Origin of the sequence: Bacillus stercoris (genome assembly GCF_029772985.1) — a bacterium.
Taxonomy (GTDB): domain Bacteria; phylum Bacillota; class Bacilli; order Bacillales; family Bacillaceae; genus Bacillus; species Bacillus stercoris.
This window is the reverse complement of record NZ_CP121861.1, coordinates 2,178,423-2,409,108: the sequence shown is the minus strand read 5'-3', so window position 1 is coordinate 2,409,108 and position 230,686 is coordinate 2,178,423. Positions and strand designations below refer to the sequence as shown.

The 230,686-nt window shown below is 41.1% G+C and carries 195 protein-coding genes, 1 tRNA gene, 1 other RNA gene, 30 pseudogenes and 1 riboswitch (2 of these 228 only partly in view); of the genes and pseudogenes, 66 read left to right on the top strand and 161 right to left on the bottom strand.

Features of this window, described 5'->3' with window-relative positions; all coding sequences use genetic code 11:
• A protein-coding gene (locus tag QA442_RS12795) for a hypothetical protein (RefSeq protein ID WP_014664143.1) crosses the window boundary here: on the bottom strand, nucleotides 1-265 show its 5' portion. Its footprint begins 89 nt before the window's first position; only the first 265 of its 354 coding nucleotides appear in the window; its start codon is at nucleotides 263-265; its stop codon lies beyond the left edge, outside the window.
• A 509-nt stretch (nucleotides 266-774) separates the two neighbouring features.
• On the opposite strand from QA442_RS12795, the gene QA442_RS12790 reads away from it, so the two are divergent.
• The 3 genes from QA442_RS12790 to QA442_RS12780 all read left to right on the top strand — a co-directional run bounded on the left by QA442_RS12790 (nucleotide 775) and on the right by QA442_RS12780 (nucleotide 4,337).
• Nucleotides 775-2,172 carry an alanine/glycine:cation symporter family protein gene (locus QA442_RS12790; protein ID WP_040083027.1) on the top strand — a complete coding sequence of 466 codons (1,398 nt, stop codon included), beginning with the start codon at nucleotides 775-777 and terminating at the stop codon, nucleotides 2,170-2,172.
• A gap of 327 nt (nucleotides 2,173-2,499) precedes the next feature.
• On the top strand, nucleotides 2,500-3,999 hold the full coding sequence (locus QA442_RS12785) for a cellulase family glycosylhydrolase (RefSeq protein WP_279473100.1): 1,500 nt from the start codon (nucleotides 2,500-2,502) through the stop codon (nucleotides 3,997-3,999).
• Nucleotides 4,000-4,073: 74 nt separating this feature from the next.
• Nucleotides 4,074-4,337 (top strand): YnfE family protein, encoded by a 264-nt coding sequence (locus tag QA442_RS12780; RefSeq protein ID WP_071581693.1) that lies wholly within the window; start codon nucleotides 4,074-4,076, stop codon nucleotides 4,335-4,337.
• A 588-nt stretch (nucleotides 4,338-4,925) separates the two neighbouring features.
• On the opposite strand, the gene xynC is transcribed toward QA442_RS12780, so the two are convergent.
• Together xynC and xynD are read right to left on the bottom strand one after the other, a co-directional pair.
• Complete coding sequence (gene xynC, locus QA442_RS12775) at nucleotides 4,926-6,194, bottom strand: glucuronoarabinoxylan endo-1,4-beta-xylanase XynC (protein ID WP_279473099.1); 1,269 nt, start codon at nucleotides 6,192-6,194, stop codon at nucleotides 4,926-4,928.
• Between the two features lie 109 nt (nucleotides 6,195-6,303).
• The gene (xynD, locus tag QA442_RS12770) at nucleotides 6,304-7,845 is read right to left on the bottom strand and encodes an alpha-L-arabinofuranosidase (protein WP_168780962.1); all 1,542 of its coding nucleotides are present in this window, start codon (nucleotides 7,843-7,845) and stop codon (nucleotides 6,304-6,306) included.
• 579 nt (nucleotides 7,846-8,424) lie between these two features.
• Here xynD and QA442_RS12765 point away from each other — a divergent pair.
• The 3 genes and pseudogenes from QA442_RS12765 (at nucleotide 8,425) to uptA (ending at nucleotide 10,445) form a co-directional block, all read left to right on the top strand.
• A pseudogene (locus QA442_RS12765) lies at nucleotides 8,425-8,876 on the top strand (GtrA family protein).
• Nucleotides 8,877-8,882: 6 nt separating this feature from the next.
• Entirely contained in the window at nucleotides 8,883-9,776 is an 894-nt protein-coding gene (gene galU / locus QA442_RS12760; protein ID WP_071581696.1) for a UTP--glucose-1-phosphate uridylyltransferase GalU, read from the top strand.
• A 72-nt stretch (nucleotides 9,777-9,848) separates the two neighbouring features.
• Entirely contained in the window at nucleotides 9,849-10,445 is a 597-nt protein-coding gene (gene uptA, locus QA442_RS12755; RefSeq protein ID WP_003231529.1) for an undecaprenyl phosphate transporter UptA, read from the top strand.
• A gap of 48 nt (nucleotides 10,446-10,493) precedes the next feature.
• On the opposite strand, the gene nrnB is transcribed toward uptA, so the two are convergent.
• From nrnB to QA442_RS12650, 20 genes and pseudogenes are all read right to left on the bottom strand, one after another.
• On the bottom strand, nucleotides 10,494-11,693 hold the full coding sequence (nrnB, locus tag QA442_RS12750; RefSeq protein WP_095432860.1) for an oligoribonuclease NrnB: 1,200 nt from the start codon (nucleotides 11,691-11,693) through the stop codon (nucleotides 10,494-10,496).
• A gap of 169 nt (nucleotides 11,694-11,862) precedes the next feature.
• Nucleotides 11,863-13,398, bottom strand: a complete 1,536-nt coding sequence (locus QA442_RS12745) for an acyl-CoA carboxylase subunit beta (RefSeq protein ID WP_095432861.1) — start codon at nucleotides 13,396-13,398, stop codon at nucleotides 11,863-11,865.
• A 10-nt stretch (nucleotides 13,399-13,408) separates the two neighbouring features.
• Nucleotides 13,409-14,191 carry an enoyl-CoA hydratase gene (locus QA442_RS12740; protein ID WP_071581699.1) on the bottom strand — a complete coding sequence of 261 codons (783 nt, stop codon included), beginning with the start codon at nucleotides 14,189-14,191 and terminating at the stop codon, nucleotides 13,409-13,411.
• A gap of 20 nt (nucleotides 14,192-14,211) precedes the next feature.
• A complete protein-coding gene (gene ldeG, locus QA442_RS12735; protein ID WP_095432862.1) occupies nucleotides 14,212-15,111 on the bottom strand; it encodes a hydroxymethylglutaryl-CoA lyase in 900 nt (299 codons plus the stop codon).
• 14 nt (nucleotides 15,112-15,125) lie between these two features.
• Nucleotides 15,126-15,347 carry an acetyl-CoA carboxylase biotin carboxyl carrier protein subunit gene (locus tag QA442_RS12730; protein WP_014664155.1) on the bottom strand — a complete coding sequence of 74 codons (222 nt, stop codon included), beginning with the start codon at nucleotides 15,345-15,347 and terminating at the stop codon, nucleotides 15,126-15,128.
• Between the two features lie 14 nt (nucleotides 15,348-15,361).
• Nucleotides 15,362-16,696, bottom strand: a complete 1,335-nt coding sequence (locus tag QA442_RS12725) for an acetyl-CoA carboxylase biotin carboxylase subunit (protein ID WP_095432863.1) — start codon at nucleotides 16,694-16,696, stop codon at nucleotides 15,362-15,364.
• 9 nt (nucleotides 16,697-16,705) lie between these two features.
• Nucleotides 16,706-18,354: pseudogene (locus QA442_RS12720) on the bottom strand (AMP-binding protein).
• A gap of 43 nt (nucleotides 18,355-18,397) precedes the next feature.
• A complete protein-coding gene (locus QA442_RS12715) occupies nucleotides 18,398-19,540 on the bottom strand; it encodes an acyl-CoA dehydrogenase family protein (protein ID WP_095432865.1) in 1,143 nt (380 codons plus the stop codon).
• A 90-nt stretch (nucleotides 19,541-19,630) separates the two neighbouring features.
• A pseudogene (locus tag QA442_RS12710) lies at nucleotides 19,631-19,837 on the bottom strand (hypothetical protein); the annotation flags it as partial.
• Between the two features lie 4 nt (nucleotides 19,838-19,841).
• A pseudogene (locus tag QA442_RS12705) lies at nucleotides 19,842-20,018 on the bottom strand (GNAT family N-acetyltransferase); the annotation flags it as partial.
• 117 nt (nucleotides 20,019-20,135) lie between these two features.
• A complete protein-coding gene (locus tag QA442_RS12700; RefSeq protein WP_095432866.1) occupies nucleotides 20,136-21,668 on the bottom strand; it encodes a glycoside hydrolase family 10-like protein in 1,533 nt (510 codons plus the stop codon).
• Between the two features lie 153 nt (nucleotides 21,669-21,821).
• The gene (locus QA442_RS12695) at nucleotides 21,822-22,214 is read right to left on the bottom strand and encodes a DUF1360 domain-containing protein (RefSeq protein WP_014476970.1); all 393 of its coding nucleotides are present in this window, start codon (nucleotides 22,212-22,214) and stop codon (nucleotides 21,822-21,824) included.
• 111 nt (nucleotides 22,215-22,325) lie between these two features.
• Nucleotides 22,326-26,165 (bottom strand): non-ribosomal peptide synthetase, encoded by a 3,840-nt coding sequence (locus QA442_RS12690; RefSeq protein WP_095432867.1) that lies wholly within the window; start codon nucleotides 26,163-26,165, stop codon nucleotides 22,326-22,328.
• A gap of 7 nt (nucleotides 26,166-26,172) precedes the next feature.
• Nucleotides 26,173-36,983 (bottom strand): annotated as a pseudogene (locus QA442_RS12680) (amino acid adenylation domain-containing protein).
• A 25-nt stretch (nucleotides 36,984-37,008) separates the two neighbouring features.
• On the bottom strand, nucleotides 37,009-44,676 hold the full coding sequence (locus tag QA442_RS12675; protein WP_279473089.1) for a non-ribosomal peptide synthetase: 7,668 nt from the start codon (nucleotides 44,674-44,676) through the stop codon (nucleotides 37,009-37,011).
• 18 nt (nucleotides 44,677-44,694) lie between these two features.
• Entirely contained in the window at nucleotides 44,695-52,374 is a 7,680-nt protein-coding gene (locus tag QA442_RS12670; protein ID WP_095432944.1) for a non-ribosomal peptide synthetase, read from the bottom strand.
• Nucleotides 52,375-52,398: 24 nt separating this feature from the next.
• A pseudogene (locus QA442_RS12665) lies at nucleotides 52,399-60,082 on the bottom strand (amino acid adenylation domain-containing protein).
• Nucleotides 60,083-60,451: 369 nt separating this feature from the next.
• Nucleotides 60,452-61,927: a D-alanyl-D-alanine carboxypeptidase/D-alanyl-D-alanine endopeptidase gene (dacB, locus tag QA442_RS12660; protein ID WP_095431638.1), complete on the bottom strand. Its 1,476-nt coding sequence runs from the start codon at nucleotides 61,925-61,927 to the stop codon at nucleotides 60,452-60,454.
• A gap of 33 nt (nucleotides 61,928-61,960) precedes the next feature.
• Nucleotides 61,961-62,938, bottom strand: a complete 978-nt coding sequence (galM, locus tag QA442_RS12655; protein ID WP_095431637.1) for an aldose 1-epimerase — start codon at nucleotides 62,936-62,938, stop codon at nucleotides 61,961-61,963.
• A 134-nt stretch (nucleotides 62,939-63,072) separates the two neighbouring features.
• Nucleotides 63,073-64,464 carry an MATE family efflux transporter gene (locus QA442_RS12650; protein WP_014664169.1) on the bottom strand — a complete coding sequence of 464 codons (1,392 nt, stop codon included), beginning with the start codon at nucleotides 64,462-64,464 and terminating at the stop codon, nucleotides 63,073-63,075.
• Between the two features lie 284 nt (nucleotides 64,465-64,748).
• Between QA442_RS12650 and iseA the strand changes: the two genes are divergently transcribed.
• A complete protein-coding gene (gene iseA / locus QA442_RS12645) occupies nucleotides 64,749-65,294 on the top strand; it encodes a DL-endopeptidase inhibitor IseA (RefSeq protein ID WP_095431636.1) in 546 nt (181 codons plus the stop codon).
• An 89-nt stretch (nucleotides 65,295-65,383) separates the two neighbouring features.
• Here iseA and QA442_RS12640 read toward each other — a convergent pair.
• The 3 genes from QA442_RS12640 to QA442_RS12630 form a co-directional block, all read right to left on the bottom strand.
• Nucleotides 65,384-65,456: transfer RNA gene (locus QA442_RS12640), tRNA-Arg, on the bottom strand.
• A gap of 52 nt (nucleotides 65,457-65,508) precedes the next feature.
• Entirely contained in the window at nucleotides 65,509-66,054 is a 546-nt protein-coding gene (locus tag QA442_RS12635) for a site-specific integrase (protein WP_014664172.1), read from the bottom strand.
• A gap of 315 nt (nucleotides 66,055-66,369) precedes the next feature.
• Nucleotides 66,370-66,600, bottom strand: coding sequence for an excisionase family DNA-binding protein (locus tag QA442_RS12630; RefSeq protein ID WP_003231472.1), 231 nt, complete (start codon nucleotides 66,598-66,600; stop codon nucleotides 66,370-66,372).
• Between the two features lie 184 nt (nucleotides 66,601-66,784).
• Here QA442_RS12630 and ggt point away from each other — a divergent pair, with 184 nt between their 5' ends.
• A complete protein-coding gene (gene ggt / locus QA442_RS12625; protein ID WP_095431635.1) occupies nucleotides 66,785-68,548 on the top strand; it encodes a gamma-glutamyltransferase in 1,764 nt (587 codons plus the stop codon).
• Between the two features lie 126 nt (nucleotides 68,549-68,674).
• Here ggt and yofA read toward each other — a convergent pair whose 3' ends face one another.
• On the bottom strand, nucleotides 68,675-69,532 hold the full coding sequence (gene yofA / locus QA442_RS12620) for a LysR family transcriptional regulator YofA (RefSeq protein ID WP_095431634.1): 858 nt from the start codon (nucleotides 69,530-69,532) through the stop codon (nucleotides 68,675-68,677).
• 128 nt (nucleotides 69,533-69,660) lie between these two features.
• On the opposite strand from yofA, the gene QA442_RS12615 reads away from it, so the two are divergent.
• The gene (locus QA442_RS12615; protein ID WP_095431633.1) at nucleotides 69,661-70,650 is read left to right on the top strand and encodes a zinc-binding dehydrogenase; all 990 of its coding nucleotides are present in this window, start codon (nucleotides 69,661-69,663) and stop codon (nucleotides 70,648-70,650) included.
• A gap of 59 nt (nucleotides 70,651-70,709) precedes the next feature.
• Here QA442_RS12615 and gltD read toward each other — a convergent pair whose 3' ends face one another.
• Both gltD and gltB read right to left on the bottom strand, forming a co-directional pair.
• Nucleotides 70,710-72,191 (bottom strand): glutamate synthase small subunit, encoded by a 1,482-nt coding sequence (gene gltD / locus QA442_RS12610; protein WP_014664176.1) that lies wholly within the window; start codon nucleotides 72,189-72,191, stop codon nucleotides 70,710-70,712.
• 16 nt (nucleotides 72,192-72,207) lie between these two features.
• Nucleotides 72,208-76,767, bottom strand: a complete 4,560-nt coding sequence (gltB, locus tag QA442_RS12605) for a glutamate synthase large subunit (RefSeq protein ID WP_095431632.1) — start codon at nucleotides 76,765-76,767, stop codon at nucleotides 72,208-72,210.
• Nucleotides 76,768-76,913: 146 nt separating this feature from the next.
• Here gltB and gltC point away from each other — a divergent pair, with 146 nt between their 5' ends.
• Nucleotides 76,914-77,816 (top strand): glutamate biosynthesis transcriptional regulator GltC, encoded by a 903-nt coding sequence (gene gltC, locus QA442_RS12600; protein WP_014664178.1) that lies wholly within the window; start codon nucleotides 76,914-76,916, stop codon nucleotides 77,814-77,816.
• A 49-nt stretch (nucleotides 77,817-77,865) separates the two neighbouring features.
• On the opposite strand, the gene proB is transcribed toward gltC, so the two are convergent.
• The 4 genes from proB to QA442_RS12580 form a co-directional block, all read right to left on the bottom strand.
• Nucleotides 77,866-78,981 (bottom strand): glutamate 5-kinase, encoded by a 1,116-nt coding sequence (gene proB, locus QA442_RS12595; protein ID WP_095431631.1) that lies wholly within the window; start codon nucleotides 78,979-78,981, stop codon nucleotides 77,866-77,868.
• Nucleotides 78,978-79,871 carry a pyrroline-5-carboxylate reductase gene (proC, locus tag QA442_RS12590; RefSeq protein WP_010886524.1) on the bottom strand — a complete coding sequence of 298 codons (894 nt, stop codon included), beginning with the start codon at nucleotides 79,869-79,871 and terminating at the stop codon, nucleotides 78,978-78,980. Before proC ends, proB begins: the two co-directional genes overlap by 4 nt.
• Before the next feature lie 144 nt (nucleotides 79,872-80,015).
• A complete protein-coding gene (rtp, locus tag QA442_RS12585) occupies nucleotides 80,016-80,387 on the bottom strand; it encodes a replication termination protein (protein WP_095431630.1) in 372 nt (123 codons plus the stop codon).
• A 292-nt stretch (nucleotides 80,388-80,679) separates the two neighbouring features.
• Entirely contained in the window at nucleotides 80,680-81,396 is a 717-nt protein-coding gene (locus QA442_RS12580; protein ID WP_040082991.1) for a 3-ketoacyl-ACP reductase, read from the bottom strand.
• A 152-nt stretch (nucleotides 81,397-81,548) separates the two neighbouring features.
• Between QA442_RS12580 and QA442_RS12575 the strand changes: the two genes are divergently transcribed.
• The 3 genes and pseudogenes from QA442_RS12575 (at nucleotide 81,549) to QA442_RS12565 (ending at nucleotide 83,272) form a co-directional block, all read left to right on the top strand.
• Nucleotides 81,549-81,854 (top strand): DUF948 domain-containing protein, encoded by a 306-nt coding sequence (locus tag QA442_RS12575; RefSeq protein WP_014664180.1) that lies wholly within the window; start codon nucleotides 81,549-81,551, stop codon nucleotides 81,852-81,854.
• 69 nt (nucleotides 81,855-81,923) lie between these two features.
• Nucleotides 81,924-82,694 (top strand): annotated as a pseudogene (locus QA442_RS12570) (hypothetical protein); the annotation flags it as partial.
• Nucleotides 82,695-82,738: 44 nt separating this feature from the next.
• On the top strand, nucleotides 82,739-83,272 hold the full coding sequence (locus QA442_RS12565; RefSeq protein ID WP_095431629.1) for a GNAT family N-acetyltransferase: 534 nt from the start codon (nucleotides 82,739-82,741) through the stop codon (nucleotides 83,270-83,272).
• Nucleotides 83,273-83,430: 158 nt separating this feature from the next.
• Here the strand turns inward: QA442_RS12565 and QA442_RS12560 are convergent, their stop codons facing one another.
• The 7 genes from QA442_RS12560 to QA442_RS12530 all read right to left on the bottom strand — a co-directional run bounded on the left by QA442_RS12560 (nucleotide 83,431) and on the right by QA442_RS12530 (nucleotide 90,674).
• Complete coding sequence (locus tag QA442_RS12560) at nucleotides 83,431-84,420, bottom strand: ABC transporter permease (protein ID WP_095431628.1); 990 nt, start codon at nucleotides 84,418-84,420, stop codon at nucleotides 83,431-83,433.
• Nucleotides 84,414-85,160 carry an ABC transporter permease gene (locus QA442_RS12555; protein WP_069839352.1) on the bottom strand — a complete coding sequence of 249 codons (747 nt, stop codon included), beginning with the start codon at nucleotides 85,158-85,160 and terminating at the stop codon, nucleotides 84,414-84,416. The genes QA442_RS12560 and QA442_RS12555 overlap by 7 nt, the downstream gene beginning before the upstream one ends.
• Before the next feature lie 10 nt (nucleotides 85,161-85,170).
• Nucleotides 85,171-86,109, bottom strand: coding sequence for an ABC transporter ATP-binding protein (locus QA442_RS12550; protein ID WP_069839351.1), 939 nt, complete (start codon nucleotides 86,107-86,109; stop codon nucleotides 85,171-85,173).
• A 13-nt stretch (nucleotides 86,110-86,122) separates the two neighbouring features.
• Entirely contained in the window at nucleotides 86,123-86,674 is a 552-nt protein-coding gene (locus tag QA442_RS12545; protein ID WP_069839350.1) for a MarR family winged helix-turn-helix transcriptional regulator, read from the bottom strand.
• A gap of 158 nt (nucleotides 86,675-86,832) precedes the next feature.
• Nucleotides 86,833-88,077 (bottom strand): MFS transporter, encoded by a 1,245-nt coding sequence (locus QA442_RS12540; protein WP_095431627.1) that lies wholly within the window; start codon nucleotides 88,075-88,077, stop codon nucleotides 86,833-86,835.
• 94 nt (nucleotides 88,078-88,171) lie between these two features.
• Nucleotides 88,172-89,635 carry an FGGY-family carbohydrate kinase gene (locus QA442_RS12535; protein WP_095431626.1) on the bottom strand — a complete coding sequence of 488 codons (1,464 nt, stop codon included), beginning with the start codon at nucleotides 89,633-89,635 and terminating at the stop codon, nucleotides 88,172-88,174.
• Nucleotides 89,636-89,639: 4 nt separating this feature from the next.
• A complete protein-coding gene (locus QA442_RS12530; protein WP_095431625.1) occupies nucleotides 89,640-90,674 on the bottom strand; it encodes a 2-hydroxyacid dehydrogenase in 1,035 nt (344 codons plus the stop codon).
• 95 nt (nucleotides 90,675-90,769) lie between these two features.
• A riboswitch (SAM riboswitch) is annotated at nucleotides 90,770-90,861 on the bottom strand.
• 145 nt (nucleotides 90,862-91,006) lie between these two features.
• On the opposite strand from QA442_RS12530, the gene QA442_RS12525 reads away from it, so the two are divergent.
• Both QA442_RS12525 and QA442_RS12520 read left to right on the top strand, forming a co-directional pair.
• Nucleotides 91,007-93,049 (top strand): molybdopterin oxidoreductase family protein, encoded by a 2,043-nt coding sequence (locus QA442_RS12525; RefSeq protein WP_095431624.1) that lies wholly within the window; start codon nucleotides 91,007-91,009, stop codon nucleotides 93,047-93,049.
• 103 nt (nucleotides 93,050-93,152) lie between these two features.
• Complete coding sequence (locus tag QA442_RS12520; RefSeq protein WP_095431623.1) at nucleotides 93,153-93,443, top strand: hypothetical protein; 291 nt, start codon at nucleotides 93,153-93,155, stop codon at nucleotides 93,441-93,443.
• 369 nt (nucleotides 93,444-93,812) lie between these two features.
• Here QA442_RS12520 and QA442_RS12515 read toward each other — a convergent pair whose 3' ends face one another.
• Nucleotides 93,813-94,217, bottom strand: coding sequence for a UPF0715 family protein (locus QA442_RS12515; protein ID WP_095431621.1), 405 nt, complete (start codon nucleotides 94,215-94,217; stop codon nucleotides 93,813-93,815).
• A gap of 275 nt (nucleotides 94,218-94,492) precedes the next feature.
• On the opposite strand from QA442_RS12515, the gene QA442_RS12510 reads away from it, so the two are divergent.
• Nucleotides 94,493-94,618, top strand: coding sequence for a hypothetical protein (locus tag QA442_RS12510; protein ID WP_014664191.1), 126 nt, complete (start codon nucleotides 94,493-94,495; stop codon nucleotides 94,616-94,618).
• Between the two features lie 43 nt (nucleotides 94,619-94,661).
• Nucleotides 94,662-94,955 carry a YozQ family protein gene (locus QA442_RS12505; RefSeq protein WP_095431620.1) on the top strand — a complete coding sequence of 98 codons (294 nt, stop codon included), beginning with the start codon at nucleotides 94,662-94,664 and terminating at the stop codon, nucleotides 94,953-94,955.
• A 114-nt stretch (nucleotides 94,956-95,069) separates the two neighbouring features.
• Here QA442_RS12505 and QA442_RS12500 read toward each other — a convergent pair whose 3' ends face one another.
• A complete protein-coding gene (locus QA442_RS12500) occupies nucleotides 95,070-96,755 on the bottom strand; it encodes a methyl-accepting chemotaxis protein (protein ID WP_095431619.1) in 1,686 nt (561 codons plus the stop codon).
• A 306-nt stretch (nucleotides 96,756-97,061) separates the two neighbouring features.
• Between QA442_RS12500 and hpaB the strand changes: the two genes are divergently transcribed.
• Nucleotides 97,062-98,513: a 4-hydroxyphenylacetate 3-monooxygenase, oxygenase component gene (gene hpaB / locus QA442_RS12495; RefSeq protein WP_095431618.1), complete on the top strand. Its 1,452-nt coding sequence runs from the start codon at nucleotides 97,062-97,064 to the stop codon at nucleotides 98,511-98,513.
• 37 nt (nucleotides 98,514-98,550) lie between these two features.
• Here hpaB and exlX read toward each other — a convergent pair whose 3' ends face one another.
• Together exlX and QA442_RS12485 are read right to left on the bottom strand one after the other, a co-directional pair.
• Nucleotides 98,551-99,249 (bottom strand): expansin ExlX, encoded by a 699-nt coding sequence (exlX, locus tag QA442_RS12490; protein WP_095431617.1) that lies wholly within the window; start codon nucleotides 99,247-99,249, stop codon nucleotides 98,551-98,553.
• A 270-nt stretch (nucleotides 99,250-99,519) separates the two neighbouring features.
• The gene (locus QA442_RS12485; protein ID WP_095431616.1) at nucleotides 99,520-100,197 is read right to left on the bottom strand and encodes a YoaK family protein; all 678 of its coding nucleotides are present in this window, start codon (nucleotides 100,195-100,197) and stop codon (nucleotides 99,520-99,522) included.
• 172 nt (nucleotides 100,198-100,369) lie between these two features.
• Here QA442_RS12485 and QA442_RS12480 point away from each other — a divergent pair, with 172 nt between their 5' ends.
• Both QA442_RS12480 and QA442_RS12475 read left to right on the top strand, forming a co-directional pair.
• Nucleotides 100,370-101,407 (top strand): polysaccharide lyase family 1 protein, encoded by a 1,038-nt coding sequence (locus QA442_RS12480; RefSeq protein ID WP_095431615.1) that lies wholly within the window; start codon nucleotides 100,370-100,372, stop codon nucleotides 101,405-101,407.
• A gap of 230 nt (nucleotides 101,408-101,637) precedes the next feature.
• A complete protein-coding gene (locus tag QA442_RS12475; RefSeq protein ID WP_095431614.1) occupies nucleotides 101,638-102,321 on the top strand; it encodes an SOS response-associated peptidase in 684 nt (227 codons plus the stop codon).
• A 497-nt stretch (nucleotides 102,322-102,818) separates the two neighbouring features.
• Here the strand turns inward: QA442_RS12475 and oxdD are convergent, their stop codons facing one another.
• The 3 genes and pseudogenes from oxdD to QA442_RS12460 form a co-directional block, all read right to left on the bottom strand.
• Nucleotides 102,819-103,997, bottom strand: coding sequence for an oxalate decarboxylase (oxdD, locus tag QA442_RS12470; RefSeq protein ID WP_095431613.1), 1,179 nt, complete (start codon nucleotides 103,995-103,997; stop codon nucleotides 102,819-102,821).
• 122 nt (nucleotides 103,998-104,119) lie between these two features.
• The gene (locus QA442_RS12465; RefSeq protein WP_095431612.1) at nucleotides 104,120-104,608 is read right to left on the bottom strand and encodes a DUF4944 domain-containing protein; all 489 of its coding nucleotides are present in this window, start codon (nucleotides 104,606-104,608) and stop codon (nucleotides 104,120-104,122) included.
• Nucleotides 104,609-104,770: 162 nt separating this feature from the next.
• A pseudogene (locus tag QA442_RS12460) lies at nucleotides 104,771-105,530 on the bottom strand (GNAT family N-acetyltransferase).
• A 308-nt stretch (nucleotides 105,531-105,838) separates the two neighbouring features.
• Here QA442_RS12460 and QA442_RS12455 point away from each other — a divergent pair.
• Nucleotides 105,839-106,228: pseudogene (locus tag QA442_RS12455) on the top strand (hypothetical protein).
• A 362-nt stretch (nucleotides 106,229-106,590) separates the two neighbouring features.
• Here the strand turns inward: QA442_RS12455 and QA442_RS12450 are convergent.
• On the bottom strand, nucleotides 106,591-107,085 hold the full coding sequence (locus tag QA442_RS12450; protein WP_095431611.1) for a hypothetical protein: 495 nt from the start codon (nucleotides 107,083-107,085) through the stop codon (nucleotides 106,591-106,593).
• Nucleotides 107,086-107,170: 85 nt separating this feature from the next.
• Nucleotides 107,171-108,082, bottom strand: coding sequence for a VanW family protein (locus QA442_RS12445; protein ID WP_069149695.1), 912 nt, complete (start codon nucleotides 108,080-108,082; stop codon nucleotides 107,171-107,173).
• Nucleotides 108,083-108,418: 336 nt separating this feature from the next.
• Here QA442_RS12445 and QA442_RS12440 point away from each other — a divergent pair, with 336 nt between their 5' ends.
• The 3 genes and pseudogenes from QA442_RS12440 to QA442_RS12430 all read left to right on the top strand — a co-directional run bounded on the left by QA442_RS12440 (nucleotide 108,419) and on the right by QA442_RS12430 (nucleotide 110,065).
• A complete protein-coding gene (locus tag QA442_RS12440) occupies nucleotides 108,419-108,901 on the top strand; it encodes a DUF2975 domain-containing protein (protein WP_071582038.1) in 483 nt (160 codons plus the stop codon).
• 10 nt (nucleotides 108,902-108,911) lie between these two features.
• Nucleotides 108,912-109,168 (top strand): annotated as a pseudogene (locus tag QA442_RS12435) (helix-turn-helix domain-containing protein).
• 105 nt (nucleotides 109,169-109,273) lie between these two features.
• Nucleotides 109,274-110,065, top strand: a complete 792-nt coding sequence (locus tag QA442_RS12430; RefSeq protein ID WP_095431610.1) for a DUF817 domain-containing protein — start codon at nucleotides 109,274-109,276, stop codon at nucleotides 110,063-110,065.
• A gap of 132 nt (nucleotides 110,066-110,197) precedes the next feature.
• Here the strand turns inward: QA442_RS12430 and QA442_RS12425 are convergent, their stop codons facing one another.
• Entirely contained in the window at nucleotides 110,198-111,070 is an 873-nt protein-coding gene (locus QA442_RS12425) for a LysR family transcriptional regulator (RefSeq protein WP_095431609.1), read from the bottom strand.
• A gap of 100 nt (nucleotides 111,071-111,170) precedes the next feature.
• Between QA442_RS12425 and QA442_RS12420 the strand changes: the two genes are divergently transcribed.
• On the top strand, nucleotides 111,171-112,049 hold the full coding sequence (locus QA442_RS12420) for a DMT family transporter (RefSeq protein ID WP_095431608.1): 879 nt from the start codon (nucleotides 111,171-111,173) through the stop codon (nucleotides 112,047-112,049).
• Between the two features lie 165 nt (nucleotides 112,050-112,214).
• On the opposite strand, the gene QA442_RS12415 is transcribed toward QA442_RS12420, so the two are convergent.
• Entirely contained in the window at nucleotides 112,215-112,646 is a 432-nt protein-coding gene (locus tag QA442_RS12415) for a hypothetical protein (RefSeq protein WP_095431607.1), read from the bottom strand.
• 370 nt (nucleotides 112,647-113,016) lie between these two features.
• Here QA442_RS12415 and QA442_RS12410 point away from each other — a divergent pair.
• Nucleotides 113,017-113,181, top strand: a pseudogene (locus QA442_RS12410) (class A beta-lactamase); the annotation flags it as partial.
• Nucleotides 113,182-113,413: 232 nt separating this feature from the next.
• Here the strand turns inward: QA442_RS12410 and QA442_RS12405 are convergent.
• Entirely contained in the window at nucleotides 113,414-113,779 is a 366-nt protein-coding gene (locus QA442_RS12405; RefSeq protein WP_095431606.1) for a DUF3221 domain-containing protein, read from the bottom strand.
• 370 nt (nucleotides 113,780-114,149) lie between these two features.
• On the opposite strand from QA442_RS12405, the gene QA442_RS12400 reads away from it, so the two are divergent.
• Nucleotides 114,150-114,413, top strand: a complete 264-nt coding sequence (locus tag QA442_RS12400) for a hypothetical protein (RefSeq protein WP_040082952.1) — start codon at nucleotides 114,150-114,152, stop codon at nucleotides 114,411-114,413.
• Between the two features lie 408 nt (nucleotides 114,414-114,821).
• Here QA442_RS12400 and ppsA read toward each other — a convergent pair whose 3' ends face one another.
• Together ppsA and QA442_RS12390 are read right to left on the bottom strand one after the other, a co-directional pair.
• Nucleotides 114,822-117,422 carry a phosphoenolpyruvate synthase gene (ppsA, locus tag QA442_RS12395; RefSeq protein WP_095431605.1) on the bottom strand — a complete coding sequence of 867 codons (2,601 nt, stop codon included), beginning with the start codon at nucleotides 117,420-117,422 and terminating at the stop codon, nucleotides 114,822-114,824.
• Between the two features lie 333 nt (nucleotides 117,423-117,755).
• Nucleotides 117,756-118,310: an SMI1/KNR4 family protein gene (locus QA442_RS12390; protein WP_141237716.1), complete on the bottom strand. Its 555-nt coding sequence runs from the start codon at nucleotides 118,308-118,310 to the stop codon at nucleotides 117,756-117,758.
• Nucleotides 118,311-118,423: 113 nt separating this feature from the next.
• On the opposite strand from QA442_RS12390, the gene QA442_RS12385 reads away from it, so the two are divergent.
• Both QA442_RS12385 and QA442_RS12380 read left to right on the top strand, forming a co-directional pair.
• Nucleotides 118,424-119,860: a flavin monoamine oxidase family protein gene (locus QA442_RS12385; protein WP_141237715.1), complete on the top strand. Its 1,437-nt coding sequence runs from the start codon at nucleotides 118,424-118,426 to the stop codon at nucleotides 119,858-119,860.
• A gap of 363 nt (nucleotides 119,861-120,223) precedes the next feature.
• The gene (locus QA442_RS12380; protein WP_095431603.1) at nucleotides 120,224-122,626 is read left to right on the top strand and encodes a peptidase G2 autoproteolytic cleavage domain-containing protein; all 2,403 of its coding nucleotides are present in this window, start codon (nucleotides 120,224-120,226) and stop codon (nucleotides 122,624-122,626) included.
• Nucleotides 122,627-123,047: 421 nt separating this feature from the next.
• Here the strand turns inward: QA442_RS12380 and QA442_RS22295 are convergent.
• Nucleotides 123,048-123,214: pseudogene (locus QA442_RS22295) on the bottom strand (site-specific integrase); the annotation flags it as partial.
• A 657-nt stretch (nucleotides 123,215-123,871) separates the two neighbouring features.
• Nucleotides 123,872-124,513, bottom strand: coding sequence for an endo-1,4-beta-xylanase XynA (gene xynA, locus QA442_RS12375; protein WP_071582028.1), 642 nt, complete (start codon nucleotides 124,511-124,513; stop codon nucleotides 123,872-123,874).
• 305 nt (nucleotides 124,514-124,818) lie between these two features.
• Between xynA and QA442_RS12370 the strand changes: the two are divergent.
• Together QA442_RS12370 and QA442_RS12365 are read left to right on the top strand one after the other, a co-directional pair.
• Nucleotides 124,819-124,995 (top strand): annotated as a pseudogene (locus QA442_RS12370) (ATP-dependent DNA ligase); the annotation flags it as partial.
• A gap of 263 nt (nucleotides 124,996-125,258) precedes the next feature.
• Nucleotides 125,259-125,791, top strand: a pseudogene (locus tag QA442_RS12365) (transposase); the annotation flags it as partial.
• 134 nt (nucleotides 125,792-125,925) lie between these two features.
• On the opposite strand, the gene QA442_RS12360 reads toward QA442_RS12365, so the two are convergent.
• The 4 genes and pseudogenes from QA442_RS12360 to QA442_RS12345 form a co-directional block, all read right to left on the bottom strand.
• Entirely contained in the window at nucleotides 125,926-127,215 is a 1,290-nt protein-coding gene (locus tag QA442_RS12360) for a Na+/H+ antiporter NhaC family protein (RefSeq protein ID WP_095431601.1), read from the bottom strand.
• 478 nt (nucleotides 127,216-127,693) lie between these two features.
• Nucleotides 127,694-128,059, bottom strand: a complete 366-nt coding sequence (locus tag QA442_RS12355) for a hypothetical protein (RefSeq protein ID WP_095431650.1) — start codon at nucleotides 128,057-128,059, stop codon at nucleotides 127,694-127,696.
• An 804-nt stretch (nucleotides 128,060-128,863) separates the two neighbouring features.
• Complete coding sequence (locus QA442_RS12350; protein ID WP_069839323.1) at nucleotides 128,864-129,178, bottom strand: XkdW family protein; 315 nt, start codon at nucleotides 129,176-129,178, stop codon at nucleotides 128,864-128,866.
• A 39-nt stretch (nucleotides 129,179-129,217) separates the two neighbouring features.
• A pseudogene (locus tag QA442_RS12345) lies at nucleotides 129,218-129,564 on the bottom strand (hypothetical protein); the annotation flags it as partial.
• Between the two features lie 118 nt (nucleotides 129,565-129,682).
• On the opposite strand from QA442_RS12345, the gene QA442_RS12340 reads away from it, so the two are divergent.
• Nucleotides 129,683-129,916 (top strand): hypothetical protein, encoded by a 234-nt coding sequence (locus QA442_RS12340; RefSeq protein WP_095431600.1) that lies wholly within the window; start codon nucleotides 129,683-129,685, stop codon nucleotides 129,914-129,916.
• Between the two features lie 38 nt (nucleotides 129,917-129,954).
• Here the strand turns inward: QA442_RS12340 and QA442_RS12335 are convergent, their stop codons facing one another.
• The gene (locus QA442_RS12335) at nucleotides 129,955-130,476 is read right to left on the bottom strand and encodes a hypothetical protein (RefSeq protein WP_095431599.1); all 522 of its coding nucleotides are present in this window, start codon (nucleotides 130,474-130,476) and stop codon (nucleotides 129,955-129,957) included.
• A gap of 257 nt (nucleotides 130,477-130,733) precedes the next feature.
• On the opposite strand from QA442_RS12335, the pseudogene QA442_RS12330 reads away from it, so the two are divergent.
• Nucleotides 130,734-130,844, top strand: a pseudogene (locus tag QA442_RS12330) (hypothetical protein); the annotation flags it as partial.
• Nucleotides 130,845-130,955: 111 nt separating this feature from the next.
• Here the strand turns inward: QA442_RS12330 and QA442_RS12325 are convergent.
• From QA442_RS12325 to QA442_RS12295, 7 genes and pseudogenes are all read right to left on the bottom strand, one after another.
• A pseudogene (locus QA442_RS12325) lies at nucleotides 130,956-131,510 on the bottom strand (SMI1/KNR4 family protein).
• Nucleotides 131,511-131,576: 66 nt separating this feature from the next.
• Nucleotides 131,577-131,831, bottom strand: a pseudogene (locus tag QA442_RS12320) (SunI/YnzG family protein).
• Nucleotides 131,832-132,098: 267 nt separating this feature from the next.
• Complete coding sequence (locus QA442_RS12315) at nucleotides 132,099-132,587, bottom strand: hypothetical protein (protein WP_095431598.1); 489 nt, start codon at nucleotides 132,585-132,587, stop codon at nucleotides 132,099-132,101.
• A gap of 183 nt (nucleotides 132,588-132,770) precedes the next feature.
• Complete coding sequence (locus tag QA442_RS12310) at nucleotides 132,771-132,965, bottom strand: bacteriocin-like WGxF protein (protein WP_095431597.1); 195 nt, start codon at nucleotides 132,963-132,965, stop codon at nucleotides 132,771-132,773.
• A gap of 13 nt (nucleotides 132,966-132,978) precedes the next feature.
• A complete protein-coding gene (locus QA442_RS12305; RefSeq protein ID WP_095431596.1) occupies nucleotides 132,979-133,599 on the bottom strand; it encodes an ATP-binding cassette domain-containing protein in 621 nt (206 codons plus the stop codon).
• Nucleotides 133,596-135,767, bottom strand: a complete 2,172-nt coding sequence (locus tag QA442_RS12300; RefSeq protein ID WP_176465943.1) for a DUF1430 domain-containing protein — start codon at nucleotides 135,765-135,767, stop codon at nucleotides 133,596-133,598. The genes QA442_RS12305 and QA442_RS12300 overlap by 4 nt, the downstream gene beginning before the upstream one ends.
• Before the next feature lie 91 nt (nucleotides 135,768-135,858).
• Complete coding sequence (locus QA442_RS12295) at nucleotides 135,859-136,116, bottom strand: lactococcin 972 family bacteriocin (RefSeq protein ID WP_069149714.1); 258 nt, start codon at nucleotides 136,114-136,116, stop codon at nucleotides 135,859-135,861.
• A gap of 426 nt (nucleotides 136,117-136,542) precedes the next feature.
• Between QA442_RS12295 and QA442_RS12290 the strand changes: the two genes are divergently transcribed.
• Complete coding sequence (locus QA442_RS12290) at nucleotides 136,543-136,695, top strand: hypothetical protein (protein ID WP_176465942.1); 153 nt, start codon at nucleotides 136,543-136,545, stop codon at nucleotides 136,693-136,695.
• A gap of 664 nt (nucleotides 136,696-137,359) precedes the next feature.
• On the opposite strand, the gene QA442_RS12285 is transcribed toward QA442_RS12290, so the two are convergent.
• A complete protein-coding gene (locus QA442_RS12285) occupies nucleotides 137,360-138,106 on the bottom strand; it encodes an SDR family NAD(P)-dependent oxidoreductase (protein ID WP_071582016.1) in 747 nt (248 codons plus the stop codon).
• A gap of 168 nt (nucleotides 138,107-138,274) precedes the next feature.
• On the opposite strand from QA442_RS12285, the gene QA442_RS12280 reads away from it, so the two are divergent.
• Nucleotides 138,275-138,625, top strand: coding sequence for a winged helix-turn-helix transcriptional regulator (locus QA442_RS12280; protein WP_014664240.1), 351 nt, complete (start codon nucleotides 138,275-138,277; stop codon nucleotides 138,623-138,625).
• Nucleotides 138,626-139,358: 733 nt separating this feature from the next.
• On the opposite strand, the gene csaA is transcribed toward QA442_RS12280, so the two are convergent.
• From csaA to QA442_RS12245, 7 genes and pseudogenes are all read right to left on the bottom strand, one after another.
• Nucleotides 139,359-139,691, bottom strand: coding sequence for a chaperone CsaA (gene csaA / locus QA442_RS12275; protein WP_014664243.1), 333 nt, complete (start codon nucleotides 139,689-139,691; stop codon nucleotides 139,359-139,361).
• A gap of 64 nt (nucleotides 139,692-139,755) precedes the next feature.
• The gene (locus QA442_RS12270; protein WP_095431649.1) at nucleotides 139,756-140,481 is read right to left on the bottom strand and encodes a helix-turn-helix domain-containing protein; all 726 of its coding nucleotides are present in this window, start codon (nucleotides 140,479-140,481) and stop codon (nucleotides 139,756-139,758) included.
• Nucleotides 140,482-140,495: 14 nt separating this feature from the next.
• The gene (locus QA442_RS12265; protein ID WP_095431592.1) at nucleotides 140,496-141,239 is read right to left on the bottom strand and encodes a GNAT family N-acetyltransferase; all 744 of its coding nucleotides are present in this window, start codon (nucleotides 141,237-141,239) and stop codon (nucleotides 140,496-140,498) included.
• A gap of 76 nt (nucleotides 141,240-141,315) precedes the next feature.
• On the bottom strand, nucleotides 141,316-141,891 hold the full coding sequence (locus QA442_RS12260; protein ID WP_095431591.1) for a TetR/AcrR family transcriptional regulator: 576 nt from the start codon (nucleotides 141,889-141,891) through the stop codon (nucleotides 141,316-141,318).
• A gap of 5 nt (nucleotides 141,892-141,896) precedes the next feature.
• On the bottom strand, nucleotides 141,897-142,598 hold the full coding sequence (locus QA442_RS12255; protein WP_069839304.1) for an MBL fold metallo-hydrolase: 702 nt from the start codon (nucleotides 142,596-142,598) through the stop codon (nucleotides 141,897-141,899).
• Between the two features lie 77 nt (nucleotides 142,599-142,675).
• Nucleotides 142,676-142,948 (bottom strand): annotated as a pseudogene (locus QA442_RS12250) (GyrI-like domain-containing protein); the annotation flags it as partial.
• 55 nt (nucleotides 142,949-143,003) lie between these two features.
• Entirely contained in the window at nucleotides 143,004-143,942 is a 939-nt protein-coding gene (locus QA442_RS12245) for a helix-turn-helix transcriptional regulator (protein ID WP_095431590.1), read from the bottom strand.
• Between the two features lie 206 nt (nucleotides 143,943-144,148).
• Between QA442_RS12245 and csk22 the strand changes: the two genes are divergently transcribed.
• Nucleotides 144,149-144,694 (top strand): mother cell-specific sporulation protein Csk22, encoded by a 546-nt coding sequence (csk22, locus tag QA442_RS12240; RefSeq protein WP_014664250.1) that lies wholly within the window; start codon nucleotides 144,149-144,151, stop codon nucleotides 144,692-144,694.
• A 26-nt stretch (nucleotides 144,695-144,720) separates the two neighbouring features.
• Here csk22 and czrA read toward each other — a convergent pair whose 3' ends face one another.
• Entirely contained in the window at nucleotides 144,721-145,044 is a 324-nt protein-coding gene (gene czrA, locus QA442_RS12235; protein ID WP_003231284.1) for a Zn(II)-responsive metalloregulatory transcriptional repressor CzrA, read from the bottom strand.
• A gap of 192 nt (nucleotides 145,045-145,236) precedes the next feature.
• On the opposite strand from czrA, the gene QA442_RS12230 reads away from it, so the two are divergent.
• Nucleotides 145,237-145,914, top strand: coding sequence for a lysozyme family protein (locus QA442_RS12230; protein WP_014664251.1), 678 nt, complete (start codon nucleotides 145,237-145,239; stop codon nucleotides 145,912-145,914).
• Nucleotides 145,915-146,002: 88 nt separating this feature from the next.
• Here QA442_RS12230 and QA442_RS12225 read toward each other — a convergent pair whose 3' ends face one another.
• Complete coding sequence (locus QA442_RS12225) at nucleotides 146,003-146,539, bottom strand: DUF420 domain-containing protein (protein ID WP_003231280.1); 537 nt, start codon at nucleotides 146,537-146,539, stop codon at nucleotides 146,003-146,005.
• Between the two features lie 137 nt (nucleotides 146,540-146,676).
• Complete coding sequence (locus QA442_RS12220) at nucleotides 146,677-147,459, bottom strand: VLRF1 family aeRF1-type release factor (RefSeq protein ID WP_095431589.1); 783 nt, start codon at nucleotides 147,457-147,459, stop codon at nucleotides 146,677-146,679.
• 170 nt (nucleotides 147,460-147,629) lie between these two features.
• Between QA442_RS12220 and QA442_RS12215 the strand changes: the two genes are divergently transcribed.
• The 5 genes and pseudogenes from QA442_RS12215 (at nucleotide 147,630) to desR (ending at nucleotide 152,237) form a co-directional block, all read left to right on the top strand.
• A complete protein-coding gene (locus QA442_RS12215) occupies nucleotides 147,630-148,127 on the top strand; it encodes an N-acetyltransferase (RefSeq protein ID WP_040082905.1) in 498 nt (165 codons plus the stop codon).
• 63 nt (nucleotides 148,128-148,190) lie between these two features.
• Nucleotides 148,191-149,168, top strand: coding sequence for a S66 family peptidase (locus tag QA442_RS12210; protein WP_095431588.1), 978 nt, complete (start codon nucleotides 148,191-148,193; stop codon nucleotides 149,166-149,168).
• Nucleotides 149,169-149,329: 161 nt separating this feature from the next.
• Entirely contained in the window at nucleotides 149,330-150,388 is a 1,059-nt protein-coding gene (gene desA / locus QA442_RS12205) for a Delta(5) desaturase DesA (RefSeq protein WP_095431587.1), read from the top strand.
• Nucleotides 150,389-150,507: 119 nt separating this feature from the next.
• Nucleotides 150,508-151,619, top strand: a pseudogene (desK, locus tag QA442_RS12200) (two-component sensor histidine kinase DesK).
• A gap of 18 nt (nucleotides 151,620-151,637) precedes the next feature.
• Nucleotides 151,638-152,237, top strand: coding sequence for a two-component system response regulator DesR (gene desR, locus QA442_RS12195; protein WP_014664257.1), 600 nt, complete (start codon nucleotides 151,638-151,640; stop codon nucleotides 152,235-152,237).
• 569 nt (nucleotides 152,238-152,806) lie between these two features.
• Here desR and QA442_RS12190 read toward each other — a convergent pair.
• The 6 genes from QA442_RS12190 to QA442_RS12165 form a co-directional block, all read right to left on the bottom strand.
• Nucleotides 152,807-153,670, bottom strand: a complete 864-nt coding sequence (locus tag QA442_RS12190; protein ID WP_095431585.1) for a LysM peptidoglycan-binding and 3D domain-containing protein — start codon at nucleotides 153,668-153,670, stop codon at nucleotides 152,807-152,809.
• Nucleotides 153,671-153,916: 246 nt separating this feature from the next.
• Nucleotides 153,917-155,692 (bottom strand): DNA helicase RecQ, encoded by a 1,776-nt coding sequence (recQ, locus tag QA442_RS12185; RefSeq protein ID WP_095431584.1) that lies wholly within the window; start codon nucleotides 155,690-155,692, stop codon nucleotides 153,917-153,919.
• A 141-nt stretch (nucleotides 155,693-155,833) separates the two neighbouring features.
• Nucleotides 155,834-156,020: non-coding RNA, 6S RNA (gene ssrS / locus QA442_RS12180), on the bottom strand.
• 232 nt (nucleotides 156,021-156,252) lie between these two features.
• Complete coding sequence (gene azoJ / locus QA442_RS12175; protein WP_014664261.1) at nucleotides 156,253-156,879, bottom strand: FMN-dependent NADH-azoreductase AzoJ; 627 nt, start codon at nucleotides 156,877-156,879, stop codon at nucleotides 156,253-156,255.
• Between the two features lie 152 nt (nucleotides 156,880-157,031).
• The gene (locus tag QA442_RS12170; RefSeq protein WP_014664262.1) at nucleotides 157,032-157,523 is read right to left on the bottom strand and encodes a TraR/DksA family transcriptional regulator; all 492 of its coding nucleotides are present in this window, start codon (nucleotides 157,521-157,523) and stop codon (nucleotides 157,032-157,034) included.
• 74 nt (nucleotides 157,524-157,597) lie between these two features.
• Entirely contained in the window at nucleotides 157,598-157,930 is a 333-nt protein-coding gene (locus QA442_RS12165) for a hypothetical protein (protein WP_095431583.1), read from the bottom strand.
• A 76-nt stretch (nucleotides 157,931-158,006) separates the two neighbouring features.
• On the opposite strand from QA442_RS12165, the gene QA442_RS12160 reads away from it, so the two are divergent.
• Nucleotides 158,007-158,234, top strand: coding sequence for a hypothetical protein (locus QA442_RS12160; protein WP_014664264.1), 228 nt, complete (start codon nucleotides 158,007-158,009; stop codon nucleotides 158,232-158,234).
• Here QA442_RS12160 and yocM read toward each other — a convergent pair.
• A complete protein-coding gene (gene yocM / locus QA442_RS12155; RefSeq protein WP_014664265.1) occupies nucleotides 158,221-158,697 on the bottom strand; it encodes a salt stress-responsive protein YocM in 477 nt (158 codons plus the stop codon). The two genes, QA442_RS12160 and yocM, sit on opposite strands and share 14 nt — an antisense overlap.
• 66 nt (nucleotides 158,698-158,763) lie before the next feature.
• Between yocM and QA442_RS12150 the strand changes: the two genes are divergently transcribed.
• Nucleotides 158,764-159,027, top strand: coding sequence for a hypothetical protein (locus QA442_RS12150; protein ID WP_004399338.1), 264 nt, complete (start codon nucleotides 158,764-158,766; stop codon nucleotides 159,025-159,027).
• Nucleotides 159,028-159,031: 4 nt separating this feature from the next.
• Complete coding sequence (locus QA442_RS12145; protein WP_014664266.1) at nucleotides 159,032-159,265, top strand: hypothetical protein; 234 nt, start codon at nucleotides 159,032-159,034, stop codon at nucleotides 159,263-159,265.
• A 79-nt stretch (nucleotides 159,266-159,344) separates the two neighbouring features.
• On the opposite strand, the gene QA442_RS12140 is transcribed toward QA442_RS12145, so the two are convergent.
• Together QA442_RS12140 and QA442_RS12135 are read right to left on the bottom strand one after the other, a co-directional pair.
• Nucleotides 159,345-159,689: a PH domain-containing protein gene (locus tag QA442_RS12140; RefSeq protein WP_003220141.1), complete on the bottom strand. Its 345-nt coding sequence runs from the start codon at nucleotides 159,687-159,689 to the stop codon at nucleotides 159,345-159,347.
• A 352-nt stretch (nucleotides 159,690-160,041) separates the two neighbouring features.
• The gene (locus QA442_RS12135) at nucleotides 160,042-160,245 is read right to left on the bottom strand and encodes a DUF6501 family protein (RefSeq protein ID WP_003231245.1); all 204 of its coding nucleotides are present in this window, start codon (nucleotides 160,243-160,245) and stop codon (nucleotides 160,042-160,044) included.
• A 229-nt stretch (nucleotides 160,246-160,474) separates the two neighbouring features.
• On the opposite strand from QA442_RS12135, the gene dhaS reads away from it, so the two are divergent.
• The 3 genes from dhaS (at nucleotide 160,475) to QA442_RS12120 (ending at nucleotide 164,796) form a co-directional block, all read left to right on the top strand.
• Complete coding sequence (gene dhaS / locus QA442_RS12130) at nucleotides 160,475-161,962, top strand: aldehyde dehydrogenase DhaS (protein WP_095431582.1); 1,488 nt, start codon at nucleotides 160,475-160,477, stop codon at nucleotides 161,960-161,962.
• Between the two features lie 100 nt (nucleotides 161,963-162,062).
• Nucleotides 162,063-163,961, top strand: a complete 1,899-nt coding sequence (gene sqhC, locus QA442_RS12125) for a sporulenol synthase (protein ID WP_095431581.1) — start codon at nucleotides 162,063-162,065, stop codon at nucleotides 163,959-163,961.
• Entirely contained in the window at nucleotides 163,951-164,796 is an 846-nt protein-coding gene (locus tag QA442_RS12120) for a superoxide dismutase (protein ID WP_095431580.1), read from the top strand. Before sqhC ends, QA442_RS12120 begins: the two co-directional genes overlap by 11 nt.
• Nucleotides 164,797-164,829: 33 nt before the next feature.
• Here QA442_RS12120 and QA442_RS12115 read toward each other — a convergent pair whose 3' ends face one another.
• The gene (locus QA442_RS12115) at nucleotides 164,830-166,167 is read right to left on the bottom strand and encodes a sodium-dependent transporter (protein WP_040082893.1); all 1,338 of its coding nucleotides are present in this window, start codon (nucleotides 166,165-166,167) and stop codon (nucleotides 164,830-164,832) included.
• Between the two features lie 219 nt (nucleotides 166,168-166,386).
• Between QA442_RS12115 and QA442_RS12110 the strand changes: the two genes are divergently transcribed.
• Entirely contained in the window at nucleotides 166,387-167,352 is a 966-nt protein-coding gene (locus QA442_RS12110) for a bile acid:sodium symporter family transporter (RefSeq protein ID WP_279473063.1), read from the top strand.
• A gap of 48 nt (nucleotides 167,353-167,400) precedes the next feature.
• Here QA442_RS12110 and odhB read toward each other — a convergent pair whose 3' ends face one another.
• From odhB to cdaS, 8 genes are all read right to left on the bottom strand, one after another.
• On the bottom strand, nucleotides 167,401-168,654 hold the full coding sequence (gene odhB, locus QA442_RS12105) for a 2-oxoglutarate dehydrogenase complex dihydrolipoyllysine-residue succinyltransferase (protein WP_069149725.1): 1,254 nt from the start codon (nucleotides 168,652-168,654) through the stop codon (nucleotides 167,401-167,403).
• 15 nt (nucleotides 168,655-168,669) lie between these two features.
• Nucleotides 168,670-171,504 (bottom strand): 2-oxoglutarate dehydrogenase E1 component, encoded by a 2,835-nt coding sequence (gene sucA / locus QA442_RS12100; protein WP_095431579.1) that lies wholly within the window; start codon nucleotides 171,502-171,504, stop codon nucleotides 168,670-168,672.
• A gap of 228 nt (nucleotides 171,505-171,732) precedes the next feature.
• Complete coding sequence (locus QA442_RS12095) at nucleotides 171,733-173,649, bottom strand: vWA domain-containing protein (RefSeq protein ID WP_095431578.1); 1,917 nt, start codon at nucleotides 173,647-173,649, stop codon at nucleotides 171,733-171,735.
• Nucleotides 173,650-173,659: 10 nt separating this feature from the next.
• Nucleotides 173,660-174,574: an AAA family ATPase gene (locus QA442_RS12090; RefSeq protein ID WP_076458024.1), complete on the bottom strand. Its 915-nt coding sequence runs from the start codon at nucleotides 174,572-174,574 to the stop codon at nucleotides 173,660-173,662.
• A 63-nt stretch (nucleotides 174,575-174,637) separates the two neighbouring features.
• The gene (locus QA442_RS12085; protein WP_095431577.1) at nucleotides 174,638-175,228 is read right to left on the bottom strand and encodes a superoxide dismutase family protein; all 591 of its coding nucleotides are present in this window, start codon (nucleotides 175,226-175,228) and stop codon (nucleotides 174,638-174,640) included.
• A 92-nt stretch (nucleotides 175,229-175,320) separates the two neighbouring features.
• On the bottom strand, nucleotides 175,321-176,568 hold the full coding sequence (gene cwlS, locus QA442_RS12080; RefSeq protein WP_095431576.1) for a D-gamma-glutamyl-meso-diaminopimelic acid endopeptidase CwlS: 1,248 nt from the start codon (nucleotides 176,566-176,568) through the stop codon (nucleotides 175,321-175,323).
• A gap of 379 nt (nucleotides 176,569-176,947) precedes the next feature.
• The gene (locus QA442_RS12075; protein WP_095431575.1) at nucleotides 176,948-178,165 is read right to left on the bottom strand and encodes a macrolide family glycosyltransferase; all 1,218 of its coding nucleotides are present in this window, start codon (nucleotides 178,163-178,165) and stop codon (nucleotides 176,948-176,950) included.
• A gap of 235 nt (nucleotides 178,166-178,400) precedes the next feature.
• Nucleotides 178,401-179,024 (bottom strand): cyclic di-AMP synthase CdaS, encoded by a 624-nt coding sequence (gene cdaS / locus QA442_RS12070; RefSeq protein ID WP_095431648.1) that lies wholly within the window; start codon nucleotides 179,022-179,024, stop codon nucleotides 178,401-178,403.
• A 265-nt stretch (nucleotides 179,025-179,289) separates the two neighbouring features.
• On the opposite strand from cdaS, the gene QA442_RS12065 reads away from it, so the two are divergent.
• Both QA442_RS12065 and rsbRC read left to right on the top strand, forming a co-directional pair.
• The gene (locus QA442_RS12065; RefSeq protein ID WP_251199348.1) at nucleotides 179,290-180,648 is read left to right on the top strand and encodes an MATE family efflux transporter; all 1,359 of its coding nucleotides are present in this window, start codon (nucleotides 179,290-179,292) and stop codon (nucleotides 180,646-180,648) included.
• Between the two features lie 14 nt (nucleotides 180,649-180,662).
• Complete coding sequence (gene rsbRC / locus QA442_RS12060; RefSeq protein ID WP_014664282.1) at nucleotides 180,663-181,511, top strand: RsbT co-antagonist RsbRC; 849 nt, start codon at nucleotides 180,663-180,665, stop codon at nucleotides 181,509-181,511.
• Between the two features lie 25 nt (nucleotides 181,512-181,536).
• On the opposite strand, the gene bshB2 is transcribed toward rsbRC, so the two are convergent.
• The 4 genes from bshB2 to rarD form a co-directional block, all read right to left on the bottom strand.
• A complete protein-coding gene (bshB2, locus tag QA442_RS12055; RefSeq protein ID WP_040082883.1) occupies nucleotides 181,537-182,202 on the bottom strand; it encodes a bacillithiol biosynthesis deacetylase BshB2 in 666 nt (221 codons plus the stop codon).
• A gap of 18 nt (nucleotides 182,203-182,220) precedes the next feature.
• Nucleotides 182,221-182,571, bottom strand: a complete 351-nt coding sequence (locus QA442_RS12050) for a YojF family protein (RefSeq protein ID WP_003231213.1) — start codon at nucleotides 182,569-182,571, stop codon at nucleotides 182,221-182,223.
• Entirely contained in the window at nucleotides 182,568-182,846 is a 279-nt protein-coding gene (locus QA442_RS12045) for a hypothetical protein (RefSeq protein ID WP_095431573.1), read from the bottom strand. Before QA442_RS12045 ends, QA442_RS12050 begins: the two co-directional genes overlap by 4 nt.
• Before the next feature lie 75 nt (nucleotides 182,847-182,921).
• Entirely contained in the window at nucleotides 182,922-183,818 is an 897-nt protein-coding gene (gene rarD / locus QA442_RS12040) for an EamA family transporter RarD (protein ID WP_095431572.1), read from the bottom strand.
• A 98-nt stretch (nucleotides 183,819-183,916) separates the two neighbouring features.
• Here rarD and QA442_RS12035 point away from each other — a divergent pair, with 98 nt between their 5' ends.
• Nucleotides 183,917-184,390, top strand: coding sequence for a spore germination protein GerT (locus QA442_RS12035; RefSeq protein WP_071577937.1), 474 nt, complete (start codon nucleotides 183,917-183,919; stop codon nucleotides 184,388-184,390).
• A 31-nt stretch (nucleotides 184,391-184,421) separates the two neighbouring features.
• Here the strand turns inward: QA442_RS12035 and QA442_RS12030 are convergent, their stop codons facing one another.
• The 4 genes and pseudogenes from QA442_RS12030 to QA442_RS12015 form a co-directional block, all read right to left on the bottom strand.
• Entirely contained in the window at nucleotides 184,422-184,658 is a 237-nt protein-coding gene (locus QA442_RS12030; RefSeq protein ID WP_069149732.1) for a hypothetical protein, read from the bottom strand.
• 86 nt (nucleotides 184,659-184,744) lie between these two features.
• Nucleotides 184,745-185,157 (bottom strand): annotated as a pseudogene (locus QA442_RS12025) (GntT/GntP/DsdX family permease).
• Nucleotides 185,157-185,348: a GntT/GntP/DsdX family permease gene (locus QA442_RS12020; protein WP_255220404.1), complete on the bottom strand. Its 192-nt coding sequence runs from the start codon at nucleotides 185,346-185,348 to the stop codon at nucleotides 185,157-185,159. The pseudogene QA442_RS12025 and the gene QA442_RS12020 overlap by 1 nt, the downstream one beginning before the upstream one ends.
• Nucleotides 185,320-186,072, bottom strand: a pseudogene (locus tag QA442_RS12015) (gluconate:H+ symporter); the annotation flags it as partial. The gene QA442_RS12020 and the pseudogene QA442_RS12015, both read right to left, overlap by 29 nt.
• 364 nt (nucleotides 186,073-186,436) lie before the next feature.
• Between QA442_RS12015 and QA442_RS12010 the strand changes: the two are divergent.
• On the top strand, nucleotides 186,437-186,826 hold the full coding sequence (locus QA442_RS12010; protein WP_040082874.1) for a tautomerase family protein: 390 nt from the start codon (nucleotides 186,437-186,439) through the stop codon (nucleotides 186,824-186,826).
• A 364-nt stretch (nucleotides 186,827-187,190) separates the two neighbouring features.
• On the opposite strand, the gene yodB is transcribed toward QA442_RS12010, so the two are convergent.
• A complete protein-coding gene (yodB, locus tag QA442_RS12005) occupies nucleotides 187,191-187,529 on the bottom strand; it encodes a transcriptional regulator YodB (protein WP_014664291.1) in 339 nt (112 codons plus the stop codon).
• A 129-nt stretch (nucleotides 187,530-187,658) separates the two neighbouring features.
• Here yodB and QA442_RS12000 point away from each other — a divergent pair, with 129 nt between their 5' ends.
• Nucleotides 187,659-188,267 (top strand): nitroreductase family protein, encoded by a 609-nt coding sequence (locus QA442_RS12000; RefSeq protein ID WP_014664292.1) that lies wholly within the window; start codon nucleotides 187,659-187,661, stop codon nucleotides 188,265-188,267.
• 43 nt (nucleotides 188,268-188,310) lie between these two features.
• Here QA442_RS12000 and QA442_RS11995 read toward each other — a convergent pair whose 3' ends face one another.
• Both QA442_RS11995 and QA442_RS11990 read right to left on the bottom strand, forming a co-directional pair.
• Nucleotides 188,311-188,913, bottom strand: a complete 603-nt coding sequence (locus tag QA442_RS11995; RefSeq protein ID WP_071577941.1) for an alpha/beta hydrolase — start codon at nucleotides 188,911-188,913, stop codon at nucleotides 188,311-188,313.
• Between the two features lie 14 nt (nucleotides 188,914-188,927).
• Entirely contained in the window at nucleotides 188,928-189,839 is a 912-nt protein-coding gene (locus QA442_RS11990; protein ID WP_095431571.1) for a ring-cleaving dioxygenase, read from the bottom strand.
• A gap of 183 nt (nucleotides 189,840-190,022) precedes the next feature.
• Here QA442_RS11990 and QA442_RS11985 point away from each other — a divergent pair, with 183 nt between their 5' ends.
• Together QA442_RS11985 and QA442_RS11980 are read left to right on the top strand one after the other, a co-directional pair.
• A complete protein-coding gene (locus QA442_RS11985) occupies nucleotides 190,023-190,223 on the top strand; it encodes a DUF3311 domain-containing protein (protein ID WP_014477095.1) in 201 nt (66 codons plus the stop codon).
• On the top strand, nucleotides 190,223-191,713 hold the full coding sequence (locus tag QA442_RS11980; protein ID WP_095431570.1) for a sodium:solute symporter family protein: 1,491 nt from the start codon (nucleotides 190,223-190,225) through the stop codon (nucleotides 191,711-191,713). The genes QA442_RS11985 and QA442_RS11980 overlap by 1 nt, the downstream gene beginning before the upstream one ends.
• Before the next feature lie 34 nt (nucleotides 191,714-191,747).
• On the opposite strand, the gene ctpA is transcribed toward QA442_RS11980, so the two are convergent.
• A complete protein-coding gene (gene ctpA, locus QA442_RS11975) occupies nucleotides 191,748-193,148 on the bottom strand; it encodes a carboxy-terminal processing protease CtpA (protein WP_014664295.1) in 1,401 nt (466 codons plus the stop codon).
• 152 nt (nucleotides 193,149-193,300) lie between these two features.
• Between ctpA and QA442_RS11970 the strand changes: the two genes are divergently transcribed.
• Nucleotides 193,301-194,002 (top strand): class I SAM-dependent methyltransferase, encoded by a 702-nt coding sequence (locus tag QA442_RS11970; RefSeq protein WP_095431569.1) that lies wholly within the window; start codon nucleotides 193,301-193,303, stop codon nucleotides 194,000-194,002.
• A gap of 86 nt (nucleotides 194,003-194,088) precedes the next feature.
• Nucleotides 194,089-194,340, top strand: coding sequence for a hypothetical protein (locus QA442_RS11965; RefSeq protein ID WP_095431568.1), 252 nt, complete (start codon nucleotides 194,089-194,091; stop codon nucleotides 194,338-194,340).
• A gap of 80 nt (nucleotides 194,341-194,420) precedes the next feature.
• Here QA442_RS11965 and ldcB read toward each other — a convergent pair whose 3' ends face one another.
• Together ldcB and deoD are read right to left on the bottom strand one after the other, a co-directional pair.
• Nucleotides 194,421-195,242: an LD-carboxypeptidase LdcB gene (gene ldcB / locus QA442_RS11960; RefSeq protein WP_095431567.1), complete on the bottom strand. Its 822-nt coding sequence runs from the start codon at nucleotides 195,240-195,242 to the stop codon at nucleotides 194,421-194,423.
• Between the two features lie 82 nt (nucleotides 195,243-195,324).
• The gene (gene deoD / locus QA442_RS11955; RefSeq protein WP_003241589.1) at nucleotides 195,325-196,026 is read right to left on the bottom strand and encodes a purine-nucleoside phosphorylase; all 702 of its coding nucleotides are present in this window, start codon (nucleotides 196,024-196,026) and stop codon (nucleotides 195,325-195,327) included.
• 201 nt (nucleotides 196,027-196,227) lie between these two features.
• Here deoD and QA442_RS11950 point away from each other — a divergent pair, with 201 nt between their 5' ends.
• Entirely contained in the window at nucleotides 196,228-196,353 is a 126-nt protein-coding gene (locus tag QA442_RS11950; RefSeq protein ID WP_003231174.1) for a hypothetical protein, read from the top strand.
• Between the two features lie 38 nt (nucleotides 196,354-196,391).
• On the opposite strand, the gene yodL is transcribed toward QA442_RS11950, so the two are convergent.
• The 3 genes from yodL to QA442_RS11935 all read right to left on the bottom strand — a co-directional run bounded on the left by yodL (nucleotide 196,392) and on the right by QA442_RS11935 (nucleotide 197,633).
• Complete coding sequence (gene yodL, locus QA442_RS11945) at nucleotides 196,392-196,706, bottom strand: shape determination protein YodL (RefSeq protein WP_095431566.1); 315 nt, start codon at nucleotides 196,704-196,706, stop codon at nucleotides 196,392-196,394.
• A 60-nt stretch (nucleotides 196,707-196,766) separates the two neighbouring features.
• On the bottom strand, nucleotides 196,767-197,378 hold the full coding sequence (gene pgpB / locus QA442_RS11940) for a phosphatidylglycerophosphatase PgpB (RefSeq protein ID WP_095431565.1): 612 nt from the start codon (nucleotides 197,376-197,378) through the stop codon (nucleotides 196,767-196,769).
• Between the two features lie 78 nt (nucleotides 197,379-197,456).
• Nucleotides 197,457-197,633, bottom strand: coding sequence for a YozD family protein (locus tag QA442_RS11935; RefSeq protein ID WP_003231166.1), 177 nt, complete (start codon nucleotides 197,631-197,633; stop codon nucleotides 197,457-197,459).
• Between the two features lie 118 nt (nucleotides 197,634-197,751).
• Here QA442_RS11935 and QA442_RS11930 point away from each other — a divergent pair, with 118 nt between their 5' ends.
• The gene (locus QA442_RS11930) at nucleotides 197,752-197,895 is read left to right on the top strand and encodes a hypothetical protein (RefSeq protein ID WP_014664301.1); all 144 of its coding nucleotides are present in this window, start codon (nucleotides 197,752-197,754) and stop codon (nucleotides 197,893-197,895) included.
• On the opposite strand, the gene QA442_RS11925 is transcribed toward QA442_RS11930, so the two are convergent.
• From QA442_RS11925 to QA442_RS11900, 6 genes and pseudogenes are all read right to left on the bottom strand, one after another.
• Nucleotides 197,892-198,572 carry a hypothetical protein gene (locus QA442_RS11925; RefSeq protein WP_095431564.1) on the bottom strand — a complete coding sequence of 227 codons (681 nt, stop codon included), beginning with the start codon at nucleotides 198,570-198,572 and terminating at the stop codon, nucleotides 197,892-197,894. The two genes, QA442_RS11930 and QA442_RS11925, sit on opposite strands and share 4 nt — an antisense overlap.
• A gap of 150 nt (nucleotides 198,573-198,722) precedes the next feature.
• Complete coding sequence (locus QA442_RS11920) at nucleotides 198,723-198,947, bottom strand: YozE family protein (protein ID WP_003241575.1); 225 nt, start codon at nucleotides 198,945-198,947, stop codon at nucleotides 198,723-198,725.
• An 86-nt stretch (nucleotides 198,948-199,033) separates the two neighbouring features.
• Complete coding sequence (locus tag QA442_RS11915) at nucleotides 199,034-199,312, bottom strand: YokU family protein (protein WP_040082864.1); 279 nt, start codon at nucleotides 199,310-199,312, stop codon at nucleotides 199,034-199,036.
• Nucleotides 199,309-199,728, bottom strand: a pseudogene (locus tag QA442_RS11910) (lysine 2,3-aminomutase); the annotation flags it as partial. The pseudogene QA442_RS11910 and the gene QA442_RS11915, both read right to left, overlap by 4 nt.
• 33 nt (nucleotides 199,729-199,761) lie before the next feature.
• On the bottom strand, nucleotides 199,762-199,911 hold the full coding sequence (locus QA442_RS11905) for a hypothetical protein (protein WP_279473035.1): 150 nt from the start codon (nucleotides 199,909-199,911) through the stop codon (nucleotides 199,762-199,764).
• The gene (locus tag QA442_RS11900; protein WP_279473034.1) at nucleotides 199,908-200,495 is read right to left on the bottom strand and encodes a hypothetical protein; all 588 of its coding nucleotides are present in this window, start codon (nucleotides 200,493-200,495) and stop codon (nucleotides 199,908-199,910) included. Before QA442_RS11900 ends, QA442_RS11905 begins: the two co-directional genes overlap by 4 nt.
• 74 nt (nucleotides 200,496-200,569) lie before the next feature.
• On the opposite strand from QA442_RS11900, the gene QA442_RS11895 reads away from it, so the two are divergent.
• On the top strand, nucleotides 200,570-200,812 hold the full coding sequence (locus QA442_RS11895) for a helix-turn-helix domain-containing protein (protein ID WP_279473033.1): 243 nt from the start codon (nucleotides 200,570-200,572) through the stop codon (nucleotides 200,810-200,812).
• A 1-nt stretch (nucleotide 200,813) separates the two neighbouring features.
• On the opposite strand, the gene QA442_RS11890 is transcribed toward QA442_RS11895, so the two are convergent.
• From QA442_RS11890 to QA442_RS11865, 6 genes are all read right to left on the bottom strand, one after another.
• Nucleotides 200,814-200,999, bottom strand: coding sequence for a hypothetical protein (locus QA442_RS11890; RefSeq protein ID WP_279474500.1), 186 nt, complete (start codon nucleotides 200,997-200,999; stop codon nucleotides 200,814-200,816).
• 67 nt (nucleotides 201,000-201,066) lie between these two features.
• Entirely contained in the window at nucleotides 201,067-201,543 is a 477-nt protein-coding gene (locus tag QA442_RS11885) for a macro domain-containing protein (RefSeq protein WP_279473032.1), read from the bottom strand.
• A gap of 32 nt (nucleotides 201,544-201,575) precedes the next feature.
• Entirely contained in the window at nucleotides 201,576-202,253 is a 678-nt protein-coding gene (locus QA442_RS11880) for a DUF559 domain-containing protein (protein ID WP_279473031.1), read from the bottom strand.
• Between the two features lie 32 nt (nucleotides 202,254-202,285).
• On the bottom strand, nucleotides 202,286-202,540 hold the full coding sequence (locus tag QA442_RS11875; protein WP_147797683.1) for a hypothetical protein: 255 nt from the start codon (nucleotides 202,538-202,540) through the stop codon (nucleotides 202,286-202,288).
• A 51-nt stretch (nucleotides 202,541-202,591) separates the two neighbouring features.
• Nucleotides 202,592-202,813, bottom strand: coding sequence for a hypothetical protein (locus QA442_RS11870; protein ID WP_163136918.1), 222 nt, complete (start codon nucleotides 202,811-202,813; stop codon nucleotides 202,592-202,594).
• A 9-nt stretch (nucleotides 202,814-202,822) separates the two neighbouring features.
• Nucleotides 202,823-203,650 carry a metallophosphoesterase family protein gene (locus QA442_RS11865; RefSeq protein ID WP_279473027.1) on the bottom strand — a complete coding sequence of 276 codons (828 nt, stop codon included), beginning with the start codon at nucleotides 203,648-203,650 and terminating at the stop codon, nucleotides 202,823-202,825.
• Nucleotides 203,651-203,768: 118 nt separating this feature from the next.
• Here QA442_RS11865 and sspC point away from each other — a divergent pair, with 118 nt between their 5' ends.
• Together sspC and QA442_RS11855 are read left to right on the top strand one after the other, a co-directional pair.
• Nucleotides 203,769-203,987, top strand: a complete 219-nt coding sequence (gene sspC, locus QA442_RS11860) for an acid-soluble spore protein SspC (protein ID WP_279473026.1) — start codon at nucleotides 203,769-203,771, stop codon at nucleotides 203,985-203,987.
• Between the two features lie 291 nt (nucleotides 203,988-204,278).
• Complete coding sequence (locus QA442_RS11855; protein ID WP_279473025.1) at nucleotides 204,279-204,491, top strand: hypothetical protein; 213 nt, start codon at nucleotides 204,279-204,281, stop codon at nucleotides 204,489-204,491.
• A gap of 59 nt (nucleotides 204,492-204,550) precedes the next feature.
• Here the strand turns inward: QA442_RS11855 and QA442_RS11850 are convergent, their stop codons facing one another.
• The 4 genes from QA442_RS11850 to QA442_RS11835 all read right to left on the bottom strand — a co-directional run bounded on the left by QA442_RS11850 (nucleotide 204,551) and on the right by QA442_RS11835 (nucleotide 206,589).
• The gene (locus QA442_RS11850; protein WP_279473024.1) at nucleotides 204,551-204,760 is read right to left on the bottom strand and encodes a hypothetical protein; all 210 of its coding nucleotides are present in this window, start codon (nucleotides 204,758-204,760) and stop codon (nucleotides 204,551-204,553) included.
• Nucleotides 204,761-205,057 (bottom strand): hypothetical protein, encoded by a 297-nt coding sequence (locus QA442_RS11845; protein WP_032721845.1) that lies wholly within the window; start codon nucleotides 205,055-205,057, stop codon nucleotides 204,761-204,763.
• A gap of 3 nt (nucleotides 205,058-205,060) precedes the next feature.
• Nucleotides 205,061-205,423: a hypothetical protein gene (locus QA442_RS11840; RefSeq protein WP_032721843.1), complete on the bottom strand. Its 363-nt coding sequence runs from the start codon at nucleotides 205,421-205,423 to the stop codon at nucleotides 205,061-205,063.
• A gap of 326 nt (nucleotides 205,424-205,749) precedes the next feature.
• Nucleotides 205,750-206,589 (bottom strand): thymidylate synthase, encoded by an 840-nt coding sequence (locus tag QA442_RS11835; protein ID WP_279473021.1) that lies wholly within the window; start codon nucleotides 206,587-206,589, stop codon nucleotides 205,750-205,752.
• A gap of 39 nt (nucleotides 206,590-206,628) precedes the next feature.
• Between QA442_RS11835 and QA442_RS11830 the strand changes: the two genes are divergently transcribed.
• Nucleotides 206,629-207,252: a DUF1643 domain-containing protein gene (locus QA442_RS11830; protein WP_279473020.1), complete on the top strand. Its 624-nt coding sequence runs from the start codon at nucleotides 206,629-206,631 to the stop codon at nucleotides 207,250-207,252.
• 340 nt (nucleotides 207,253-207,592) lie between these two features.
• Here the strand turns inward: QA442_RS11830 and QA442_RS11825 are convergent.
• The 13 genes and pseudogenes from QA442_RS11825 to QA442_RS11765 all read right to left on the bottom strand — a co-directional run bounded on the left by QA442_RS11825 (nucleotide 207,593) and on the right by QA442_RS11765 (nucleotide 216,352).
• A pseudogene (locus QA442_RS11825) lies at nucleotides 207,593-207,876 on the bottom strand (hypothetical protein).
• Nucleotides 207,877-207,880: 4 nt separating this feature from the next.
• Entirely contained in the window at nucleotides 207,881-208,048 is a 168-nt protein-coding gene (locus QA442_RS11820; RefSeq protein ID WP_071581231.1) for a hypothetical protein, read from the bottom strand.
• 482 nt (nucleotides 208,049-208,530) lie between these two features.
• Nucleotides 208,531-208,959 carry a dUTP diphosphatase DutA gene (dutA, locus tag QA442_RS11815; RefSeq protein WP_071581230.1) on the bottom strand — a complete coding sequence of 143 codons (429 nt, stop codon included), beginning with the start codon at nucleotides 208,957-208,959 and terminating at the stop codon, nucleotides 208,531-208,533.
• A gap of 73 nt (nucleotides 208,960-209,032) precedes the next feature.
• On the bottom strand, nucleotides 209,033-209,395 hold the full coding sequence (locus QA442_RS11810; protein WP_279473019.1) for a hypothetical protein: 363 nt from the start codon (nucleotides 209,393-209,395) through the stop codon (nucleotides 209,033-209,035).
• Nucleotides 209,396-209,437: 42 nt separating this feature from the next.
• A pseudogene (locus QA442_RS11805) lies at nucleotides 209,438-209,679 on the bottom strand (thioredoxin family protein).
• Nucleotides 209,676-210,083, bottom strand: a pseudogene (locus QA442_RS11800) (ribonucleotide-diphosphate reductase subunit beta); the annotation flags it as partial. The pseudogenes QA442_RS11805 and QA442_RS11800, both read right to left, overlap by 4 nt.
• Before the next feature lie 176 nt (nucleotides 210,084-210,259).
• Entirely contained in the window at nucleotides 210,260-210,781 is a 522-nt protein-coding gene (locus QA442_RS11795; RefSeq protein ID WP_071581228.1) for an HNH endonuclease signature motif containing protein, read from the bottom strand.
• 107 nt (nucleotides 210,782-210,888) lie between these two features.
• A pseudogene (locus QA442_RS11790) lies at nucleotides 210,889-211,473 on the bottom strand (ribonucleotide-diphosphate reductase subunit beta); the annotation flags it as partial.
• A gap of 265 nt (nucleotides 211,474-211,738) precedes the next feature.
• Nucleotides 211,739-214,273 (bottom strand): annotated as a pseudogene (locus QA442_RS11785) (LAGLIDADG family homing endonuclease); the annotation flags it as partial.
• A 252-nt stretch (nucleotides 214,274-214,525) separates the two neighbouring features.
• Nucleotides 214,526-215,245, bottom strand: a pseudogene (locus tag QA442_RS11780) (ribonucleotide reductase N-terminal alpha domain-containing protein); the annotation flags it as partial.
• Nucleotides 215,208-215,603: a class Ib ribonucleoside-diphosphate reductase assembly flavoprotein NrdI gene (gene nrdI / locus QA442_RS11775; protein WP_279473018.1), complete on the bottom strand. Its 396-nt coding sequence runs from the start codon at nucleotides 215,601-215,603 to the stop codon at nucleotides 215,208-215,210. The pseudogene QA442_RS11780 and the gene nrdI, both read right to left, overlap by 38 nt.
• The gene (locus QA442_RS11770; protein WP_032721808.1) at nucleotides 215,603-215,950 is read right to left on the bottom strand and encodes a hypothetical protein; all 348 of its coding nucleotides are present in this window, start codon (nucleotides 215,948-215,950) and stop codon (nucleotides 215,603-215,605) included. The genes nrdI and QA442_RS11770 overlap by 1 nt, the downstream gene beginning before the upstream one ends.
• A 51-nt stretch (nucleotides 215,951-216,001) precedes the next feature.
• Nucleotides 216,002-216,352 (bottom strand): hypothetical protein, encoded by a 351-nt coding sequence (locus QA442_RS11765; protein ID WP_213417573.1) that lies wholly within the window; start codon nucleotides 216,350-216,352, stop codon nucleotides 216,002-216,004.
• 249 nt (nucleotides 216,353-216,601) lie between these two features.
• Here QA442_RS11765 and QA442_RS11760 point away from each other — a divergent pair, with 249 nt between their 5' ends.
• Nucleotides 216,602-216,745 (top strand): hypothetical protein, encoded by a 144-nt coding sequence (locus QA442_RS11760; protein ID WP_175535160.1) that lies wholly within the window; start codon nucleotides 216,602-216,604, stop codon nucleotides 216,743-216,745.
• Nucleotides 216,746-216,762: 17 nt separating this feature from the next.
• Nucleotides 216,763-217,077 (top strand): hypothetical protein, encoded by a 315-nt coding sequence (locus QA442_RS11755; RefSeq protein WP_071581225.1) that lies wholly within the window; start codon nucleotides 216,763-216,765, stop codon nucleotides 217,075-217,077.
• 42 nt (nucleotides 217,078-217,119) lie between these two features.
• Here QA442_RS11755 and QA442_RS11750 read toward each other — a convergent pair whose 3' ends face one another.
• The 18 genes and pseudogenes from QA442_RS11750 to recJ form a co-directional block, all read right to left on the bottom strand.
• Nucleotides 217,120-217,386 carry a hypothetical protein gene (locus QA442_RS11750; RefSeq protein ID WP_071581224.1) on the bottom strand — a complete coding sequence of 89 codons (267 nt, stop codon included), beginning with the start codon at nucleotides 217,384-217,386 and terminating at the stop codon, nucleotides 217,120-217,122.
• Between the two features lie 31 nt (nucleotides 217,387-217,417).
• Nucleotides 217,418-217,543, bottom strand: a complete 126-nt coding sequence (locus tag QA442_RS11745; RefSeq protein WP_071581223.1) for a hypothetical protein — start codon at nucleotides 217,541-217,543, stop codon at nucleotides 217,418-217,420.
• Nucleotides 217,544-217,556: 13 nt separating this feature from the next.
• Entirely contained in the window at nucleotides 217,557-217,904 is a 348-nt protein-coding gene (locus QA442_RS11740; RefSeq protein ID WP_071581222.1) for a hypothetical protein, read from the bottom strand.
• Nucleotides 217,905-217,918: 14 nt separating this feature from the next.
• Nucleotides 217,919-218,266 (bottom strand): hypothetical protein, encoded by a 348-nt coding sequence (locus QA442_RS11735; RefSeq protein WP_423856557.1) that lies wholly within the window; start codon nucleotides 218,264-218,266, stop codon nucleotides 217,919-217,921.
• Between the two features lie 98 nt (nucleotides 218,267-218,364).
• A pseudogene (locus QA442_RS11730) lies at nucleotides 218,365-218,888 on the bottom strand (hypothetical protein).
• A gap of 6 nt (nucleotides 218,889-218,894) precedes the next feature.
• A complete protein-coding gene (locus tag QA442_RS11725; RefSeq protein ID WP_071581220.1) occupies nucleotides 218,895-219,443 on the bottom strand; it encodes a metallophosphoesterase in 549 nt (182 codons plus the stop codon).
• A complete protein-coding gene (locus QA442_RS11720; RefSeq protein WP_071581219.1) occupies nucleotides 219,443-219,733 on the bottom strand; it encodes a hypothetical protein in 291 nt (96 codons plus the stop codon). Before QA442_RS11720 ends, QA442_RS11725 begins: the two co-directional genes overlap by 1 nt.
• 533 nt (nucleotides 219,734-220,266) lie before the next feature.
• On the bottom strand, nucleotides 220,267-221,025 hold the full coding sequence (locus QA442_RS11715; protein ID WP_071581217.1) for a hypothetical protein: 759 nt from the start codon (nucleotides 221,023-221,025) through the stop codon (nucleotides 220,267-220,269).
• Between the two features lie 399 nt (nucleotides 221,026-221,424).
• Nucleotides 221,425-221,652, bottom strand: a complete 228-nt coding sequence (locus QA442_RS11710) for a hypothetical protein (protein ID WP_071581215.1) — start codon at nucleotides 221,650-221,652, stop codon at nucleotides 221,425-221,427.
• Between the two features lie 39 nt (nucleotides 221,653-221,691).
• Nucleotides 221,692-222,057 (bottom strand): hypothetical protein, encoded by a 366-nt coding sequence (locus tag QA442_RS11705; protein WP_071581214.1) that lies wholly within the window; start codon nucleotides 222,055-222,057, stop codon nucleotides 221,692-221,694.
• A 255-nt stretch (nucleotides 222,058-222,312) separates the two neighbouring features.
• The gene (dcm, locus tag QA442_RS11700) at nucleotides 222,313-223,770 is read right to left on the bottom strand and encodes a DNA (cytosine-5-)-methyltransferase (protein WP_071581213.1); all 1,458 of its coding nucleotides are present in this window, start codon (nucleotides 223,768-223,770) and stop codon (nucleotides 222,313-222,315) included.
• Between the two features lie 25 nt (nucleotides 223,771-223,795).
• Complete coding sequence (locus QA442_RS11695) at nucleotides 223,796-224,335, bottom strand: 5' nucleotidase, NT5C type (RefSeq protein WP_071581212.1); 540 nt, start codon at nucleotides 224,333-224,335, stop codon at nucleotides 223,796-223,798.
• Between the two features lie 8 nt (nucleotides 224,336-224,343).
• Nucleotides 224,344-224,841: a deoxynucleoside kinase gene (locus QA442_RS11690; protein WP_071581211.1), complete on the bottom strand. Its 498-nt coding sequence runs from the start codon at nucleotides 224,839-224,841 to the stop codon at nucleotides 224,344-224,346.
• Nucleotides 224,841-224,996 carry a hypothetical protein gene (locus QA442_RS11685; protein ID WP_010331040.1) on the bottom strand — a complete coding sequence of 52 codons (156 nt, stop codon included), beginning with the start codon at nucleotides 224,994-224,996 and terminating at the stop codon, nucleotides 224,841-224,843. The genes QA442_RS11690 and QA442_RS11685 overlap by 1 nt, the downstream gene beginning before the upstream one ends.
• Nucleotides 224,989-225,204, bottom strand: a complete 216-nt coding sequence (locus QA442_RS11680; RefSeq protein ID WP_064814903.1) for a YorP family protein — start codon at nucleotides 225,202-225,204, stop codon at nucleotides 224,989-224,991. Before QA442_RS11680 ends, QA442_RS11685 begins: the two co-directional genes overlap by 8 nt.
• Nucleotides 225,205-225,215: 11 nt before the next feature.
• A complete protein-coding gene (locus tag QA442_RS11675) occupies nucleotides 225,216-225,866 on the bottom strand; it encodes a 3D domain-containing protein (protein ID WP_279473015.1) in 651 nt (216 codons plus the stop codon).
• A 74-nt stretch (nucleotides 225,867-225,940) separates the two neighbouring features.
• A complete protein-coding gene (dnaE, locus tag QA442_RS11670) occupies nucleotides 225,941-229,858 on the bottom strand; it encodes a DNA polymerase III subunit alpha (RefSeq protein ID WP_279473014.1) in 3,918 nt (1,305 codons plus the stop codon).
• A 13-nt stretch (nucleotides 229,859-229,871) separates the two neighbouring features.
• Nucleotides 229,872-230,686, bottom strand: the 3' end of a protein-coding gene (recJ, locus tag QA442_RS11665) for a single-stranded-DNA-specific exonuclease RecJ (RefSeq protein WP_279473013.1). The gene runs 916 nt beyond the window's last position; the window shows 815 of its 1,731 coding nt (coding positions 917-1,731); the start codon falls outside the window, past its right edge — the gene reads right to left on this strand; its stop codon occupies nucleotides 229,872-229,874.

Sequence of the window (230,686 nt, the reverse complement as noted above, 5' to 3'; positions counted from 1 at the left end):
GCCTGCGGGTGTATCCCGTACTTTTGCTTTCAGCGGTCAGAAGCAGAACAGCCATTGCCCACAAAGCGGTTAGCGCAAATGCCCCTGTGATGGATTTCTTCTCATCATCAGCATTTTGGCCGGCTTTCATCTCGTGCATTTCCTGCTGATCGGCTACGGCTTTATAATGATGGCCGATATCAAAGGCGTGGGGAATTGAGAGCAAATGAAAACTGGCGATCGCCAAGAATAAGATGGATGCTTTCAATATCGTTACTTTTTTCAAATGATCTCCCCCTCCTTTAATATTACTGAATATTTTTATAATAATACCCTAATCCATCCTAAAAGTAAACCTGATTTATTAAATTTAAAAACTAAATTTCACTTTGTTAAGTATATATCTTTTTGCTTATTTTTGAAAGAGAAACATTCTTTATTAGTGTATGTTACCCGGTTTATGGTGTGAATAAAAGCATATTTTAGATGATATGTTTGTTGTTTAAGGTTTATTCCTTTATTTGTGAGCTAAAATCAAAGGAAAGGTAAGAGAATGAGAGGAAATGATTGCATTGTTAATAGGTACTTTTTTAAAATGCAAACTTGCAACGAATGTTTTTATTTTTTATAGGAAAATGCTAGGGAAAGGGTCGACAGAGTAACATCTGGCTATGACAATATTCTTCGCGAAAAAACTTCCTAATTCGTCATATTGTGATATAATAAAACTCGTTATGTTAAAAAATCTAACATCAAAACGAATTCGTATTGAATTGATGAAAACGGGAGGTAAATATGGCGTCTTTTTTCGATAGTTTAATTCATATTCCAAGTGATTTCATTTGGAAATACCTATTTTATATTTTAATAGGGCTTGGATTATTTTTTACCATACGTTTTGGTTTTATCCAATTCCGTTATTTTATTGAAATGTTCAGAATAGTAGGTGAGAAGCCTGAAGGAAATAAAGGCGTTTCCTCTATGCAGGCATTCTTTATTTCCGCTGCATCCCGAGTCGGTACTGGAAATTTGACTGGTGTAGCTTTAGCAATTGCGACAGGCGGACCAGGCGCTGTGTTTTGGATGTGGGTTGTAGCTGCTGTAGGTATGGCTTCTAGCTTTGTTGAGAGTACGCTAGCGCAGCTTTATAAGGTAAGAGACGGGGAGGATTTCCGCGGAGGTCCGGCCTACTACATTCAGAAGGGCCTTGGAGCCAGATGGCTCGGCATCGTTTTTGCTGTCTTAATTACGGTATCATTCGGTTTAATCTTTAACGCTGTTCAAACGAATACTATTGCTGGAGCATTGGATGGCGCATTTCATGTGAATAAAACAGTTGTAGCCATTGTCTTGGCTGTTTTAACTGCGTTTATCATTTTTGGCGGTTTAAAACGTGTTGTGGCTGTAACACAGTTAATTGTACCGGTTATGGCAGGCATTTATATTATTATTGCATTATTTGTTGTTATCACAAATATTACGGCTTTCCCTGGCGTTATCGCTACAATTGTTAAAAATGCTTTAGGGTTTGAACAAGTCGTCGGCGGCGGAATTGGCGGCATCATCGTTATCGGTGCGCAGCGAGGACTTTTTTCAAACGAAGCAGGGATGGGAAGCGCTCCGAATGCGGCTGCAACAGCTCATGTATCGCATCCGGCAAAACAAGGTTTTATTCAAACATTAGGCGTATTTTTCGATACATTTATCGTATGTACGTCCACAGCGTTTATCATTTTGCTTTACAGTGTAACGCCAAAAGGTGATGGTATCCAAGTAACCCAGGCTGCCCTTAATCATCATATCGGTGGCTGGGCGCCTAGCTTCATCGCAGTCGCAATGTTCTTGTTTGCATTCAGTTCAGTTGTCGGCAACTATTATTATGGTGAGACAAATATTGAATTTATTAAAACAAGCAAAACATGGCTCAATATTTACCGGATTGCGGTTATTGCTATGGTTGTCTACGGTTCTCTATCAGGCTTCCAAATCGTTTGGGACATGGCGGATCTCTTTATGGGTATCATGGCGCTGATTAACTTAGTTGTGATTACGCTACTGTCAAACGTTGCTTACAAAGTGTATAAAGATTACGCGAAACAGCGTAAACAAGGACTTGATCCTGTATTTAAAGCGAAAAACATTCCAGGGCTGAAAAATGCTGAAACATGGGAAGATGAGAAACAAGAAGCATAAGAACACGGCTGCATTCAATTCATTGAATGCGGCTTTTTATTTGGCGTAAAGAAGCAGAATCTTTCAAATTAAACAAAAAGTAACGTGAATAGTCCTGATTAAACAATTTTCTATTTGGTCCGTATGTCAGCAGTATCTGAAACAAGACAAAAAGAGCAAATTGACAGGCTTTTTAATCCGTCTAAAAACAAGAAATTAGGTTGATAGACAAAGATGAGATAAATTTTTACAATAGTCCGTGCCAAACAAAAACGGAAGGGAGGTGGAGCGTACGAGTTAATAGGCATATATTTTCGTCATGATGTAAAGGAGGAAAGAATACTATATATGAAACGTCAAGTCTCTATCTTAATCGTGTGTTTATTAATTTCAATACTCGCAACCAGCGGCTTAGGAAATCCAGCAGCATCTGCTGCAGGAGCAAAAACGCCAGTCGCCATAAATGGCCAGCTTAGCATAAAAGGCACGCAGCTAATCAATCAAAACGGCAAAGCGGTGCAATTGAAGGGGATCAGTTCACACGGATTGCAATGGTATGGCGATTTTGTCAATAAAGACAGCTTAAAATGGCTGAGAGACGATTGGGGCATTACCGTTTTTCGAGCGGCGATGTATACAGCAGATGGCGGTTATATTGACAACCCATCCGTGAAAAACAAAGTAAAAGAAGCGGTTGAAGCGGCAAAAGAGCTTGGGATATATGTCATCATTGACTGGCATATCTTAAATGACGGTAATCCAAACCAAAATAAAGAGAAGGCAAAAGAATTCTTCAAGGAAATGTCAAGCCTTTACGGAAACACGCCAAATGTCATTTATGAAATTGCAAACGAACCAAACGGTGATGTGAACTGGGGGCGTGATATTAAACCGTATGCGGAAGAAGTGATTTCCGTTATCCGCAAAAATGATCCAGACAACACCATCATTGTCGGAACCGGTACATGGAGCCAGGATGTGAATGATGCTGCCGATGATCAGCTAAAAGATGCAAATGTCATGTACGCGCTTCATTTTTATGCCGGCACACACGGCCAATCTTTACGGGATAAAGCAAACTATGCACTCAGTAAAGGAGCGCCTATTTTCGTGACGGAATGGGGAACAAGCGACGCGTCTGGAAATGGCGGTGTATTCCTTGACCAGTCGCGGGAATGGCTGAATTATCTCGACAGCAAGAAAATCAGCTGGGTGAACTGGAATCTTTCTGATAAGCAGGAATCATCCTCAGCGTTAAAGCCGGGAGCATCTAAAACAGGCGGCTGGCCGCTTACAGATTTAACTGCTTCAGGAACATTCGTAAGAGAAAACATTCTCGGCAACAAAGATTCAACGAAAGAACGCCCTGAAACGCCGGCACAAGATAACCCCGCACAGGAAAACGGCATTTCTGTACAATACAAAGCAGGGGATGGGGGTGTGAACAGCAACCAAATCCGCCCGCAGCTTCACATAAAAAATAACGGCAATGCGACGGTGGATTTAAAAGATGTCACTGCCCGTTACTGGTATAACGCGAAAAACAAAGGCCAAAACTTTGACTGTGACTACGCGCAGATTGGATGCGGCAATCTGACCCACAAATTTGTGACGCTGCATAAACCTAAGCAAGGCGCAGATACCTATCTGGAACTGGGGTTCAAAAAAGGAAAGCTGTCACCGGGAGCAAGCACAGGAAATATTCAGCTTCGTCTTCACAACGATGACTGGAGCAATTATGCACAAAGCGGCGATTATTCCTTTTTCCAATCAAATACGTTTAAAACAACGAAAAAAATCACATTATATAATCACGGAAAACTGATTTGGGGAACAGAACCCAAATAGTTTAACTGTTGGCGGACATCAGCAATGATGTCCGTTTTCATTATCTTATCCAGTAAAACAAGGAGGTGTAGGTTGTGGATGAAACACTGAAGCAATATATGATGCTGTTCAAAGAAATGAATCATGCGATAAATGGTCCGGACTATCCAGGTAAGGAAAAAGACATCCAGTATCAAAAAGAACAGATTGAAGCTTACGAAAAACAGCTGCAGCGAGGATTTTCTACAGATTATGACTATGATGTGTTTGCTGACTCTGTTATCAAATGCGCATATGGCGATATGACGCTGGAAGATTTAGAAGCAGTTTATTATGGATTAACAACGCCATTTTTTTGATTAGCAACAAACCAATAAAATTTCAATTTCTGTCTCACTAACTTAAGTATACTTTTGATATGAGACAGAAATTCATTTATTTTGTTTACTTCCTAGAATATATATTATGTAAACTAAATCTTTTAGTAGTTGGTTACTAAATCTTGGCCTTCCGGTCTTTTCTTTTCTTAAAGTTTGAATTGTCAACAAGTCAAACTTTCGATAGCGTTCTACATTTCCCTTCCCTGAATATTCATAATATCTATCTCAGTAATAGTGCACCAGTTGTCGTTCAGAATGGATCTAGTTTTACTTTCTGTAAAGAGAACATAAAAGTGAATCCATTAAATGATAAAATACTTATTTGTTTATAACGCTTATGTTTATTCCTTATACATTTATTTTAACAAGCTAATGCCCTCCCGCATTTAAAAACCTTGAATCATGTGTTTCAAAACGACGCACGACACGAAAAAAAGCGATTTTCTGATCGGAAAATCGCTTTTTTCTGACTTCAACTTTTTTATTCCCGTGCAGGTTTATTTGTGGCACCCTCGGCGGTTAATGTCCGTATCCGCTCCAATGCGGTACCGCTTGCCTTAGGTGTCCTTAACGATTTACAACAAATGTTGTCACGCTTTGAGCTGGAAGATGGGCCCAAAAATGATTGCCTGATACAGTGAGATTCGTTCCAGGTTGTAGATTGCTGCTGCTGCTCGTGATCCATCTAGATACGTTTGAAGCAGATCCATTCTGCAAAACAAAGTTTTGGTTGACCCCTGTGTTGCTTTTGTTAATGGCAACAATAACGACCTTGTTGTCACCTTTATAGGCTGACACGTAAACGTTCGTATTCGGATTTTTCGTTGCATCAATCCTTACATAGCCGGGACGCACAAACTTCGAGAAATGAGCCATATTGTAGCCGCGTTTACTGATCGTACCATCTTCTTTCATAGGACCATATGATCTTCGGATGTACCACCATACATAAGCTTGAAAATCTCCCTCTACCATCGAATTGTGAATATGTTGTGAAACATCCAATGCCTCGGGCCATCGATCCGCCGAGTTGTTATCACTGTTCGGATAGTATACTTCCGTCATCCATAGGTCTTTCCCTGCTCCTTTTTGTTTGAAAAGAGGATAAGGGAATTGGCTGACCTGAGTGCCGTACAGGTGGGTTCCGAGAATATCCATATTGCCAAGAGCCTGCGGGTCGTTCAAGATCGGGTCCGACAAATTCTTCAAGTATTGAAATGACTCAGGCGCAATGACACGGGCATTGATCGAGCCGGCGTTTTCTCTCATAAAGCGAAGTATTTCTTGCGGCGTCCACCACGTCCACTCGTGAGCGTAATCAGGCTCGTTTTGGACCGAAATCGCATAAAGATTCACACCATTATTTTTCATGAAGGTAACAAAATCGTTAAGATACTGCGCATATGCGGCGTACTTATCGTATTTCAGCCGTTTAGCCGATGTATCACCATTACGATTAAAGGTCTCAACCATATCACTTGGAGGATTCCAGGGAGAAGCAAAAACGATTGCCCCATGTTTGACTGCACTCTTGGCAGTATCCACCTCTTTATACCAATTATTTCGATTTTCATCTACATGAATTCTTAAGATGGAAAAGCCTAACTGATTCTGTCCATTGCCAAAAGCCGTTTCTCTTTGAGCTGCTGTAAGATCCCCAGCCCAAGCCGGATGATTCATCCCTCCAAAACCCCGAATCACTTGTTTCTCTGCAGATACATTAACTGTTACATCACTGGCTGCCAAAACTTCAGTAGCGCCTGGCCCTAACATGACTGACAGCATAGTGAAACATACTAATAATATACAAATTGTTTTTTTAAAACGTGGAATCATTTATTTCGCTCCTTCGTCATGTGTCTTTTACGGTATTAGAAAATTCATAATGGCGGGCTATTCCGGTGCTGGTCACCCGTCTCGTTTTTAAACGGTCCCATTACGAATCCTATCTTTGTGTAAACTGCCAGTAATCAAAATTAAACAAGTTTCCTGTACCTGTTCCGGTAAATACAAAGAATACTTTGTGCACACCGGTTGCCCCGCTTACTGCAGTTTCTATCTCTCTCCACGTTTGCGCTCCGCCTGTGGAAGGTACATTCAGGGTTCCAACAAGCTTACCATCAGCACTGTCGAGGCGCACTTCTATTTTTCCGCCTAAAGTGGATGCTACATTTGCTTTAAATGACCTGGCACCGCCCGCTCCAAAGTCTGCATTTCCTACAGCAATCCAGTCTCCATTTTGAATGCTTGTTACATGCTGATTATTTACTGGCCCGCCGGGTGCTGTGGACTTCTCTGTCAAAATGCGTCCATTCCAGGCAAACGTTTCAGCTTCTACCCGGTTATATGGGTTTAAATTGGAAAGCTGTGTTACACCTGCATAATTTGCTGCTACCTCTTGGATGGATCCATCTGGGTTATGCACCAGCTTATTAATATGGGGAGAACGGTAACCTTTGCCGGCCCCGAACAGAGCGGAACTGACAGTTTGCGCATGGTACACTGCATACCACTCGTTTTTAAAATTGAAAACAGCATGATGGTTGTTTCCGCCGCCTCCGAAAAATGCACCCGGATTTTTCAGGAAGTGCCCTCTATATGTAAAGGGACCCATGGGATTTGAACTGGTCATGTAGCCGATCTCACCCGGGGGTTTATCGGCCGGGTGCGCGCCGCCGAAATTGATGCAATAGGAATAGTAGTATGTTCCGTTATGCTTGTGCAATCCCGAATCTTCAAACATGAAAGGCGCATCAATTGTGGATGCACTTCCCTCAACACTCGTCATATCAGGCCCCAATTTTATGACTCTTGCCGTTTTAGGATTGGCCCATTGTCCCTGCGTTGGATTTGAACCGCCAGGAACGCCTCCCCCGGCATACAGGTAACCGGTGCCGTCATCATCTACAAATACTGCCGGATCAAAAAGCCATACAACACCAGACATTCCTGGCGTACTTGGCGTTACGAGCGGTTTTCCGATTGGGTCGGTCCATGGACCAATCGGGCTGTCTGCGGTGAGAACCCCGATACCTCCGCCGCTGTTTGCGAAATAAAGGAAGAATTTATCCTTGCCATTTATTTTTTTTACTGCGATTGACGGTGCCCATGACGCACCTGCCCATTTTGCAATTCCACGGCCTCCATTAGCTCCATTGGCACCTGCTACCGGAATGGCTCCGTGATCTGTCCAGTTCACCATATCCGCTGAAGATATGACGAATACTCTATTCAAATTGGCAAATGAATTATCTTTAATTGTTCCGTTGCTATTATATTCATAATCATCACTTGACATATAAATGTAAACCCTTCCGTTATAGGTCAGCGCAATCGGATCTGCTCCCAAATGATGGTCGATAAGCGGGTTTGAATTCCCTATATGTTTTGCAATTGTAGTACTGGTGGCAGCATACGCAGACTTTCCAGATAAGCAGCTCAATAATAAAACTAGAATCCATAAACATACGCTACACTTTTTCCTCATCACTTAACATCCTCCTTTTTCCTTAAAATGGGGGGGATTTTCTTTTGGAATTTGATAACAACAGGTCATGAAGATCGCACCACTAAAACCATTGAACGGAGATGCATATTTATCCAAAATATCCCTTTGTCTAACATCCTACCTTATTAAAAAAATTGTGTATAGGATACTTTTGGAGGAATTCGTGTTCGATTCTACAAAGGAACTGGATACATTTATTCATTGATAAGATGGGGCTAACATAGACGGCTGTTACCGACTTCTTCTTCGCTTCCTGTTCCCTCGAATCTCGTTGTTTTAGAGCTATTGACATAATAGACATCTCTGCAGATAGGAAATCATGGCTCGAAACTTCTCAATCTATTGAATTCTGCCTGCTTTTTCTGCTGATTCCTGTTTACATTGTTCTCTTCTTTGTAAGACATTTCGTTATCATTCCGCCCTCTTCCCCTTCGACATACTGCATATTTTGTCCATCCTTATGTAAAGAGAGCGGTATACCCGTTTTTTCATTTTTTGTTCATATTTTATTAATTGTTTATTCAACACTGTCCGTTAAAGTAATCCATATCAACAAATATGGCAGCTATTCGCATCTTTTATGAAGGGAGGTCGGTGCCGTTATGCTGAAAGAAAAAATAAAAACATTAGGACGCTTTTGCACCGTAGGCGTCGGCAATACGCTGATAGATTTTGGTGTCTTCTTTCTCCTTACTGCTTGTCATGTCCCTTATCTGTCGGCGCAGATCTGCTCCTATTCGGCAGGTATCATCAACAGCTATGTGTGGAACCGGAATTGGACGTTTCGTGTAAAACGTAAGGCTGACGGGAAAGAGATTGTGCGCTTTCTCATGATTAATATTGCCACGTCGGGGATCACCTTTTTGCTGCTTTATTTGTTTCAAAACTGCGGATGCTCGCTTTTGGTGAGTAAGCTCGCCGCCACTATCGGCGGAATGATGATGAATTTTATAGGAAACCGAATCTGGGTATTTGGAGATTCGCTGAAAAATATACAGGATCAGGAGTGAAGATGAATGAGAAAAAAAGTGAGAAAAGCGGTTATTCCCGCAGCGGGTTTAGGAACGAGATTTCTGCCGGCGACAAAGGCGCAGCCTAAAGAAATGCTCCCAATCGTCGACAAACCAGCAATCCAATATATTGTAGAAGAGGCCGTAGAGTCAGGAATTGAAGATATACTGATTATTACAGGGAGAAACAAACGCTCGATTGAAGATCATTTTGACCGATCGGCGGAATTGGAATTCAATCTGCGGGAAAAAGGCAAGACGGAGACACTTGAAGAAATGCAGCAGATCGCCGATTTGGCCAACATTCATTACATCCGCCAGAAAGAACCGCTCGGATTAGGCCATGCGGTACTGTGTGCGGAGCATTTTATCGGAGATGAGCCTTTTGCCGTTCTCTTAGGTGATGATATTATGGTGTCTGAAACACCGGCTCTTCGGCAATTAATGGATGTATATGACGTTTATGGCACAGAGGTTGTCGGTGTACAGTCAGTTCTCCCTGAGGATGTCAGCAAATATGGTATTATTAATACGTCTGGAACTCATGGGCATGTGTATGAAGTGAACGATTTAGTTGAAAAGCCTTCACCTGAAGAAGCGCCTTCCGACATCGCCGTAATGGGACGGTATGTGTTGAATTCTTCGATCTTCCCCGTTTTGAAGTCAATTGGCAGAGGCGCGGGAAACGAAATTCAGCTCACAGATGCGCTTCGTGAGGTTTGCCGTAATGAGCCGATCCATGCTCGACTGCTGGAAGGAAATCGATATGACATTGGCGATAAGCTGGGCTGTTTTAAAGCGAGCACTGAAATCGGCTTAATGCGTCCCGAAATGAGATCTCAGCTTTTGACCTATTTAGAAGGTGTAATCAAACGGGAAACGAAAGAAATGCTGCGGTAAAAAAATTGTAACCATCTTGCTCGTCAATCAGTCATATAATAGTGAAAAAGATTAGGACAGGTTGTGAAGAATGTGGGCAGTTTGATAAGCGAAATTTTAACATGGCTGACGAACATGGGATATGCGGGTATTGCGATTGGGTTAATGATTGAAATCATTCCGAGTGAGATTGTATTAGCTTATGGCGGCTATATGGTATCGGAAGGCACGATTGGGTTTATTGGCGCCATTATTGCGGGTGTTATCGGAGGTACCATTGCCCAGATCTTTATTTACTGGATCGGCCGCTATGGAGGCAGACCATTTTTGGACAAATACGGGAAGTATTTATTGATTAAAAAGCATCATATCGACATGTCGGAAAACTGGTTTCAAAAGTACGGCGCCGGGGTTGTTTTCTCGGCTCGTTTTATACCGGTTGTCAGACATGCGATATCCATTCCAGCAGGTATTGCCAGAATGCCATTTCTCAAGTTTGTGGTACTGACTGTGCTTGCTATCATTCCTTGGTCTATCCTGTTTGTGTATTTAGGCATACAGCTGGGAAGCCAGTGGGATGATGTAGAGAACATAGCGGGTACTTATACAACACCGATTATGATATTGGCTGTTGTTGTGATAGCCCTTTATTTTGTGATCAAGAAACGTACAGCCATATTCAAACGATAGCTAGCGGATATGCATAGGGGTGAATGACGCTCCCCTATGCATATTTATTTACTTGCGATGCTGATTTGCCAGCTTCAGATTCTCCGCTAAAAATGCGACAAACACTTCATCCCGCACGAGCGATGCGGCATAATTTCTTTTAATGAACCATTCTGCTTCTTCAAACGCTGCGAATGTTTCATCCTGTGTTTCCCCATTAATTTGGATATTCCACTTGTTGTCTAAAGGAAACAGAAAAAATCTCATTTGAGCACGATTTTCATATAATGATCCGTTCGCAGATCCTTTTAGATTATAGATGTTACGGAAAGCATCAGGCCGTACAGGATCAATCCGGAAAGCTTCAGTTACAAACAACTCGTATACTTCATCGGTTATTGAACAGCCGGATGCCTTTGCATGCCCTCCGCCTCCGTATCGGCCGGCGATCTCTGACACATCGATGTAATCATGAATGGTGCGCAAACTGACTCGTTTTGATCCCATGCTTAAAATCGCAATGTAATCGAGGTGAGGATTATCTTTCCCTAGCCTGTTTCCCAGTTCTGAATGGTACGATTCAGCGTGAATAATGCCTACACAGTGTTCGTGCACAAAGGTTTGTACCATTTCCCTTTTCTTTCTTCGGAGGTAACGCTCAATTTTTTCGTCTTCTAAATCAAGCAGTTTTTCTTCAAAATCATCGAAGAAAAATTCGTCATGCGAGGAAAGGCGCTGAATCATTTTTGCCTCAAATTCATCAATTGACAACAAAAAGAAAAGATCATTAAGCCGCTTCGCCTGTTTTTGATCGTACCGCTCCCATTCCCATGTATCGTATTGGCGGACGAGCTCTGTGAATTGGTCTAAGGCATTTGTGGGTTTCATGAAGCCATTTTCAACAAGATAGCCATATAAAAGTGACGTCGCGGATGTGAGCCTTCCATCATCGTATTCCACCTGGATTAATCCCCATTCATGCTCATTCAAATGAAGGGCTGTTTTATGGTGGTCAATAAGCTTCACGTTGCCCCCTGCATGAACATAATCATTCAATCTCTGTTCGTTTTCTTCATTGACGGCGAGATCGGTGATGAATAATGCATCTTGTCTGTTGCTCTCCTTCATTTTTTCCAAAAAGTACTGCACCTGTGCGTTTAAGCCGTTGACAGAGTTATACCGGACCTCAACGTCTTTTCCGAATGCCAATTTTGCTACGATTCCGCACCCTACTCCGTCCAAGTCGTTATGTGAATATAAATGATACATAATGTAGGCCCCTTTTTATGATAAACTGACAATTGCCGCTAAAGATGCGGCAGCCTTTATTTACTATTCTAAAAAACAAAGCGTTTTATGCAAAGGCGATTAGTTTACATAATATTATTATTGTGAATATATAAAAGAGCGCTTTTGGCGCTCCTAAGTTCTTGCTTTTTTATACCGGATAAACCGGATGCTTTCGATTGGTAAATGTCATTTCCTTTGTCATGTAGGCCTTCAGCCGTTTGGCCAGCTCATCACGCAGCGAATTGGCTGGGATAACAGCATCAATGATCATTTCAGAAGCCAGACGGTAGATATTGATGTCTTCTTTGTATTCCTCCCGTTTGCTGCCGATAAATGCGGCTCTCTCTTCTTTTGGCAGTTCGGCGATTTTTTTAGCGTAGACAGCGTTTACCGCGGCTTCAGGGCCCATGACGGCGATTTGGGCGGTTGGGAGCGCTAGACAGCAATCCGGTTCAAATGCCGGCCCTGCCATTGCATATAGCCCCGCTCCGTACGCTTTTCGCACAATGACAGAGAGCTTTGGAACAGTTGCCTCCGACATCGCAGAAATCATTTTCGCTCCGTGTCTGATAATCCCCGCCTGTTCCACTTTTGTGCCAATCATAAAACCGGGAATATCCGCTAAGAACAGCAACGGGATATGAAATGCGTCACATAAGGTAATAAACTTAGCCGCTTTGTCTGCTGAATCATGGAATAAGACGCCGCCTTTAACCTTCGGCTGGTTTGCAACAATGCCGACAGGCTGTCCCTCGATCCGTGCGAAGCCTGTTACTAATTCTGGTGCAAATAAGGCTTTGATCTCAAAAAATGACCCTTCATCAATGATCCGCTCAATCAGCTCATGCATATCAAAAGGTGCGTTCTGGTTTTGCGGAATGACGTCGGCAAGCGGGATGTCGAAGTGTTTTGGCGGGCGTTCCTCATGAATGGGCGCTTTTTCTTGAAAATTTGCCGGAAAGTAAGACAAATAAGCCCGCGCCAGATGTATGGCTTCTTCTTCAGTTTCTGCAAGAATATCTCCGCAGCCGGAGATTGAGCAATGCATACGAGCGCCGCCCATTTCTTCGAGAGACACTTTTTCGCCAATGACCATTTCCGCCATCCTAGGCGAGCCTAAATACATGGAGGCGTTACCGTCTACCATAACGACGATATCACAGAAGGCCGGAATATAAGCGCCTCCTGCCGCAGACGGTCCGAAAAGCAAACAGATTTGCGGAATGCGTCCCGATAATTTAACTTGATTATAAAAAATTCTTCCTGCTCCGCGTCTCCCTGGAAAGACATTGATTTGATCGGTGATTCTGGCGCCTGCTGAATCGACTAAATAAATGAGCGGAACGTTTAGTTTTTCGGCAGTTTCTTGAATTCTGATGATTTTTTCAACGGTTTTAGCTCCCCAGGAGCCCGCTTTCACTGTTGAATCATTTGCCATGACGCAAACGGTTTGGCCGCCGATTTTGCCGATCGCTGTTACCACTCCGTCAGCGGGAAGGCCGTCTGACATGCATTCCGCAAAAAAAGCGTCTTCTAGCTCAATGCCATCGTCAAAGAGAAGCGAGAGCCGCTCTCTGACAAAGAGCTTGCCTTTTTCTCGATTGCTTTGGTGATACTTTTCCGCTCCGCCTTTTCGGATTCGTTCGGCCAATTCTGTTCGTTCCTTTTCATAATCCATGAGCATTGCCTCCCTTTTATATTCCCTTATATACGGCCCGTCTTTTTTCTTGAAATGCCTGAAGTCCTTCTCTCCTGTCTTTTGAAGGAATGGTATGTTCATACGCCTTTTGTTCAATCGCAAGACCTGTAGCGAGATCTGTCTCCAATCCTTTATTGATTGCGAATTTAGCTTGACGGACAGCGATCGGCCCGTTAGCAGAAATAGCTGCAGCCAGTTCCTCTGCTTTTGGCATAAGGTCACAAGGAGCCGTGACATGCTCTACAAGGCCTATTTCTTTTGCTTCATGAGCGGTTACGCGTCTGCCGGTATAAATTAATTCTTTGGCTTTTCCTCTGCCAATCAGCCGGGGCAGTCTTTGGGTCCCTCCAGCGCCTGGAATAATAGCTAACCCTGTTTCCGGGAGTCCCAGCACAGCTGATTCAGATGCAATTCGAAGATCGCATGCCAATGCCAATTCTAGCCCGCCGCCTAATGCGCTGCCGTTTATCGCGGCTATGATTGGCTGCGGCAAGGCTTCAAGGAAAGACGCTGTTCTTTGAATGAGAGATACACTTTCCAGAACCTGATCTTCTTTTAGTTTTATTCGTTCTTTCAGGTCTGCCCCCGCACAGAACGCTTTTTCGCCGGTGCCGGTGAGGATGACGCAGCGAATGTTTGAGTTGAATTCAATTTCCTGAAGACTCATTTGCAGGTTTCTAAGCATTTCTGCTGAAAGAGCATTTGCCGCTTGAGGCCTGTTTAAGGTGATCAACGCAATATGTTCATTTTTCACAGTGAAAAGAATAGATTCTCCCATTGTATGCGTCCTCTCTTTTATCAAGATGATTTAAATACTTGTAAATTTCGGCTCGGCAGCTGTTTGCCCATTTTTTCTTCAATCCATTTGGCCGCAGATAGCAGTTTTTCGAGCTTTACATTTGTTTTGATGCCCATCTGTTCAAGCATGTACACGATATCCTCAGTTGCGGCGTTTCCTGATGAACCTGGCGCATATGGACATCCGCCAAGCCCGCCTGCCGAGCCGTCGAATACCGTGATGCCCATTTGGAGCGCTGTGACCATGTTGGCGAGCGCCGTTCCTCTCGTATCATGAAAATGCAGGGCGATTTGATTCGCGGGGAATCGTGCCAATAGAGCTTCAAGTACAGTTTCAACCTGGGCGGGATTAGCCGCTCCAATCGTATCTCCAAGTGACAGTTCAGAAATCCCAAATTCAAATAGAGCTTCTGAAAGGCGAATGACTTGTTCAACGGGGACAACTTTTTCGTACGGACAGCCGAAAACAGTCGAGAGGTAGGCTCTTGTTGTGAGGTTTGCTTTTTTTGCGTCATTGTTTACTTGTTTGAGTACACGAAGAGTATCAGAAGTGGATTTATTGATGTTTTTTCTGTTGTGCGTTTCGCTGGCGGACATAAAAACGCAAGCTTCGTTAATGCCTCCTTCAAGCGCATTCTCCAGCCCTTTTTGATTCGGGACAAGTGCCGCGTACGTCACCCCTTTTTCACGGTTGATGCCTTTTGCCACATCAATAGCATCTCGAAGCGCCGGAATCCATTTCGGATGAACGAAGGATGTGATTTCAATATACGAAAGCCCTGTCCGGGAAAGCTGGTTGATCCAGGTTATTTTATCCTTTGTTTCGATCCATGCGGACTCGTTTTGTAAACCGTCACGCGGGCCGACTTCTTTGATTGTCACTTTTTTAGGATATGACATGGTCTTCCTCCAAATTATTGAGTGGAATCGCTTAGTTCGAGCAGTACGTCGCCTTCATTTACAAAGTCGCCTTCATTTTTTTTGACTTCTTTTACGACTCCGCTTCTATCGGCAACGATTGGGATTTCCATTTTCATCGATTCCAAAATGGCAACCTCCTGGCCTTTTTCAATTTTGTCGCCGGCTTTGACGTGGACTTTCCACAGGTTTCCTGCCATTTGTATGCTAACTGTCATAACAACTGCCTCCTTTATAGGTGTTGTTTCAAAAAGTCAGTCGTAACATCCCCTTCTTTAAATGCCTTTGATGCCGCAGCCTGTATGAGAAGCGGAAGATTTGTTTTGATTCCTTCTACATGGTAGTCGCGAAGCGCTGTCTCCAGTTTTTCAATTGCTTCTGTTCTGGACTGGCCTTTGACGATCATCTTAGCGATCATCGGGTCATAAAAAGGGGTAACAATGCTGTCTTTTGCTACCGCACATTCGTGTCTGACCCCTTTATGGTCAGGGAGTGAGAACGCAGTGATCGTGCCTGGTGACGGGTAGAAGGTCTTGGGGTCTTCCGCGTATATTCTCACCTCTATCGCATGCCCGTTTCGTTTGATGTCTTTTTGAGAGAATGTGAGTGTATGGCCCGCAGCAATTCGCAGCTGCTGCTCAACTAAGTCCAGGCCTGTTATTTCTTCAGTCACGGGGTGTTCAACTTGCAGTCTCGTATTCATTTCGAGGAAATAAAAATTTTGCTTTTGGTCAACTATAAATTCGATGGTGCCTGCGTTCGTATAGCCGATTGACTTTGCTGCTTTTACTGCCGTTTGCCCAATCCTCATTCTCAGTTCATTGTCTACAAATGGAGACGGCGCTTCTTCAATGACTTTTTGGTGGCGCCTCTGAACTGAGCAATCGCGTTCAAACAGATGTACTGTATGGCCGTGTTGATCGGCTAAAAGCTGAACTTCGATATGGCGTGCATGTTCAATGACTTTTTCTATATACATTGATCCGTCACCGAAAAAATCTGCCGCGCGCTTTTTGTTCCCCTCGTACGCTTTTTTTAATGCTTCTTCATTTTCAACAAGCTGCATTCCGATGCCGCCTCCGCCTGCTGAAGCTTTCAGCATGACAGGATATCCGATTTGACCAGCAGTGCGGCAGGCTGCCTCTATGTCTTCGAGGGGTTCTGAAACGCCGGGCACCACAGGGACACCCGCAGCCTCCATTGCTTTGCGCGCTTCAATTTTGCTGCCCATCTTTGCGATGATATCGGGTGAAGGTCCGATAAACACGATGTTTTCTTGCTTGCAGCGTTCAGCAAATCGGCTGTTTTCTGATAACAATCCATATCCCGGGTGGATCGCGTCGGCATTTGCTTTTTTTGCCGTCTCTATGATTCTCTCTATATTTAAATAACTTTCACTGACTCTTGATTCCCCGATCAAATAAGACTCTGTAGCGGCTTTTGTATGGGACGCTTCCTTGTCTGCTTCTGAATAAACCGCGACTGTTTTGATGCCTAGACGGCTGCACGTTCGGATAATTCTCATTGCAATTTCTCCGCGGTTGGCGATCAGTACTTTAGTAAACATGATTTCACCTCATTGAGTTGATGATAAGTTGAACATTTCAATGGTTTTTTCTCGCAGTTTATATTTTTGAATTTTGCCTGAAGCCGTCATCGGATAGTCGTCTGTAAAAATCACATAACGCGGAATTTTGTGGCGGGCGATTTTTCCTTTGCAATAGGCTTTAAGCTCATCAGATGAAACGCTTTTACCGTCTTTCAGTTTAATCCAGGCTGCAGCCTCCTCCCCGAATTTGGCGTCAGGCACACCAACGACCTGTACGTCTAAAACAGCGGGATGCCGGTATAAAAATTCTTCAATTTCCCGCGGGTAAATGTTCTCGCCGCCTCTGATGAGCATATCTTTTAATCTTCCGGTGATACGGCAGTACCCGTCTTCATCCATGACAGCAAGATCTCCTGTAAATAGCCATCCGTCATGATTGATTACTTTTCTGGTCGCTTCTTTGTCTTTATAATAGCCTTTCATGACGTGATAGCCGCGGGTGCATAGCTCTCCCTGCACGCCTCTTTGAACTTCTTGGCATGTCCCGGGCTCTACAATTTTCACTTCAGTATGCGGCAGGGCTCGGCCGGTTGTTTCGACTCTTCTTATGAAGGAATCATTTGCCCTCGTTTGCGTAATGACCGCGAGGCTTCTGTTTGTCCATAGGCGATCGTAATGTCTTTCATGCCCATCCTTTCAATCACAGCTTTCATTACTTCACTTGGACAAGGAGAGCCGGCCATGATGCCTGTTCGGAGCGTTGATAGATCATATGCATCAAAATCCGGATGATGCAGCTCGGCGATAAACATGGTAGGCACACCATGCAGCGCTGTGCATTTCTCTTTTTCTACCGTTTTAAGGACGGTAACGGGATCAAATTCTGGAACAGGTATCATGGCTGCCCCGACGGACACACATGCCAAAACCCCGAGCACGCATCCGAAGCAGTGAAAAAACGGAACCGGGATGCACATGCGGTCTTGAGCGGATAAAGCCATACATTCAGCAATATTGGCAGCGTTATTGATGACATTAAAATGGGTCAGCATCACGCCTTTAGGAAACCCTGTTGTTCCTGATGTGTATTGCATGTTAATCACATCGTCCTTATCCAGGCTGTTCATTCTTGCTTCCAGCTCAGCATCTGTCATTGTTTTCGCCAATCTCTCTATATCGTCCCAATGATATAAGCCAGGCAATCGTTTATTGCCAATATAGATCAGTGTTTTTAAAAAGGGATAGCGTTCTGATTTCAGTTGGCCGGGCTTTGCTTCTTGCAGTTCTGGTATCAAACTGTTCACAATGTCTGGATAAGAAGTGCCCCTGTATGAATCCATGATGATAAGCGCTGCGGCATCCGATTGCTTTAACAAGTAATCAAGCTCGTGTGCTTGATAATTGGTATTGACGGTTACGAGCACGGCTCCAATCTTCGCAGTTGCGAACTGGACGGCAAGCCATTCAGGGATATTAGAAGCCCATATGGCGACGTGATCTCCTTTTCCAATCCCCATCCGCATAAGACCTTTAGCGGTTTGGCGGCACAGACTGTCAAATTGGGCGTACGTATAGCGGATATTCCGGTCTGGATACACAACCGCGTCTCGATGGGGATGCGCTTCAGCTGTTTGTTCCAGGAGCCTGCCGATTGTGGAATGGATGAGTTCAGCCATTGATTGTTCCTCCTTTCTTAATAGTGAGAAAGCGTTTACATTTTCATTTTAAAAGCTGTCTGGCGATTACGAGGCGCTGAATTTCAGATGTGCCTTCACCGATTTCCATTAATTTTGCATCCCGCAGCATCCGTTCCACCCCGTACTCTTTCATATATCCTGAACCTCCATGGATTTGAATGGCTTGATTGCAAGCTCTAGTCGCCATTTCAGATGCGAACAGCTTGGCGTACGCCGCTTCTTTTGTGAACGGGCGGTTATGGTCTTTCAGCCAGGCTGCTTTTAACACCATTTGCCGTGCCAGATCAATTTCCATCGCCATGTCAGCAAGCTTAAATTGAATCGCTTGGAAGGAAGAAATCGGCTGTCCAAATTGCTTCCGTTCTTTCGCATATGCCAATGATGCGTCAAGTGCCGCCTGGGCAATGCCAACCGCAAGAGCAGCAATGGAGATTCGCCCGCCGTCCAGCGTATATAGAAATTGTTTAAATCCTTTTGTTGGATCGCCGAGTAAGTTGCCCGCAGGCACTCTTACATCCTCAAGCAAAATTTCTGCTGTATTCGAACCACGGACGCCCATTTTATCGTACGGGCTCGTAATCGTAAGTCCTGGTGTGTCAGTTGGCACAATCAATGCGGAGATGATGTTTTTTCCGTCTTTGTTTTTGCCTGTTACCGCGGTCACAATAACTGTCCGTGCGTAGCTTGCATTTGTGATCCAGCACTTTTCGCCGTTGATTACATATTCGTCACCATTTGAAATCGCTTTTGTTTGAGTGCCTCCCGCATCTGAGCCGGCATTTGGTTCCGTCAGGCCGAATGATCCGAGTGCTGTGCCCGAAGCCAGCGGCGTCAAATGCGTCCGTTTTTGTTCTTCTGTTCCAAAGTAATAAAGAGGGCTGGCGCCTAATGAGACCGCTGCAGCGTAGCTTAATCCAGTACTGCCGCAAGCTTTGCCGACTTCTTCAACCGCTAAGGCATATGAAATCGTATCACCGCCAGATCCGCCGTACGCTTCTGGAAATGGAATACCCATCAGCCCGAGTTCACCCATTTTTTTAAATGTTTGGATCGGGAACTCGCCCGTTTGATCTACATGTTCAGCGTGAGGAGCAATTTCTTTTTTCGCAAAATCTTTTACCATTTCACGCACCATTTGTTGTTCTTTTGTCAGCTCAAAATTCACGTCGTTTCCCCCTTCACATCTTTGTAACATTTTATTAGGCGAGTTCTATAATCATTCCCTGACAAGAAAAGTCTGAAAATTAAAACTGAATCATTTTTTATGTGATAATATCAGCGGAATGAGCAAATACATGCCGTAGGCGCATACCATCCATATCGCAAACGCAATGACTTGGCCCTTTGATAGAGCCGGGAAGATAAGGGGATGATTCCAAAGGGAAATCGTATCAATCAATAAACCGACCGCTGACCCCCATATACCGAGCTTGATCACCGCGTACTGTGATCGGTCGAGTTTGGGTAATCATGTTATGTACTGTTTTTATGTTATGTTTCGGGATGATTCCGCAGTAATTGAATCCTTTTTCATTATCATAGATCGAAAACACGTCCTGTACATGGATCTCTTCGATTTTACTTAGTACTAGGTTCTCAGATTCCAATACTGGAAAATGTCCAAACACCGCTTCCACATTCATGCGAGTCTCTCCCTTGCTTTTTTTGTTTCTATAAAAATTCAGCGGCTTATCATCATTTCCTGTTTTCAACATCATTTTTTTAAAAAAGACGACTTGGAAAGCCGTCCGTCTCATTTCTTATTTTGTTGTTCGTTTGGAAGCCTTGCTTTCGTTATGAAGCCGGTCTGCTGAAGTGACATAATACGTATATTTCTTGTTAGGATCTGCCGTGTTATCTAAGAAGGTTTGCTGCTCATGTGTTTTTCTTTGCGTTGCCAGCAATGTTTTCTGCTTTTTCCCTTCGGCTCTGTATATTGCGTAATAGGCTGTTTCTTTCGTTTTTTGATTTGATGGATGGTCTTTAATCTGCAGAAGGTTGCCGTTTTTGTTTTCGATGACTTTTGTAAGCTTCGGTTTTTTTGGAGCGGTACTGTCAAGCCAAGGCATTTGCGGAACCAATGCCGGCTTGCTGTAAAGATCAGTGATGAGCCTGTCTTTGATGCCAAGCGGATTTTTGTTGAGGTCCTTGAGGCTGAAATGCATGCTTCCTTTCACCAGCTCATGCTGACGGTTCAACGTGATTTGCCGCACATATTCCTCGGGGTCGGACCAAGGTGGATCAAAATTGTTATTGATTTTATATGCTGCCTGGCCAATATATAAGTGAACAGGCCTATTTTTAACTTCATTGCTCCACCAATCAGCCAGCACGTCGTAAGCCGCTGCGTTAAAGCCGATACTCCAATAAATTTGCGGAGCGATATAATCGATGTCACCTTCTTGGATCCAATGTCTTGTGTCTGCATATAGGTCGTCATAATTTCTGACGCCTGCTATTGTATTCGATCCGGTCGGGTCATCTGCGGCGTTTCTCCATACGCCAAAGGGACTGATGCCGAATTTGACATACGGTTTTGCAGCTTTAATTGTTTGGTTGATTTGTTTGACAAGCTGGTTCACATTGTCCCGCCGCCAGTCATCAATATTCGAAAAAGCGTGTTTTCCGTATTGTTCATACTGTGCTTGATCAGGAAATTCCTTTCCCGCTATTTTATAAGGATAAAAATAATCATCCATATGAACGGCATCGATATCATAATGTTTTACGACTTCTTCAATTCCTTTAACGATAAAATCTCTCGCTTCTGGAATGCCCGGATGATAATACAGCTGGTTTCCGTAGGCGGCAACCCAGTCTGGATGTTTTCTTGCCGGGTGACCTTCAGACAATTTATTAAGATCTGTATGATTCATCGTAATACGGTAAGGATTAAACCACGCGTGAAATTCCAAATTTCGTTTGTGGGTTTCCTCAATCATAAATGCAAGCGGATCATAGCCCGGGTCTTTCCCTTGGACACCTGTTAAGTATTCAGACCAAGGTCCGTAAGCGGATGGATAAAAGGCATCAGCCGTCGGTTTAATCTGAACAATAACGGTATTCATTCCCATTTTTTGCACATCATCCAGCAGTTTGCTATACTCCTGCTTTTGCTTTTCAACCGATAACCCTTTTTTTGACGGCCAATCAATGTTCAATACGGAAGCTATCCATACGGCTCTCAGCTCCCTGTCAGACTGTGCATTGGCCATAAACGGAACGGAGATGACAAACGTTCCGACGATCAAGCTGACAATTAAACGGACAATCGACTTTTGGCAAACCTTCATTCTGTTTCTTCTCCCCCATTACATCACTTTCACTATTCGCTATTACGGTATTCTCGGGCTATAAAAGGGTGATTAACAGAATGAAGAAATCAGGATTTATGTCTATCTCACTAAATAAACGAAAAAAGTCCTAAAGCATGTTGTGAGCCGCTTTTAGGACTTTTTATCATTCATCATGGTTTGCAGGCTTTTTAACACATCAATGAGTTTTACGCCGACACCGACAGCCGTTTCAAGGATCGCTTGTGCCCCGGCGATGGCTAAAATAAAGATCAGCGGTATAGCAATACGAGGCAAAAAAAGATAGCCAAGTCCGATCAAGATGGCACACCAAACACCGGCACACCAGTAGCAATTGAGCATGTATCCAAAATTAGAAGCCGGCACGCTTTTTTCGTCTACATGCCCGTTTTGATCTACAATCCTTTTCTTTTTCATAAAAGGTTTTCGGATAAATTCTGTGATTTTGTCGAATACAATCAAATGTGTCAGCCTGTAACTGGCTAGAATCAGCATGATAAATGTAAGAAAAGATAGGTGATCCATGGGAAGCCTCCAAGAAAAAGGATGATGTTATCATTCCCTAGTGTCCTTTATCCATTCTTGATACAAACAGAAAGACGGACAGAGAATGCATGCCTCTGTCCGCTAATTCGCTTATCGTTTTTGCAGTATCGCGTTATTTAAAGTGATCTTGTCTATTATGTCGAGGATGATGTCAGCATTCTTTTCAGCATATGTTCCTTCCAGCATGTCTTTATGAGCGCCAAAGCCCGTGTACTCACTGTAGGTTCCACAGGCTCCCTCCCATTTCGTCAAGCCTGTATGCCCGCTGGTTTCGGTTTGAATTCCAGCTTCAATGAAATGAATGTTTGCTTTGATGCGCCCTTCATTCAGCAATTGTGCCCAATATGCCTGATAGTTTCTCTTTTTCTTGATCACCTTTTCTCTGACCGCTTCAGGCAGATATGCTGCAGATTCGTCATTTCCGGTATCGATAGGTAAAGACTGTTTTTTGAGATAAGCGTCCACGATAATGAAGTCGCTGACTTCCAATCCTTTGCGCTCCAAAGCCTGTGCCACTTCAAAAGCCAGGTTTCCGCCTGCGGAGTAGCCTAATAAAACGTATGGGCCTTCAGGCTGTATGTCCGTGATGCAATTAACATATTGTTCAATGCGGGTGTCGTGTTCTATAAAGTGAAATCCGTAGACAGATGCCTTGTCATTCAGCAATAAAGCAAGGTCTTTGAAATAAATTCCAAATCCTGATATCGGCGGGAAGCAGAACAGGTTTTGCGCGCCGTGCTGGTTCAGTTTGATCACATGCTGTTCATTTGCTTCTGTCAGCTGTTTAGAGTAAAGTGTTTCGGCAAGCTGAGCGATTGTCGGATGTTCGAATAACAAATCAATCGGTATATCAATTTGCTGCTGGTGCTTCAGGGTGTGTATGACCTGCAGTGCTTTTAGTGAATGTCCGCCAAGTGTAAAGAAGTCATCATCAATACTGATTGTGTTGACACCGAGAACATGCTTCCAAATGTTCGCCAATTCTTCCTCAACCAAGTTTCTTGGCAGTGTGATGTCCTTCCGTTTGTCAGGCTTATTTTCTGGTATAGGAAGAGCGCTGCGGTCTATTTTTCCGTTTCCGGTAAGCGGCATCCGGTCCACACGCACCCAGTGCTGCGGGATCATATAGTCTGGGAGCACACGCGCCAAATCGGCACGTATCTCCTTTTCTGTTCGTTTGTCATCGCCGACGTAATGAGCGTACAGCTGTCCCTCTCCGTCAATTTCTCTCATTGTCACTGCCGCTTCCTGCACACCTTCCATTTCTAACAGGCGCGCTTCAATTTCGGCGGGCTCAATTCGTTTTCCGCGGATTTTCATCTGCCTGTCAATCCTGCTGATGTATTCTAAGTTTCCATCGGGCAGCCAGCGCGCCAGATCACCGGTACGGTATATTCTTTCTCCAGGCAAGAAAGGATGTGGAGAAAAAACAGCATTTGTCAGATCTTCTCTGTTCAAATAGCCTTTTGCGACTCCATCGCCGCCTACACAAAGCTCGCCGGGAACGCCTATTGGCAAAAGTTTCCCTTTTGCATCTAAGATATAAGCGGTGCTATTGCTGATTGGTTTCCCGATTGGAATCGGCCCTGCATAGTCTCTTTTCATCTTGAAAAAGGTTGAAAATGTCGTGTTTTCCGTAGGTCCGTAAATGTTATGAAGCGCAAGATCAGGACAGGCGTGTCTGACAGCATTCATCAGGGCGGGAGAGAGTGCTTCGCCTCCGACATATAATGTGTGGAGCCCGCTGAACATGTCTGCTCGTACCTGTGCCAGCTGATTAAAAAGAGCTGTCGTTAAGAATAGCACGGTGATGTCATTTTCAATCAAATACGTCCCAAACCGATCAGGTGACAGCAGTGTCGATTGATCAATGATATGAAGGCTTGCACCATTTAATAGCGCCCCGAACATTTCAAAGGTGACGGCGTCAAAGCTGATAGATCCAGTTAGAATAAATCGGTCATCAACGGACGCAGACGTGTAATTGCTGTTTTTGACAAGGGACACGACATTGCGATTGGTGATCATGACGCCTTTCGGCCGGCCTGTTGATCCTGAGGTATACATGATGTACGCAAGATCATCCGGGCTGGAACTGATGTTGATAGGGATATCGTTCTCTTCCATCAATCCCTGCGCATCTGAAATGATACTTGTTCCTGAGAATGCAGTTGTTTGCTCCAGCCCCTTTTGAACAATCAGCATTTTTGCTTGCGTTTCCTCAAGCATAAAGCTGGCTCGTTCAGGAGGGAGCTCAGCATCAAGCGGGAGGTATGCTCCCCCTGCTTTTAAAACGGCAAGCACACTGATGATGAATTCGGGAGAATGAGCAGCCAATATTCCGGCTGTCTCGTTTTTCCGAAACCCTTTTTGATATAACGCTCTGGCGAGTGAATTAGAGCGTTTATCAAGCTCTTCATACGAAAAAGACATATTCCCATATACAAGTGCGGTATGGTCTGGTGTTTTTTCTGCTTGTTCTCGAAATAAATCGATAATTGTATGATTCTTCGGATACTCTGTTTTTGTATTGTTGAACTGTGTGACAATCTGCTCTTTTTCTGTTGCATCAAGAAAAGAAAAATCAGCAATTGGCGTATCAGGGTGATGGGCCGCTGTGCTCAGCGCTTGCGTAAATTGTCTCTTGATACAGCTGATCCAGGCTGCATCGTAAACGAACGCATTATAGCTGAATTTGATGACAAGTTCTTCGCCGGGAGCAACGACAAGATTAAAGTGATATCCTGATTGCTCGGATACTTGAACTTGATCGATTTGCAGCGGTGAATCGGTATGATCAGCGGAATCGGCGATTTTCTGCTGTAACGGATAGTTTTCAAAGACGAAAATGTGATCAATCAGTTCCTGTTTTAATGTTGTGTTTGCCTGAATATCAAATAGAGGCTGACAGGTAAACGGCTCAGCTTCCAGCGTTTCTTTCTGGCATCGTCTGAGCAGTTCTTGGAACGTTTCGTCTTGCTGTGTTTTAATGCGAACCGGAATGGTATTGATAAACAACCCTATCATTTGCTCCACGCCCGGAATTTCTGACGGTCTGCCTGATACAACCGCACCAAATACAACGTCGTCGGTGCGGTTATATTGCTGGAGCATAACGCCCCAGACGGCCTGAATTAGGGTAGCGAGGGTGACGCCGTGTTGTTTGGCAGTCTCTTTCAGCTTGTCAGTCAGTGACTTACTTAATGAAAATACCAAATCTTCACGGAGATACCCTTCTTTTGTTTCTTTATCAGACACACGAGGCAGCGGTGATGGAGTGCTATAGTTTTTTAAATAGGCATCCCAGTACTCCGCCGCTTTTGCTTTGTCACGGTTTGTCAGCCAGGAAATATAGGTGCTGTACGGACGGACAGGGGCTAAAGAAAGTGTTTTACCTGTACAGATAGATTGATAAATCTGCATAAATTCCTGAAGTACGATGCCAAGGCACCAGCCGTCCATTAAAATGTGATGATGGCTCCAGACACAGACATGCTCCTCTTCAGCTGTTTTGAATAGAGAAATTCGCATCAGCATGTCTTTTTGCAAATCAAAGCCTTTTTGTTTGTCTCTTTCCTTAAAGCATTCAATATACTCATTCTGGTCGTTTGTTGGCAGATGGGAAATGTCTTCGCTGCACAAATGAAATTCGCGTTCTGTCATCACGACTTGCCGAGGTCCCGACAAATGCGGGACGTGCGGCAAAAAGACGGTTCTGAAAATGTCATGGCGGTCGATGATGGTTTGAATGCTGCGCTGAAACCATTCATAGCTGAGGCTTCCTTTAATGGTAAAAAGCGACTGTTCAACGTATGCTCCCTCCTCTTTACGGAGGAAGGAATGAAAGAGCATTCCCTCCTGCATGTGACTCAGAGGATAAATGTTCTTGATTTTTTTGATGTTATCCATAATGTCTGCACCTTTCTTCACGGATTCATTAGTGAAAACTGAGCATATCAGCAATCTCTTGCAGCGCGTCCTCGGTCAGTTCTTGATCATCAAAATCACTGATGGTCTTTTCTGTTTCGCTTTTGTTCTGGCAGTGTTCGATCAGCTGTAATAAACATTGACGGCATGTTTCGCTAAGCTGTTCGATGGTTTTGTGCTGAAAACGCGTAGTGTCATAAGTCATATTGACAGTCATTTTCCCTTCTGCAGCGATTGCGCTGATATCCAGTAACTGTTCACGGTTCCATGTTGTGCTGATATCATCCCCGGCACCAAGCGGAGAGAATGAGAAGGCGTCTTCTTCAGATACTTCAGTTGGACTACTGCTTTCAAATTGCCCCAAATAATTGAAGCTGATTTCTGGCGTGCCTATGAAATTGATGTCTTTTTTGTCAGGCGGCGTCAAATATTTAATGACACCGTAGCCGAATCCTTTGTCCGGTACGCGTCTCAGTGTATCTTTTGTTGTTTTTAGCACATGAACTATGCCTTCTTCTGAATCTAGCAAGTCTGCGTTCAGTTTAATCAATAACGGATAAATGGCGGTAAACCATCCAACCGTACGGCTCACATCTATCCCGTCTAATACACCCTCTCGACCATGTCCTTCTAAGGATAGTTTGAAGGCGGATCGATTGGTCCAATGGTGCAGCGCAAGAATGACAGAAGACAGCAGCATGTCCTGCGTATCAGTGTTATATGCGCTGTTGGCGTCTTTTAAAAGCGCCGCTGTCTCTTTCTCGTTTAAGGTATACGAAATCGTGGACCGTTTTCTCTCGTTTTCTCTGGTTCCCCCGATTTGATCAAAAGGCAGTGCTTCTGTTTGATATTCTTCGGTTTCGCGCCAATACTTAAGCTGTTTCATTAGCTGCTGGCTTTCAGCGTAGTCAGAGAGCTTTTTCGTATACGCTTTAAATGAGCTTGTTTTAGGCGGCAGCTGAATCTCTTCCCCGCCTGCAGCTTGACGATAGCCTAAAGCCAAATCTTCTAGCAGCACTCGCCACGAAATACCGTCAACGACGAGGTGATGAGCAGATAAAAATAAGAAATCACCGTCAATTGTGTGAAAAAGACCGGCTTGCAGCAGCGGACCATTTTTTAAATCCATTTTCTGCTGAATATCAAGTACATGGGTTTTGATTAGAGATTCATACGGTCTATTACCATCAGTGCTGTCCGAAGCCGACAAATCAATAATCTTAAGGCCGTACAGCGCGTCGTCCGAATGACTGAGCGGCCGATTATATTGACTCCACTTTCCTTGTTCATTCTGTGTAAATACCATCCGCAGCGCATCATGATGACATGTTATTGCTTTTAACGTTTTACGAAGTGCTACCTCTTGTACAGAAGTGCTCCGATGCAGCATAACGGACTGATTAAAATGGTGTCTTTCTTTTATATCTTGAGAAAGAAACCATTTTTGAACAGGCGACCATTGTACGTCTCCCTCAACCGCAGCTTGGCTGGAACTTGTATCTGAATCACGGATATAAGCTGCTAGTTCTTGAATGGTCGGATGGCTAAACAAATCTTTTACTGCCAGTTGCTTTCCTATCCGATGAAGCCGTGCGGATACTTGTAACGCTTTGATCGAATCTCCTCCAAGTTCAAAGAACGAATCAGCAGTTCCGATCTTTTCTGCCCCCAGTACTTCTGTCCATATATCCGCCAGTATTTGTTCCATCCTGCTGGCTGGAGCGAGGAATGGACGTTCAGCTCCGCTCTTCGATACGGGTTTCGGAAGTGCTCTGCGATCCAGCTTGCCGTTAGGTGACAATGGAAGTGCATCCAGTTTTTCAATAAACGCAGGGTGCATAAACACCGGCAGCTTGTTTTGTAATTCTGAGCGTACAGTATTTGTGCTCAACTCTGGTTTTGTCACAACATAAGCGATTAATTCGGTTTGTCCTGACGCTGTTACATGAGCAACTACTGCGGCGTCTTGTACACCGTTTATACAACGGATGACCGATTCAATTTCTTTCGTTTCTACACGGTATCCTCTGATTTTGACTTGATCATCGATTCTTCCCAGATATTCGATTGTTCCGTCGGCCATCCATCTAGCGGCGTCTCCTGTTCGGTACATTCGTGTTTCGGGTTTGAATGGGTTCTTTGTGAAGGCTCTCTCTGTCTGTTCCGGAAGATTGACGTACCCCCTTGCAAGCCCTGTTCCAGCTATACAAAGTTCTCCCGCAACACCGATTGGCTGAAGCTGATGACTGCTATTTAATATCAGTACTTGAGTCCCGTCAATCGGCTGGCCGATGCTTACATATGTCTGCTTTTCCATATGTCTCATGACGGTAGTCGCCACGCTGTTTTCTGTAGGCCCATATTCGTTGGCGAGTTCGGTATGCGGACAAATGGCCAAGCTGCGGTGAATCAATTCGCGGTCAGCTGCTTCTCCCGCTAGTGTGACGACTCTAAGTGTCTTTACATCTGGCGGCTGCACTACGTCCAAAAGCGCTCGATATAAAACAGGCACAATAATCATATGTGTAATCCGGTGACGAGACAGCTGATGCTTAATGGCCAGAATGTCCTTTGCTTCCTCTCCATGAAGCAGAACTGCTTTTGCGCCTGACAAAAGCGGTGTGAACATACTAGTTAAAAATCCGTCAAATGAGAAAGAAAAGAGCTGCAGGATGGCATCTGTCTCGTTGAATGCATAAGCGTTTCGCCGCCACAGAAGCGTGTTGGCAATCCCTTTATGCTCGACCATCACCCCTTTTGGACGGCCCGTCGTTCCTGAAGTATAAATGATATAAGCCAAATGATGGGCAGACGACACTTGCGACAACGGCGATTTGTCATAAGCCTCCGCGCTCTCTATCGTCAAGACCTCTCCTTCAAAATCAGCAAGTTCTCCCCAATCCGCTTCATTTACTGTCAACAGTAGTTTCGTTTCGCTGTCGCTGAGAATATATCGTTTCCGTTCCGCCGGGTATTCAGGATCAATGGGAACGTAACAGCCTCCGGCTTTCCACACACCAAGTATGGCTGCCACCATACTAAACGAACGATGCACCATGATGCCTACTGGTGTGTCCGGTTTAACACCTCTGCTGCGTAATGTGTGTGCGATTCCATTGGACCACTCGTCTAGCTCCTGATAAGTGAGTATTTTGTCTCCGCTGACAAGTGCAGACGCTTTTGGTGTTCGTGCAGCTTGCTGCTCAAACAATTGACTGATTGTTTGTACTTCGTACTGATTCGCTTGCCCGGTGTTAAACTCATTGAGCAGCTGGTTCCGCTCTTCTTGTGTCAGGACGTCGATATGATTGAGTGTCACCTCCGGGTGTTTGCCGATGATGCGAAGTATATTTGTCAAGTGCGACGCCCAGCGTTCAATGGTGGTTTTCTCAAACAGTGCTGTTGAATATTCAAAAAGGAAATGGATGTTTCCGTCACCTTCAGATGCTTGTAATGTTAAATCGAATTTAGACACGAAATGAGAAACTTGTGCCGGCTTCATTTGCAAATCATGCAGTTGCAATGGCTCGTTATCATTATTTTGAACAACTAGCATGGCATCAAACAGCGGGTTTCTACTCATATCCCTTGTCAATTCAAGCTTATCGACAAGCTCTTCGAACGGATAATCCTGGTGCTCATAGGCTTCCAGTGCAGTCTCGCGCACTTCCTGCAAATACTGTACAAACGGCTTCCCGCCCTCCGGGCGTGTCCGCAGCGCCAGCGTGTTCACAAACATGCCGAGTATCGGCTCGAGATCCTTGTGCGGTTGGCAATTGGCGAGCCGACGATGATATCTTCCTGTCCGCTTAAGCGTGACAATAACGCTGTGTAGGCCGCAAGGAGCACCATGTACAGTGTGCTTCCGTTCTCCCGTGCCAGCTTGTGAAGCCCTGATGCCGCTTCTTGATCAAGCGTAAATGAGACCTTGTCACCCGCGAAGCTCCGCACCGGCGGGCGGGGTTGATCAGCCGGGAGATCCAGCACCGGCAGCTCGCCCTCGAGCTGCTTCAGCCAGTACGCCTCCTGCGTTTTGTACGCGTCTCCTGTTTTGAATCCTTCTTGCCATACGGCATAATCTTTATATTGAATATGAAGTGCGGGAAGGTTCTGGTTGTTGTACAGCTCTCCGAATTCCCGAATCAGAATGTTGACGGAAACACCGTCTGAAATGATGTGATGCATATCAACCAGCAAAAGGTGCCGTTCATCTGATGCCTTTACGATTTGGGCACGGAACAGCGGCGCTTGGCTGAGATCAAACGGCTTGATAAACGCGGCTGCCGCTTCCTGTTCAGTTTGGTCGCCGAGAACTGTCGTCTGTAATGTAAACGGCACCTCATCATGGGTGCGCTGCACCGGCTCACCGCCTCCATCCTGTTCAAAGGAGGTACGAAGCGACTCGTGGCGCTTGATCAGCTCTTTGAAAGCCCTGTCCAGCCTTTCTGGATCAAGCTTCCCTTCAAGTTCTAATACAGCCGGCATATTGTAGCCTATCCCCCCGTCCTCCAGCTGCTGAAGGACATAAATCCGTTTTTGGGCAGAGGAAACCGGATAGGTTTCACGCTGTTCCGTCGGCTTTATCGCTTCATATGGACTGTCCGTTCCTTCACGGATAACAGAAGCCAGCCCTTCTACCGTCGGATGGGCAAACACATCTTTTAGCGGCACCTGTACATCAAATTCTTTTGAGATTCGGGAGACAAGCGCCGTTGCTTTTAAGGAATGTCCTCCGCGGTCAAAGAAGTTGTCGTGAATCCCGACAGGGCCGTTTTTCAGGACGTCTTCCCACAGCTGGGCAAGCTTCATCTCGGTCACATTTCTTGGCGCTGTGTAGGCCTCTGCATCTGCCGCTCCGTTAGGAGCTGGCAGGGCGTTCCGGTCCAGCTTTCCGCTTGGCGTAACCGGCCACTGTTCCATCTCGATCATATGGGCTGGGATCATGTAGCCCGGCAGCCGTCTCTCAAGCTGCGCCCGCACTTCGTTTCTCGGGAGTCCTTCTATATAAGCGTATAATTCCGGCTCGCCGCTGTCTGTCCGTACGGTAACGGCCGCTTCCCTTATGCCTTCTATGCTTCTAAGCGCCGCTTCAATTTCTCCAGGCTCAACCCGGTAACCACGGATTTTCACCTGATCATCCGTGCGGCCGAGGAATTCCATATTCCCGTCAGGGAGCCAGCGGGCTATATCCCCTGTTTTGTACATGCGTTCCCCCGGGTAAAACGGGTCCTCAAGAAAACGCTCCTCTGTTAAGGCCGGCCGATTCAAATAGCCTCTGGCCACCCCCGCTCCGGCAATGTACAGTTCACCGATACATCCGGCAGGCAGCATCCGCTGCTTCTGATTGAGAATATACAATCTGACATGGTGAACAGGTTTGCCAATAGGAATTCGTTCAAGTTTTTCATGCATCGGACAATCAAAGAATGAAGCTTCTACAGTTGCCTCTGTTGGCCCGTAGGAATTGGTTAATGCAACATTTGGTAGCAACTCGCTAAATCGGGAGACGAGATGGGCCCCCAGCTGCTCTCCACCGGAAAACACCCGCTTGAGTCCGTTTGGCTTCTTCATCGGTACAGAGCGATTTTTTATATGTTCTAAAAAGGCATGTAGCATTGAAGGCACAAAATGCATAGCTGTGATCTCTTGTTCTTCTATGGCCTTTGCAATCACTTCAGGTTCTTTTTCGCCTCCCTGAGGAAGCAGATAAACAGAAGCACCGGCATTAGGCCACCAAAACAGCTCCCATATTGAAGCGTCGAATGAATAAGATGTTTTATGCATAATCACATCTGATTGCTTCAGTTGATAACGGGACTGAAGGGAATTCAAAAAATTCACCGCTGATCGATGTTCAACTTCAACGCCCTTAGGCATCCCGGTAGAGCCGGATGTATAGATGACATAGGCTAAAGATTGCGGGAGAACGTTAACATTCGGATTGGACAAACGATGTTTCAGCCCGTTATTTGTCCGATTGAGATAAAGAATCTCTCCTGCAAATGCCGGAACATGAAGGCCATCAGACTGAAGCAAGAGAATGTTTGTACCGCTGTCTTTGAGCAGAAAGCTGATTCGTTCTTCCGGATAATCCGGGTCAATGGGCAGATAAGCGCCGCCCGCTTTAAGAATGCCATAAATGCCAATCAGCATTTCAGGCGAACGCCTTCCCATAATGGCAACTGTTGTTTCAGATTTTACTCCCCGTCCAATCAGCTCCCAGGCGATACGGTTAGCCTGTTCATTCAATTCTTTATAGGTCATCGCTCCAGCTTCAAAGATAACGGCTGTCTGATCAGGCGTTTTTGCTGCCTGCTGTTCGAGTGCATGGTGGAGCGTTTGATTCATCAGATAGCCCGTCTCCTGAACCGGATGGCATGCTTCAATGAACTCTCTCTCTTCTCCTATTGTTAAGATTGGGATGTTGTCCAATTCTGTTTCAGGACTGACAGCTGTATGTTCCACAAGGGTGGTGAAAAGGCCGGCCCACCTTTGGATGGTCGCTTTCTCAAACAAAGCTGTACTGTATTCAAACTGACAGAAAAGTTCGGAATCGTGTTCTGTAACATACAAGGAAATATCGAATTTAGATATTGGATGATGCAAGTCCTTCCATTGAAGCTGTACATCTTTCATTTTCAGCTTTTGCTGGTCCATATTCTGAAGGACAAGCGTTGTGTCAAACAGTGGATTCCGGCTCATTTCCCGCTGTACGCCGAGTTTATCCACGAGCTCTTCAAACGGATAATCCTGATGCTCGTACGCTTCCAGTGCCGTCTGTCTGACTTCTTTCAGAAATTCTTCAAATGTCTTATGACCGGCCGGTCGTGTGCGGAGAGCCAATGTATTGACGAACATCCCAAGAACAGCTTCAAGGTCGGCATGGGGCCGTCCGGCGATAGGTGAACCAATTACGATATCATCTTGAGCGCTTAACCGTGATAAAAAAGCTGAATACAAAGCGAGCAGTGTCATGTAAAGTGTGCTGCTGTTTTTATGGGCAAGCTGTTTTATCCGGGACGTGAGCTCTTTATCCATTTGAAAGGTTACTTTTCCGCCTGTGAATTTCCGTTCTGCCGGACGGCGTTTATCTGTCGGAAGCTCTAGTACAGGGAGGTCTCCGCTAAACTGCTGCAGCCAGTAAGTCTCCTGCTTTTGATACGAGTCTCCCTTTTTAAAAAGCTGCTGCCAGACGGCGTAATCTTTATACTGGATCCGCAGCGGCTTAAGCTGCCGTTTTGCATAAAGATCGGTGAATTCTCGGATTAGGAGCTGAACGGATACGCCATCTGAAATAATATGGTGCATATCTACCAGCAATACATGCTTCTCGTTCGACACTTTTACAAGACCCGCTCTAAATAACGGCGCTTGATTGAGATCAAAGGGACGAACAAATCTCTCGATATCGGTCTCTCTGCTTAATTCAAACGGTACCTCGGTGTGAATACGCTGAACAGGCTCGCCATCTGCCCCGGATACAAAGGAAGTTCGAAGAGGCTCATGCCGACTGATCAGTTCTTTATATACAGCAGACAGGTTAGCGACATCCAGTGTCCCTTCCAGTTCTAAGACCGCAGGCATATTATAGGCGACACCCTCATCAAGCTGCTGAAGCACATAGATCCGTTTTTGAGCGGAAGATACAGGATATGCCTCCCTTTCTTCTGCCGGTTCAATTGCTGCATACGGATTTTCTTCTGCATTTCGAATGATTGAAGCTAACCCTTCCACTGTCGGATAGGCAAAAATGTCCTTAAGCGGAACTTGCACATGAAATTCCTTTGCAATCCGTGACATCAGCACTGTTGCTTTTAGAGAGTGGCCGCCATGATCAAAAAAGTTGTCTTGGATGCCTATAGAGCCATTCTTCAGCACATCTTCAAATAGTTGTGAAAGCTTTGCCTCTAACAGATTACGAGGAGCAGTATATGGATTTCCGCTGATTGAAGCATCTGGCTCTGGAAGTGCTGATTGATCTACTTTGCCATTTGGGGTAAGAGGTATGCTGTCAACCCATACCCATTTCGCCGGAATCATGTATTCTGGTAGCTCACTAGCCATATAGCTGCGTAAATCTATTGCATTCACCTTTTGTACACTGCAATAGTAAGCGCGTAATTCATGTTCACCGTTTTCATCTTGTCTAATGAGAATGGCAGCCTCTTTTATGTCCGGATGATTCATTAACGTGACTTCGATTTCTTGCGGCTCGATTCGATAACCCCTGATTTTCACTTGATTGTCTGCCCGTCCGATATATTCGATGTTGCCGTCTTCAAGCCGTCTGGCCAAATCACCTGTACGGTACATGATCGCACCAGGCCTGAATGGGTCGGATGAAAATTTGTCGCGTGTCAGTTTATCGTGATTGACATACCCCCTGGCAACACTTGCGCCGGAAATATAGAGTTCACCTGATACGCCGTATGGCTGCAGCTGTTTTTGATGATTCAAAATATATAGATCAGTACAGCTTATCGGTTTACCGATTGGCGGAAACTCCGGAATAGGGTCTCCCGGATGAATGGTATACGTTGATACGACATGAGTTTCTGAAGGTCCGTAATGATTGTGCAGGTGTATGTCGCGTTCACGTAACACCTCTTGGAAAAGGTCTGAAATCATTAATTGTTCCCCGGCTGCAATCAAGTGTTTGACGCCATAAGGAAACGAGTTTGCCAGTTGCTGCTCGCTGAAAATCATTTTGATAAAAGCAGTTGGGAGAAACACAATATTCGTCTGTTGCTTGTTTATAAATGCAAACAGCTGAGGCACATCTCTTTTTATGGCTTCTGGCACGATGTGCAGTGTGCCGCCTTTAAGAAGCGCAGAAAATATTTCTTGATAGCAGACGTCAAAGGCAGGTGTCGCAAATTGCAGAACATCTGCTTCGAAATCAATGCCAGAGTGTGCATATTCGAACTTCAGCAAGTTAGCCATGTTTCGATGCTCAAATTGAACACCCTTTGGTTTACCTGTTGTACCTGACGTATAAATGATATACAGCAGATCGTCAGCATTATTGACTGATTTCATGTTACTGCCGTCTTCTTTGCATTCGATATCTTCTGCACGAGTGATAATGTAATTGTTTTCTAACGATGAGGAAAGATGCGCTTGTGAAACAACATGCGAACAGCCGCAGTCATTTAGAATATAACGGATTCTGTCAGCTGGATAATACGGATCAATCGGAACAATAGCGCCGCCTGCCTTTAAGATTCCAAGAACACCTGTGATAAACGCCGCTGAGCGTTCCATCATAATCGCAATGGGCTCTTGTCTCGCAACACCCTTCATTCGTAAATGCCGCGCCAATCTGTTAGCCGATTTATTCAGTTCTTTGTATGTTAACGAGCAGGCTTGATCAATTACCGCATAAGCATCCGGCGTCTTTTCTGCTTGTGTTTCAAACATGGCATGGATGGTTTCGTAAACTGGTGTTCGATCTGCGATTTCTCCAATCAGCTGCCGCTTTTCAGTGTCTGTCGTAATCTTGATTTCTCCAGGTGAAAGATTCGGATTGTGTAAAATTTGCGATACAACATTCAGAAGATGCTCCTTGACAGAAAGCACAAAAGACCGATCGTGCTGCTCAGCATCATAGCTCATTTTCATATGGATTTCTTCTCCTGGCGCTACCATAAGATAAAAGCTGTAGTTGGTTTCATCTGCCACAGTGAAGTTATGAATCTGAAAAAGATCTGAAGCATGTTCCTGTTTGTTGAGCATTTGAATCTCTTTCTGCACCGGATAGTTTTCAAATACGAGAATATGGTCAATCAGCCCTTGCTTAACCGCTGAACGGGCTTGAATCTCATATAAAGGATGGTAGCTGTATGCTTCAGCGGCAAGTCGGTCTTTTTGCATATCTTTTATGAGCTGTAGAAATGGTGTTTTTGCCCCCTGCACCCGAACCGGTATCGTGTTAATGAAAAGACCTACCATTTGTTCAATGCCTTCGATTTCGGCGGGTCTTCCTGAAATGACAGAACCGAATACGGCGTCATCATGATTATTATATTTTTGAAGCAGAATGCCCCAAATGGTATGGAAAATCGTACTGAGTGTCACTTCTTCTCTTGCTGCAAGCTCCGAAAGCCTGCTGCTTTCTTTCTTAGAGAATGAAAACGTAACGTGTTCCTGCCTGCTTCTCCCTTTTGTTTTTTTCTGCTTTGGGAGCATGGTTTGCTGTTCATAGCCGGAAAGGTAATGATCCCAATATGAAACTGCCTGCTCTTTGTCTTGCTCCATCAGCCATTTGATATACCTTCCGTATGGCTGAACCGGCTCTAGTGATATAGCGGATTCATTTACATAAGATGCATAAATATGAAGAAATTCCTTTAACACAATACTGAGGCACCAGCCGTCCATCATGATGTGATGAAAGGTCCAAATACAAGTGTATTGGCCCTCTCCTGTTTGAATCAGAGTGATGCGCATGAGCAGATCTTTTTGCAAGTGAAACCCTTGAGCGCGGTCTTTTTCTTTCAATTGTTCGATAAACTGTGATTGCTGCTCTTCGTTTAAATGCGTAATGTCTTTTTCCTGCACGACGACATTGCGTTCTCTCAGGACAACCTGCTGGGGAGAGGAAACATTTTGACTGATAAAAATCGTCCTGAAAATATCGTGTCTTGCGACAAGAGCATTGATGCTGTTTTGAAAATACTGCGGATTGACTTTTCCTGCTATTGTAAAAGAAGCTTGCTCAACATATGCCTGTGAATCTTTTTGCAGGAGGGAATGGAAAAGCATCCCTTCCTGCATGTAAGACAGCGGATAAATATCCTGAATTGAATTCGCTTTTGTCATGTTCATGTCTCCCTGTCACGATTTTCTACAAATCTTCCACTAAGCTGGATATACTGTCCAAATCCTCTGCCGTTAATGATTGACTGCTAAAATCGCTCAGTGTCTTTTCTGCTTTTTGTTTACCGGCGCAGTGTTTCATAATGTCCAGCAAAAAGTGTTCGATCCTGTTGATAAGCTGGTCCATTGTGTTTCTATGGAAACGGGCCGGCGGATAGCTAAGATTGAAATGAAGCTTTTTGTCTGCTGCCATTGCACTTATCTCTATGATTTGCTCACGCTTCCATGTATGAGTGATATCTTTGCCGCTTCCAAGACTTGATGGGCGGAAGCTGCCCTGTCTTTCGATGTCGTTGAACTGGCCCAAATAGTTAAAGCTGATTTCAGGTGTTTTTGAAAACGCAATGCTTTTGTTTTCAGGGTGTGTGAGGTATTTCAGCATACCGTAACCTATTCCTTTGTTTGGTATCCGGCCTAGTGTATCTTTAACGGTTTTTACTGCGGTCCCCAGCTCATCCCTTTCATTTTCAAAGCTTATGAGGGCGGGATACATGGATGTAAACCAGCCGACCGTTCGGCTGATATCTAACTCCGGTATAATGTGCTCTCTTCCGTGTCCTTCCATAGCGATTCGGAGCTTGCTTCCTCCTGTCCATTCACAAATCGCCAACGATGCTGCGGTTAACAGAATATCTTGTGTATCTGTGCCATAGGCGTGATTGACGTTTTGCAGCAAAACGTCAGTGTCTGCTTCAGAGAGTGAAAAGCTTACCGAGTCCCTCTTGCTGCAGCCAGTGTTCTCATGAAGCGGCATTTCATATGGCAGTTCTGCAGTTTGCTGTTCTTCTGCACTTCGCCAATACGCCTCTTCACGAATCAGCTTGCTGCTTTGGGCATATTCCTGAATCCGTCTGGCGTATTCCTGGTAGGAATCAGTTTTAGGCGGAAGCTGAATCGCCTGGCCTGAAGACGCTTGTTGGTACCCTGCTGACAAATCCTCCAGCAAAATCCGCCATGCCACACCGTCAACGACAAGATGATGGATCGCAAGGAACAAGTAATCTCCGGTCAGTGTTTTAAACCACGCGGCATGTAACAATGGCCCTTCCTGCAAATTGATGCTTTGCTGAAGATCTGCAACTTCTCGTTTGATTTGTGTTTCCCAATCGTTTTCAGATTGTGAAAGATCAGATATTTTTAACCTGTATAGCTGTGATTCATGAATGCCTTGGTTGATTTGAATCCATCGCCCGCCATCGTTACGATAAACCATCCGAAGCGCATCATGATGCTCCGCCAGCTTTTTTAAGGATGCTCTAAGAGCGTCTTCAGACAAACGGTCAGTATGGAAAAGCATGACAGACTGATTGAAATGGTGTCGTTCTTCTATGTCTTGTGAGAGAAACCATTTCTGAATAGGCGTCCATGGAACATCTCCCTGAACAGGTCCTTGTTCTATGACTCTCTCTGTTTTACGAATAAATGGTGATAAGTCTTTTATCTTTGGACGACGGAATAAATCACTTACCTGCAAGCTTAACCCGTGGCGCCCGAGACGTGCAGAAACTTGAAGCGCTTTGATTGAATCGCCGCCCAATTCAAAAAATGAATCCTCTATTCCGATCCTCTGGATGCCTAGAACCTCCTGCCAGATCAATGCCAGCTGCTCTTCAAGTTCGTTGCGTGGCGGGATGTATGTTTGTTTAGATGCGAAATCTGGTTCAGGCAGTGCTTTCCGGTTCAATTTGCCGTTCGATGTGAGCGGAAGATTCTCCATTTCAATGATATACGCCGGAATCATATAATTAGGCAGTGAACGGGCGAGAAGAGAACGCACTTGTTCAGCATTCGTGCCCGCTTTTACGCTGATATAGCCAAACAGCTCTTTGCTCCCTGACTGTCCTGTACGTGCCAACACCGCCGCTTCCTTGACTCCGTCTATGTGGCGAAGTGCTGATTCGATCTCACCCAGCTCTACCCGATAGCCTCTGACTTTTACTTGATCATCAATACGGCCAACGTACTCAATTGTGCCATCGGGAAGCCAGCGCGCCAGATCACCTGTGCGGTACAGTCGATCGCCGGGTACAAATGGGTTTTGGACAAATTTCTCTTTCGTTAAATCAGGACGGTGTAAATACCCTCTGGCAACGCCATCTCCGCCGACACAAAGTTCGCCAACAGCTCCGGCCGGCTGCAGCATTCCCCATTGATTTAAGATATAAGCGGTGGAATTGCCAACCGGCCGCCCGATCGGAATGGAGAGTTCATATGTTTTTTGAATGTGGAAGCATGTCGAAAAAGTTGTATTTTCGGTTGGCCCATATCCGTTCCATATCGATACTTCAGGGCAGGCATTTCTGATTCGATTGACGTGGCTTGCCGACAAAGCTTCTCCGCCTATGATCAGATGGTTAAGCTGCGAAAATGTTGTCTCGAGTTGCTCTGTCAAATGATTGAATAGAGACGAGGTCAGCCACATCGTTGTGATTCCTTGATGTTCTATGTATCTCTTAAGCTGTTGGGAATCGAGAAAGGTTTGTTGATCGGACAGGTGCAAAGCGGCACCATTTAACAGCGGTCCAAAAAATTCAAATGATCCAACGTCAAAACCGATTGATGATGTCATCAGAAGGCGGTCAGCTGGTGTAAATGTAATATAATTGCTGTTTTTCACAAGACGAATGACACTTCGCTGCTCAATCATGACACCCTTTGGTTTACCGGTTGATCCAGAGGTATAAATGATATATGCAAGTGAATGTGGCCCTGCTGAAGATTCAACGTTCTTTGCCTCTCCTTGCTTTTGAATATCTTGGATTATGATTTGTTCACATTCAATGCCTAATAGCTGTTTTTCTGTTTTTTCAGATTGAAGGAGTAATGCTGCCCTGCTGTCAGACAGCATATAAGCTATCCGTTCAACAGGCAGATTAGAATCGATAGGCAGATAGGCTCCCCCGGCTTTCAGAATGCCCAGCATACCTGCTATGAGTTCTGGCGTTCGTCCTGCCAACAAGGCTACGACTCGATCGGGACCGACTCCCTTTCTCTGTAGAAGTGAAGCAATTTGATTTGCCCAGCTGTTCAGATCCGCGTATGTTAACTCTTGTGTATCGCTGACAATTGCTATGGCATTAGGCGTTTGTTCCGCCTGCATTTCAAAGAGTCTGCTGATGGTTTCATTTCTTGGATAATCCATTTTTGTACGATTGAGTTCATGGATAAGGTAATGGGCCTCATCTTCATTCAGGATATTTATTGTTCCGAGAACGGCTTTGTTGTCCTGGATGATGGAGAGTAACATATTGATGAAGTATTGAAGCCACTTTTCTATCGTTTTTTTCTTATATAAGTCAGTACTAAACTCCATTTGGAACGTCAGCAAACCGTGGGGCTGTTCCTGAGCATATAGGGTTAAATCAAATTTGGACGTTTGATGCCCATTGTTTGCTGCAGGTTTGAGACACAGTTCATCCAGGTCCAACGATTCCTGATCCATGTTTTGAAGAACAAACATGACGTCAAACAGCGGATTCCGGCTCATATCCCTTGTCAATTCAAGCTTATCGACAAGCTCTTCGAACGGATAATCCTGATGTTCATAGGCTTCCAATGCTGTCTCGCGCACTTCCTGCAAATACTGTACAAACGGCTTCCCGCCCTCCGGGCGTGTCCGAAGCGCCAGCGTGTTCACAAACATGCCGAGTATCGGCTCCAGATCCTTGTGCGGCCGACCGGCAATTGGCGAGCCGACGATGATATCTTCCTGTCCGCTTAAGCGTGACAATAACGCTGTGTAGGCCGCAAGGAGCACCATGTACAGTGTGCTTCCATTCTCCCGTGCCAGCTTGTGAAGCCCTGATGCCGCTTCTTGATCAAGCGTAAATGAGACCTTGTCACCCGCAAAGCTTCGCACCGGCGGGCGGGGTTGATCAGCCGGGAGATCCAGCACCGGCAGCTCGCCCTCGAGCTGCTTCAGCCAGTACGCCTCCTGCGTTTTGTACGTGTCTCCTGTTTTGAATCCTTCTTGCCATACGGCATAATCTTTATATTGAATATGAAGCGCCGGAAGGGCCCGGTTGTTGTACAGCTTTCCGAATTCCCGAATCAGAATGTTGACGGAAACACCGTCTGAAATGATGTGATGCATATCAACCAGCAAAAGGTGCCGCTCATCTGATATCTTTACGATTTGGGCACGGAACAGCGGCGCTTGGCTGAGATCAAACGGCTTGATAAACGCGGCTGCGGCCTCCTGTTCAGTTTGGTCGCCGAGAACTGTCGTCTGTAATGTAAACGGCACCTCGTCATGGATGCGCTGCACAGGATCGCCGCCTCCATTCTGTTCAAAGGAGGTACGAAGCGACTCGTGGCGCTTGATCAGCTCTTTGAAAGCCCTGTCCAGCCTTTCTGGATCAAGCTTTCCTTCCAGCTCTAATACAGCCGGCATATTGTAGCCTGTCCCTCCGTCCTCCAGCTGCTGAAGGACATAGATCCGCTTTTGGGCAGATGAAACCGGATAGGTCTCACGCTGTTCCGTCGGCTTTATTGCTTCATATGGACTGTCCGTTCCTTCACGGATAACAGAAGCCAGTCCTTCTATCGTCGGATGAGCAAACACATCTTTCAGCGGCACCTGTACATCAAATTCTTTTGAAATTCGGGAGACAAGCGCGGTTGCTTTTAAGGAATGTCCTCCGCGGTCAAAAAAGTTGTCATGAATCCCGACAGGGCCATTTTTCAGGACGTCCTCCCACAGCTGGGCAAGCTTCATCTCGGTCACATTTCTTGGCGCTGTGTAGGTCTCTGCATCTGCCGCTCCGTTAGGAGCTGGCAGGGCGTTCCGGTCCAGCTTTCCGCTTGGCGTAACCGGCCACTGTTCCATCTCGATCATATGGGCTGGGATCATGTAGCCCGGCAGCCGTCTCTCAAGCTGCGCCCGCACTTCGTTTCTCGGGATTCCTTCTATATAAGCGCATAATTCCGGCTCGCCGCTGTCTGTCCGTACGGTAACGGCCGCTTCCCTTATGCCTTCTATGCTTCTAAGCGCTGCTTCAATTTCTCCGGGCTCAATCCGGTAGCCACGGATTTTCACCTGATCATCCGTGCGGCCCAGGAATTCCATATTCCCGTCAGGGAGCCAGCGGACTACATCCCCTGTTTTGTACATGCGTTCACCCGGGTAAAAGGGATTCTCAAGAAAACGCTCCTCCGTTAAGGCCGGCCGATTCAAATAGCCTCTGGCCACACCCGCTCCAGCAATGTACAGTTCACCGGAGACACCTAAGGGCTGTACGGCTAAATGGGGATCTAAAACATACAAACGCGCACCGGGTACAGGCTTCCCGATCGGAATCCGCAAGCGGTCCCTGTCCCGCTCTGGGTCCAACATGTAGAATGCCACGTCAACCGTTGCTTCTGTCGGCCCATAGCCATGGATCAGCGATACCTCAGGCAATAAAGAAGCAAATCGCGCTGCCACACGGGGTGCAAGCGGTTCACCTCCGGCGAATACACGCTTCAGGCTTGTCCCGTCACCCAGTGTTGCGATTTCCGCTTGATCGAGAAAACTGTTCAACATAGCCGGAATAAAATGAACCGTTGTCACGTTTTCCTGATGAATGGCTTTTACGATCAATGCCGGATCTTTCTCCCAGCCCGGAGGAAGCAGATAAGCCGAAGCGCCGGAAAGTGTCCACCAAAACAGCTGCCAAACAGATGCATCAAAAGAAAAAGAGGTTTTCACCATGACAATGTCATCTTCCGAAAGCGGAAATTGGTGCTGCATGCCGGTCAGAAAAGAAACAGCCTGGCGGTGCTCGACGGCTACCCCTTTTGGCTGCCCGGTGGAGCCAGACGTATAGATGACATAGGCGAGAGAACCACTGTCAGCAGAAACAAATACATGGTTTTCTGCTTTTTCTCTCGCAAGAGATGTCAGGTCAACTTCAAGCGTCTCTCCGGAAAAGCTCGGTGCGGAGCATCCCGGCTGTGTCAGCAAGAGAGCTGCCCCGCTGTCTTTCAGCATGTAGCTCAGCCGCTCTTCTGGATACTCAGGATCAAGCGGCAAATACGCCCCGCCAGCTTTTAATACAGCAAGTACAGCGATCAGCATGTCAGGTGACCGCTCAGACAGGACACCGATGATGCTTTCCTTCGAGACGCCGCGTGCCGCAAGGCGGGCTGCCAGCCGGCTGGCATACATGTCAAGCTCAGCGTACGTCAGCGAACCGCCTGAAAATTGAATGGCTGTCCGCTCCGGTGTGAAAGCCGCCTGTCGTTCAAACAGACCGTGCAGAGTTGGGGCTTCAGGCGAAACAGATACTGACCTGTTGTTTTGAGAAACGATTTTCCGTGTTTTGTTCTCATCAAGCAATGTCATCTTTGACACAGGAAGAGATGGATCAGAGATGACGTCAGAGACCATGTGCAGCAAATAATCTTTTATTTCGGACATCATGCTTGGTTGATAAGCGCCGGTCTGAAAATGAATCCGAACGTACAAGGTACGGCCTGGGATCACTTTGACACTGCAACTATAATTGGTCACCTCTTCCATCTCAAAATCTTTGACGGAGAAATCAAATGACCCCGCTTGATTCAGCTCTTCGATCTCTTGCTGGGTAGGTGTATTTTCAAAGACGATAATATGATCGATCAACTCTTGCTTAAGAGCACTCTGCGCCTGAATATCATACAAGGGGAAGTAACTATAGGCTTCTGCCTCATTCATGTCCTTTTGCATTCTCCTGACTAGGTCAGAAAAAGACAGAGAATCACTTAGGGCTCGAATAGGAATGGTATTGATAAAAAGCCCGACCATGTTTTCCACATCTTTTAGCTCAGAAGGTCTGCCTGATATAACTGAACCGAACACAGCATCGCTGCTGCGATTGACCTTTTGAAGCATAATCCCCCATAAAGCTTGGAAAACAGTGTTTAGTGTCGCACCAGAAGCTGCTGCGATTTTCTGTAATTCGGCGGTTTCTTTTTCGGGAATGGCAAACGTGATCTGCTGTAGTGTCCCATTCGGAATTTGATCTGTTCTTTTCGGCAGGGGTGTAGATTTTTCGAAATGCTGAAGCCTCTTTTTCCAGTACTCAGCTGCTTCTTCACGATCTTGCTGCATCAGCCATTTAATATACGTCCCGTACGGCTGTACGGGAGGCAAATCAGGAAGCTGGCCTTTACCCAGCGCTTGATAAATGTGAAGAAAATCTTTAATGACAATGCCTAAACACCAGCCATCCATTAAAATATGATGGTGGCTCCAAATACAGACATAACGACCAGGCGCCCATTTTAAAATAGATATTCTCATTAGTACATCCGTTTGCAGATCGAATCCCCTGGATTTATCCTGCTCTTTGAATGCCTCTGTACAATGTTCTTTATCTTTTTCATTGAGGTGAGAAATATCTTCAAAATGAACATGGCAAGGACGTTGCTTGAGCACGACCTGACGAGGCTTGGCTACATTTTTATAGATGAATGCTGTTCGAAAGATATCGTACCTGTCAAAAACAGCATCCATACTTTTCTGGAAACGCTCCAAGTCAAGCTGTCCATTGATCGTAAAAGAGGCCTGTTCAAAATAAGCTCTCGACTGTTCATCATACAATGAGTGAAAAAGCATCCCTTCCTGCATAAAAGACAAAGGGTATATATCCTGTATTTCGGGTTGCTGCGGCATCAGATGAATCTCCTCTCCCTATAGTTTGTTGACGGCTCCCATAATCTCGTTCAATTCATCAAGCGTTAAATCTTCATCAGTGAAATCCGATGCGCTCCATTCTCGGCTTTCTTTGCCCGTACAATGCTCAATGATGTTTTCTAGTGTCTGTTTAAAATGCCCGGCAAATGTTTGGATTGTATTTTCCTCAAATTGTAGCCTGTTATAGATGATGTGCAGATTCAGGCATCCCGAAGAAATGGCACCGCTGATATCCAGTGCATAAGGCCGCTCCCAGTTCGGGCTGATCTCATTTTCTGGCTTGATGTCAGACACTTCAAAGGCTTTTGACTGAATATCCTGATCAAATTGACCTAAATAATTAAAGCTGATTTCTGGGCTGTTTTTCTCAGAGTCCCATTTTTTGCTGATATATTTCAGCACACCGTAGCCCACGCCTTTATGCGGTATACGATGCAGCATGTCTTTTGTCTGTTTAATGAGGTGGCCCAGCCGCTCATCGTTATTCTTATGTTCAGAATCGCTCATATCAAGCCACACAGGATAAATGGAGGTGAACCAGCCAACAGTTCTGCTAATATCAATGTCGTCAAGATAGGATTCTCTTCCGTGGCCCTCCATGCTGATTTTAAATTGGTTATTGCCCGTCCATTGCTGCAAAGCAAGTCCTAAAGCTGTCAGAAGGATATCATTCATCTCCGTGCTGTAAGCTTTATGCACAGCCGTTAACAGTAATTCTGTGTGATGGCGGGACAGCTCAAAATCAATCATTTCTGTATCTTTGAATGTGTTAGGTGCTGCGTCATTGTCTTTTGGAACAGGCTGAATGTGACGGTTCTCGCACTCATCCCAATACGCTGCTTCGCGCTGCACTTGACGGCTTTTTGAGTAATCAGCTATTTTTTGTGAATACGTTAAATATGAGTCTGTTTTTTGCGGCAGTTGAATAGATTCTCCTGAGACTGCCTGTTTGTAAGCTGTTGAAAAATCCTCAAACAAAATGCGCCAAGAAACCGCATCAACGACTAAGTGGTGAATCGTCAGAAACAAATGGTCACCATTCTCGGTTCTGAACAATCCAGCGTGAAGCAAGGGGCCGGTTTCCAAACGCATATGCTCCTGCATCTGGCTGGCTGCTTCCTTAATCCTGTTATGTGCGTCTGTTACGTTATCCTTTACATCAAACAGTTCAAAAGCATATAGCTCCTCATCTGGCAGATCTATGCCTCTGTTTAGCTGAACTGGACTGCCATTTTCATACCGGCATATGATTCTCAGTGCGTCATGATGGGTTACCAGGCTTTTTAGCACCTTTTTGAGCGCAATCTCGTCAAATCGTTCAGACCGGTAGAGCATAACGGACTGGTTAAAATGATGGTTTTCCAGAGATTGCGAGAAAAACCATTGCTGGATAGGTGTCCAAGTGATCTCACCTTCGACCGGACCTTGGTCAATGACGCGTACGGCTTTTTGGACACGAGCGGACAGTTCACCAAGAGTCTGATGTTCAAACATCTCACGTACTGTCGTTTCAAATCCGCGCTGCTTCAGTCTGGCACAAACCTGCAGCGCTTTAATAGAATCTCCGCCCAGTTCAAAGAAATTGGCGTTTACGCCCAGCTCATCTACATCAAGAAGCTCCTCCCAAATTTCAGCCATCACCTTTTCAATCTCATCTCTTGGGCTGATATCATCAGCAGTATAAGTGTGTTTTTCAGGTTCCGGGAGAGCTTTCTGATCAAGCTTGCCATTAGCAGTTAGCGGGATGCTGTCAATCTGTATCAAGCGGGCGGGCAGCATAAAGTCAGGCAGCATGGTTTTTAGAGAAGTCCGGATGTCTGATATATTCGCAATTTGTTGATCTTTTATCACCATGTAAGCATATATAGCTGTTTGCCCTTGCTCGTCTGCTCTGGTAACGACAGCCGCCTCTTTAATCATTGGAAGCTGGAGAAGAGCCGCTTGGATTTCACCCAACTCGATGCGATGTCCTCTGACTTTAACCTGATCATCAATGCGTCCTAAGTATTCCAGCTCGCCATTTGACAGGCGTTTAGCAAGATCTCCCGTGCGGTATAATCTGTCTCCCGGAAGGTATGGATTGGGTACAAAACGGTCAGCGGTCAACTCATCTCTGTTTAGATATCCCCGTGCCACACCTTCACCGCCTATATACAGCTCCCCTGGAACTCCGATAGGCAGCAGATTCATATGAGCGTCCATCACATAAGCCTGCAGAGTTGAAAGAGGCCGGCCGATATTGCTTTTATTTTTTGCAATATCTGCTGCGGACAATTTTTTGAACGTTACATGTACCGTCGTTTCTGTAATACCGTACATATTGATGAGATCGGTATGAGGATATTTTTCATTCCAGCTTTGAAGCATGCCTGGCTGTAAAGCTTCACCGCCAAAAATGACGTAGCGGATGGTTAATCGATCCGAATGGTTTTGATCTTCATGCATCAGGCCGTAAAAAGCTGTTGGGGTCTGATTGAGTACAGTGACGCGTTCTTTTTTTAACAATAATCGAAATGCCTGGGGATCACGGGCTGTTTCCTTAGAGACCACGACTAGTGTGCTTCCGTTCAATAACGCACCAAACATTTCCCATACAGAGAAATCAAAACAATATGAATGAGAGAACGTCCAGATGTCTTCATGGCCAAATTCAAAAGGTTGGTTTTGATGCTTTAAGAGACTGATCACATTGCGGTGCTCGACAATGACACCCTTTGGCTGGCCAGTCGTTCCGGATGTGTATATCACGTATGCAGGCTGATCTGTTAATATTTGAATGTTTAAATCAACCGGAATTGAGTCGTTTTCGCCTTCATCGATATACAAAATATGTCCGTTGTAGCCTGCGGGCTTGTTTTGACTGCGCTCTGTCAGCAATATCTCTGTCCCGCTATCATTGAGCATAAAGCTAATACGTTCCTGAGGATATTCAGGATCAATCGGCAAGTAAGCCCCTCCAGCTTTTAAAATCGAGAAAACACCAATGACCATATCAGGTGACCGATCGAGCATCAGACCGACGATATCCCCAGCGCTGACTCCTCGTTTGATCAGCAGAGCAGCTGTCCGCTCGGCTTTTTCATTCAGCTCTCGATAGGTAAGCTGAGAGTCACCGCACACCACTGCGGGATGCTCCGGATGTTCAGCGGCTTTTTTTTCAAATAAGCTTACAATGTTTTCATTTCTTGGATAAGCTGCATACTGTCCCATTTTTTCAAGGAGCAAGTCACGCTCTTCAGAAGGAAGCAATTGAATATCCGAAATCCTCATCTCGGTATCCGTCGTTACATTTTTTAACAGATCAATAAAATAGGATGCCCACCTTGCAATGGTCTCTTCTTCAAAAAGAGCAGTGCTGTATTCAAAACGGCAGCGGATTCCGCCAGAATGCTCCTCAGCGTGCAAGGTCAAATCGAATTTAGATATATCGTGTTTAGGAGTGACAGACGAAATCGATAGACCCGGCACTTCGAACTGAAAATCATCACTGCTTTGAAGCACGAGCATCGCATCGAACAGCGGGTTGCGATTTACTTCTCTATGTGTATCGAGCTTATCTGCCAGCTTCTCAAAAGGATAATCCTGATGCTCATAAGCTGTCAGAGCCAGGTGGCGAATGTCCTGCAAATACGAGCTGAACGTTTTGCGGCCCTCGGGCTGGCAGCGAATTGCTAATGTATTGACGAACATCCCGATGACGCGCTCGAGATCGGCGTGCGGTCTTCCAGAAGCAGGCGAGCCGACAATAATATCCTCTTGTCTGCTTAGCTTAGATAACAGAATAGAATAGGAAGCCAGAAGAATCATATACAATGTTGTTCCCGTTTCTGCCATTACACGGTGCAGCTCATCAGCCGTGTCTTTATCAATGTTGACTTCGATTGTTCCGCCGCTGAAATCGGGGAGACGCGGTCTTGTTTGATCAAGCGGTAAATCTAATACAGGAAGACTACCCCCTAGCTGATTGAGCCAATAGGCCTCCTGTTTTTTGTGTAATTCTTCAGGATACTTCTCTTGCTGCCAAACAGCAAAATCTTTATAATGCAGGCTTAATGCTGGAAGCTCTTTTCCGCAATATAAGTCAGTAAATTCTTGGACTAAAGTGCTCATCGAGACACCGTCAGCGATAATATGATGCATATCAAGCAGCAAAAATCCGCGGTTATTGCCCATCGAAACGAGACATGCCCTAAAAAGCGGGCCGGACGATAAATCAAACGGTTTGATAAAGGACTCAATTGCAGATTCAAGCATTTGGTCTGATTCCATTTCAAGCTCTTTCAGATCAAAGTCCATCTCAGGATAAATGAGCTGTACGGGCTCTCCTCCATCAATCACAAAAACAGTCCGCAATGCTTCATGCCGAATCACAAGTTCTGTGAGAACGCTTCTCAGCCACTGACGATCGAGGTATCCGCTTAATTCAAGTACAGCGGGCATGTTATAGCCTGTGCTGTCATCTGCCAGCTGATGAAGAGCATATAATCGTTTTTGTGAGAAAGACAGCGGATAGACATCTCTTTGATCCGCAGGTTCAATCTGTGTAAAAGCATGTTCTTTTAAGCTCATCAATTTGACAGCCATGCTTTCAATTGTCGGATTTGAAAAAACCTCACTGATCGGCAGCTCAATATTAAGCTTTTTATGTATTCTTGATACAAGTAAGGTCGCTTTTAAGGACTGTCCGCCTAACTGAAAGAAATCATCACGAATGCCGATTGGCTGTTTATTCAGCACATCTTCCCAAATACGTGCGAGATCAGCTTCGATTAAGGTTCGGGGCGCCATATATGTGAGGCTCGTATTTGTTTCAGGTTCAGGAAGTGCTGAGCGGTCAAGCTTTCCGCTGGATGTTAATGGCATTCGGCTGATGTTGATCATACTTGCTGGAATCATATAGGACGGCAATGTCCCAACAAGATGCCGATACAAATCTGGGAGACTGTTTCCCTTTTCCGGAACGATATAAGCAACAAGCTCTTTTTCCCCAGCAGAAACATCACGGGCCAGTACGGCTACTTCCTTTACACCTGGTATCTGTCGAAGAACCGTTTCAACCTCTCCCAGTTCAATGCGGTAACCCCTAATTTTCACTTGATCATCAAAACGTCCAATATATTCAATCGTTCCATCCGGCAAAAAACGGCCTGCATCACCTGTTCGGTATACGCGCTCCCCTTCAAGGAATGGATGATCGTAGAATACTTTCTCTGTCAGCTCCGGCTGTTTGTAGTATCCTCTCGCAAGGCCCGCGCCGGAAATACACAGTTCGCCCGCCGTGCCGATCGGCTGCATCTGATTTCCGTACAAAACAAATACCTTCGTGTTTGCTATCGGGTGTCCGATCGTGATCCTCTCTTTTTCGTTCAGTTGACGCAATATTGTAGTTGCCACACTATTTTCGGTCGGCCCGTATTCATTTGCCAATTCTGCAGAAGGACAAATCTTTTCGCTCATTTTAAGCAGGTCAGGTGTGACCGCTTCACCAGCAAATGTCACAATACGAAGACTTTTTGCATCCTCAGCAGTCATCACTTCCAATAACACCCGGTACAGGGAAGGAACAATGATCATGTGATTGACCTTATAACAGGCTATTTTTCGCTTAAGGGCTAGCACATCCTTCGCTTCGTCATCCGTTGTCAGCAATACGCAAGCACCGGATAAAAGCGGGGTAAATAAACTCGTTACACAGCCGTCAAACACGTATGAAAACAAATGGAGGGATATATCCTGTTCGGTCATGCCATACTCTTCCCGTCTCCATTGCAATGTATTGGCAATGCCTTGATGTTCAACAAGAACACCTTTAGGCCGCCCTGTCGTTCCCGACGTATAAATTAAGTAGGCAAGATCACCAGGCGGCACATCTGGAGCTGCTGATTGAAGGCTTTTTGTTCGTTCTATCGATATCATGTTTCCTTCATAGTGCGGCGGGATAAATGTCAAAAGGTCTTCTTCTATCAGCATTTGAGCCGCTTGACTGTCCTTCAGCAAGAAAGAAAGACGTTCTGTCGGAACATTTGGATCAAGCGGCATATAAGCGCCCCCCGCTTTCCAAATCCCTAGTAAAGCTGCTGGCATTTCCATTGACCGCCTCATCATCACAGCGACGATATCTCCAGATCCAACCCCTTTTTCTATGAGAGCATGCGCAATCTGATTGGCCCTTCCGTTTAATTGGCGATAGGTCCAGCATTCGTCTCCCATTTTCAATGCAGCCGCTTCGGGTGTTTTGTAAGCTTGTTCCTCGAACAATTGGGATATCGTTTTGTTCACATAAGGACGCTCTGTTTCATTAAACAATTGGATAACCTGTTGTTCCTCCGGCGGCACGATATTGATGTCACTGACGGCAACATCGGGATGTGTCACAATGCATTCAAGCGCTTGCTTTAGATGGCCTTGTATCCGCAGCATCTCCTCACGTTCATAAACGGCTGCGTTGTAGCTGAATTTGATATAAAATGATTCTCCCGGAACGATCACGATATTAAAGTCGTAATTGGTTTGCTCCGACATTGAAATGTCACCCAGCTTCAGCGCATTTTCCTCATTCTCGCTCTCGATGCGTAATGCCTGATCAAGCTGTACAGGATAATTTTCAAAAACAAAAATATGATCGATCAAACCTTGCTTCAATGGACTATGGTTTTGAATGTCATAAAGCGGATAATACCCGTGCTGTTCAGATGATAAAAAATCCTCCTGCACAGTTTTGGCCAGCGAAGAAAACGTCAGGCCCTCAGCAGATCGAATTCGCACTGGGACCGTATTAATAAACAAGCCGACCATTGATTCAATCCCGTCAATCGCTGACGGACGTCCAGAAATAACGGAGCCAAAAACGACATCATCAGCGGCATTATATCGATGGAGAAGCACGCCCCAAATACTCATAAACAACGTGTTTAGTGTGACTCCCCATTTTTGGGCGGCCGCAGTCAGTTTCTCAACCATTTCCGGTGCTAAAGAAAAGCGAACCTGAGCGGCTTCGTAATCCCTGTCCGCTGGGCGGCTCTTTATCCGGGGAATAGAAGCATTATTCCCGTACTCCTTCAAATATCCGCTCCAATAAGCAGCAGTCTCTTCTTGGTCTTGTTCTCCGAGCCATTCAATATAACGGCTGTACGGCACCGTCCTGCCAAGTTGTACAGGTGAGTTATTTTTGAGTGAATCATACATGCTGAAAAACTCTTTCAGAATAATGCCGAGACACCAGCCATCCATGATGATATGGTGATGTGTCCAGACACATGTATATTGGCTGTCGCCTCTATCAAAAAGGGAAAGGCGCATTAATGGATCTTTTTGCAAATCAAATCCTTTTTCCCGATCCTTGGTCATAAAAGCATCAATCAGCGTCTGCTGGTCTTGATCAGCCAGGCGAGATATATCTTCTCTATATACTGTCAATTCACGGTTTGACAAGACTACCTGCTGCGGCCCTGTAAGATCTGGTACTTCTTTAATGAAAATTGTTCTGAAAATATCATACCTGGAGACAAGAAGGTTTAAGCTCTTTTGAAACGAGTCGATACATAGATTGCCTGTGATCGTAAACGAGGTCTGTTCGACATAGGCTTTTGAGCTGAAATCCATCAGTGAATGAAACAGCATTCCTTCTTGCATGTGCGATAACGGATAAATATCTTGAATTTGCGCCGATTGTGCCATCAATTCCACACACCTTTTCAAAAGTTAAAGATCTTTCACCAAATTTTCGATGCTAGATAATGCAGACAACGTTAATTCCTTATTGCTGAAATCACTCAGCGTTTTTTCGCGTGCTTTTTTCTGTGAACAATGCTCAATCGTCTCGATAAGATGCCTGTGAAAACGATCCATAAAGCACTCAATCGAGTGTTTGCTGAATACTTGGGTGTATACCGCTTTTACGTGAAGCCGTCCGTCTGTAATGAGAGCATTGATGTCCAGCTCATATTCTCGTTCTCTCTCACCCGCTATTTCGTAACGGGGCTGGTAATATGACAATTGAAACGTTTCAGCTTCCTTCTCTTCGCTAAATTGGCCGAGATAATTAAAGCTGACCTCAGGCTCTTTATGACGCAGTTCTCCTATGTGTGTTAACAATCCGTAACCAGTTCCTTTGTTTGGGACTCTTCTCAGCATATCTTTTGTCAACTTAATTCGGTATGCGAGCGGATCCTCTAAAGGTTCGGGAATACCCATGTCTAGCAGAATAGGATAAATGGAAGTAAACCAACCAACTGTCCGTGAAATATCAATGTTTGGCACATGCCCTTCTCTACCGTGTCCCTCAGTGCTAATCAGGATTCGGTCATGCCCTGTCCATTCAGAAAGCGCCATTCCTAAAGCTGTAAGCAAAAGTTCGTTGACATCAGTGCCATAGGCTTGCTGAGTTTCAAACAGCAATTTTTCAGTCCAGTCTCCGGATAGCACAAACGCTTGTACATCGCTGTTCATTTGGAGTCTGCCCGGCACATTTTCTATGTCTTTAGGAAGAAAAGCAGTGTGAGCGTCTAAAATCGTTTGCCAATACGTTTTTTCTGAAAGCAATTGTTTACTTTCAGCTATTTGGGCAAGACCATTGGCGTAGGACAAATAAGAATCGGTTTTAGGCGGCAATTGGATTTCTTGTTTTTCTAAAGCCTGCTGGTATGCCGCCGCTAAATCCTCAAGCAGAATCCTCCAAGAAACACCATCCATCACTAGATGATGAAGCGCAATCAAAAGATGATCCCCTTCTGACGTTTTAAACAAACCTGCTTGCAGCAGAGGTCCTTGTTGTACATTCATTTTGCGTTGAATGACGGTTTCCTCAGCCGCTAGTTTTTCATCAAGATGAGCTCTTTCAAGCGATACGTTTGTCCAATCTGAAATATAAAGGCCAAATAGTTCATCATCCTTGTGATTGATTCCGCGATTAAACGGAATGACATGGCCGTTTTGGTCATGCTGGAAAACCATGCGAGTGGCATCATGATGCTCGGTTATTTTACGCAGCGCTAGACGAAGCGCGTTAGCATTGAATCCTTTGTCACTGAAAAGCATGACGGACTGGTTGTAATGATAGTAAAAAGCATGGACCTGTCCGAAAAATCTTCTCTGAATCGGGGTGAGTTCAGCTTCACCTTCCACAGGTCCCTGGTCCGCTTGAGATGCCAATGGTGTGATATGTCCGCATAGTTCCTGAATCGTTGAATAACGGAATAAGTCGCGTATTGTCATGCTCCAGCCTTCAGCTGCCAGCCGTGCTGCCACTTGTAATGCTTTAATTGAGTCTCCGCCAAGCTCAAAAAAGGAATCGTGAATGCCGACTTGTGACATGCTCAGTACATCTTCCCATATATACGCCATCGTTTTTTGTATGTCGTTAACTGGTGCGGAATATGGACGCGATAACACATTATTTGGAGCCGGCAAGGCATTTCTGTCCAGCTTTCCGTTTAGGGTCAGCGGCATGTTTTCTAAAGGAATCAGATGTGCAGGAATCATATACGCTGGCAGCTCCTTTGTTAAAGCGGCACGGAGAGCATTCGTATTGACGTCTGAAGGCACAATATATGCTGCCAAACCTGCATGTCCATTTTTATCATGCTGAACGGCAACAGCAGCTTCTCTGACAAGCCCCGTTTGAAGCAAAACACTTTCAATTTCTTCTGTTTCAATTCTGTATCCATTTATCTTTACTTGATAATCCATTCGGCCAAGAAGTCGGATCGTTCCGTTCGGAAGGAAGCAGGCGCGATCGCCGGTTCTGTACAGCCTTTCTCCAGAGACAAATGGATTTTCTGTAAATTTCATTTTCGTTAAGTCAGGTTTATGATGATAGCCTTTCGCAACACCTGCCCCGCCGATGCACAGCTCGCCGGCAACACCGATAGGCTGAATTTGATCAGTCTGGCTGAGTACGTACATGCGTACATTCGGCAGAGGGCTGCCGATTGGTACGGTATCGCCCGTACACTCTTCACCCATACTTGTTTCATAAAAGCTCGAATCAATGGTTGCCTCTGTGACACCATAGCTATTGATGATGCGCATGCTTTGACCAAAGCGGTCTGTCAATGTTTTGAAATCTTGAGCTTTCACCATATCGGAACCAAGAATCAGTATGTCTAGGTCAGAAAGCTTGAGCTTGTTACGGTATATATACTCCATAAGCGGGATAATGAGAGCCGGTGTTGACTCCATTATCGTAATTCGCCGGGCGCTCATGATTCCATATAATTCAGCAGGTTCCAGCCTCTTTTCATCTGAACAAATGATTAGCGTCCCGCCGTTTATCAATGATCTCGCCAAATCTCCTGAAAAGACATCGAATGAAAAGCTCGCGATTTGAAGCAGTCTGACAGGCTTCCGATCAAGCTCATAAATTTGACGCCAAGCAAGAGCAGCATGAGTAAAGTTCTGATGGGTGACAATCACACCTTTAGGCGCACCCGTCGTTCCTGACGTATAAATGATATATACCTCCTCTTCAGGAGCAGGAGATAAGTTAAGGTTGCAGTTACTTTCTTCATAAGAGCTCTCATCGTCAAGGCAGATGTGATACATCTCAGATTCAGGCGAGTTCGAAATCAAATGCTCCAACTCTCTCTGTAAAAGAAGAATATCTGCCCCGCTATCACGAAGAATGTATTCAATACGAGCTTTTGGATAGTGTGAATCGATTGGGATATACACTCCGCCAGCTTTCATCACTGCCAGCACGCCAACAATGGCATCAATGGACCGCTTGGCTAAAACTGCCACAGTTGGCTTCGGTCCTTTTCTGTTTTGCAATGTTCGTGCCAGACGATTGGCTCTTTCATTTAGAAGCCGATAGCTAATCTCTGTTTCGTTATCAAAAACAGCTATATGTTCTGGAATTTCTTCAGCTTTTGCTTCAAATATGCGATGAAAAGGAACATTACTTTGAGCAAATTCAACTTGAGTTTTGTTAAATGTAGTGAGAATTTTTTGTTTTTCTTTTTCACTAAGTATATTTATTTGTGAAAGCCTTGTTTCAGGATTAGAAATGACCGCATGCAGTAATTCGATAAAATGAGCTGCCCAGCGTTCAATCGTATCTTTCAGGAACACTTCTGTACTAAATTCCAATTCGCAGCATACGGCTTCATCTGTTTCGGTTGCGATTAACGTGATATCGAATAAAGAAATGTGATGTGCGAATGTGGCAGGCCGGACTGTTATCTCTTCCAGATCCATCTCCTGCTTTTCCATATTTTGAAGGATAAACATCGCATCAAATACTGGATTCCGGCTCATATCCCTTTTCAATTCAAGCTTATCGACAAGCTCTTCGAACGGATAATCCTGATGTTCATAGGCTTCCAATGCAGTCTCGCGCACTTCCTGCAAATACTGTACAAACGGCTTCCCGCCCTCCGGGCGTGCCCGAAGCGCCAGCGTGTTCACAAACATGCCGAGTATCGGCTCGAGATCCTTGTGCGGCAACGGCAATTGGCGAGCCGACGATGATATCTTCCTGTCCGCTTAAGCGTGACAATAACGCTGTGTAGGCCGCAAGGAGCACCATGTACAGTGTGCTTCCATTCTCCCGTGCCAGCTTGTGAAGCCCTGATGCGGCCTCTTGATCAAGCGTAAATGAGACCTTGTCACCCGCAAAGCTTCGCACCGGCGGGCGGGGGTGATCAGCCGGGAGATCCAGCACCGGCAGCTCGCCCTCGAGCTGCTTCAGCCAGTACGCCTCCTGCGTTTTGTACGCGTCTCCTGTTTTGAATCCTTCTTGCCATACGGCATAATCTTTATATTGAATATGAAGCGCGGGAAGGTTCTGGTTGTTGTACAGCTTTCCGAATTCCCGAATCAGAATGTTGACGGAAACACCGTCTGAAATGATGTGATGCATATCAACCAGCAACAGGTGCCGTTCATCTGATACCTTTACGATTTGGGCACGGAACAGCGGCGCTTGGCTGAGATCAAACGGCTTGATAAACGCGGCTGCCGATTCCTGTTCGGTTTGGTCGCCGAGAACTGTCGTCTGTAATGTAAACGGCACCTCATCATGGGTGCGCTGCACCGGCTCACCGCCTCCATCCTGTTCAAAGGAGGTACGAAGCGACTCGTGGCGCTTGATCAGCTCTTTGAAAGCCCTGTCCAGCCTTTCTGGATCAAGCTTCCCTTCAAGTTCTAATACAGCCGGCATATTGTAGCCTATCCCCCCGTCCTCCAGCTGCTGAAGGACATAAATCCGTTTTTGGGCAGAGGAAACCGGATAGGTTTCACGCTGTTCCGTCGGCTTTATCGCTTCATATGGACTGTCCGTTCCTTCACGGATAACGGAAGCCAGCCCTTCTACCGTCGGATGGGCAAACACATCTTTTAGCGGCACCTGTACATCAAATTCTTTTGAAATCCGGGACACAAGCGCTGTTGCTTTTAAGGAATGTCCTCCGCGGTCAAAAAAGTTGTCATGAATCCCGACAGGGCCGTTTTTCAGGACGTCCTCCCACAGCTGGGCAAGCTTCATCTCGGTCACATTTCTTGGCGCTGTGTAGGTCTCTGCATCTGCCGCTCCGTTAGGAGCTGGCAGGGCGTTCCGGTCCAGCTTTCCGCTTGGCGTAACCGGCCACTGTTCCATCTCGATCATATGGGCTGGGATCATGTAGCCCGGCAGCCGTCTCTCCAGCTGCGCCCGCACTTCGTTTCTCGGGAGTCCTTCTATATAAGCGCATAATTCCGGCTCGCCGCTGTCTGTCCGTACGGTAACGGCCGCTTCCCTTATGCCTTCTATGCTTCTAAGCGCCGCTTCAATTTCTCCAGGCTCAATCCGGTAACCACGGATTTTCACCTGATCATCCGTACGGCCGAGGAATTCCATATTCCCGTCAGGGAGCCAGCGGGCTACATCCCCTGTTTTGTACATGCGTTCCCCCGGGTAAAACGGGTCCTCAAGAAAACGCTCCTCCGTTAAGGCCGGCCGATTCAAATAGCCTCTGGCCACACCCGCTCCGGCAATGTACAGTTCGCCGGAGACACCGATAGGCTGTACGACTAAATGGGGATCTAAAACATACAAACGCGCACCGGGTACAGGCTTCCCGATCGGAATCCGCAAGCGGTCCCTGTCCCGCTCTGGGTCCAACACGTAGAATGCCGCGTCAACCGTTGCTTCTGTCGGCCCATAGCCATGGATCAGCGATACCTCCGGCAATAAAGAAGCAAATCGCGCTGCCATACGGGGTGCAAGCGGTTCACCTCCGGCGAATACACGCTTCAGGCTTGTCCCGTCACCCAGTGTTGCGATTTCCGCTTGATCGAGAAAGCTGTTCAGCATAGCCGGAATAAAATGAACCGTTGTCACGTTTTCCTGATGAATGGCTTTGACAATCAATGCCGGATCTTTCTCCCAGCCCGGAGGAAGCAGATACGCCGAAGCACCGGAAAGTGTCCACCAAAACAGCTGCCACACAGACGCATCAAAGGAAAAAGAGGTTTTCACCATAACAATGTCATCTTCCTGAAGCGGAAACTGGTGCTGCATGCCGGTCAGAAAGGAAACAGCCTGGCGGTGCTCGACGGCTACCCCTTTTGGCTGCCCGGTGGAGCCAGACGTATAGATGACATAGGCGAGAGAACCACTGTCAGCAGAAACAAATACATGGTTTTCTGCTTTTTCTCTCCCAAGAGATGTCAGGTCAACTTCAAGCGTCTCTCCGGAAAAGCTCGGTGCGGAGCATCCCGGCTGTGTCAGTAAGAGATCTGCCCCGCTGTCTTTCAGCATGTAGCTCAGCCGCTCTTCTGGATACTCAGGATCAAGCGGCAAATACGCCCCGCCAGCTTTTAATACAGCAAGTACAGCGATCAGCATGTCAGGTGACCGCTCAGACAGGACACCTACGATGCTTTCCTTCGAGACGCCGCGTGCCGCAAGGCGGGCAGCCAGCCGGCTGGCATACATGTCAAGCTCAGCATACGTCAGCGAACCGCCTGAAAATCGAATGGCTGTCCGTTCCGGTGTGAAAGCCGCCTGTCGTTCAAACAGACCGTGCAAAGTTGGGGCTTCAGGCGAAACAGCTTTTGTCTTGTTATACTCATACAACAATTTTTGCTTTTCTCTTGTATTCGTCATATCTAATTCTCTTATAAAGCTGTACGGTTGTTGAAGGGCGCTTTCCAGTAAGGTAAGCAGATGGTGTTGAATACGTTTAATATCCTCAAGAGAAAACAAGGTATTTTGATAGTCGAAATTTAATTGTATGGTTCCGGTGTCTACACGTTCCTGTATCTGAACAGAAAGCTCATTCGCGGTGTATCCGCTGAAATACAGCGCTGTTTCATAGTCAAAACCATCTGCATTATGCCACTGAAGTGGCTGATACTGCATAGATATACCGATAAGGTTGTGTAAATCCTTCTGTTCATTTCTTAATTCATTCACAAGCAAATTATAAGGAAACCGTTGATGACGCATAACGGAAAGCTGTTCCCTGCCTATTCTGCGGACAAAGGAAAGAAAATCTGTGTCAGGATCAACCGTTATTCTGATTGGAAGAGAACTGACGAACATGCCGAGCATTTCTTTTTCAGCCTTTGACCCTCTGTTGCCATAATAGGTGCCAATGGCAAGATCTTTTTTAGAAGTGATTCGGCTGATGCATATGTAAAATGAAGCCATAAATAAGGAAATGATATTGATCTTGTGTTCTTTACAGAAGATTCGAATCGTTTGCTCTAGATCAGGTGAAAGAATAATGGTGTCTCTGGATGCGGCTGTGCTCTGTTTTTGTAAGGACGTCTGGCCGGCTAACGAGTGATATTCCAACGGGTGCTGAAAGGTTTGCGTCCAAAATAAACGATCCTTTGCAAAACGTGAAGATTGTAGATATTGACTCTCTTTTTCAATATAGCTCAAGTAAGAAGGCTCTGGCTGATCAGGTAAAGGATCTTTCTTCTTTATTTTTTGATAAAGATCTATAATTTGATTTCCCATCACATTTAAAGAGATTCCATCCATTATGATGTGATGGAATTTCGCGAACAGCCAAACTTCATGAGAGTCAATTCTGAGGAGGTAAAATTGATAAAGAGGTGAGTTGAACAGTTTAAATGGGATTCTCGCTTGATCTTGTATCCATTGCTCCATTTCTATCATTTCAACATTTGAAAAATCTATTATTTCAAGTGAAGCGTATTTATATTCAGTAAGGTACAGTCGCGGTTCAGGCTCTTCTCCTTCTAGCAGCTGAAACCTAATGGCGTCGTTGCGGGCGACGGAATGATTCAGTGCTTCCTCTAGGGCCTCAAGATCAATATCGCCCCTGAATTTCACGCAGGCTGTGAGATTGCAAATGCTAGTACCTGGCTCCAGCAGTTCGGTAAACCACACTCTCCTTTGGGCATGGGTTAAAGAATAAGTATGTACGTTCAACGGATTCCCTCCAGTTCTCATAATAAGAGGATAAAAAAGTAGAAAAAAGCAGAAAAATGACAATAAAAGAAATTATATGCCTGTATAATCCATATATGCACTATATTAACGGATATTTTTTAAAGTACAATAAAAAATATTAAATTTTTATAACATTTTTTTGAATATAGTATTATTTCTTTATTTTTAGTTTCCTTTTTTATCTAATTTTCGGATATAAAGTGATAAAAGTATGGTTTCACGTAAGGTCTTACACACTATTTTTTGATCAAACTAATTTGCTTTTGTGATAATTCTTCTAAGGTTCGACAGGGCGTTGTTACAGACAGAAAAAAACCTGTTTTCATTTGGAAAACAGGCCTGATACTATTATTGATTTGCTAAAACGACAGCAATTTGATCCTCAATATCTTTTCCATCCTCTTCATCAATCAATCCGTTTAGCAGAATAGAGAAAACAAGCTTTTTTCCGCTCTTTGTTTCTGCGTAACCAGATAGAGAGCTGACCGTACTTAGCGATCCGGTTTTTGCTCTTACTTTTCCTTGTGCAGGAGTATCTTTCATGCGGTTTCTCAGCGTTCCGCCTACCATTCTGTCAGGATTGCCTGCAACAGGTAAAGAATTTAGATAGGCCGAGAACCAACTCTGATCTTGAATCTCGTATAACAGCTGTGAGAGTTGATCTGAGGATACAGCATCAATATGTGAGATTCCTGATCCATCCCTTAAGATGAGTGATTTGGAATCAACACCAAATTCCGGAAGCGTACTGTTTAACACTTCGAGCCCCTTCTCCCAGCTTCCCTCTCCTTTTTTCACTTTCCCCATCTCTTTTACGAGTACTTCGGCATGTCCGTTATTACTTAATTTCATGAACGGCACAAAGAGTTTCGATAAAGGCATTGAGCGATGAGCGAGCAGCACGTCTGAAGAACCAGGTGCTGCACCCGTTTGAACGACCCCTTTCACAGTAATCCCTTGTTTTTTAAGTGCCTGCTTAAATAAATCTAAGGCATATCCGGCAGGCTCCCAGACAGAAATCCATTCCTTTGTCTTGTTTGCGTCAACCGGCACGCTCCCTTCAATTGTAATCGTGTTTGTTCCATGCTCTCTTTCGATCGTGAGGTCTTTCTTTGAACCGGCCCCTGTCGTTTCGGCATCATTCTTAATCGTTATATAATCGGTTTTCGGAGAGACAGAAACAGCAGGCTTTTCTCCTTCTTTTTTATTTGGGGTGACCTCAACAATCACAGTGCCTGCATCATAGTCTTCATTCGGAGACGCTGTTAGAGCGGAGATTGGCGCACCGTAATATGTGTATTCATCGCTCCAAGGCATATCAGGTGATAATCGCATGTCATCATACCACGTATCATCACCGATCAGATTGCCTTTAATTACTTTTACGCCGGATTCTTTTAATTTCTCAGCCATTTTGTCAAAATCAGATGGTAAAAGTGTCGGATCTCCCTTCCCTTTCAAATAAAGGTTACCATTCAGCTTTTTCCCTTTTAGTGCGCCGTCCGTCCGGACCTCGGTTGTAAAAGAATAGTTCTCGCCAAGGACAGAAAGTGCCGCAGCCGCTGTCAATAGCTTTAGAGAAGAAGCGGGCCTCATTCGGGTGTCTCCTGAATGTTCATATAGAACAGCACCTGTTTCCGCGGAGCGAACGGTGATGCCGGCCATTGCGCCTTCGAGTGAAGGATGATCAGCTAAAATCTTATCAATCTGCCCGGAAAGTGCACCTTGTTTTTCAGCGGCAAGCGCAGCCTGATGCATATAAGGTACCGAAGCAATGACGAAAAGCAGTAAAACAGCAACATAAAGCTTTATGCTTTTTTTCATTCATTTCCCCGCCTCTCTTCGCTTCATCATTGGCTATTGATGATTCAGTTCAATGGTGATACTGCTTTTGGCTGTCGTTTCTTCTCCCGGCTCCAGCACTTGTAAACCGGTGAGTGATGAAGGTAAATCAAGGTTCACGGCGTTTGTTACCCATGTGTAAGGTTCAGGGCACAAATACCCTTGTTTTCCGTCCGCATTGTATACAACCCATTGTTTAAACTGTGCATCTGCCTTATAAATAATGCTTATATGTGCATGCTGATGATAAATGACTGCCTGATTTTCTCCGCCTCTCTTCTGATAAGAAGATAAAAAGACATCATCCAGCTGCTTGTGGCGCAAATCTATTCCTTCATGCAAAGCTTCTTTATACGGTACATCCATCAGTTTCCCGGTCGGCAGCAAGCGTTCATCTAATTCCCATTGCTGATCTGCTGTCAGGGAGAATAACGAGCTTTCTGCCGGAAATACAAATGTAGTATGATAACCAATTCCCCAAGGAAACGCTTCCTTTCCTTTGTTCATGACCGTCGCATGTTTAAATAGGGTATTCCCCTTAATCGTGTATGTCATCCGAACGACGGCATGATGAGGAAATTGTTTATGCACATGTGGGAGCTCAGAAAGATCAATTTCTGTTTCAACAATCACTTCTTCATCAGTTTGCTTCGTGGTCACGACATTCCACTTTTCATGGTAAAGAAACCCGTGAAGATGGTTGTGTTTATCCTTCTCGTTGATATCAAAATGATACGTTCTGCCCCGGAAACTGAATGTACCGTCACTTATGCGGTTAGGCGGAAACAGGATTGGAATGCCATACAATGTTGGTGTATCGTGAAAACTCTCTGCTGTTTCCGGTTCACGCAAAAGCTGGACTTTTGTTGTTTTGTCCACGAGTGAAATGACGTTGCTCCCCCACTCGGGGACAACAATCATTTCTAGATGTTCGTTGCCCGCTTTGATGGCCGGAGTTCCCAAATACATGATGTTTTCAATAAAGTTTGCCATGTATACTCAACCTCTCCTTGATTCATTGCTAGTATAAGAATTCAATGTACTGTGCCATATTTCCTCCATTTTATGTTCCCCCCTATCAAATAAAAAAACACCGTTCAAACTCATGAACGGTGTGATTCGGGAGACTATTGGATGAGACGTGTGATCTGTTTCTTTTTCCACACGAATTGATAATACCCATAAATCAACAGCAGGCTGACGGCAAACGCAGCCGGATAGCCAACCCAGACGCCGAGTATTTCAAGCTTTGTGTAGTGAGAAAGGACGAAGGCGACAGGCACCTCAACTCCCCAGATCGAAAATATACTGATAACGGTCGGCCATAAAACTGTTCCGCTTGCCCGCATCGTTGCAGAAATGATTTGGGCGTTTCCAAACAGCAAATAGCTCCACAATGTAATCATCAATAGACGGTGCGCAATGTAAAGCGTCTCTTGCTCGGTTAAAAATAACGCTAAAATCTGGTGTGAAAAAACATAGATCAAAATGATCAGTACGCCGCCAATGATATAATTCAGCCAAATTCCCACGCGAATGACCTGCTTTAAGCGGTCAAATTCGTTCGCGCCAATCGATTGTGCAGCGAAAATAGAAACCGCGATACCAAGGCTGACGGCTGGCATCTGTACATAGCTGGCCACCTGGTTGACCACTCCGTATGCAGCTGTTGCATTAGAGCCGTAATGATTGACGAATGAAATAACCGCTATCTCTGATAATGAGACAAGAATCATATTGATGCTTGCTGGAATCCCAAGACGCAGCAGGAGAGCCAGCAGCTCCTTATCCATTTTCAAATAACGCCGCACTGTTTTATCAAATTGCAGCGGGTGTTTTCGTTTTCGTAAATACACCATTAACACGAGAAAAGTCGCAATCGTGGAAATGACCGTTGCATATGCCGAGCCGTATATGCCCAGTTTCGGAAGACCAAACATGCCAAGGATTAAGACAGGCAAAAGGGAGATGTTGATAACCGTACTCACAATCAGTGTATAAAACGGTGTCTTGGAATCTCCTGTTCCCCGCAAAAAGGTAGTATATGCAAAATATAAAAACATAAACGGCATAGCGTAAAATAAAATACGTGCATAGTTAGCGCTGACATGAATGACATTTTCAGGCGTGCCCATTAAACGAAGGATATCCAGGGTGAATATACTGCCGATGACGGCTAACACAACGCCTAATAAAAATGTAAACGTGAGCGTCGTCCCGACAACAGCCTTTAGCCGTTCTTCGTTTTTCGCCCCATAGGCTTGTCCGATCAGAATCGAGCTTCCTGAACCAATCCCAATCGTAAATGAGATTAAAAGAAAAAATAACGGGAAAAAGGATGATACAGCTGCCACTGCGTCAACACCGAGCCATCTGCCTACAGCCATCATCCCGACAAGCTGGCCGACTGATTGCAGCACATTGCTCAGCAGAAGAGGCACCAAAAAGAGTGACATAGACCGCCAGACTGATGGTTTGCTTTTCTCTTGAGTTACATGAGGTTCTTGTGATGTTTCCATATTGAAGGACTCCTTTATTTGAATTCGTTTTGAACATGCCCTCATTTTTTGACAAAAACAGGAGATGTAACATGTTATTATTCATCACTGTATATATGAAACCCTTCCCGATTCTTCTCATTTTACACATCTTTTTAGCTTATGAAGAATAAGCTAGCATGTAATGGCGTATTTTTTGCGAGTAAAAGAATAAAAAATAATTTATGCAAAACTATTGTAATCTGACCGTAATTATTGTAACATTTGTAACATAAGAGAAAGAGATTTTGAAGGAGAGAGCGATAATGAAAAAATGTCTTCTATTTCTAACAACCGTTGCACTTATTCTGTCATTAAGCACAAATGCATTTGCGAAAAATACATCAGGCGATTTATCACAAAAACAAGCACTGCAGCTGGCGTTATCCGCAAGAGAACATTTTTGGAATACAATGAGCGGCCACAATCCAAAGGTGAAAAAAGCAGTTTGCCCATCAGGCACATTTGAGTATCAAAATCTTCAATATGTATACATGTGCAGTGATCTAGGCACTAAAGCAAAAGCGGTGAATTACCTAACTCCTATTTTTACAAAAACAGCAATCGAAAAAGGCTTTAAAGATTATCATTTCACTGTTTCAAAAGGAAAACTCGCTGTTCCAATCGGTGACGGAGACAACCTTTTAAATTGGAAAAAAGCAACCGCTAAACTGTTCTCTAAAAAAGGCGGCACAATCACTTACGAATTTACCGTTCCTACATTAGACGGATCCCCTTCTGCAAAACGGAAAGTGACATATGTGAAAGAAAATAAAAAGTGGAAAGTTAATCAATTTGACGCAGTTATATAAGAAAAACGCCCTGCATAAGCGGGCGTTTTTTATTTGTCATAAAAAAAGACAACAGGCGAAAAGTGTCTGTTGTCTTTCTGTGAATATAACGCTCTAGGAGAGATTCGAACTCCCGACCTGCAGTTTAGGAAACTGCTGCACTATCCGCTGTGCTACTAGAGCTTTTGGTATTTATATAGTAGCTCTGATAATCAATATTTTCAAGCGATTTGTATTAAAGCCCTCCAAAAACCTTATACGCGGCTCTTGTCGTATCTTCATCAATACCGATATACCGCATTGTAATTGAGGGTGATGAATGATTCAGTATTCTCTGCAGCTCGGCGATGTCTTTTGTCCGCTGATAAAAATGATAGCCAAACGTTTTCCGGAGTGTATGTGTCCCTATCTCCTCAAGTCCACACGCCGCAGCTGCCTCTCTTAAAATTCTGTAGGCCTGAATGCGGGAAATCGGCTTTCTGGTCCGCACAGATTTAAAAAGATATTCATTTTCCTTCATATCTTTCGTATACTCGTATATTTCCTGTTTCAGTGACTCTAAAATAAGAATCTTTCTTTTCTTTTTTGTTTTGCTTTCAGTCGCCCATAAATGATCTTTATGTTTAACGTCCTTCACTTGCAGCGGCAGAATATCAGAAATGCGGAGCGCGCTGTTGATGCCGAAAATAAACAGAAAATAATCCCGCTTGTTTTTGTTAAGCAAATACTGTTTGACTTCTTGGATTTTCTCTAGACTGCGAATCGGCTGTACAATATGCATCAAAAAACTCCTTAAAAACCGTTATGTAACGTTTTGAGGCTTATGTTACTATTATACCTGAAAAACCTTGAATGTCAAAGCGTGACGGTATTTATGTAACATAATATACATAGTGTTACATAAGCGTGTGAGTAAGCTTCTGTAAACCTCCTTCCTTTTAAATGGCCTTTAGATCCTCTTATAAAGCTTTTAATCTCTCAGATACTTATCCCCCTAGTTATGATCAAAAAGCCTCTTAAAACGAAATCTGACGTTCCTGATTTTTCAGCGTTTCTGCAAAAACATACAAAAAAAGACACAATTTCAAATTGCGTCCTAATCTTCATCCTTTACATCAATATCTTCCGGGATTGGTTCATTTAATATTTCCTGCACAAGTGCTTTGTAATTCTCCAGCTGTTCGAGATGCGTTTTGAACTGCTCCTTATAAATCAAAAATTGCTCCCCGTCATGAACGGCCCTGATTTTTCCTTCGAGCACCAAGCTTTTAATATAATCCTCTGAAAGATTTGTATATTCTGCTGTTTCTTCAATCGTTAAATACATATAGCAGTCCCTTCTTCATCCGTATGCTGATTCTAATATAGCACATGGCTCATATCAATATAATCAATTTTACACAGAAAAACGGCTTTATGTACTAGATAATATACCATTTGTCACTTGTGAAAACGCTGTAATTTTTTTACGCTAAGATTGTAACAATACAGCTTCATATAGGAGGGAGAACATGAAAAGAACGTGGAACGTCTGTTTAACAGCTCTGCTTAGTGTTCTGTTAGTCGCTGGAAGTGTCCCTTTTCAAGCGGAAGCTAAAAAACCGCCCAAAAGCTACGATGAGTACAAACAAGTAGATGTCGGAAAAGACGGCATGGTTGCGACCGCACATCCTCTCGCTTCAGAAATTGGTGCTGATGTGCTGAAAAAAGGAGGAAATGCCATTGATGCAGCGGTCGCTATTCAATTCGCACTCAATGTAACGGAGCCGATGATGTCAGGCATTGGCGGCGGCGGTTTTATGATGGTGTATGACGGAAAAACGAAGGATACAACGATAATCGACAGCCGTGAGCGTGCTCCAGCAGGCGCAACCCCTGACATGTTTTTGGATGAAAACGGCAAAGCCATTCCTTTCTCTGAACGTGTGACAAAAGGTACTGCCGTTGGTGTTCCAGGCACGCTGAAAGGGCTGGAAGAAGCCTTGGATAAATGGGGAACCCGTTCAATGAAGCAATTAATTACCCCTTCTATTAAACTCGCTGACAAAGGCTTCCCGATTGATTCAGTGTTGGCAGATGCCATTTCTAATTACCAGGAAAAACTGTCACAGACAGCAGCAAAAGATGTATTTTTGCCAAATGGCGAGCCGCTGAAAGAAGGCGATACCCTTATTCAAAAAGATTTGGCCAAAACGTTTAAACTGATTCGCTCCAAAGGCACTGACGCTTTTTATAAAGGAAAATTCGCCAAGGCGCTTTCTGACACTGTCCAGGATTTTGGCGGGTCAATGACGAAAGAAGATTTAGAAAATTACGACATTACAATTGATGAACCGATTTGGGGAGACTATCAAGGCTATCAAATCGCCACTACTCCTCCTCCAAGCTCCGGTGGTATTTTCTTATTGCAAATGCTGAAAATACTTGATGATTTTAACCTTTCACAATACGATGTCCGCTCATGGGAGAAATATCAGCTGCTTGCCGAAACGATGCATTTGTCTTATGCCGACCGTGCGTCATACGCTGGTGATCCCGAATTTGTAAATGTTCCTCTCAAAGGCCTGCTTCACCCCGATTATATTAAAGAACGCCAGCAATTAATCAACCTAGATCAAGTGAATAAAAAACCGAAAGCCGGTGATCCTTGGAAATACCAAGAAGGATCAGCAAACTATAAACAAGTCGAACAGCCGAAAGATAAAGTAGAAGGCCAAACAACCCATTTTACAGTTGCTGATCGATGGGGAAATGTTGTTTCCTATACAACAACAATTGAACAGCTATTCGGAACGGGTATTATGGTCCCTGATTACGGTGTTATTTTAAACAATGAATTAACGGATTTTGATGCGGTACCAGGCGGAGCTAACGAAGTACAGCCAAACAAACGGCCTTTAAGCAGCATGACCCCGACGATTTTATTTAAGGATGACAAGCCTGTCCTCACTGTTGGATCTCCTGGCGGGGCCACAATTATTTCATCCGTTTTGCAAACCATTCTCTACCATATAGAATATGGTATGGAATTAAAAGCGGCTGTTGAAGAGCCGAGAATTTACACAAACAGCATGAGCTCTTACCGTTACGAAGACGGAGTTCCTAAAGATGTCCTCAGCAAGCTGAACGGCATGGGCCACAAATTTGGCACAAGTCCGGTGGAAATCGGAAACGTGCAAAGCATATCGATCGACCATGAAAACGGCACCTTTAAAGGCGTAGCTGATTCAAGCAGAAATGGCGCAGCGATCGGCATTAATTTAAAACGCAAATAAAAAGAAAAAACTGTACTCTCTTCAAATGAGTACAGTTTTTTTATGCCCATCTTTAAAATAAAAACTGATAAACTGTTTTATTCTGCCAATGCAGTGTATCAGACAAGAAATCTAACACGTCTATCTTCATCTTTTCATTTCGTGTATCTCATCAAGAAATGTCTGGAACGCACTCGTAATAAAAAAGTCTTTCCTGTATATAAATACGATCTCTACGTCTTGATATGCCGCCGGCAGCTGATGAACCCATACATTCATACGATGCTCGGAGCAGTCAATAGCGGACCTTGGGAGCAGCGCCGTACCCATTCCGGCGGAAACTCCTTTTATAATCGCCTCCAATGTGCCAAACTCTATGATTTTTTGGTTGGGTATGCCTGCTTCCTCCAGTAATCTTTTGACCCTGTCACGATGAGAACAGCCTGCTCCAAAAAAGAGCATCGGCTGTTGAAGCATATCCTCGGCCGACCCTTCTCGTGATGAAATCAAAACTAATTCATCATGGGAAACATGGATTTGTCTGACAGCAGTGTGCTCAACCGGTCCATATACAAAAGCGCCATCAACTTTATGATCAAGAACCTGTTGAATCAGATGATGTGTATTAGCAGTGTTCACCGATAAATCCACATCAGGAAAACGTCTGAGGAAGGAGGCTGCATGTTCGGGCAGATGCGTTACCGCCGTCGTTTCTAGTGAGCTGATCCGCAAAGGCCCTTTCGGATGCCGGCTCATCTGTGCCGATTTTTCAGCTTGGTCTAACAGCAATAATACTTGATCAGCATATTGCAAAAGATTTTCTCCCGCAGCAGTCAGCTTCATCCCGCGATTCGTTCGATGAAAAAGCCTGATATTCAAATTTTCCTCAAGGTTATGTATTCTGGCTGTCACATTCGATTGAACATAATTCAGCATTTGTGCTGCTTTCGTTATGCTTCCTTCACGGGCCACAGCCTGAAAAATCTTTAAATCTCCGCTTTCCACGGGCTCTCACCTTCTTGCTATGATTAAAAGTGATATCGGCTATCATATTTGTTCATTTTACTCGAAGAAAACGGCTAAGTAAAATATGTAAAGATATGAAAATACAATTCAATGAGGAGGAAGACAACATGAAAGCTGTAATTCACAATGGAACAACCGGACTGCAGGGATTATCATTTCAAAACGTCCCTGCGAAAAAGCCTGGATATGGAGAGGTAAAGGTAAAATTAAAATCCGCGGGTCTGAATCATCGTGACCTGTTTCTCATGAAAAACAAATCTGAACAAGATCCTCACGTAATACTCGGTTCTGACGGCGCCGGTCTCATTGAAGAGATTGGTGAAGGCGTGAAAAATGTTACTATTGAAACAGAAGTCATCATTTTCCCGACATTAAACTGGGAATTAACAGAGAATGTTCCGCCTGTACCTGAGATTCTGGGAGGTCCTTCTGACGGAACACTTGCTGAATATGTGATCATTCCTTCACAAAATGCAATCAAAAAACCTCCTTATTTATCTTGGGAAGAAGCGGGCGTTTTACCTTTATCCGCTTTAACTGCATATCGGGCCCTGTTTACGAAGGGACAATTGAAAAAAGACGAGCATCTATTGATACCCGGCATCGGCAGCGGAGTTGCAACCTACGCTTTATTGATGGCGAAGGCGATTGGGGCAACAGTAAGCGTGACCTCCCGCAGTGAGGAGAAAAGAAAAAGGGCGCTGCAATTAGGTGCTGATTACGCATTTGACAGTTACAGCAATTGGGATGAACAGATGCAGGGAAAAAAGGCTGATGTTGTTCTTGACAGCATAGGCTCTGCCCTCTTTTCGGAATACTTCCGTCATGTAAAGCCGAATGGCCGCATTGTCAGCTTTGGGGCAAGCTCAGGGGACGACCTCAGTTTTCCGGTGCGTTCTCTATTCTTTCCGCAGATCAATGTTTTGGGAACCTCGATGGGAAGCGGTGAGGAATTTCACGATATGCTCACTTTCATTGAAAAACATAAGCTGAGACCTGTAATCGACCGCACCTATCCTTTAGAAAAAGCATGTGATGCATATAAAAGAATGCAGGAAGGCAGGCAGTTTGGAAACATTGGGATCGTAATGGAATAAAAAAAGAAACCGGCTGGCAACCAGACCGGTTTCTTTTTTTATATGATAATCCCCTTTATTTACGGAAGAACTGAACTCCCCATCAAATACCGATCTACTTCACGCGCTACTTCACGGCCTTCATTAATCGCCCATACGATTAAGCTTTGGCCTCTTCTTGCATCCCCTGCGGCGAATACGCCATCGATATTTGTTTGATAATCCCCATATGCTGCACTGATTTTGTTGTTTACAGAATCCACACCGAACTGTTTCAACAGCGGCTGTTCTGTGCCTTCAAAGCCGATAGCGATAAAGACAAGCTGAGCAGGCCATACTTTTTCAGTTCCAGGCAGCTCGCGGAACTCGTATTTTCCATGCTCATTTTTCACTTTTTCCATTTGGATGGTATGGAGCTCCTTCAGCTGGCCGTTTTTATCCGCGACCATTTTTTTCGTTTGAATGGAGTATTCCCTCGGATCTCTTCCGAATTTTGCTTCCGCTTCTTCATACGCATATTCAAGCGTAAAGACGTGCGGCTGTTCAGGCCACATATTGTCATTCGTGCGGGCTGGCGGAAGTTTTGGGTGTTTGCCGAATTGATGCACGCTTTTGGCTTTTTGCCGCAGAGCAGTAGCCACACAGTCAGCTCCTGTATCTCCGCCTCCGATTACGATGACATCTTTCCCTTTGGCATCAATGAATTGCTTGTCTTTAAAATTAGAATCTAAATAGCTTTTCGTTGCGAGCGTCAGGTAATCCATCGCGTAATGGACTCCTTTTGAGTCGCGCCCTTCAATTAAGAGGTCTCGCTGCTTTTGAGCGCCTGTGCACAGGATCACAGCATCAAATTGCTCCTTTAGCTCATCCGCTGTAATGTCAACACCGATTTCTGTGTTCGTGACAAAATCAATTCCTTCTTGCGTCAGTAATTTAATTCGGCGTTCTACAATGCCCTTCTCAAGCTTCATGTTTGGAATGCCGTATGTTAAAAGACCGCCCGCTCTGTCTGCTCGTTCAAAAACAGTGACGGAATGCCCCGCTTGATTCAGTTGGTCAGCACTCGCCAGTCCGGCTGGGCCTGACCCGACGATGGCCACTTTTTTGCCTGTTCGTTTTTTAGGAATTCTAGGTTGAATCCAGCCGTTCTCAAACCCTTTGTCGATAATGGTTCGCTCGATATTTTTAATTGAAACAGCCGGGTCTGAAATCGCTAAAGTGCATGATCCTTCACAAGGGGCAGGACATACCCGCCCTGTGAATTCAGGAAAGTTGTTTGTTTTCAACAGACGTTCCAACGCTTCTTTCCATCTGCCCCGGTAGACAAGATCATTCCATTCAGGAATTAAGTTGTAAATCGGACAGCCGGATGTAAATCCGTTAATGTCCGCACCGATCTGGCAAAACGGTGTACCGCAATCCATACACCGCGCCCCCTGCCGTTTCGATGCTTCTTCTGAAAAAGGAGCGGAATATTCTTTCCAATCCTTTAAGCGAGTGAGAGGGTCCCGCTCAGCAGGTTTTTCTCGTTTGATCTCCATAAATCCAGTTGGTTTCCCCATGTTCCTCTCCCCTTCCTTACTGTACTACCGCTTGTTTTTGTCCAGCTGCTGTATTCTGCTTTGGCTTCGTGTTGGCCTCAAAAGCGAACATGATGGCTTCTTCTTCTGATAAACCTGCAGCTTTTTGCTCTTCGATGCTCGCAAGCATTTGTTTATAGTTTTTCGGAATGACTTTAACGAATTTTTTCACGCTGTCTTCCCATTGAGCAAGCAGATCTTGTGCTTTTTGGCTGTTTGTATACGCAGCATGTCTTTTAAGCATTGCTTTGATTTGCTCGATTTCTTTCTCATCCTCTAATGATTCAAATAAAATCATCTCAAGGTTGCATTTGCGTTTAAAGGCTTTGGCATCTTCAGCCAATACATAAGCGATCCCGCCGGACATACCTGCCGCAAAGTTTTTACCTACATCACCGAGAACGACAACGCTGCCGCCAGTCATGTATTCACAGCCGTGGTCGCCGATGCCTTCTACAACTACGTTCACACCGCTGTTCCGAACGGCAAAGCGTTCACCAGCACGTCCGTTAATATATGCTTCTCCGCTTGTGGCCCCGTAAAAAGCAACGTTGCCGATAATGACATTGTCATCCGAAGCAGAGTTGAATTCTTCTGGTGACTTGACGATGATTTTTCCGCCAGAAAGCCCTTTTCCGACGTAATCATTTGAGTCTCCATCCAAATAAAGCGTCATTCCTTTAGGAACGAAAGCTCCAAAGCTTTGGCCGGCAGATCCGGTAAAGTGCAGCTTGATCGTATCTTCAGGAAGCCCTTCTTCTCCGTAGCGCTTAGAGATTTCACTGCCGGTTATCGTTCCGGCTACACGATTTGTATTATTGATTTCAATCGATACATCAGCTTCTTTTCCAGATTCGATGGCTTCTTGTACAGCCGGGAGAATCGTTGTGATATCAAGCGATTGATCAATTTTATGATTTTGCGGTGATTGGAACGTCCGTACGCCTTCAGGCTGATAAAGAAGTGTAGACAAATCTAGCTGGCTTGCTTTCCAGTGCCCCTTCGCCCGTTCACTTACATGAAGTACATCGGTACGGCCGATCATTTCATCAAATGTCTTGAAGCCTAACGCGGCCATGTACTCACGAACTTCTTCAGCAATGAACAGCATATAGTTCACAATATGGTCGGGATCCCCCATGAACTTTTTGCGAAGCTCTGGGTTTTGTGTTGCTACACCGACAGGGCATGTATCCAAATGGCAGGCACGCATCATGACACAGCCGAGTACAACTAACGGAGCCGTTGCGAAACCAAATTCTTCTGCACCGAGCAAGGCAGCCATCACAACGTCGCGGCCCGTCATGAGCTTTCCATCCGTTTCTAATACAACACGGTCACGAAGGCCGTTAAGCATTAATGTTTGATGTGCTTCTGCAAGACCAAGTTCCCATGGTAGCCCTGTATGTTTAATACTGGTTTTCGGAGAAGCACCTGTACCTCCATCGTAGCCGCTGATCACAATGACATCTGCAGTCGCTTTGGCCACACCTGCAGCAATTGTGCCTACGCCTGCTTTTGACACCAGCTTTACGCTGATTCTTGCATCACGATTGGCATTTTTCAAGTCGTGGATCAGCTGGGCTAAATCCTCAATTGAATAAATGTCATGGTGAGGAGGAGGTGAGATTAAACCGACACCTGGTGTTGACCCTCGGACATCGGCAACCCATGGATATACTTTGTTTCCAGGCAGCTGACCGCCTTCACCCGGCTTAGCGCCTTGAGCCATTTTAATCTGCAGCTCATCAGCATTAACAAGGTAATGGCTTTTGACACCGAAACGTCCCGATGCAATTTGTTTGATCGCACTTCTTCTATCATCGCCGTTCACATCTGGAACAAAACGTTTTGGATCTTCTCCGCCTTCACCGCTGTTGCTTTTTCCCCCAAGACGGTTCATTGCGATGGCTAAAGCTTCGTGTGCTTCCTTACTCAAGGACCCAAATGACATCGCACCCGTTTTAAAGCGTTTGACAATCGATTCAGCGGATTCAACCTCTTCCAGCTTCAAAGACTTGCGGTTTCCGTCAAAGGCGAACAAGTTCCGCAAAAATCCGATGCGTTCTTCATCTGCCGCTTTTGTATATTGTTTAAACAGAGTGTAATCATTTCTGCGGCAAGCCCATTGCAAGGTATGAATTGTTTTCGGGTTAAACGCATGATGCTCTCCGCCATTTCTCCATTGGAAGTCACTTCCCGGTTCAAGCGTTTTGCTGTAATCATCCTGATACGCTTCCCGGTGACGGCGCTGCGCCTCTTCTGCAATTGTTTGTATATCGATGCCTCCGAGCTGTGATGCAGTACCTGTGAAATAGCGGTCGATCACATCACGGCTGATTCCTACCGCTTCAAAAATTTGGGCGCCTCTGTAGCTTTGTACGGTTGAAATCCCCATTTTGGACATGACTTTTACAACACCTTCAGTAATGCTTTTCCCATATTTGCTGACCGCTTCTTCATAGCTGATATCCAAACGGCCTTCATCAATTTCCTGCTTGTAGGTCGCATAAGCGAGATAAGGGTTAATCGCATCTGCGCCATAACCGATTAATGCTGCAAAGTGATGCACTTCACGTGCTTCTCCCGACTCCACAATAATGCTGATTTTCGTACGCAGCCCTTTGCGGATTAAGTGCTGATGCAGCGCGCTTACTGCCAGAAGCGGCGGAATTGGTGTCAAGCTCTCATTCATCTTTTTGTCTGATAAAATTAACAGGCTTACACCTTGACTGATGGCTTTCTCTGCCTGTGTGAACATGTCCTTTAATCCGCGTTCAAGATCCTCTGAAAACAGCACATCGATTTTTTGGCTTTTTAAATCAGGATGAACAATCGTTTTCAATGCGTAAAACTGTTCATTGGATAAAACAGGTGTATACAGTTTAATCCGGCGAACGTTTCGTTCACTTGGGTGAAGAAGATCGCCTTCCGCACCGAGCCATGTCATCGTTGAAGTGACAAGCTGCTCACGAATCGCGTCGATTGGCGGGTTCGTTACTTGTGCAAACAGCTGCTTAAAGTAGTTAAACAGTGATTGCGCGCGATCGGAAAGTACAGCAAGCGGCGCGTCATTCCCCATTGAACCAAGGGGGTCTTTGCCTTCTTTAATAACAGGAATGAGATATTTTTGGATATCCTCATATGTGTATCCGAATGCCTTCTGGCGAGTTAGAAGATCAGTAAATTGTTCTTCCTCTCTTGATTCCGGATCAGGATTCACTTGGACAAGCTCTTCTTCTAGCCATTTTTGGTACGGGTATTCAGTTGCAATTTGTGTTTTGACTTCTTCATCGGAGATAATCCGGCCTTCTTCCAGGTCAATTAAAAGCATTTTCCCAGGCTCAAGACGGTTTTTATATAAAACGTTCTCCTGTTCAACGTCAATAACGCCTACTTCAGATGAGAAAATAATATAATCATCTTTTGTGACATAATAACGGGCCGGACGGAGACCATTCCGGTCAAGGATTGCGCCGATTTGTTTTCCATCAGTAAATGAAATGGCTGTCGGTCCGTCCCAAGGCTCCATCAGAGAGCTATGGTACTCGTAGAACGCTCTTTTTTCCTTAGACATATGCGTATTTTCCGTCCAAGGTTCAGGAATGAGCATCATTGCTGTATGTGCCAGTTTGCGTCCAGCCATCACAAAAAACTCAAATGCGTTATCTAAAATGGAAGAGTCACTGCCATCAGCATTGAGAATCGGCAAAATCTTATTTAAGTCCTCACCGAAGCTTTCAGATACAAATTGCTGCTCACGTGCTCTCATCCAATTGATATTTCCGCGAAGGGTGTTAATTTCACCGTTGTGAACCAAATAGCGGTTAGGATGCGCTCTTTCCCAGGTAGGGAATGTGTTGGTGCTGAAGCGTGAATGAACAAGCGCAAAAGCTGAAACGAATGCTTCATCTTGCAAATCAGAATAAAACGCATCAACCTGTTCAGGTGTTAAAAGGCCTTTGTAAACAATGGTCTGGCTTGAAAGACTGGCAAAATAAAAATCAAAACCTTCCGTTACACCCCAGTTTTCAGCCTGTTTACGAATGACATACAACTTTCGTTCAAAAGATAAATTGTCCTTTAGGTCAGAGCTTGCGCCGATAAATACCTGACGGACAAACGGACAGCTTTTTTGTGCCACTGTTCCGATTTTTCCGACATTTACAGGTACAGTTCTCCATCCAAGAACGACTTGGCCTTCTTGTTCGATCAGTGCATTGATTTGCTTTTCAATTTTTTTTCTTTCATCTTCTTTCTGTGAGAAAAAGACCATTCCTACCCCATAACGTTCTTTTTCCGGCAGATTGATGTCTTTGCACTCTTTTCTAAAGAAAGCATCAGGGATTTGAACCAGTAAGCCGGCTCCGTCTCCTGTATCCGGATCACTGCCTTGCCCTCCTCTGTGGTCCAGCTGGCAAAGCATCTTAAGTCCTTGTTTGACAATGTCATGAGTCTGCTTGCCCTTTAAGTGTGCGTATAGGCCGATTCCGCATGCATCATGTTCAAATTCAGGACGGTAGAGACCTTGAGCTTTTGGCATTTGATTGTACGTCATAATTCCTCTCCCCCGATCAATTTCCGATAATACCGGTCATAAAATCTAACAACTCTATAATCATTGTAGGTTTTCAAAACGATATAAACAATATATAATTTAGATCAAAAGAATCTCAAAATGAGATAGATGGATGTGAGACAAACATGGAGTTGCGCCAACTGCGTTATTTTATGGAGGTGGCTGAAAGAGAACACGTTTCAGAAGCTGCTGATCATTTGCATGTGGCCCAATCAGCAATCAGCAGACAAATTGCCAATCTTGAAGAGGAATTAAATGTGACCTTATTTGAGCGTGAAGGGAGAAATATCAAACTCACGCCAATTGGGAAAGAATTTTTGATTCATGTGAAGACCGCAATGAAAGCCATTGATTATGCAAAAGAACAAATTGATGAGTATCTTGACCCGCACCGCGGAACGGTAAAGATCGGATTTCCTACGAGCCTTGCCAGCCAGCTTTTGCCGACTGTCATTTCAGCGTTTAAGGAAGAATATCCGCACGTCGAATTTTTGCTGCGCCAAGGCTCCTATAAGTTTCTGATTGAAGCTGTCAGAAACCGCGATATTGATCTAGCCTTATTAGGGCCGGTGCCGACGAATTTCTCTGATATAGCGGGAAAAATTTTATTCACTGAGAAAATTTACGCGCTTGTTCCATTAAATCATCCGCTCGCTCAACAAAAAACGGTTCATTTAATCGATTTGCGCAACGATCAATTTGTATTGTTCCCGGAAGGATTTGTACTCAGAAAAATGGCAATCGATTCCTGCAAACAAGCCGGCTTTGCTCCTCTCGTTTCAACGGAGGGTGAGGATTTGGATGCTATCAAAGGATTAGTGTCCGCAGGAATGGGCGTCACCCTTCTGCCTGAAAGTACGTTTGCTGAAACAACACCTCGTTTTACTGTGAAAATTCCAATTGAGTTCCCTCAAGTGAAACGGACTGTCGGAATCATTAAACCGAAAAATAGAGAGCTTGCGCCTTCTGCGAATGATTTTTATGAGTTTGTCATTCAATTCTTCTCTAAGCTGGAGCAGTATCAATAAAAAAATGAACCCGATCTTCTTTATAGAAGCTCGGGTTTTTTGCTGCAAATTAATTAACAGGCAAAGTAAAATCCACATGGCAAACAAATGCTTCTTGATCAATTAGCGCTTTGTTGATCAGTTCTTTCTTCTTTTCTGGTTCTTGAAGCTGTACAGAAGAATAATTAACGATTCCAAGCCCGATTTCTGTTCCTTGTGAATCCATTAGCCGAACAACTGAACCGCTTTTGAATTTTCCTTTAATCTTCTGTACACCGTCCAGGTATAAGCTCGATTGCCCATTTGTTATTTTTCGTGAATAATCATCTGATAAAATCATTTCACCTTCAGGACCGGAATTAAAAGCGATCCATTGTTCCTTTCGATTCAACGGAAGCGTTCCTTTTGCTTCAAAATAGGTGCCTGCCGCCTCTTCACGAACAGCATGGTATAAAATATCGCCGGCATCTGCCTGACCAAGAAAACCTTTAATGCCAGAAGCCATGACGATTTTAAATGCATCAAGCTTAGAGCGCATGCCGCCGGTTCCGACAACGCTCCCACTGTCACCTGCGCACGCTTCGATGTCAGGTGTTATTTCACTCACTCGCTGTATTCTTTTCGCTTTTGGATTTGTGCGCGGATTGCCGTCATATAATCCGTCGATATCAGATAAAATAACAAGCATATCTGCATCAATCAATCCAGCGACTTTTGCTGCGAGCGTATCATTGTCGCCAAACTTGAGGCGATTGACTGTAACTGTATCGTTTTCGTTTATGATCGGGATGATGCCGCGCTCGAGCAGCACATTCATTGTATTCCTGACATTGTTATACCGATATTCATCAGAAAAATCGCTTCTCGTAATTAAAATTTGGGATGCGACATAGCCGTGTGCCAAAAACAGTTTTGAATAAGCTTCCATCAGCAATCCCTGGCCGATTGAAGCTGACGCTTGTTTTTCTGGAAGCTTCTCGGGTCTTTGGATAAATCCGAGCTTCCGATATCCAGCCGCCACTGCGCCTGAGGAAACCAAAATCACTTCATATCCGGCGTCTTTGAGTTTGACGACCTGATCGACCAACGCTTCTAATTTTCGAAGGCTGATTTCTCCATGGAGGCTTGTTAATGAACTGCTTCCAATCTTCACAACAACTCTTTTTATGCTTGTATCAGGCGTCACTTTATCACTCCTGATAGCGGCGCTGCTGTTTTTTCAATATCTTCGCTGATTTCCTTTGAACGCTTAGCCGCATGCTTTATCGCTTGAGAAATCGCTTCTCCGCCGCCGCTCTTTTTCAAGGCTTGCAGCCCCGCCGCTGTCGTTCCGTTCGGTGACGTGATATTGTCTCTCAAGATCTCGGGATGTTCTCCTGTCTCCATGAGCATTTTTGCTGCGCCTAATAGCGTCTGTGCGCCGATGCTTCGAGATAACTGTTTATCAAGACCCGCTTCCTCACCTGTCTTTTCAATGAATTCCATTAAATAATAAAAGTACGCGGGACCGCTGCCGGCAATTCCGGTGAATATGTCCATTTGATTTTCTTGAATTGTGTAGACTTCGCCCATACATCCGAGCAATGCTTCGGCCAGTTTCTTCAAGTCTTCTGACACATACTTGCCAAGGGCAATCGCTGTTGCAGAAGCGCCGATCATACTGGAAGTATTGGGCATCACTCTGACAACCGGCTGTTCATTAAGCAATGATTGTTCAATAAAAGAGGTGGTTATGCCGGCAAGTACCGACAATATTAATTGATGGGGTTGGATACGTGATTTTAGTGATGACAGAGCGTTTTCGGCGTCTTTTGGCTTCATTGCCAAAATGAGCACATCCATGTCTTCAATACATAGTTGGTTCGGCAAGGCGCCTTTGATTCCATATTGAAGTTCAAGTTCAGTTAATCGCTCTGTATTGCTGCGGTTTGTAACGCAGATGTTTTGTTTCGGGATTTTGTTGGCACGAACGATACCTGATATCATTCCTTCCGCCATAGATCCTGCTCCTATAAAGGCTACTTTCTTTTGATCAAAGATCGGTAACATCTCCTTTGTTCGCTTTTTTGTTCGCATTTTCACACGTTTTAAATGTTACCACGTGAGGAAATGATGTCAAGTTTGAAGGTCATCATTGATTTGTATTGTTTCTTTTCGACAAATATGTATAATGTAAAGCACAAAACACCCGGTGCACACTGCTGCGCCGGGTGTTTGTTTCTATTGAAAATTATCTGAGAGCGCTTTTTCAATCAGTTTTTTACAGCGGTCCAGCTCAACTTTCAGCTGTTTTTTATATAGTTTGGCAGCTTCATAATCTTTAAATTGATAGAGAACGACTTCCTGGAGCTTAGCCCCTTCTTTTTTCACTTTAATTTGTTTTAGTATCCCGTCATCAAGAAGCTCATGCAAAGACCGATATACTTCTGTATGATTTGGTTTAAAACCAATCTCTTTAAATTCAGACCGAAGTACTTCAAGCAGCTTTAATCCATAGAGTCTCTCTTGCTCTGTCATTGTTATCATATAAAGCTTCAAAAATGCACGCTGTTTCACTAAAAAGCCAGTTGAACTCCTTTTTTCTTCTTTCATGATATGCACTCCCTTCTTCTGTCACTCACAACACTATGTACTAAATATTCAATTTTCTTTTATTGTTTTCCTCCTTAATAGTAAAGACTGATCGTCCAGTTATCTTATGGTTGCTGTTTATAGGTGAAGCGGAAAAATAAACAGGACGTTGAACATTCGGCACATAGTTTTCTTAGTTCTATTGTAGCCTACATTCACTGCCAGCTTCAATTTAAAACGATTGTCAGATTTGCATATGCCGGTATGAATTTCATTCAAATAAAAAAACCTGTCGAAAGACAGGTTCTCATTTTTACGGATTTGTTGACCATAATCCCGCTGTTTTGATGAAAATACGAGGATCTAATTTCAATTGTGCCACCATGTATTCAGCAAGATCCTCAGGCTGCATCACTTTTTCAGGATTACCGTCTGTCAAGTTCAATTCGATAGACATATCACTAGCGACAGTGCTCGGCGTTAACGCGCTGACTCTGATATTATGTTTTCTCACTTCTTGCATAAGAGACTCTGTTAACCCGAGAACGGCAAATTTAGAAGCGCTATAAGCACTTGTTACAGCAGCTCCTCTTTGGCCCGCTGTAGACGAGATATTAATGATATCTCCGGCTTTGCGTTCGATCATTTCCGGAAGCACCGCGCGAGTCACATGATACACACCCATTAGGTTGACTTGTATTATATTTTCCCATTCATCGGCTGATAGATCTAAAAAACCGCCAAATTTGCTGATTCCGGCGTTGTTAATGAGAATATCGATATCACCAAGCTGTTCCTTCACTTGAGCTACGGCTTGGTTAACCTGCTCGGCATCTTTTACATCTGCAGCAGCAAATGCAGTTTTTACACCAAGCGCTTTGACTTCTTCTGCCACTTTTTCAACATTAGCGGCAGTCCGGCCGATTAACCCAATATTTACGCCTTCTTTCGCAAGAGCAAGAGCTGTAGCGCGGCCGATCCCTCTGCCTCCGCCTGTGATTAAAGCGGTTTTATTTTGTAAACTTTGCAATTGAAGCACCCTTTCTTTGTTTACCTATGTACGATATCACATTATAAGTAGAATAAATCCAATACGCAAATCAAACGAACTGTGCAATCATCATTTCTTTGGATTAAAAAAGCGGAAACAGGGTAATGACAAAAGAAAAAAGGAGTGAACATATGGTTATTGTTTATATCAGTCTGGCAGTATTGGCTATTTCTATCATATTTTTAGGGTTTAATGTGATCCAAAACAAGAAAAAAATAGACCCCGCACTAAAGGAGCTCACTTCTGTTACGCAGGCTATGCAAAAACAAGTCGAGGGATTAAAAACAGAAGCAGAGCTGCTGACGCAAAAACAAAAGAAGATTCAGCATGATGTCCAGATGAAAAAATACGCGTTTCAGCAGACAGCAGCTGAAGTGAAAGAAGTTCCCCAAGCAGTCAAAGAGGTGTGGCAGGCAGGACATTTTAATAGCAGATAAAGATGAATGAGATCCCGTTGTTACGATCAGAATGGGCAATGGGATCTCATTTTTCGAGGAGGCTTACATATGATTATAAACCGCAGCTGCTTAAAGGAGTTCGCAGAAAAACTACATTTTCTTCCCTCTTCACTTACAAAGTCCGATTTACTTACTGATCCATTTCGTCTCCATCAAGAAAACGAACTTGGCATTTACTATTCACCTCATAATGAATTTATCAATCGGGATGCCTCACTTGCCGATTGCCGGGATCACGCCGGGTTTTTCCCAGATGAAGACAGCGTACGAAACAGCCGCCGAAAGCCTTTTGCAAGGCGGGACTCTTGAGCAAATGGCAGTAGACACAAAAATAGCAGCGGGTTTCTCCGGATCGATGAGGCATAACCTTATTACCATGCTGGATTTATGCGGGCTGCCACAGGCTTTCGGCATTCAAAGCGCCGCGCAGCTTTTTGGTGACTTACGGCATTTGCTCCATACAACTTCCGTTATTAAATATCCTGTCTTTATCCAGCAAAAAAACTATACCGGATACAAACCGGCCATCACTCGTTCTCCTATCCTAAGCACCTATGCTTTTGATCACTTCCCTGCGGAGCTCAATCATGTGGCGGGACCAGCTCTTCTGATTCCGTTAGGAAAAGCCGCCGAAACAGTATGTGAAACATTGATCAGACAACACAGACTCCAGAATTTGATTTGCCTTAGCGGCTTTCCCCATCCATCAGGCGCAAAAGGCCACCGTTTAAAACAATTCGCCAAAAACAAAGAGCTACTAGAAAGACAAATTCATTCTTTTGCTTCCTCAGTTTTGAATTTTCTATAGAAAAGAGGAAATTAAAGGGATATGATAAACAGAAACAAACGTGGGGAGTGGTTGAATGTTTCCTGTATTAGAAACGGAGCGGCTTACACTTAGGCAAATGACAGATCAGGACGCGGAAGCCATTTTTGCTTGTTTCTCAAACCATGAAGTGACACGCTATTACGGACTTGAAAACATGGAATCTATAGAACAGGCCATTTCAATGATTCAAACCTTTGCCGCCCTCTATCAAGAAAAACGTGGTATAAGGTGGGGAATAGAAAGACGGGATACGAAAGATTTGATCGGAACAATCGGCTTTCACGCTCTGGCCCAAAAGCATAGGCGTGCAAAGATCGGTTATGAAATCACCCCGGCGCATTGGCGAAACGGCTTTGCATCAGAAGCCATTTCAGAGGCTGTCTCCTACGGGTTTACTTCCCTTGGCCTGACGCGTATTGGCGCAGTTGTATTTACCCAAAATGAAGCATCAAATCGTCTGCTTATAAAAATGGGATTTCAAAAAGAAGGTGTTTTAAGACAGTACATGTATCAAAATGGAATTCCCTATGATACAAATGTATATTCTATTTTAACATCAAATGAATGAACAGGCGGCATTCTCTCGAATCTGTATGTACATTCCCTTTTCTTTAATGATTCATGACCTGTACAAGTTATGCCACCTTAATTCTGGATCCCTATATTCCATATTTCCCAAGTATAAAAAGATGCATAGTGGCCTATGCATCTCTTGTTCGTTCTCCACTATTCATAAATCCCTTTAATAATCCTTCTTCTTGTGATAAAACCACCAAGGAAACAAAACACAGCCGACCACATTAAAATATAGACAACCTGAGTTTTGTATTCCCACATTGTATGCCCCGTTTCTACCCCGTGAATGAAAGTCATATACGCTTTTTGCGGCAGTATCGCACAAAGCGTATTCAACAATGGATGATGCGGAGCAAAAGAAAGAAAACAGCCTGACAATACACACGTGACAACACTGATACCGCTGGACATCAAACTGATGTTTCGATCCATCACAGAAGCCATAAAGATAGCGAACCCTGTCGCAAGCATGATTAGAACACCCAGTAGCCCAGCAAGAATGTCCAAACGGAAACCAATTTCAGCATGAAAGAATACATTTGTAATCACAATGGCCAAGTATGTAGGTATGTATAGACATAAAAACGTAAAGATAAATTGAACAAGCAAATAATTCCCCACATGTACGGGAGACACCAAAATCCTTCTAAAGGTTTTGAGCATCCGGTCTTCTGGATATAACGAAGCTAATGCCACACCTTGCATCAAGACAAGCATTACGATAAAACCTAATATATTCGTTCCTGTTCCCCGTTGAGTCCTTAATTCATCCTCCCCACGGTAACTGCCTGGCATTTTTCCAGTTTCAAAAAATTGCAGAATCATTTTTTGATCCGTTTTACTTTTCAGAGTGGTCACTTTGTAATCATGTTGATTTTTTTCTACGATCGCTGCATATTTCCCTAACACCAGATCAGAAAACTTCGGCTTCTGATAAACCTCCACCACTCTAAATGCAGAGTCACTCGGATGCTGCACGCTGTCCTTCTCTGTTACAAATGCGATCGTTTCTTTGAAAACGGGCTCTCCGGAAAACATAATCGCAACACCAATCATCAGCGGCATAATAATCACTGCAATGATCATAATGGATTTTTTGGTCAGCATTCGTTCCCACCTGTTTCGGAATAAACTCAGCATATATATCCCTCCGGCTTACATACAACTTGTGAAACGGCAATACAAATGATGGAGGCAAATAATAGTCCTGACATAACGGGTAGCAGCATACTGAAATCGTGATCATAAATAAGGCGAAACTGACATTCTATTACCCATTTAACCGGAGAAAAAATTGATATGAAATTGACGATGTTTCCAAATCGATGAATCCCGAAGAATACGCCGCCAAAGAAAACAAAAAAAGCAATCGGAATTTGCATAAGCCCGTTCGCCTGCTCTTCATTTTTGAACAAACAGCAGAACATTGTGCCTAAACAGCAGCCAAAAAATAAAAATACATATAATAAGAGCATGAAATACGGAAGATGTTGTCCACCAAAGTTCAAACGAAACATTGTCTGGGCGACTAACACATTCATACTGTACATAATGACACTGAATATCCAGGTTGATAGTAATTTAGAAAGATATATACCGGTTGTCGAAACGGGCGCATATACAATACGGAGGTTCGCTTTCTTCACCTTTTCCTCCATAAACGTATTTGAAGCCGTCATAGCGATCAGAGCTGCAGCAAAAATCATCATATTCACTCCATAATAATCATACGAACTGACCCCAACTGCCCCAAAGCTGTTTTTCGTTACAAAGCCCATGACCAGAATGAGAACGAAAGGAAAGGCCGAATTGGCGATCACAAGAACCGGATTCCTTACAATATTCATAAAATCAAACGCTATCAATTTTAACAAATTCATTTTTTGTCTCCTAATCTCTTAAGTTTCTTCCCGTCAGTTCTAAAAATACTGTTTCTAACGATATCTCTTGTTTGTTCATGCTTAGAAGGCTGCAGCTTTGGGCACTCAATTCTTCTATGATTTTACTCAGGTGATCTTGGTTCTGCTGAACGGTCACATTTAGTTGATTGTCAGAAAAATCAACTCCTGTCACTCCTTTGATTTCTCTAATCGAGTTTTTATTTAATCGCTGAACATTCGCCAGTTGAAAAGCATATGTTATTTCTTTATTGGCTTCTCTGTACAGCTCTTCTTTTGTTCCATTGGCAATGATTCTCCCTTCATTCATGATTATAATGCGATCTGCAATAGCCTCGACTTCTTCCATATAGTGTGTAGAGTAAATGATGCTTGCACCTTTTGTTTTCAGTTCTTTTATCGATTCCAAAATGTGATGACGGGATTGTGGATCGATTCCTACCGTGGGCTCATCCATGATAATCAGTTTCGGCTGATGGGCAATGGCGCACGCAATGTTTAATCTTCTTTTCATCCCGCCTGAAAACGTCTTTGGCTTGTCATCTTTTCGGTCATATAGCTGTACGAGCTCCAAAGCCTCTTTGACTCGGGCTTTGAGTTCTTCCCCTTTAAGAGAATAAAGACTGGCAAAAAAACGAACATTTTTCTCAGCGGAGATTTCCTCATAAATCGCGAGATCTTGAGGTACAATCCCGATGCCTTTCTTCATTTCCTTTGACCCTTTTTTTACATCATGGCCCAATATTGTAACGTTTCCGGAACTAGCCGACAATATCCCGGATAACATATGAATGGTGGTACTTTTCCCAGCACCATTTGGGCCTAACAAGCCAAGAACTTCCCCCTCTCTCACTTCAAACGAAATCCCATCTACCGCTGTTTTGTTTCCGTACTGCATTTTCAAATCTTCAACTGCCACCACGTTGTTCATACATGTCTCCTTTTTACATTCTCCGTTTTGAGAATTCCTGCAATAAATTTGTTTTCAAATCGTCCCGATTTTGTTCAATGTCAAAATCAGCAGCGTTTTCTTCAAAGCCATCCTGTTCCTCTCCGTCAAAACTGTACAGTTTCTTCAATAAAACCCACAATGTTTCCAACTCTTCCGTAGAAAACCCTTTAAATAGATCTGCCATAAAGTACACCGCTTTTTCACCGCATTCCTCCATGACACGCTTGCCTGAATCAGTAATCTTCACATTAACCGCTCGCTTGTCGCGTTTACTCGGAACAGTAATGACATAACCTCTTTTTTCAATACTACTGACAAGCCTATTGATGTTTTGTTTTGAAGTGCCTAATTTTTTTGCGATGTTGTTAAATGTCGTTTCCTCTTCCGGTAAATGCAGTATGGCAACCATTGTCATAAATTGTCTTGACGTTAAGCTTTCATAATAATCATCCCCGCGTGATTGGATTTTGTTTAAAACAGAAAAAAGAGTAGCGTAAGATTGTTGCATTAAAAATAAATCTTTCAGTTCTTTTGAATAATCCATGTTATTCCCTCCTAAATAGACAATATGTTGTCAATAACATCATAACACTTCTTAATTAATTGTCAACATATTGTCTATTTTCGTTAGAAAAGTTTCAGATCCAGATCCTTCGACAATACAAAAGACAAAAAGCGCCCTGTTGCAGGGGCGCTTTTTGATTAAGATGCATATTGAGGAGATGTTTCCTCCTTTACCGCTTTTTCTTCAGGTATATGAATGCATTTCGTCATGACTGCACTCGCAAGGTAAAGAACCGCAAAGATCCAGACGACGCCTTGCGCACCGACAAGGCCGATGAACAACCAAGCAAGCGCGGGACCGACAAACGCTGATAAACCTGCAGCCAAATTCAATACAGACATGGCTGCTCCTTTGTCTTTTCCGGCCACCGTCGGCACAATTGCACCGATCGGCACATAGCCTGCCAGCAAACCGCCCCAAATAAAGCCGATCACGCTGACAACCGCTACACTTCCGCCGGAGAAAACAGGTGCGTAGTATAATAAGACGGTGAAAATACCGCAGCCGACTCCGCCGAACCACATCACAGTATTTTTCCAGCCGAATTTATCGCCGACAATTCCAAAGATAAGGTTAAACACAATGTTCCCCAGAAAAATGGTTCCCCAAATTTGCAGCCACACATTGGTCGAAATTCCGTGCTGAGCCATGTGCATCGGCAAAAAGACTGGGAATCCATATGTACCAATGCTGTTGATGATTCTGATGATTCCGCTTGTAAGCACGCGCGGATTTGTAAATAGAATCGTTACCCCTTTTAAAAGCTCCTCGGCTGTTTCTGATCGTTTTCTTTTCTTCTTTTCAAAACGGTCTTTATTGATAAACAATGCAAAGAATGCACCGAGACATACCCAAAAAATAGAGCTCCAAAGCGTATTCAAATAACCGAACGCTTTGATCGCGTAGCTTGAGTACCAAGCGCCGAATACAAACATGCCGAGGCAATAGGCAATCCAAAACCAGCCGACAGCAGTGCTCAGTCTGTTTTGCGGTGTTCTGTAAATGACCCATGTCAAGAAAGAATAAGCAAATAGCGGGTAGCCTAACCCTTTTACGAAGTAAGTCACATACATCACAGGGAGGTTTAGCTGTTCAAACCCAAACACGATAAAGGCGGCTGTACCGATTACATAAAACAACAGCCCCATAAACATCGTCCGTTTTGCGCCAAATGCTTCGAGACATACACCTGAAAACCAGGAAGCTATGGCAAGCGCAATCCCGTAAATGCTAAAAATGGAAGCAGATTGCTGAACAGTCAGTCCGTTTTCGGTCAGAAACGGGCTGAGCCAGCCTTGTTCAAGTCCGTCTCCCATCATAAACAAAACAACTCCTAAAAATCCCCACGCAAGCCGCTTTGGTATACCAATTTTATCTAACATATCTGTTTCCTCCTTAGATGCTTATATCCATTACCGTATTACCTTATTAAAGCTAAAAATTAGACAATTCCTCAAAACATCCGGATATGCCGCCTTATATCAACACTTTGCTTTCTGACCCTGAAAAAAAGCGCTGAGTTTGCTTCCATTCCTCATATAAAGCCAATTCTGTCTGACAGCTCTTCGGTTCGATCACCCGGACATTTGCTGACATCTCCTCCATTAATTGAAAGGTTTCATTACAAATGACTGCTGCACCAACGACAGATGCCTGATGATATCCCTCTTTGACATAGATTTTTTTCTGAAGAAGGTCAGCGATATATTGCGTGAGCGCTTTGCTTTGGAATCCCCCTCCACACACCCAAACATAGTCACGTTTAAACGGAGTAACCTCTGTTAAAATATCAAAGTTCCATTTGATTGAAAATGCGATCTCTTCTAGCGCTGCACGTACAAAATGTGCCCTCTTTAAATCTGCTGAAAGCGGAGTGTCAAAAAGAAAACCGCCTCTCGTTAATGCATTCTTTTCAGCTGATAAATAAGAGCCGAGAGCCGCTATACACGCATTGTTTTCTTTTGCTAGTGCAGAAATTTCCTCCTCCATTACGTCGTACGATTCATTCGGATAGAAAATCTGTTTTAATTTTTGATAATTCAGACCGGTAATTCCCGGATTCGTTTCCACTAGCCAATGCCCTTGATCTGTATGGCAGTTCAGCCAGGCTTTATGTTTTGTGTCGCCATGATCCGCAGTAATTTTGGTTATTGGCGTTGTTGTCCCTGATACGATGACAATGTCCTCAAGTCCAGCTCCGGTGCTTTTCACAGCTAGCTGTGTATCCCCGCCCCCGGTTATCACCTTAGCATTTATTGATAGACCTAATTCGGCTGCATATTCATTTGCTATTGTTCCAATTGCTGTTCCCGCTCTTACAAGAGGCGGAAGGAGAGATGGAGAAAAGCCGAATATGTCGCACATCTCTTCTGACCAAGTGTTATGCTTCACATCAAACAGCAGCGTTTCTGTTGCCTGCGATGGTTCATATGTTAGGATTCCGCTCAGTTGGTATGTCACCCAATCACTGATGCTTGTAAAGCTTGCAGTCTTTTCCCATAAAGAAGGCTGGCGCTGCTTCAAACCATAAAGCTTGAGTGCAGAAAAAAGCGCAGTTGGCAGACGGCCTGTACGGCTGTATATCTCTTCCCGATCGGGAATGCTCTCCTCCCACTCTCGGCCACGGTTATCTATGTTCGGCAGCCCGAGAAAAGAGTCACCGTTTTGATCGATCAGAACAATCCCCTGTCTTTGACTCGTCGATGTCAACCCAATGATGTCAATATCACGCGAACGGGATAGCGCACGTTTTGCCAACCTCATTACTTGCTTCCACAGTATCTGAGGGGAAAAATAACGGCTGTCCGGGTAAAGCGTCTCAGTGGAATACTCGATGTCCTCCCGTTCAACCGTTTGAACAATGCCTGAGACACTCACGACCGCTACCCTCGCATTGCCTGTGCCGATATCGAAAACGAGATAGCCTTTTTGTTTTTTCATTCTGTTAACCTCTTTTCTTTACCTCTGTTCCCAGTTTGTCTTTGTTATACAATGTCGGAATATTGGGAATTTTTTCAACCTTCCACTTTTTGAGGGCATCATTCATGATCGATACGTGATGATCCTCTACTTCAAAGGTTGCTCCAGCGAGATGCGGTGTTGCCAGAACATTAGGCAATGAGATCAATTCATAATCTGATTCCTCTGGAGGTTCATGATAAAAAACGTCTAGTACCGCACCTCTGATTTTATGTTCTTTTAATACAGATAAAAGATCTTCACGGTTTACGACAACTGCTCTTGAAGTATTGACGAAAATCGCACTCTCTTTCATCAAATCAAAATATTGCCGATCTATCAGTCCAAGTGTTTCCTCAGTACGAGGCAGATGGACAGAAACGATATCACTGTCTGAAAACACCGTTTTAAGAGCTGCTTTTTCATACAGCGGATGATCGTCTAGAATGTATGGATCGTAATACTTTATCTTACAGTCAAACGCAGTCAGCAGTTTTGCAATCCTTTGGCCAACCGCGCCGAACCCAATCATGCCAACCGTTTTTCCTGTTAGCTCATTTCCTTTAAATTTGACATAAGCCTGCAGGTAATCACTTTTCCACTTTCCATCCTTCAGCCATTGATTCGAGGCGCTGGTATGACGGAGAAAGGAAATCACATTTCCAATAAACATTTCGGCAACGGCTTGTGCATTCCGCCCTGGTGTATAAAAAACAGGTATACCCCTTTTTGAAGCAGCTGCCACATCCACATTGGAGGGCATTCCCCTGCAAACACCGACAAATGAAAGTTCGGGAACAGAAGCAAATACGCTGTCTGTTACCTGATCAAGCTCAGTAATCAAACCTGTCGCATTTGTTGCCTTTAGCAGCTGAATGAGTTCATCCTCCCGATATGCCCGGCCTTGTTCTTTCCAAGATTGATAAATAACTGAGCTAAACAAGTTTTCAAGCTCTTTTCGCCCTTCTTCGTTGTACGGCGCTGTAACCAAAACCGTCATGGTGCAAAACATCCTTTTCATCGTATTTTTTCATAAAAAAATCTCTTTCCGAAGATGGAAAGAGATTCATATATAGGCGCGCTCTGTTACAGGCAGACACCGGTATAAACCTTGCTTTCCTATCTTTCAAGCTGACGCTTGCTGGAATTGGCACAATAATGTTGCCGAGGTTTCATAGGGCCAGTCCCTCCACCTCTCTGGATAGAAAATGTTGAGTATGTAATTTTCAAAATAAAGAATACGTTTATCATAAAGAAGTCTCAGATTGATGTCAATCTCTTTTTTCAGAATTGACGTTATCATCCGAAATGTTATAATTCTTACAAAATATCTAACTAGAGAGGAACTGGGCCATGAAATCTTTTGCCACACAACAAAACGGCATTTTTAAATCCGTTTGCTCGCTGGACTGCCCGGATCAGTGCGGATTATTAGTACATAAAAAAGACGGAAAAATTGTGAAAGTGCAGGGAGATCCCGATCATCCTGTCACAGCTGGAAACATATGCAACAAAGTTCGAAACATGACGGAGCGCATCTATGATGAAAAGCGGCTGACTACACCGCTTAAACGGACAGGCGCGAAAGGCCAAGCGATATTTGAACCGATTTCCTGGGAAGAGGCGATTGATACGATCACCTCCCGCTGGAAGCAGCTGATTGATGAAGAGGGAGCTGAAAGCATACTTCCTTACAGCTTTTACGGAAATATGGGGAAATTGACAGCTGAAGGAATGGACCGCCGCTTTTTTTACCGCATGGGATCAAGCCAGCTTGAACGGACGATTTGCAGCAAAGCGGGATCTGAAGGCTATAAATATACAATGGGCATAAGCGCGGGAATCGATCCTGAGGAAACCATTCATACAAAACTATTTATTTTTTGGGGAATTAACGCTGTCAGCACAAACATGCACCAAATTACGATCGCCCAAAAAGCGCGAAAAAAAGGTGCCAAAATTGTCGTGATCGATGTACATAAAAATCAGACAGGGCGTCTTGCAGATTGGTTTATTCCAATAAAGCCGGGAACTGACAGCGCACTTGCCCTTGGCATCATGCACATTTTATTTAAAGAAAACCTTCACGATGAAGCATTCCTGTCTGAATACACGGTCGGCTACGACAAGCTCCGTGAACACGTGAAACAGTATAATCCGGAAAAGGTATCAATGATCACCGGGATCAGCACTGAAGATATTTATCAGCTGGCAAGAATGTATGGGAAAATCTCCCCTTCTTTTATCAGAATCGGAAATGGAATCCAGCATCACGATAACGGCGGGATGATTGTAAGGACGATTGCCTGTCTTCCGGCGATCACCGGCCAATGGCTGCATAAAGGGGGCGGCGCAATTAAGCATAACAGCGGAATTTTAGAATATAACACAAATGCCTTGCAGCGGCCCGACTTATTAAAAGGGCGCACACCGAGGTCGTTTAATATGAATCAGCTTGGCAAGGTGCTTTTGGAAACAGATCCGCCTATCCGCTCTCTTTTTATTTATGGAACAAACCCTGCCGTCGTCGCGCCGGAAGCAAACAAAGTCAGACAGGGCTTGCTGCGGGAAGACTTGTTTACTGTGGTTCATGATTTGTTTTTAACGGAAACGGCTGCATATGCGGACATTGTACTGCCTGCAACATCCGCTTTTGAGAACACTGATTTTTATACCTCCTACTGGCACCATTACATTCAGCTTCAGCAGCCGGTGATTGAGAACTATGGAGAAAGCAAGTCTAATACTGAGGTGTTCCGATTACTGGCTGAAGCAATGGGATTCACAGACCAGGAGCTCAAGGATTCAGATGAAGAATTAATACGCCAAGCGCTTGACCATCCAGATAATCCGCATTTGGCAGAGATTAATTACGATTCACTTACTAAGCACTCATTTATGAAAGCGAAACGCAATAAACCGCTGTTTCCTGGCAAACTTCCAACGCCAAGCGGAAAAATAGAATTATATTCAGAACAAATGAGACAAGCTGGTTTCCCGGCTTTACCGACATTTACGCCTCTTGTAACCGATAATGAACATCCGTTTATGTATGTTCCGGCGCCAAACCATAATTTCTTAAACTCAACGTTTTCAAACAATAAAAAACACATCAAGCTCGAAAAGACGCCAAAGCTCTTTATCAACACAAAAGATGCTGAAGAACATGGAATCGTTGATGGGGCTCCTGTACGAGTTTGGAACAGCCGGGGAGAATGTGAGCTGACCGCATCAGTCGGAGAACAAGTACTGCCAGGTGTCGTTGTCAGCCAAGGATTATGGGCAGATGAGCAAGGAAAAAAACAGCTTGTAAACGCGCTAACCCCAGACCGGCTGTCCGATATGGGGGGCGGCGCCACCTTTTTTTCAGGCCGTGTACAGATTGAAAAGGTTTGAAAAAACAGCCAGTATTCGTTTTGGCTGTTTTCTTTCAAATTTAATGAAACCTGGAGCATGCCAAGCCCGTATATCATAACATTGACATAATGGAGGCATGCATATGGACGTTTTTTTAGGAATCGGTATTGCTTTGGCTGGCTATTTTATCGGTGAAGGCTTAAAGCAAATGAACCATCCAAAAGCATATGAAAAAAGTGATACCTATCTTATAAAAGAACGAGATATTCACTTTTACATCGGACATTTTTTAGGAATTACTACAGCTGAGGCTAAACAGTTAGCCGGAGATATGAAAGACATCCCTTACATCGAAATAAACGGAAAAAGATATGTACAGAAACAGATGTTAAAAGAATGGACATTTACATTAGTTGAAAAACAGCAGGGTTAATATAGAAAAACTGAGGAGAGCGCAATGCTCTCCTCAGTTTAGTTTAACTATATGGTTTGACCCTTTGCCATAAGCGATGTTAAAACGATTAACCCCATCAATTTCTTTCCTCAAACAGGACAAAATGTCCGTTCCACTACAATAGATTTTATATTCCCTTTGATTGATGACGTTATCATCTTGATGAACGTATGTATCGTAAAAAATTAGAAAACCTATTCGGATTGAATATGTGCTCTCGTTATGCCCTTCCATACTGGGCCTTTATCCTAAAACTTTTAGGTTCACGCAGCAATGTAAATGCAATATCCTCAATTTTTAATGAATCCCCGACTTTTTCATATTCGACTTCAGTTTCTCTGATTTGCTTTATACGCCCGAAGCTGTACGTTTATAAAGGATCAGGGAATCCCAGAACCAGTAAATCACTGCAGCTGTAATACTTAACACATAATAAATATACGATTGCAATGTCCATGCTATTGACGCAGGTTGACCAATAAAAAATAACAGGAAAGCTACGATAAAAGCAATCACACTGTAAATCAATAAATACATGACATTGAATGTTCTCGCTTTTTTCTGCAACATCATTTGCAGCGGAACAGCAAAAAGGCCATACATCATAAAACCGTATAATAAAGCAATTGCTGCTGTAAACAATGCAATTATCATATCGCCATACATAACGAAAGAATATAGCCCGAAAAACAAACCAAACGTAAGGCTGGATAGCCCTAATGTCATTAGATAATATGCTGCGATTTTTTTCATTTTTTCACCCCCCTTGTTTGATTTATTCACAGTGCTGTTAGTATACATTCACAACCTTTGTATTTCTTTTATCAAGATGTCTTCCCCCACTGCCATACGCAATGCGATGATAAAAAGTTTCAAAAATGACGGCTTTTTATTAAATAATACGACTCGCATGGAGATGCCTCTCCTGATTGGCCAAATCGCGAATGAAAAAAACGAATGAATACCTGATCAACAGACAAAATAAGAAGAGTTGATATTTCAACACTTTTCGTAAAGGAGTGAAACCTATGAGTCAAAAAGGAATTCAAAATTCAAGTATTGAACAAATAAAAAATGACCATGAGACTGAGACAGCTTTTAAAGCAGATGATCCTAAAAAACATGGTTCTTCTGATCCTAAAAGAACGAAATAAGTTCTTGACCGCACTAAAATTTCAATAATCTGGAGGAAGTACAGTGACTCAAAAAAATGGAGCCGACAGACCTGATGATTATAAAAGATTTTCTTCATTAGACAAGGAATATAATTTTCAGCAATCTGTAAGCAGCAATTCTGAGACAGAAAGTGTACACACTGAAACACAAACTCATAACAAAGAAAACATAAATGACACAACGGGTGTAGCCGGGAAATCCTTTGAGCCCTCGGATTATAAAGGAACTACACAATTAGAAAAAGGATTGGCTGAGACTCACGAACAAGTCAGCGATGACTATTTTGAAGGGACGATCGATCAAAACTTGGACTAGTCATTCAAACGGAACGAGCTTGAGAAAAAAGCCGGTTTCGTTTTTAGAAACAATCTCAATAAAGGCAGTAAAACCCCACCTCATGAGATGGGGTTTTGCGCTTTAGTAATCTGATTAATATTTAAAACGGTTAATGACGGATTGAAGCTCTTCCGCCAACTGAGATAAAGATTCTGCAGCATAGGAGATTTCCTCCATTGAATGTAGCTGTTCCTCTGATGATTTTGCAACCGCTTCTGTATTTGCTGACGTTTCTTTTGTTCCAGCGGCCAATGTATGAACTGTGTGCTGAATCACTTCAACGCCTGAAGTAAGCTGTTGAGTTGCTGCTGCGACTTCTTGTATTTGAGAAGTGACCTGTTCCACCAGGTTCAGGATTTCATTGAAATTTCCTGTTGTTTCTTGAGAAAGAACAATACCTGAGGTCACATTTTCTTGAACAACCTTAATATTATTTACCGTTTCTATCGATTCATTTTGGATGGTCGCTACCACGGATTGGATGTGGTTTGCTGATTTATTTGTTTCATCCGCTAATTTCCGAACTTCTTCAGCCACTACAGCAAATCCTTTTCCTTGCTCTCCCGCTCTGGCCGCCTCGATCGCTGCGTTTAGGGCCAACAAATTGGTCTGCTCGGAAATTGTCGTGATAAGCGAGGAAATATCACTGATTTCTGCTGTGCTCGCTACCAATGCCTGTAATCCATTCCCGGCTGAATCTACGGATTTATCAATAAACTTCATCTGATCTAACATCTTGTTAACTGATTTAGATCCTATTTCAGCCTTGTCTCTCATCGAAGAAGAAAGATCCGCTATGTTCCCTGTATTTGAAGCAACAGATGATATACTGTCTAATAATTCAGTGATGGATTCTGCGCTCTTTTCTGTCATTGAGCTTTGCTTCACATTGCTGTCTGCAGCCATCTGCATGGATTGGGAAATATGTTCAGATGTTGATTTTGATTCTTCAGCGCTTGCCGATAATTCTTCGGAGGAAGCAGCGACTTGTTCAGATGAACTGCTGATTTGCTTCACAATTTGCGATAATGAATGAGTAAAAGCATTAAAAGATTGGGCAAGCTGGCCAAATTCATCTTTATTTTTCACTATGACTTTTTTGGTTAAATCAGCCTCGCCGTGAGCAATTTCTTCTAGCTGCTTATTTATGCTTCTTAGTGGCACCATAATGGACCTTAACAGCATTATGCTTAGAACAATGCCTAATATTACTGATATTCCTGTGACAGTGGTGATGAGCCATTGACTCATTTTCCCATTGCCCCGTATTTCATCCTTTAGATCCTCTACCTCTTGATCAAGGCGATCAGACAGCTTATTGACAGCCGGATCTACGACTTCTTTTCTTAGTGTTCTTTCTTCTCCAAAATGGATGGTTTCTGCTTTTTTCGGATCTGAAGAGTAGGCTGTTAATACTTGCTGATTCAAAGCTCTATACTGAGTAAAACTTGTCTTAATGTCTTCAATATTGGATTGATACTTCTCTTCATCAATCAAGTCATAAACCCGATCAAGGCTCTTTAAGACATCGTCTGATTTTTCCTTCATGCCTTCGTCATATTCTTTGTCTCCAGTAATCAAGAAGCCTCTTTCATCATTTGATAACCCGGTCAATTCATATTGAATGTGTTTCATCTCTTTTTGGAATTCCATTTTGTCTTTAAGTTCTTCATTCTTTTTCACAATAGAAGAAATCATAAAAACTGAGGAGCCTCCAATTCCAATGATTGAAACAACTAGTATTGATATAATCCCCAGCAATTTTGTTTTCACTTTCATGTGTCGTTTTCCCTTTCTCCACGAAGTAATGGCTGAAATAAAATATATTCAAGCGTATGAATCCAATTCGTTTACGCTTATGCCCATAATATCGACACGTGTTATCAAGTTTTATAGTGATGCTTTCACATAAATAAGCAAATGTTTTGACGTCTCTGAACTTACAGAAAAACCTTTACGGTATGTAAGTCACTCTTATTCGTTTTTCTAAAAAAGGCTTTTCCCATCTCAAATTGGCTGAACAGGCTGTTTTCTCGAAAATATAATGACAATACGCAGCATACATTTAAGGAGCGATACACTAAAATGGGGATCATCAATGGCAAAGAATTCATTGACCGATTGAACAAACTAGAAAACGAAATATGGTATGATGGCAAAAAAATAAAGGGTAACATTTCTGATCATCCGGCATTTAAAGGAATACTCAAAACAAAAAGCTCGCTTTATGAACTGCAAACAAAGGATGAGTTAATAAACGAAATGACTTATTGCCTTCCTGGAGATCATGATCGAATCGGCCTTTCCTATCTCCAGCCTAAGACCAAGAATGATTTGAAAAAAAGAAGAAACATGATTGAACATTGGGCTAGACACACTCACGGAATGATGGGGAGAAGTCCGGATTACATGAATACGGTTATGATGAGCTTTGCTTCGTCAGCAGAGCTTCTAAAAGATAAAGAGAATTGCTTTCCTGAACATATACTAGATATGTATAAACAAGCTGCTAAGCATGACCTTTCTTTTACCCATACATTCATTACCCCGCAAGTGAACCGGTCACAGTCCTATTTCGGGCTAAGTGAAAAACCGATATCTGCTAAAGTCATTGATAGAACCGAAAAAGGTTTAATCATTCATGGCGCGCGTCTGCTTGCAACACAAGGCGGGTTGACTGATGAAATATTGGTTTTTTCAGCGCCTAAATTTTTCTTTGAAACAGATGAAGCTTATGCTTTTTCACTCCCTTCTAATACAAAAGGCGTCAAATTCATCACAAGAGAATCATTTGTGTTAAGCGACTCTGCCTTTAATCACCCCTTAAGCTCAAGGTATGAAGAGATGGATTCAATTGTAGTTTTTGATCATGTGTTAGTGCCGTGGAATCGTGTGTTTTTTTACGATAATGTGGAAACAGCTAAAGAATTTATGACAAAAAGCTCATTTCATGCTTTTACCTTTCACCAGGTTGTCATTAGGCAAATGATAAAAATTGAATTTCTATTAGGCGTTGCACAGCTTCTGGTTGACACCATTAATGTTTCCGAATATCAGCACATACAAGAAAAGCTCTCTGAAATCATTGTAGGATTGGAAACAATCAAAGCGCTCATTGACAAGTCGGAAAATGACGCTCAATTAGATGAATTCGGCTATATGCGCCCTAGTTTAATTCCTCTTCAAGTCATCAGTACCATTATTCCTAAGCTATATCCTCGATTTACTGAAATCATACAATTAATTGGAGCTAGCGGAATGGTGACACTGCCTACTGAAAATGCATTTGATTCAGAGATACGGGAAGATCTTGACCAATATCTTCAAGCAACCAATACAAATGCTGAAGAACGGGTGAAAATTTTCCGATTGGCATGGGATTTAACAATGAGCTCATTCGGAACAAGACAAACCCATTACGAAAGATACTTTTTCGGAGATCCTATTCGGATTTCAAGCAGGCTGTATACCAGCTATCCAAAGCAGGAGCAGTTGAACATCATAAAAGCATTTTTACAAGCAGATGTAGAACAATGAAAAAAACAGCGGAAAAAGATCCGCTGTTTCGTATTTTTTATTTAGGAAACTGTACATGCCCTGGCACTGTATATGCATTGGACGTTCCGCTTTCAGGCAGCTTTGGAATGGTGTCTTTCACGACTTTCCCGCGAATGTCAGTTATTCTGACTTTGAGAGAGCCTGTCCCTAAATTCGTACTGACAAAATGGTTATAGTCCATTTTTTCCATGTTAATCCACTTGCCATTCTTTTCATATTCCATTTTCATAACAGGATATCTGTGGTTTCTGACTTGAATTGCCGCCCACCACCTGCTGCTGCCTTCTTTGACCCGGTACGTGAAATTTCCGGTGATTGGAGCTTTGACAACACGCCATTTAATATTGATTTTTCCATCTTTCATATTCCCGATTTTACGGAAGGCATTAGGTGACAGATCGAGAGCTCCCCGAGCACCTTCGGGATATAGATCAGTAACATAAACGATAGTTTTCCCTTTTGGCCCTTCAACTTCCAAATAAGAGCCGGCAAGAGCTGCTTTTACTCCTCCGTAATTGAGATCCGCTGGATTTATTGCAGTAATCTCCATATCGGAAGGAATGGGATCCAACAGGAAAGCTCCTCCTGAATAACCTGACCCTGTATACGTTGCATATCCTTCATGCAGGTCGTTATATGCTGCCGAAGCTTGCGGGGAAAAACAGAGGATCGTCAATAAAACCATACCAACAAATGCACTCATGATCTTTTTCATACTTGGTCCTCCTCAAACCAGACTTCAAATGAGAATCATTATCATTATAAGACTCAATCCAACTGGTTTGAAAGAGGAAATAGATTCATAGTTGATTTTAAGGCGAATTCACTATCATTCATATATCTAATGAAGCGTACTTATGAAAAAAGCAATTCGAATGAACGAATGTGCACATCAGCCGAATTTCTTATTTTTACCTCACAAAATTCACATAACAATCAAAAAATGAGACAGCCTGTTGGCCTGATAACAGCTATGCAGGAAAAGCTATTTTTCCCCGCTTAGTTTCAACTTAGCTGTCATCATAATGCCAAAGATCAGCACAATCGGAACCCAAATAATGAAGTGATTAAAATCAGGCTCAGCCAGAGCAACAATAATAGCTCCCACACAATATAAAATAATAGCCAGTGCTCTTAACACAGTATCTCTTAAGAAAGTCTTCTTTTGCTTCTTAAAAAACAAACGGCCGGATATATCCTCTAATAGAGAAGCGAGTGTTCCGGTCAATACAGTTGAAGAAATACCTGCGATCCCCAGTTTTTTGGCTGCTATCGTTTGAATCCCCATGGAAATGCTCATGAGTATAATCAGAATGTGCACAGGAACAAAAGCCCGGTAAAAAGAAAGACAAGCAAAGACAAATAAAATGAATGCTTCAAGTGCAAGGGCTTTTGTTACAGCAGCAGGCCAAAGGGTATTTTCCGCCTTTCCGACAATCAGTGTTGCAATGATCACGCCGCATATAAATCCAATGAGCGCAGTTAAGGAATTGAAAACAGTGACCTGAAGGGATTTGCCGATAGCTAATCCCAATAATACAATGTTTCCAGTCATATTAGCTGTGAACACATGTCCCAAGCTTAAATACCCAATTACATCCACGATTCCAGCTGTTAAACATAAAAGTGATAGCAAGGTGTTTCGATAAGCGGCTGCAGTCAACGTTGTATCAATCCTTTCTTCTATTTCAATTGTTAGTATGTCTTTTGACGCAATCTATATTTTTTAAGTAACCAAGCGTTAATTGGGAAGATAGAACCTATCATTCCTTTCCATTAACTGTAATAATAATCTCCGCAAGGAAATGATTAAAATTGAAAGGAAGTATATTGTAATGAAACGATTTTGTTTATGGTTCGCCGTGTTTGGTTTGTTATTGGTTCTCTTGCCTGATAAAGCGTTAGGCGCAGTTGATTTTCCGAATACCTCGACAAATGGCCTTTTAGGATTTGCCGGAAATGCTAAAAATGAAAGAGGCATTTCCAAAGCGGGCACAACGGGTGGGAAAAACGGGCAGATTGTTTACATTCAAAGCGTAAATGATTTAAAAACCCATCTAGGAGGATCCACACCAAAAATTTTAGTGCTCCAAAATGATCTTTCCGCATCTGCGAAAACAACAGTTATCGTTGGCTCAAATAAAACACTCGTGGGCTCTTATGCGAAAAAAACGCTGAAAAATATTTATTTAACAACTTCTTCAGCTTCTGGAAATGTCATTTTTCAAAATTTAACGTTTGAACACAGTCCGCAGATTAACGGAAATAATGATATCCAGCTTTATTTAGACTCCGGCATGAACTATTGGATAGATCACGTCACATTCTCCGGCCACAGCTATAGTGCAAGCGGGAGTGATTTGGACAAACTCCTGTATATCGGTAAATCAGCAGATTATATCACGATCAGCAACTCAAAATTTGCGAATCATAAATACGGTTTGATTTTAGGATACCCAGATGATTCTCAGCATCAATATGACGGCTACCCCCACATGACAATCGCAAATAATTATTTTGAGAACCTGTATGTTAGAGGCCCGGGTCTGATGAGATACGGATACTTTCATGTTAAAAACAATTACAGCAACAATTTTAACCAGGCGATTACGATTGCCACAAAAGCAAAAATATATTCCGAATATAATTACTTTGGGAAAGGCAGTGAAAAAGGCGGAATCCTTGACGACAAGAGCACAGGTTATTTCAAGGATATAGGCAGCTACCCTTCACTCAACAAGCAAACCTCCCCTTTGACTTCATGGAATCCGGGGACAAATTACAGTTATCGCGTTCAAACACCGGAGTATACAAAAGAATTTGTCACGAAATATGCCGGATCACAAAGTACAACTCTGGTATTTGGCTACTGATATAAAAGAGGCCTGCGTAAATAACGCCGTGCCTCTTTTTGTTCTTAAACGCGATTTTTAAACGATCCTTGGTCAAACCAAAAAGCATTATTTCTTTTTCACAATAACTTCTTAACTGTCTTCTTATTATACCAGTTTATCGCAAGTAAAAAGAAATCATTGTCTGGTCCTGTATGAAATGAACGTTCGTCCCACACACTATTCAAAAACCCCTAAAAAGGATGATGGACATGTGCGGCAGGTTTACTTTATTCTCTGCATTTGATGATATTATTGACCAGTTTGACATCAATCAATTTTTTCCTAAAGATGAATACCAGCCGAGCTATAATATCGCACCATCACAAAACATTCTTGCGATCATCAATGATGGATCCAATAATCGCTTAGGCAAGCTTAGATGGGGACTTATTCCTCCTTGGGCAAAAGATGAAAAGATCGGTTATAAAATGATCAATGCTCGAGCCGAAACAATAACCGAGAAACCGGCTTTTCGAAGACCGCTTGTCAGCAAACGCTGCATCATCCCTGCCGACAGTTTTTATGAATGGAAACGGTTTGATTCCAAAACCAAAATCCCATTGCGGATCAAATTGAAATCATCTGCTCTTTTTGCGTTTGCTGGCTTATATGAAAAGTGGAACACACATCAAGGAGACCCTCTTTATACCTGCACCATCATAACAACTGAGCCTAATGAGCTCATGAAAAATATACACGACCGGATGCCGGTTATATTGGCCCGTGATTTTGAAAAGGAGTGGCTAAATCCTCACAATACAAACCCTGAATATCTGCAAAGCTTGCTTGTGCCTTATGAAGCTGATGCCATGGAAGCATACCGGGTTTCATCATTAGTAAACTCACCTAAAAATAATTCATCTGAGCTTCTTGATGTACAGAATCGTCTGTAGTGATTGCGATTCTATAGTAAGAACTTGCAAAATGGCTTTGTTCCTTAGGGCCAATCTATTTTTGTTTCAATGAATATTTAGTACACAGATCAATTAGTTATTTTTTTCAGTTTTAAATAATATCATTATGTAAACTTAATGTTAATCCAATAATGTAAAACGAATTTACATCGCTTATAAAATTTCACTTTTCAATTTTGTCAGCAAAAAAACTGAACCACATTAAACTGATAAAACCTGCCGCACCTGTGATTGCAAATATGATATACGCCCATATAGGTAAATCCATATCCTTTCCTCCTAAGAATTAAATTTTTTTATCTTACATTAAGGTCTTCTTCTTTGTCTATCCAGTGTAATACCTAAACAGTTTAAAGCTCATTACAATAGATTCAAGCAGAAAACCCCTACATAACGCATACATAGGGATTAAATAAAAACGCAGGCCGACACCTAGCTCTAGTTACTTTAAGACCACTGTGTGATCGGTTCAGTCTTTACGTGCCTGGATATTTTACAACAGGCACTTTCTTCTTACGCAGAGAATCAAGCATGACTGATCCAGCATTTAAGTTGCTTTGCACTAATTCTTTAGGAGTCAATGCCATCCATTGATTGAGTGACACATCTGCATAGCGGTCACTTTTGAACATTTCTAAAAACCATAAGGTTTCTGTACCAGTGTTTTGTATATAGTGTCCAGCATTAGAAGGCACGTATCCAACGTCACCTGCTCTATAGTCAAATGTGCGGGCAGTCCCATTCCCGATAAATACTGTCATGCGTCCCTGCCCTGTTAGATAATACTGCCACTCATCGCTATTAGGGTGCCAATGAAGCTCTCTCATCGCGCCAGGCTCAATCTGAACAAGTGCAGCGGCTATCGTTTTTGAAATCGGGAAGTTAGAAGAATCCACAATTCGTACGCTCCCCCCTAGCATTTGAATTGGGGGTTGATTTAGCAACTCGTGTTTAAAGGTCATGGGTACTTTTCCATATGGTGACTGAATGTCTTCACTTTCGACTGATCCCGGCACATTCCCTTGGTAGATATAGACTTGCTCTGAAGGAAGAGAGTTGAAAGCATTCTCCGGCACACCAAAATTCGCAGAGAGAACATCTTTTGGGGTGTGTGCAAGCCAATCAGAAATGGTTAACGTTGAAAACTCAGAAAAGTTTCCATCATCGAAAACGAGCAGAAATTCGCAGTGTTCTAATCCCTGTATGGAATGCGGAATTCCTGCCGGGAAGTACCAAAGGTCGCCGGGGCCAACATCAGCAATGAAATTTCGTCCGTCCTGGTCAACAGCGGTGATACGTGCCCGTCCCAAAAGCATATAAGCCCACTCCGCTTGCTTATGCCAATGAAGCTCGCGGACACCTCCCGCAGTTAAGCTCATGTTTACCCCTGCAATCGCAGTCGAAATCGGAAGCTGTCTGACGGTGATTTCTCTTGACCAGCCGCCATGATCTAATTTCATGGGAGCGTCTGAGAATGAAAATCTCAAGTTAGGAATCATACCTTCATCTGTAACAGGCGGAACAAGTATATTCGGATTTTGAATATCCCGCATCATATTTCGCGGACCTGCATCAATAGCTCCAGCTCCATCACTTCGAATAGGCTGCGGCACGTTTCTGTCTTCATGATTGATTGGTTGTTGTTCCAACAGCATGCACCTCGTTTTAGAAATGAACAAGATTTTATTTCAGCCTATGCAGAGTTCTAGATTGCTGTGCCTAGGAATCCGCAAATAAAAAAGTGACCACAAATGTGATCACAAATACATCAAATAAGCTATTTTTTATACCATGGCTTCTTATGTAATTTGATTTCTTCTGTCTGTTTTTTCTGGCCTGTCTTCCACTCTACCTTCACTAATACATCATGTCCTATCACTTCATCTTCAGGCATATAATCAAAGGTGGCGATATGGTCCTCCATACGTCCCCCACCTGGCATTTCTTCACCTGTGTATTCTGATAAGTCGTACTCATCTATGTGATCATCTTGATATTTTTCGCCATCTACATACAGAGTAATTCTTTCAACAACAGTTCTTTTCTCATCTTCCTTACTCCCCTGCCAATACAAATTCAGAAAGTAATTAGGTCCAATTGAAGTTTTGTCTGATTTTTCAAGGTTAGACATCCACAGTCCGCTTTTCCCGCTGCCCTCATATTTCACTTTGTTTCCTGACACCATTACAAATAATGCGATGACGCAGATGATCAAGAATCCAGCAATGATCAATAGCCATTTCTTAAAGTTGTTCTTTTTTATCATGTTTTTCCCCACTTTCCTGATTCTTTAGTAGGAAAACATGATCAAAATGTTACTGAAAAGAAAATAAAAAACTTCGAATTTAAATTAAAGCTCTTTCAGAGACAAAATTTAAACGTATATCACGCCTTACATAGTTTTAGAATGGGCTTATATTTTTAAAAATCAAGCTAACAAGAGTTTATTAAGCAACTTTTCAAATTTATTTACACTCATAATCTCATGAGTCACAAATCTCCCATCAAAAAAAACGCTAAAAGTTGTCCAAATAGCTGGTGACTTTTGTGCCTCTTCTTTTGAAGATAAATGAATTGACTGAAATTGAACCCCTTTCTTTTCAGTCAATTCCCGCAAATCATTTATCATGCCCACTGCAAACGGGCACTGAGCTGTATAGTATATGGTAATCCCCTTTTCATTGACGGAATCACTTTTCACCTGGTCCTTAAATGCAGGAGAAGCTGCAAGGCCATTCCAAGTTAAAGCCATTAATTGAAAATAAGGGTCAGCTTCATCTTGTAGAGTAAACCCCATATGCTCAAAGAAACGCTTATCACTTAAATAGGGACGTTTTTTCTTGCCTGATATGAACAATGCCATCCATGCCTCGGACTTTCGCATCTGCTATACATTTGTCCAACAATCGTTTCGCATGACCGTTATTTTTATATGTGCCAGATACCCACAAACAATTAATATACATAAAATTAGGCGCATTGATAGGCACCCATGCCTCATTCGCAGGTAGATATTCAATAAAGACTTTTGCCCGTTCATGTAAGCGATAGAACACCAATCCTTCATCCATTCGAGCTCTGAGCCATCTCTTCTTTTCATGAACTGCATGCTCATATTGTTTCGCGCCTAATGCGCAGCAAATATGATTGTCTTCAATATTGTCCTTTGTGATTTCAATGTAGCGCATCTCCTCTTTTCCCCTCCTTTAACACAATTACTTGGAATTCAACTCATTTTACCCGTCCCAACTCAAATACTTTTTCTTATCTTCTATTTTGCCAATTAATAAAAAAACCCTTCTTATATTAAGATTTTAACTTGATTCCTCTATCACCCATTTCAAATTGCAATTGTGTTCATCTTCAAGGATTAGATGCACTCCTCTTGCTTTACGTAATGGAAAAAATAATACAAACATCGGGTATTATGCTATAAATATATAGTATAAGAAGTTTTTTATTTGAAGTAATATTTGTTACGTGACAGCAAAAGCAAATAACAGTTAAAGGAGGATTAAGCTTAGCGGAAAAATGTTATTCATGTTTCATTTGCGGATACAAAGGATTAATTCAAAATCCTTTGTATAAAGGAGAATATCAAAAAAACGTTTGACATTTGTCCATGTTGCGGCTTTGAATTTGGCTACAGTGAGGATCATGATGTGAGATTAGGTTTTTTTGTAACTCCTGATCATTTAATTGAGGCTGCATTTCAATTGTATCGCAAACAATGGATTGAGAGCGGGATGGAAATTGCTAATCCGGAAGTATTCCAGAAGAATTGAAAAATGGTGGTTGCTTAAAATTCGACGTTTTGCTGGAACAATTAAAAAAAAAATTAAATCTTGACATAGAAAATTTTGAAATGACCGGCTTTAATGATTAAGTGGGGTATTTTTTGTTTTTCAGAGGGGTAACCATACATTTCAAGCTAAAATGCGGAGCAGTGATTCAACCGCTTGTTCATTTCCACGCTTTCTCTATTCGTATTCAATGACTTTATGATCATGAACAAACATTTCACTTCGATCGGAGCCTCCTCTGATTCTTCACTATAGTGATACTGTGACTGGCTTTCCAACTGTCATTTTCTTTTTTTCTCTTGCAATGTACTGGCTTCATCATCAAAATCACATTATATTCGTATTCCTCTCCCTCTCCCCTTTCTCTGCGGTATGCTCAATGCTGGTTAATCTTATCTATCTAAGAGATATGACTTTTCATATCGATGACTGACAAGTTTTTTGCCTAATTAACGCCATCCTCAGTGAATTTAAAGGTCTGTTTTAAATTTCTCCCTTCTTGTCCCTTTTGCGTCCAAATAATGACAACCTCTAATTCGGAGGCCTTATCTGCCAGCATAAAATGATTGAACTTCAGCGGTGAGCCATCGTTTAAACTTTTAGCTAACATTTTTTGATCTTCTGGTTTGTCACAGTTTTCATCAGGGCATCCAAAAAGCGAAAACCTTGTGATTGAATCAGGATCATTTCTATACAATTGCACATCTACAGCAGCTGCTTTTTCTCCTACATTTTTGACTTCCAAGGAATATACTTGATATTCTCCTTTTTGAGATTCCGCAAATTCCTTTGCATTTTTTGCTTCACTTACTTTTACTGACCACTGGTCTGTTTTTTGTGTAATAGGCAACACCGTAAAAGTCAGAGCGTGCGCTTTTGATTGACAAAAAACAAATCCAACTACTATTACCGCACATACGGAAAAGAATACCCTTTTCATTTCATTTGTCCCTCCTTTCTTTTCACTGGCGATCCCTTAAAAAATTGAGCTCTCTTAAGCCATATCCTTAGCTACGGTTGTGTATTTACTGCTCAGCATTTATTTCTTTCGGTATCCGAGATGGAGCTTTTGGGATTTTTCTCAACTTGTTGTTGATCACATCAGAAGAGTATAGCGTAACAATCATACTTCCCCCATACCTTTTTGCCCGAATTAAGATTGGCTGGTTATATTGGTTTTGAAAACGAAAATCAGGGCCTCCCCAACTGACCGTAGCATCCCGTCCGGGTGGAACGTATGGCACGCTTCTAGTATGAGAATAGCGCTGAACGACCTGCAGCCCTGCCTGGTCGACTGCATTGAAAAGTGTTGAGGACACCTGGCAAATTCCGCCTCCTACACCTTCAGACAACTCCCCTTTTACAATAATGGGCGCACTTTTATACCCTTTGTTCCGAGTTCTCATGCCTACAACTTGGTTAAACGAAAACGTCTCATTAGGGAAAACAACGTGATTGTCAATGGCTTTTGCAGAAAGAGAAATATTGTGTGAGCGGCTTTTATTGCTTGAATTAAAATAAGTCACGTACTGACCAAGCCGCTGCGTACTGATGTGAGAAAGCAGCTCGCTGTCAACCTTCGGATAAATGTTCATTTCCGGCACTTCTACCTTGGAGGGGCCTTGGCCATAAAAATACGCATAAAACTTTTCCTTAAAAGCCTGTTGATACAGTTTGTAGCCAACCCTGCCCGGGACGATGCTTCCATGATCGTTAAGGACAGCGTTTATCGGCTCCCGGTACACTTTCTGATCAAGCTGTTTGATAAATTTACTGTATTTTTCATCGTCGACCATTGGAGTGCCGGGAAGAGGCATTGTAAAGTCTTCACGGTGAACAGTGGCAATTGTTCGTCCTTGCTGTGTAACCGTTAAGCTGTCATCCGGCCCACTCGGCTGAGCCAATAAAAAAAGACCAGTGATCAAAATTTGTATCATACGTTGCTTTACCTCCCGATCATTAGTATGAACAGCAGCTTCTCCTTTGATGTATTTCTTCCCATCGTTTGTTTGAATCTTTAGATGTTCATAAAAGAGCTATCACTTTAATTGTTCACACCGATCCCTAGAGCCCACTGAAGTATACGGTTCATTCAGTCGCCAAGTCTAAAATAGCAGAGCATCTCAATGATGTGGGATGCTTTTTTGTTTTGCTCAAAAATGAAAAAGAATTTCCCTTAACAACAACAAATTAATCCATTTCAATATTTTTTTATTGAGAAACGATAAATTTTTTGTTACATTCAAATAGACAACAAACAAATGAGGTGCGTTATGAATCGAATGTCAACACTCTTTTTAAAGATAGCTGTTATTTTTATTGGAATTCCAATTCTTGCTTTATGCATTTTTTTAGTGCCTAAGATAGCCAACTATTCAGCAGAATTACTTCCAAATATCGTTTATATAAAATATCTCGTTTTCATCTATTTGTATGTAACGGCGATTCCTTTTTACTTTGCTCTTTATCAAGCGTTCAAACTTTTAAGCTATATTGACAAGAATAAAGCTTTCTCGGGATTGTCAGTAAGGGCTTTGAAGAATATAAAATACTGTGCGGTCACTATCAGTATCTTTTATGCAGCAGGTATGCCTGTCTTTTATCTGATAGCCGATATAGACGACGCCCCGGGTATCATAGTCATCGGATTGGTTATTATTTTTGCTTCAATGGTCATTGCGGTCTTTGCTGCTGTTCTGCAAAAACTATTAAAAGAAGCGATTGATATAAAATCAGAAAATGACTTAACGGTCTGAGGTGATGACTATGGCAATTATTATTAACATTGATGTGATGCTTGCTAAAAGAAAAATGAGCGTAACAGAGCTTTCGGAGAGAGTTGGCATCACCATGGCTAATCTTTCGATATTGAAAAACGGAAAAGCAAAGGCCATTCGATTATCAACTTTAGAAGCGATTTGCAAGGCTTTAGAATGTCAGCCCGGAGATATATTGGAATACCGAAGTGATGAAGACACAAAGGAGTCGTAAAAAGCAAATATGTAGCATCAACAGAAAAATAAAGTGATTGGCGGTGAGCCTATGGACATAACCTTATATCCATCCAGCTCCTATACTAAGCGTCCCTTACATACACGAAGAATACTCCTTTGGAGGGGGCATACAAAATGAGAGCTTTAAAACAAATCGTTCATTTCGGCTGGGAACAAGCGCTTTCATGTTTGTTTCCTGTCGTTATTTTTGCCTCTTTGGCTATCACACAAATGATCCCACTACCCTTCTTGCCGCGGTACGACTGGCTCCTCATGATCTGCGTCCTCATGCAATTGTGGATGGTGCGTTCTGGTCTTGAAACTTGGGATGAATTAAAAGTGATCACATTGTTCCACCTTATCGGGCTTGCTCTGGAACTTTTTAAAGTCCATATGGGCTCCTGGTCTTATCCAGAAGAAGGATACTCCAAAATATTTGGAGTACCTTTGTATAGCGGCTTTATGTACGCAAGTGTAGCCAGTTATTTGTGCCAGGCATGGAGAAGGCTTAAGGTTGAATTGGTTAAGTGGCCGCCTTTTTTTGCGGTTGTTCCGCTTGCCGCTGCGATTTATTTGAATTTTTTCATCCATCATTTTTCGATTGATATTCGATGGTGGTTATCTGGACTTGTCCTCATTGTCTTTTGGCAAACATGGGTTACATACGAGGTGAATGGAGCTCGTTACCGTATGCCGCTCGCACTTTCTTTTGTACTCATCGGATTTTTTATATGGATAGCGGAAAATATCGCTACGTTTTTTGGGGCTTGGAAATATCCAAACCAAATCGAGACATGGAGTCTCGTACACCTCGGAAAGGTAAGTTCATGGCTCTTGCTGGTGATTGTTAGCTTTCTTATAGTAGCATCATTAAAACAAGTTAAGGAGCAGAGTCCTACAAAGCAGAGAGGGGTGAATCTTTTTTAGGTTAACAGTCTCCTGGCGTACAAGACTCCAGCTAAAAAGAAAAGCAACGTTCAAATGTGTTGCTTTTCTTTTTTGTCACTCTGCCTGCGGGTATCCATCTTCTTCAAACTTCGTCGCACCACGAGAACTGATTCAGATTACGACTGCTTTCAACGCCTTGACAAACTCATGCGCCGCCGGCGTTATCTCTTCAAATGAATGTGCGATGACGCCGATATCGCGTGTGATCCTAGGAAAAATGTCATTTTTACTTAATTGATGCGGGACGGATGAAAGTGTAAAGTTTGAAATAATGCCTATGCCCAAGTTGTTTTTGACCATATTAATCAAGGTTTCGGCATTTTGCACAGTCAAGTTTTCCTTTAATTCGATGTTGTATTGCGAAAATGCGTTTGACATCGCGATTTCATGACCGCCTTTACAGAAAATGAGGTCATCTTGATATGTTTCAAGGTTGACATGCTTTTCCTGTTTTAATTCATCACGCTGCGGCGGGATGACGGCCACCATATAGTCGTTACACAATAGCTGATTTTCAAATGGTTCAAATGGAGATGCTGCGATTCCAATATCAACCGTCCGATCCTCAACCCATCCTTTTATTTGGTCAGAGGTCCCCTCGATCAATTCGATGCGGATCAACGGGTAGTTTGATCTGAATGCCGCAATCGCCTGGGGCATGATATTTGTTGAAACTGCAGGAAATGAACCAATTTTCACCTTCCCGTTTAACAGCTTGTTTTCCCGGTTGGCTATTTGATATATTTTGCTTTCAATTCCCTTCATTTGCCTCGCCAGCAGCAAAATTTCTTTTCCGACGTCAGTCAGTATTAAACCATGATGTTTATCCCTGATCAATAATTTGAGCTGCAGCGAGCTCTCCAGGTTTTTTATCGCTTTGCTTACCGCCGGCTGAGAGATGAACAATTCTTTTGCCGCTTCTGTAATATTCAATTTCTCCCCGACTTTTACAAATATGTGAAGATGGTTCATGTTCATAACCATTTGGTTATACCTCCGATAATAAAAATGTATTTCAGTTATATACAAATGTAACATATGATAGAAACCAGCACGATATTTAAACAAGAAAGGCGGATTCATCATGGTAAAAGTCATGTTGGGAATCTTATCTGTCACATTTATTTGGGGTTATACTTGGGTTGCAATGAAAGTAGGAATTCATGACATCCCCCCGCTTTTATTTTCGGCTTTGCGCCTGTTCATCGGAGCGGTTCCATTATTTCTCATTCTCTTCATTCAAAGAAAAAAGCTTTCAATTCAAAAAGAACATCTCAAAAGCTATATCATCATGAGCCTGCTGATGGATCTGGGTTATATGGGGATCTTAACGTATGGAATGCAGTTTGTCGATTCAGGAAAAACCTCTGTTTTGGTATATACGATGCCCATATTTGTTACGGTGCTCAGCCATTTTACATTAAATGAGAAAATGAATGCGTATAAAACGATCGGACTGGTCTGCGGCCTCTTCGGACTGTTATTTATATTTGGAAAGGAAATGCTTGCTATCGATCAAAGCGCTTTATTTGGAGAGCTGTGCGTGCTTGCGGCAGCGCTAAGCTGGGGAATCGCGAATGTGTTCAGTAAGCTACAATTCAAGCATATCGATGTTATTCATATGAATGCCTGGCAACTTATGATGGGGGCCGTCATGTTATTGGTGTTGTCCTTTATATTTGAGCCGGTCCCTTCAGCCGAGTGGACATATCAGGCGGTATGGTCATTGCTGTTTAATGGCTTGCTTTCCACCGGCTTTACCTTTGTCGTATGGTTTTGGGTGCTCAATCAAATCGAAGCGTCAAAAGCATCCATGGCATTAATGTTTGTTCCCGTATTGGCCCTATTTTTTGGATGGCTGCAATTGCACGAACAGATCACCATCAACATTATCCTCGGCGCACTGCTGATATGCTACGGCATCTTTATGAATACATTTACATTTTCACGACGAAAAATGTGAATGGACAGAGGGTACACTTTTTTTACGATTTGTGCCTCGTGTGACAGGAGACGGCTGTCTTTTAAAATCCTGCCGGCAGCCTATTAAACAATAAAAAAAGCTAATATCTGCATGTGAGACATTAGCTTTTTTTATTGGCGTTTAGGTTGCCAAAATTCTTTCTTATTACCATTCCGGCTGATCAAACTGAAAACCGTATAGACCTTTTACTTTAACGTCTCCGCAATCTGGATCTTTTGTTAAAATCAAATAATGAGTCTTATAAGGCATCGCCTCAACTCGATCAGTTGCACTAAAATCATAATGATCCCCTGAGAAGTTTTTTTCACTAACGGTTATTTCGTATCCCGACAAAGTCATTCGCATGATTCTTGCATTAATTGTACATCCTCCAGTATCGAAAATGGTGAATCTGTATCCAAAGTAAGACGTCCAATGGTTTGGATTTAAATCATCAGATTTCATAAACCATTTTTCATTTTCTGTCATTGTAAAGCTCACTTTCTCCTCATCTTTCACTATAACTGCCGAAGCTTCCCTTATATGAATAGTCAAAGCCAAAAGAAATATGAAAGCTAGCATCAACATCTTTTTCAAAAGAGTTCCTCCCGATATCATTTTACTTCAATATATTGGAAGGATCTTTTCTGATCAAGACCGCCTTCTTCAAATGAATCTTTAGCACCATGAAATGAGCCTTAAAGAGAACAGTTTTCCGTCCGAATCTATTTCCTTTTTAAGAGTCAGTGAAGCTTTTATATATAATTTGATATGTCATCTGTAGTCTATCCTGATAAATAACGGCATGTGGGTCGTAACAGCCCTTGTCCTCTCAACTTATTAAAATCTGAAACTTTAAAGGGGTTTGTTACACTAACTGTCATGGGAAACATTTCATTGGAAAAATATCATTTTATACCTGATTTTTTGAGGTTAATTAGAAGGCAATACAAAATCATTTGAATTAGGAGCCGGAAGTTACGGGACACGAAATGACATTGCTATCGTTTGGCCGCCTAACAGAGCTCCTATTGTTTTGGCAATCCTATCAAAGCGGTTTACGAAAGATGCAAATTATGATAATGCTCTTATTGCTAAGGCAGCTAAAGTCGTCCTTAACGATCTCAAATAAAAGCACAGTATTGCGAATTGCTTTATCCTTTTGCCATAAAGGATAAAAGACATTACTTTTTTAAACCCCGCCGTTCATTTTTAATGAACGGTTTTTTCATATTCTCACTAATACCTCTTTTTTTAAGTATCTAAAACACCACAAACACGAATCGTTAACATGAATGGCAAGTTTTCATTTATGAAACCAAGTAAAGTTTGAACAGACCATCAGAGGTTATCTATATGAGAATTCAATTATTTTTTTGTAATAATTTATATTGCTGTATCGTTGCACTTGGTGGATTTGACTCTTTTCGTGTATGGAACCACACTTTTACTTTTTCACCTCTTTTGAGATCAGCTGTGCTATCAATCTCACTTAATCCCACTATGACTATCTTATTTTTAAACTTTTTCATCAGTTGTTCTTCCGAAAGATCATAATCTTCTTTCGCTAGGGCTTCTGTATCAGTAATGAGAATTGCCCTATTATTGTCTTTAAACCCGACATAGCCGACTAGGCTCTGCGTCATTGTTTCGTCTCCGTTTTGTTCATTTTTATTGCAGCCAGCAAGGAAAATCATGAGCACTATCAAGCTTACTCCGATTTTAGGCACCTTTCTCCCTCCTCTTTAAACCTCTTTTGATCTTTAAAATAAACAACAGGATCACCCAATCCATCTACTTCTTTTTGCAATTCATAACAGCAGCATACTCCATTCTCCAATTCCTCAAACTTCTTTTTGTTCTTTCACAAATGTTTATATGTGGTTGCCTTCGACATTATCCCCTTACTCTTTTACGCTTTTAAACTTGAAGGCTCCTTCTTTGTGGATTCCAGCATAAATATACTTATCATTACTGTCGTTCACATCACGACTCCCATTAAAATCAAAATTTTCACATTTTATGATCCATTATTCACTTCTAAAACGACTTCCAATCGTTACATAATATACGTATTAATTGTAAAAGGAGTTGGTATAATTGAACATTAAGAAAATCTTATTGGGTTCTGTTTTATCCTTTGGCATGCTCATATCCGCGGTTCCCGCATTGGCTGCTGAAAATTCGCCTGAAGTTGCAGTAAAAAATGAAGAATATGATTATGACACTATATACCGCATTAGTCCTCTGCCAATGAACTTCCAGCCGACAATAGAATATAACGGTTATACTTATACGCTTACACGTCATTATTTTGATTACTCAATCGGGTTTTACACGGCTATTTATACAAAAGTTGTTTAAACTTATAAAGGAGCTTTTTAGCTCCTTTTTCTCTTGTTTTAAGCAAGGTGTTTCTTTCTATGTGGTCTTCTATCAAATACATATCAACATTCTCTGGTTTTGTTCTTTTCTTGATCTTACATGTTCTCAATACGATTGATTCACTGTTGTTCAATTTCCTTTAAAGCCGTTCTTTATATTCAACAGGAACAAAAAGTAAGCTCAGTTTAAATGCTGATAATAAAAAAATTCACTTTAAAAAGTTGTCGCCCGCAAAATCGGCTTTCTCACACTACACCAATTTAAAATAAAAAGCCGGATCTCCTCTAAGAGGTTCCGGCTTTTCTTGGTATAAATGCTAAGTCCATCAGCAGCTTCTAGATAGAGAACATGGAAAAATATCTAATGGCAAGCTACACCCATCAGCCATTATCGTATTTCAATGTAGCCTTCTGTACCATGAACGCGAATCTGTTGCCCATCTTTTATCAGTTGCGTAGCATTTTCAACGCCAACAACTGCAGGTAAGCCATATTCGCGCGCTATAACAGCTCCATGGGTCATCAGTCCACCAACTTCCGTGACCAGGCCTTTTATGGATACAAACAATGGTGTCCAGCTTGGGTCAGTAAAGGAGGTGACTAATATATCTCCATCTTCTAGATCTGCATCTTCCATGTTTAAGATGACACGTGCTCGCCCCTCTATCACTCCCGAGGAAACAGGGAGACCTGCAATTGCTCCGGCTGGGAGATTCTCTCGCTTGTATTCGCCTGTAATGATCTCACCATCAGACGTGATAACACGTGGTGGAGAAAGTTTTTCATATAATGTGTACTCGTCTTTTCGTTTGCTGATGATTTGATCATCAAGTTTATTTGTGCGTACGACTTCGTGAAGTTCTTCAAAAGTAAGATAGTATATATCTTCTTTTTCATGAATAACGCCCATTTCTACGAGTTGTTCGGCTTCTTTCAGTAAAGCCTGCTTATAAACAAAATAGCGATTAACCATTCCGTATTTTGGATATTCCCTGAACCCGCTGAAATTCCGGATGATGTCGATCATTCGTTTGGTTTCTTTGGCTTTTTGTTCACCATCGGGCAATTGCTTTAAGCGATCTAATAACTCTTGTTCTTTCTTTAAAGCCTCCTCTCGCCCTTGCTCAAATTTCCGCTGGCCGGCATTAGGCTCAAAATTTTTAATATTATTAAGAATCATCGGGACAAGTGTAGTTGGTTTTTCGCTCCATCGAGTTCTTGTAATATCAATCTCTCCGGCACATCGCATTCCGTATTTGTTGAGGTAAGCATAGATCGCGTCTTGAATTTCCTGTCCATTTTCAAACTTAACCAGCTCATCCAAAAAGTGATCATCTTTGACATGCTGTAAATAAGCAATTACCTCTGGATAAGGACGAATCACATCTGCAACATCCAATAGCGCAAGACCCATTTCTGACGTAATATTATGGGGTACAGATTGAGAAAGCGTATCTGCTGCGTTTTTTTCACCTAACCACTCGTTCATTTTTTCGTTAATCCATAATGAAGCATTCATAGCAGATCGAATCAGAACCGAACTTTTTGGGTTAAATAAAATCTTCTTTAATTCCTGGATATCTTCCAGAATAAAACGAAATAAATCTGATCCTGATTTCGTTTGGATGTTTTGTTTTAACTCTTCTATTGATGTTTGACTGCTCTCAATCAAATCTGACACGATTGTCGGATCGTTTTCAACTTGAGCCGGCATATCTGCATTGCCTCTGCTGGGATTTGGTGCTGTTTTATCATTTGGTATCGATTTTATGAAATCTCGTCGCTTTATTAGAGTCATAAGTGCGTCTTTTAAGAGCTGATCGTGCTGTCCCATGCCTTTTAAGAAAACTTCTCTGCTGTCAGAGGATGCCAGTTGATGTGTGACATCAACAAATAGCCTTCCACCGGCTTTACGCATTGGTGCAGCGGTCGTCAACAGAAAAAAAGACAATCCCAGTGGTTTTATGGGATCCGTCATCATTTGTTGATGACCTACAGAAATATAGACGTGATTTTCTTGGTCACTCGCTTCAGGGATGGGGAATAAAGTAGTGATTGGACGACTCTGTACAATATAAAAAGTATCTCGGACCAAACACCATTCGATATCTTGCGGCTGGCCGAAATGAGCTTCGATCTGTCTTCCGATGCGTGCAAGCTGTAAAATTTGTTCATCAGTCAGCGTTTGAGCCTTTTGCTGATCAGGCTCGATTTGCTGTGTTTCTGTTCCGCCTTCTTTCCGTCCATAGATAGCTATTTTTTTAGATGCTATTCTCTTATCGACGATTTGCCCATCCTGTACTTTATAACAATCGGCAGATACCAAGCCGGAGACCAGAGCTTCACCAAGTCCAAAGCCGGCATCGATGGATAACACCTTTCGGTTAGAGGTAATCGGATCAGCGGTAAATAAAATCCCCGAAGCCTGAGGGAAAACCATCCTTTGAACGATAACGGATAAATAGACTTGGCTGTGGTCGAATCCATTTTGCATGCGGTAGATTACCGCTCGATCCGTAAATAGGGAAGCCCAGCATTTGCTGATATGCTGCAAGATTGCATCGACGCCGATAATATTTAAGTAGGTATCTTGTTGACCGGCAAAAGAGGCATGTGGTAAATCTTCAGCAGTCGCACTTGAACGCACGGCATAGGCATGTTCCTCACCGAACTGGGAGAGATAGTGAGCCACTGCTTTCACAACATCGGAAGGAATATCTACTTCCATAATGATTTGCCGAATCTTCCGGCTGATGTTACCAATTTGATCTCGGTCATCAACTTTTAGCATGGCCAATTGATCCAACATCGCTCGTAACGTTTCGTTTTGTTCAATGGCTTTTTGGAATCCTCTTGTCGTAACACAAAATCCTTCTGGTACTTGTATTCCTTGAATTTTTAATACTTCTCCTAAATTTATTCCTTTTCCTCCAACGAGCGAATGCTGTGTTTTTTCAATTTCGTGTAAACCGAGAACGAAAGAACTCATTCTACATCTCCCCTTCAAAAAAAATATTGACAAGAGCTTCCCAGTAGGATATTATAAAATTATAAGATGGATAACTACGACTTTTTAACTAGGAAGCGCACGTAGTGTGATTATATCACCGTGTCTGTTTTTGTGCAATATAAAAAGAACCTGGGCAATTTCACCAGGTTCTTTCTTAATTTCCGCAACTATTAGCCACATAAAAAACTTGGTTCAAACTTTGTTCGTTTAGTCCCCATTCATAAATTAGACTTATTTTTTGTGTAAGAAACTTCGAGTCATAAGTCCCTATTCATTAAACTTTATCAGCCAAAGACTGTCTTATACATAGTGCTATCGTGTTCTATAATAATTCTCTGCGGTATAGTAGCGCCATTCCCAAAAAGTTGCCCCATTGGATTCTATATACCGATCTAGAAATATCTCAAAATTTAAATTTAATGGTGTATATTCTCCTATTTCTAATATAAAAAGATAGTTGGGATCCCCTTTATCCAATTTATCTTTGTCGATCATCAAATGGCACCCTTCTAATAAGTGACCAATTGGAATACCATTGATGCCTTCAAACAAATCCTCATATTTTAATTCTTCTTCAATCTCTTCAAGGCTAAATAAATAAAGTCCTCCACCTATATTCTCCCCATCCGAAAGGATCTGAAAAATTTTCGCACCATTATGCAGTGTAATGAACTTCTGATAATCATCTGGAAGGGTAAGCTGGTGTTTAGCCTCAAAGCTTTGAATGTCATTCAGGGTTGCTTTGTCCTGTGAAAATGTAACAAGGAACTCCATAATAACTCCTTCAGAACAAAACAATTGAATGGCTCCTCTTTCATCTAAGAGACTTTTCAAACCGTTTACAGTCTTATGGATAAAGTTAGTCAAATACATCACCCCTTTATTTCCTTTTAAACTCCAAAAGATGTAAAGAGATCGTGATAGACGCTCTTTTCAGTGAATACAATGCAATAAATCCTAAAAAGAGGTGCCTCCCAAAAGTGAATTTTCTAAAGAATGATGACATGGTGAAGATCATTCGAAATGGCCTTAGTGCAACGCAGCACCCAAAGCATATTCTTGTTGTAGGAGCTGGATTGTCCGGGCTTGTATCAGCATCATTGCTAAAAAATGCCGGTCACAGAGTAACGATTCTCGAAGCGAGCGGCAGAGCGGGCGGCCGTGTCTGCACTTTGAGATCTCCCTTTAGTGGTGATTTGTATTTTAACGTTGGTCCGATGCGCATACCGAATAACCATTTGTTAACCTTAGAATATATCAAAAAATTCAAATTGCCAACAAATGTATTTATCAACAGAACCCCTCTGGACATCATTTATGCCAATGGAATCCAGACACGTCTCCACATGTTTGAACGAGCTCCTGGAATACTGGGGTACCCAGTCGCATCACATGAACAAGGGAAAACGTCTGAAGAGCTGATGCTTTCTGTACTGCAGCCTATTCTAAATTTCATCAATCAAAATCCAGCGAGAAATTGGCGGATTGTCGAAGAACAATACAAAAATGATTCGTTAAGCTCTTTTTTGAATAGGTATTTTTCCTATGGCGTGATCGATATGATTGGTGTACTTTTGGATATGGAAGCGTATATGGGGATGTCCCTTGTTGAAGTATTGCGGGAATCCATCTTTTTTTCATCACCCGCTCACTTCTATGAGATAACAGGCGGCATGGATCTGCTTCCACACGCGTTTCTTCCCCAATTAAAAACAAACATTCTATACCATCAAAAAATGATGAAAATATCTCAGGATGAAAATCGTGTTACGATCCATTGCCAGCATCAACAATCGGCAGAATTTGCATCGTTTACAGCTGATCTCGCTATTGTAACCATTCCTTTTTCAACTTTGCGATTTGTAAAAGTCGAACCATACCATTCTTTCTCGTACTATAAACGGAGGGCCATCCGTGAGTTAAACTATATCAGTGCAACAAAAATCGGAATAGAGTTTAAAAGCCGATTTTGGGAAAAAGCCGGGCAGCGCGGCGGCAAATCTATTACTGATTTACCGATTCGTTTTTCGTATTATCCAAGCAGAAATATTGGAGCAAAAGGACATGCTGTCATTCTGGCCAGCTATACATGGGCAGATGAGGCGCTGATATGGGACAGTCTTTCAGAAGGAGAGCGTATCCGGTATACTTTACTGGATTTATCTAAAATCTATGGTGATATTGTATGGTCTGAATTTGTATCAGGCGCTTCTTTCAGCTGGAGCCAGCACCCCTATTCTGCGGGAGGATTTACAGCTTTCGAACCAGGACAAGAATTAGAGCTGTATCCCTATATTCCTGTCCCTGAGGGCAGAATTCATTTCGCCGGAGAACACGCCTCACTCACCCATGCGTGGATGCAGGGCGCAATTGAATCTGGAATACGCGTTGCTGATGGGGTCAATCGCTTACCTTAGATCATGCTCACATCTAGTTAGAATTGGTTGATATAAAAAAGAAGTGATGTATTTAAACAGTCAGCGGTGAAAGAGGATGTCTGAACATTCGATTCTTTATTATTCCTGTACACGATGGAATTGTAGTCCTCCCTTTTCATCCATAATCATTAATAAATACCAAACTATAAGAAACATTTTAATTAATCATCAGGCGAACTTTCTTTCACTGTACAACATTCTTAATGTTGCTTCAATACTTTACAAATCTAAAAGGAATTTTGTAACAAATACAGAATTGGAAATATAAGCGCACAAGAGATGTCTACCCTTATCTTAAAGACAAAAACTGCGCTTATATTAAAAGAAAGAGGTGTCTTTAGAATGGTTCATTTTAAAAACTGCCCTGATCCTTCTCTAAACGCCAAATCTCACCCCGAATTAGAACATATTAAGACAAGAATGCAAAACTTTATTAAGCACTCCGTTACAGACCAAAATATCGAAGTTACTGACGCAAGGGTGACGGCCGAAGGAGAGATTACCTCTCTTTTAAAAGAACGTCTCGACAAGGAATACTATAAGCTTTTATCTAAAATCACCCGGGAAGTAAATGTGGAAGACTTTGGCGCTGTTCCAGATGGAAGAGATAATACTGAGGCTTTTCGAAAAGCAATCGGGAATGGCCGAGTCAAGGTAAACGTTCCAGCAGGAGAATATCACGTACAAGGGATTAAACTCCCCTCTTGGACAACAATTGTTGGACAAGGTAAAGGGATCACAGTGATTAAATTACATGAAGACACTCCAGCACATGAATGGGTGATTACAAATGATGATTATCAAAATGGAAATCGCAATATTTTTGTCCAAGGAATGTCATTAGACTGGAATCCAAGCAGACAATGTGGTGTGAGAAACCCAGGGGGACAGTTCTCCAGTTGTTTGACTTTTGCTAAGGTTGAATATGGATGGATCAAAGATGTGGAAGCTATTAACGCAGGTCTTCATGGCATTGATATCACATCGCCAACGTATGATCATTTGCCTAATACCGATTGGACAAAAGACGGATCAAGATATATTTGGATCGATAACTGTGTGACATATGGTTCGGGAGACGACGGCATTACCACCCATTACAGTGAATACATCTTTATTTCAAACTGCCATTCAGGAAATCCTCGAGGAACAGAATTTGCAGAAGGTGTTTCAAACTCCAACGGAATAGAAATTGACGACGGCTCTAGGCATGTGTGGCTTTTAAATAACTTTACAAGTGGAAACATCCGTGGAGTTGAGGTAAAAGCCCATGAACTTTGGCCGGCCTCTCAAAACGTCCATATCATAGGGCATGTTTCTTATCGCGATGTTCGTGCGTTTGATCTTCGTCATATTGGTCACCACCAAATTACAGATCCTGAAAGCACAACAGCATACGATGTTACACTCATAGATTGTTCAGCAGTTGAACCAGTTTTTAACTCGCTTTATGAGGCTGTGACACCAAGAGCATTGGTTATTTCAGCGTATAAAAACGTCAATGTAAGCGGATTCACAGCAATTGGTGATCCAGACTATGATTATAAAGGAAATCCTGTTGTGGCTTTGCAATATCGCAGTCAAAATATAACTATTAATGGCATAAAAATTCGAGGGTTTAAAAAGGCCGGCGTTGATATTAATTTATCAGGTGGATCAAATAAAACAGACTATATTAAAATTTCAAATTTCGATATTTATAAATCTGCACCTAAAGGAATTTCAATCGGTGGCGGTCTCTACAATGTGAATATTCTAAATGGAACGATGATTACTGACAATGGGACAGTTGGAATCCAGTCTCCCAATAATCAGGCCACAATTCTTGGTGTACAGTCAGAAGGTTATGGTATAGCAGCCTCAATCAAAGGTCAAGCATACCAACAAGTTCCAATCAATTTGAAAGGAGGCGTACAGCTTGCGACGACCTCTGGCTTTGCCGTAAACCAAACAAGCGCAGTTATAGCAGGTACCGGTGACATTATGGCCCGCGGAGAAAGAAATGCGGTCATCAGCTCTTCTGGAGGCTCCAGTACTGAAGGCTCTCGCGCATTAATCGCTTCTTCAAATAACGCACATCTTAAAGGAAACCATGCTTCAAGAACGATACTGTCTTCTGAAAATATTATACTTGAAGAACCATACACCGTCGCAGGAGGTCATCAATCAATGAAATGGCTTCTTGACTCTGTTGGGGGAAACGGGACGTTTGCCGGGGCAATCAGTTCTTCTTTAGGTGGATATGGAGAGTATTTTGAGAGCTCAAATGGACAGTTAATCCATACGGGTACAATCGTGACTTTAAGAGGTGAAAAGATAGCACCCGCGAATGTGGGAGATTATATGCTTGGCGTTATTTCAGAAACTTCAGCTTTCATTTCAGGAGCCTCCAGTTTCGTCTGGCAGGGCCGTTATTTGACTAATGAGTTTGGCGGATTTATTTATGAGACAGTGACTGATAAGGAAAGCGGTGAACTCATACAAGTTCCCAAACAAAACCCAGACTACGATACAGCATTTGAGGCAAATTATCATTCACGGGCAGCAAGAGACGAGTGGCACGTAGTAGGGTTAGTAGGCCAACATTATGTGCGTATTGACGAAACTGTCAGTCAAGGTGACTATCTTACAGCACATCATGGAATAGGAACAAAAGCCACCGAAGGAAGCTGGAAAGTAATGAAAATAACTTCTGCTTACACATCAGAAAAAGGATATGGTATCGCTCTAACCGTCATCAAATAGTGGACACCAGGACAAGTTCAATATATGTTTATCCATATAATTAATAATTAGATCCTTTATCAGGTTCGTTTATTAAATAACGATAAGGAGCAGTTGTCAAAACTTATTGTTATAATATAAGTTGATTACGATAGTTAAGATTCGGAAAAAATCAAATTTTGGTAGAGATTGAAAAATTCGATTAACATACAAAGCTACTATTGAAATGAGCAAATAGATATAAAGTTCGGTTTCTCCTTTAAGTATTTACAAATTGCAATTTTCATTTCCCTTCGCCCTCCATGCTATATTCAGATAGCGATGAGCAGAATTGTGTAAACCGATGTATGTGCCCTTTGCGACACAAACGAATATGGCGTGTTCAAAGAGGTATTACAAACCCTTACCCATCATAGCTTATCGCTATTTGTTTTTCGTCAGATCACGATTTCAACAATAAAACCACCTTATCTGCTGCTTCTACTTGCATTGACGGAAGAGCATGACTGTAGGTTCCTAAAATTTGCTTAATATCAGAATGACCTAACCTCTCTTGTACTATTTAGGATTTGTTCCGAAAATTAAGAGGTAAGTATTATGCGTGTGTCTTGCGTATTGTCTGATGCTGAATGATATAAAACAAAATTATGGATCGATAATAGATATACCTGCACTTTGTTTACTAATTATAAACTAAGAAAGATATAGTCAGTTTTTCAAACTAGAATATAATCCCATTCCCAAATAGATTTCTTTAAAAATCTTATTTTGATGCAAATAAAAAAGCAGGTTATTCCCTGCGCTCACTGCATATCTCCTTTTCCAACCATATCCTTCTTATAAACCAACCTAGGTGTCACACTTTGGTATGCACTTCCCTGTAAAGAATGATAAGGTTCCCAAAAACGGCTTCCTTCATTAAGTGGGAAAACACCAGATGTGCTAAAACCATAGACTTGATACATTAACTTTGAGCAATACGTATACTGATTATCTAGGAAATTCATTGTTATTCAATTGGTCTAATAACTTTAGTTGGCTTTCCTTTATAGTCCAACCACTTGGAGAAAACCCTACCTCAAACAATACCAAGGCCGTAGTAGAAAACGACCTTTTACCATTACTAACGATTTTAATAATCATTTACCATATCCGAGGCATATATTAGGATTCAACTAAAAGACCATCGCCTCTTAGTAACTCACAATAACAATGATAAAGGAACGATCAGCAGCCCGTTAGCTACCCCTGATTAAAGATGATCTGTTACCACACTGTTACGTTAGAACTTCCACTACTTTGATATCCTTCTGTCGCCATGACTTGGTAAGCCCAATTACTGCCCAGATTCATTCCATGGCTCTTCCATGCGTTCACATGATTGCTGAAAGTGATTGTAGCGTTGCTTCCTGTTGGTCTCTTCGTCTGACGAACACTCCAGTACTGCGTAAAAGTAGTGTTATCGCCATCAATGGAAGGTGCGTTATAACGTGTCGTTGTATATATGTCATATGTACCTCCATCACTCTTTACAGTACCTTTATACGTTCCGGTAGGTCTGTAAGTACCCCATGAATCCACTACATAATATTCAATGAGAGGTGCTCTCGTCCAACCATATAAAGTCAAATATCCATTGCCATTCGGCGCCCAAACTCCGGCATTATAGTTTATTGTCCTAAATGGCGAACCTGTAGTCCAGCCTTTACCAACAACGAAATTTCCGGTATTAGACCAATTAACACTGTAATTCCCGCCAGATCCATTGACGGCGTTTACTGTTCCGCCCCCATCAGTCCAATTTTGCCAGTAGTCTGTGCCGGCTGCAGAGGCGGTTGCCGAAAACAAGCTTATACTCATTAAAGCTGCCGTTAATCCAACTAAGAAATTCTTTTTAAACTTAAACATTTGTTACCTCCTATAATATTTTTCTGACTTTGACATGAGGTAGCACTTGTATATATTTAAAACATTCTAATGACTAACGCCATAGCTTTTGATCGTTCCCTTCAGTATAATACCACGAATTCACGAGTGAATATTAAAAGTATTTGTAATTTAATTACAAATACCTAAAAATCATATTATAGATGGTTTTGTTCTGCCATATTCTAATTCTTTCTTCGCAGGATCACAATTCTTGTTTCTAAATCTGATGGAGTAACATCTGTAATTAATTCCCATTCGAACCATTTCGTATAAAGGTGATATACATTAGAGATTGTGAAATTATTGTAGCTGATCCAGGTGGTGATCTTGACTTTCAAGCTCTAATGCAACGTTTCATGTCCAAAAAATCAGCTTATAAGATTGTCGATGTTATCTATAAAGACAGTCAGTCAATTGCCTCTAAGCCGCTCACTGTGCGTAAGACAGTTTTGAATTCACTATAGTTATAGAATAACTCACGATTAATTTAGACAAAATAAGACAAGTTTTATTACGTTTTCAATCACATTATCAAAATAATCCTTGAATTCCTTCGCCCGCCATGCTTTATTGAGATGGCGATGAGCTGAATTGTGTGAGCCAGTGTACATGCCCTTTGCGGCACACACGAATGTGGTGTGTTCAAAGAGGTATGACAAAGCCTTACACAGCGCAGTTCATCGCTTTTTTATTTCGTCAGGTCACATGTTAAGTCACGATTTTGTTAGAAGCCGTCGCTCTTGATTCCGGATTTTTAACGACTCCGATCTGTAAAGGATTATCTGACCGCCAAATCTTTGGTGTCATCGCACATAGACGTTATCACTCTATCCGAGGCTTGATGGAAATTTCATTATGACAGTGAACAAGACAGATACATTTGTCCAAATCACCAAACACTTACATACTCAACAACTGACCGAAAAAGCTACCGGTCATACAAATCAAATCCTGAAATATGTTCCTTATGCCCGCTGCTTGAAAAACTTTACAAAATCAAAGAATCGGCAGAAAGTGATTACTCGGCATGTTTGGGAAGATCATAAAAAAAAGGACAGACAAAATCGCTTGTCTGTTTCAGGAAAAAACCTCTACAAAAAAAGAAAAAATAGAGCGAAGCTTTCAGATTCAAAACAGCTGCATGGGCTTCACTATTACAGGTTGAGGGGAAAACGAAATGTGAGTGAACAAGTTCTCCTCACAGCCGCATGCCAAAACATGAAGAAGATTGCCACATACCTAGCCAAGCAGGGCTAGGCATGTGGGAGCGCTTTTTCTGCATCTCTGAAACCTGATGAATATCTAAAGAAATTGTATAAAACAAAAAAAGCTTGTAGAAAAAACATCGTTTTCTCTACAAGCTGAAGGTACCATTTGGTACTTTTTTATCTTCACTTCGTATTCCTTGTAAATTTCGGAAATTCGAATATAATTGCTATGATGCCACAGATCCCGATTAAAACAGGATAGAAGGAGTAATGCAAGATGCTGACGGGTGAAACATTTCCAAACTTCCCGGCCGATAACATCTGCGCTCCATAAGGAATTAAACCTTGTATCATGCAGGAAAAGATATCTAAGATACTTGCCGACTTTCGATTGTCGATTTTAAATTCATCAGAGATATTTTTGGCAATCGGACCGGCTGTAATAATAGCAATCGTATTATTGGCAGTAGCTAGGTTAGTAACGCTGACCAATCCGGCAATACCGGCTTCAGCACCTTTTTTTGAATGGATTTTTTTAGAAATGACTCCCAGTAAAAAGTCAATCCCGCCGTTTTGTTTCATGACGCCGACCATTCCGCCAATTAACATTGAAAGGACGATAAGATCAGACATTCCGGCAATTCCATCTGTAATTGCTTTAAAATAAGACTCAAGCGTTAAGCTGCCGCTTACAAACCCTATAATTCCTGTTAAGATCAATCCGCCAAAAATGACAGCCACCACATTAAAACCAATTAACGCAAAGACTAACACGGCAACATAAGGAAGTACTTTAAACCAGCTGTAAGATTCAGCTCCAGTATGTCCTATGTGTCCTGTCGGTATAAAAAATAATAAAATGATAGTTATGATAGCAGCAGGCAAAACGATCAAAAAATTCGTTTTAAATTTATCCATCATTTGTGTTTTTTGTGAACGTACTGCCGCGATGGTGGTGTCCGAAATAAAAGAAAGATTATCTCCAAACATAGCTCCGCCGACAACAGCTGCAATTGCGACTGCAGAAGACAAGCCCAGTTCTCCACTCATACCAGCGCTAATTGGAGCAACTGCCGCAATCGTCCCCATTGATGTTCCCATCGAAACAGAAATAAAACAAGCAATGATAAAAAGCCCTGGCAGTATAAACTGCTGCGGAATAATGTTCAAAGCAAGGTTGACGGTTGAGTGTACCGCTCCCATCGCCTCAGCTGCCGAAGCAAAAGCACCTGCTAATATAAAAATGATAACCATAATAATAATATCAGGATGTCCCGCACCGGAAGCAAACCATTCAATTTTCTGATTGAGCGATTGCTTCTGGTTAACTGATAGCGCGAAAGCTGATGCTATAATTGCCGCAATCAATATTGGTAATTTATAGAAATCTCCAGTCAATACACCAGAGCCGACAAAAAGACCTACAAATAAAACTAGCGGCAATAGCGCCCAAGGATTTCCATTCTGTTTCATCTAAGTAGCCACCTCTAATTTCAATATCAAAACCGTTAAACATAGTCTAAACAACATTCCATACTTTAAAAGGCTACAGTAAAAAAGTCAAGCTGAAAAATAGTATAGTATTTATTAAATTAATAACAGAAAAGAAAGAAGGATTATTCAAGGTGAGGAAAAAACACTCTTATCAACAGATTATTTGGAAAGTACAATATGCAAATACAACTGTTTGATGAGGTGTGTTTAAGCGGGAATATCTAGAAAATCAAAACTATTTTTTTAAACTTTGGGGAAGTTGGCAACAACGATATTCGGCAGAAAAAACAGTAAGGAAAGAGTTCATACCCTTCCTCTATATGCACCAACTCAATCTGCAGTCGTAGCAACTGTTATTCAAACAAGATAAAACAATTTCAGAGAACATGAGAAGAATTTACAAGAAAATGATTTCAATAAGAAAAACGCCCAGCACTTTATTAAACTGGTCCCTGTTTTATATGTAAATTGAATTTTTATAAGCATTAATTGCTTCGTTTCGCAACAGCATATTATCTTTATTAACCATGCCTAAGCTGTAAGCTTTTTTGATCATATCTAATAACTGCGAATCCAATGCAGAAAGGCTGTAGTCCCCACCATTTAATCTTGATTTCCAATAATCTAAAGACTTATTTAGGTCAAGTGAGCTTTTTTTATTCTCGGGTTCTACTACCTCATTTTTCTCAAGTTTTTCACAGAATTCACTAAAACCAATGGATGAAGGAGTTGGATTATTCCCTCCATACCCTTCTGTAGCCAAGCTGCAAAATGCTAAGAATTTTGGATCATAAATAAGTTCACTTGAGTTTACATTTACCAACCTAATCACAATCCTTTCATGCTTTTTATAATTATAGAGCACCCTTTCCATCTTTTTCATATGTTAGATATCGACAATTTCTCAAATGATTTAATATCTGTGCCAAAAGGTTATAGAGCCACCAAAGTGATCTCGATAGTGACTAACTTTCATTTTTGGTTTATAACTCTTTGATTTTAAGTAGTCGGCAATTTCTTCAGCGCCAAATTTTTGACCTAATGACCTCTTTCTTTAAGCACACTCTAAACCTCACAATGAATAAAATAATTATTTTATTACTATTATACTATAATTTCCCATATTTCCAATAAACAAAAAGCAGTCAATTCAGATCTGCTTCTTAGTGTTTTCATCCTTTAACTTTTTGTTTAGTTTGAACCCAATTAAGACGTTGACAATCGCAGCGGGAAAATATAAAATTCCTGCACCCATTATTCCTAACGCGGTACTTGAACCCACTATAAATGCCTGTATTTCTGTGTTTCTTGACTTCAAGCTAAGTAATACGAGGAGACCAGCTAAAACACCCATAAGCCGTGCAATACCTGGAATAAAGAAATCTGTCAGGATTCCAAATAATTGCCCTATAATTGATAGCACAACTCCGAAAAAGCTGGACAATAAAACTAAATTTTTAATTGTATTTCACCCCTTTTTAAAGCCGCTTCCATTCAACATACCCAAACCGCTTTTGAAACAGTTTTATGGTCTTCGGGTATATACAGCCGACAGATTAACTATTCTTTCGATTTCAAAATAAAATTATCATTTTTAATATAAAAAGCCCCTATAAGGGAATCTTTGTTAGTTTGTTCCTTCAACCTTACTCGTTAAGTAAGCCACTTGTTTTTCTAAATCAGCAACTCTTTCTTCAAGAGTTTTTGGCTTAGGCGCATTTTTCTTCTCTTCAAGCTCAATTGCTGCTTTTTCAATTTCCTCTATTGTAGGAATAGGTTCACTTTTTCTCCAAGCAGTAAAGATATGTCTCCCGTTATCATTTACAAATTCCCAATGATAAGATTCGTCTGAATGAGGGAACATATACATTAAAACTTCCGGAAGAATCGATCCATGAATATTCCAAATTTCTGATACGTCTTGACCAACTTTAAACTCCACAAAAACATCTCCTCAATTATCAAACTCTCCTATATTCTATCATATTTTCATTATATAGGTAAAGAGTTTACTATAATTAAACAATTTCACATCACAACCAATATCTATTGTTTGCAATGTAAAGCCGTCAGGCAACTTCTTCATTTTCACATTAACATTGAACCTCTTGCCGACTGTTCTATGTACAATAGCTAACTCTTCTACATTAAAGTAACGTACAATGGCCTCATCAAATACAATTGGCTGATTAACCACGTATCCTCTTTTAATGCTCTGTTAAACAAATAAGGGTCATTTTTATACAGCTCGTAAAGGATATTTACATAATATTCGTTCTTGTCTCTAAGTAGTTCTAAATTAATCAACGGTATGTATAAATCTTTTTTGATAAATTTAATTTTCATCTTACACTTTAGAAATAATGTTTGGCATTTTTCTATTCTCCTTTTTATATAATGTTTTAATACAAACTTAATTGGGTAAAAATCTGTAGAGGTGATTTTTTTGAATAATGATCATAAAGTTACTCATTACTCTTCATTTATTTTTTCAACAATCATGGTTTTGCTGGTTGCCATCTTTCCAGAATACACTTCTTGGTTTGTAACAGTTTTCTTCTTGGGTTTTGCACTTATATATACATTCCAAAAACATAGAACAAGTTCGTCAAAAGTACTTTCTTATATTTCGTATTTTTTATTCATCGTTTCATTGACTTACACTTTAGTTAATATGTAATAATAATCCTCCCTTGTGGGAGGATTATTTGTTTAAACTTATTTCTTAGCTGCTTTTGGGCCACCTGTATCAGTAATGATAAAGCTATCTGATCCAATTTTCTTCTTACGATCTTTGTCTTCATAAATTGTAACATTGTGGCGTGTCATTAGTGTCGCATCGGCCATTTTAAACTCTTTACGATCTTTAAAATAAACAACAGGATATTCGCCTAGAATAATCATATTTGCTAATCCGGCTAAATAGGAAGACCATCCACCTGAAGGAAGGTTTAATGCAAATCCTAGAGTCTGAACAACTGCAGCTAAAGAATATTTTTCGAACTTTGTGCTTCCATACTCAGTTCCTGCTGATTCCCAGTCATCAGCAGTGGCTTCAATGTTTTGACTATTAAACCCTGAGGCTGTTTTAAATACATTAACTGGTTCATTAACACTTAATATAGTTGTATGGTTGTTTCTAGCTTCTTCTTTAGCTTCTGCTCCAGTCGCAAAAGGTGAAAACAGTCCACCAATGACCAGCGCTCCACCAATACCTACCTTACAGATCGTAGAGTTCAAGGTAATCCTCCTCCAAATGTAAAATTGTGTAACATTCGGTTATTACCCCATATTTATCCATTTAAACAATAAAGTGATATTTTTCAACTAGTCTGACTTAATCACTCATATATTTATTCCATTAAATAAAAGGTCAATTAAAGGTTGTCTGTTTCCTGCAAAACTAATAAATACATCCAGATTAAAGCTATGCTTCTAGTTGGGTAAAATAGTGACTGTTTATGTATAGATAACAACTTTTTAAATGGATGATGAATATGTGTGGCAGGTTTACTTTATTTTCTGAGTTTGATGACATCATTGAGCAATTCAACATAGATCAATTCTTGCCCGAAGATGAATATCACCCAAGCTATAATGTCACTCCTTACAAACTTCGTAACATTCTCTTTACATTCTTACTCTATGTAAATTTTACCACTATCATTTATTTGAATAACAAAAAAAGACAGCTAAATCAGACTGTCTTATACAACGTGCTATCGTGTTCTATAATAATTTTCTGCTGTATAGTACTGCCATACCCAAAAAGCTTCCCCATTTGATTGTATATACCGGTCTAGAAATATCTCAAAATTTAAATTTAATGGTGTATACTCACCTATTTCTAAAATATAAAGATAGTTGGGATCACCTTCATCTAATTTATCTTTGTCGATCATCAAGTGGCAGCCTTCTAATAAGTGAGCAATTGGGATGCCATTGATGCCTTCAAACAAATCCTCATATTTTAATTCTTCTTCAATCTCTTCAAGGCTAAATAAATAAAGTCCCCCACCTATGTTCTACCCATCAGCAAGTATCTGAAAAATTTTCGCTCCATTATGTAGTGTAATGAACTTCTGATAATCCTTTGGAAGGGTAAGCTGGTGTTTAGCCTCAAAGCTTTGAATGTCATTCAAGGTTGCTTTGTCCTTTGAAAATGTAACAAGTAACTCCATGATATAACCTTCATAACAAAATAATTTAATGGCTCCTTTTTCATCTAAGAGACTTTTCAAACCGTTTACAGTCCTATGAACAAAGCTAGTCAAATCAATCACCCCATATATAAAAGCTATTTATAATCACAAATACATGGCAAATGAAACTTTGAAACTTTAAGCATTAACAATTTTACTCATAAATGAAGCAGCATTAGTGGTGAACATAATGTAAGTGTTATTTGATGTTTTAATTACCACCTATCCGTAGAGCCATAAGGAAACCCAATCCTTATTGCGCTTTTCTCCTCTCCCCCATAGTTTGGATCAAGAAACATATCGTTAATTTTTTTGATTGGAATTTAAATTTTGGATAGCTGCCATTTGATAATTAAGTTTTCATTTAGATTTTTCAACGTTGATCCCGAGCATAAAACATTCCCCTTTTGACTATGAATTCAGTGAAATTCTAACATGCGCCTGGAAGTTTTAATGCGGTGATATTAAGGAAAAATTAAATTCGCAATAATTGGATACAGGGTTATATCGATTGATGGTTTACCTATATAAATAGAGATTATTAGGTTTTGCAGCATCACTTTGAGCTTATCGTTGGCGCCTGCAGCTCAAATGATTCATATGCATCTACGGATGTATTACAGAAGACTGACCAAATTGAAAGCCTTTGTGGCTTTCTTTTTATTTCTCGGATTGTTTATAATTGAGAAAAAATATTAGCATCTCTTCAATTTCTTTTTCTAAGTCATTATTATTTAAATCGAATAATGTTCCACAACCGCTTCCTACAAAGCCACCATAGTAATACCATAAATCAATTGTGAAACAGTCCAAATCTTCATCATAGGCTTTTGCAGGTTGATAATAATTAATGGTTATTTGTGAACGGTATTCTTTTTCCAAGCATCTCTCAGCCGTTAAATCATTTATTAGATCTCCATCTATGTCTCTACAAACTTTGATGCTGAGATTTGGTTTACCCTGAGCTTCAAAAACACCTGCATACTTATTCTGCAGCTTTTCGGATACTGCCTCCCCCAGGCTCTCCAACTCAAATATCACTTGTTTTAATACTTGATTGATATCCTTTTCTGGAATCTGTATATAATCTTCATCGATTGGACTTTGATTCTTCTGTTTCTTGAATAATTGTCTTAAGGTTTTCCACACATTACTGTCTCCTTCCAAGTTAAAACGAAACAAAAAGCCAGAGAGTGTGTGAGGGAACTCTCTGGCCTATAGTGGTTGATACACCAACTAAATACATCTACAGGATACTTTATATTTGGGATGTATTCAAGATAAGGGATATTTTATTGTTTAAATGACCAGATTGAGTTACGCCTGATATCTTCAGCTGCTAGAACCAACATTTCTAAAGAGTAAGGAAGCAATCAAAGCTAAAACAAAATAAACAACTATAAACCCGCCCCAGAAGAAAAGCGCTTCATCGAATGGAAATCCAAATAGTCTAAAAATAACCCTGTGAACAATACCGGTAATAATAATCAGGATGCTTGTAGAAATTGCAAAAGTAATATGTTTCATCAAGAACAACTCCTTACGAAAGATTTATTACTCTATCAGAGCAGTTAGCTATTTCTGGATCATGCGTTACACATATGATTGTTTTCCCCATTTCTTTCAACTGATGGAAAAGAGAAAGAATAATGTTCTTATTGTACTCATCAAGGTTTCCGGTTGGTTCATCGGCCAGAATGATATCGCATGGTTTTAGAATGATCCTGGCTATTGCTACACGCTGTTGCTCACCACCGCTCAACTGGTATACCTTTTTCTTTAAAAAGCTTTTATCTAAGCCTACCATCTCTAGAGCTTCAGATAGCTTGTTTTTGTCAAAGTCTTTTGCGTATGCTGTGGAAAGCAATAAATTTGTTAATACAGTTTCATTATCCATCAGCACATAATTTTGAAAGATATATCCTAAATTCTCTCTCCTTAACTTCATCACCTCTTTAGATTTAGGATTTTCATAGCCTAGTATCACAACTTTACCTTCATCTGGATAATCTAAGAGGCTGATTATATTTAGAAGAGTGGTTTTGCCAGAACCGCTCTTGCCAACAATAGAAACGAATTCATTTTCCTCTATGTTAATTGAAAAATTAGAAAGAACTGATTTTCCATCAAAGCTTTTGGATATGTTTTTAAGTTCAATCATAATCTGTCTCCTTTTAAAATCTTATTCATGTTTTTCCTGTTTAAATAAAGACTGAGGAAATACAGAATAATCATCTCAATTCCAATGAACAATACAATCAAGCCTATTAATTCATAGATTTTATAATAAATACTAAAGCAGATTCCTATCAGACAGTTAGACACAGTCGACAATATGATTAAGCTCTTATTTCTAGCCCAGTATGAATATCCAAAAATCTCTTTAAGGTACAGTCGATACGCATTTGCACTGTAGTATGACCATATATAAGAGATAAGGAAGGCTACTGACAATATGAGTGTTATAGCTAATCCAATTAGATTCTGGATGAACTGATTTTGAATTCGTGCTATTTGGTTGCTTAATTCTTGATAGACCGATATCGCAGAACCAATCAGCTCTTTTGTATCTGTTTTATCTAAATAAGGGATGATGTGGTCATATGCCATACCTTTTGAAGCATCAGAAAAGAATAAACTTGAGGTTGCATATGCACCTATAACTGATGAATCAACATTATCAGTGAATACAATTGCAATTGGATCAACAATATTGTTTTTATTGTTGCCGAGCATACTATTGTAAGTGAAGTATTCTTGATTATTTTGAGTATATATTATTTTGATCTTCAACTGCTCTTTTTTCAGCGTATTCAATGGTTGCTGAATTTCTTTGTTATACATATTGTCTACTTCAACCTTATCGAAGAAAAATTGATCTTTGTAAGCTTTGAGGATTTTTTCTTTATACTTAGCGTATTTTTTTGGAACAAGTAAATTCAATGTGTTTTGATCGAAGGTTAATTGTTTTTTAGTAATCGTTTTTCCGTTAATTCCTTTAATGGTGTTTACTTTTAAATAATTAGGGCTAATCGTTACGCTTCTTCCGGATGGTGAATAAATTTCATTTTCTTTGGTTGTATTCAATGTATAGAAATAAACTGGAGTTTTCCCATTCATTTTCAGTACTCCATAGTTGTGAGCTTCCATTATAAATGCATCTTTATGTCTTTCTAATTCATGATAAAGCTTTCGCACCTTCTCATTTTTTTCTCTATCAATTTTTAAGTCACTGTAGTTTAAACTTGTATCAGCAAAACTGGTTTTATAAACTGTTTGTGTCTTATTCCAATAAGATTGATTGTCTAGCCGTTGTTTTAAATCGAACAAATTAGAGAGGGATGAAGCAAAAATATTAAAAAGTAGGATTGTTATAATTAACTTAAAACCCAATGACAGCCATTGAAACTTTTTAAATGGTATACTGCCTTTTATAGTGGCGCTTATATTGCTGTTGTTATATAAAATCAAAGTAACAATAATTGTGTATACCATCATTGAGAATGTCGCAATCAGTGCATTTCGCATGTACATTTTAACGTACACTGATAACCAGTCGTTTAGGTTGAATATAAAAGCCAAAATTACAGTGAGAAGGGCGCCGCAAATTATGATCATAACAAGTGGTTTTAAAAACATTTTTGGGAAAGTTAACAGTGATTTGGTTTTCGAATATCCCCATAGCTTCTGTAAGAGAAGTTGCTTGCGATTTTTAATTACGAAATAAAGGATGCCAATAAATAAGATTAGCATGGAAAGCAATGCTAACAAGAGCAATGCAGTGCTGAACACAGCGGAGTCATTTAAACTGATGTTATCTTCAATACTGACATCACCATAGTCTGAGAATAGCTTTTTAGCTTGTTCAATTACATCTTCGTCCTCGGATGAAATATAAAATCTATTTCCTAACCCTACGTTGCTTATTTGGTTTAAATTGAAGTATCTGATTTTCCATGTTGATAAAGGGAAATCAATAGTACCAATCAAATTTTCATCTGATTCATTTGCTGTTTTATTGAAATTAGATATAAACCTATCTCCTATTTTGATTGAAGGTTCATTGTTAAGGTTTGAAGCGTAGATATTTAAGGTCTTCTCGTCTAAAAAATTGTATTGAGTAATATTTACGTTCTCTTTTTTTGAAAATCCAGCTATTTCCTGAATGAAATCATCACTTTTAAAGTGTGCTTTATTGTAATTAATAATTAACGTTTGTTTATTAGAGAATAAAGTATAAAAAACTTGCTTATTCAGAGTATAGTGATAGCTGGATATGTTCATTGAGAGTAAAAATAGAATGAACAATATATAAATCGTTTTCTTCATTGGATGGCCTCCATAAAAAGAAATCCGGTGCCTTATATTCAAGTTTTGACGGCCCGGAAGTAGATTAAAAATCACTTTGTTATTGTCTGTTTTATTTCGTATCCAAATAAGCCCTATTTCCCCAAAGAGTTGCATACACTGAAGCGTAGGTATACCCTTCATCTTTTTTCTTCCACTTCCATGAAAAGAACCTTTCTCCGCCAGCCTTCGCACTTGATTTGTGAGTCTTTTTAGTATGATTGTAATTAGATTTAACTTGATCATCTTCGAAACCGTGATACCAAGTACCGCCACCCGCTTTGGTTTTGGTCAATTTCATGATTTGTATTAAATCCCTTGTTTCATCCAAGTTCACTTCTCCGTGTGTAGCCTCATCTGAAGAACTAGCAAAAACGACAGAAGATGATACTAGTAAAGTAGCTCCCAACACCATTGAAGCAAAGGTAATAGTAGCTGTAACAAAAAGCAATGTGATTTACATTTTTGATAGATGGTTCTGAAAATGGCTGCTACTTATTCAAATTATCTAATATATTGGTTACCTTATCACTTCTGTAATAGAGCCAAAAAATACGGTCATTAGATGACTTACCAGAACAAATATAGCTGATTCCTTTCTTCTGAAAGCATTTATGTAAATTGAAATCATAACAAAAATAAAAGTCTTTTCTTGTTATCTCTTGGTTCATTTATTAAACTTCCTTTCTAAAAAGAAAATCAATATATTGTGTTGTTAAATATACATAATACAATATATATTGAGGAGGTGATTCGAGTGACTAAAAGAAAAAACGGGAAACCTAGTAAAAAGAAGACGTCAAGCCCGAAAACTGCAAAACTGGCATCTAAAGTCTTAAGAGATGGAAGATACAGTAAAGATTCTAAAACATTAGCTGGTTCTGTGTTAGCTCAGTCAAGAGGCAAGTAATCCTTAGAAAGGAAGCGAAAGTCTCCTTATTCTCCTGTTTCAAACGGTTCATTTACATATATTTTGTTTAATTGGGATATATTAACTCGGTATGTGTATATTATTTTATAGAACTGGAAAGGAAAATACTAGTATGCAAATGAGCGAAGCAGCTGAGTTAAGAAAAGCTTGGAAAGAAAAAGGTAATCTACCTTGAGACCATCCTAATACCCGATAAAGAGTATTACCTTGGTACAAGGACAGAGATATTATTTTTTATTAAAAAGTCAAGAAAATGTTTAATATTATTAATAATTAAGCAAACAAATAAAATGTCACACATTTTATAAACAAAAAAAGAGGATAGATGAACAGGGTGAAAATGCCTGTATTCAACTATCCTTTTTTTGTACAACAAATGACCTCATTTACTACAACAACGGTGTTGTTTGTTCTTCAACTAACGCCCCCGTTACTTTAAGTACATTTATTCACAAAGTAATCTTTTTTACAGGTCATTTAGTGGTAGCCCCAGGTAAATGCAAATTTACAACGTTAATCAAATTCAAACATAAAAAAGTCGAATTCCCTGTCCTTTAAGGAAAACGACTTTTTTATACGACTTCTTCAAGTAAATCCCCATTAACCTTTTTCGGGGACTATTTGTAATCTCTGCGCAGTGAAATTATACCTGTGCTAGCCCGCCATCTACGAACAATTCAACACCCGTCAAGTAACTGCTTTCGTCTGAAGCAAGGAAAGATACAGTGTTTGCTACTTCTTCAGGTGTCCCAACTTTTCCAGCTGGGACAGTATTTCTGGTATTTTCCATTGCTCCTTCAAGTGCATCACCAAAAAGCTCATCGTATGCAGGTGTAAGAATAACTCCTGGACTAACCACATTTACACGGATTTCAGTACCTTTTAGGTCAAGAATCCAGTTGCGAACTAGTGCTCTTAATGCTGCTTTAGATGCTCCATATACACTAAACGCTGGGTTGCCAATTGATCCAGCAGTAGAGCCCGTTACAATAATAGAACCTACTTTGTCCGGGAATAGTGATAACGCTTTTTGAACAGTAAAGATGGTTCCTTTCACGTTAATGTCGAACGTCCTATCAACCTGCTCTTCAGTAATTTCACCTAATGGAAGGAAGTTGCCGATGCCTGCATTAGCAAAAAGAATGTCCAGCTTACCTTTTTCCTGCTTTATAATGTCATATAGTTTGTCTAAGTCTTCAAGCTTAGATATATCACCTTGAACACCGGTTACGTTCTTGCCAATTTGGTTAACAGCTTTATCAAGTTCGTTTTGTCTACGTCCCGTGATATAAACATATGCACCTTCGTTTACAAATTTTTGTGCTGTAGCAAGACCAATCCCGCTTGTTCCACCCGTTACAAGCGCTATTTTACCTTCAAATTTACCCATACTTAACACTCCTTTAGAATTAATTTTATTTTATGTCTAGTACCTTTAAGTACTTGAGGAACAACTTACAAGATATAGTATCCTTCAGTAAGCACATTATCGGAAGTACCCACTTTTTTGTGATATAGTAACTAAAAAGTAATAAATGTGGAATGGAGAGCTTTCGACATGAAAAAATTTAGCTGTGGGTTTGAAGTGACAAAGGAAGTTATTGGCGGAAAATGGAAAGGCCTTGTATTATACTTTTTAATGAATGGACCAAAGAGAACGAGTGAATTAAAGCGCATTATCCCAAATATAACTCAGAAAATGCTGATTCAAACACTTAGAGAGCTTGAAGCCAGTGGACTTGTGAGCAGAAAGATGTATAATCAAGTACCACCGAAGGTTGAATATTCATCCACTGAACTTGGAGAATCTCTTAAACCTATCTTGCAGGAGCTATGTCAATGGGGAAGCCATTATGCGGAGCAAGAGTATGCAGAAGGCGAATATGAAATTGTACAACCAGACAACTAAAGTTAGGATTGATGTAGCTGCTGAAGTAAATGCTAAACAACTTCAATACCATCACCTAACAGATGAAGAACAGTCAGTCAGAAATAAATGAGATATTCAATTTTGAAAGCGAAGTTTTAATAAGAAGTGTCATGGACTATATTCAAGAGAACTTTGATGAGATTCAAAAAAGACTGTTTCAAATGTTAAAGAGAAGGTTCAGAAACTTAGCCAAAAAATAAATGAAGATATTGATAATAATATATTTAATGCCTATGATCTCTAGATAGGCATTTTTTTGTGCATAAAAAAGACCTGAATTAAAAATCCAGGTCACACTACTCCCCTGTATTCACCTTATTATTTAGTACATGTTTATTGATTTAACAGGTTTTATTCACATTATCAAAACGGTGTTGGAGGTCACACTCAGGTCACAGTATGGGTCACAGTTAAGTCACTTTTCTAAGTTTGGACGATAAAACATAAGCTATCTATTGTAAAAACAAATTTACAATATCATGATTGGAATTGTGTGTTTCGCTTATTTTCAACAAAGACGCTTTTTGACAACAAATTCACTCACAATTACAAATTTACCTTGCACTCCTAAGCCCGCCATGCTATATTCATATAGCGATGAGCTGAATTGTGTAAGCCGATGTACATGCCTTTACGGCACACACGAATGTGGCGTGTGGTGCATCGCCTCAATACGCAAAGACGTTTGCCTTAGGCAAACGTCTTTTTTGTGTTATCCGATTTTTGTTCCGTTTGAAACAGGCTGATCTGGCTGCAGCAGCACGACGTCGCCCTGGCCGGGAATGCCGCCAAGGACCAAGACTTCCGATTTGAATCCGGCGATCCGGCGGGGCGGAAAGTTCACGACTGCTATGACTTGCTTGTTGACGAGAACTTCCGGCTGGTAACGCTTCGTGATCTGCGCGCTCGATTGTTTTATGCCGATTTCCGTCCCAAAATCTATTACAAGCTTGATTGCCGGTACTCTTGCTTCAGGAAATTCTTCCGCTTTTACAATTGTTCCCGTTCTGATATCCAATTTCTCAAAGTCTTCAATGACTGCCATATCAATAACTCCTTTTTCTCCTATTGTAAAGGAGATATTCAAGATTCGCTTAACCAAAGAGCCATTATTTTTTATCTGAATATAAGGTGTTTCGATACAGGCGGGGCGGCATTCCTGTGCTTTTTGTGAACCATCTGGTAAAAGAAGAAAGGTTTTGAAAGCCCAGCGCCTCGCTCACAACGGTAAGAGTTTCATTTCTCTCCATCAGCATTCGTTTTGCTTCCTCAAGGCGAAGGTCGGCAATATAGTTCTGCGGGGACTTCCCTGTCTGTTTTTTGAACCAGCTTGAATAGTAAGCTGGGTGATAATGCTCGATTTCTGCCAGCTTCTTAATCGTCAGCCGCTCAAATAAATGGCTGTGAATGTATGCAATTGAGGCATAGCTATGGGATTGAAGCTTTTCTTTTATGTATTGTACTAGCATATGAAGCGAGTTGGCTGTTCCGGCCTTTGCTTCCTCTGTCAGCAAGTACCTGATCGAAGACCAGAAAGGATCGAGTGCAGCTTCAATTCCCGATCCTGCATGATACTCATCAATTTTCATTGCATGAAGCGGAACATCCAGTACAAGACATTCATTTCTTCCGATAGAACGGAAGCGATGCTCACACTCCGGCGGAATATATAAAAAATGATCCGGATTTAATTTCACCTGGCGCCCCTCAGTCTCAAGATCTATACTTCCTTGAAGCGGAAATAGAAATTGGCTGTACGCGTGCTTATGTGAATGATATAGGCGTGTGTATGTCCGTTTTTCGCAAATAATCTCTTGAAGCGATTCCATCAGCAACCCCCTTTCTTTGGTCATCTTTTCATCCGGTAATGGTGTTCCGATATAGGCGAGAATCCGATTTTTTCATATAACGAAACTGCCGCCAGATTTTCTTTCATCACTTGTAAAAACATGCGTTCCGCTCCGTTGTTTTTTGCCCATTCAGTCAACACCCTGATCACTTGGGTTCCCGCCCCTTTTCCTCTGTGCTCCTCGGCTACAACGATATTACTAAGTCCGCCATAACCATCAATAACAGAAACCGTGCCAAGCGCTGTCAGGCTTCCTTTGTCATACATCTTAAAAAAAGTTTTACACGGCGGCATGCGTTCGAAAATGTGTTTGTAACCTTGGTGACGCTCGGGCGAAAACCCTTCTAATTGAATAAATTCATCTATCCAAACAGATGATGGCTCTTGTTCCCACTTGTATGTAAATCGGCTGTTGTCATTTGTTCGGCTCATAATCGACCGGCACAACGCCGTCATTTGGAAGCACTCGTCAACCTTTTCATATCTGCTTTCTGCCAATGTGTCATCAAGCCCTTTCGGTGATGCGTTGCTAATATGAAAACAAACAGGCAAGCCTAAACTTTGATAAAAAAGTTCCGCCTCAAGCTGAAAATCACCTTCAGGCATATCCGCAGAAGTCCATACACTATTTGCCCTTTTGGTTACTCCAAAATTCGCTCTGAGAAGCCATTGCCCTATGCTTTTTTGAATATAAGGCGGCCATGAAGCTGCCGCTAACCGTTCAATCTTGTGAATGTCATCCATTGCATAATGCCTCTCCCCTATGTATACTTCCTTGACATTATACAATATTCAGAAATATAAGACACCTTTTATAGGTTTACATAATAGTTTTATTGCTTATTAATAAACCTGACAAAAACGTTCTAATTGAAAATGACAGGCTTTCTGAAATGTTCTCCTCGCGTTCAAATGCTTCTTTTGCAATTAAAGCAGTAAAGCCATGCAGCAGGCTTCTAAGCCCCCTTGTCGCATGAATGGCAGTCTTTTCACTTGCATAGCCGTTTTCAATGAGCAGCTCTGTCACAAGACGGACAATTTGGTTTGAAGCGATTTCCGCTCTTTTGTCCTGAACCTTAAGCAGAGCCGCTTCATAATATCCGGGATTTTCAATTGCAAAATCAACATATGCATGAGCTAAAGAAAGCATAGCCGAATCTCCCTTTCGTTCCGTTACGGAGTCCGCCATTTGATCAAAAAGCTTTGTCAGTCCTCTGACAGCAAGTTCTGTTCTGATTGCTTGCAGCCCGTTGATATGGTTATACAATGACGGAGGGCGTACATTCATTTTTTTAGAAAGCGCTGCAAGTGAGACACCATTTACCCCTTCCTGATCAGCGATCTCAGCTGCAGTGTCTATAATCATTTTTTGGGTTAATCCTATTCTCGGTGACATGCTCATCATCCTTTCTTTGCTTTTTGAATCGCCTGTCCTATCCGCTCTGAGGGTGATCGCAGAAAATTCCCATGTCCGACAGCGAGACAGGAAGGCGCCTTATCGGCGAGCAATTGTGCACTTTTGATGGCCTCCTCCTTATTCCATGTGGCGAAAGCGGGAAAAGGAAACGTCCATTTTATCTGGCCTGAAACAGCGATTCCTCCGCGCAACTGAAGCGCATCCCCTGCTATTAAAGTGCCGTTTCTTGTATCAAGAAATGACATGCTGCCTGGTGTATGGCCGGGTGTAGGGATGGCAAGCAGGGAACCAATTGTTTCACCGCCCGTCAGCAGTTGGTGAGGCTTTGTTTGTATGTGTTTCGGAATACCTCCTTTTATAGGCGTCTGCGGTTCATCTTGCCGCAAGGATGTGTCACCTTGAAGCAAGAATGAATCCCGTTCCGAGATCATGACCTTCGCATGCGGAAATGTTTGTGCCAATGTATCCAGTGATCCAACATGGTCCCCATGTGCATGAGTCAGTAAAATATGCTGAAGCGGTTTTCCAATCTGATTCACAGCTTGAATGATTCCTTTATAGCTGCCTGGAAGCGCGGCATCAATAAGGGTGACTTCGTTTTCTTCCTCTACTAAATAGCAATTGACTGGAAACAATGCTGGAAAAAAAGTCAGCTGCCAAACGGTTTGATACTGAGTCATTCTCATCTTTTTATTCCCCCTAACAAAAAACTAATAGCGTTAGTTTTATTATTAACTAATGCCATTAGTTTTTCAAGAGTTTATTATTTTTTTATCGCTACATAAATGTTAACTTGTGCCCGCTGTGGCACTGCAGCACTTCGATCATACACCTCAAAGTCACCTGTAAACGTGCGCAGATGTCGCTTATCCCACGTCCAAATGTCCTTCCACGTTTCAAGCACAATCTCTTCAATAGGACCGATTCTGGAAGTGAAAACGGCATAAGCGGAAGCCGGCAAATCAATGTTTTCATATGGTTCCGGAAGGATGTCGTCGTATTCCTGAAACGTTCCGATTGAAAATGTGTAAAGCCCATACGATCTCCTCCTTTTTTTAAGATTATAGACAAAGAAACCTGACAGCAGTGTGTCAGGTTTCATATATTTTTTGCATGTGATGAATGGTTTCTTTTACTTTATCCCGTATATGAAGAGGCTGCAGAACCTCAATATCCTTTCCGAACTGGAGCAAAAAACCGATCAGCCATTGATCTTCAGGAAGCGAAATCACTGCCCGGCAGATTTCATTTTCATCACAGTGAAGGACATCATATCCGAACCATTCACCTATGCGCTGACGTGCTGCCGGCTGAACAAGAATAACCAATTCAGTTAAACGGTCCTTTTGGTACCATCTCTTATCCCATGGCAAAGTGTCCAGCTGAATGTCTTTTCTAATAAAGGTCTGATGTAAGATGGCCAGATCTTTCATCCGGTTTAGTTTAAAAAAACGAAAATCATTTCTTACCAGGCAGTAGGCATATAAATACCCGTGCCCCGCCTTGCAAACCAATGTATAAGGTTCAGTCTCCCGAAGCAGTGTTTCCCCGCTTGCGCTTGTATATGTAAAAGATATCGTTGACAATCGATCGATGGCAGCGCTGATTTTCTCACGAAGCGCCTTTTGATCCTCAGTCTGGCCCCAAGCCGTCATGTCAATAAACCATTTTTCAGTTTGGTGCTTAAATGCTTCGGCTGACTGCTCAGGTATGAGGTGCTTGATTTTTCGATAAGCTGTGCTGTGAGAAACAGGTTCGTGCATAGATGAAACACTCTGCAAAGCAGAAGCGATCGCAAACAGCTCCTCCTCCTTCAGCCACTCTCTCTCAAGCCGATACGTCTCCATAATGCCAATTCCGCCCCCGGAGCCCTGTGAGGTCACAATTGGAATACCAGCCCTATTGATCGTCTCAATATCACGGTAAATAGTTCTGACTGATACTTCAAACAGCTCAGCAAGTTCAGCAGCCTGCACTTGTTTTTTGCTGATTAATAATACAACCATCGCTAACAAACGTTCCAGTTTCATTCTGTGCACCTTTTCTTCTTGTATTTTCCATCAAAACAATCATAACATTTTGATAAAGCTTGGGCATATCTATTATGCGGCCACATCCACCTCGCATATGTTATGAAAACAGGGGTTCCCCCTTCTTTTTTGTGTTCAGTATTTGATTTCAGCTACTATTTCCAACCGGATAAGCATACACTTCTCAACGGAGGGGATTTCACATCATGCATTTTACACTTCAAAGCGTTTATCCTGCCATGATCATCATCTTTTTTCTGTATAAAAAAATTAAAAGGTCCATCGGATACCAGCCGCTGAAGCCCCGCTGGCTGTTCACCCGCATCATTCTTTTCTCGCTGTTTGCTTTTGTGCTTTCAATCTTCAGCCTCATCCACCCTTTTTTATATGGATATCTCATTATGGGTATTCTTGGCGGATGGCTCCTTGTCTTTTTCGCTAAGAAAAACATCTCCTTTAAAAAACGCAGAGGAAAGATCTATTTTCGGACTCATATTTGGGTAGAGATGATTCTCTTAACTTTATTTCTATCAAGATTTCTGTATCGAGTGACGGAGCTTTATCTTACCTCACCTGATCTAAACAGCCTTGGATCATACAGTCAGTCAATCGGAACGGACCCTCTGACAATTGGCGTCTTTTTTCTGATAGCCGTTTATTATATCGGTTTTTCCTCTTTTGTCATCAAGCTTAGCCGAAACGAACTCGAACAGCACAGACACAATAAAGAAAAAGACATCCTTGCCCGCTAACAGCGAGTTAAGCAAGGATGTCTTTTTCAATCATGCTGTGTATGATGGATCATTTGCTGAAGAACATCTAAAACATGTTCATCCTCCGGAGAGTAATAAATCGATGTTCCTTCTCTGCGCGATTTGACAAGCCGGAGATTTTTTAAAAATCTAAGCTGGTGGGACACTGTGGACTGCAGTAAATTCAGCTTTTCTGCAATTCCGTTTACTGCATGTTCACCCTGTGACAATAAATGAAGAATTCTGATTCGGGTAGGATCAGAAAGCGCTTTGAATGTTTGCGCTACTAGAAACAAAGTCTCCTCGTCCAGATCAGCAGCCGATTGTTCCGTTTCTCTAAATTCAGTCATATGTATCACCTTTCTTTATTCATAATTTTATCTTATAACAAATACGCTTGAGTGCAAAACAGCCTGCTTGTATTCCAATTCAATCTCATAGTTTAAATTTATGTTTCAAATCAGGTTTTTACTTGGTCTGATTTATCGTTCTATGTCATAATAAAAAGGTCATACTGCTCCAAACATTGAGGGTGAAACACAGTGAAGAAAAAGAGAAAAGGCTGTTTCGCTGCTGCGGGTTTTATGATGATTTTTGTCTTTGTCATCGCCTCTTTTTTATTGGTATTGCTTTTTTTTAACCGGGATTTAATCAAAAAACTTCCGATCGATACAAAAACGATTGTTTTGGAACGTTTAACCGATTACAAACCCTTGGTGGAAGAAGAGCTTGAAAGCCAAGGACTCTCTCATTATACATCACTCATATTAGGCATGATGTATCAGGAGTCAAAAGGAAAAGGCAATGATCCCATGCAGTCCTCTGAATCTCTGGGGTTAAAACGCAATGAGATAACAGACCCTCAACTCAGTGTTAAACAAGGCATCAAGCAATTTACCCTCATGTACAAGACCGGTAAGGAAAAAGGTGTGGATTTGGATACCATTATTCAAAGCTACAACATGGGGGCAGGTTACATTGATTTTGTAGCTGAACATGGAGGAACGCATACTGAGGAATTGGCAAAACAATACTCCGAGCAGCAAGTCAAAAAAAATCCTGATCTGTATACTTGCGGGGGAAACATGAACAATTTCCGCTATCCGTATTGCTACGGTGATTATACGTATGCAGAAAAAGTAAAAGAAAAAACAAAAACTGTTGAAGAATCTATGCAGGTTGCAACACTTGAAACCATGGAATCCAAGGCTCATGAATAAGAGTCTATCAATTTGCTGACAAAAGCCCAAACATGAATTTGGGCTTTTGTCATGTTTACATGTAAAAAAGCCATACTCAGTATGGCTTTTAATAATATGGTGAAATCATCAAATATACAATAACGCCTGTAAGGCTTACATACAGCCATAAAGGCATTGTCCATCTGGCGATTTTTTTATGGCGCTCTACCTGCATGCTGAAGCCTCTGATCAGCGTAAACAGCGCAAGCGGCACAATGATTGCAGAAAGGCAGATATGTGTAATTAAAATAAAGAAGTAAATCGGACGCATAATACCTTCTCCGCCATAAAGCGTATTTTCCGCAATCGAGTGGTAAGTCACATAGCAAATCAAAAATAGTAATGTTGTTGTGAATGCGGCTAAGATAAAGCGTTTGTGAGCTTTAATATTTTTCTGTTTAATCATAATCAGCGCGGCCAATAAGAAGATAAACGTAAAGCTGTTGAATATCGCATTCAGCATGGGCAAAATGTGAATATTCGCATGGCTGAACTGATCTAATTTAGGCATAAAAAACAGCACTGCGATTAAACCGTTAATCAGAACTGTCAGCGTGAGGACAATCCCCGTGTAATTTTTCGGTTTATTTTCTGTTTGATTCATTTGGTGACCTCTCCTAATTTGTACTGGCTATCCAAATCGTATGCAAATTCAAAGAAGATGTCAACGTTTTCGACTGCTTCGTCAGAAATTAGACACACTTCAAAGGCCGGCGGCTATTAGCCCCGGCCCTGTTAGGTTTACGCTTCTTTTATCAGATGTTCAATGACCTTATGTTCATTTTCATTCAGCAGGTTCTTTTGAATTTTCGAATGAATGGGTTTATTCATATGCTGATCCAAGATATCAGCCGTTTCTTTATCCCCGGCGATGACCATTCGTTCCCATCTTTTCGCAGCAGCTTTTTGATCTAGGCTGGCAGCCAGCCGCTTATATAGTCTCGATTGGTTCTCTGTTACATGTTCCCTCATCCGGTTCTCTTCAAATGCTTCCGTTTTGTTTACAGCGGAACGGCAATTCTTCCAAGACTCATTGATCATATCATACTCATAACGCTCCACCGTCTCAATTTCCCCTAAAACGGTTTCAATAATTTTCACTTCATGCTGCTGAGTTAAAATAAACGCCGTACTTGGGTATGTTTGGCGCAAATCCCTTAGCTGATCCAGGACAGCTGTTTCTTCCCAGTAAAATCCAGTATCTACAGGGACTTGAAGCTTAATCGCTTCCCATATGCCACTGTCGGAAACAAAAAACACGAGACTGCGGGGCATGTCTTTTCCCATTGCATTCAAGTATTGATTCATTTTAGCTCTGATTCCATCCAGACACTTCTCCTCCTCTGGATTACTAGCAGCCAAATACTCTTTTAATCGGCTGAATCCTGACTTTAGGGCAATCTTCCATTCCCCCCTCTGCTGATCTGGATCTCTCGTATCTGTATTGAGATACAGGGAGAGAATTTTATCCGGCGGTACCAATTGGACATATTGTAATTTGTTAATCAATGAATCAATCGCCATTCCGCTTCCTCCTTTTTCACAGGTTAGTTTTCTTTTTCCTCTCTTAAAAATGATCAAACCTGACTTAGCGCTAATTTCTAGTAATAATGGAATTGTTGTTTACAATACGCCTCTCTTCTAATACAATTGGTAACTGTGTTTCTAAGCAGTTTTTTGAAAGGAGTTTGATCTTGTTTACTATTAAAGAAAAAAATCGTCAAGAGCTTGAGGAAGAGCTAAATGAATTAGAATTTCAAATTTACCGAATGCAGGAGAATATGAAGGATTTATCTAAGGATGCCAAAGTGCTTGGTATTGATCAATCGAAACATCAAGAGTGGATGATTGTTTCCTCGATTGATGATGGCCAAACATGCAAAATTATGCTTACTGATTGTAAAACGGCTTACAGAGGAAAAGGCAGTTTTTCACTTGTAGCGTCTTACAAGGATGATGCCATTCATATCGGGGATATCAAAGGCCCTCCGAATCACGGGTTTGGTTCCATTTGCATGAAATATTTAAAAGATATCGCCAGAGACCACAATATTCCGAAAGTCACAGGCGACATTGCCAAGCGTGATTGGAATCATGTAGACCGGCTGATTCATTTTTATGAAAAACATCAATTCAAAGTATGCGTCGATCCTGATACACAATCCGGCAGCATTAAGTGGGTTGATTTGTAAAAAAATCTGGAATAATGAGCCTAGATGTGCTGTAATGGTGTAAAACCATTGATGGAGGGTTCTATGTACGCCTCAAAACTGAAAAAGGGAGACGAGATCCGGATTGTGTCTCCCGCAACCAGCATGTCTATATTATCAAACGAAGCAAAAGTTCAAGCAAAAACAACATTAGAACACTTAGGTTATCGGGTCACCATTGCTGAACATGCAAATGAATGTAACGAATTTGATTCATCCTCTATCGAATCAAGAGTCCATGATCTGCACACGGCCTTTTTTGATCCAGGCGTCAAAGCGATTTTAACGACACTCGGAGGCTTCAATTCAAATCAGCTGCTGCGCTATCTTGATTACGAAAAAATCAAACAGCATCCAAAAATTCTGTGCGGCTATTCTGATATAACGGCCCTCAGCAATGCCATTTATCAAAAAACGGGTCTTGTTACGTATTCAGGCCCCCACTTTTCAACATTTGCAATGAAAAAAGGGCTCGATTATACACAAGATTATTTTCTTTCTTGCTGCGCTTCGGACGACCCGTTTGAGATTCATCCTTCGAGCGAATGGAGCGATGACCGCTGGTATTTGGATCAAGAAAGCAGGCACTTTTATCCTAATAACGGACCTGTTGTGATTCAAGAGGGTTATGCGGAAGGCACTTTGATTGGCGGAAACCTATGCACGCTTAATTTGCTGCAGGGAACGGAGTATTTTCCAGAAACAGAACATACCATTTTATTGATTGAAGATGATTATATGTCAGACATCCACATGTTTGACCGCGACCTGCAATCACTCATCCACCTCCCCGCTTTTTCACATGTAAAGGGTATTTTGATCGGCAGATTTCAGAAAGCATCAAACGTATCAATGGATCTCGTAAAAGCCATGATCGAAACAAAAAAAGAATTATCCGGCATCCCGGTCATCGCAAACATAAATGCTGGACATACCTCGCCAATTGCCACATTCCCTATAGGGGGAACATGCAGAATTGAAGCTGTTTCGGGAACATCGCGAATATGGATCGATAAACATTAATCAGCTTGTAAATTTTTTTACAAGCTTTTTTAGCGCAATCGGTTATGCAAGGCGCACCAGACATGACAAATGTCATATAGGAGGCATGATGTGTGCTACTACAAAATACTTCTCTCATTAGCGTATACTGAACCGAGACACACAATGAGAGGATACTTACTATGACTGAACAAACCGTTGCACATAAACAAAAACAGCTGACAAAGCAAGTCGCTGCATTTGCTCAGCCTGAAACGAAAAACAGCCTGATTCAGCTTTTGAACACGTTTATTCCATTCTTCGGCCTGTGGTTTCTTGCTTATCTCAGCCTCAATGTCTCCTATCTTCTTACGTTAGCATTAACAGTGATTGCCGCGGGTTTTCTGACAAGAATTTTTATCATCTTCCATGACTGCTGCCATCAATCTTTTTTCAAACAAAAACGCTATAACCATATTCTTGGTTTTCTGACAGGTGTCCTGACTTTATTCCCGTATCTTCAATGGCAGCACAGCCATTCGATTCACCATGCGACAAGCAGCAATCTGGATAAACGCGGAACAGGTGATATCTGGATGTTAACAGTGAACGAATATAAGGCTGCATCCAGACGAACAAAGCTTGCCTACAGACTTTATAGAAACCCGTTTATCATGTTTATTCTCGGACCGATTTATGTTTTTCTGATCACGAACCGTTTTAACAAAAAAGGCGCAAGACGCAAGGAGCGTGTAAACACATACCTTACGAATCTGGCAATTGCCGCGTTGGCTGCCGCTTGCTGTCTGATCTTTGGCTGGCAATCGTTTTTGCTCGTGCAAGGCCCGATATTTCTGATTTCAGGTTCAATCGGTGTTTGGCTGTTTTACGTGCAGCATACCTTTGAAGATTCTTATTTTGAAGCGGATGAAAACTGGAGCTACGTTCAGGCCGCTGTTGAAGGCAGTTCATTTTATAAGCTTCCGAAGCTGCTTCAATGGCTGACAGGCAATATCGGTTACCACCACGTGCATCATTTGAGTCCAAAGGTGCCTAACTATAAGCTTGAAGTGGCTCATGAACATCACGAACCATTAAAAAACGTACCGACAATTACCTTAAAAACAAGTCTGCAATCACTTGCATTCCGCCTTTGGGATGAAGATAAAAAACAATTTGTGTCCTTTCGGGACATCAAACATAAACCTTCAAGCTCTTCGCCTGGTTCACCAGATAAAGAGCAGTTGCAAAAGAACGCCTGATGATGAAGGAGGTCTTCTAATATACTAGAGGACTTCCTTTTTATTATTGGAGGGTGCATTCCGGCTTTCACAATGATAAAGTTACAAGTAAGATGAAAAGCTGAAAATGAGGTAAGATCATGATTAAAAAGCATTTTACATTTCAAAAACTAAGCGGAATTACTCCCTATATATGGACAATATTTTTCATTCTCCCCTTCTACTTTATATGGAAATCATCATCTACATTTGTTATTATCGTCGGCATCATTTTGACGCTTTTATTTTTTTCCGTATATAGATTTGCTTTCGTCTCAAAAGGCTGGACCATTTATTTGTGGGGATTTTTATTAATCGGCATTTCGACGTCCTCCATTACTCTGTTCAGTTATATTTATTTTGCTTTTTTTATCGCGTATTTTATTGGAAACATTAAGGAACGCGTCCCTTTTCACATTTTATATTATGTCCATTTAATAAGCGCGGCTGTCCAGCTAATTTCAGTCTCGTATTAAAAAAGGAATTCTTTTTGACTCAAATTCCTTTTGTCGTCATTACCCTCATCAGCGCGATTTTATTGCCCTTCAGTATAAGAAGCCGCAAGGAACGCGAACGGCTGGAAGAAAAGCTTGAGGATGCAAATGAACGGATTGCAGAACTGGTGAAATTAGAAGAACGGCAGCGAATTGCCCGCGATCTCCATGATACGCTTGGACAAAAGCTTTCTCTTATCGGATTAAAAAGCGACTTAGCGAGAAAATTGATATACAAAGATCCCGAACTAGCAGCTCGTGAACTGAAAAGTGTTCAGCAAACAGCGAGAACTTCTTTAAATGAAGTAAGAAAAATCGTATCCTCCATGAAAGGCATCCGGCTCAAGGATGAACTGATCAACATCAAACAGATTCTCGAAGCCGCAGACATTACGTTTATCTATGAAGAAGAGAAGTGGCCCGAAAATATCTCATTGCTAAATGAAAACATTTTGAGCATGTGCTTAAAAGAAGCTGTCACAAATGTCGTCAAACACAGTCAGGCTAAAACTTGCCGAGTAGACATTCAGCAGCTCTGGAAGGAAGTTGTCATTACAGTGTCTGACGATGGAACATTTAAAGGAGAAGAAAATTCCTTTTCTAAAGGACATGGCTTACTCGGGATGAGAGAACGGCTTGAGTTTGCAAACGGAAGCCTTCACATCGATACCGAAAACGGCACCAAGCTTACCATGGCAATTCCTAATAATTCAAAATAAACATAAAGGATGGCTTACATGATTAGTATATTTATTGCAGAAGATCAGCAAATGCTGCTGGGCGCTTTAGGATCACTTCTAAACCTAGAAGACGATATGGAAGTCGTAGGAAAAGGGACAACCGGCCAAGATGCTGTTGATTTTGTCAAAAAACGCCAGCCTGATGTATGTATTATGGACATTGAAATGCCTGGAAAAACAGGCCTTGAAGCTGCCGAGGAGCTAAAGAATACAGGCTGCAAAATTATAATCCTAACCACCTTTGCCAGACCCGGCTACTTTCAGAGGGCTATTAAAGCAGGCGTAAAAGGCTATTTATTAAAAGACAGTCCGAGCGAAGAGCTCGCCTGCGCCATCCGTAGCGTTATGAACGGAAAGCGCATCTATGCACCTGAGCTGATGGAGGACTTATACAGCGAGGCTAACCCTCTTACAGATAGAGAAAAAGAAGTGCTTGAACTTGTGGCTAACGGTAAAAATACCAAAGAAATCGCTCAGGAACTCAGCATCAAAAGCGGAACGGTGCGAAATTATATCTCAATGATTCTAGAAAAACTTGAAGTGAAAAATCGAATTGAAGCCATTACCCGTTCAAAAGAAAAAGGCTGGTTTAAATAAAAAAAGATCTTGGCATCTGCCAAGATCTTTTTTGTTAACCTGAATACATCGCCGGAACCGGAATAAGACGGATCGATATCCTTCACTCTTAAAGCCAGCTGAACGATGATATGCTTAACAGCCTCAGATTGACTAGTTGTCCTATTAAAATCGCCGCCACTGCACATCTGCTGAATTGCTGATATCGATTGAATTGCGTATTTAATGGAAAGTCATCTGCTGTCCAACTCCGCTCACAAGCTGCATTGCCCAACTGCAAGAGTGCCTAATATGACAATAAAAAACCGCCTAAAATGAATCCGATTCCGTATAGGGCAACTGCTACATCCAACTGCCTTTTATCCGCAAAAAAAGATACACAGCAGCTCATTTCGCCGATCAAGGATATTAACAACCAGCTATAAATGCCATGGTGCAAAATGTCTCTGTAATGTGAAATCATTCATTGAACCCGAGAGCCCCTGAATCGCACATAAAAAGAAAAACGGGACCACTTTTCTTTATCAGCATATGATAAAGAAAAAAAGACACAAGCCAAAAGCTCATGTCTTTTATCACAATCTATATCATTAGTTTAAGACTTTCACACTTACAGTTTTGACGCCCCAATTTGATGCATCGCTTTTATTTGGTACAAATACGTCAATTTTATTTCCTTTAATAGCGCCGCCAGTGTCTGCTGCTGTTGCTTCCCCGTAGCCTTCAACATAGACTTTAGAACCTAGCGGAATCACATTAGGATCAACCGCGATAACTTTCGCGTTCGGGTTCTTATTTAAGTCAATGCCTGTTGCCGTAACGCCGGAGATGCCGCCGTCGTTAGCAGTGTAAGCAGTAGCAGTAACTGTTAGTTCTTTTGAAGCTTCTTGATTATTTGTATTTGATTGAACAGCCTTCTCTTCTGTATTAACAGAAGTTTCTGCCTCAGCTTTTGTTTCTTGTTTAGGTTGCTGTTGAACAGCTTCTTGTTTAGGTTGCTCTTTTTGCACAGCCTCTTGTTTTGGTGCAGCTTGAGGTGCGCTTGTTTGCGCATTCTCAACAACTGTGTTTGCTGCTGTTGCCTGACCTTTTACTGAAAGAGTTGATCCAGCATAGATCATGTCAGAGCTTAAGTTATTCCAAGCTTTCAGGTTGTTGACTGTCGTGCCGAATTTTTGAGCAATCTTAGAAAGCGTATCTCCCGCTTTAATTGTATATTGCCCATTAGTGGTTGTTTCTTCTGAAGAAATGGTCAGTTTTTCTCCTGCAATGATTTTATCAGAAGTTAACTTGTTCCATTCTTTTAAGTCCTTTAGGTTCACTCCGTTTTTCTGAGAGATTCCCCAGAGCGTATCACCCTTTTGCACCGTAATTTCTTTTGCAGAAGCGTGAGCTCCGAATGCAGTTGTTGAAAGTGCAGCAACTGCCACAAAGGACATAATCGTCTTCTTCATAAGTAAATCCTCCCTTGTTAGCTTTTTATTGGCGGCTAACAGGTGATATCGTAACACACGTAAATGTCAAATCAATAACAAAAAGATATGATTTAGATTACAGTTCCTTTACATGAAGGATTTCTCTCTGATGGAAAGACTTGCTGAACCCTTGATATAATAGGCTTCGCAAGTCTTTTTATTTTAAGGCAAAACAGAGAAAATAAAATGTGTTTTTTATAGAAAAAAAGATTGATTTTCTGTTTTTTAGTCTGTCATCCTTGCATAAGCTTGTATTTCTTGTAAAAAAAGCCGGCCGTATTTTGCTCTTTTTTGTTCTCCGACTCCTTTTATAGACAAAAGTTCCTCATCATTTACGGGCTGTTTTCCTGACATTTCTTTTAACGTTTGGTCAGAGAAGACAACAAATGGCGGAACACCCTGCTCAGCCGCGATTTCTTTCCGAACCATGCGCAATCGTTCAAACAGCTCGTCATTTTCAGTTATCGCTGCCGCTTTTAACGCTTCTTTTCTCGTTACTGATAATTCTCCTCTCAGCACATTCCTACCTTTACTGCTGACAAAAAGAGTCGGAAATGTTCCGTCTGACATCCTGATAAAGTCGTCAGAAATAAGAAACTCAATAAAATCACTGATTTCGCCAACTGATTGGTGTTTTAATATTCCGTATGTTGAAAGGTCCGAAAAACCGTTTTCAAGAACTTTTTTATTTTTGGAGCCGGCAAGCACCTGGGCAACTATCGTCTTGCCAAATCGTTCTTTCATGCGAATGATACAAGATAAGACCATTTGCGCCTCCCGCGTCACGTCATGGGCCGCCCTTGTATCAGTGCAGTTTCCGCATTGTCCGCACGCATCAGGCTCCTTTTCTCCGAAATACATAAGGATAAAACGCTGCAGACAATCTTCCGTATGACAATAGTCGACCATTTGTCTCAGCTTTTTTAAATCCTGCTTTTGTTTCTCTTCATGTTCTGATTGCTCAATTAAGAAGCGCTGCACCATAATATCCTGCGGTGAAAACAGGAGAACACATTCACTGGCAAGGCCGTCCCGCCCAGCTCGTCCAGCCTCTTGATAATAGCTTTCCATATCTTTTGGAATTTGTGCATGCAGAACAAATCTGATATTTGATTTATCAATCCCCATTCCAAAAGCAGAGGTTGCCACCATCACTTGAAGCTCATCATTAAGAAACCTTTCCTGCTGCTCTTTTCTCACATCATCAGCCAAACCTCCGTGATACCGCCCTGCCCTGATCTGATTTCGTTTCAATCTCTCATATATCCGATCAGCTTCTTTTCTGGTCGCGGTATAGACAATTCCTGCTTCATGTCTGTTGTTTTGCACATATTCATCTATAAAACGATCTTTATTTTCTCCTTTTACTACTTTAAAGGTTAAATTTTCTCGTGAAAATCCGGTATATACCGTGTTTTCTTTTTGAATGTGCAGCTGTTTGCAAATATCATCATGAACCTCGGGTGTGGCTGTTGCTGTTAACGCCATGATGACAGGCTTGTCGTGTAATTCACGGAACAAAATTTCAATATTTCTGTAGCTTGGCCTGAAATCGTGCCCCCATTGAGAAATACAGTGCGCCTCGTCTATTGCGACCAAAGGAACATCTATGCCCTCCAAAATCCGGATAAACTCCGTGGACGTTAGTCGCTCTGGTGTAATGTAAAAAAGCTTATAAGCCCCTTCTTTGAGTCCGTTCAGCCTCTCGTATATTTCCTGATTGGATTGTGTGCTATTAATGTAGGCGGCGTTAATCCCCGCTTCTTCTAATGCATCAACTTGATCCTTCATCAAGGAAATCAACGGTGAAATGACGATCGTCGTCCCTTCAAACATTAATGCTGGAATTTGATAGCAAATCGATTTGCCGCCTCCCGTTGGCATAATACAGGCCGTATTTTGCCTCGCTTCCGTTACCAAGCGGATCGCTTCATCCTGGCCGCTGCGAAGCTTTTCATAACCAAAATAATGAGCCAGAAGGGATTGGGCTCTATGTAACATAATGTGTAAACCTCGCTTTTCCTTGAATTTCTCCCATCATATCATAAAAAAGAGGCCTTCATTTCTCTCACACAAAAATTGAATTTTTCACTATACCAACCTTTTCAGATAAAATAAAAAGCCATTTCCGAAAAGGAAATGGCTTTCGCTACATCTTGCCGTATGCAAGTAAGAAAGTTTTAAACCACCACTCCTCAAAGTGGGTGTTTGCAGAAACGTTCCTGTCGTCCTCAGCAATGGAGGCATGACATTCCGGCTTCGATATAAAACTCCCTATTACAGCTTAAAGGTTAAAACTTAATTAACAATACGCACAAAGTAGCTTCTTTTATATAGTACACCATCGGGCGGTTTTAATCAAGAGGCCAGAACAATTGTTTAGAAAAACTTTTTCCAGCCAATAAAAATGTTTTTTCGCTATTATATCCAAAGATTCGACAAATCAAAAAATATATTACAATAAAAAAACAGCCTTTTTTCGCTAAGAGGATTCATCACTTTCTTCTATATAAATATGTATACAAAAAAACTCCTATCGCAATGATAGGAGTTTTTGTTCATTAGAATTTTGCAGCAAGATCTTTTGCTTCTTGTAAACCTTTTTCAACGATTTCTTGCGCTTGATCAGGCGCTGCGTTATGTCCTTCGATGACAACTGTGTGTAAGTCTTGAACACCCCAGAAACCAAGAACTGTTTTCATGAAGTTTAATGACATTTCTAAAGAAGCCATTGGTCCTTCTGAATAAATGCCGCCACGCGCGTTAAGGAGTGCAACTTTTTTGTCGCCCATTAAACCAACTGGTCCTTCTTGTGTGTATTTGAATGTAACGCCTGCACGAGACAGGTAATCAACATAAGTATGAAGCACTGCTGGCACTGTGAAGTTCCAAAGCGGGAATGCGAAAACAACTTTGTCAGCTTTTACAAACTGATTCAGATATTTGTCGGCAATTGCTGCTTGTTTTTTCTCTTCTTCTGTCATTTCCATTCCTTGACCTGCTTTAAATGTTCCGTTAATCATATCTCTTCCGAGGTAAGGAAGGTTTTCTTTATGAAGGTCTAATTCAACCACTTCATCATTAGGGTTATTTTCTTTATAAGCAGCTAAGAAAGCTTCGTAAAGTTTAGTTGAAACGCCTTCTTCAGCTGTACGGTCGCTTGATTTTACAAATAAAACTGTAGACATTTGTATTCCTCCCGGTAAACTTTTTATATTTACTTACAAATAGTATGTTACTTTCTTTTTTACTCAAAGTCAATCACTTTATTTTGAATATGAGATTTTTTTCAAAAAAAAAAAGCAAGTACATCTAATATCGGTGTACTTGCCTGGCATTTTTACTTCGAATCTTGTTCACGATCCAAGATTTCATACGTCTGGGAGCTTTTTTGATCAATTGTTTCTTTGTTGGATAGATCTTTTACCTGTTCGTGAAACGCTCGTTCATATGAAGGAGCATCTGCCTCAAGGTCATCCTCCATATCAGCTTGCGCCTCAACTGTCATTCTCGCATAGGGAACAGCTTCAAGTCTTTCGTAAGGAATGTCTTGGCCCGTTTTTTCACACACGCCGTAAGTTCCTTCTTTCATCTTTTGTAATGCATGGTTAACCTCCTCTAACAGCTCCCGGTCAATCTCTCTCACCGTTTGGTCTGTCATCCGGTCTGTGACGAGCGTACCGTGATCTGCCATATGGTTGTCAACCCCATTGGAAAGCTCCCCCACTTCTTCTGTCATTGATTCTGTTTCCTTTTTCTCTCCAGACAATTCTTTTTGCATATCGAGCAATTTATGATAGAGATGCTGTGTTTGTTCATTTGTCAGTGCCATGTATATCCTCTCCTTTCTATTCTGTTTCCCGTTTTGCTTCCTGTCAAACATGGGAACATGGATGGAAGGATGAGCTACTGCCTTTTTGAACGGATCATGACCGCTGGTGTTGGTGGCGCTTCGGATTTTCGCCGGCACTTTTTGTCTTTCTCTTCTGGCGGCATATAATAGGTTGCGCCTATATTTAATCTGCCGCTCAGTTCATCAATGGTCAGCTCGCCGAATTCGAGATGATAATCAATTTTTTCAACATTCAGCGTTTCAATATGTATATAGGTTTCTTCAGCCTGCTGTTTGCTGCTGTTGTTCTGTTCCTCAAGCCGTGAAAGCCTTTCTTCACATTCACGCAGTTTGTCAAATTCTGATTTCAAACAATGCCTGATCAGGGACCTAAGCATTTTTTTCATGACATCACGACCCTTTGCATACTCCTCTTTCGTCTACATATATAATGTGTATATCCCAAAGAAAGGAGAGGTTTTCATGCTTCCGACTAACATCAATATTGCTCATCTCAAAACTAACACGATAGGCAGCGGCTCATCCCTTACCTTTGGTTCTGCGGAATTAAGGAACAAGTGCTCTGCTATCAAAAGAAATAACGGTTTCGGGGAACAAAATGCAGATTTTGTGGTCATGGTCATTCCGATTGAATCAATTGATGACCGTGACGGGGCAGATGCACTCAGTATGAAAATCAATCATCAATAACAATGGTTTTCGCTTGACCTTCGTCTTTTTGAATGGTGATGTATAGGATTCCGTCTTTAAAAATGGCACTCATCTTTCCATGAAGATGGTCGGAAAGCGGAATTTTCTTTTCAAAACTTCCGTATTTCCCTTCTTTTTGGCGAAAGTCCTGTTCATTAAAATAGGAAAAGCGCTGCCCCTTCACCACTAAATAATCTCCGTACGATAATATGTGAACGTCCTGTTTACGGTAGCCTGGAAGATAAATTAAAAACTGGACTTCCGTAACGGTATCTACTATATCCATGCTTGGAAATGAAGCATCTCCTTTCCCTCGCTGATCTTGCTGCGAAAACGGAAACGGAGATTGGCCATTTGTCATAAAAGGGGTTTTTTGGTCTTCATCAAATACTTGTTTCCAAAAGTCACCGCCGTACATCTGCTGTGCGAATTCCATCCACTGCTTCATCTTTTCGAAATCCATTTGAAGCCCCCTGTCTTAACATACTTTATAACCGCCAGCATACAACTATAGAAAGGAGGTTTGCCTGTGGTTCAACCAACTCCGTATATCAATATTAATATTTTCATGCTGAAAATTAATTCCTTTGAAAATGCTTCAGCGGTTAACGTAGGACAAAATTTATTGGCAGAATGGCAAAATTCAGATAAAAAAAATCAAGGCTACGGACAGAATTTTGGAGATGCGAGCGGATTTATGGGCACGAGAAGCCATGTGGATGACAGAGACCAAATTGATTCTCCAGCCTCTTTTGAAAGTGAAGCGGTTAACTCTTCGATCAAAAGGAAGTGATGAGATGTTCTTTTCACCCTCCGTCGTGAATGTCGGCGGATTTAAAATCAATACGATGGACCGTGGTTCCTCTTTAACACTCGGTCCGTATCAGCAGGTCGATTACTTTTTATCAGCCAAAATAAATCAAGGCTTTGGAGAAGAAAATGGCGACTTTACTCCTCTTGTCGTACCGATTTCAAATGTATTAGATGCAGATCTTATTGATTCGAACTCAGCGAAAAACAGTGTGGTATAACCAGAACAGGGCGCATATGCCCTGTTTTTTTATAAAAAAAAAGCCTAACCATTTTTTGAACGGCTGGCTCATCAAATATTCAGCTGCACAAATGCTTAGTCAGCACCGCCTGAACTTCGCTTAAATCAGTGTCTTTCGCAAATTCTAATTCGAACGTTTTGCTTCTTGTCATCAATAAAAGCCCAGTGTCCGGATCAAACATTCCCGCTTCTTGGATGGCAAAGCTTTCAATTGTTTTATATGGAAGAAATACACGAACCTTCTTTTTGGAAAACATTTTATTGTCAAAGAAAATGATCCGCTTATTTGTAAAGCAAATTTGGTCCACTCGGAGCTTATAAATCGATTCTATTCTTTCCCCTTCAACGAGCAAAGCCTCAAGCTTCTTTGCGTCCGTTGATCTGCTAACAGAAAAAATACCCAATGAAGAACCCCTCTTTCTGCATTTATCTATTTGTTTTATCATTCACTACATAAAAATAAGTCCTTTATCCCTATATAAGAATACGACATAGAAGACATTTAAACCATTACGAACAGATTACATTTTTCAAATTTTTGATTTGTTTTTTGGCTTTTAAGCTGTTGTCATCAAGTAATACGCACATATAGAGAAAAAAGTTTCAATATTCAGCAATGTTTTTACAAAAAAAGTTGTTTTTAATGTTTCTTTTTTTGTTTTATATTTCCTGTTTAATCACAAAAAAACCGCAGCTGAGCTGCGGTTTTATGTATCGACTGCTTTTAACTAGTTTGTCTGATGCTTTAAGGAAACATTACATCTCTTCGAAGTATTCTTTATAGTAGCCGCCCACTTTATTCGTATTGTCGACCACAAAGAGAAACTCCTCTGTTTCATTTTTCACTTCATATTCTTTTCCCGGAGTTAAGACCCGGTTTACGATATATTTTTTTGCGTTTGTCTGCACACACTTTACTTTTTTAATTGTTTCTTTTTCAAGCCAATTTTTATGAATCATGATGAAATCTCCTTTACTTATCTATAAGCTTATTGTAGCTTTTTTCTTTTGTAAATTGCAATATCGGTTATTCATTGATTTTGCCTTGTTTTCTATTATAGAATGTTTGTATACGCTTACGTTTGCAGCAAATATCACAGCTTATTTCTGCTATGCAATCAAGAAATCAATGTGCTATCACCAAGAATCTCAGAACAGACCATAAAAAATGACTGGAGGTTTGTTACGAATGAGTTCTTTAACGATGCAAGTGACGAAAAGGCTGGAGACATTTTTACAGGGAACAAAGAAGCTTTATATTGACGGTAAATTTGTTCCGAGTGCCTCAGGGGCAACCTTTGACACTCCCAACCCGGCGACCGGCGAAACCTTGATGACGCTGTATGAAGCCCAGGCTGCGGATGTGGACAAAGCGGTGAAAGCTGCCCGGAAAGCCTTTGATCAAGGCGAATGGAGAACAATGTCTCCAGCTTCGAGAAGCAGGCTGATGTATAAGCTGGCAGACTTAATGGAAGAGCATAAAACTGAGCTTGCTCAGCTTGAAACACTTGATAATGGGAAACCAATTAATGAAACGACTAATGGAGATATTCCACTGGCTATCGAGCATATGCGTTATTACGCCGGCTGGTGTACAAAAATAACAGGACAGACGATTCCGGTTTCCCGCGCTTATTTTAATTATACGTGTCATGAGCCTGTCGGTGTCGTCGGCCAGATCATTCCATGGAATTTCCCGCTCCTGATGGCGATGTGGAAAATGGGCGCGGCACTTGCAACAGGCTGTACAATCGTCCTCAAACCGGCTGAACAAACACCGCTTTCAGCCCTTTATTTGGCAGAATTAATTGACCAAGCCGGTTTCCCTGCCGGTGTAATCAACATCATCCCAGGATTCGGTGAAGATGCGGGAGAAGCGCTGACGAACCACGAAGCGGTTGATAAAATTGCCTTTACCGGTTCGACTGAAATTGGAAAGAAAATCATGTCCACCGCAGCGAAAAGCATTAAGCGCGTTACATTGGAGCTGGGCGGAAAATCGCCTAATATTCTTCTGCCGGATGCGAATTTGAAAAAAGCAATCCCGGGCGCTTTAAACGGTGTGATGTTTAACCAGGGCCAAGTCTGCTGTGCGGGCTCCCGTGTCTTCATTCATAAAGACCAATATGATGAAGTTGTTGATGAAATGGTGTCCTATGCTGAGTCACTCCGCCAAGGAGCGGGTCTTCATAAAGATACGCAAATCGGGCCTCTCGTAAGTAAGGAACAGCATGAACGCGTTCTTTCCTATATTCAAAAAGGAAAAGATGAAGGAGCAAAAGCAGTGACTGGCGGAAGCTGTCCTTTTGAAGAAGGATATTTTGTCGCACCGACTGTGTTTGCGAATGTTGAAGATGAAATGACCATCGCAAAAGAAGAAATTTTCGGACCCGTGCTGACTGCCATTCCGTACGAAACAGTCGATGAAGTTATTGAACGGGCAAACCATTCAGAATATGGGCTTGCGGCCGGACTGTGGACAGAGAACGTCAAGCAGGCGCACTATATCGCGGACCGCCTTCAAGCCGGAACCATTTGGGTGAACTGCTATAATGTGTTCGACGCGGCATCTCCATTTGGCGGTTATAAACAGTCAGGACTCGGACGAGAAATGGGATCATATGCCTTGAATAATTACACAGAAGTTAAAAGTGTTTGGATAAATCTTGAAGACTAACATGTATGTTTAAAAAACTGCTGCCTGCCAGCAGTTTTTTTCTTTCTGTAATGCCCATAAAAGATGCTGAATATATATGCTTCTGAAGGAGTTGAGCGTGGTGGGCACACTTCAGGAGAAAGTGAAGCGTTTTCAAAAGAAAACCATTACGGAGTTAAGAGACAGGCAAAATGCTGATGGTTCATGGACATTTTGCTTTGAAGGACCAATCATGACAAATTCCTTTTTTATTTTGCTCCTGACCTCCCTAGATGACGGCAAAAATGAAAAAGAACTGATATCAGCACTTGCCGCTGGCATACGTGCAAAACAGCAGCCCGATGGCACATTTATCAATTATCCCGATGAAACTCCCGGAAATCTAACGGCTACCGTCCAAGGATATGTCGGGATGCTGGCTTCTGGCTGTTTTCACAGATCTGACCCACACATGAAAAAAGCCGAACAATTTATCATCTCACATGGAGGTTTGAGACATGTACATTTCATGACAAAATGGATGCTTGCCGCGAACGGGCTTTATCCTTGGCCTGCTTTGTATTTACCATTATCACTTATGGCGCTCCCTCCAACATTGCCGGTTCAATTCTATCAGTTCAGCTCATATGCCCGTATTCATTTTGCTCCTATGGCTGTAACACTCAATCAGCGATTTTTCCTTAATAACCGCAATATTCAATCTCTTCGCCATCTCGATCCGCACATGACAAAAAACCCTTTCACTTGGCTTCGGTCTGATGCTTTTGAAGAAAGAGATCTCACGTCTATTTTGTCACATTGGAAACGCATTTTCCATGCGCCATTTGCGTTCCAGCAGCTGGGCTTACAGACAGCTAAAACGTATATGCTGGACCGGATTGAAAATGACGGAACATTATACAGCTATGCGAGTGCAACCATATTTATGGTTTACAGCCTTCTGTCACTAGGTGTGTCGCGCTACTCCCCTGTTATCAGCAGGGCGATTAACGGTATCAAATCACTGATGACTAAATGCAACGGGATTCCTTATCTAGAAAACTCTACTTCAACTGTTTGGGATACAGCTCTAATCAGCTATGCTCTTCAAAAAAATGGTGTGACCGAAACGGATGGTTCTGTTACAAAAGCAGCCGACTTTTTGCTAGAACGCCAGCATACCAAAATAGCAGATTGGTCTGTCAAAAATCCAAATTCAATTCCCGGCGGCTGGGGATTTTCAAACATTAATACAAATAACCCTGACTGTGACGACACTGCAGCTGTTTTAAAAGCGATTCCCCGCAATTATTCTCCTGCAGCTTGGGAACGAGGGGTGTCTTGGCTTTTATCGATGCAAAACAATGATGGCGGATTTTCTGCTTTTGAAAAAAATGTGAACCATCCACTGATTCGCCATCTGCCTCTTGAATCCGCCGAGGACGCTGCAGTTGACCCTTCAACCGCCGACCTCACCGGACGTGTACTGCATTTTTTAGGCGAGAAAGTTGGCTTCACAGAAAAACATCAGCATATTCAACGCGCAGTGAAGTGGCTTTTCCAGCATCAGGAACAAAATGGGTCATGGTACGGGAGATGGGGTGTTTGCTACATTTACGGCACCTGGGCTGCTCTTACGGGTATGAATGCATGCGGGGTTGACCGAAAGCACCCCGCTATACAAAAGGCTCTGCGTTGGCTCAAATCCATACAAAATGATGACGGGAGCTGGGGAGAATCTTGCAAAAGCGCCGAAATCAAAACATACGTACCGCTTCAAAGAGGAACCATTGTACAAACGGCCTGGGCTTTAGACGCTTTGCTCACATATGAAAATCCCGAACATCCGTCTGTTGTGAAAGGCATGCACTACCTTACTGACAGCAGTTCATACAGCGCCGATAGCCTCGTGTATCCAGCAGGAATCGGATTGCCAAAGCAATTTTATATTCGCTATCACAGTTATACATATGTATTCTCTTTGCTGGCTGTCGGGAAATATTTAGATTCTATTGAAAAGGAGACAGCAAATGAAACGTGAATCTTATCAAACGGAGATGTTCAATTGGTGTGAAGCACTGAAAGACCAGATTCAAAAGCGGGGACAGCTTGACAAGTTTGAAGATCAAATCGACAAGATGATTGAGGCTCTGGAAGATGACCAAACAACAGAAGAAGATTGGTATAAGCAGGCAGCTGCCCTTTACCGGGATATTACAGAATCAGATGATACAAATGAAAGACGCGCTTATGTCCCTATAGGGAAACATGTGCTGCCAAAGCTTCCATACAAATATTCCGCCTTAGAACCTTATATTTCACGCGATATTATGGTCCTTCATCATACAAAACATCATCAAAGCTATGTCGATGGCCTGAACAAAGCAGAATTGGAGCTTAAAAAAGCGAGGGCGACAAAGAATTTTGACTTGATCACTCATTGGGAAAGAGAGCTTGCGTTCCATGGAGCAGGCCATTATTTGCACAGTATTTTCTGGTTTTCCATGCATCCAAACGGAAAGCGGCGCCCTACAGGGGCATTGTTTCAAATGATTGACCTTTCATTTGGAAGCTATTCCGCTTTTAAAGAACATTTTACCCAAGCCGCTAAAAAAGTGGAAGGTGTCGGCTGGGCCATTCTGGTCTGGGCACCTCGATCAGGACGGCTGGAGATTTTAACAGCAGAAAAACACCAGCTCTTCAGCCAGTGGGATGTGATCCCTCTTTTACCGCTTGACGTATGGGAGCATGCCTACTATTTGCAATATAAAAATGACCGGGCCAGCTATGTCGATCACTGGTGGAATGTCGTGGATTGGCGCGAGGCAGAAAAACGTTTTGAGCAGGCAAAAGAAGTCGTTTGGAAACTCTATTAAAAAAAGCCCCCTTTCCCCGGGGGCTTCGTGTGTTTAAAAAATGCCTATCACATGCAAAAACACGATGATGATGGCAACAGGAGATAGATAACGAATAAGCAGCAGCCAAACCGCAAACCACTTCCGTTTGAGGCTGGAACCGCTTTTCAGCTCGTCAAACAAATCCTGTTTCGGTATTTTAAGCGGGACAAAAATCGAGATCAATAACGCGCCTAACGGCATTAAAATATTGCTCACAAGATAGTCGGCCGCATCAAAAATGGATAAGTGAAATATAGAAACGTCACTTAAGACACCGTATGATAGTGCAGACGGCACACCGACAATAAATATAGCGATTCCGCCTAACCAAGCGAATCGTTTTCTCTTATTGACATCACCTTTTGAAAGCACTGCGACCAAAATTTCCAGCATTGAAAAAGCAGATGTCAATGCAGCAAATAAAAATAGAATTAAAAATGCTAATAAAAAGATAATTCCGAACGGCATTTGATTAAATATAGTTGGCAGCACGTTAAATAACAGAATCGGTCCTTGGTCTGGCTTGAGACCAAATGAAAATACAGCTGGAAAAATCGCAATCCCTGCCATAACTGCAACAAGTACGTTCAATACAGTTACTGATACAGCGGACTGCACAAGATTTTCCTGTTTCCCTAAATAAGAGCTGTACGTAACCATAACAGATACACCGACACTTAATAAGAAAAAGGACTGGCCCATCGCATACAAAATGGTATTAGCGTCAATCGCTGAAAAATCAGGCATCAGGAAAAACTTGAGCCCTTCCATCGCACCGTCAAGGGTAACAGAACGCACCATTAAAATAATAAATAATATAAATAGCGCCGGCATTAATACTTGGCTAGCCTTTTCAATTCCGCTGCTAACTCCTTTTGCAACAACCAAAATGGTCACTGCCATAAAGAGCAACTGGCCTCCTACAGCCAAATAAGGATTTGAAATGGTACTTGCAAATATCGTATCAAAACCAGATGTTTGTGACAAACCGCCAGTGAAGCCTTTTATAATATAAATTAAAATCCACCCGCCGACGACACTGTAGAAGGAGAGAAGAATAAAGCATGTCACCATGCCTAAATATCCGATCCAATGCCACTTTGTTCCTGGAGCAAGTGTTTTATAGGACTGAACGGCATCTTTCTGCGTTTTTCTGCCTATGATGAATTCACCTAACAATAAAGGCAGTCCGATTAAAACCGTAAATAAAATAAAAATAAGTAAAAATGCGCCTCCTCCGCTGGTTCCAGCTACATATGGGAATTTCCAAATCGCGCCAAGCCCAATAGCTGATCCTGCCGCGGCTAAAATAAAGCCGATCTTCGAAGACCATTGATTCGCTTCCTTCACCCTATCACTCCTATTTTGTCTAACCATTATAAAGGTTCATTGTAAGAATATCTTCCTATATAGTCAAGAACATTTTGATTAGTTTACATAATAAATTTATCGACTATTATTCGGCGATTGATATTGAATTATTCAGAAAATTAATTATAATAAGAGAATGTTTAAAAATCTGTGAGAATTTCTGCTGAAGTTCTTGATGAATGTGTTAGGAGTGTTTTTATGGACATCATTAGAAAAATAAGCCATTTTGCGGGACAAACCTTTGGCATATGGGTCATTGTGTTTGCCGTGCTGGGATTTTCCTTCCCGTCTTTTTTTACGTGGATCAGTTCTCATATTACGATTTTTCTTGGTATTATCATGTTTGGGATGGGACTTACACTGCAAGCCGATGATTTCAAAGAGCTGCTCAGAAAACCTTGGCATGTCATTATTGGGGTGATTGCTCAGTATACCATCATGCCGCTCGTTGCTTTCGGGCTTTCAATTGGACTGCATCTTCCGGCTGAAATCGCAGTAGGTGTTATTCTTGTCGGCTGCTGTCCAGGGGGAACTGCTTCTAATGTCATGACATTTTTAGCAAAAGGAAATACGGCCCTTTCTGTTGCTGTTACAACAATATCTACCTTGTTGGCACCCGTTTTAACTCCAGTTTTGATTATGCTGTTTGCCAAGGAATGGCTTCCTGTCTCGCCAGGATCTTTATTTCTTTCAATCTTACAAGCGGTTTTATTTCCAATCATTGCAGGTGTGATCGTCAAAATGTTTTTCAGAAAACAAGTTGCGAAAGCCGTACATGCCCTTCCGCTTGTTTCTGTCATTGGCATCGTAGCGATTGTCTCAGCTGTCGTCAGCGGCAACCGGGAAAATCTGCTTCAATCAGGGTTGCTGATTTTTTCAGTTGTTATCCTGCATAATGGTATCGGTTATTTGCTTGGATTTATGGGCGCAAAGCTTTTAAAAATGGATTACCCTTCTCAAAAAGCGATTGCAATCGAAGTCGGCATGCAAAACTCAGGACTTGGGGCTGCACTTGCCACGGCCCATTTCTCACCGCTATCTGCCGTACCAAGCGCAATATTCAGTGTGTGGCATAACCTTTCAGGTTCTATGCTTGCAACATATTGGTCTAAAAAAGTGAAAAAGAAACAAGCAGGATCCAAAAGCAGCAATCTATCACTTTAAATATCATCAAAAAAGGTACATCACGATAAAGTGATGTACCTTTTTTTATTATCCTTCTAATAAAAGCTGTTCAGGATCTTCCAGTAAATTTTTGATTGTCACAAGGAAGCCAACCGCTTCTTTACCGTCTACAATCCGGTGATCATAAGATAAAGCGAGATACATCATCGGACGGTTTTCGAAACGTTCTTCATCAATTGCTACTGGGCGCAGCTGAATCTTATGCATGCCCAGTATACCGACTTGAGGGCTGTTTAAGATCGGAGTTGACATCAGTGAACCGAAAGTCCCTCCGTTTGTAATCGTAAAGGAACCTCCCTGAAGCTCGCTAAGGGTTAATTTATTGTTTCTTGCTTTCTTCGCCAGCTCGCCGATCTCTTTTTCGATTCCTGCAAATGTCAGGCGGTCCGCATCACGTACTACCGGAACAACAAGGCCTTCATCAGCCGCAACAGCGATACCGATATCATAGAATTTCTTAACGATCAACTCATCGCCCTGAATTTCCGCATTCAACAGTGGATATTTTTTCAATGCAGCGACGACCGCTTTCGTGAAGAAAGACATAAAGCCGAGCTTCACTTCGTTTTGCTCAAAGAATTGATCTTTGCGGCGTTTTCTGAGATTCATGACAGCCGTCATGTCCACTTCATTAAATGTAGTCAGCATCGCCGATGTTTGCTGCACCTCTACAAGGCGTTTTGCAATCGTTTGTCTGCGGCGTGACATTTTTTGCACTTCGACAGGTTTGTCAAAGCTTTGCTGTGCTTTTTGAGCCTGAGGCTGCTGTTTTTGCTGAGGAGCAGGTTTTGATGCTGGTTTTTCATACGCTTCGACATCCTGCTTGCGCACTCTTCCAAACGGATCTCCAGTTGGAACTTGAGACAGGTCAATTCCTTTTTCTCTCGCCAGCTTACGGGCTGACGGAGAAGCGACCGTTCTTGATTTTGCTTCAGATTGCGCTTCCTCACTCACCTCTTGTGCAGCTGGTTCAGCCTGTTTCTCTTCTTTCACGCTTTCCTTGCTTTCTGCTTTCTCTGTAGGAGCAGGGGCAGAACTTTCACCCGCGCCTTCTGAAATCGTACCGATAATTTCTCCGACCTGGACGGTATCACCCGAATCTTTCAATACCTCTTGAAGTACACCCGATTCTTCTGCTGTCAATTCAACATTCACTTTATCCGTTTCTAGTTCAAGCAGATATTCACCCTGTTCTACATAGTCACCAGGCTGCTTTAACCATTGGGCTATTGTTCCTTCTGAGATTGATTCTGCTAATTCAGGTACCTTAATTTCCGCCATTTTTTCATTTCCCCCTTAGTTTTTGCGAGTCAAGCTATCAGATACAATACGTTCCTGTTCTTTTTTATGAACTGTCGGATCTCCCTCTGCAGGGCTGGATCGTCTTCTTCGTCCAATATATTGAACGCTTACTCCCTCTGGTGCAATCTCTGTCAAATACGGGCTGATATAACTCCAAGCTCCCATGTTCTGCGGCTCTTCCTGCACCCATACGATTTCTTTCAGGTTCGGAAGTTTTGCAAATAATTCTTTGACTCCTTTTGCCGGGAATGGATACAGCTGTTCAATTCTCGCAATGTGAAGCCACTCTTTACCGTCTTCTAGCTTATTAAAATGATCACTGATGTCTATTGACACTTTACCGCTGGATAACACAAGTCTGGTTACTTTTTCATAGTTATGAGAAAGTCCCGACTGTTCATAAACAGGCTGGAAGCGGCTTTCGCTTAGCTCCTGCACTTCCGACACTGTATTTGGGTTGCGAAGAAGGCTTTTCGGCGTCATAATGACGAGCGGTCTGATTTCTTCACGAAGCAGCATTTTAGCCTGTCTTCTTAAAATATGGAAATACTGTGCCGCGCTTGTCAGGTTGGCAACCGTCCAGTTGTTCTCCGCGGCAAGCTGCAGGAACCGCTCGATTCTTCCGCTTGAATGCTCAGGCCCCTGTCCCTCGTAACCGTGCGGAAGCAGCATGACTAATCCGGATTTTTGGCCCCATTTTGCGCGTCCGGCAGAAATAAATTGGTCAAAATACACTTGAGCAGCGTTGGCAAAATCTCCGTACTGCGCTTCCCATAACACAAGCGTTTCTGGTGAATGAACGTTATAGCCGTATTCAAACCCGAGAACTGATCCTTCCGACAGCGGGCTGTTATGAACGGCAAATGATGTGCTGCAGTCAGATAAGTGATGAAGCGGCACAAATTCTTCGCCCGTCTCACTGTCATGAAGCACAAGGTTTCTTTGGGCAAACGTTCCGCGCTCGGAATCCTGTCCTGTTAAACGAATCGGTGTTCCGTCTTTCAAAATTGAAGCAAACGCAAGTGATTCTGCTAAAGACCATTCCACTTTTCTGTCATCATCAAACGCCTTGGCGCGTCTTTCTAAAATGCGCTTTAGCTTGCCGAAAACATTAAATGACTCCGGCCAGTTGATCAATTCGCCATTCAGCTTGCGAAGCACATCAAAATCAATCGATGTGTCCACATCTGGGAAACCGTTTGATACAGGCTCTGGAAGTTCAATTTCACAGGCGATATGTTCCTTTTTAGACGGTACTTTCTGATAAGCGTCCTCAATGCGCTTCGTTACCGATTTTTCGATATTTTGAACGACTTCCTCGGTAAGCACACCTTCTTTTACGAGTTTTTCAGCGAAAATTTGTTTGACGGTCGGATGCTTTCTGACAGCATCATACAGCATTGGCTGAGTGGTTGACGGCTCATCCATTTCGTTGTGTCCATAGCGTCTGTACCCGATCAAGTCAATCAGGAAATCCTTGTTGAATGTTTTTCGGTATTCGACTGCAAACTTCACAGCAGAAAGACAAGCTTCTGGGTCATCCGCATTTACGTGAACAATCGGAATTTCATAGCCCTTTGCCAAGTCGCTGGCATATTTTGTCGATCTTGATTCAGCGCTTTCTGTTGTGAATCCGATCATGTTATTGGCGATAATATGAATTGCACCGCCTACTTGATACCCTTTTAAGGAGCTTAAATTCAATGTTTCAGCGACGATTCCTTCCCCAGGGAATGCAGCGTCTCCATGAATTAAAATGGCAAGCGATTTTGTTTCGTCTTGCACCGGATATCCGCTTTGTGTTCGCGTTTCCTGTGCCGCTCTTGTGCTGCCTTCAACAATTGGATTGATAAATTCCAAGTGGCTCGGGTTGTTTGCTAACGTAATTCGCGCTGATTTTGTTTCAGCGTCTTGAAGCTCCCGATTCGCCCCCAAATGGTATTTGACATCCCCTGTCCAGCCGTAGCTGATTCCAATTGATCCCTCAGACGGAACAAGATCTTTGTTCGGTGCATGCTGGAATTCGGAGAAGATGATTTCATACGGCTTGCCAAGCACATGTGCCAAGACATTCAGGCGTCCCCTATGCGCCATCCCGATGTTGACGCTTGTCGTTCCTGATTTGACAGATTGTGCAATAATGTCATCAAGCACTGGAACAAGAGCGTCCAGACCCTCAATGGAAAAGCGCTTCTGTCCGACGAATGTGCGGTGCAAAAACTGCTCGAAGCCCTCTACTTCTGTCAGTCTTTCCAACACAGCTGACAGCTTTTCATCTGAGTTCTTCTGGAACAGCTCGCCAGATTCAATCATCTTTGTCAGCCATTCGCGCTCTTTGAAGTCATGCACATGGTCAAATTCAAATGAGATGGTTCTTTTATACGTATTTCGTAAATACTGAATGGCTTCTAAACCGTTCGTAATGTTTTTAGGAGCGTCTTTACAGATGACTGACGCAGGTATTGCTTTTATTTCCTCTTCTGTTAGCCCGTAATCGGATAATGGAAAAAGTTCACTCTTTTTCCCATCCTTTCTGAGCGGATTGACGGAAGCGTTTAAATGGCCATAGGTTCGGATATCTTCTGCAAGTCTGACTGCGGATGCGATCTTTTGAATCAGATCGACTGTAACACGTCCCTTTTCTTTTGTTCCCGAGGCCTCTTTTAACTCGCTTGGCGGAGCACCGAGCTCGTCGAACATTTCCTTCAAATCCGGACTAATGCTGTCCGGATCCTGGGTATATTGATCGTAAAGCTCCAGCGCATAGCCGAGGTTCGGACCGTAAAAATCTTCCCAATTCATTCTTTGTTTCATACTATTTTGAAACATTTGAATATTACCCCCAACTTAGATAATCAAGTGATTGATTCACTATCTTGAAATAACTTTCGAACGCTGTGTCCAAAATTATGTAATAAAAACGCTTCCAACGATATTTTACCACTGTTTGCAATTTGATTCTACCTTGATTGTTCACAAAATAGTAAAAAACCTTTATAAAAAACAAAAAATTTAATCATTCGAAAAAAGAAACGCCAAAAAGCATAGGATTAAGGGCTATCCTATGCTTTTATGAAGCAGTTTTTTCAGCAGCGGATACAGAACATCCGGTAACTGATCAACATCCGGGACAAATATACTGAATTTTCCGTACATATCCTGAATTGTCTTCATTTGCGATTCTTCTATTTCTGAGTTGGAGAGAAAAACATTTATCACTTCTATTCCTCTTTTTCGAGCTTCGATAACCGCCTCACTTGTATCGACGATTCCGTTTTGTTCGTAGCCAAATGCAGCCGGCTCTCCATCTGAGAAAACAATTAAAAACTTTTGCGCCTCGCTGCGCTGCAGCATTTTTTTTGTCATCTGGCGGATCGCGTACCCGTCACGGTTATCTTCCTCTGGCTCAAGCTGCATAATTGCCGGCCCAGATTCTTGCCTTAATGATGATTGGAAGGGAATAACCGTATTGAAATAGTTTGGCTGGCTTGTTTCGGTCGCATCATTTGTGTCCTCCCAGAAGCCGACAATCTGATGCGGAACCGCTACCGATTTCAACGCTTCGTGAAAGAGCACGATTCCTCGTTTTGTTTCGTCCATTTTGTCGAACATGCTGGCTGAACAGTCCACCAGTAATGTAAAAACAGCGTCGATTTCTGAAGATGGTTCTTGCTTTTTATAAAACAGGCGCGGATTTCGCTCAGTGAAATACCGGAGAAGCTTATTGTTCAGTCTCCCGGCATGAAGGTCTGTTCTTGGCAATGTTTTTTTATGTTCCAGCGTTTTTTGAATCATTTGTTTCAAACGCTTTTGATACGACTCAATCGTTTTTGCCTGCTGTTTATAAGAAAGCTCTTCTTCGTTTGTTGCCGGCTGCGGTTCTTTATAAATTGGGAATGCGTATTTATTTTCTTTGCCGTCAGCCATACCCGCTCCATTCGGCTGGTCTTTTTGGGATTCCAGCGCTTCCAGCTTGGAATAGTCTTTCCGTTTCGTTTGTCTGGCTGATCCTTGAACAGAGCCAAGGGCCTGATCTCCATCGTCGCCTTCCCTTGCTGCATCTTTTCCTAAATCCGATTTTGCGCCGTGCTCAATATCAAATTGAAGAAAACTTTTAGACGGTGCTTCTGTTTCCCTGTGCCATGTCGGCATTTCTTCTTCATGAATATCCTCATCACCGTCTGATTGTTTTGGAAGCGTAATGTCATCACTCAGCTTCGGCGCTTTTTTCTCTTCTTCGAATAACGGCTGATCAGCAGCTTTTGCATAATCAAGCTCCGGCAAAAAAAAGTAAGTGTTGAGCATATCTTTATCGAGCACCTCTTCAAGCCCGTCCATGAGGTCCTCCACAATTTTCAGAACCTGCCGTGTCGAATCTGCTTCATACACAAGCAAGAGCTGCTGCTCAATAAATGGGCGCATCAGATCGATATCTTCACGCATGGACGGAAGGGTCTCAAGCGGTGATTCCGCAGTGAGCTTGACATAGATCGCGCAAAAGAGCGCATCCGTAAAAATGCTTCGTTCCAAATTTAAGGTGAGCTGGGTTGAGAAATGTTTTCTGTACATGTCTTTTCGTTTTGCAAATACATGTTTCGTACCCGGGCGCTCACGTTTGATGCATTCTTCGATCCTGATGTCTTCAAGCAGCATAAACAGCTGCTTGGCAAAACTTTTGAATGTAAGGCGGCGATGGATATCATTCAAAAAGTTCGCGAACTCATGCAGCGAGCTATATCTTGTTCCGACTGAACGCAGGTAGACGTCGCTTTTCAGCCCCGCTTCCATGTCCTCAGCTGCCCTGTCTTTCCAAAAGTGGCTCATATAGATTTTCTTTTCGAATGGATTGTAATAGGACTGTACGCCATACTCTACTTCTACCGCTTCACTCTTGGTGAGTGTTTTGGCCAAATCAGCCAGCGTCATAAATAAAAACGAATCAATCGTGCTGTCGTTAAATTTGATAAATTTCATCGCAGCACCCTCATTCAAACAGAGTTTCTGCAATATTTCGGACGGCGGCTTTTTCCCGGTCATCATCAAGCTTTTCGACAATTCCCCGCTCAATGGCACGACGCGGCGGTATATAAGCGGCTAAATCACATGTATCGATTAAAGCTCTGATGGATGCCGCTTCTTCAGACACCTGTCCGTTATTGGCCTGAACGATCAAATCAGAGGAAAGCGTGATAAATCTGTCAATCAATTTCTCGTCTTTCAGGGCTGACTGAGACATAAGCACTTGTTTCAGCAGCTCGCCTTTAATATAAGGCACATCAATGATGACAAAACGGTTTTTTAATGCTTCATTCAGAGGAACAGTTCCGACATAGCCTTCATTGATGGCTGCAATGACTCCGAAACCGCCTTTAGCCCGTATGACCTCGCCTGTAAACGGATTTGTCATCATTTTTCTGTAATCTAAAACACCGTTTAAAATAGGCAGTGTTTCCGGCTTCGCCATATTGATTTCATCTATATAAAGAAAATGTCCTTCCTTCATTGCCTTTGTAACAGGCCCTGAAACAAACTCGATTGTCGCCTGGCCAGATTGATTTTCAATCGTTTTATAGCCGACCAATGCCTCAGCGTCCAAGTCGACTGAACAGTTGACGCTGTGCATCGGTTTATGAAAATAGCTGGACAATGTTTCAGCCAGCTTTGTTTTCCCTGAGCCTGTAGGCCCTTTCAGCAGGACATTTTTTCCCATGGCTAATGCAATAATGGCGTCAAATAAAATGGCTTCATCCTCCGCCTCATAGCCTGATGTTCCGATAAGCGATTGAAACTCTGGGGAAATAGGCTGCTCTTTATATGATAAAAGCTTTTGTTGTATATCTTCCGGCAATGTTAAGTGCTGTAGTTGAGTTGTCATAGACAGATTCCCTTTCCTATTCATATTCCATTAACGAGTATACTAAAAAAGCCCCTGTATGCTCAATACAAAAGGGCTTGGATGAGATTACTGCTTCTCGTTATTTCCCAAAAGGGCTCCGCAGACAATACGCGCACCGGAATTGCCGCTTGGGTTTGTCAGATAATCGTCCGCTTGTTCATGAATAATAAATGCACTTCCGTCCTCGTCGAGAATATTTAGTTTACTTCCTTTTTTCAGTGAGGTGTCAGGCGCATTCATAATGACATCTACCTTTCCATCAGCACCGACTTCAAGGTTCGGCAGATCACCGGCATGATGCCCCATCGGATTGTTGAAGCCATGTTCTTTGTTCAGCGGATTAAAGGGACCGCCCGCTGATTCAAAATCCGGCCTGACACAAGAACCTTTCTCATAAATATGAAAACCGAGGGAAGCGCCTGGACGCAGGCTGTTTGCAGAAATGTGAATATCGAGGCCTTCATCATCTGATTCTTTGATCTCTATAAAACCGACTGCTTTCCCATCACGATTGACCAGCTGGACATGGTGACCAAACGCTGACGTTTCAACCACCTTTTTTTCCGGCACCCGATTAGGCGGGTCTGGAGGTTTTTTTTGTCCGCATCCCGCAACTCCCAGTGCCGTCAGCATTATCAACAGCAAGAGACGGTACATACTGTCTCCCCCTTGTTTTTTCTAACAGTGTGGTCAATCATTTTCTGATATAAACAAAAAAGCCTATAAAAGGCTTTTTGTCATGCTCATTTTTAAAAATAACTTCTTGCGCCCAAGTATCGTTGTTTCCAATACGAATTGCTGAGATTGGAAATGTCGACGCCAGATGAGCTTGCATGAATAAAATCACCGCCGCCTAGATAAATCCCCATGTGAGACGGGCCGGATTTATATGTGGTAAAGAAGACAAAGTCTCCTACTGACGGCTGGCTGACTTTCTGCATGACATTCCAATATCCTGCCGTACTCAATCTTGATATAGATGATACATTATTAATGAGGTAATAAATGAAGCCGCTGCAATCAAAACCGGCAGGCGTGTTTCCGCCCCATCGGTACGGCACTCCAACATATTTTTTCGCTTCCGTTATCATTCTGTCAATCTTCGAGCCTATTTGAATGTTTGACCCTGAGTTATCTTTTGGCTTTGTTGGCTTTGTCGGATTTGAAGGATTAGATTTTGATGTTCCCGAAATAGTCAGAACCTGCCCGATTTGCAGCACATCCGATGATAAATTGTTTTTATCACGGATGCTTTGGACAGTGACTCCAAGCTGATTTGCAATCTTCCACAGTGAATCGCCTGCTTTTACCTTGTACGTCGTTGTTTTTGGGGAATTGGCGTTTGGCGGCTTCTTGGAACCGCTGTTTCCGCTCTTAGGTGCGCTGCTTCCTTTTATTTTGAGCACCTGTTTAGGATAAAGCGTATCTGATGTTAAGCCATTTAATGTTTTCAATTCAGCTACAGTCATATTTAAGCTGTTTGCGATTTTCCACAGTGAGTCACCGAGCTTAACCGTATATGTACTTTTTGAAGAACCTGAAGAATTGGAACCGCTGTTTTTCTTTGATCCATTTGATCCGCTTGAACTGCTTGTCCCTTTGATCTTAAGCTTTTGCCCCGGACGAATCAGGTCACTGCTCAGGCCGTTTAAGCTTTTAAGCTCAGATACACTCATTTTATGATTTTTAGCAATCATCCATAGGGAATCACCATAGGCAACTGTGTATGTTGACGTTTTGCTTGAGTTAGACGAGGATGTCGTGCTTTTTTTGCTGCCGCTTTCAGGAACTTTAAGGCTTTGTCCGACGTAAAGCACCGTTGATTTCAATTTGTTTTCGGATTTGAGAGCTGATATTGTCGTATCATACTGGCGGGAAAGTTTCCAAAGAGAGTCACCGCTTTTTACTTTTATCGTTTTTGCTTCCGCGGGTGCTGCGGCCATCGACGACCCAACAACTGCAGAAACAGCCAAGCCGGCTACAATTTTCTTTTTCATTCATTCAACCTCCTAAACTGTTTTTTGGCAAAAACAGCTAGTATTTTGTTTCCAAAAATGGAATACAACTGTTTTATCGTCAATTTTTCAGCAAGTTAAACCCTTTTTCAAACATTTGGCAGCATTTTCAGCATCATTCGACCTTTAAACCTTCAAATAAACATCTAACATTTTACATAAACACGATATGTTTTTCGAAAGTCTAAGGAACTATTTAAGTGAGGGTAAAAATGATGGTTTTCTATTGATGAATGAAGCAGATTTTCCTCCTTTCTTGTCTGTTTTTCTTATCATTCTCTATCGATCTGCCAAATCCCTTCCTCTTCATTCTTATGAAAAGGCAAAAAGCCTGTTCTTTCGATAAGAACAGGCTTTTACACTATGCATTTGCTGATTGAGTTTTTTGTTTTACAGCTTCAAGAATGCTGTCGGCCGCTTTTTTAGAGCCGCCTGCTGCTTTCAGTGATTGTCCAATTTCTTTTGCTTTTTCAGCATACGTGCGATTGTTCATCACTTCTTGAATCGTCTCTTTCAGCAGACTTTCAGATAATTCTTCCTTTTTAATTACTTTTCCTGCGCCGACTTTTTCCACCTGATCTGCGACCACGAATTGGTCACCTCCCATCGGTATGACAACAAGTGGTGTTTCAAAATACAAACCTTCACTTGTGCTGTTCATCCCGCCGTGGGTCACAAATAAGCTGGCTCTTTTCAGGATCTCAAGCTGAGGAACATACGGGCGTACAATGAAATTTTCAGGAATTTCGTTTAACTCATTTGCTTTAATATGTTTGCCGATGGAAAGCACAACTTTACCATCAAAGTCTTTACACACTTTAAGGCATTGATTAAAAAACTGCTTTTGATTGTTAAAAATGGTTCCCATCGAAATAAACAGCACGTTTTCATTGTCAATTTGATCAAATGGGAAATCATTGTTTCCGGCTCTTTCAGTAATAGAAGGGCCGACAAAAACATACCGCTCACCGAACTGCTCAGCCATTGGCTGAAATCCCCTTGATGTAAAGACAATCGTCAAGTCACCATCAGCTAAAAAAACATCAAATGGCTTTTTGATCTCTGCTTGAAAATCAGCATTTAAAGCTTCTACAAGCTGCTGATATGATTCATAATGAGGCGAATCTTCAAGTGACCCTTTCATGTACGCTCCCATCATTTCTTTAGCAAATTCCTCATTCATCGCAAAGGTTGTACACAATGAAAATCTCGGCAGCTTCAGCAAGTTGGCAATGACTTTACCCGCAAGAAGATGGTGATCATAGATGACATAATCATACGATTCATGTTTGACTTCCTCATAAATATGAGTCGCAATATCTTTACAGCTTTTCAAAAAAGCGCAGATCATTTCAGTAAAGTCTCTTTCTTCATCACCGGTTGCATTTTTGCCGAAGTAATCCCCCCTGAAATCATGATACTCACGAAACTCAATATCAAGTGCTGTGATTTTATCTTTATATTCCTTCACTGCGTAGTACGTAATGTTTTCCCCCCGGGATTTCAGCTCCTTCATCACACCGATAGAGGGATTAATATGCCCTTCACCGGGAAAACCGATCATTAATACATTAGCCATGCGGCAGCACCCTTCCTTTGAAAATTTATGTAATATTTCATACGGTACTATAAATACATAAACAGGTAAAGTATTTCACTTAATTAATATTAACCACATGTAACTTTTCTACCACTTTATATTTTCTGTCTTCAAGACAAAAAGCATTCAGCTTGAAGCGAATGCTTTAATAAAGATGCGAATTCAGTCATTTTGTCTCATGGCAGGATTCTAAATCAGGCCCTTTTCATTATTTTTACGTTCTTGGTGAAATTAACGGATATAATACACCGTCTTTGGCAAACGACATCTTCCCTGTCTCCTCTGAAACCACAAGCACAAGCGCATCCGTATAGCCCGACATACCGAGAGCCGCCCGGTGCCGGGTTCCCAAATGGATATCCACTTCCTTCGTCGTCAGCGGGAGCACATTGGCTGCTGACACAAGCTTGTTTTCTCTCACCAATAAAGCACCGTCATGAAGAGGGTTTCCGGGGAAAAAGATGCTTTCAATTAATGATGAGCTGATCTCGGCATGAAGAGCGGTGCCTTTTTGAATATAATGTTCAACTGGATCCGCTCTTTCAATCACAATTAAGGCGCCGTGCTTATGCTCCGATAAGGCTTTAATCGCCTTGGCCAGTTCTATGAATGCCGGCGTAAACTCCTCAATGTATGATTGCAAATAAAAAGATGATGCAATCCCCTGCATATCCTGAAAAATGCGCCCTAATTCATCTAATTCACAAAGAAGGCACTGGTCTTTTTCGTGAAGCGTTTTCAAAATTAAAGATGCATCCCCTAATATTTGCTCTAAGTACACCTGTATTTTCCCTTTGAATGCATTTTCTGATATCTGTTCATAACGCATAGCCTTCATCTCCTGTTCAAATTTCCAACTTTTCACGAATGCTTATCTTATTGATGCACATTCTATAGGGAAAGGAGGGATGTAAAGAATGGAAATCGAAAGAATCATTCAGTATATTTGCACCTTTTTAGGCGTGATTTCACTTTCTTTTATTTATGCCCAAATGTTTAGAAAAACGAAACCGACAAAAAAAGAATAGGCCCGGCGTTCATTGCTTTTTATACATAAAATGTTATAATTTCTCTCGTTATGAAAAAGAAACGGAGATCAATGTATGAAAGAAACTCAAAACGCCCGGGAAAAAATCAAACAGCTCTTGCACATTTTAATCCCGATATTCATTACCCAGGCGGGGCTTTCTCTAATGACTTTTCTAGATACGGTGATGTCAGGGAAAGTCAGCCCCGCTGATTTAGCGGGTGTCGCGATTGGCTCAAGCCTTTGGACCCCTGTTTACACAGGACTGGCAGGTATATTAATGGCGGTCACCCCGATTGTCGCTCAGTTATTAGGCGCCGAGAAAAAACAGAAGATTCCCTTTACTGTTTTACAAGCTGTATACGTGGCCGCGCTTCTTAGCATCGCCGTTTTAGTGATTGGATATGCTGCAGTTGACCTTATTCTTGGCCGTTTGAACCTTGATATTCACGTGCATCAGATTGCTAAACAATTTTTAGGCTTTTTATCACTGGGAATTTTCCCTTTATTTGTTTACACCGTGTTGAGATCATTCATCGACTCATTAGGAAAAACGAGAGTCACAATGATGATTACACTCAGTTCACTTCCAATCAATTTTGTATTGAATTATGTATTTATCTTCGGGAAATTCGGCATGCCGGCACTTGGCGGCGTCGGCGCAGGGCTGGCATCCGCGCTTACTTATTGGTGTATCTGCGTTTTCAGTTTTTTCATTATTCATAAAAACGCACCGTTTTCTAAATACGGGATTTTCCTTACGATGTATAAGTTCTCTTGGGAAGCATGCAAAAATCTACTCAAAATCGGCTTGCCTATTGGATTCGCTGTATTTTTTGAAACGAGCATTTTCGCAGCTGTTACGCTTCTGATGAGCCATTTTCATACAGTGACCATCGCGTCCCACCAGGCAGCCATGAATTTTGCGTCTCTTCTATATATGCTGCCGCTCAGCGTGTCCATGGCTTTAACAATTGTAGTCGGGTTTGAAGCGGGTGCAGCCCGTTTTAGAGATGCACGCTCATATAGCTTAATCGGCATCATGATGGCGATCGGCTTTTCTTTGTTCACAGCCGCCTGTATCCTGTTATTCAGAGAACAAATTGCGGGCATGTACACTTCTGACCCCGATGTGCTCAGGCTGACACAGCACTTTTTAATTTATGCGCTGTTTTTTCAGCTTTCCGATGCTGTGGCCGCACCGATCCAAGGAGCGCTCAGGGGGTACAAAGATGTGAACTATACGCTTGCGGCTGCTTTTGTCTCTTACTGGATCATTGGCCTTCCGGTCGGTTATATGGTCGGTACGTTTACAAGCCTGGGTGCATTCGGCTATTGGATTGGATTAATCGCAGGACTCGCCGCCGGAGCAGTTGGGCTGTTTTTCAGGCTGGCAAAACTGCAAAAACGTTATTCGCAAAAACAATACATGTAAAAGAGGTGTCAATCATGGCAAAAAACAACAAATTATACGAGTATCTTTCTCAGCATGCGGAGACCATCAGTTCAACATGGTATGAAACAATTGAGGAGACTGATCCAAATTCCATTTATGCATCAACAGACCCTGCTGTCGTTCACAATTTAAAAAGCCAGAACCTCGCCTTCAATTATAAGATCAATCGTATTTTCATAGATGATGAGGAAGTATACCTGCCTATCCTGAAAGAATGGGCCTTTGAAGTGACACAGGATCCTGAGCATTTAAAGACTCCTATCCACTATATTATTCGTGAGTTTGTCAGAGTGAGAGATTTATATGTTTCCTATGTGAAAGAATTTGTCCATCTCAATCAGGATACTGTGAAAGGCGAAGAAGCTGAAGACCTGTATCATTCCCTTATCAAAGCGTTTGATCTTGTGATCCATATTTTTATAGAAGAAATGTACAAAAACACAAGCCTTCAGCTGCAGGCCCAAAAAGATATGATTACTGAATTGAGCGCGCCGGTCATTGTGCTGTTTCACAGCGTCGGGCTGCTGCCTTTAATCGGAGATATTGATACGGTTCGCGCCAAACTGATTATGGAAAACACTCTGCATCAATGTGCGGAGAAAAAGGTGACACAGCTGTATATTGATTTGTCAGGGGTAGCAATTATTGATACGATGGTTGCCCACCAGCTGTTCAGTTTAATTGAGGCGCTGCGTTTAATCGGTGTTTCTTCAACTTTGTCGGGAATCCGTCCGGAAATCGCGCAAACAGCGGTTCAGCTAGGTTTGTCTTTCGATGACATTTCCTTAAGATCCACCCTCGCTTCAGCAATTGCATCAGACTTAAAATTAAAAAAGGTATAAGGCTTAAGGCCTTATACCTTTTTGATTAATCATTCCATTGATACGTCCAATATATTTCTTCTTCAAACCATGTTGCCATAACAGGTTCATTATTTTTTAATTTCTCTTCAAGCTCTCTGAGCATACCTTCTGTTTGTGTGCGGTGAGCTCTTAACGCATTCATTTTAATATCAGCTACTTCTTTGATATCAAGTACCACATCAGCTTCGCCGAGAATCTCTTCTCTGTTGCGGGTAATAGCCATGCAGATTGTACGCGGACGGTCTTCTTTCTTTTTGCGGTACAATGCACGGATAACCGCTTCCCCGCATGCATCATGGTCAGGGTGCACACCGTGTCCGGGATAAAATGTGACAATTAAACTTGGTTTTACATCATCTATGATCTCTTCCATAATATCAGCTAAATACTCATCATCTTCAAATTCGAGCGTTTTGTCACGGAGTCCAAGCATACGAAGGTCATTGATATCCATTTCTTTGCAAGCGTTGATGAGCTCTTGTTTTCTTAGCAGCGGCAACGTTTCCCGATTCGCGAAAAATGGATCGCCCATATTTCTGCCCATTTCACCTAAAGTGGCACAAGCATACGTAACGGGAATGTCTTTTTTTCTGTTTAAGGCAATGAGGCCTGCCACTCCATATGATTCATCATCAGGGTGAGGCAGGATTACTAGTACATGTTCTTTCATTATTATTCACCCTTTTCTTTAAACTGTGAACGGTTTTTCACTGATTTGCAGAGAAATAGCCAGTTTACCGCCCGGCAGGTGTCCCGCCATTAATAAACGGTTTTCTTCATCTACCGTGTATTCAGTCAAGCCTTCAGCATAAATCCAGCCTTCTTCTGTTTTCAAGCCAACGCGGTAAGGTCCATTGCCTTTGATTTTTGCCTGATGATAAGTGACTTTTGCATTGCGGATATATGCAACAACCGTCATGTTCTTTTCATTTAAATGCGCTGAATAAGAACCTGTGGTGGTTTCTAAATGGATATATACAGGGCGGTCCGCATATCGTTCTAAAGATGCTTGCACATCTTCTTTTATGATTGCTTTCATGATTGCTCCCCTCTTTCTTCTTTTAAATACTCTGCACGTTTTGTATGTAATTTGACCAGCTGATATTTCACAGCCGGTTCGAGCTGTGAATTCACGATGCGCTGAATCGCGGCAAAATATTTTTCCAGCATCGGTTTTCGGAGTCTTGGATGTGTTCGTTTATCCAAAAGCTCAAGATCAATCGCCTCTGCTACCGTTTCTTCGTCATCATGTGCGAGAGATCGGTTATTCCAAAGTGAAGCGTAGGCTTTCACTATCTCTTTATCATTGTCCATCGTCTTGCTCCTTTATGTCTTACATACATGAAATGATTATACATAATATATGCATCAGCTGAAAAGCCAAAGGCCTCAATGGCTTTTTGACGCCCGTTTCCACTTCACTTGTGAAAACGTAAACAAGAGCAGCGCAGCCCATATACAGCTGAATGTAAAAGCCTTCGAGCTTGAAAATGGCTCATGGTAAACAAACAGCCCGATCAGCAGAGTAATGGTTGGCGCAATATATTGTAAGATACCGACTTGGTACAGCGGCAGCCGTTTCGCTCCTTCCGCAAACAATAAAAGCGGCAATGCCGTAAACACACCGGCCAAAAAGAGAAGCAGCCATGTCCCTCCGCTTTCTGCACCCGCTGGCTGAGCATGTCCGCTGAACAGTAAATATCCCAATGCAATCGGCATAATCATGAACGTTTCCAGCGTTAAACCGATGGCGCTCGGCAGACTTGTTCTTTTTTTGCTTAACCCATACAGTCCAAAGCTGAATGCGAGCAGAAGCGCGACATAAGGAATGGAGCCGTATTGGAACGCCGAGATGATGACGCCGGCCGCCGCAATCGAAACGGCAACTAATTGCAGGCGATTCAGTTTTTCCTTTAAAAATAAAATCCCAAGGAGTACTGATACAAGCGGATTAATGTAATAACCAAGACTAGCCTCAAGCAAAAAGCCATGATTGACAGCCCATATGTAAACAAACCAGTTAATCGAAATCAGGATAGAAGCGAGAAATAAAGAAAGAATTCCTCCGTTCTTTTTCAAAGAGCGCAGCTCCTGCCATCCTATTTTCCATTGGCGCAAGAAAAAAAGTACGATACACATAAAAACAAAAGACCATATAATACGATGAGCCAAAATATCAAGAGCCGGCAGCTGTTCGAGAAGCTTCCAATAGAGCGGAAACAGCCCCCACATGATAAAGGATACGGCTGTGTAAAGAACGCCTTTTTTTGTTTCTGCATGTTGCATTGATATCCCTGCCTTTCTTTAGAGCATCTTATATTATATCACGTGAAAGATCTGGCGGGCATATACTATTTTGTCCGTGAAGAAAGGATGTGAAGACAATGTTTGAGTGGAACAAGTACTTTCCTTTCCACAATCAATTTTCTAAAGAAGCATTAAAAAAAGCTGATCCGAAAGAAGTTGAAACGTATGTCAATCGTGTGATGGAAAGTGTGTTCGGCAGTGATTATGCGGCTCAATTTCCTTTCCGCGATCCTCTCCCCCAAAAAGAACAGCCCGCAAAACCTGATGCAAAACCTGATGTCAAACCTGATATTGATATATTCGAAACAGCAGACCATGTGTTTGTAAAGGTTCCAATCGGCGAAGAACAGCTGGAACAAGTGAGAATTAAACACACATCTCACGAATTATGGTTGGAAAACTTCCCAAGGTCAGATCATCCGAAAAAAGTAAACCTTCCTTGTTTAGTCAAACGCAAAGGAACAAAAGCCGTCTATAAGGATGGCCTTCTGGAAGTCATGTTTCAGAAGCAGCAAGACTACAATATGTCTGAGGTAGAAATCATCCGATAAAAAACGGCCTGCAAAATGCAGGCCGTTTTTATTAATAGAAGCCGGGATATCCCCCATATGGCACGCCGGCACCAAAACCGTACGGTCCGCCTCCGTATCCATAAGGGCCAGGCGGATAAGCATAGGGACGTGAATAGTTAAACAGGGCACTCCCAAGAAAACCGCCTAATAAACCGCCGACTAAAGGAGCGCCAAACAAAAAAGGACTACGCGCCGGGTATCCGGCTGGACCGAGATTCCCGCGATAATACGAATGATGAGGGTACAAGATTTTTCCTCCTTTATGTCTGCCTATACGTAAGGTATTCAATAAAGAAGAAAAACGATTGGGCTATAGACTGAATCTATAGATTGTTACACAACAAGCCCTGCCAATAACACACAGCCGAGCCCTGTAACGGAAAGAACTGTTGTAAGCAGCGTCCAGGTTTGAAATGTTTCTTTCAGGCTCAAACCGAAAAATTCCTTTACCATCCAAAATCCTGCATCATTTACATGACACGCAATGACACTGCCCGCTCCGGTTGCCAGCACCATTAACGCGGGGTTTACACTGCCTGTCTCCATAAGCGGGGCTGCCATTCCCGCGGTGGTAAGCGCAGCCACCGTAGCAGAGCCCAGACACAGGCGCAGAATCGCGGCGATGGCCCATGCAACGAAAAGCGGCGACATGTTTGTTTGACGGAAAAACTACCGACATAATCGCCGACTCCGCCGTCAATCAGCACCTGTTTAAAGGCTCCTCCCCCTCCTATGATGAGAAGCATCATCGCAATTTGCAAATTGATTCCGACATAGATCTGCTGATTTCCTGGATAGATATTTTACGGGCATACCCATAGAGTGGAAGCAATAGCGAAATGAGCATTGCCGTTCCCGGAGTGCCGATAAATTCTATAATGTCTTTTCCTTTTGAATGTTCTTTCAATAATAAAGAAACAACAGTTGCCAAGGCCATAAAAAATAACCGGAAATAAAGATGTGACAGCACTGATTGCAAAGCCCGGTGTTTCATCTAGCTGAAATTCTTTCCTCGGTCCTACCCCTGATAAATTCCCTTGCTTTTGATAAGCTCCAGGAAACCGTTTCACCGCAAATTTATTAAATAATGGCCCGGCAATCACGGTTGTCGGAACAGCGATGAGGATTCCCAAAAGCAGCACCTGGCCAATATGGGCGCCATATGCAACTGAGATGGCGGTTGGCGCAGGATGAGGTGGCAAAAAGCCGTGAGTGACATTTAAGGCGGCTGCCATCGGAATTCCCAGATACAGAAAAGGCATTTTTAATTCTTTAGCAATCGCGTATACAATCGGTATTAACAGAACAAGACCCACTTCAAAAAACAGGGCAATGCCAATGATAAAAGAGGCAATCACAACCGCCGCCTGTATTCGTTTCTTCCCGAACTTGTCAATCAGCGTAACGGCAATCCGGTAGCCGCCCCCCGCATCTGAGACAAGCCTCCCGAGCATCGCGCCAAGTCCAAACACTAAAGCTAAATGCCCCAGCTGCCCGCCAATTCCCGTTTCAATCGAAAGAACAATTTTATTGATATCCATCCCAAGTCCGATGGCTACTAAAAATGAAACGACAAGCAGTGAGACAAAGGTATTTAATTTACCTTTTATAATGAGAAATAACAGAATCAGCACTCCGGCAGCTACAATTAAAATCGGCATGGTGTCCCCCTCCAAAAGTGTTTGATATGAATCTCGCGATGTTTCAGCGCTTTTCATTCCTGGATAAACAGAAATCGTTTTCATTAATATCTAAAAAACGTCTTGGTTATATGATTGTCACCTTTTGGTTAACTAATATTTTCATACTAATCTCCTAATCAATGACTGTCAATCGTTTTTACGAGTTTGTCTCGATTACCTATCGCCTATCAAATGATTCATTAGTTATATGTTGATTAACTATTGGTTATGTGTTATGTTTTTTTAAAGTTGATTGCCAATCAATAATTCTATCCATTGTCTGAAAGCAACTGAACCCATATGAAAACAGACGGATAACAACTTCACAAGAGGAGGCGTTCACATGCCATTATTGCGCTTTGATGTAATTGAAGGACGTGACGAAAAATCGCTGCAATTGTTATTAGATACTGCTCACCAAGCAATGGTTGAAGCATTTGGTGTTCCGGAAAGAGACCGTTATCAAATAGTCCACCAGCATCCTGCAAACGAGCTTATGATCCAGGATACAGGATTAGGATTGCAAAGAAGCAAAGATCTGGTCATTATCAGTATGACAAGCAAAGCAAGAACAGAGAGCCAAAAGGAAAAATTGTATGCTTTACTTGCTGAAAAGCTAGAAGAAAAATGCGGAATCTCCCCTGAAGACCTCATGGTATCTATTACTGAGAATGGTGACGCAGACTGGAGTTTCGGTCTCGGTGAGGCTCAATTTTTGAATGGAAAACTATAAGATTTCGCTTCTTTATAAAAAAAGAGAGAGCTCAAAAGAGCTCTCTCTTTTTACGGAACCAGAATGAAATCATCCTGCAAAACGAGGTGCCTGGATCTTTTTTAAAATCCAGTCTCTATGCCAATTGGAAACTGCTGGCGGTTAGCATTCCGCATTGTAATTTGCACAACAGGGTAAACCAACAGGTTGCACGCTGTAACTTATGGGTTATTTCTTATTTTAAGCATACTCCCTTCTACATGACACGTTTGCAAATCCCGAAATGCCATTCTGACAAATATAAAAAGTCATGTAAACGGGTGTGAACCGACACTTACATGACTCATCATTGAAACAAAAGCTCTTTTTTCAGACGCTAATTTCCTTATTTCTCTTCTTCGCACACTGTGTCACCAGGCTCGCAAAATTGATCTGCCCATGCCTGCATCTCTTGGAATACAGCTTGAAGCGCTGTCCCTTTTTCAGTCAGCGTGTAGATGACTTTGACCGGCGTTTCAGGGAGAACCTGCCGTTCGACAATCTCGTTTTGTTCAAGCTCTTTCAGGCGCTCCGCCAACATTTTTTGGCTGATCATCGGTATTGTTTCCGTTATCTCTTTAAACCGTTTCGGCCCATCCATAAGCACATGGATGATCAGACCGTTCCATCGTTTTCCCAGCAATGAGAAAGCGGTTTCCATTTTAGGGCACATTGTATTTCCCACAAGTCCTCATCCCTTCATCTATTGATTGACATGTATTCAATGATCCATTACAATAATCTTTCAAGTTACATTTAGTAAGCTTCTAACTTTTCTATTATCATACCACGTTTATCCGAAGGAGGAAACACTATGACGAATACTCTGGATGTTTTAAAAGCACGAGCATCTGTAAAGGAATATGATACAAATGCCCCGATCTCTAAGGAAGAGCTGACTGAGCTATTGGATCTTGCCGCTAAAGCGCCTTCAGCTTGGAACCTTCAGCATTGGCATTTTACAGTATTCCACAGCGATGAATCAAAAGCGGCACTTCTTCCTGTAGCGTATAATCAAAAACAAATCGTTGAGTCTTCTGCTGTTGTTGCCATTTTAGGCGATTTAAAGGCAAATGAAAACGGTGAAGAAGTTTACGCTGAATTAGCAAGCCAAGGCTATATTACAGATGAAATCAAACAGACTTTGCTCGGCCAAATCAACGGTGCCTACCAAAGCGAGCAATTCGCACGTGATTCCGCTTTCTTAAATGCTTCATTAGCTGCTATGCAGCTTATGATTGCCGCAAAAGCAAAAGGCTATGATACTTGCGCAATCGGCGGATTTAACAAAGAGCAGTTCCAAAAGCAGTTTGATATCAGTGAACGCTATGTTCCTGTTATGCTTATTTCAATCGGCAAAGCAGTAAAACCTGCCCATCAAAGCAACCGCCTGCCGCTTTCAAAAGTGTCAACTTGGCTGTAAGGATATGAAAAACCTTAGTCCGACATACGGACTAAGGTTTTTTTTATACAATCGCTTCTTTGTACCATTCACGGGCCTGTTCAGCTTCATGCTGAGTCAGTTGATGGCCCCCGTCCTGCCAGAAAACGGAGGCTGATGCTCCGCTGTCACGTAAATAGCGGTAAAGCTCTTCTGATTCTTCCTTCGTGCAGAGAGGGTCGTATTTCCCGGCACCGATAAAAACGGGAAGCCCCGCCATATCAGGCAGCTCGATACCGCGAATCGGAACCATTGGATGATGCAGAATAGCCCCTTTTAACACATCTTTATAATGAAAAAGCAGGCTTGCCGCAATATTTGCGCCGTTTGAATAACCGACTGCAATCACTCGGCTGCGATCAAATTGATGCGTTTCTGCAGCCTCGTCGATAAAATCTTTCAATTCTCTTGTCCGCACCACAAGATCCTTTTCATCAAAAACCCCTTCACTCAGACGTTTGAAAAATCGCGGCATTCCATTTTCAAGCACCGATCCTCTGACACCGAGCAAATGGGCATGAGGGTCTATAAACCTCCCCAATGAAAGCAGGTCGTGTTCATTTCCGCCCGTGCCATGCAACAGCAAAAGTACATTTTCAGATGTCCCTTTTTCATAAATATGCTTCATCATAAATTCCCCCTTTAAAGTTCAGGCAAAATGTCTGTAATTTGTTGTCTATGTTTCTCCAGCCAATCAGGCAGTTTTAAGGAAGTCCCTAGCTTATCAAATGATTCATCTGTCATAAAGCCCGGTTCATCTGTGGCGATTTCAAATAAGATACCGCCTTTCTCTCTGAAATAAACGGATGTAAAGTATTCCCTGTCAAGGATTTCTGACGCAGGCAGATGGTGTTCAGCAATAATCGGCAGCCATTTCGCCTGTTCCTCTTTCCTTGTCCGAAACGCTACATGGTGTACCGTCCCATAACCTCCCACCCCTCTTTTTTCAGGATGTAAATGAACGTCAATGACGCCGCCGACAGCTGCTGAGGATGTCAGCCTGACAATCTGATCTTCTTCGGCCACTTTGGTATATCCAAAGCTTTCCGTTAACAATTGTATGGTTGCCTGCGGGTCGTAGGAATACAGCAGCACGCCTTTCATTCCCGTAATTGCTTCATTTGTTGTGATCCCATCTGGCGTCCACTCGCTTTTGCTGCTTTTCGCATCCTCCATGATCGCCAGCGGAAGGTCTTCTGTATCATCAAAAATAAGGCCCTTTTCACCGAATAACGTCTTCTCCTCTAGGTTCAGCCCGTTTTTCTCAAGACGCTCCTTCCAAAAAGACAGGGAGCCTGCAGGAACTGAAAAGTACACCCGGCCCGCTTGGCCTTTGCCGACCGTTCCCTGTCCGCTTCCTTGGAACGGAAAAAAGGTCATTATTGTGCCGGGATCTCCATTTTGATTCCCAAAGTAAAAATGATACGTTCCGGGATCATCAAAGTTTACTGTTTTTTTAACAAGCCTGATCCCAAGCACTTCTGTATAAAATCGCAAGTTTTCTTGCGGATCTCTCGCAAATGCTGTGACATGGTGCAATCCTTCTGTTTTCATTTTCTCACTCCCATTTATCTCGATTTCAAGATATTTATTATTTTAAACCTTTATTGAAAAGGATGCAAACCATGTGTTTTGATTAAATAATTGAAAAAATCATTTTTTTCTAATAATTATCTTGTGATCTTATCTTACAACTGCTATTATAGTGAGCATTATCATGTTTCAGGAGGAAAGTAAATGGTTAAAAAAGCACTTATTGTTATTCTTATTCTTTTGCCATTCGTTCAGCTCGCGCTTTTGCCGCTTGTGAATCGAATAGAACCGATTATGTTCGGCCTGCCGTTTTTCCACTTTTGGCTGCTGTTGTGGATTATCATTACGCCGTTATGCTCGTTTGGCATTTATCAGATGCAAAAAAAAGATGGAGGACTTGAATAATGCAAGGGAATCTGACTGCACTTCTTATTACAGCTATTATCGTCTTAACCGTTGTCTGTATCGGGTTTCTTGCCGGAAGAGACAAATCCTCGCGCACTTCTGTGGAAGAATGGTCTGTCGGCGGCAGACGCTTCGGCGGTCTTCTCGTCTGGTTTTTAGTAGGCGCTGACCTCTATACGGCCTATACGTTCTTGGGGTTAACCAGTACGGCTTTTACAGGGGGAAGCGTTGCATTTTTCGCCATTCCCTATTCTGTGTTGGCCTACTTTATTGCCTACTTCTTCCTGCCTAAACTTTGGAAAGTTGCGAAGATTCATAAATTAACAACACTCGCGGATTACGCTCGGGAACGTTTTAACAGTAAGCTTTTGGCAAGCCTTGTTGCCATCGTCGGGGTACTCATGCTTATTCCGTACATATGCCTTCAGCTGAGCGGCATTCAAGACACGCTTCAGGTTGCCGGCACCGGATATATTAATGTGAAATTCGTTGTAATCATTTCATTTATTCTCGTTGCTCTTTATACATTCTTCAGCGGGATTAAAGGGCCTACATTTACAGCTATCATTAAAGACATTTTAGTATGGGTCATTATGCTGTTTATGGTAGTATCTCTCCCTCTCATTCATTTTAACGGCTGGACGCCAATGATTGACACGTTAGTGAAGGAAGCGCCGCAAATGCTGACGATACCGGCAGAAGGGCCAAAAGGCATTCCTTGGTTTATCACAGCATCTATTGTTTCCGCCTTGGCACTTTTTATGTGGGCACACGCCGCTACAGGCGTTTTTACAGCGAAAAGCGCCGATGCAGTAAGAAAAAACAGCATGTTTTTGCCACTTTACAATATTGTGTTAATTTTGGTCATTTTTCTTGGCTTTATCGCCTTTCTTGTTCTGCCGGAAGATACAAATCCAAGACTGGCGCTGCTGCATTTGATTCAAACATCTTACGGCGGCGTGGCACAAGGTTTCGCATATGCCACGATTGCTCTTGCTTCATTGATCCCTTGTTCCATCATGGCAATCGGGGCATCAAATTTGTTCGCCAATAACTTGTACCGCGACTTGATTCATCCGACTGTGTCTCAAAGCAAGCTGACCCTCGTCACACGTTCAATGGTGTTTGTTGTCATCGGCCTTGCGCTTCTGTTTGGAATGCTGTTTCCGACTGCTTTAGTGACACTTCAGCTATTAGGCGTATCCGGTATGGTGCAAATTTTCCCTGCGATTGCTGTCAGCCTGTTCTGGAAAAACCAAACGAAAGAAGCGACGGTTATCGGATTATTAGCCGGTCTTGCGGTAACGTTTATTGTGTACACCACTCAGTCCGCACATGGCATTTATGAAGGATTCTGGGGACTGGCCGCTAACATGATCGCTGTGGTTATTCTGAATCCGCTGTTCGTTAAAAAAGCGGGATCCAATCCTGTCATTGAAGGTTTATTTGGCAAAAAACAAGACGCTAACCCGAATCAAAAGGGTGCATAAAAAAAACCATACGCGGCAGCCGCGTATGGTTTTTTTACATTTCTTTTTTCAGTGTTTCAATTGCTTTTTCCATTTGCGTATCATTATTAGACAGCTTCTTTTGAAGTTCTGTCATTAATTTCGTTGTTGTATCGCCAGTCAATACGCCTGTTTCTTTCAGTTTCTCTTTTTTCTGGAACTGTTTGACGACAGATACAAAATCCTGGTCATACGTACCGGTAACCTTTACCTTGTAATCAAGTGCTTTGAGCATTTTCTGGGCCACTTTGACGTTTGTGCCTGAATCACCTGATTTGTACGTTTTATCTGCGTCCAAATACGGCAGCTTCGCGTAATCAGGCAGCTCTGCTTTCACTTGAGGTTTGATGCCTTTTTTGTGAATCCATTCACCGTCAGCAGTCAGCCATTTGGCGACTGTCAGTTTGACGGTAGAGCCATCATCATATTCTTTTGCCGTTTGCACTGTGCCTTTACCGAATGTCGTTTCACCGATTAACGGTATGTTTGACGATTCATGAAGGGCAGCGGACATAATTTCGGCGGCGCTTGCTGTACCGTCATTTACCAAAACGACGGTCGGTTTGGTCACTTTACGTTCTTTTTCAGCCTTCATGACTTCTTTTGAACCGTTTTTGTATTCAACCTGCATGATGTTTTTCCCTTTATCAATGAACAGGTTGCTCATCGTAATCGCTTGTTCCATTAAGCCGCCCGGGTTGCCTCTCAGGTCTAAAATATAGCCTTTGGCGCCTTTTTTCTCTAAACTGTCAATCGCATCTGTCAGCTCTTTAGCTGTTGTTTCAGAGAAAGAAGTGATTTGAATTTCTCCGATGTTGTTGTCTTTCATCTCTGAATAGACAGTCTCTACAGGAATGGTATCGCGTTTAATGGAAAGATCGATATGACCCACTCCCGCTCTGTTCAGTTCAAGCTTCACCTTTGTGCCCTTTTTGCCTCGGATTAAAGCAACGGCCTCATTTACATTCATGCCTTTAACGCTTTTTCCATTCACTTTTAGGATTTGGTCCCTTGGTTTAATACCGGCTTTTTCAGCAGGTGAACCTTTAATTGGTGATACAATAAGGATTTCTCCGTCTTTCTCCTCCACTTGGGCTCCGATTCCTTCAAAAGATGCAGAAATCGTTTCGTCGAATGATTTCGCTTGCTCTTGATCCATATATGTGGAATACGGATCATCCAGCGATTGAATCATTCCTTTAATTGCTCCGTCTACTAATTTGTCATCATCTGTTTTTTGGTAATAATCACTCTTGATTTGCTCATACGCTTTATTTAATTTGTCGAACTTGCTGTCTCCTGTGCTTGCTGATTTTTGGCCCAGGATACTGGAATTGCCCGTAATAAATAAAGTAAGCGCTGAAGCGACAACCGCAGTGATCAGCACAATAAAAAACAGTTTTAATTGCCGTTTCAATTAAACACCACCTTTTTCTTCTTACATTATTATCATGGACGAATTCTTATTCGTCAACTCGGAGCAGAAATGAGAGAGAAACGCCCTTCTTTTGCTTTTCATAAACCTATGTCTTTATACGACATATGATAAAGAAAAAGGAGGATTCGATATTGAGCCGATATTTAGAAATGCTGTCCTTATTCGGTGTCGCAGGAGCGCACCCAGGCGGGCTGGCTTTTTCAAAAGCAGTCTTGCAAAAGGCTGCGCCCTCCCCGGACCAGCCGATACTTGATGCTGGATGCGGAACAGGGCAAACAGCGGCTTATTTAGGACATTTGCTGTATCCTGTGACAGTCGTTGATAAAGATCCTATCATGCTTGAAAAAGCGAAAAAAAGATTTTCGAATGAAGGGCTTGCCATCCCTGCATATCAGGCGGAGCTGGAACATCTCCCGTTTTCTTCTGAGTCCTTTTCCTGCGTCCTGTCAGAGTCGGTCCTCAGTTTTTCACGCCTGACTTCCTCTCTTCAAGAAATTTCAAGAGTTTTAAAACCTGGCGGGATGCTGATTGGTATTGAAGCAGCTTTAAAAAAACCGATGCCCCCTGCAGAAAAGAATCAAATGATGGATTTTTACGGATTTACTTGCTTGCATGAAGAAAGCGAATGGCATAAACTCTTAAGATCTTATGGCTTTCAAAAAACAGAAGCGATGACACTGCTTCCAGAAGACATGAAATTTGAACCAACCACAGAAATGGATTTATCGCAAACGATCGCCCCCATCTATTACGATACGCTTCAAACACACTATCAGCTCATGCAAATATATAGTGAGTACATGGGTCATTGTATTTTTATCGCGTATAAGTAAAACGGCGTATCGCCCCCTATTTTCGTCCAACCTTTTTTTCCTATCTATCATATGCTGATAGAAAGTCAGTATAGGAGGGAACAATATTGGAGAGATATTACCATCTTTGCCGTAACCATCAAGGTAAAGTCGTCAGAATTACAGAGAGATGCGGAAGAGTTCACGTCGGCAGAATTACCCGTGTAACAAGAGACAGAGTTTTTATTGCTCCGGTCGGCGCAGGGCCAAGAGGTTTCGGTTACGGATATTGGGGCGGTTATTGGGGATATGGAGCGGCTTACGGGATTTCCCTCGGTTTAATTGCAGGAGTGGCTCTGGCTGGTTTATTCTTCTGGTAAATAGAGAATCATAGTCAGATCAATGCTAGATTACCGAATACAAGTAAGCCCGCTTATCAATGGTAAGCGGGCTATCTCTTTTAGATTTTTTTCACTTTTTCAAAGTACTCTTCCAGCGTTAAATCATTATCATGCATGACTTTCGCGGCCTTTTTGCCTACATAGCGCAGGTGCCATGGCTCATATTCATATTTCGTAATATCTTCTTTATTTTTCGGATAGCGAATGACAAAGCCATACTTATAAGCATTGTCCTGCACCCATTTCCCATCGGCCGTGCTACCGAAGGCTTCATTTAGCTCAAAGCCATTGCTTCGGCTGGAAATGTCCATCGCAAGGCCTGTTTGGTGCTCACTTTCACCTGGATAAGCAACCGCTTCTCTTGCCTTCTTTTCTCCTTTAAGGCTTACTTCATTGTCGAAAATGACTTTCTGTCTGTCATACGCACGGTATCCTGAGACAGCCGCCAGTTCATAGCCTTCCTTTTTCGCAGCATCGAACATCGTTTTTAACGCATCTGCCGCTTCCTTTCTGATGTAACGTTTTTGAATCTTTTCTTCAAAAGAAAACTCCACATCAGGTATGACAAGATCGCTAGGTTCATAGTTTCCGGGCAGCGCGTATTGTTTATTGACAAGCGCGAGTATATTTTCTGGATTTTGAATGGTTTCCAGACCGTCCACTTTTTTAATATCATTGAAATACTTGCTTTCCAATGAAAACTCACTGTCCTGGGTGTTTGTTTTTTTCGTGTCATTTGTTTTTTGTTCTGCTTGCTTTGTTTCTGCTGTGGTTTTCGTATCCTTTTGAGCATCTCCATTTGACATGCTGCAGCCGGCTCCGACTATTGCCGTTACACTCAGAGCGGCAGCCAGTGAGAACCATTTACCGGACTTTTTCATATTACATTACCTTCCTTTTATCAATCGTTTCCGCATTCATAAAGAAGAGGCTGCCGGCATCCAGCACGCCTCTTGATTTATTTTATTGTGATACGGAATGTAAAGCCACTTCTATCATATCATGAAATGTGGTTTGACGCTCTTCCGCTGTCGTTTCTTCTCCTGTTAATACGTGATCACTCACGGTGAGAATTGACAGCGCTTTTCTTCCGTGCTTCGCTGCTAATGTATACAATGCTGTGGTTTCCATTTCAACACCCAGCACACCGTATTTTGCAAGCTTTTCAATTTGTGAATCGTCATTGTAGAACTGGTCAGCAGTAAATACGCTTCCTACAGTCACCGGCACGCCTTTATCCTTTGCGGCATCATAGGCATTTTTTAAAAGCTCGAAATCTGCACAAGGCGCAAAATCAATGCTTCCGAAAGCGACTCTGTTCATTTGTGAATCAGTTGAGGAGGTCATCGCTAAAATGACATCTCGCACTTTGACATCTTTACGGATAGCGCCGCAAGAACCTACTCTTATTAGATTCTGCACATCGTAGCTTTGAATTAATTCATTCACATAAATTGAAATAGACGGAACGCCCATTCCCGTGCCTTGCACTGAGATTTTTTTGCCTTTATATGTACCCGTAAACCCATACATGCCTCTGACTTCATTGTAGCATTCTACATTTTCAAGATACGTTTCAGCAATGAATTTTGCTCTGAGAGGATCACCCGGCAAAAGCACAGTATCCGCAATTTGTCCCTTTTCAGCACCTATATGTACGCTCATCTCATATCCTCCTGTAAATCTAAATTATCATCCAGCCCGTCCATTTTACAACGAATGTCATGATGAAACAAACTTCAGCATTGATTATAAAGGAATATGCAGAAAAAAGAAATGTTCGGGGATCTGTTAGGCGCTTTCTGAGAAAAGCGGATAATCGGGGTGTTAATTTGAAAACCTAACCGCAGGAAGGAGGGGTGGGACATGGGTAAAAAACATCGTAACCGGATCACCGGCCAAAAAAAGAACAATCATATACCTGAAAAAGATATCATTGCAGCTGAAGAAGCACACGGGAAAGAATATTCCGCTGCCAAACGCAAGCCTTAAATTGCAGAAAACTGCGGATTTCCGCAGTTTTCTTTTCGTTATGTCGTTTGTACAATCAGACGGTTGATTTTCCTCCAGCCGGCGGGAAGCAGTTGATAATATGTTTTCCCTTTTCTGCCTTCATCAATCAGGATCACGTCCCCTGTAGCCATAAATCTCGCATCATAATCACTCGGAACAGTGTCGAATACATTAAACAAAGAGAACGCTTTTTTCAGTACATCTTGATGATCGCTCCCGTTCAGATCAGTTCGATAGACGGCTTTGTAGCCCTTTTTTTCGCCAAACCGGGGTGTTTGAAATATTGTCACGTCATAGGAACAAGACTTCTTTTTAAACACGGATAACATCATCAAGATCCCCTCCCTTTTATTTCTTTAACATATTGGCTTTTTTGCTGTGTTTTCCTCTCTCTATTTTTGTCGAAACCGCTTAATCTTTTCGTCAAAATCTTTTACCAGGAAAAACAGAAGCAAGCCGAAACTGAAGCCTCCTAACACGTCTGTCAAAAAATGAACCCCCAGATAGACTCTGCTTAAGCCCACCAAAACAGTGATTACGCCGGCAATGGTATATACCATTTTTTTATGCTTGGACAAAAACGGGAGGTGTTTCACTAAAACATAAGCAATGACAGGATAGACACAAGCAGCATTCATAGAGTGGCCGCTCGGAAAACTGTAGGATGATTCATGAACCAGCGGTGCAAAATCAGGCCTCACTCTTTCGATCCATTCTTTTAAGACTTTGTTTAACAGCCGATCTGCGCCGAATACCAGGAGCATCAACAGGCCATCCCATGTTTTTCTGTAAAAAAACAGGCCCGCTCCGATGATTACAATTAGAGGGAGCAGAAAAGAAGAAGCACCAAGATGCGTGATTCCTGTCATGACATCATTAAGCCATGACTGGCGGATCAAAACAGCCGCTTTGCTTATGGCTTCATCTGCAGACTGAACAGCATTTGTATGAATGGCCGCAGCTAGAATGAGGAAGAAAAGAAACAAACTAACGGGCTTGTACAACAATGTAACCACCTCAATTTCACAGAAGTCATAGAACATGAATAATAAAACCGGAGCTGACCGCTCCGGTTTTAAGCCTCACTCATCTTCATCCAGCTCTTCATCTATCATACATTTTTCTATCAAATAATCAAAGGTAATATCAGCGATTTCAAACAGCTCATCCTCACTCGGTATGTAGCCCCGTCTTGCAAGCTCTCTGTAAAAAAATTCAGCGATTTCTTCCGTATCAATCACAAGATCTATCTCTTTCATCTCCGTACCGCCTCCTTTTTTATGTTTTATGAAAAAACAGGCTGAATTATACCCGGTGTTCTAAACAATTCTTTCAGTCATATATTGAATAAAAAACGAGCCATGGGAGGCTGACGCTATGATCGCTAAAATGATGGAAGCACTGGACGGAGAAAGATTTGATATCATAATGGAAAAAACGCTCAAAGGGATGACGCGTGTCATGATTTGGGGCTGTCTGCCTTATTTTATATATATCTTGATCCGTATGTTCACAAACTAACTGAAATGCTCTTTTAAACTTTCCAGAACAAACTTCATCATATCTTTATATTCTTCATCATGGAACATTTTGTACAGAATTTTGTAATCATTATAAATATCCAGAAGCTCATCAACAATTGATACAGCAAGGATGTGAAGGGTATCTTGATCTTCATCATCGCCTTCAAACTGAAGAAGAGCAGACGATGCGATATCTTCGCCGATCTCATGGCCAGTTTCTCCGACATAGTGGACAAACAACAGCTGGTGTACAAACTGGTCCATTTCATATTTTCTAAGCACCAGCGTGAGATCCTCTTCCTCCGTTTCAAGCCACTCTCCATCCTTTAAACGGGTGAGCTCATAAATGATATCTTCCCAGCCATCTTCTAAATATCTCCAAATTTCTGTTCTGTGGCCGATAATGCGAAAGAGTTCTTTTCCATAATCTTTTACATAAACAACGTCTCCAATAAGGAATTCATACTCAATATCAAGCTTTTCCATGTCGACAATGACACCCTCATAATCTTTATAAAGCTGAATGGACGATTCGAAGTATAAAACTTCGTTATGATTGACCTCATAAAGATAGTGTTTATCAATTTGGTGCACTTTTGTGATGGTGCCAACTGTTCCATACATAATGACGACTACGATATCCCCTACTTGGAATTTCGGTTTATTTTGCTTCATGGTGTCTCCCCCTCGCCGCAACATTTCTCATACGCTATCGTATGCCGGGGGAAGCCAATTCGCATGGGCATGAAAACCAAAGGAAATATCCAATTATGGTATGGATATGGACATAAAAAAATCCGCAGTGATCTGCGGATGAAACAGCTATTATCTGCCGTGCACTTCAGCCTCGTATTGATCCCAAGCTTCATCAAACGTTGCCATCGTGTGAAGATAATCAGCATTCAGCTCCAAATACGAACTGATTTCATGATAATCGGTTGATGTTTTCGGAAAGCTGTGATCCTCATACGCCTGATTGGCAAATTCACTGATGCTGTCCTTCGGCTTCGGGTGTCTGTATTTTAATAAATAGTGATAAAAGGATTTCATGGGTTTCCCCTCCTGGTGTCTGTCTTTTGTTGTTCTATTATACAGTTCAAGTGTAAAATTACAACAAAAGAATACTGAAACATGACTCAGGAGAAGTCAAAATAGTTGCGTTTCAAAATCCTTTCTGTCTCCATGAGCTGCTGATACGTTAGGCTTTCAGGCAGTTTTTTTGTTTGAATCAAAAGCAACTGATCCTCAATCTCCTTAACCGTATTTTCCTCTTGATAGCTCATACCGCAGGCAGCACATACCATGGCGGGGGTGTCTGTCAATTCTATAGCCCTCGTTCCATCAGGGAGCTCCCAGTACACGGTGTTCCTTCCGGGCACCGCTTCAAGTTCGCCGCACCATTCGCATGTTTTCATGAAGAATCTCCTCCGCTTTCAATCTCTTCCTGTTTTTTCTGCTGCGCCAAAAATTTCTTTTCTTTAAGCTGATCCCTTTTCTCACGGCGGTCTTTTAATGTTTCATGCTCCGGATTTGCGATGTATGCCTCTCTCCTTTTGATTCTGTCTATATTTTCAGGTGTAAATGAAACTTCTTTGTCAGCAAAAATAGCACTCAGCCCGACCGGATCCTTTTTGTCAGCGGTTTCAGGGAAAACGGACTCAAAATAAGCGTCTGCCTGGTTGGGGATATAATTCTCCGGTTCCGGATATGACGTAATCACACCTTCAAAATTTCTTAAGATGACTTTGTCTGGACTTTGTGACAGGACATAGTTTGGCTGCAGGGCGATTTTACCTCCGCCGCCTGGTGCGTCAACGACAAAGGTAGGTATGTTATTTTTTATTGTAAGTAAATAAAGACTACCTTATTCGGTAGTCTCCTTTTTTCTTTCTAAATAAAGTTTTCTTTTAAAATCCATAAAAGCTTTTGCCATCAATTCAAGATTCGGCTCATTTCTATATTTTACAGTGCAATTTTGAAGGTTGTACTTTTTGCATAATTCATCAATAGTCATTTTACCACCCTCCTATTGACAGGTGTATGACTTTCAGAATTTGTCCTATTCGAAAATTTCTTAATCAATTCCCCGCAAAGCTTGTTCAAATAATATGTATAGTTCACTTTCTTTTTCATCCAGCGCACTTCTGTACCGATCTCTTCACAAATTGCTATCGGGATACTGGACTTGTTAACTTTATTCTTATATGTATGCTCTAATTGTTTTTCAGCTATGTTTTTGTATTTCAAGAATTCATCAATATGTACGAAATAAACCTTGTTCTCAGGCTCTCTAAATTGAAACAGAAAACCAGGAATTATGTTTGGGTATTGTGCTGCTTCTTTTAAGTGTTTAATCTGCTGTCCTTTTATGATCTTCTCACTGAAGGAAATGGACTTGTTCTTTGTAGACTTTAGCTCAAAGGGGAACAAGTATCCGTTAAAATGCAGGAAACAGTCATATTTGTTTTTTGATATTGCTGCCCCTCTTTTCAAGAACATTGGATTAACATCTTTAATCCGGTAAAAGAACAACTTCTGATCCGCTGCAGATTTTTCAATGTTCGCTTCAAAAACTTTCCCTTGATTGTTTGCTCCCAATCAATCACTCTCCTAATCTATATTGAAGGTAAATTATGTATGTGCTAAAATCGTTGCTGAAAGAGCTGTACATAGTGAAAAAACAATGGAGACCAGTTGATTCAAGACTCAATGAGCTTATGCATGAATATAGCGTTTCAATTGAAGACCTTGTTGAACGTACTGGATTACCTAAACAACGTATTAATGATTATGTAAGTGGTTTTAAATCAAATATGAATATTGGAACAACAATGACGTTTGCTGATGCCATAGGTTGCTCTATAGAAGAGCTTTATGTATGGAACTTTAAAGAGCGCAGACAATTGATCAAATAAATCACATGGTGGTTCCCTTTTTGATCCACCTGATTTCCTGCATTAATTCCTCATTATTGTCGGCTAAGTTAATTAAGTTACGATGTGCTCTTTGCAAATCTTTTTCTTCAATGGCCTCCTTTACTGTTTTCATTTGTCTATCCATTTTGTTATACAGTGTATGAATTGAATGATAAGCCTCGTTAATTTTCTTTCTCCTCCACTAATTTTATTTTTATCCTTTTTACCATGGCTCCTCAATTGATTTTTAATCACTAATCCAATTTATAAATCGTCACTTTGTAATCACTAAAGATACTATCAATAAGCTCAGATATTATGTTCCAATCACCACCCGCTAAGCCACACCCAATACCATATGGAATAGCAACTGATTTATTTAACTGTTTGGACAACTCTTTCACTTCTTTTAATCCCCTTGTTAAAGCTTCTGTCTTTGTGTACACAGTTTTATCAAAGCGATTTTTCTTAATGTTAATCTGGCCGAATACGTTAGCAATAACCTTCCCATCACTGACTCGAACATAATTGACTAATCCTAATAAATCTTTATCAGTTAATCCTTTGTTTAAGTTGAAGTTTCTAAAAGACTGATATTCTTTCTTTACGTTTGAATACTTGTTCAGAATAGCCTTAGCCACTCCTGCACCCATGACCCCTTTACAGTTTACTTGTTGTACAATTATATCTTCAGTTGCATCTAAAATATTGCCTTTTTCGATTTTGATCATATATCTGCTCCTTTCTCAATAAAAGACCGATTTTATGTAGTTTTACATGCCAGAAAGACTCTGTTGATTAGCTCAAATACTGAATCCTCACTATCTGGATTAAATCTAATTAACTTATAACCTTTTCTTTTTATGTACTCTTCTCTAACCAATTCTTTGTGTTTCGAATAACTTTTATGTCCATGCTCATCACATTCAATAGCAACCTTCTCTTCAATGACATAATCAATATAGTAAGTTCCACACTTCACTTGTTCCTCAATACTGAATACGTCTTTAAAAGCTGTACTGATAAACACCCCTAACTTTTTCTCTTTTGCTTTATATTCTGCATTACCAATCACTACATCTGTAAATCTTTCTGGTAATTCAAGATGCCCAACGTTTTTCTGAAATTGTCTTGCGATAATGCTGTTCCGTAAAAGTAATCCTATTCTAAGTAAACCGTATATATTAACTAAGGATAGCCTTCTTACTTTTTTAAATTTGGGCGACTGAAAAATTGCTGCTTCCTGTTTCAATTTTTTCATTTCAACTGTTCTTATTTCTGAATATTGCTGTATTATTTTCATGTTCCTTTTCAATACTGTCTTAATTGTATCTTCAGGGACTTCGAAGTAATCACTTATCATCTGAACAGTGAATTCCTTTGTTGTTAATGACATTTCTATTGATTTAACTTGGTCAAGTATTTGTAGGTAATTGTCCATCCTCGTCCCCCTTTCTAAATAAAATCAACATTTTATTCATTCTTAGAAAATTGTCTATTGAAAAGTTCAATCGCTCTATCATAGGTTGCTAATTGTGCGAGATGTTTGTCAATATTACTACCATTTCCTTGCAATCCATCCGATATATATAATTGCTGATTGTTTTTTAACTTTGATTCTAAATTATCTAACATGTTACGAATGCTTGAAATTTGATTCTCTAATCGCATTTTAGCCTGTTCTCTTTCTGCTTCAAGCATAATTAAGTTTCTATTTTCTTTTGTCATATTGTCTCATTCTCCTTCTGTATAAAATTAGAATTTTATTTTCTCTCTCTCTTAGTCGGTTTTAATTAACCTCCCATGGATTAAATAGACCCAGTCTAAATGAATATACCCAACGACTTCTTCCTTTTCATTAACTAAATGAGTACCGTTTGATTTTTCAATTGTCTGTTTTGCAATCTCCGCATCTGTTTTGGAATAGTATGAAAAGGCCATAGGTTCTTCATCATGATCTTTATATACAACTGTCCACACATCATCTAATTTTTTCTTCACGAATTCACCTCATATTTCAAATGTCTTCAACTCAAACGTTTTATATGTATCAACTTGCTTATCTGGTATCACATTGACACTTGGGTAATTATCATAGTCATACGGATATCCGATACAATTCATGTGAAATCTCGTTCCATCTTTTTCAAACTCAGCTTGTAAATGATCATGGCCACAAATCCAATGTTTTGCGTTAATGAATGGTACTTCAACCATATAGCATGTATTAGGCTCAAATGGAGAGTAAGGATTGTGAACAGGTGGAACATGGGAAACAAAAACATCAACTTGGGTGTTTTCAAGCGCTTCATACCAATCCATTGATTCTTTCCACATTGCTCTTACTCCATCTTCTTTGCTGTATCCATTAATGGAAATGTAATTAGAATCATTTGACACCCCTCTATAGAAATCCCATCCTTCAATTCCTTTTGGTAGGTACCACATAACATCTCCTGCAAAAACTTTACCTTTGTATGTATCAGTTGTCTTAATTAAAGGAGTTACTTTATTTATGTCCGCAGCTTTTTTGATTAGATCATTCAACCTGCCTATTGAGTCTGAGTATTTTCTTTTTTGGCTCTTGCTAAGTAAGTAAAGATCATGATTTCCATATGTAAAGTAAACCTTCTCGTATTGCTTTGCTGCCTCATCCAAAACCCATAATGTTTGTTGATTCCATTCAGTAAAATCACCGGCAATGACTAATACCTCCCCATTACCGTTTGAGATTAACCTATTTACAATTTCTCTTGTTCGCTTCTCCCACTTAATTTGATTTACATTCCAGGGAATCCAATGATTAATATGAAGATCTGATACATAATCGATTTTCATTTTCGCCCACCTTTCTTAATGAAAAAATTAATTTCGTTGGCGCGTATAAATTAAAATAATCTCTCCATAATATGATTCAAACAAGCTTGTTTTCATTACACTTTAGGAGATGAATAAGATGGCTCAACAAAGCAGATCAAGAGCAAACAACAATAATGAGTTATTAATTCCTCAAGCAGCTTCAGCTATTGAACAAATGAAACTTGAAATAGCTTCTGAGTTTGGTGTTCAATTAGGTGCTGAGACTACTTCTCGTGCAAACGGTTCAGTTGGTGGAGAAATCACCAAACGTTTAGTTCGCTTAGCTCAACAGAACATGGGCGGTCAATTTCATTAAGGAGGGGTAAATCCCCTCTTTTTATGCTCCTTTCTAAACCATGCCATTACATTTAACCCTCTCACTTGCTCTACCACATTTTTCAATGGTATGATTTTCTATGCAAATATCATTTAGAGGTGTATTAACTTGTGGCAAAATAAGCACAAAACAAAGAAAAATAAGCGTTTGGTCAATATAATCATATTCTTCTTTAATTTCTGGCCTTGTGCTTGATTCCTAATTTTTCATTTACATAACTTTGTTTTTAAAATCATTATTTAAGAAATCAAAGCAGAAAGAGAGCAATACATGTTTAAAAATTTTTTCAATTCACATCCATTTATAAAAAGCATTTCAGAAATTCTAATCACAGCAATTTCTCTTGGTGTATGGTTTAGTGTGAATATAAATCATTACTTAGGTGTTTTTTTTGGATTCTTAACAGCTGGGATTATTAATTCAGTTTTAGGCTGCAGTTGGGAGCCAAAGAAGAAAACTGCACTGCATGATGAAGAGGTTTGACCTCTTCATTTTTTTGCGCCTTAATCTAAATAAAATACAGATTTTATTTAATAATCACTTTACTGAACAACTTTTTCACTTATTTCAATTTCACAGTCTTCCTTAAAAACTACACACAATTTCATTCTTATGTCGACTTCAGTTGTGTACCAAGTTTTAACCAAATATGCTTCTTGTATAAAATCCTCTTCTACTATTTCATAAACATTGCCTACAAAATTTCTGTACCATCCATGCCCCTTTATAATCCGTAAATTTTCTGGTTTCATTTATTCGTCCTCCTTTGCCTGCTCAACGATCTCATCGCGGCGTATTTGTGTGCTTTTCTCCGGCCGCCATAAACGTTCCTCTAGTGTCGTACAGACCGGAGTCGTTACCGTATTCACATCGCCAGGAATAATAACAACATCTTGATTCGTTTTTGCGTAGTGAACTACAAATCTATATGAATATGCTCCCCCAATAACGATATCTCCAAAACGAGACTTATAACCAAAATATTTATCGTCCTTCTTTTCAAATACCGTATTCGCATTATTGATTACCGTTTGACTCACATTTTTCATTTTTCAGCCTCCTGAGATATCATTTAATTGTTGTTTCAGGTCAAAGAATTCATCATGAAGAATTTTAAATTTATCCTTATTTATGTATGCTTTGTCATCATTAAAATCAAAAAGATATAAGTATTTTCTTTTATTTCTTCTAATAATTCGTAAAGCAATCGTGCAGCTTACCCATTCTTCATCTTCCAATTGGGTTAAGACTTCGCTTAACTCGAATAAGAATTCAAGCTTCTCTTTGTTTTGCTGAGTTTCAAGTCTTAAAAGATCCCTCTGTTTTTCAAGTAATGTTGTTTCAATTTGATATTTCTTTTCCTTTAAGACTCTTATCTGTTCGTTGGTGTTATGTATTTTGTCTCCTGCCTCCAATGAATCACCTCCTTAAAGTTTGAATAAAATATTAGTTTTATAGTAATTTTATTTTTACTCTAAATATATAAAAGAACAAGCTGATTAACTTGTCTCTATCTTATCACCTGTCCATTATGTTGTCTATATCTATTTTATTTTTATTCTTTATTTATTGGTTTAGCTTTATTAACCTTTTGTTCCGTAAGCAAGCTGGAGGCGATATTTCACCAATTTCATAATTCCTCAGCTCATTTGCTCATCTTCTGTGACCATAATTACCACCTCCCAATCACTCTAATCTTATCCTATAGGTTTCACTTTTAATGCACAATAAAGAGGCAGCATTAAACTGCTACCTCAAATGAAAGCCTGTCCCCATGTTTATAGTTGATTAACTTGAAATCATCAATGGTAAAGTCATAAAAATCTTTTACTTCAGGATTGATCCATAATTCAGGTGCTTCAAACTGCTCTCTTTCCATTTGGATTTTCAAATTATCTATATGACGTGTGTACACATGGCAATCACCAATGTTAAAGATATATTCACCAAGCTCATAACCAGTCACTTGAGCAATCATGCGCTGCAAAACATTGTACTGAAATACATTGAAGGGATTTCCCAATGCCATATCATTGCTCCGTGCTCTTACCTCTAGGTGGAGTTTTCCTTGCTTAACATACCATTGCGTCTCATATACACATGGTGTTAAGGCCATTGAGTCTAATTCATCAGGATTCCAAAGCATTGTAATGTGTCTCCGTGAAGATGGGTTGTTCTTCAATTGATGCAGAAGATAATCAACCTGATCTACCTTTTCTCCATTTAGATTTCTGTTTTTCTTGCCCAGCTGGAATCCATATGCATGTCCGATGCTGCCATCTTCTTGCTTCCACTGATCCCAGATATGTACGCCCATCTTGTTTAATTCTGTAACATCATTCGATTTCAGCTGCCAAATCCAGAGCAACTCTTTAATGGCTGTTTTCCAGGCGACTTTTTTTGTGGTTAAAATCGGAACCTCTGAGTTGTCGAACCTCATTTGCTTACTAATGACACTTAGTGTATGAGCCGGTGTTCCATCTGAGTCCCACTTGGTTCTTACATGAAATTCTTCGTCTGAGATTCCATTATTTATGATATCCTTTATAATTGAGTTGTATTGTTTATCAAATTGAGTCATATTTTAAGTTCCTCCTTAAAATTTTGAAAGGTGAGATATATGGTAACTATCCCTTATCCTAATTATGTAATTAAAGATACAATTTACTCTGACAGATCAACCTTTATTGAAGAGTTAAGCATAGATAAGAGAACAATTTTAGAAATTGAATTAAAGAATAACTCAAATAAGATTACTACGTTCATTTTAATGAATCCAAGTTCAGCTGATAGTACACTGTCAGACGCAACAATTAATCTCTTGCTTGAGTACGCATATTATAAGACTGATACAGGGAAAGCTAGATTTGTCAATGTATACCCTATTTGTGAGGGATCAGACATTCAAGAAGTTTTGAAATCGGTTGTAAATCACAGTGAATCTATGTATACCGCAGTTCAAGAGATGAACTTAAATAAAATTAAAAACTGCATAAAAGATGCAAATAGAATTTACTTAGCGACTGGCAATCCCATACGAATTAAGGAGCATAGAAAAGTCATGCACCTCCTTAATGGAAAAGAAAAAATCTGTTACGGGTTAATATTTAAGGATTATGATCGAATAAGCCCTAAACATTGTGCGTATCATCCTTCTCGAAAAGCTTGGGGATTGGATTATATTGAAGGGGAGTTCTTATTTTTCCATTATTGTCACTATTGGAATAATATTAAACTAAAATAAAGCTTCATAAAACGAAGATATACTCAGTATCCAAAATTGATTTTTAGAGGAGGAATTAACCTCCTCATCAATTCTTTAAATTGGCAACTGTTCATAACAAAGCCTACTGCACAATTGATAATTCCCATATGTTTGATACATACAAATGCTATAACATCGATTAGGATCACTATACGATGTGGAGACTTGATATTGAGGTAATAAATTATACAGAGGTGGTACGTACCACATTGGGTATTGTCTAAACATATTTAATTTTACTCCCTTCGCTCCCCCTGGTTTATTGCATTGTATTTATCTCATTATCAAATGTCATTTGTCCATGAGAAATTGGGCTTTTTTAAAATAATCCCCCTTTAATATCATTCACTTGATCAGCTCTTTAATTGCATGTGGTAACTGACCAATCCCTTTTACAATCCGTTTCTGACCAGTTTTCCTGATTTTTGTAGTCATCTCTTTAAAACACTCTAAAGCAGTATCTGCGATTTCATCATATAGCCCCTGAATTTTCACTAATACACTTAAATATTCTTCGTCACCTTCTTCAAATAGTGACAACCCTTCTTCAAGTTTGTTGATCTTTTCAATACTCTTTATTATTTTATTTTTATCCTTAAGCAATTATTCACCCACCCAGTTTATTTTGGTCATGCATCTTCATGAAGTTAGCCGCTGCCTTCTTGTATCTCAGGTCTTTATCGTACTCAGCAACTTGTCTCATATGTTCAATAAATTCATCTTCAAGTCCTTGCAACTGAAGAAATCCAAAGCACAGACCATTCCTATAAAGCATGTCTTCATATTTTGCTTGTAAAGCTCTTTCTTTGCTGTTACTGATCTCTTTCCTCCTTAAATATTAGTTAAAAGTATTCTTTTATCTATTTAAATGCTTAATCCATCGACATCTATATCCTAAATGTGGTAAAATCGACGTCAATTATTAAATCTGTAAAAACAAAGAAAGGAAGTATTGATATGTATTTGAGTATTATAATTTTAGCATCCTTGCTTTTATGGGGTGCAGTTATCCATGAACTAAGTAAACCTTCAAAAAAGCAAAGCGCAAGAAAAATTGTTTCTTTGACATCTTTAGGTTCTTTATCGACTTTAGTTATTACTATTTCACTTTTTCAAAACTTCCTTTTTTAAAATTTGTTTTTAATTAAATCCTTCGTATTAAAATATTCATTTTAAACATAATATTTATATGTACCTTGGCTGAAACCTCCATTGTTCAGATCACAGCATGAATACAGCCAAGGTTTTTAAATTTGTTTATTTCGTTCCCGTAGAACCGTGCCCGCCTCTATCTTCATTCCCCAAATGCTCAACCTCTACCAATTCAACTGCCGGCATTTTCTTCATAATTCTAAATTGACAAATCCGATCTCCCTTTTTAATCTCAGTATCACGTAATGCATAAGCAGGAAAGAACCAGAAATCACTGTCTCCCTTATATGACTCATCGATAACACCCATTGAATTTGTTTGAATAACGCCAAAGTTTTTATATGTACTGGAACGAGGGACGACATGTGCTTCGTAACCTTCAGGCAATTCCATGGCCACACCTAAAGGGACAAGTTTAAATTCATCTTTTTTGATTGCTACATCTTCAGCAGCTCGAAGATCGATCCAGTCTCCCTGCTCAATTTTGCTGATTCTTGTTTGTGTTTCATCTAGATACTTGATTTTAATTTGCATTATGTATTAACTCCTTTAGTTTTTAATGTATGCACGTACCTGTATTACCTTCTTCAGTTAAACAAACAGCTCATTATTGTTCGAACTTTGCCCTCAACTCTTCATATAGTTTACGATCATTTTCTTCTTTCTCTTTGAGATACTTTTCTCTTTCCGCCTCTTGCTTCTTTTTTAACTCATTTTCATACTCTTCCCACTCTGTTTCATCGATCACACCTTTTTCATGTAATTCTCTTTTCAGAGGGTGTAAGATCTTCTTTGCTTCATGCGGGTATAAAATCCTTGTCTCATAGCCATCATCCCAGTCAGCTTGTTGACAAGCCATAAACACGCCTCCATCCTTAGTAATAATTGTTGTTTGTTCACAAAACTGATTTGCCCAAACATAAGCAACTTCTTTTCCAATTAATCCTTCTTGAGTTTCAATGAAATACATTTATTAGCTCCTTTAAATTTAAGTTTGTTTAAAATTACCCTTTTATCGTAATTCCTTTAATAACTCATCAAGTTCATTGGGTTTAAAACCAATACTTCGGTTTACTTCTTCTCCTTGATCATTCAGCAAAATGGTTACCGGTACTCCCATAACACCAAATCTAGCTGCCACTTCTGGTTCCTGTGTAACGTCAACTGTCTCAAATTGAATATTTGCTTGTTCTAATAATTGGACACCATTTTACATGGATTGCAATTAGGCTGCTCTAATTTAATTACTCTCATCGAATACATCCTCTCTCGTTAAAAATAAAATCTGAATCCCTTAATGGTTCAACCGTTGCTTTTTTGTACCCATTCCCTTTAGTTGAAAAGAAGTCATGGGATTTGGTCTTAGTGCTCAATCCATTAATAACAATTGGGTTAACGTCTTCTTCCTCAAACAGTTGATCGAATCCCAGGTTGTTTAAAGCTTTATTAGCATTGTATCTGATGAATTTCTTAACATCAGGAGCTAAGCCAACTTGATCATAGACATCTTCTGTATACTCCAATTCATTTTCGTAAAGCTCCTGCAGTAAGCTTAAAGCCCATTCGTACAATTCCTTTTGCTTCTCTGGTGTTTGCTTCTTATAAATCTCCTGAGCCAACAATCCAACATACGTTCCGTGAATCGCTTCGTCTCTAATACCCTTAGTTCAACCGAGTTCGCTACTTTCGGTTCGTTGCTCTGTCGCAACCGCCTTACGTTACCGTAAGGAGCAGACTATATCATCATCCCTGTAGGATGCCTCCCGTTTCGATTTAAGGGGTTCTCACCCACGCCAATAGCTTGCGCCCTACTCGTTTTGCGGAATTTCGCCGCCTATGCGATAGTCGTTGAACGTTCTATGCGATCCCATAAAGTCTTCCATCTTCTTTTATGTCGAATTAGACTAACGTAACGAGGATGAAGGCTGTATTTTTTACCAGCTTCAACATTGTTCATTCCAGCAATCAAATCATAGATTAAATTTGTTGCCTCCATATTAGTGAGCTTTGACATTGAATTACTTTCTCCAGGTTGTCCTGACATTAATCCAATTTTCATTGCATGTAGAGTATTTTCTTTAGGTGTAACTATTTCTAAGTTCCGAACGTGGTTGTTTAGTTTATTTCCATCTATGTGGTTTACAAACATTCCTTTTGGTATATCATGAATAAAATATTTTGCGACTAACCTATGTACTAAATAGTTCTGTGTTCCTTTTTTCGGATGCGTGTATCCTATCATTTCATAGCCATGTGGAGTAATAAATGTCTTTCTTGGTTTCTTTAATTTTTTTGATATGATAACTCCCGTTTCCGTTATCCACCAAGGTGCTTCTTCGACTTCTTTCCTTATCATTTTCACCTCCTTTGGGTTCGCATAGCTTCGCTGCTGATTGTCCTAATAAGGATTTTCCAGCAATTAGAGAGGTTCACATTTGCCGTTGCCGACAAAAGGGACTATTAAATAATCAGGTTAATGATCTCTCCACTTTGCATTAACTTTCCTTGTCCATAAAAATAAAGTGGGTAATAAAATCCTGAGTAAAAAAGAAAACTCTCCAGAAACACAGATGCAACCATTGCTCTGAATAAGGAAATTTCATCGTTCTTCTCAACTGCTTTATAAATTGAAACAATTGTTCTAGCCTTCTTTTGAAGAAACCTATTGTTTTTCACCCATTCGAAGACTTCATTGATCTTCTCGGTTGGAGCCAAAGTTAGAAAGATGTTGCTGTACGACTTCGCATGGACAGCGTTCTCCATCATCGCCATAAAGTTCAGCACCGCTTTCCGCTGGTGGCCATCTACGTGTTCAGCCACAATCGGCATCCCCGTATTCCCCTGCTCTGTATCAAGAAGCGTAAGTCCTGCAAGTACCTTCATATAAGTGTCCTGCTCATTTTTTCCGAGGTACTTCCATGTGAGAAGATCGCCGTTTAAAGCAATCTCTTCCGGAAGCCAGAACTGTTTCACGTTTTGGTTATAGAACATTTGGGTAAAATCGTCTTCATGCTTTGACCAGTTTGCTGCGTCATAAATTTTTGTCAAAAATATTCCCCTATCTTAAAAAATTTTAGATTTGACACTGTAAAACCACCCTCTTTGAAGCCCTTATATACGGGGTAACAAAGCCCCTAAAATTATAAGAGGATGGTTTTACTTATGAATAAAAACGTTCAAAAAATTATCTTTATGTTTTTTGTTAAACTAGGTCTATCACTGTTTTTTAAGGAAATTTAACAAATGCTATTTTAATGAATATCCTTCTTTTAATTTCTGAACTATTGTATGAATACTATTTTTATAGAGTTAATCAGACAACACAAGATAGACATGAATCCTGACCTGTATCCTTAGTTCTTGCATAATACAAGGTCTTAATTCCTTTATGATGAGCGTAGAGGTCTATTCTGTTTAGGTCTCTCGTTGTCATCGTATCTTTCAAGAACAAGGTAAATGAAATTCCCTGGTCAACATGCTGCTGAATCGTAGCAATAAGATCAACAACTTTAAACATATCCATGTCATATGCTTCTTTGTAGAAGAACCAATTCTGAGCTGATAAACCTGGCATTGGATAATATGTCTTACTGTTTCCGTATGTACGTTCCTCAATTCTTTCCATAATGGGCATTACACCCGCCGTAGATGATTGAACATATGAGATACTTCCAGTAGGTGCAATTGCTTGTCTATAGGAATGATAAAGACCATATTTCATCACATCTTCTTTAAGCTTCATCCAATCTTCAATATTAGGAATATGTTGATCTCCAAACAGCTTTTTAACTTTTTCAAATTTCGGGCTAAAATCATTTGTTACGTACTTTTCGAAATACTCACCTGATTTATAAGTCGAACCATCAAACTTGTAGTATGTCTCCCCTGTTTCTCGTGCAATTTCCATTGAACGCTGCAGAGAGTAGAAGTTAACCATCATAAAGTATGTATTAACAAAATCCTTAGCTTCTTCACTTTCATAAGCAATATTATTTTGAGCTAGAAAACCGTGAAGGTTCATCTGCCCTAGACCAATTGATCTCATTAGTGTATTTGCTCTTGCAACTGCTGGGGCATTTACAATGTTTGTTTTCCTTGTAATAGTTGTCAGTGAGTCAATTGCTATTCTGACTGTTGAAGCAATTGATTGATTACTCATTACGTTTCCAATGTTCATTGAACCAAGATTGCAGGAGATATCTAAACCAATTTCATCCTCTTTATCGTAATCCGTATACACTGATACTTGTGATGATTGAAGTACCTCTGAACAGTTGCCCGTAACAATTCCATTGAAAATCAGAGAGTGATAGTCTTCTTGTGTTGTATCATAAACATCCTCAACGCCATCTTCTTCAATACTAATAATTTCAGCTGTAAAATCATGCTTTGGCTTTCTTGACTTAGGTTGCAATGTCTCAGTTAACAAATTGAATTTATAAACATCGTATTCTTTCATTTCAACAATACTCATAAACAACTCTCTTGAGTTTCTATCTTGAATACTGATTTTGTGTGTTGGTTTTACATTGTAAAGCTTAGAACCGCCTTTTCCATCAGGAAGGAGTTCTTGTGAGCGCTTATTGTTAGAATAAATCGTTGTATAAACACCCATGTTCAGTAACAGCTTCTGAACGTCCTGAAGGCTTTCATAGTGGATGGATGTTAACTCAATAGTTAATGCTTTGGCTTTATGATTTGCATTTACACACCCATCAGTCTGGAATAAACCCGATAAATAAGCTGCTTGGGTTTCCTTGTTAGCTTGAAAAATGAATTCTGGGACTCTTGTTTTTGTTTCTTTGTTCATACCGAACTTCTTTAAGATGTCAAATAAGACAGTACTATTCATGTAGAGCAAATCTTGTTTTTCTGGGTTGGCCATATTAAATGTTGGGAGAAGTGATGTATTGTGCTTATAAGCACGATCAACCTTTTGTTTTTGAATAATACGGTGAACTGCATCAGTAACTTTCTGCTCAAGAACTTTTTTATTATCGTATAAATAAATCTTGGCAGTTTTTTCAGTAATGGTTCCATCACCAGCTATAATGCCCATAATGTATGCAAGATCGGGTTCATGAACTTTCCCGTATGCTCCTTCCGCTGATTGGACTAATAATTTATCGCCCGTTTTCAGTTGATTCAATTGGAGTTTTTGAATTTCACCATCTCTTTTCACATAGAATTTGTGCCACTCAGTTGCCCTAATTTCATATCCTTGCTTCGTTTTGACTTTAAATATTTCCGCATCTTTTTTAGTCAGTTGCATTGGAATTGCATCTACAATTGTGGTACCTTTGCTATCAACTGCAAAATCTTTTGTTCTATTATCAATGACCACTTTAAGATCATTCTGCTTTTTGTAAAGATCTGCTGCTTTTTCATATCCATTCTCAGTTAAAAGAAGTGTTTCTCCAGTAACGCACAAATTTGAAAACTTCACTTTTGAAATATGTTCATTTGGGTGCACTTTATTTACATTGTCAGCGAACATAATATACGGATAGCCAGATTCGCTTCTTAGAATGGCCAATTGCTCTAACAGCTTCCGAGTATTCCCTTTAGCTTTTCTAACCCTAGGGTTTTCGACAAGCTCATCATACATTTCATTGATGCTCATCTCATCAAGATACTGTCCATATTCCTTGTATACTGAATGCGGATAGAACATGTAATAATCCTTGTCTTCCCTTGCAAGTTCAATAAATTTATCAGGAACAACTACACCTATAGACAGTGTTTTAACTCGGACATCTTCATCAGCACTTATTTTTTTGGTATCCAGGAAGTCTGTAATGTCTGGATGGAACACACTTAGATAAACTGCTCCTGATCCTTGTCTTTGCAGACCATTCAAACGTGTTCGCTAAGCACGCCCCGCCATATGGCTGCTTCATGTTACCATGAAGGTTAGACTATATCTTCACCCACTAAGGGCGCCTCCTGTTTCGACTGCCAATAGCTTGCAGCCTACGCCTTTCGGCTAGTCGTTGCACGTTCAAGACTTAGTCTTGCTTCGCTCATGATTGTCCCTGTAGGAGTTCCCATGAATTAAAGAGGTTTTCGATCGCCATTACTGACGAAAGGGGCCAAATCAACCCATCTGATCTGCATATCTAAAAGCATTATCCAATAGCTTCATAACACCTACGACACCTTTAGTCGCATTCTCTACGTCTTTAATCGCTTCACCTTTGGCTCTTAGTTTGTTTAGATTTAATGCTACTCCTCCGCCCAGTTTAGAAAGCTGCATGGAGATATCAATAGCACGTGAAATAGCATTCAAGCTGTCATCCACTTCGAGTAAGAAGCAGCTCACCATTTCGCCTCTTCTCTTACGTCCAGCATTAAGGAAAGTAGGTGTTGCCGGCTGATACTCCTGTTTCATCATAGTATGTACTTCCTCAACAGCTTTCTCGTAATCACCATCAGCACAATACAAAGCTACAATTGAGACACGATCCTCATATCTTTCCAGAATCTTTGTTTTATCATTTGTCTTCAATGCGTAGTCATTGTAAAACTTAAACGCACTCATAAAAGACGGGAATCTAAATTTGTAACTGTAAGCAATCTTATAAATCGATTTAATCTGCTCAAATGTGTATTGATCTAAGAATTCTTCTTCGTAATAATCATTTTTAATCAAATAATCAAGTTTCTCTTTTAGATCGTGAAAGAAAACTGTGTTTTGATTAATGTAATCAACAAAGTAACTATGTACGGCATCCTTATCCTTTTCGAATTGATACTTCCCATTTTTCTGAATCATGATCTCATTATTGAGCTTGATCCACTTTGGTATTGTGTTTGTCAATAAGTTGTACCTCCTGAATGATCTTCTGTAAGTCTTGTTTCGTTCCACTAAGTTCAAACTTTAATAACAATGGTGTGTGGAACTTAGCTGAAAGCTTGTCTCCAGCTAAACCATAGTTATCACCCCAAACCTTGTTACCACTAACAGCAACTCCTCTTATTTTATTTTTATTCTTTTTGATAAAACTCAAAGTCCTTTCAGGCACTTCCCCAAAGCCTATCGTATATGTAATATGTATGAACTCTTGATTGATGATCGTATCATCAGTTATTTCAATAGCTTCAATATCTAATTTGTGTTGTAGCGCTTTTACAAAATTTCTTACATTGCCAGTTTTACTCTCATATGTAATGATCACTAATCGTTATATGCCCCTGTAATTAATCTTGTAGTTGCAGATTCTGCTTCATTTTCAACATGGTAATATGCTTCAGCTATTTCACTATTAATGGCTCCCATCTCAGCATAACCTTTGGCCATTTGAGCCTCATATGGAGATAATTCCTCCAATTCAACAGGGATATAGTTATCCTTTTGACTTTGTGGGATAACCATTTGATGTCCTTCTAAGTCAGTTGCAATAAGTTCTCCCTTAAATACTGTAAATGACTCACCATTTTGCATATGTATCTTTTTATTTTCTTTTGCTTCCTCCATAGTCACCAGATCATTACGCTTTACGTATAACTGTCTAGCTGCCCCCATTTTACATCTCCTTATAATTTGTATTTTGGTTTGAATAAGATAGAAGTTTTATCAAAATTTTAAAAACTTTAAAGGACTATCGATTGTCCTATTTGTTCTTTCAAATTGCTTTAGGAAACTATGTACGCTTCGCATATCTTGATTCGATAGGTTAACAAATTTCACATATTCTGGTTTACCTTGAATTGATATTACTGCCCAACTATGATTTTCATAATGGTTAATATCTGCTGAAATATTAAATTGTTTCATGATAGAATTATTCTCTTCAATGATTTTTTGATTTAGAGATTCTAAGTTTTTCAGCTTAAACTTTAGCTGTTTATTCTCTTCCAATAATTTCTGCTCAAGAGAATCTATACCTAAAAAAGATGTTACTTTGCTTTTAATCCAACTTTTCATTTCATCACTCCTCTAATAAAACTGTGATTTTATCTAGATTTTTGTTTTGCTTTCCTTTGACTTAATCTAAGTTAGAATCACCTCCTTAAAAAGCTTTTTTGGGCCCTAATGAGTCTGCTCATTTGCCTGATTTGATCAAAATATGAATTTTTCATAAAAACGAATCTATATCTTGTATTTCATTAAAATAATAGTGTACTATATATAGTGTATCCCGAACATATTTTCCCTCGACAGGTGGTGATTTCCTTGGCAAAATCAAGTACTCGTAGAGTTTCTTCTTCCAAACTAGCAACTAAAGCATCGAAGGTGCTTAAATCTAAATCATCTAGCAAAACAGCTAAAAGCTTAGCTGGTTCAGTACTCTCTCAAGCAAAATCTAAAAGAAAATGACTAGGGGATGAAAATAAATGAAAAATGGTTTCAAAAAATTCGAACGAAATATCAAAAAGATGCAAAATAAAGCTAAAGAACTTGAGAAAGGACAAGAAGTTCAACTAGATGTTCTTTTCACAGAATCTTTTATGAAAAAAAATACAAACTTCTTATCTTTTGATGAAATGTTGAATAAATCACCTTTCACAATCGAGAGTCAACAAGATTTTGAATCAATCCCGGTTGATTCATGGGATGACTTTGTTCGTGAAAACAGTAAATTTTTCAACTGGAAAGAAATGCAGCAAGAAGCAACCAACTTATATATGGCAAAGCAACTAGGGTTTTAGAGGATGGCTTCCGCGCCATCTTCTTCCTTTAAAATCATCTTTTTAACTAAACACCTCTGTTAAAACAAGTACATCCTGGTTTGTCACTCTGAATTTCCGTTCTACTCCATCAAAAATTAAATCTATATTTTTCTCGTGGAGTGAACACAGTTTTTTATAAATCTCTTTATCGCTTGTAGCAGGATCAATTTGATAAAACCTCTGTTCAATGTTATCGTCACTAAAACATGGGTACTCTCCAGATTCAAATTCAAAGTTCACTTTGACGAAGCCTTCTACATCCTCTGCTTTTATTAATATAGAAAACATGTTCCCTCCATATTCTTTTAAAATAAAACTTTTATTTAGACTTATTGTCGTTTTGCAAAATGGTGTCAGCAGGTAAAGTTGTAACTTTCATTTCGCCGACTATTTCACCAGTTGATTTCTTTTTGAAAATAATCTTAGCAGCATTATCATCACTCAACTTGAGTGCCTCCTTAGATAAACAATGTGCTAACATACAGAACAATCAATGCGAAAGCTGAATGAAGTAAAGACTTACCGGCTTTCTTGAAAATGTTCTCATCTTTTTCCTGATCTGACCGTTTTACACCTTTGACAAATACGTTGAGTAAAACACCAATAACAAATGCATGAGGTAAAGTGACATGGACATTTTGAATGTTGTATGTATCAATAAGCAAAGGATTTAACACGTGATTCAATCCGTAATAAACAATTAGTGACATAGTCAACGCTTCAACAAAAATAAGTAACCCAACTACAATCAGAGAACCTGATCCGATAAAGAAACCGTTCCAAATATCTTTTGTATCCTTATTCAATAAATATCTCTCCTTTAGTCTTTTTTAATTAGCCTCTTCCACCAGGAAGTTTTACGTTTTTCTTCTTGCTCTTTAAAGCGTTCATATTCTTGTTTAAGTTGCTGATTAAATTCCTCGATTTTTTCTTGTTTTTGAATTGCTTTTTCAAGACTCTCTTTATCTTCAACTGTTTTAATGATCTTGTCAGTCTGATATGTCCATTCATTTTTTGTGTTGCGTTGCCTGTCTGTTACGACTACATATTCGTTAAACCCTGGCATATACACTTTCCCTCCGACTTCAATTGGGTCTAAGTCGATAACACCTTCAAAAAATGGCTGGTATTCACATTGCTGCTCAATTGGGACAAGGGCATCACACAGGCCTAATGTCCAACTTTTTTTAATTACCTTCCCTTCAAATGTTGCTTTATGTCGTCCCACTTATTCACCTCCTTAAAAGTCTCTATAAAAATTGAATTTTAATCTAAATGCTCCATTACAATTTTCAGATACTCTTTATAGTCGATAGCAACCACACTGTCTCCTTTAACAAGCTGTTCAGTTTTAACTCCAAAGAACCACCTATCACCTATCCATTGGCGACCAGTCATGTTGTTTAAACCAAGTTCATCATGAGACCTGAAGGGATTCACCTCTTCAATTTGATCAATCATAGTTTTTATTTCTTTGAAGAACTTAGATCGTTTTTTGAAAGCATAGAATCCATCTACTGGATTTTTAACAATGTCGTTTTTAAATACTTCATACGCTTCTGTTCCTTCGTAGACTCCGAAATACTCAGAGTGATAAAACGAAAACCCCTCTTTCACTCCATACTTTTCTTCAAATTTATCAAAGAATGAGTTAATGTCTTCTTTTCGTTTCTTCTCAGACTTATACCAGTCACTCTCCTGTTTAACTTCGTAAATTGGTGCATCTAATGTTTGCATACGTTCATCTCCTTTTGTTTTAATTTGTCGTATACTGCGCTTGCCCGGGAAATTCTTTTCTATTTCCAATGAGGATTTCTTGCACCTTCCCACCTTTTCGAGTTAATCCAATCCATCGTTACTGGTTTAAAGTCGGTATTTTCAACACTTACACAAACATGACTTAGCTTTTCGAGACCAGTTTCTTCACTATGTGTGTGCCCATGTACATTACAGCAAAGTTGAAATTTCTCAATTAATCTGTTCATATTCACCTGAGAAATTGGTTCATGAGTAAGGATGTAATCCTCATAGAGATACATCCTATGTGGATCAAAACCAAGTCTTCTAAACTTTGTATCTGAAATTCCTTTGTCATGATTTCCTCTAATAAGTATGTTTCTAGTTTTCTTTAACCGACTCACTATGTACTCAATTCTTTGTGAATTACAGAAAAACATATCTCCAAGCCAAAAGACTGTATCCCCTTCGCTAACCGTTTTATTGAAATTCTCAATAATCACATTGTCCATATGTTCAGTATCTTTAAATGGTCGTTTATCACCTTCATATTTGATGATATTCTTATGGCCAAAGTGCGGATCACTGATGAACCATGTATTTGACATTAAAATACCTCCCTCTCTTTACTCACTGATTCATGAGTAGATTCACGATTAGCTTTCATTGTAGCGACAAAATTGTTATCAAAAGCTTTTTCAGTTAATACATGCTTACTGTACGGTTCAACCAATGTCCATAACCCTCTACCTTCTGTTTCAATTCTCATTGCGAATTTTTCTGCTTCTTCCAGGTTTGTGAAAATCAAATCTTCTCCAGTAACAAAATTGTTATATACTTTTCCATTGTTTTGATCTCCATCACGTCTAACTACGATTACCCATTTTTCTTGATTCACTCATCATCTCTCCATTCTCGATAAAAGGAATTTTTCATAGTAATATTATTTTTATCCTAAATATAATTTCAAAAACTCTAATGTCTTTTCTAACTTCATGGTCTTACAATGTTCCAAACATATCTTTTGCAGTTCCTCACCGCATTCTTTATGTACCGAAAATTCTTTATACTCTTTGTCACCTGTAATTCTTAAATAAAAGACGATTTCATTAATTTGTTCATAACACTTAGTACATTCCAAAGCATCACCTCTCATCTTATGAATATAGCATACTCTTAATTCCCTAAATGGTCAATAGTAATTTTATTTTTATTCTTAATATTTGTTAAAAGGAGGAGAGTTTCCTCCCCTACAGTACTACGGCTGCTGCTAATGCTCTTCAGTTCGTTTATGAAATACACGAACAATTATTGCCGCTATAAAGAATAAGGCGAATAATCCAAAAGCCATTGATCCATTCTTTAAAATTATCCCAAAGATCAACAATGCGCAACCAGACAAAATAAATAGTATTTTACTTAAAATATTGATCATTTACACTTCTCCATACAATCAAAGAATGCATTTACACCAATAATACCAGCTGTATTTACACAAGCATAGCAAGCAGTTCCTGCTGTTGCTGGAACACCAGCTGTGCATGCAGCGCCACATAAAATAGCTAAACCAGTGATTGCCCATTGACTAATATTCTTATCACCTAAACAATCTGACACGCATCCTGTCCAGCTCTGAGTACTCATCATGTTAGATGAGCTTGCTTTGTCTTCTGAGTTTTTTTCTGTTTCAAAGACACCAGACTTGTCATCATCCTTAACACCATTAACCCAATAAGTCATTTCGTTTTGAGTGCTGCTGATTTTCTTCATATCAACTTCATAGTATTCTTCAATATTCATATCGCTATCAAATGAAACATTGAATGAACTTACTCTATCTACTTTTTCAGTGTCCACATATAAATAAGAAACTGAATATGTTACTGTACCATCATCATACTTGATGGCCCTAACTGAAGCATTATCAAATACTTTTTCGTTTGAATTATGATACTTAATGTCTCCCTCTTCAATTGCCTTTTCTGTCTTTGAAAGAAGTGTTTCCTTAGTCTTTTTGCTCACATCAATAGTGTGATCTGCAATAAACTCTGCTTCTGATTTTACTTTATCCTTGTCGATATTATCCGTTGAGATTGTACTCTTTGCATCACTATTTTGAGGAAATGTTGCAAAGGCCAGCACAAATACGGCAACTAATGCTAGTATTGTTCGATAAAAAGACTTGTTCATTAAAATAACCCCTTTGTAAAAATATAATTCTCATCTGGCACCAATACTTATCAAACAGACAATCTCATAAATCACCTTCTTTCTTTAATAAATGCTACCAATCATATAAATAATTGTTAAGAAACAATGGCGATTTTGAATAATAAGTATCACAGATGTCATTAACTCAAAGGGATATTGCTCACCTTTATAAACAACTTATGTAATTTTGTAATTCGTTAGATTTAGTAAAAACCTCACCGAATTTTTTGTCTATAGTTTTCCATTGTCTTTCAGTTGTTGAAGGCAACTCATTTTCAAGGTAAATGAACAACTCATCGATTTTATTACTAAGTTGATCCATATTTTGCACGAGAGTTTCTTTTATTGGATCATATATGCACATGTAGCAACCCTCCCTTATGAAAAGATAATTACTGCCTTGCTGTTGTCATTTTTTATGTATGGAGAATATTTTCGCTCCAGATAATTCCTTGATGTTCCTTCTCCCAGACTTACATTATAAATATCACTTATCTCATGTACTTCGTATGCTTGTTCTTTTGCCTGTTCAGGTGATAGAGCCTCAATAACTAGAGACGCATTTTCACCTTTGCTGTCTTTACACCTTACATAATACTTTTTCAATAAACATCCCTTTATCCTTTCGTCTTTTCTTGAAACAATTTAATGAATCAAGCCTCGATATGTATTTGGTTTAATATTGTATAGATTGATTAGGTTAGTTAACCGCTCGATTTCCTTACTCATCGCATAACATTGATCAACATAAAATTTCTTTGGCATAATCACGAACTGTCCATCTTTAAATCCTTCCGCACCGGCTTCTTGCATTGCTGCAGGAAAGATGTCAATTAGGTTCCCTTTTTTAAAGCTCTCAATATACTCATCTACTGAAATAGTGTGCAAAACTTTATGTAACACTTCATTAGCCTTTTCATCGTTATGTACGTAAATGCTTTGTGTATGTGGTTCAATAACTACAAAATCAAGAGCGTTTACCAAGTCAATTTTTTCTTGATCAGTTAGCATATTCACTCCCCTTTTTGTCGCAATATCTCATCCTCAATCGTTTTTTTCCCAGCTTTGAGGACTTCCATAAAGTTTGCTGTTGCTTCAATTTCAGCTCCTAATGATTCTACATAACGCTGCGCTTGATCAGTTTCCCCATTACTGATTTTCTTTCTATAATCTTCGACACTTTGTTTAAACCTTTCAATTATTTGCTCATTATTAATACATCAACACTCCTACTAACATTATTTTTATTCTAAATAAAAGACAAATTTATTCAGATTCTTTATTAACGTATGTATGTATTAATTCCTTGAATATTGATTCAAGCACAGTTACAGTAATTGAATTACCGGCTTGCTTATATAATTGTGAGTTACTTATTCCCGCTGCAAAAGCTTTTTCAAAATCTTCATCATCGAAAGCTTGTAGCCTAAAACACTCTAACGGTGTTAATTTTCTAATTCTGTATTTTGGATATTCTCCAATCGCTACACCATGCCTATCAATAGTATTTACCGTAAATTCCGGTTCACCTTCGTCTTTAAATCTTCTTCCATTTTGTCGCTTTTCTTCTCTTTCAGGAGTTAAAACTGGTCTAACCTCAACAACAGCATTTTGTTTTTGATTTCTGTTCAATCCTCTCCAGTCAGAAGCAGAAAGTGTATGAGATAAATCAAGTTCTTTTCCAATCCCTGTTTTCCTAGAGTACTCTACAGTCATTATTTCTTTTTCAATAATATGTGTTCTTCTTCCCTTCCCAACTTCTCCTGGTGATGTTCCTTTTGTATAATTTGCATCCAAACAACAAGATACTCCGTTCCCAAAGGAAAACTGTTCTATTGCAATTTTAGGTTCTCTGTGGCCGCCTCCCATAGTTGTTAAAGTCGGACTAACTCCCTCAGGTGAGTAAACTCTTTTGATTGCATCATGCCTTTTTAGATCCACGTGTCCAACCATAAACGGCTCGTTTGTTTCATGTTCTTTTTGTTGTGTAGCTTCCAGTTGCTCAACAAGTCTCTTTGTCTTTTCTTCACTTAAGTAGTATTTCTCATCAACATACTCTTCAAGAATTTCTTTTAATCTCTTATGGACAATATCTTGAACGGGCCAATTAAATTTAAACCTTTTTATATCTAAATCTTTTAATCTCTTTTTCCCTTTAATTAGAATATCTTTTCTTGTTTTATCAATAGCCCAGTCATCGTTATTAATCAAATCTTCTCTAATACCAATTATGTATATACGTTCACGATTTTGAGGTACTTTAAAAAATTTCGAATTAAGTAATTCTAAATCAATTCTGTAGCCAACCTCGCTAAAAGCCTCTGCCATCACATTTAAGGTATTACCTTTATCGTGATTAATTAATCCTTTGACATTCTCAAAAACAAAGAACTTTGGCTGCTTCACCTTTAGAGTCTCAATGTACTGAAAAAACAATGTCCCCCTTGTATCTTCAAAACCCTTCCGATGTCCAGCTACACTAAAGCTTTGACAAGGAGACCCTCCAACTAATAGATCAAAATCAGGTAGTGTCTTCTTATCAATCTTACTTACATCACCGAAGTTACATTGCTCATCAACGTTGTGAATTGCGCAATATGATTTGATTGCATATTTATCTATTTCACTAAACCCAATCAGCTCATAATCAACACCAGTGTTTCTGAGTGCAGCTTCAAATGCACCAATTCCACTAAAAAGGCTCATTACACGTAGTTTAATCAATAAACAACCTCCAATTATTTTATTTTTATTCTAAATAAAAAGATATTTTATAGTAATTTTGTTCAATCTCTCCCCTGTTCATAACACGAATAAATCTGTGGTCATCCCTGTTATGCGGTGCATCAAAAAGTATTTTCATTCCATCAAATGTTTCTAAGTTATGTATTCCGTCATCTATCATGATATCTGCTTTAATTATGCTTTTATTGCCACAAAGCACTACATTGCTATGTGGGATAAATGAAAAATGCTCAGTGAGCCATTCAAGCTTTGCTTTAAGGGACTCTGGATGGTTTGTTGCAGTAGTTACAACATATACTTCATATTTCTTCATCAGTTCTTTTACTACTCTTTGGCTGCCTTCTATAACATCAAGATTCCTGAACAAATCGTAATCTAAATGTCTATAAACATTATTGTTGGTATTTGTATATTTTTTTATATCCCAACATAGGATGTCTTCCTCTTTGAGAAAAGGATCATCGTGTGTGTTAATGTAAGCTACCCAATCACTTAGTAAATCAGCTAAGACCTGATCCATGTCAATCGCAATTACTTTTTTCATAAATTCCCCTATTCCACTAAAAAGATTATGTCTTTAGCAATATCGTCACTTGACCATTGTCCAGTATCCCATGAATATGTATGTAATCCCGCATTGCTCATAACTTCTCTGTACAACTCTAAAATTGAATCAATGTCTTTTCCTTCTATATACTCATCACCCCTTTCATCTAAGCGTTTTTTAATAATATTTGAATCAGCGTGTAAGTATATAACCTTCGCTTTTGCTTTAATTTTATCCTCAATAAATCTAAGCTGTTGCTCTGTGAGGATAGAGTAATCTTTGAATTTCTTTGCATATACCAAGTTAGAATAAACAAACCTGTCAATAATCACATTGTCTTCGTCAGCTAATTTGTTGAAGTGCTCAAATAACTTCTCATTTCCACTTGTGGCCAACTCAAAGCTTGAACCTTTGATAATTGGATACCTCAATTCTTTGCTAAGCTTTGCTGCAACTGTTGATTTAAAGCAGCAATCAGGCCCCTCCAATATAATCAATGTCATTAATCCTCCACCTTTCTTATTTTATGAAATCCAACAACCTGGTAAGTCCCATCAGGGTACTTTACTTCTACCTGGTTGTATCGATAATCAACTTTTGCTACAGCTCCTATCTCATCTGTAAAATCAACAATTACCTTTTGACCTTTTTTAAACATAAGTTAAACCTCCCTTTAGTGGTGTTAATTCATGTTCTTTAAAGTAAGTAATGTCACCTGTTTCATCGCTAACTGCATAGTCATATGTAGCTGAATGTAAATGCTCGATAATCTTTCCTTTTCTCCCCACATGATGTGGGCATCCATATCGTGCATTATTGTTAATTTCTATAGCTAGTCCAACAGGATAACTCCAGTATTTAGGCAATTTAATACCCCCTAATTAATAATTGAAACCGTTCCATGTTGTCTTCCGAAGTTAATTGCATCCTGTTCATTTGATACCAGCAAGTCCACTTTATTGCCAACAATCGCTCCACCTGTATCAATGGCTATGGCCTTAAATGAACTCCCTCCTACTTTTATTAATACTACGGAGTTAAGTGGAATAATACTTGGATCTGTAGCTATTACTCTATAACCTTTGTAAAAAATTGATTGTGTTACATCTACGCCACTTTTGGTTCGACCGGTGCAGCCTTCGGTACAGTTAGCAACATATGCGCTAAATTCGATATCTAGTGTCCTAGCATCATCATTTTTATCGTATGTAATTTTATTTCTATTCTTTATTTGTTTATTCTTGTTCTTACCCTCACCTCCCTTCTTGATACTTTTCTTTTTCACTGGTTTGGGTTTAATAATAGCTGCGTTAAGAATATCTTCTCGCCGCTTTTCCTGTTTAGTTTTCTGCTCTTTAACAATTTCAGCAAACTTATTTAGCACCAGATTCTTCTGTTGTGGTATGTTGATTAATTTTGGTTTTCCATAAAATGATTCTTTTATTGAGTTATGATTGTTTCCTGTGTCTAAATGATGTTGTTCAAAATTTATGTATGAAAAGGTTGCCAGTGGGATTAAAATTATCATAGCACATTTAGTTTTTATTGTATATAATTTAATTTTATTTTTATTCTTTATTTCTTTATAGATAAGGTTTCCTCCTATATTTCTTCCCTTTTTGTTGTCAAACTCATATTTCCATCATTATCAACAAAATCTATTCTGCAGACAGTGTGATTATATATGCTATTTTTGTAGACTTTCGGAATAAAATTGTTACCTCTTCTGAAACCAGTAAACATGAGTAATGTTCCTCTGGTATACCAAGATTTCTCGACTACCTCTTTCTTTCCGCCACCAATGGATCTAGAAATCTGTTTATTGTAATGACTAAAGCTGCCCGACCACTGTTTAACTGTAACCACCCCTGTAGGTGTTAGAAGAGTAATTGTATGTTTGTTTTTATCCCTATCTAAAACAGTGCCTATAATCCGTGTAGTCTCATATTCATAGAAAGTTTTCCCTCTCCATTGATAAGGTTTACCTTTAACCGGCTCTGCTGGTAGTTTATAAAAGTCAGCAATATCATACTTGGCAAAGTTTACACCAGAAAGCTCATGGTCATTATAATAATAGCTCAATGAATCCATTTCCCACTTACCTAATGACCCATCGGCGTATTTTTCCCACTCTTTTATTAATAAACAATCATTCAATTTCTTCAGTGGTTCTTCTGTTGTTATCCAGGACTTTATATTAAACATCTTGTTATCATATTCTTTTTTAAAAGCTTTTTCAGAAATGACAAGCTGCCCGTTTAACATGTCAACTACACTATCCTCACTGAAATGCTGGTTATAAAATGAAGCTGATACATCATCCAATAAAAGAAGTTTATCTTTTGGCGACTTTAATGTTTTGTACACCTTTTTGCTGATGTAATCTTTAAAGCGAAAGAATCTCACTTCTTGTGCAAATTCTAAAGGAACAATGTTGTTTTCAATTAGCATTTTTAAATTAGACAACGTAAGTTTATTTTTCGGTTCTGATATTAAGCTAATAAAGGCCTTCATGATTTCTTGCCTGTCTCCAAAAGAATCAAAGCAGCCTCCTTTTATTAATTGGATTACTTGTCCTTTCTTAATAATGCCGCTCTTAAACATTCTTTCAATAAAATCGTTAAAGTCACTATATGGTCTATTTAGAACTATATGATGAATAACATCGTCTCCAATTCCATTCATTCCTTTAAGTCCAAATAAAATTGAATTGTTGTTAATATCAGTCCTAAAACCAAAATCAGCCTTATTTATATCTGGAAGGTCTATTTTAATCCCTCTTTGTCTGATGGTTCCGATGGCTGAAGCAACTTTGCCGTAGTTTGTAGCAGCTGTCTTTTTGTTGTCTTTTGTATCCTCGGTATCTATTCCTCCGCTGTTTACCGTTAAACAAGCAGTATTCCAGTATAAAGGATTATATCGATAGTTTAAGTTCAATTCCTGTAACGCAATAATTGAATATGCCAAAGTATGGAGTAAACTAAAACTGTAGCCGAACTGTCTTTTAAATTGAACATTCCAGACATAATTCAACAGGTTATCGGAAGTGCCGATCTCCTTTCCTTTTTTAAAAAACAATTCTTCCACTTCTTTTAGTACATCTTCTTTCTTTTTTGCTATGGATTTCCTAAGATAATTTGATTCTTTAATGTCAAAGTTAGCTATATCTTTGTCCATAACCATCTGCATAACCACTTCTTGAGTATCAGCAACACCATAAATGTCCTTAAGGTGCCTCTCCATTACTCTGATTTCCTTTTCGCCTAGCCCGTACCGCCTCATTTCTTCATACCATTTATTAAGGTCATTTTTGTATTTAACATATGTATCTACAGGCTGTTCTTCACCGTCTGACATAAGCCTCATTAAAGAATTGGTTACTGCTGCTTCAAGTAAGTTCTTAGGTTTTACTTTGACAACTGATTGATGACCAACCTCAGTTGAGAACTGGAACAAATCCATGATCTCCCCATTACCTGCCATTTCCCATAGCTTTTCATCTTCATACTCAATTACGTCTGGATGGATGTATTTGTTGTATGTTTTCTTTAAGCTTCCTTGCCATTCAATTTCTTTATTCTCGATTAATTGGTCTAGGGTTACTCGAATCTTATCTAAAGCCTCAATTGTAAGAAGGTCAAACTTTACTGAGCCCATAGCTTCACTGTCACCCATATTAAACTGCGTAATATAAGCTCCTTTAGGAGTTTTCATCATTGCATTCGACTTTGTATATTCATCGTTAAAGATAATTACACCGGCTGCATGAGAAGAGCGCTTGTTAGTTAATCCTTCAATTTTTAGAGCTGTTTCTTTAAGATTAGGGTATTGTTCAACCTCCCTAATAAACTCTTTAATCGGTTTCCTGTCAGTTTCTTTGTCACCATAAAAGCAATGTGTTAAAGGCCAATTAGATCCTCTTTCAAATGGAATCATTCCACTTAAATATTGGGATATATCATTATCGATTCCTAAGCCTCTACATGCTGTCTGAAGCGCTGATTTTGAACCCTCAGTTCCAAAAGTAGCAATTTGAAGAACACGTTTGTCTCCAAACCTTTCTCTAAGTGCCTTAAGAATTTTTTGTCTTTTTGATCCTTCAGTATCAATATCGATATCTGGAAGGTCAGGTCTCGATTTATGTATATGTCTCCAATGTGGTAAATCATATTGCATTGGATTAATTTGAGTGTTATCGAGAAGATAATTAACTAAGTAACCTGCAGCACTTCCCCTAGCTGCCCCAACTAAACTATCTCCTCCACACTCATCATCCCAAATAATATTAATGATTTCTCTAACTGTTATGTAATAAGAAGGCATAGACTGGTTCAGCTTTTGGCTGATTTCCCATAGTTCACCCAGCTCAACGTTAATCCTGTTCAATATTTTATGAAAAGCTTCTCTCGTTAGTTCGCTTGTTTTTAATTTCTCTTCAAATCCGTCCTCGATTAACTTAAGGAGATATCTATCTTGTTCATCTGCTGATTCAGACATCTTTTTTATATATTCATATTGATCATATGCTGGTTTAAATAAATGTCTTAATTTAAAGTTTGGAAGCTCCATCTTAGGGATAATTGGTTCGTGCTCTATAGAATAGTCTTCAATCATTTCTCCAATAAGCAATGTATTTTTTATTGCCTGATCAATGACTTCTTTATCAATGTAGTCCATTCTCTCATGAATTTCATCAACGTTTTGAACGAAACAGGCTTCATAAAAGGAATCAACTTCTCTTTCTCCATCCTTTGCGTTTAAAAAGGCTTGATGAATTGCTCTATCTTCTGGTCTTAGATAGTGAGCATCTGTTGTAACAATCATTTGCAAGTCATATCCGTTGGCTATATCTATCAGCTTCTTGTTACAGTAAATCTGTTCTTCACTCAGTGATGGTTGAAGCTCGATAAAAAACTTATCCTTCCCAAAAACCTCAATACACCAAGTTATAAACTCATGAATTTTTAGTTTGTGCTGCTTAATCGACTGAAAATCACCAGTTTCTTCAAAAGCCTTTATCTTTAACAGGTGAATGTTTACCTCAGACCCCAGGCAAGCTGTGGTAGCAATGATGTGGCCTGGATCTTTACTTAATAACTCCTCTACATCCTTTTTTACTGTTGGTACTCTTTCCATTATTCCTGTGTAAAATGAGTTTCCCCAGGCTTGAGAAGACAGTATTCTTAACTGCTCATGTCCTTTTGGATCAATTGCCAACATCAAGAAATGCGGAAATTTTGTCTCTCCCGATTTATAGTTATCTCGAACTTCCTCTAAAGAATCGACTAGGTACGCTTCATTGCCCAATATCAGTTTAAAATCTTCTGGCATATCCCCCTTCTTTTTCATTTCTCTAACTGTTCGAATAGCATCTAAATGTGCTGAGAGGACTTCATGGTCAGTTATGGCCAATCCCTTATATTCCATATTCACTGCAGTTTTGAGCAGTTCTTTAACTGAGTTTGTTGAATCGAGTAGTCTTATGTTACTTTTATCAGTGTGACAGTGACATCCAATCAATTTTTCATCCCCCTTAAAACACAAGTTCTTTTTTCTTTGTGCGAACCACCTCCAATTCGTATATCTCTATTTGAGGCGTTTTCTTGCCTTTGTATTCATTTGTCTTTGCTTTACCAATTACATTAATGACTAACATTCCATTTGATTCTGTAAGCTGATTAAAGTAGTTCTCATCACTTTTAAACCTTATGTATTCAATATCGCCATGCTTAAATTTAACAGTTGTCTTATTCTTTTTCCCTAAATGCTCAATTTGTTCGACATCAATTTCAAGTTCCGTTATAGCTATTAATGGTTCTTCAACTTTGTAACCCCAAAAGTCTTTGTAACCATCAAGTTGAAGGATAAATTCTTTTCTCAATTGTTTTGCTGGTATCTCAAAATCAACATTCTGAATATCTTCTTCGATACTTATGTCTTTAAATTTTTCATTCAGCACTTCGTTCACCAGTATTAAGTGCTGTCGTTTAATTGCAAAGCCAGCTGCATTTGGGTGACCTTCAACAAACTCAAATAATCCAGTATCTATAAGCACTTTCTTAAAATCCTTTATAAACCCTTTGTCATATCCTCGTATAGAGCCACTCAAGATATCTCTACCTTTTTCGGGATCGTTCCTTGCTAATAAGACCGGCTTTTTATATTCTTCTGCAAGCTGATTGGCAACCAGTCCAGTTAGGCTTTTATCTAGAATCCCTTCAATGTAAACAATGAGTACTTTATTCGCTGTTAAATTTTTCTCCTCTATTCTATTTTTAATTTCAGCTCCAGCTGCATCAACAATCCGTTTCTGCTTTGCCTTTAGATTTCCTAGAACCCTAACCGTGT

What these genes read in the sequence shown, in the direction of transcription:
- QA442_RS12790 (WP_040083027.1), top strand. Translation starts at nt 775, where the DNA reads ATGGCGTCTTTTTTCGATAGTTTAATTCATATTCCAAGTGATTTCATT.
- QA442_RS12785 (WP_279473100.1), top strand. Translation starts at nt 2,500, where the DNA reads ATGAAACGTCAAGTCTCTATCTTAATCGTGTGTTTATTAATTTCAATA.
- xynC (WP_279473099.1), bottom strand. Translation starts at nt 6,194, where the DNA reads ATGATTCCACGTTTTAAAAAAACAATTTGTATATTATTAGTATGTTTC.
- xynD (WP_168780962.1), bottom strand. Translation starts at nt 7,845, where the DNA reads ATGAGGAAAAAGTGTAGCGTATGTTTATGGATTCTAGTTTTATTATTG.
- galU (WP_071581696.1), top strand. Translation starts at nt 8,883, where the DNA reads ATGAGAAAAAAAGTGAGAAAAGCGGTTATTCCCGCAGCGGGTTTAGGA.
- nrnB (WP_095432860.1), bottom strand. Translation starts at nt 11,693, where the DNA reads ATGTATCATTTATATTCACATAACGACTTGGACGGAGTAGGGTGCGGA.
- QA442_RS12745 (WP_095432861.1), bottom strand. Translation starts at nt 13,398, where the DNA reads ATGCTCATGGATTATGAAAAGGAACGAACAGAATTGGCCGAACGAATC.
- QA442_RS12740 (WP_071581699.1), bottom strand. Translation starts at nt 14,191, where the DNA reads ATGGGAGAATCTATTCTTTTCACTGTGAAAAATGAACATATTGCGTTG.
- ldeG (WP_095432862.1), bottom strand. Translation starts at nt 15,111, where the DNA reads ATGTCATATCCTAAAAAAGTGACAATCAAAGAAGTCGGCCCGCGTGAC.
- QA442_RS12730 (WP_014664155.1), bottom strand. Translation starts at nt 15,347, where the DNA reads ATGACAGTTAGCATACAAATGGCAGGAAACCTGTGGAAAGTCCACGTC.
- QA442_RS12725 (WP_095432863.1), bottom strand. Translation starts at nt 16,696, where the DNA reads ATGTTTACTAAAGTACTGATCGCCAACCGCGGAGAAATTGCAATGAGA.
- QA442_RS12700 (WP_095432866.1), bottom strand. Translation starts at nt 21,668, where the DNA reads ATGAAGGTTTGCCAAAAGTCGATTGTCCGTTTAATTGTCAGCTTGATC.
- QA442_RS12695 (WP_014476970.1), bottom strand. Translation starts at nt 22,214, where the DNA reads ATGGATCACCTATCTTTTCTTACATTTATCATGCTGATTCTAGCCAGT.
- QA442_RS12675 (WP_279473089.1), bottom strand. Translation starts at nt 44,676, where the DNA reads ATGCCGCAGCAACCCGAAATACAGGATATATACCCTTTGTCTTTTATG.
- QA442_RS12670 (WP_095432944.1), bottom strand. Translation starts at nt 52,374, where the DNA reads ATGGCACAATCGGCGCAAATTCAAGATATTTATCCGTTATCGCACATG.
- dacB (WP_095431638.1), bottom strand. Translation starts at nt 61,927, where the DNA reads ATGAAAAAAAGCATAAAGCTTTATGTTGCTGTTTTACTGCTTTTCGTC.
- galM (WP_095431637.1), bottom strand. Translation starts at nt 62,938, where the DNA reads ATGGCAAACTTTATTGAAAACATCATGTATTTGGGAACTCCGGCCATC.
- QA442_RS12650 (WP_014664169.1), bottom strand. Translation starts at nt 64,464, where the DNA reads ATGGAAACATCACAAGAACCTCATGTAACTCAAGAGAAAAGCAAACCA.
- iseA (WP_095431636.1), top strand. Translation starts at nt 64,749, where the DNA reads ATGAAAAAATGTCTTCTATTTCTAACAACCGTTGCACTTATTCTGTCA.
- QA442_RS12635 (WP_014664172.1), bottom strand. Translation starts at nt 66,054, where the DNA reads ATGCATATTGTACAGCCGATTCGCAGTCTAGAGAAAATCCAAGAAGTC.
- QA442_RS12630 (WP_003231472.1), bottom strand. Translation starts at nt 66,600, where the DNA reads ATGTATTTAACGATTGAAGAAACAGCAGAATATACAAATCTTTCAGAG.
- ggt (WP_095431635.1), top strand. Translation starts at nt 66,785, where the DNA reads ATGAAAAGAACGTGGAACGTCTGTTTAACAGCTCTGCTTAGTGTTCTG.
- QA442_RS12615 (WP_095431633.1), top strand. Translation starts at nt 69,661, where the DNA reads ATGAAAGCTGTAATTCACAATGGAACAACCGGACTGCAGGGATTATCA.
- gltD (WP_014664176.1), bottom strand. Translation starts at nt 72,191, where the DNA reads ATGGGGAAACCAACTGGATTTATGGAGATCAAACGAGAAAAACCTGCT.
- gltB (WP_095431632.1), bottom strand. Translation starts at nt 76,767, where the DNA reads ATGACGTACAATCAAATGCCAAAAGCTCAAGGTCTCTACCGTCCTGAA.
- gltC (WP_014664178.1), top strand. Translation starts at nt 76,914, where the DNA reads ATGGAGTTGCGCCAACTGCGTTATTTTATGGAGGTGGCTGAAAGAGAA.
- proC (WP_010886524.1), bottom strand. Translation starts at nt 79,871, where the DNA reads ATGCGAACAAAAAAGCGAACAAAGGAGATGTTACCGATCTTTGATCAA.
- rtp (WP_095431630.1), bottom strand. Translation starts at nt 80,387, where the DNA reads ATGAAAGAAGAAAAAAGGAGTTCAACTGGCTTTTTAGTGAAACAGCGT.
- QA442_RS12575 (WP_014664180.1), top strand. Translation starts at nt 81,549, where the DNA reads ATGGTTATTGTTTATATCAGTCTGGCAGTATTGGCTATTTCTATCATA.
- QA442_RS12565 (WP_095431629.1), top strand. Translation starts at nt 82,739, where the DNA reads ATGTTTCCTGTATTAGAAACGGAGCGGCTTACACTTAGGCAAATGACA.
- QA442_RS12560 (WP_095431628.1), bottom strand. Translation starts at nt 84,420, where the DNA reads ATGCTGAGTTTATTCCGAAACAGGTGGGAACGAATGCTGACCAAAAAA.
- QA442_RS12555 (WP_069839352.1), bottom strand. Translation starts at nt 85,160, where the DNA reads ATGAATTTGTTAAAATTGATAGCGTTTGATTTTATGAATATTGTAAGG.
- QA442_RS12550 (WP_069839351.1), bottom strand. Translation starts at nt 86,109, where the DNA reads ATGAACAACGTGGTGGCAGTTGAAGATTTGAAAATGCAGTACGGAAAC.
- QA442_RS12545 (WP_069839350.1), bottom strand. Translation starts at nt 86,674, where the DNA reads ATGGATTATTCAAAAGAACTGAAAGATTTATTTTTAATGCAACAATCT.
- QA442_RS12540 (WP_095431627.1), bottom strand. Translation starts at nt 88,077, where the DNA reads ATGTTAGATAAAATTGGTATACCAAAGCGGCTTGCGTGGGGATTTTTA.
- QA442_RS12535 (WP_095431626.1), bottom strand. Translation starts at nt 89,635, where the DNA reads ATGAAAAAACAAAAAGGCTATCTCGTTTTCGATATCGGCACAGGCAAT.
- QA442_RS12530 (WP_095431625.1), bottom strand. Translation starts at nt 90,674, where the DNA reads ATGAAAAGGATGTTTTGCACCATGACGGTTTTGGTTACAGCGCCGTAC.
- QA442_RS12525 (WP_095431624.1), top strand. Translation starts at nt 91,007, where the DNA reads ATGAAATCTTTTGCCACACAACAAAACGGCATTTTTAAATCCGTTTGC.
- QA442_RS12520 (WP_095431623.1), top strand. Translation starts at nt 93,153, where the DNA reads ATGGACGTTTTTTTAGGAATCGGTATTGCTTTGGCTGGCTATTTTATC.
- QA442_RS12515 (WP_095431621.1), bottom strand. Translation starts at nt 94,217, where the DNA reads ATGAAAAAAATCGCAGCATATTATCTAATGACATTAGGGCTATCCAGC.
- QA442_RS12510 (WP_014664191.1), top strand. Translation starts at nt 94,493, where the DNA reads ATGAGTCAAAAAGGAATTCAAAATTCAAGTATTGAACAAATAAAAAAT.
- QA442_RS12500 (WP_095431619.1), bottom strand. Translation starts at nt 96,755, where the DNA reads ATGAAAGTGAAAACAAAATTGCTGGGGATTATATCAATACTAGTTGTT.
- hpaB (WP_095431618.1), top strand. Translation starts at nt 97,062, where the DNA reads ATGGGGATCATCAATGGCAAAGAATTCATTGACCGATTGAACAAACTA.
- exlX (WP_095431617.1), bottom strand. Translation starts at nt 99,249, where the DNA reads ATGAAAAAGATCATGAGTGCATTTGTTGGTATGGTTTTATTGACGATC.
- QA442_RS12480 (WP_095431615.1), top strand. Translation starts at nt 100,370, where the DNA reads ATGAAACGATTTTGTTTATGGTTCGCCGTGTTTGGTTTGTTATTGGTT.
- QA442_RS12475 (WP_095431614.1), top strand. Translation starts at nt 101,638, where the DNA reads ATGTGCGGCAGGTTTACTTTATTCTCTGCATTTGATGATATTATTGAC.
- oxdD (WP_095431613.1), bottom strand. Translation starts at nt 103,997, where the DNA reads ATGCTGTTGGAACAACAACCAATCAATCATGAAGACAGAAACGTGCCG.
- QA442_RS12465 (WP_095431612.1), bottom strand. Translation starts at nt 104,608, where the DNA reads ATGATAAAAAAGAACAACTTTAAGAAATGGCTATTGATCATTGCTGGA.
- QA442_RS12450 (WP_095431611.1), bottom strand. Translation starts at nt 107,085, where the DNA reads ATGAAAAGGGTATTCTTTTCCGTATGTGCGGTAATAGTAGTTGGATTT.
- QA442_RS12445 (WP_069149695.1), bottom strand. Translation starts at nt 108,082, where the DNA reads ATGATACAAATTTTGATCACTGGTCTTTTTTTATTGGCTCAGCCGAGT.
- QA442_RS12440 (WP_071582038.1), top strand. Translation starts at nt 108,419, where the DNA reads ATGAATCGAATGTCAACACTCTTTTTAAAGATAGCTGTTATTTTTATT.
- QA442_RS12430 (WP_095431610.1), top strand. Translation starts at nt 109,274, where the DNA reads ATGAGAGCTTTAAAACAAATCGTTCATTTCGGCTGGGAACAAGCGCTT.
- QA442_RS12425 (WP_095431609.1), bottom strand. Translation starts at nt 111,070, where the DNA reads ATGGTTATGAACATGAACCATCTTCACATATTTGTAAAAGTCGGGGAG.
- QA442_RS12420 (WP_095431608.1), top strand. Translation starts at nt 111,171, where the DNA reads ATGGTAAAAGTCATGTTGGGAATCTTATCTGTCACATTTATTTGGGGT.
- ppsA (WP_095431605.1), bottom strand. Translation starts at nt 117,422, where the DNA reads ATGAGTTCTTTCGTTCTCGGTTTACACGAAATTGAAAAAACACAGCAT.
- QA442_RS12380 (WP_095431603.1), top strand. Translation starts at nt 120,224, where the DNA reads ATGGTTCATTTTAAAAACTGCCCTGATCCTTCTCTAAACGCCAAATCT.
- xynA (WP_071582028.1), bottom strand. Translation starts at nt 124,513, where the DNA reads ATGTTTAAGTTTAAAAAGAATTTCTTAGTTGGATTAACGGCAGCTTTA.
- QA442_RS12360 (WP_095431601.1), bottom strand. Translation starts at nt 127,215, where the DNA reads ATGAAACAGAATGGAAATCCTTGGGCGCTATTGCCGCTAGTTTTATTT.
- QA442_RS12310 (WP_095431597.1), bottom strand. Translation starts at nt 132,965, where the DNA reads ATGAAACATATTACTTTTGCAATTTCTACAAGCATCCTGATTATTATT.
- QA442_RS12305 (WP_095431596.1), bottom strand. Translation starts at nt 133,599, where the DNA reads ATGATTGAACTTAAAAACATATCCAAAAGCTTTGATGGAAAATCAGTT.
- QA442_RS12300 (WP_176465943.1), bottom strand. Translation starts at nt 135,767, where the DNA reads ATGAAGAAAACGATTTATATATTGTTCATTCTATTTTTACTCTCAATG.
- QA442_RS12285 (WP_071582016.1), bottom strand. Translation starts at nt 138,106, where the DNA reads ATGGGTAAATTTGAAGGTAAAATAGCGCTTGTAACGGGTGGAACAAGC.
- QA442_RS12280 (WP_014664240.1), top strand. Translation starts at nt 138,275, where the DNA reads ATGAAAAAATTTAGCTGTGGGTTTGAAGTGACAAAGGAAGTTATTGGC.
- csaA (WP_014664243.1), bottom strand. Translation starts at nt 139,691, where the DNA reads ATGGCAGTCATTGAAGACTTTGAGAAATTGGATATCAGAACGGGAACA.
- QA442_RS12265 (WP_095431592.1), bottom strand. Translation starts at nt 141,239, where the DNA reads ATGGATGACATTCACAAGATTGAACGGTTAGCGGCAGCTTCATGGCCG.
- QA442_RS12260 (WP_095431591.1), bottom strand. Translation starts at nt 141,891, where the DNA reads ATGTCACCGAGAATAGGATTAACCCAAAAAATGATTATAGACACTGCA.
- QA442_RS12255 (WP_069839304.1), bottom strand. Translation starts at nt 142,598, where the DNA reads ATGAGAATGACTCAGTATCAAACCGTTTGGCAGCTGACTTTTTTTCCA.
- QA442_RS12245 (WP_095431590.1), bottom strand. Translation starts at nt 143,942, where the DNA reads ATGAAACTGGAACGTTTGTTAGCGATGGTTGTATTATTAATCAGCAAA.
- csk22 (WP_014664250.1), top strand. Translation starts at nt 144,149, where the DNA reads ATGCATTTTACACTTCAAAGCGTTTATCCTGCCATGATCATCATCTTT.
- czrA (WP_003231284.1), bottom strand. Translation starts at nt 145,044, where the DNA reads ATGACTGAATTTAGAGAAACGGAACAATCGGCTGCTGATCTGGACGAG.
- QA442_RS12225 (WP_003231280.1), bottom strand. Translation starts at nt 146,539, where the DNA reads ATGAATCAAACAGAAAATAAACCGAAAAATTACACGGGGATTGTCCTC.
- QA442_RS12220 (WP_095431589.1), bottom strand. Translation starts at nt 147,459, where the DNA reads ATGGCGATTGATTCATTGATTAACAAATTACAATATGTCCAATTGGTA.
- QA442_RS12210 (WP_095431588.1), top strand. Translation starts at nt 148,191, where the DNA reads ATGTACGCCTCAAAACTGAAAAAGGGAGACGAGATCCGGATTGTGTCT.
- desA (WP_095431587.1), top strand. Translation starts at nt 149,330, where the DNA reads ATGACTGAACAAACCGTTGCACATAAACAAAAACAGCTGACAAAGCAA.
- desR (WP_014664257.1), top strand. Translation starts at nt 151,638, where the DNA reads ATGATTAGTATATTTATTGCAGAAGATCAGCAAATGCTGCTGGGCGCT.
- QA442_RS12190 (WP_095431585.1), bottom strand. Translation starts at nt 153,670, where the DNA reads ATGAAGAAGACGATTATGTCCTTTGTGGCAGTTGCTGCACTTTCAACA.
- recQ (WP_095431584.1), bottom strand. Translation starts at nt 155,692, where the DNA reads ATGTTACATAGAGCCCAATCCCTTCTGGCTCATTATTTTGGTTATGAA.
- azoJ (WP_014664261.1), bottom strand. Translation starts at nt 156,879, where the DNA reads ATGTCTACAGTTTTATTTGTAAAATCAAGCGACCGTACAGCTGAAGAA.
- QA442_RS12170 (WP_014664262.1), bottom strand. Translation starts at nt 157,523, where the DNA reads ATGGCACTGACAAATGAACAAACACAGCATCTCTATCATAAATTGCTC.
- QA442_RS12165 (WP_095431583.1), bottom strand. Translation starts at nt 157,930, where the DNA reads ATGAAAAAAATGCTTAGGTCCCTGATCAGGCATTGTTTGAAATCAGAA.
- QA442_RS12160 (WP_014664264.1), top strand. Translation starts at nt 158,007, where the DNA reads ATGCTTCCGACTAACATCAATATTGCTCATCTCAAAACTAACACGATA.
- yocM (WP_014664265.1), bottom strand. Translation starts at nt 158,697, where the DNA reads ATGGATTTCGAAAAGATGAAGCAGTGGATGGAATTCGCACAGCAGATG.
- QA442_RS12145 (WP_014664266.1), top strand. Translation starts at nt 159,032, where the DNA reads ATGTTCTTTTCACCCTCCGTCGTGAATGTCGGCGGATTTAAAATCAAT.
- QA442_RS12135 (WP_003231245.1), bottom strand. Translation starts at nt 160,245, where the DNA reads ATGATTCATAAAAATTGGCTTGAAAAAGAAACAATTAAAAAAGTAAAG.
- dhaS (WP_095431582.1), top strand. Translation starts at nt 160,475, where the DNA reads ATGAGTTCTTTAACGATGCAAGTGACGAAAAGGCTGGAGACATTTTTA.
- QA442_RS12120 (WP_095431580.1), top strand. Translation starts at nt 163,951, where the DNA reads ATGAAACGTGAATCTTATCAAACGGAGATGTTCAATTGGTGTGAAGCA.
- QA442_RS12110 (WP_279473063.1), top strand. Translation starts at nt 166,387, where the DNA reads ATGGACATCATTAGAAAAATAAGCCATTTTGCGGGACAAACCTTTGGC.
- odhB (WP_069149725.1), bottom strand. Translation starts at nt 168,654, where the DNA reads ATGGCGGAAATTAAGGTACCTGAATTAGCAGAATCAATCTCAGAAGGA.
- sucA (WP_095431579.1), bottom strand. Translation starts at nt 171,504, where the DNA reads ATGTTTCAAAATAGTATGAAACAAAGAATGAATTGGGAAGATTTTTAC.
- QA442_RS12095 (WP_095431578.1), bottom strand. Translation starts at nt 173,649, where the DNA reads ATGAAATTTATCAAATTTAACGACAGCACGATTGATTCGTTTTTATTT.
- QA442_RS12090 (WP_076458024.1), bottom strand. Translation starts at nt 174,574, where the DNA reads ATGAATAGGAAAGGGAATCTGTCTATGACAACTCAACTACAGCACTTA.
- QA442_RS12085 (WP_095431577.1), bottom strand. Translation starts at nt 175,228, where the DNA reads ATGTACCGTCTCTTGCTGTTGATAATGCTGACGGCACTGGGAGTTGCG.
- cwlS (WP_095431576.1), bottom strand. Translation starts at nt 176,568, where the DNA reads ATGAAAAAGAAAATTGTAGCCGGCTTGGCTGTTTCTGCAGTTGTTGGG.
- QA442_RS12075 (WP_095431575.1), bottom strand. Translation starts at nt 178,165, where the DNA reads ATGGCTAATGTATTAATGATCGGTTTTCCCGGTGAAGGGCATATTAAT.
- cdaS (WP_095431648.1), bottom strand. Translation starts at nt 179,024, where the DNA reads ATGAAGGCTATGCGTTATGAACAGATATCAGAAAATGCATTCAAAGGG.
- QA442_RS12065 (WP_251199348.1), top strand. Translation starts at nt 179,290, where the DNA reads ATGAAAGAAACTCAAAACGCCCGGGAAAAAATCAAACAGCTCTTGCAC.
- rsbRC (WP_014664282.1), top strand. Translation starts at nt 180,663, where the DNA reads ATGGCAAAAAACAACAAATTATACGAGTATCTTTCTCAGCATGCGGAG.
- bshB2 (WP_040082883.1), bottom strand. Translation starts at nt 182,202, where the DNA reads ATGAAAGAACATGTACTAGTAATCCTGCCTCACCCTGATGATGAATCA.
- QA442_RS12050 (WP_003231213.1), bottom strand. Translation starts at nt 182,571, where the DNA reads ATGAAAGCAATCATAAAAGAAGATGTGCAAGCATCTTTAGAACGATAT.
- QA442_RS12045 (WP_095431573.1), bottom strand. Translation starts at nt 182,846, where the DNA reads ATGGACAATGATAAAGAGATAGTGAAAGCCTACGCTTCACTTTGGAAT.
- rarD (WP_095431572.1), bottom strand. Translation starts at nt 183,818, where the DNA reads ATGCAACATGCAGAAACAAAAAAAGGCGTTCTTTACACAGCCGTATCC.
- QA442_RS12035 (WP_071577937.1), top strand. Translation starts at nt 183,917, where the DNA reads ATGTTTGAGTGGAACAAGTACTTTCCTTTCCACAATCAATTTTCTAAA.
- QA442_RS12020 (WP_255220404.1), bottom strand. Translation starts at nt 185,348, where the DNA reads ATGGCCTTGGCAACTGTTGTTTCTTTATTATTGAAAGAACATTCAAAA.
- QA442_RS12010 (WP_040082874.1), top strand. Translation starts at nt 186,437, where the DNA reads ATGCCATTATTGCGCTTTGATGTAATTGAAGGACGTGACGAAAAATCG.
- QA442_RS12000 (WP_014664292.1), top strand. Translation starts at nt 187,659, where the DNA reads ATGACGAATACTCTGGATGTTTTAAAAGCACGAGCATCTGTAAAGGAA.
- QA442_RS11995 (WP_071577941.1), bottom strand. Translation starts at nt 188,913, where the DNA reads ATGAAGCATATTTATGAAAAAGGGACATCTGAAAATGTACTTTTGCTG.
- QA442_RS11990 (WP_095431571.1), bottom strand. Translation starts at nt 189,839, where the DNA reads ATGAAAACAGAAGGATTGCACCATGTCACAGCATTTGCGAGAGATCCG.
- QA442_RS11985 (WP_014477095.1), top strand. Translation starts at nt 190,023, where the DNA reads ATGGTTAAAAAAGCACTTATTGTTATTCTTATTCTTTTGCCATTCGTT.
- QA442_RS11980 (WP_095431570.1), top strand. Translation starts at nt 190,223, where the DNA reads ATGCAAGGGAATCTGACTGCACTTCTTATTACAGCTATTATCGTCTTA.
- ldcB (WP_095431567.1), bottom strand. Translation starts at nt 195,242, where the DNA reads ATGAAAAAGTCCGGTAAATGGTTCTCACTGGCTGCCGCTCTGAGTGTA.
- deoD (WP_003241589.1), bottom strand. Translation starts at nt 196,026, where the DNA reads ATGAGCGTACATATAGGTGCTGAAAAGGGACAAATTGCGGATACTGTG.
- QA442_RS11950 (WP_003231174.1), top strand. Translation starts at nt 196,228, where the DNA reads ATGGGTAAAAAACATCGTAACCGGATCACCGGCCAAAAAAAGAACAAT.
- yodL (WP_095431566.1), bottom strand. Translation starts at nt 196,706, where the DNA reads ATGATGTTATCCGTGTTTAAAAAGAAGTCTTGTTCCTATGACGTGACA.
- QA442_RS11935 (WP_003231166.1), bottom strand. Translation starts at nt 197,633, where the DNA reads ATGAAAGAGATAGATCTTGTGATTGATACGGAAGAAATCGCTGAATTT.
- QA442_RS11930 (WP_014664301.1), top strand. Translation starts at nt 197,752, where the DNA reads ATGATCGCTAAAATGATGGAAGCACTGGACGGAGAAAGATTTGATATC.
- QA442_RS11925 (WP_095431564.1), bottom strand. Translation starts at nt 198,572, where the DNA reads ATGAAGCAAAATAAACCGAAATTCCAAGTAGGGGATATCGTAGTCGTC.
- QA442_RS11920 (WP_003241575.1), bottom strand. Translation starts at nt 198,947, where the DNA reads ATGAAATCCTTTTATCACTATTTATTAAAATACAGACACCCGAAGCCG.
- QA442_RS11915 (WP_040082864.1), bottom strand. Translation starts at nt 199,312, where the DNA reads ATGAAAACATGCGAATGGTGCGGCGAACTTGAAGCGGTGCCCGGAAGG.
- QA442_RS11905 (WP_279473035.1), bottom strand. Translation starts at nt 199,911, where the DNA reads ATGACTATTGATGAATTATGCAAAAAGTACAACCTTCAAAATTGCACT.
- QA442_RS11885 (WP_279473032.1), bottom strand. Translation starts at nt 201,543, where the DNA reads ATGATCAAAATCGAAAAAGGCAATATTTTAGATGCAACTGAAGATATA.
- QA442_RS11880 (WP_279473031.1), bottom strand. Translation starts at nt 202,253, where the DNA reads ATGGACAATTACCTACAAATACTTGACCAAGTTAAATCAATAGAAATG.
- QA442_RS11875 (WP_147797683.1), bottom strand. Translation starts at nt 202,540, where the DNA reads ATGACAAAAGAAAATAGAAACTTAATTATGCTTGAAGCAGAAAGAGAA.
- QA442_RS11865 (WP_279473027.1), bottom strand. Translation starts at nt 203,650, where the DNA reads ATGAAAATCGATTATGTATCAGATCTTCATATTAATCATTGGATTCCC.
- sspC (WP_279473026.1), top strand. Translation starts at nt 203,769, where the DNA reads ATGGCTCAACAAAGCAGATCAAGAGCAAACAACAATAATGAGTTATTA.
- QA442_RS11855 (WP_279473025.1), top strand. Translation starts at nt 204,279, where the DNA reads ATGTTTAAAAATTTTTTCAATTCACATCCATTTATAAAAAGCATTTCA.
- QA442_RS11850 (WP_279473024.1), bottom strand. Translation starts at nt 204,760, where the DNA reads ATGAAACCAGAAAATTTACGGATTATAAAGGGGCATGGATGGTACAGA.
- QA442_RS11845 (WP_032721845.1), bottom strand. Translation starts at nt 205,057, where the DNA reads ATGAAAAATGTGAGTCAAACGGTAATCAATAATGCGAATACGGTATTT.
- QA442_RS11835 (WP_279473021.1), bottom strand. Translation starts at nt 206,589, where the DNA reads ATGACTCAATTTGATAAACAATACAACTCAATTATAAAGGATATCATA.
- QA442_RS11830 (WP_279473020.1), top strand. Translation starts at nt 206,629, where the DNA reads ATGGTAACTATCCCTTATCCTAATTATGTAATTAAAGATACAATTTAC.
- QA442_RS11820 (WP_071581231.1), bottom strand. Translation starts at nt 208,048, where the DNA reads ATGCTTTATAGGAATGGTCTGTGCTTTGGATTTCTTCAGTTGCAAGGA.
- dutA (WP_071581230.1), bottom strand. Translation starts at nt 208,959, where the DNA reads ATGCAAATTAAAATCAAGTATCTAGATGAAACACAAACAAGAATCAGC.
- QA442_RS11810 (WP_279473019.1), bottom strand. Translation starts at nt 209,395, where the DNA reads ATGTATTTCATTGAAACTCAAGAAGGATTAATTGGAAAAGAAGTTGCT.
- QA442_RS11795 (WP_071581228.1), bottom strand. Translation starts at nt 210,781, where the DNA reads ATGATAAGGAAAGAAGTCGAAGAAGCACCTTGGTGGATAACGGAAACG.
- QA442_RS11770 (WP_032721808.1), bottom strand. Translation starts at nt 215,950, where the DNA reads ATGGGGGCAGCTAGACAGTTATACGTAAAGCGTAATGATCTGGTGACT.
- QA442_RS11765 (WP_213417573.1), bottom strand. Translation starts at nt 216,352, where the DNA reads ATGAAAAGTTGGATTAAAAGCAAAGTAACATCTTTTTTAGGTATAGAT.
- QA442_RS11755 (WP_071581225.1), top strand. Translation starts at nt 216,763, where the DNA reads ATGAAAAATGGTTTCAAAAAATTCGAACGAAATATCAAAAAGATGCAA.
- QA442_RS11750 (WP_071581224.1), bottom strand. Translation starts at nt 217,386, where the DNA reads ATGTTTTCTATATTAATAAAAGCAGAGGATGTAGAAGGCTTCGTCAAA.
- QA442_RS11725 (WP_071581220.1), bottom strand. Translation starts at nt 219,443, where the DNA reads ATGTCAAATACATGGTTCATCAGTGATCCGCACTTTGGCCATAAGAAT.
- QA442_RS11715 (WP_071581217.1), bottom strand. Translation starts at nt 221,025, where the DNA reads ATGAACAAGTCTTTTTATCGAACAATACTAGCATTAGTTGCCGTATTT.
- QA442_RS11705 (WP_071581214.1), bottom strand. Translation starts at nt 222,057, where the DNA reads ATGCTAACTGATCAAGAAAAAATTGACTTGGTAAACGCTCTTGATTTT.
- QA442_RS11695 (WP_071581212.1), bottom strand. Translation starts at nt 224,335, where the DNA reads ATGAAAAAAGTAATTGCGATTGACATGGATCAGGTCTTAGCTGATTTA.
- QA442_RS11690 (WP_071581211.1), bottom strand. Translation starts at nt 224,841, where the DNA reads ATGACATTGATTATATTGGAGGGGCCTGATTGCTGCTTTAAATCAACA.
- QA442_RS11685 (WP_010331040.1), bottom strand. Translation starts at nt 224,996, where the DNA reads ATGTTTAAAAAAGGTCAAAAGGTAATTGTTGATTTTACAGATGAGATA.
- QA442_RS11675 (WP_279473015.1), bottom strand. Translation starts at nt 225,866, where the DNA reads ATGATAATTTTAATCCCACTGGCAACCTTTTCATACATAAATTTTGAA.